Annotated in this window: 208 protein-coding genes, 1 pseudogene, 2 riboswitches and 1 other annotated feature (2 of these 212 only partly in view); of the genes and pseudogenes, 124 read left to right on the forward strand and 85 right to left on the reverse strand. The window is 27.9% G+C overall.

Going from position 1 to position 230,686, the window contains the following annotated elements; genetic code table 11:
- On the forward strand, positions 1 to 961 hold the 3' portion of the coding sequence (locus AC2A4K_RS07930) for a hypothetical protein (RefSeq protein ID WP_322503483.1). The gene continues 35 nt to the left of window position 1, outside the view; only the last 961 of its 996 coding nucleotides appear in the window; the start codon falls outside the window, past its left edge; its stop codon occupies positions 959 to 961.
- A 16-nt stretch (positions 962 to 977) separates the two neighbouring features.
- Positions 978 to 1,103, forward strand: coding sequence for a hypothetical protein (locus tag AC2A4K_RS07935; protein WP_322503482.1), 126 nt, complete (start codon positions 978 to 980; stop codon positions 1,101 to 1,103).
- Positions 1,104 to 1,335: 232 nt separating this feature from the next.
- Here the strand turns inward: AC2A4K_RS07935 and AC2A4K_RS07940 are convergent, their stop codons facing one another.
- A complete protein-coding gene (locus AC2A4K_RS07940) occupies positions 1,336 to 1,845 on the reverse strand; it encodes a flavin reductase (protein WP_322503481.1) in 510 nt (169 codons plus the stop codon).
- Positions 1,846 to 2,107: 262 nt separating this feature from the next.
- Between AC2A4K_RS07940 and AC2A4K_RS07945 the strand changes: the two genes are divergently transcribed.
- Complete coding sequence (locus AC2A4K_RS07945; protein WP_322503480.1) at positions 2,108 to 4,012, forward strand: FUSC family protein; 1,905 nt, start codon at positions 2,108 to 2,110, stop codon at positions 4,010 to 4,012.
- Between the two features lie 33 nt (positions 4,013 to 4,045).
- On the opposite strand, the gene AC2A4K_RS07950 is transcribed toward AC2A4K_RS07945, so the two are convergent.
- Both AC2A4K_RS07950 and AC2A4K_RS07955 read right to left on the reverse strand, forming a co-directional pair.
- Complete coding sequence (locus AC2A4K_RS07950; RefSeq protein ID WP_322503479.1) at positions 4,046 to 5,500, reverse strand: cation:proton antiporter; 1,455 nt, start codon at positions 5,498 to 5,500, stop codon at positions 4,046 to 4,048.
- Between the two features lie 33 nt (positions 5,501 to 5,533).
- Positions 5,534 to 6,157, reverse strand: a complete 624-nt coding sequence (locus AC2A4K_RS07955; RefSeq protein ID WP_322503478.1) for a methyltransferase — start codon at positions 6,155 to 6,157, stop codon at positions 5,534 to 5,536.
- A 239-nt stretch (positions 6,158 to 6,396) separates the two neighbouring features.
- Here AC2A4K_RS07955 and AC2A4K_RS07960 point away from each other — a divergent pair, with 239 nt between their 5' ends.
- Positions 6,397 to 7,185, forward strand: coding sequence for a histidinol-phosphatase (locus AC2A4K_RS07960; RefSeq protein ID WP_322503477.1), 789 nt, complete (start codon positions 6,397 to 6,399; stop codon positions 7,183 to 7,185).
- Positions 7,186 to 7,235: 50 nt separating this feature from the next.
- Here AC2A4K_RS07960 and AC2A4K_RS07965 read toward each other — a convergent pair whose 3' ends face one another.
- The 3 genes from AC2A4K_RS07965 to AC2A4K_RS07975 all read right to left on the reverse strand — a co-directional run bounded on the left by AC2A4K_RS07965 (position 7,236) and on the right by AC2A4K_RS07975 (position 8,779).
- The gene (locus AC2A4K_RS07965; RefSeq protein ID WP_322503476.1) at positions 7,236 to 7,379 is read right to left on the reverse strand and encodes a hypothetical protein; all 144 of its coding nucleotides are present in this window, start codon (positions 7,377 to 7,379) and stop codon (positions 7,236 to 7,238) included.
- Between the two features lie 12 nt (positions 7,380 to 7,391).
- Entirely contained in the window at positions 7,392 to 7,562 is a 171-nt protein-coding gene (locus AC2A4K_RS07970; protein WP_322503475.1) for a hypothetical protein, read from the reverse strand.
- 197 nt (positions 7,563 to 7,759) lie between these two features.
- Positions 7,760 to 8,779, reverse strand: a complete 1,020-nt coding sequence (locus AC2A4K_RS07975) for a lactonase family protein (RefSeq protein WP_322503474.1) — start codon at positions 8,777 to 8,779, stop codon at positions 7,760 to 7,762.
- 211 nt (positions 8,780 to 8,990) lie between these two features.
- On the opposite strand from AC2A4K_RS07975, the gene AC2A4K_RS07980 reads away from it, so the two are divergent.
- Positions 8,991 to 10,943, forward strand: coding sequence for a translation factor GTPase family protein (locus AC2A4K_RS07980; RefSeq protein WP_322503473.1), 1,953 nt, complete (start codon positions 8,991 to 8,993; stop codon positions 10,941 to 10,943).
- A gap of 227 nt (positions 10,944 to 11,170) precedes the next feature.
- Complete coding sequence (locus tag AC2A4K_RS07985) at positions 11,171 to 11,524, forward strand: hypothetical protein (RefSeq protein WP_322503472.1); 354 nt, start codon at positions 11,171 to 11,173, stop codon at positions 11,522 to 11,524.
- Between the two features lie 278 nt (positions 11,525 to 11,802).
- Here the strand turns inward: AC2A4K_RS07985 and AC2A4K_RS07990 are convergent, their stop codons facing one another.
- The 3 genes from AC2A4K_RS07990 to AC2A4K_RS08000 form a co-directional block, all read right to left on the reverse strand.
- Positions 11,803 to 13,800 carry a KUP/HAK/KT family potassium transporter gene (locus AC2A4K_RS07990; protein ID WP_322503471.1) on the reverse strand — a complete coding sequence of 666 codons (1,998 nt, stop codon included), beginning with the start codon at positions 13,798 to 13,800 and terminating at the stop codon, positions 11,803 to 11,805.
- A 326-nt stretch (positions 13,801 to 14,126) separates the two neighbouring features.
- Positions 14,127 to 14,639, reverse strand: coding sequence for a ferritin (locus AC2A4K_RS07995; RefSeq protein WP_322503470.1), 513 nt, complete (start codon positions 14,637 to 14,639; stop codon positions 14,127 to 14,129).
- Between the two features lie 155 nt (positions 14,640 to 14,794).
- Entirely contained in the window at positions 14,795 to 15,613 is an 819-nt protein-coding gene (locus AC2A4K_RS08000) for an AraC family transcriptional regulator (protein WP_322503469.1), read from the reverse strand.
- Positions 15,614 to 15,779: 166 nt separating this feature from the next.
- Here AC2A4K_RS08000 and AC2A4K_RS08005 point away from each other — a divergent pair, with 166 nt between their 5' ends.
- Complete coding sequence (locus tag AC2A4K_RS08005) at positions 15,780 to 17,612, forward strand: beta-N-acetylhexosaminidase (RefSeq protein ID WP_322503468.1); 1,833 nt, start codon at positions 15,780 to 15,782, stop codon at positions 17,610 to 17,612.
- 121 nt (positions 17,613 to 17,733) lie between these two features.
- Complete coding sequence (locus AC2A4K_RS08010; protein ID WP_322503467.1) at positions 17,734 to 18,201, forward strand: hypothetical protein; 468 nt, start codon at positions 17,734 to 17,736, stop codon at positions 18,199 to 18,201.
- An 86-nt stretch (positions 18,202 to 18,287) separates the two neighbouring features.
- Here AC2A4K_RS08010 and AC2A4K_RS08015 read toward each other — a convergent pair whose 3' ends face one another.
- From AC2A4K_RS08015 to AC2A4K_RS08025, 3 genes are all read right to left on the reverse strand, one after another.
- Entirely contained in the window at positions 18,288 to 19,058 is a 771-nt protein-coding gene (locus tag AC2A4K_RS08015) for a Tim44 domain-containing protein (protein ID WP_322503466.1), read from the reverse strand.
- A gap of 256 nt (positions 19,059 to 19,314) precedes the next feature.
- Positions 19,315 to 20,733 (reverse strand): spore germination protein, encoded by a 1,419-nt coding sequence (locus tag AC2A4K_RS08020; RefSeq protein ID WP_322503465.1) that lies wholly within the window; start codon positions 20,731 to 20,733, stop codon positions 19,315 to 19,317.
- Between the two features lie 236 nt (positions 20,734 to 20,969).
- A complete protein-coding gene (locus tag AC2A4K_RS08025) occupies positions 20,970 to 22,478 on the reverse strand; it encodes a YfcC family protein (protein WP_322503464.1) in 1,509 nt (502 codons plus the stop codon).
- Positions 22,479 to 22,839: 361 nt separating this feature from the next.
- On the opposite strand from AC2A4K_RS08025, the gene AC2A4K_RS08030 reads away from it, so the two are divergent.
- Entirely contained in the window at positions 22,840 to 24,723 is a 1,884-nt protein-coding gene (locus tag AC2A4K_RS08030; RefSeq protein WP_322503463.1) for a sensor histidine kinase, read from the forward strand.
- Between the two features lie 35 nt (positions 24,724 to 24,758).
- On the opposite strand, the gene AC2A4K_RS08035 is transcribed toward AC2A4K_RS08030, so the two are convergent.
- Positions 24,759 to 25,484 (reverse strand): tRNA 2-thiocytidine biosynthesis TtcA family protein, encoded by a 726-nt coding sequence (locus tag AC2A4K_RS08035; protein ID WP_322503827.1) that lies wholly within the window; start codon positions 25,482 to 25,484, stop codon positions 24,759 to 24,761.
- Between the two features lie 298 nt (positions 25,485 to 25,782).
- On the opposite strand from AC2A4K_RS08035, the gene AC2A4K_RS08040 reads away from it, so the two are divergent.
- Both AC2A4K_RS08040 and truA read left to right on the forward strand, forming a co-directional pair.
- Positions 25,783 to 26,244, forward strand: coding sequence for a GNAT family N-acetyltransferase (locus tag AC2A4K_RS08040; protein ID WP_322503462.1), 462 nt, complete (start codon positions 25,783 to 25,785; stop codon positions 26,242 to 26,244).
- A 106-nt stretch (positions 26,245 to 26,350) separates the two neighbouring features.
- Entirely contained in the window at positions 26,351 to 27,097 is a 747-nt protein-coding gene (truA, locus tag AC2A4K_RS08045; protein ID WP_322503461.1) for a tRNA pseudouridine(38-40) synthase TruA, read from the forward strand.
- A gap of 79 nt (positions 27,098 to 27,176) precedes the next feature.
- Here the strand turns inward: truA and AC2A4K_RS08050 are convergent, their stop codons facing one another.
- Entirely contained in the window at positions 27,177 to 28,244 is a 1,068-nt protein-coding gene (locus AC2A4K_RS08050) for an NAD(P)H-dependent flavin oxidoreductase (protein WP_322503460.1), read from the reverse strand.
- A 221-nt stretch (positions 28,245 to 28,465) separates the two neighbouring features.
- Between AC2A4K_RS08050 and AC2A4K_RS08055 the strand changes: the two genes are divergently transcribed.
- Positions 28,466 to 29,176, forward strand: a complete 711-nt coding sequence (locus AC2A4K_RS08055; protein WP_322503459.1) for a Crp/Fnr family transcriptional regulator — start codon at positions 28,466 to 28,468, stop codon at positions 29,174 to 29,176.
- A 154-nt stretch (positions 29,177 to 29,330) separates the two neighbouring features.
- Here AC2A4K_RS08055 and AC2A4K_RS08060 read toward each other — a convergent pair whose 3' ends face one another.
- Entirely contained in the window at positions 29,331 to 30,245 is a 915-nt protein-coding gene (locus tag AC2A4K_RS08060) for a radical SAM protein (protein WP_322503458.1), read from the reverse strand.
- 174 nt (positions 30,246 to 30,419) lie between these two features.
- Here AC2A4K_RS08060 and AC2A4K_RS08065 point away from each other — a divergent pair, with 174 nt between their 5' ends.
- The 7 genes from AC2A4K_RS08065 to AC2A4K_RS08095 all read left to right on the forward strand — a co-directional run bounded on the left by AC2A4K_RS08065 (position 30,420) and on the right by AC2A4K_RS08095 (position 38,255).
- Positions 30,420 to 31,460, forward strand: a complete 1,041-nt coding sequence (locus tag AC2A4K_RS08065) for a M42 family metallopeptidase (RefSeq protein ID WP_322503457.1) — start codon at positions 30,420 to 30,422, stop codon at positions 31,458 to 31,460.
- A 254-nt stretch (positions 31,461 to 31,714) separates the two neighbouring features.
- Positions 31,715 to 32,419, forward strand: coding sequence for a hypothetical protein (locus AC2A4K_RS08070; RefSeq protein WP_322503456.1), 705 nt, complete (start codon positions 31,715 to 31,717; stop codon positions 32,417 to 32,419).
- Positions 32,420 to 32,435: 16 nt separating this feature from the next.
- Complete coding sequence (locus tag AC2A4K_RS08075; protein ID WP_322503455.1) at positions 32,436 to 34,151, forward strand: hypothetical protein; 1,716 nt, start codon at positions 32,436 to 32,438, stop codon at positions 34,149 to 34,151.
- A gap of 282 nt (positions 34,152 to 34,433) precedes the next feature.
- Positions 34,434 to 34,658, forward strand: a binding site (T-box leader).
- A gap of 53 nt (positions 34,659 to 34,711) precedes the next feature.
- Positions 34,712 to 36,370, forward strand: a complete 1,659-nt coding sequence (gene gltX, locus AC2A4K_RS08080; RefSeq protein WP_322503454.1) for a glutamate--tRNA ligase — start codon at positions 34,712 to 34,714, stop codon at positions 36,368 to 36,370.
- A 226-nt stretch (positions 36,371 to 36,596) separates the two neighbouring features.
- The gene (locus AC2A4K_RS08085) at positions 36,597 to 37,163 is read left to right on the forward strand and encodes a hypothetical protein (RefSeq protein WP_322503453.1); all 567 of its coding nucleotides are present in this window, start codon (positions 36,597 to 36,599) and stop codon (positions 37,161 to 37,163) included.
- Between the two features lie 158 nt (positions 37,164 to 37,321).
- Positions 37,322 to 37,477 carry a zinc-ribbon domain-containing protein gene (locus AC2A4K_RS08090; protein ID WP_322503452.1) on the forward strand — a complete coding sequence of 52 codons (156 nt, stop codon included), beginning with the start codon at positions 37,322 to 37,324 and terminating at the stop codon, positions 37,475 to 37,477.
- 157 nt (positions 37,478 to 37,634) lie between these two features.
- The gene (locus AC2A4K_RS08095; RefSeq protein WP_322503451.1) at positions 37,635 to 38,255 is read left to right on the forward strand and encodes a DUF488 domain-containing protein; all 621 of its coding nucleotides are present in this window, start codon (positions 37,635 to 37,637) and stop codon (positions 38,253 to 38,255) included.
- Positions 38,256 to 38,287: 32 nt separating this feature from the next.
- On the opposite strand, the gene aspD is transcribed toward AC2A4K_RS08095, so the two are convergent.
- Both aspD and AC2A4K_RS08105 read right to left on the reverse strand, forming a co-directional pair.
- Positions 38,288 to 39,913, reverse strand: a complete 1,626-nt coding sequence (gene aspD / locus AC2A4K_RS08100) for an aspartate 4-decarboxylase (RefSeq protein ID WP_322503450.1) — start codon at positions 39,911 to 39,913, stop codon at positions 38,288 to 38,290.
- A gap of 216 nt (positions 39,914 to 40,129) precedes the next feature.
- Positions 40,130 to 41,170: a hypothetical protein gene (locus tag AC2A4K_RS08105; RefSeq protein WP_322503449.1), complete on the reverse strand. Its 1,041-nt coding sequence runs from the start codon at positions 41,168 to 41,170 to the stop codon at positions 40,130 to 40,132.
- Positions 41,171 to 41,468: 298 nt separating this feature from the next.
- On the opposite strand from AC2A4K_RS08105, the gene AC2A4K_RS08110 reads away from it, so the two are divergent.
- The 9 genes from AC2A4K_RS08110 (at position 41,469) to AC2A4K_RS08150 (ending at position 49,090) form a co-directional block, all read left to right on the forward strand.
- On the forward strand, positions 41,469 to 41,648 hold the full coding sequence (locus AC2A4K_RS08110; protein ID WP_003448677.1) for a DUF896 domain-containing protein: 180 nt from the start codon (positions 41,469 to 41,471) through the stop codon (positions 41,646 to 41,648).
- A gap of 11 nt (positions 41,649 to 41,659) precedes the next feature.
- Positions 41,660 to 42,583, forward strand: a complete 924-nt coding sequence (hprK, locus tag AC2A4K_RS08115; protein WP_322503448.1) for an HPr(Ser) kinase/phosphatase — start codon at positions 41,660 to 41,662, stop codon at positions 42,581 to 42,583.
- A gap of 44 nt (positions 42,584 to 42,627) precedes the next feature.
- Entirely contained in the window at positions 42,628 to 43,557 is a 930-nt protein-coding gene (locus tag AC2A4K_RS08120) for a magnesium transporter CorA family protein (RefSeq protein ID WP_322503447.1), read from the forward strand.
- A gap of 58 nt (positions 43,558 to 43,615) precedes the next feature.
- Entirely contained in the window at positions 43,616 to 45,022 is a 1,407-nt protein-coding gene (locus AC2A4K_RS08125; protein ID WP_322503446.1) for an aminopeptidase, read from the forward strand.
- A gap of 136 nt (positions 45,023 to 45,158) precedes the next feature.
- The gene (locus AC2A4K_RS08130; RefSeq protein ID WP_322503445.1) at positions 45,159 to 47,426 is read left to right on the forward strand and encodes an EAL domain-containing protein; all 2,268 of its coding nucleotides are present in this window, start codon (positions 45,159 to 45,161) and stop codon (positions 47,424 to 47,426) included.
- A gap of 158 nt (positions 47,427 to 47,584) precedes the next feature.
- The gene (locus AC2A4K_RS08135) at positions 47,585 to 47,944 is read left to right on the forward strand and encodes a methylglyoxal synthase (protein WP_322503444.1); all 360 of its coding nucleotides are present in this window, start codon (positions 47,585 to 47,587) and stop codon (positions 47,942 to 47,944) included.
- A 129-nt stretch (positions 47,945 to 48,073) separates the two neighbouring features.
- Positions 48,074 to 48,340: a phage holin family protein gene (locus AC2A4K_RS08140; protein WP_322503443.1), complete on the forward strand. Its 267-nt coding sequence runs from the start codon at positions 48,074 to 48,076 to the stop codon at positions 48,338 to 48,340.
- An 83-nt stretch (positions 48,341 to 48,423) separates the two neighbouring features.
- Complete coding sequence (locus tag AC2A4K_RS08145; RefSeq protein WP_322503442.1) at positions 48,424 to 48,804, forward strand: RidA family protein; 381 nt, start codon at positions 48,424 to 48,426, stop codon at positions 48,802 to 48,804.
- A gap of 40 nt (positions 48,805 to 48,844) precedes the next feature.
- Positions 48,845 to 49,090: a TIGR03905 family TSCPD domain-containing protein gene (locus AC2A4K_RS08150; RefSeq protein ID WP_322503441.1), complete on the forward strand. Its 246-nt coding sequence runs from the start codon at positions 48,845 to 48,847 to the stop codon at positions 49,088 to 49,090.
- Positions 49,091 to 49,199: 109 nt separating this feature from the next.
- Here the strand turns inward: AC2A4K_RS08150 and AC2A4K_RS08155 are convergent, their stop codons facing one another.
- The gene (locus AC2A4K_RS08155) at positions 49,200 to 50,951 is read right to left on the reverse strand and encodes a class I mannose-6-phosphate isomerase (protein ID WP_322503440.1); all 1,752 of its coding nucleotides are present in this window, start codon (positions 50,949 to 50,951) and stop codon (positions 49,200 to 49,202) included.
- 162 nt (positions 50,952 to 51,113) lie between these two features.
- On the opposite strand from AC2A4K_RS08155, the gene AC2A4K_RS08160 reads away from it, so the two are divergent.
- The 3 genes from AC2A4K_RS08160 to AC2A4K_RS08170 all read left to right on the forward strand — a co-directional run bounded on the left by AC2A4K_RS08160 (position 51,114) and on the right by AC2A4K_RS08170 (position 55,496).
- Positions 51,114 to 51,992: an ROK family protein gene (locus AC2A4K_RS08160; protein WP_322503439.1), complete on the forward strand. Its 879-nt coding sequence runs from the start codon at positions 51,114 to 51,116 to the stop codon at positions 51,990 to 51,992.
- A gap of 103 nt (positions 51,993 to 52,095) precedes the next feature.
- The gene (locus AC2A4K_RS08165; RefSeq protein WP_322503438.1) at positions 52,096 to 54,498 is read left to right on the forward strand and encodes a glycoside hydrolase family 38 N-terminal domain-containing protein; all 2,403 of its coding nucleotides are present in this window, start codon (positions 52,096 to 52,098) and stop codon (positions 54,496 to 54,498) included.
- A 263-nt stretch (positions 54,499 to 54,761) separates the two neighbouring features.
- Positions 54,762 to 55,496, forward strand: coding sequence for a GntR family transcriptional regulator (locus AC2A4K_RS08170; RefSeq protein ID WP_322503437.1), 735 nt, complete (start codon positions 54,762 to 54,764; stop codon positions 55,494 to 55,496).
- Between the two features lie 52 nt (positions 55,497 to 55,548).
- Here the strand turns inward: AC2A4K_RS08170 and AC2A4K_RS08175 are convergent, their stop codons facing one another.
- Together AC2A4K_RS08175 and AC2A4K_RS08180 are read right to left on the reverse strand one after the other, a co-directional pair.
- A complete protein-coding gene (locus tag AC2A4K_RS08175) occupies positions 55,549 to 58,185 on the reverse strand; it encodes an FAD-dependent oxidoreductase (RefSeq protein WP_322503436.1) in 2,637 nt (878 codons plus the stop codon).
- A gap of 202 nt (positions 58,186 to 58,387) precedes the next feature.
- Positions 58,388 to 59,230, reverse strand: coding sequence for a PHP domain-containing protein (locus AC2A4K_RS08180; protein ID WP_322503826.1), 843 nt, complete (start codon positions 59,228 to 59,230; stop codon positions 58,388 to 58,390).
- 270 nt (positions 59,231 to 59,500) lie between these two features.
- On the opposite strand from AC2A4K_RS08180, the pseudogene AC2A4K_RS08185 reads away from it, so the two are divergent.
- The 7 genes and pseudogenes from AC2A4K_RS08185 (at position 59,501) to folK (ending at position 64,951) form a co-directional block, all read left to right on the forward strand.
- A pseudogene (locus tag AC2A4K_RS08185) lies at positions 59,501 to 60,093 on the forward strand (anthranilate synthase component II).
- Positions 60,094 to 60,098: 5 nt separating this feature from the next.
- Complete coding sequence (pabB, locus tag AC2A4K_RS08190) at positions 60,099 to 61,445, forward strand: aminodeoxychorismate synthase component I (protein ID WP_322503434.1); 1,347 nt, start codon at positions 60,099 to 60,101, stop codon at positions 61,443 to 61,445.
- An 18-nt stretch (positions 61,446 to 61,463) separates the two neighbouring features.
- Positions 61,464 to 62,255: an aminotransferase class IV gene (locus AC2A4K_RS08195; RefSeq protein WP_322503433.1), complete on the forward strand. Its 792-nt coding sequence runs from the start codon at positions 61,464 to 61,466 to the stop codon at positions 62,253 to 62,255.
- Positions 62,248 to 62,805, forward strand: coding sequence for a GTP cyclohydrolase I FolE (gene folE, locus AC2A4K_RS08200; RefSeq protein WP_322503432.1), 558 nt, complete (start codon positions 62,248 to 62,250; stop codon positions 62,803 to 62,805). The genes AC2A4K_RS08195 and folE overlap by 8 nt, the downstream gene beginning before the upstream one ends.
- Positions 62,806 to 62,830: 25 nt before the next feature.
- Complete coding sequence (locus tag AC2A4K_RS08205) at positions 62,831 to 63,304, forward strand: HD domain-containing protein (RefSeq protein WP_322503431.1); 474 nt, start codon at positions 62,831 to 62,833, stop codon at positions 63,302 to 63,304.
- A 12-nt stretch (positions 63,305 to 63,316) separates the two neighbouring features.
- Positions 63,317 to 64,126 (forward strand): dihydropteroate synthase, encoded by an 810-nt coding sequence (folP, locus tag AC2A4K_RS08210; RefSeq protein ID WP_322503430.1) that lies wholly within the window; start codon positions 63,317 to 63,319, stop codon positions 64,124 to 64,126.
- 12 nt (positions 64,127 to 64,138) lie between these two features.
- Positions 64,139 to 64,951, forward strand: a complete 813-nt coding sequence (gene folK / locus AC2A4K_RS08215) for a 2-amino-4-hydroxy-6-hydroxymethyldihydropteridine diphosphokinase (RefSeq protein WP_322503429.1) — start codon at positions 64,139 to 64,141, stop codon at positions 64,949 to 64,951.
- A 25-nt stretch (positions 64,952 to 64,976) separates the two neighbouring features.
- Here folK and AC2A4K_RS08220 read toward each other — a convergent pair whose 3' ends face one another.
- Positions 64,977 to 65,450 carry a DUF4883 family protein gene (locus AC2A4K_RS08220; protein ID WP_322503428.1) on the reverse strand — a complete coding sequence of 158 codons (474 nt, stop codon included), beginning with the start codon at positions 65,448 to 65,450 and terminating at the stop codon, positions 64,977 to 64,979.
- 114 nt (positions 65,451 to 65,564) lie between these two features.
- Here AC2A4K_RS08220 and AC2A4K_RS08225 point away from each other — a divergent pair, with 114 nt between their 5' ends.
- On the forward strand, positions 65,565 to 66,005 hold the full coding sequence (locus AC2A4K_RS08225; protein WP_322503427.1) for a hypothetical protein: 441 nt from the start codon (positions 65,565 to 65,567) through the stop codon (positions 66,003 to 66,005).
- 199 nt (positions 66,006 to 66,204) lie between these two features.
- The gene (locus AC2A4K_RS08230; protein ID WP_322503426.1) at positions 66,205 to 67,293 is read left to right on the forward strand and encodes a pyruvate kinase; all 1,089 of its coding nucleotides are present in this window, start codon (positions 66,205 to 66,207) and stop codon (positions 67,291 to 67,293) included.
- Here the strand turns inward: AC2A4K_RS08230 and AC2A4K_RS08235 are convergent.
- On the reverse strand, positions 67,290 to 67,835 hold the full coding sequence (locus AC2A4K_RS08235; RefSeq protein WP_322503425.1) for a phosphatase PAP2 family protein: 546 nt from the start codon (positions 67,833 to 67,835) through the stop codon (positions 67,290 to 67,292). The genes AC2A4K_RS08230 and AC2A4K_RS08235 overlap by 4 nt on opposite strands.
- Positions 67,836 to 68,002: 167 nt before the next feature.
- Here AC2A4K_RS08235 and AC2A4K_RS08240 point away from each other — a divergent pair, with 167 nt between their 5' ends.
- Complete coding sequence (locus AC2A4K_RS08240) at positions 68,003 to 69,445, forward strand: ABC transporter substrate-binding protein (RefSeq protein ID WP_322503424.1); 1,443 nt, start codon at positions 68,003 to 68,005, stop codon at positions 69,443 to 69,445.
- 13 nt (positions 69,446 to 69,458) lie between these two features.
- Here AC2A4K_RS08240 and AC2A4K_RS08245 read toward each other — a convergent pair whose 3' ends face one another.
- The gene (locus tag AC2A4K_RS08245; protein WP_322503423.1) at positions 69,459 to 69,791 is read right to left on the reverse strand and encodes a DUF190 domain-containing protein; all 333 of its coding nucleotides are present in this window, start codon (positions 69,789 to 69,791) and stop codon (positions 69,459 to 69,461) included.
- Between the two features lie 18 nt (positions 69,792 to 69,809).
- Positions 69,810 to 70,196, reverse strand: coding sequence for a fluoride efflux transporter CrcB (gene crcB / locus AC2A4K_RS08250; protein ID WP_322503422.1), 387 nt, complete (start codon positions 70,194 to 70,196; stop codon positions 69,810 to 69,812).
- A 649-nt stretch (positions 70,197 to 70,845) separates the two neighbouring features.
- On the opposite strand from crcB, the gene AC2A4K_RS08255 reads away from it, so the two are divergent.
- The 3 genes from AC2A4K_RS08255 to AC2A4K_RS08265 all read left to right on the forward strand — a co-directional run bounded on the left by AC2A4K_RS08255 (position 70,846) and on the right by AC2A4K_RS08265 (position 74,691).
- Entirely contained in the window at positions 70,846 to 72,291 is a 1,446-nt protein-coding gene (locus tag AC2A4K_RS08255) for an ABC transporter substrate-binding protein (RefSeq protein ID WP_322503421.1), read from the forward strand.
- Between the two features lie 189 nt (positions 72,292 to 72,480).
- Entirely contained in the window at positions 72,481 to 73,215 is a 735-nt protein-coding gene (locus AC2A4K_RS08260; protein WP_322503420.1) for a metalloregulator ArsR/SmtB family transcription factor, read from the forward strand.
- 177 nt (positions 73,216 to 73,392) lie between these two features.
- A complete protein-coding gene (locus AC2A4K_RS08265) occupies positions 73,393 to 74,691 on the forward strand; it encodes a M20 family metallo-hydrolase (protein WP_322503419.1) in 1,299 nt (432 codons plus the stop codon).
- 111 nt (positions 74,692 to 74,802) lie between these two features.
- Here the strand turns inward: AC2A4K_RS08265 and AC2A4K_RS08270 are convergent, their stop codons facing one another.
- On the reverse strand, positions 74,803 to 75,603 hold the full coding sequence (locus tag AC2A4K_RS08270) for a choline/ethanolamine kinase family protein (protein ID WP_322503418.1): 801 nt from the start codon (positions 75,601 to 75,603) through the stop codon (positions 74,803 to 74,805).
- A gap of 63 nt (positions 75,604 to 75,666) precedes the next feature.
- Between AC2A4K_RS08270 and cobT the strand changes: the two genes are divergently transcribed.
- The 15 genes from cobT (at position 75,667) to AC2A4K_RS08345 (ending at position 91,515) form a co-directional block, all read left to right on the forward strand.
- Entirely contained in the window at positions 75,667 to 76,752 is a 1,086-nt protein-coding gene (cobT, locus tag AC2A4K_RS08275) for a nicotinate-nucleotide--dimethylbenzimidazole phosphoribosyltransferase (RefSeq protein ID WP_322503417.1), read from the forward strand.
- A gap of 47 nt (positions 76,753 to 76,799) precedes the next feature.
- Entirely contained in the window at positions 76,800 to 77,360 is a 561-nt protein-coding gene (locus tag AC2A4K_RS08280) for a bifunctional adenosylcobinamide kinase/adenosylcobinamide-phosphate guanylyltransferase (protein WP_322503416.1), read from the forward strand.
- A complete protein-coding gene (locus AC2A4K_RS08285; protein ID WP_322503415.1) occupies positions 77,344 to 78,099 on the forward strand; it encodes an adenosylcobinamide-GDP ribazoletransferase in 756 nt (251 codons plus the stop codon). The genes AC2A4K_RS08280 and AC2A4K_RS08285 overlap by 17 nt, the downstream gene beginning before the upstream one ends.
- A gap of 13 nt (positions 78,100 to 78,112) precedes the next feature.
- On the forward strand, positions 78,113 to 78,493 hold the full coding sequence (locus AC2A4K_RS08290; protein WP_322503414.1) for a bifunctional adenosylcobinamide kinase/adenosylcobinamide-phosphate guanylyltransferase: 381 nt from the start codon (positions 78,113 to 78,115) through the stop codon (positions 78,491 to 78,493).
- 4 nt (positions 78,494 to 78,497) lie between these two features.
- Positions 78,498 to 79,142, forward strand: coding sequence for a histidine phosphatase family protein (locus AC2A4K_RS08295; RefSeq protein ID WP_322503413.1), 645 nt, complete (start codon positions 78,498 to 78,500; stop codon positions 79,140 to 79,142).
- A gap of 2 nt (positions 79,143 to 79,144) precedes the next feature.
- Positions 79,145 to 80,092 (forward strand): adenosylcobinamide-phosphate synthase CbiB, encoded by a 948-nt coding sequence (gene cbiB / locus AC2A4K_RS08300; protein WP_322503412.1) that lies wholly within the window; start codon positions 79,145 to 79,147, stop codon positions 80,090 to 80,092.
- Positions 80,089 to 81,153, forward strand: coding sequence for a threonine-phosphate decarboxylase CobD (cobD, locus tag AC2A4K_RS08305; RefSeq protein ID WP_322503411.1), 1,065 nt, complete (start codon positions 80,089 to 80,091; stop codon positions 81,151 to 81,153). Before cbiB ends, cobD begins: the two co-directional genes overlap by 4 nt.
- A gap of 85 nt (positions 81,154 to 81,238) precedes the next feature.
- Positions 81,239 to 81,413, forward strand: a riboswitch (cobalamin riboswitch).
- Between the two features lie 312 nt (positions 81,414 to 81,725).
- Positions 81,726 to 82,643, forward strand: coding sequence for an ABC transporter substrate-binding protein (locus AC2A4K_RS08310; RefSeq protein ID WP_322503410.1), 918 nt, complete (start codon positions 81,726 to 81,728; stop codon positions 82,641 to 82,643).
- Positions 82,630 to 83,661 (forward strand): FecCD family ABC transporter permease, encoded by a 1,032-nt coding sequence (locus AC2A4K_RS08315; RefSeq protein ID WP_322503409.1) that lies wholly within the window; start codon positions 82,630 to 82,632, stop codon positions 83,659 to 83,661. Before AC2A4K_RS08310 ends, AC2A4K_RS08315 begins: the two co-directional genes overlap by 14 nt.
- A 4-nt stretch (positions 83,662 to 83,665) precedes the next feature.
- Positions 83,666 to 84,421: an ABC transporter ATP-binding protein gene (locus AC2A4K_RS08320; RefSeq protein WP_322503825.1), complete on the forward strand. Its 756-nt coding sequence runs from the start codon at positions 83,666 to 83,668 to the stop codon at positions 84,419 to 84,421.
- A 9-nt stretch (positions 84,422 to 84,430) separates the two neighbouring features.
- The gene (locus tag AC2A4K_RS08325; RefSeq protein ID WP_322503408.1) at positions 84,431 to 85,084 is read left to right on the forward strand and encodes a Dph6-related ATP pyrophosphatase; all 654 of its coding nucleotides are present in this window, start codon (positions 84,431 to 84,433) and stop codon (positions 85,082 to 85,084) included.
- A gap of 9 nt (positions 85,085 to 85,093) precedes the next feature.
- Positions 85,094 to 86,557 (forward strand): cobyric acid synthase, encoded by a 1,464-nt coding sequence (locus tag AC2A4K_RS08330; protein ID WP_322503407.1) that lies wholly within the window; start codon positions 85,094 to 85,096, stop codon positions 86,555 to 86,557.
- Between the two features lie 244 nt (positions 86,558 to 86,801).
- A complete protein-coding gene (hcp, locus tag AC2A4K_RS08335; protein WP_322503406.1) occupies positions 86,802 to 88,520 on the forward strand; it encodes a hydroxylamine reductase in 1,719 nt (572 codons plus the stop codon).
- A 207-nt stretch (positions 88,521 to 88,727) separates the two neighbouring features.
- Entirely contained in the window at positions 88,728 to 90,692 is a 1,965-nt protein-coding gene (locus tag AC2A4K_RS08340; protein ID WP_322503405.1) for a tetratricopeptide repeat-containing diguanylate cyclase, read from the forward strand.
- A gap of 46 nt (positions 90,693 to 90,738) precedes the next feature.
- Positions 90,739 to 91,515, forward strand: coding sequence for a sensor histidine kinase (locus tag AC2A4K_RS08345; protein ID WP_322503404.1), 777 nt, complete (start codon positions 90,739 to 90,741; stop codon positions 91,513 to 91,515).
- 16 nt (positions 91,516 to 91,531) lie between these two features.
- On the opposite strand, the gene AC2A4K_RS08350 is transcribed toward AC2A4K_RS08345, so the two are convergent.
- Positions 91,532 to 92,257, reverse strand: coding sequence for a LytR/AlgR family response regulator transcription factor (locus tag AC2A4K_RS08350; protein WP_322503403.1), 726 nt, complete (start codon positions 92,255 to 92,257; stop codon positions 91,532 to 91,534).
- A gap of 345 nt (positions 92,258 to 92,602) precedes the next feature.
- On the opposite strand from AC2A4K_RS08350, the gene AC2A4K_RS08355 reads away from it, so the two are divergent.
- The 4 genes from AC2A4K_RS08355 to AC2A4K_RS08370 all read left to right on the forward strand — a co-directional run bounded on the left by AC2A4K_RS08355 (position 92,603) and on the right by AC2A4K_RS08370 (position 101,045).
- Positions 92,603 to 98,503, forward strand: a complete 5,901-nt coding sequence (locus AC2A4K_RS08355) for a discoidin domain-containing protein (protein WP_322503402.1) — start codon at positions 92,603 to 92,605, stop codon at positions 98,501 to 98,503.
- A gap of 97 nt (positions 98,504 to 98,600) precedes the next feature.
- A complete protein-coding gene (locus tag AC2A4K_RS08360) occupies positions 98,601 to 99,053 on the forward strand; it encodes a thioredoxin fold domain-containing protein (RefSeq protein ID WP_322503401.1) in 453 nt (150 codons plus the stop codon).
- Between the two features lie 230 nt (positions 99,054 to 99,283).
- Positions 99,284 to 99,718 (forward strand): PIN domain-containing protein, encoded by a 435-nt coding sequence (locus tag AC2A4K_RS08365; RefSeq protein WP_322503400.1) that lies wholly within the window; start codon positions 99,284 to 99,286, stop codon positions 99,716 to 99,718.
- Positions 99,719 to 99,881: 163 nt separating this feature from the next.
- On the forward strand, positions 99,882 to 101,045 hold the full coding sequence (locus AC2A4K_RS08370; RefSeq protein WP_322503399.1) for a class I SAM-dependent methyltransferase: 1,164 nt from the start codon (positions 99,882 to 99,884) through the stop codon (positions 101,043 to 101,045).
- 248 nt (positions 101,046 to 101,293) lie between these two features.
- Here AC2A4K_RS08370 and AC2A4K_RS08375 read toward each other — a convergent pair whose 3' ends face one another.
- Together AC2A4K_RS08375 and AC2A4K_RS08380 are read right to left on the reverse strand one after the other, a co-directional pair.
- Positions 101,294 to 101,440 (reverse strand): hypothetical protein, encoded by a 147-nt coding sequence (locus AC2A4K_RS08375; RefSeq protein ID WP_322503398.1) that lies wholly within the window; start codon positions 101,438 to 101,440, stop codon positions 101,294 to 101,296.
- Positions 101,441 to 101,618: 178 nt separating this feature from the next.
- Entirely contained in the window at positions 101,619 to 102,803 is a 1,185-nt protein-coding gene (locus tag AC2A4K_RS08380) for a cyclopropane-fatty-acyl-phospholipid synthase family protein (protein ID WP_322503397.1), read from the reverse strand.
- 320 nt (positions 102,804 to 103,123) lie between these two features.
- Between AC2A4K_RS08380 and AC2A4K_RS08385 the strand changes: the two genes are divergently transcribed.
- The 5 genes from AC2A4K_RS08385 to hisJ all read left to right on the forward strand — a co-directional run bounded on the left by AC2A4K_RS08385 (position 103,124) and on the right by hisJ (position 107,438).
- Positions 103,124 to 104,479, forward strand: coding sequence for a rhodanese-like domain-containing protein (locus tag AC2A4K_RS08385; RefSeq protein ID WP_322503396.1), 1,356 nt, complete (start codon positions 103,124 to 103,126; stop codon positions 104,477 to 104,479).
- A 3-nt stretch (positions 104,480 to 104,482) separates the two neighbouring features.
- On the forward strand, positions 104,483 to 104,908 hold the full coding sequence (locus AC2A4K_RS08390) for a hypothetical protein (protein ID WP_322503395.1): 426 nt from the start codon (positions 104,483 to 104,485) through the stop codon (positions 104,906 to 104,908).
- Positions 104,909 to 105,188: 280 nt separating this feature from the next.
- A complete protein-coding gene (locus AC2A4K_RS08395) occupies positions 105,189 to 105,428 on the forward strand; it encodes a DUF1292 domain-containing protein (protein ID WP_322503394.1) in 240 nt (79 codons plus the stop codon).
- Positions 105,429 to 105,576: 148 nt separating this feature from the next.
- Positions 105,577 to 106,365 (forward strand): endonuclease/exonuclease/phosphatase family protein, encoded by a 789-nt coding sequence (locus tag AC2A4K_RS08400; protein WP_322503393.1) that lies wholly within the window; start codon positions 105,577 to 105,579, stop codon positions 106,363 to 106,365.
- Between the two features lie 248 nt (positions 106,366 to 106,613).
- Positions 106,614 to 107,438, forward strand: a complete 825-nt coding sequence (gene hisJ, locus AC2A4K_RS08405) for a histidinol-phosphatase HisJ (RefSeq protein WP_322503392.1) — start codon at positions 106,614 to 106,616, stop codon at positions 107,436 to 107,438.
- 118 nt (positions 107,439 to 107,556) lie between these two features.
- On the opposite strand, the gene AC2A4K_RS08410 is transcribed toward hisJ, so the two are convergent.
- Positions 107,557 to 108,993 (reverse strand): tetratricopeptide repeat protein, encoded by a 1,437-nt coding sequence (locus tag AC2A4K_RS08410; RefSeq protein WP_322503391.1) that lies wholly within the window; start codon positions 108,991 to 108,993, stop codon positions 107,557 to 107,559.
- A 396-nt stretch (positions 108,994 to 109,389) separates the two neighbouring features.
- Positions 109,390 to 111,297 carry an NAD(+) synthase gene (locus tag AC2A4K_RS08415; protein ID WP_322503390.1) on the reverse strand — a complete coding sequence of 636 codons (1,908 nt, stop codon included), beginning with the start codon at positions 111,295 to 111,297 and terminating at the stop codon, positions 109,390 to 109,392.
- A gap of 306 nt (positions 111,298 to 111,603) precedes the next feature.
- Here AC2A4K_RS08415 and AC2A4K_RS08420 point away from each other — a divergent pair, with 306 nt between their 5' ends.
- The 18 genes from AC2A4K_RS08420 (at position 111,604) to AC2A4K_RS08505 (ending at position 126,831) form a co-directional block, all read left to right on the forward strand.
- Positions 111,604 to 112,017, forward strand: coding sequence for an NfeD family protein (locus AC2A4K_RS08420; RefSeq protein ID WP_322503389.1), 414 nt, complete (start codon positions 111,604 to 111,606; stop codon positions 112,015 to 112,017).
- A gap of 12 nt (positions 112,018 to 112,029) precedes the next feature.
- Positions 112,030 to 112,974: an SPFH domain-containing protein gene (locus AC2A4K_RS08425; protein WP_322503388.1), complete on the forward strand. Its 945-nt coding sequence runs from the start codon at positions 112,030 to 112,032 to the stop codon at positions 112,972 to 112,974.
- 189 nt (positions 112,975 to 113,163) lie between these two features.
- Complete coding sequence (locus AC2A4K_RS08430) at positions 113,164 to 114,216, forward strand: alanine racemase (protein WP_322503387.1); 1,053 nt, start codon at positions 113,164 to 113,166, stop codon at positions 114,214 to 114,216.
- A gap of 256 nt (positions 114,217 to 114,472) precedes the next feature.
- On the forward strand, positions 114,473 to 115,507 hold the full coding sequence (locus tag AC2A4K_RS08435) for an RnfABCDGE type electron transport complex subunit G (protein WP_322503386.1): 1,035 nt from the start codon (positions 114,473 to 114,475) through the stop codon (positions 115,505 to 115,507).
- A gap of 16 nt (positions 115,508 to 115,523) precedes the next feature.
- Entirely contained in the window at positions 115,524 to 116,192 is a 669-nt protein-coding gene (locus AC2A4K_RS08440) for an electron transport complex subunit E (protein WP_322503385.1), read from the forward strand.
- Positions 116,193 to 116,221: 29 nt separating this feature from the next.
- A complete protein-coding gene (rsxA, locus tag AC2A4K_RS08445; RefSeq protein WP_322503384.1) occupies positions 116,222 to 116,797 on the forward strand; it encodes an electron transport complex subunit RsxA in 576 nt (191 codons plus the stop codon).
- A gap of 17 nt (positions 116,798 to 116,814) precedes the next feature.
- Positions 116,815 to 117,615 carry an RnfABCDGE type electron transport complex subunit B gene (locus tag AC2A4K_RS08450; RefSeq protein WP_322503383.1) on the forward strand — a complete coding sequence of 267 codons (801 nt, stop codon included), beginning with the start codon at positions 116,815 to 116,817 and terminating at the stop codon, positions 117,613 to 117,615.
- 95 nt (positions 117,616 to 117,710) lie between these two features.
- A complete protein-coding gene (locus tag AC2A4K_RS08455; protein WP_322503382.1) occupies positions 117,711 to 118,211 on the forward strand; it encodes a deoxycytidylate deaminase in 501 nt (166 codons plus the stop codon).
- 171 nt (positions 118,212 to 118,382) lie between these two features.
- Positions 118,383 to 118,847, forward strand: coding sequence for a MarR family winged helix-turn-helix transcriptional regulator (locus AC2A4K_RS08460; protein ID WP_322503381.1), 465 nt, complete (start codon positions 118,383 to 118,385; stop codon positions 118,845 to 118,847).
- A 1-nt stretch (position 118,848) separates the two neighbouring features.
- Complete coding sequence (locus AC2A4K_RS08465; RefSeq protein ID WP_322503380.1) at positions 118,849 to 119,823, forward strand: beta-ketoacyl-ACP synthase III; 975 nt, start codon at positions 118,849 to 118,851, stop codon at positions 119,821 to 119,823.
- A 95-nt stretch (positions 119,824 to 119,918) separates the two neighbouring features.
- Complete coding sequence (fabD, locus tag AC2A4K_RS08470; RefSeq protein ID WP_322503379.1) at positions 119,919 to 120,863, forward strand: ACP S-malonyltransferase; 945 nt, start codon at positions 119,919 to 119,921, stop codon at positions 120,861 to 120,863.
- A 3-nt stretch (positions 120,864 to 120,866) separates the two neighbouring features.
- A complete protein-coding gene (gene fabG, locus AC2A4K_RS08475) occupies positions 120,867 to 121,607 on the forward strand; it encodes a 3-oxoacyl-[acyl-carrier-protein] reductase (RefSeq protein ID WP_322503378.1) in 741 nt (246 codons plus the stop codon).
- 14 nt (positions 121,608 to 121,621) lie between these two features.
- Positions 121,622 to 122,863, forward strand: coding sequence for a beta-ketoacyl-ACP synthase II (fabF, locus tag AC2A4K_RS08480; RefSeq protein WP_322503377.1), 1,242 nt, complete (start codon positions 121,622 to 121,624; stop codon positions 122,861 to 122,863).
- Between the two features lie 11 nt (positions 122,864 to 122,874).
- Positions 122,875 to 123,366, forward strand: a complete 492-nt coding sequence (accB, locus tag AC2A4K_RS08485) for an acetyl-CoA carboxylase biotin carboxyl carrier protein (RefSeq protein ID WP_322503376.1) — start codon at positions 122,875 to 122,877, stop codon at positions 123,364 to 123,366.
- A gap of 2 nt (positions 123,367 to 123,368) precedes the next feature.
- Positions 123,369 to 123,788, forward strand: coding sequence for a 3-hydroxyacyl-ACP dehydratase FabZ (fabZ, locus tag AC2A4K_RS08490; protein WP_322503375.1), 420 nt, complete (start codon positions 123,369 to 123,371; stop codon positions 123,786 to 123,788).
- 11 nt (positions 123,789 to 123,799) lie between these two features.
- Positions 123,800 to 125,152: an acetyl-CoA carboxylase biotin carboxylase subunit gene (locus AC2A4K_RS08495; protein ID WP_322503374.1), complete on the forward strand. Its 1,353-nt coding sequence runs from the start codon at positions 123,800 to 123,802 to the stop codon at positions 125,150 to 125,152.
- Positions 125,145 to 126,023: an acetyl-CoA carboxylase, carboxyltransferase subunit beta gene (gene accD / locus AC2A4K_RS08500; protein ID WP_322503373.1), complete on the forward strand. Its 879-nt coding sequence runs from the start codon at positions 125,145 to 125,147 to the stop codon at positions 126,021 to 126,023. The genes AC2A4K_RS08495 and accD overlap by 8 nt, the downstream gene beginning before the upstream one ends.
- Positions 126,016 to 126,831: an acetyl-CoA carboxylase carboxyltransferase subunit alpha gene (locus AC2A4K_RS08505; RefSeq protein WP_322503372.1), complete on the forward strand. Its 816-nt coding sequence runs from the start codon at positions 126,016 to 126,018 to the stop codon at positions 126,829 to 126,831. Before accD ends, AC2A4K_RS08505 begins: the two co-directional genes overlap by 8 nt.
- An 80-nt stretch (positions 126,832 to 126,911) precedes the next feature.
- On the opposite strand, the gene AC2A4K_RS08510 is transcribed toward AC2A4K_RS08505, so the two are convergent.
- The gene (locus AC2A4K_RS08510) at positions 126,912 to 127,301 is read right to left on the reverse strand and encodes a PadR family transcriptional regulator (protein ID WP_322503371.1); all 390 of its coding nucleotides are present in this window, start codon (positions 127,299 to 127,301) and stop codon (positions 126,912 to 126,914) included.
- Positions 127,302 to 127,426: 125 nt separating this feature from the next.
- Between AC2A4K_RS08510 and AC2A4K_RS08515 the strand changes: the two genes are divergently transcribed.
- On the forward strand, positions 127,427 to 127,651 hold the full coding sequence (locus AC2A4K_RS08515) for a ground-like protein (RefSeq protein WP_322503370.1): 225 nt from the start codon (positions 127,427 to 127,429) through the stop codon (positions 127,649 to 127,651).
- Between the two features lie 61 nt (positions 127,652 to 127,712).
- On the opposite strand, the gene AC2A4K_RS08520 is transcribed toward AC2A4K_RS08515, so the two are convergent.
- Complete coding sequence (locus AC2A4K_RS08520; protein WP_322503369.1) at positions 127,713 to 128,531, reverse strand: TIM barrel protein; 819 nt, start codon at positions 128,529 to 128,531, stop codon at positions 127,713 to 127,715.
- A gap of 215 nt (positions 128,532 to 128,746) precedes the next feature.
- On the opposite strand from AC2A4K_RS08520, the gene AC2A4K_RS08525 reads away from it, so the two are divergent.
- The 7 genes from AC2A4K_RS08525 (at position 128,747) to AC2A4K_RS08555 (ending at position 134,927) form a co-directional block, all read left to right on the forward strand.
- A complete protein-coding gene (locus tag AC2A4K_RS08525; RefSeq protein ID WP_322503368.1) occupies positions 128,747 to 129,457 on the forward strand; it encodes a pseudouridine synthase in 711 nt (236 codons plus the stop codon).
- A gap of 5 nt (positions 129,458 to 129,462) precedes the next feature.
- A complete protein-coding gene (gene mnmM, locus AC2A4K_RS08530; protein WP_322503367.1) occupies positions 129,463 to 130,014 on the forward strand; it encodes a tRNA 5-(aminomethyl)-2-thiouridylate-methyltransferase MnmM in 552 nt (183 codons plus the stop codon).
- Positions 130,015 to 130,046: 32 nt separating this feature from the next.
- Positions 130,047 to 130,922: a MurR/RpiR family transcriptional regulator gene (locus tag AC2A4K_RS08535; RefSeq protein WP_322503366.1), complete on the forward strand. Its 876-nt coding sequence runs from the start codon at positions 130,047 to 130,049 to the stop codon at positions 130,920 to 130,922.
- Positions 130,923 to 131,160: 238 nt separating this feature from the next.
- Complete coding sequence (locus tag AC2A4K_RS08540; RefSeq protein WP_322503365.1) at positions 131,161 to 132,381, forward strand: BaiN/RdsA family NAD(P)/FAD-dependent oxidoreductase; 1,221 nt, start codon at positions 131,161 to 131,163, stop codon at positions 132,379 to 132,381.
- Positions 132,382 to 132,523: 142 nt separating this feature from the next.
- A complete protein-coding gene (gene cmk, locus AC2A4K_RS08545; protein ID WP_322503364.1) occupies positions 132,524 to 133,177 on the forward strand; it encodes a (d)CMP kinase in 654 nt (217 codons plus the stop codon).
- Between the two features lie 2 nt (positions 133,178 to 133,179).
- A complete protein-coding gene (locus AC2A4K_RS08550) occupies positions 133,180 to 134,028 on the forward strand; it encodes a 4-hydroxy-3-methylbut-2-enyl diphosphate reductase (protein ID WP_322503363.1) in 849 nt (282 codons plus the stop codon).
- A 107-nt stretch (positions 134,029 to 134,135) separates the two neighbouring features.
- Complete coding sequence (locus AC2A4K_RS08555; RefSeq protein ID WP_322503362.1) at positions 134,136 to 134,927, forward strand: GNAT family N-acetyltransferase; 792 nt, start codon at positions 134,136 to 134,138, stop codon at positions 134,925 to 134,927.
- Between the two features lie 112 nt (positions 134,928 to 135,039).
- Here the strand turns inward: AC2A4K_RS08555 and AC2A4K_RS08560 are convergent, their stop codons facing one another.
- Positions 135,040 to 135,189 carry a hypothetical protein gene (locus tag AC2A4K_RS08560; protein WP_322503361.1) on the reverse strand — a complete coding sequence of 50 codons (150 nt, stop codon included), beginning with the start codon at positions 135,187 to 135,189 and terminating at the stop codon, positions 135,040 to 135,042.
- Between the two features lie 138 nt (positions 135,190 to 135,327).
- On the opposite strand from AC2A4K_RS08560, the gene AC2A4K_RS08565 reads away from it, so the two are divergent.
- A complete protein-coding gene (locus AC2A4K_RS08565; RefSeq protein ID WP_322503360.1) occupies positions 135,328 to 135,900 on the forward strand; it encodes a hypothetical protein in 573 nt (190 codons plus the stop codon).
- Between the two features lie 45 nt (positions 135,901 to 135,945).
- Here the strand turns inward: AC2A4K_RS08565 and AC2A4K_RS08570 are convergent, their stop codons facing one another.
- Positions 135,946 to 136,416 carry a helix-turn-helix domain-containing protein gene (locus AC2A4K_RS08570; RefSeq protein WP_322503359.1) on the reverse strand — a complete coding sequence of 157 codons (471 nt, stop codon included), beginning with the start codon at positions 136,414 to 136,416 and terminating at the stop codon, positions 135,946 to 135,948.
- A 185-nt stretch (positions 136,417 to 136,601) separates the two neighbouring features.
- Here AC2A4K_RS08570 and AC2A4K_RS08575 point away from each other — a divergent pair, with 185 nt between their 5' ends.
- Positions 136,602 to 137,126 carry a GNAT family N-acetyltransferase gene (locus AC2A4K_RS08575; RefSeq protein ID WP_322503358.1) on the forward strand — a complete coding sequence of 175 codons (525 nt, stop codon included), beginning with the start codon at positions 136,602 to 136,604 and terminating at the stop codon, positions 137,124 to 137,126.
- Between the two features lie 162 nt (positions 137,127 to 137,288).
- On the opposite strand, the gene AC2A4K_RS08580 is transcribed toward AC2A4K_RS08575, so the two are convergent.
- A complete protein-coding gene (locus AC2A4K_RS08580) occupies positions 137,289 to 137,684 on the reverse strand; it encodes a DUF5684 domain-containing protein (protein WP_322503357.1) in 396 nt (131 codons plus the stop codon).
- 480 nt (positions 137,685 to 138,164) lie between these two features.
- Between AC2A4K_RS08580 and AC2A4K_RS08585 the strand changes: the two genes are divergently transcribed.
- The 4 genes from AC2A4K_RS08585 (at position 138,165) to miaB (ending at position 142,848) form a co-directional block, all read left to right on the forward strand.
- On the forward strand, positions 138,165 to 139,148 hold the full coding sequence (locus tag AC2A4K_RS08585) for a linear amide C-N hydrolase (RefSeq protein ID WP_322503356.1): 984 nt from the start codon (positions 138,165 to 138,167) through the stop codon (positions 139,146 to 139,148).
- 221 nt (positions 139,149 to 139,369) lie between these two features.
- Entirely contained in the window at positions 139,370 to 140,053 is a 684-nt protein-coding gene (rpiA, locus tag AC2A4K_RS08590; protein ID WP_322503355.1) for a ribose-5-phosphate isomerase RpiA, read from the forward strand.
- Between the two features lie 254 nt (positions 140,054 to 140,307).
- Positions 140,308 to 141,294 carry a glycosyl hydrolase family 28-related protein gene (locus AC2A4K_RS08595; RefSeq protein WP_322503354.1) on the forward strand — a complete coding sequence of 329 codons (987 nt, stop codon included), beginning with the start codon at positions 140,308 to 140,310 and terminating at the stop codon, positions 141,292 to 141,294.
- Between the two features lie 213 nt (positions 141,295 to 141,507).
- Positions 141,508 to 142,848, forward strand: coding sequence for a tRNA (N6-isopentenyl adenosine(37)-C2)-methylthiotransferase MiaB (gene miaB / locus AC2A4K_RS08600; protein ID WP_322503353.1), 1,341 nt, complete (start codon positions 141,508 to 141,510; stop codon positions 142,846 to 142,848).
- Positions 142,849 to 142,895: 47 nt separating this feature from the next.
- Here miaB and AC2A4K_RS08605 read toward each other — a convergent pair whose 3' ends face one another.
- Positions 142,896 to 144,191, reverse strand: coding sequence for an acetyl-CoA hydrolase/transferase family protein (locus AC2A4K_RS08605; protein WP_322503352.1), 1,296 nt, complete (start codon positions 144,189 to 144,191; stop codon positions 142,896 to 142,898).
- Between the two features lie 304 nt (positions 144,192 to 144,495).
- On the opposite strand from AC2A4K_RS08605, the gene ppcA reads away from it, so the two are divergent.
- The gene (gene ppcA, locus AC2A4K_RS08610; RefSeq protein ID WP_322503351.1) at positions 144,496 to 146,109 is read left to right on the forward strand and encodes a phosphoenolpyruvate carboxylase; all 1,614 of its coding nucleotides are present in this window, start codon (positions 144,496 to 144,498) and stop codon (positions 146,107 to 146,109) included.
- Between the two features lie 325 nt (positions 146,110 to 146,434).
- On the opposite strand, the gene AC2A4K_RS08615 is transcribed toward ppcA, so the two are convergent.
- Positions 146,435 to 147,868 (reverse strand): ABC transporter substrate-binding protein, encoded by a 1,434-nt coding sequence (locus AC2A4K_RS08615; RefSeq protein WP_322503350.1) that lies wholly within the window; start codon positions 147,866 to 147,868, stop codon positions 146,435 to 146,437.
- A gap of 838 nt (positions 147,869 to 148,706) precedes the next feature.
- Here AC2A4K_RS08615 and AC2A4K_RS08620 point away from each other — a divergent pair.
- The 10 genes from AC2A4K_RS08620 to AC2A4K_RS08665 all read left to right on the forward strand — a co-directional run bounded on the left by AC2A4K_RS08620 (position 148,707) and on the right by AC2A4K_RS08665 (position 161,832).
- Complete coding sequence (locus tag AC2A4K_RS08620; RefSeq protein ID WP_322503349.1) at positions 148,707 to 149,039, forward strand: hypothetical protein; 333 nt, start codon at positions 148,707 to 148,709, stop codon at positions 149,037 to 149,039.
- Positions 149,040 to 149,247: 208 nt separating this feature from the next.
- A complete protein-coding gene (locus tag AC2A4K_RS08625) occupies positions 149,248 to 149,664 on the forward strand; it encodes a hypothetical protein (RefSeq protein ID WP_322503348.1) in 417 nt (138 codons plus the stop codon).
- Between the two features lie 314 nt (positions 149,665 to 149,978).
- On the forward strand, positions 149,979 to 152,213 hold the full coding sequence (gene pflB, locus AC2A4K_RS08630; protein WP_322503347.1) for a formate C-acetyltransferase: 2,235 nt from the start codon (positions 149,979 to 149,981) through the stop codon (positions 152,211 to 152,213).
- A 286-nt stretch (positions 152,214 to 152,499) separates the two neighbouring features.
- The gene (pflA, locus tag AC2A4K_RS08635) at positions 152,500 to 153,207 is read left to right on the forward strand and encodes a pyruvate formate-lyase-activating protein (protein ID WP_322503346.1); all 708 of its coding nucleotides are present in this window, start codon (positions 152,500 to 152,502) and stop codon (positions 153,205 to 153,207) included.
- Between the two features lie 132 nt (positions 153,208 to 153,339).
- Positions 153,340 to 156,072 carry a DNA mismatch repair protein MutS gene (gene mutS / locus AC2A4K_RS08640; protein ID WP_322503345.1) on the forward strand — a complete coding sequence of 911 codons (2,733 nt, stop codon included), beginning with the start codon at positions 153,340 to 153,342 and terminating at the stop codon, positions 156,070 to 156,072.
- 26 nt (positions 156,073 to 156,098) lie between these two features.
- The gene (gene mutL / locus AC2A4K_RS08645) at positions 156,099 to 158,153 is read left to right on the forward strand and encodes a DNA mismatch repair endonuclease MutL (protein WP_322503344.1); all 2,055 of its coding nucleotides are present in this window, start codon (positions 156,099 to 156,101) and stop codon (positions 158,151 to 158,153) included.
- 17 nt (positions 158,154 to 158,170) lie between these two features.
- Positions 158,171 to 159,103 (forward strand): tRNA (adenosine(37)-N6)-dimethylallyltransferase MiaA, encoded by a 933-nt coding sequence (miaA, locus tag AC2A4K_RS08650; protein WP_322503343.1) that lies wholly within the window; start codon positions 158,171 to 158,173, stop codon positions 159,101 to 159,103.
- Positions 159,104 to 159,145: 42 nt separating this feature from the next.
- Positions 159,146 to 159,388, forward strand: a complete 243-nt coding sequence (hfq, locus tag AC2A4K_RS08655) for an RNA chaperone Hfq (RefSeq protein WP_322503342.1) — start codon at positions 159,146 to 159,148, stop codon at positions 159,386 to 159,388.
- A 103-nt stretch (positions 159,389 to 159,491) separates the two neighbouring features.
- Positions 159,492 to 160,772 carry a methionine gamma-lyase family protein gene (locus tag AC2A4K_RS08660; RefSeq protein ID WP_322503341.1) on the forward strand — a complete coding sequence of 427 codons (1,281 nt, stop codon included), beginning with the start codon at positions 159,492 to 159,494 and terminating at the stop codon, positions 160,770 to 160,772.
- 154 nt (positions 160,773 to 160,926) lie between these two features.
- Entirely contained in the window at positions 160,927 to 161,832 is a 906-nt protein-coding gene (locus AC2A4K_RS08665; RefSeq protein ID WP_322503340.1) for a V-type ATP synthase subunit I domain-containing protein, read from the forward strand.
- A 40-nt stretch (positions 161,833 to 161,872) separates the two neighbouring features.
- Here the strand turns inward: AC2A4K_RS08665 and lexA are convergent, their stop codons facing one another.
- Positions 161,873 to 162,484 (reverse strand): transcriptional repressor LexA, encoded by a 612-nt coding sequence (gene lexA, locus AC2A4K_RS08670; RefSeq protein WP_322503339.1) that lies wholly within the window; start codon positions 162,482 to 162,484, stop codon positions 161,873 to 161,875.
- 240 nt (positions 162,485 to 162,724) lie between these two features.
- Between lexA and AC2A4K_RS08675 the strand changes: the two genes are divergently transcribed.
- On the forward strand, positions 162,725 to 163,114 hold the full coding sequence (locus AC2A4K_RS08675; protein WP_322503338.1) for a hypothetical protein: 390 nt from the start codon (positions 162,725 to 162,727) through the stop codon (positions 163,112 to 163,114).
- Positions 163,115 to 163,219: 105 nt separating this feature from the next.
- On the opposite strand, the gene AC2A4K_RS08680 is transcribed toward AC2A4K_RS08675, so the two are convergent.
- Positions 163,220 to 164,164 (reverse strand): tyrosine recombinase XerC, encoded by a 945-nt coding sequence (locus AC2A4K_RS08680; RefSeq protein WP_322503824.1) that lies wholly within the window; start codon positions 164,162 to 164,164, stop codon positions 163,220 to 163,222.
- Between the two features lie 927 nt (positions 164,165 to 165,091).
- The gene (locus AC2A4K_RS08685) at positions 165,092 to 165,310 is read right to left on the reverse strand and encodes a DUF3892 domain-containing protein (protein ID WP_322503337.1); all 219 of its coding nucleotides are present in this window, start codon (positions 165,308 to 165,310) and stop codon (positions 165,092 to 165,094) included.
- A 122-nt stretch (positions 165,311 to 165,432) separates the two neighbouring features.
- On the opposite strand from AC2A4K_RS08685, the gene ilvA reads away from it, so the two are divergent.
- Complete coding sequence (ilvA, locus tag AC2A4K_RS08690; protein ID WP_322503336.1) at positions 165,433 to 166,632, forward strand: threonine ammonia-lyase; 1,200 nt, start codon at positions 165,433 to 165,435, stop codon at positions 166,630 to 166,632.
- 159 nt (positions 166,633 to 166,791) lie between these two features.
- On the opposite strand, the gene AC2A4K_RS08695 is transcribed toward ilvA, so the two are convergent.
- Positions 166,792 to 168,279, reverse strand: a complete 1,488-nt coding sequence (locus tag AC2A4K_RS08695) for an amino acid permease (protein WP_322503335.1) — start codon at positions 168,277 to 168,279, stop codon at positions 166,792 to 166,794.
- A gap of 127 nt (positions 168,280 to 168,406) precedes the next feature.
- Positions 168,407 to 168,581: riboswitch (Lysine riboswitch) on the reverse strand.
- Positions 168,582 to 168,793: 212 nt separating this feature from the next.
- Between AC2A4K_RS08695 and AC2A4K_RS08700 the strand changes: the two genes are divergently transcribed.
- Positions 168,794 to 170,014, forward strand: a complete 1,221-nt coding sequence (locus AC2A4K_RS08700; RefSeq protein WP_322503334.1) for a dicarboxylate/amino acid:cation symporter — start codon at positions 168,794 to 168,796, stop codon at positions 170,012 to 170,014.
- Between the two features lie 34 nt (positions 170,015 to 170,048).
- On the opposite strand, the gene AC2A4K_RS08705 is transcribed toward AC2A4K_RS08700, so the two are convergent.
- Positions 170,049 to 170,381: a hypothetical protein gene (locus tag AC2A4K_RS08705; protein WP_322503333.1), complete on the reverse strand. Its 333-nt coding sequence runs from the start codon at positions 170,379 to 170,381 to the stop codon at positions 170,049 to 170,051.
- Between the two features lie 278 nt (positions 170,382 to 170,659).
- Between AC2A4K_RS08705 and AC2A4K_RS08710 the strand changes: the two genes are divergently transcribed.
- The gene (locus AC2A4K_RS08710; RefSeq protein ID WP_322503332.1) at positions 170,660 to 171,307 is read left to right on the forward strand and encodes a YczE/YyaS/YitT family protein; all 648 of its coding nucleotides are present in this window, start codon (positions 170,660 to 170,662) and stop codon (positions 171,305 to 171,307) included.
- A 44-nt stretch (positions 171,308 to 171,351) separates the two neighbouring features.
- Here the strand turns inward: AC2A4K_RS08710 and AC2A4K_RS08715 are convergent, their stop codons facing one another.
- The 3 genes from AC2A4K_RS08715 to AC2A4K_RS08725 form a co-directional block, all read right to left on the reverse strand.
- Positions 171,352 to 171,570, reverse strand: a complete 219-nt coding sequence (locus AC2A4K_RS08715; RefSeq protein ID WP_322503331.1) for a hypothetical protein — start codon at positions 171,568 to 171,570, stop codon at positions 171,352 to 171,354.
- Positions 171,571 to 171,631: 61 nt separating this feature from the next.
- Entirely contained in the window at positions 171,632 to 172,015 is a 384-nt protein-coding gene (locus AC2A4K_RS08720) for an NUDIX domain-containing protein (RefSeq protein WP_322503330.1), read from the reverse strand.
- A gap of 341 nt (positions 172,016 to 172,356) precedes the next feature.
- The gene (locus AC2A4K_RS08725) at positions 172,357 to 173,091 is read right to left on the reverse strand and encodes an HAD-IB family hydrolase (RefSeq protein WP_322503329.1); all 735 of its coding nucleotides are present in this window, start codon (positions 173,089 to 173,091) and stop codon (positions 172,357 to 172,359) included.
- Positions 173,092 to 173,260: 169 nt separating this feature from the next.
- On the opposite strand from AC2A4K_RS08725, the gene AC2A4K_RS08730 reads away from it, so the two are divergent.
- Positions 173,261 to 173,797 (forward strand): ECF transporter S component, encoded by a 537-nt coding sequence (locus AC2A4K_RS08730; RefSeq protein WP_322503328.1) that lies wholly within the window; start codon positions 173,261 to 173,263, stop codon positions 173,795 to 173,797.
- An 80-nt stretch (positions 173,798 to 173,877) separates the two neighbouring features.
- Here the strand turns inward: AC2A4K_RS08730 and AC2A4K_RS08735 are convergent, their stop codons facing one another.
- The 12 genes from AC2A4K_RS08735 to pyrB all read right to left on the reverse strand — a co-directional run bounded on the left by AC2A4K_RS08735 (position 173,878) and on the right by pyrB (position 184,333).
- Positions 173,878 to 174,630, reverse strand: a complete 753-nt coding sequence (locus tag AC2A4K_RS08735; RefSeq protein WP_322503327.1) for an exodeoxyribonuclease III — start codon at positions 174,628 to 174,630, stop codon at positions 173,878 to 173,880.
- 272 nt (positions 174,631 to 174,902) lie between these two features.
- The gene (locus tag AC2A4K_RS08740; protein WP_322503326.1) at positions 174,903 to 176,024 is read right to left on the reverse strand and encodes a DEAD/DEAH box helicase; all 1,122 of its coding nucleotides are present in this window, start codon (positions 176,022 to 176,024) and stop codon (positions 174,903 to 174,905) included.
- Between the two features lie 500 nt (positions 176,025 to 176,524).
- Positions 176,525 to 176,947 carry a GNAT family N-acetyltransferase gene (locus AC2A4K_RS08745; RefSeq protein WP_322503325.1) on the reverse strand — a complete coding sequence of 141 codons (423 nt, stop codon included), beginning with the start codon at positions 176,945 to 176,947 and terminating at the stop codon, positions 176,525 to 176,527.
- Positions 176,948 to 176,972: 25 nt separating this feature from the next.
- Positions 176,973 to 177,770 carry a class I SAM-dependent methyltransferase gene (locus AC2A4K_RS08750; protein WP_322503324.1) on the reverse strand — a complete coding sequence of 266 codons (798 nt, stop codon included), beginning with the start codon at positions 177,768 to 177,770 and terminating at the stop codon, positions 176,973 to 176,975.
- A gap of 169 nt (positions 177,771 to 177,939) precedes the next feature.
- Positions 177,940 to 178,413, reverse strand: a complete 474-nt coding sequence (locus tag AC2A4K_RS08755; RefSeq protein ID WP_322503323.1) for a glutaminase — start codon at positions 178,411 to 178,413, stop codon at positions 177,940 to 177,942.
- A 173-nt stretch (positions 178,414 to 178,586) separates the two neighbouring features.
- Positions 178,587 to 179,165 carry an orotate phosphoribosyltransferase gene (pyrE, locus tag AC2A4K_RS08760; RefSeq protein WP_322503322.1) on the reverse strand — a complete coding sequence of 193 codons (579 nt, stop codon included), beginning with the start codon at positions 179,163 to 179,165 and terminating at the stop codon, positions 178,587 to 178,589.
- A 307-nt stretch (positions 179,166 to 179,472) separates the two neighbouring features.
- Positions 179,473 to 180,372 (reverse strand): dihydroorotate dehydrogenase, encoded by a 900-nt coding sequence (locus tag AC2A4K_RS08765; protein ID WP_322503321.1) that lies wholly within the window; start codon positions 180,370 to 180,372, stop codon positions 179,473 to 179,475.
- A 17-nt stretch (positions 180,373 to 180,389) separates the two neighbouring features.
- Positions 180,390 to 181,130, reverse strand: a complete 741-nt coding sequence (locus AC2A4K_RS08770; protein ID WP_322503320.1) for a dihydroorotate dehydrogenase electron transfer subunit — start codon at positions 181,128 to 181,130, stop codon at positions 180,390 to 180,392.
- A gap of 22 nt (positions 181,131 to 181,152) precedes the next feature.
- On the reverse strand, positions 181,153 to 182,016 hold the full coding sequence (gene pyrF, locus AC2A4K_RS08775; RefSeq protein WP_322503319.1) for an orotidine-5'-phosphate decarboxylase: 864 nt from the start codon (positions 182,014 to 182,016) through the stop codon (positions 181,153 to 181,155).
- A 9-nt stretch (positions 182,017 to 182,025) separates the two neighbouring features.
- Positions 182,026 to 183,225, reverse strand: a complete 1,200-nt coding sequence (locus AC2A4K_RS08780) for a dihydroorotase (RefSeq protein ID WP_322503318.1) — start codon at positions 183,223 to 183,225, stop codon at positions 182,026 to 182,028.
- Between the two features lie 21 nt (positions 183,226 to 183,246).
- Positions 183,247 to 183,405, reverse strand: coding sequence for an aspartate carbamoyltransferase (locus AC2A4K_RS08785; RefSeq protein WP_322503317.1), 159 nt, complete (start codon positions 183,403 to 183,405; stop codon positions 183,247 to 183,249).
- Between the two features lie 4 nt (positions 183,406 to 183,409).
- Positions 183,410 to 184,333, reverse strand: coding sequence for an aspartate carbamoyltransferase (pyrB, locus tag AC2A4K_RS08790; protein WP_322503316.1), 924 nt, complete (start codon positions 184,331 to 184,333; stop codon positions 183,410 to 183,412).
- Between the two features lie 492 nt (positions 184,334 to 184,825).
- Between pyrB and AC2A4K_RS08795 the strand changes: the two genes are divergently transcribed.
- Entirely contained in the window at positions 184,826 to 184,999 is a 174-nt protein-coding gene (locus AC2A4K_RS08795) for a hypothetical protein (protein WP_322503315.1), read from the forward strand.
- Between the two features lie 116 nt (positions 185,000 to 185,115).
- On the opposite strand, the gene AC2A4K_RS08800 is transcribed toward AC2A4K_RS08795, so the two are convergent.
- The 4 genes from AC2A4K_RS08800 to manA form a co-directional block, all read right to left on the reverse strand.
- A complete protein-coding gene (locus AC2A4K_RS08800; RefSeq protein ID WP_322503314.1) occupies positions 185,116 to 185,895 on the reverse strand; it encodes a serine hydrolase in 780 nt (259 codons plus the stop codon).
- A 226-nt stretch (positions 185,896 to 186,121) separates the two neighbouring features.
- Positions 186,122 to 187,222 (reverse strand): 6-phosphofructokinase, encoded by a 1,101-nt coding sequence (locus tag AC2A4K_RS08805; RefSeq protein WP_322503313.1) that lies wholly within the window; start codon positions 187,220 to 187,222, stop codon positions 186,122 to 186,124.
- A gap of 214 nt (positions 187,223 to 187,436) precedes the next feature.
- Positions 187,437 to 188,351, reverse strand: a complete 915-nt coding sequence (locus tag AC2A4K_RS08810) for an undecaprenyl-diphosphate phosphatase (protein ID WP_322503312.1) — start codon at positions 188,349 to 188,351, stop codon at positions 187,437 to 187,439.
- Positions 188,352 to 188,660: 309 nt separating this feature from the next.
- Entirely contained in the window at positions 188,661 to 189,638 is a 978-nt protein-coding gene (gene manA, locus AC2A4K_RS08815) for a mannose-6-phosphate isomerase, class I (protein ID WP_322503311.1), read from the reverse strand.
- A gap of 259 nt (positions 189,639 to 189,897) precedes the next feature.
- Between manA and AC2A4K_RS08820 the strand changes: the two genes are divergently transcribed.
- From AC2A4K_RS08820 to AC2A4K_RS08835, 4 genes are all read left to right on the forward strand, one after another.
- Positions 189,898 to 191,253: a Mur ligase family protein gene (locus AC2A4K_RS08820; RefSeq protein WP_322503823.1), complete on the forward strand. Its 1,356-nt coding sequence runs from the start codon at positions 189,898 to 189,900 to the stop codon at positions 191,251 to 191,253.
- 18 nt (positions 191,254 to 191,271) lie between these two features.
- Positions 191,272 to 192,003: a type 1 glutamine amidotransferase gene (locus AC2A4K_RS08825; RefSeq protein WP_322503310.1), complete on the forward strand. Its 732-nt coding sequence runs from the start codon at positions 191,272 to 191,274 to the stop codon at positions 192,001 to 192,003.
- A gap of 342 nt (positions 192,004 to 192,345) precedes the next feature.
- Complete coding sequence (locus AC2A4K_RS08830) at positions 192,346 to 192,534, forward strand: hypothetical protein (protein WP_322503309.1); 189 nt, start codon at positions 192,346 to 192,348, stop codon at positions 192,532 to 192,534.
- Between the two features lie 19 nt (positions 192,535 to 192,553).
- On the forward strand, positions 192,554 to 192,751 hold the full coding sequence (locus AC2A4K_RS08835) for a hypothetical protein (RefSeq protein WP_322503308.1): 198 nt from the start codon (positions 192,554 to 192,556) through the stop codon (positions 192,749 to 192,751).
- Between the two features lie 19 nt (positions 192,752 to 192,770).
- Here AC2A4K_RS08835 and AC2A4K_RS08840 read toward each other — a convergent pair whose 3' ends face one another.
- Positions 192,771 to 193,673, reverse strand: coding sequence for a DUF2156 domain-containing protein (locus tag AC2A4K_RS08840; protein WP_322503307.1), 903 nt, complete (start codon positions 193,671 to 193,673; stop codon positions 192,771 to 192,773).
- A 252-nt stretch (positions 193,674 to 193,925) separates the two neighbouring features.
- On the opposite strand from AC2A4K_RS08840, the gene AC2A4K_RS08845 reads away from it, so the two are divergent.
- A complete protein-coding gene (locus tag AC2A4K_RS08845) occupies positions 193,926 to 195,191 on the forward strand; it encodes a VanW family protein (protein WP_322503306.1) in 1,266 nt (421 codons plus the stop codon).
- A 37-nt stretch (positions 195,192 to 195,228) separates the two neighbouring features.
- Here AC2A4K_RS08845 and AC2A4K_RS08850 read toward each other — a convergent pair whose 3' ends face one another.
- From AC2A4K_RS08850 to AC2A4K_RS08865, 4 genes are all read right to left on the reverse strand, one after another.
- Positions 195,229 to 195,999, reverse strand: a complete 771-nt coding sequence (locus AC2A4K_RS08850; RefSeq protein ID WP_322503305.1) for a putative ABC transporter permease — start codon at positions 195,997 to 195,999, stop codon at positions 195,229 to 195,231.
- Between the two features lie 54 nt (positions 196,000 to 196,053).
- Positions 196,054 to 196,464 (reverse strand): hypothetical protein, encoded by a 411-nt coding sequence (locus AC2A4K_RS08855; RefSeq protein WP_322503304.1) that lies wholly within the window; start codon positions 196,462 to 196,464, stop codon positions 196,054 to 196,056.
- Positions 196,465 to 196,579: 115 nt separating this feature from the next.
- Positions 196,580 to 198,076, reverse strand: coding sequence for a glutamate/gamma-aminobutyrate family transporter YjeM (yjeM, locus tag AC2A4K_RS08860; protein ID WP_322503303.1), 1,497 nt, complete (start codon positions 198,074 to 198,076; stop codon positions 196,580 to 196,582).
- 257 nt (positions 198,077 to 198,333) lie between these two features.
- On the reverse strand, positions 198,334 to 199,668 hold the full coding sequence (locus AC2A4K_RS08865) for an APC family permease (RefSeq protein WP_322503302.1): 1,335 nt from the start codon (positions 199,666 to 199,668) through the stop codon (positions 198,334 to 198,336).
- Positions 199,669 to 200,003: 335 nt separating this feature from the next.
- Here AC2A4K_RS08865 and AC2A4K_RS08870 point away from each other — a divergent pair, with 335 nt between their 5' ends.
- Positions 200,004 to 200,582 carry a metal-binding protein gene (locus AC2A4K_RS08870; protein ID WP_322503301.1) on the forward strand — a complete coding sequence of 193 codons (579 nt, stop codon included), beginning with the start codon at positions 200,004 to 200,006 and terminating at the stop codon, positions 200,580 to 200,582.
- A 36-nt stretch (positions 200,583 to 200,618) separates the two neighbouring features.
- Here the strand turns inward: AC2A4K_RS08870 and AC2A4K_RS08875 are convergent, their stop codons facing one another.
- The 16 genes from AC2A4K_RS08875 to AC2A4K_RS08950 form a co-directional block, all read right to left on the reverse strand.
- Positions 200,619 to 202,052: a HAMP domain-containing sensor histidine kinase gene (locus tag AC2A4K_RS08875; RefSeq protein WP_322503300.1), complete on the reverse strand. Its 1,434-nt coding sequence runs from the start codon at positions 202,050 to 202,052 to the stop codon at positions 200,619 to 200,621.
- Positions 202,039 to 202,716, reverse strand: a complete 678-nt coding sequence (locus AC2A4K_RS08880) for a response regulator transcription factor (protein WP_322503299.1) — start codon at positions 202,714 to 202,716, stop codon at positions 202,039 to 202,041. Before AC2A4K_RS08880 ends, AC2A4K_RS08875 begins: the two co-directional genes overlap by 14 nt.
- Before the next feature lie 140 nt (positions 202,717 to 202,856).
- A complete protein-coding gene (locus tag AC2A4K_RS08885) occupies positions 202,857 to 204,119 on the reverse strand; it encodes a 2-hydroxyacyl-CoA dehydratase (protein WP_322503298.1) in 1,263 nt (420 codons plus the stop codon).
- Positions 204,120 to 204,127: 8 nt separating this feature from the next.
- Positions 204,128 to 207,055, reverse strand: a complete 2,928-nt coding sequence (locus tag AC2A4K_RS08890) for an acyl-CoA dehydratase activase-related protein (protein WP_322503297.1) — start codon at positions 207,053 to 207,055, stop codon at positions 204,128 to 204,130.
- Between the two features lie 287 nt (positions 207,056 to 207,342).
- Complete coding sequence (locus AC2A4K_RS08895; protein WP_322503296.1) at positions 207,343 to 209,331, reverse strand: YgiQ family radical SAM protein; 1,989 nt, start codon at positions 209,329 to 209,331, stop codon at positions 207,343 to 207,345.
- A 304-nt stretch (positions 209,332 to 209,635) separates the two neighbouring features.
- A complete protein-coding gene (locus AC2A4K_RS08900; protein ID WP_322503295.1) occupies positions 209,636 to 211,981 on the reverse strand; it encodes an ATP-dependent DNA helicase in 2,346 nt (781 codons plus the stop codon).
- 98 nt (positions 211,982 to 212,079) lie between these two features.
- Entirely contained in the window at positions 212,080 to 213,483 is a 1,404-nt protein-coding gene (locus AC2A4K_RS08905; RefSeq protein WP_322503294.1) for a glycosyltransferase family 2 protein, read from the reverse strand.
- The gene (locus AC2A4K_RS08910) at positions 213,477 to 214,610 is read right to left on the reverse strand and encodes a HEAT repeat domain-containing protein (protein ID WP_322503293.1); all 1,134 of its coding nucleotides are present in this window, start codon (positions 214,608 to 214,610) and stop codon (positions 213,477 to 213,479) included. Before AC2A4K_RS08910 ends, AC2A4K_RS08905 begins: the two co-directional genes overlap by 7 nt.
- Positions 214,611 to 214,619: 9 nt before the next feature.
- Positions 214,620 to 216,677, reverse strand: coding sequence for a hypothetical protein (locus AC2A4K_RS08915; RefSeq protein WP_322503292.1), 2,058 nt, complete (start codon positions 216,675 to 216,677; stop codon positions 214,620 to 214,622).
- Positions 216,678 to 216,691: 14 nt separating this feature from the next.
- Positions 216,692 to 218,167, reverse strand: coding sequence for a CotH kinase family protein (locus AC2A4K_RS08920; protein WP_322503291.1), 1,476 nt, complete (start codon positions 218,165 to 218,167; stop codon positions 216,692 to 216,694).
- A gap of 1 nt (position 218,168) precedes the next feature.
- Positions 218,169 to 218,837: a DUF4956 domain-containing protein gene (locus tag AC2A4K_RS08925; RefSeq protein ID WP_322503290.1), complete on the reverse strand. Its 669-nt coding sequence runs from the start codon at positions 218,835 to 218,837 to the stop codon at positions 218,169 to 218,171.
- A 26-nt stretch (positions 218,838 to 218,863) separates the two neighbouring features.
- Positions 218,864 to 219,556, reverse strand: coding sequence for a polyphosphate polymerase domain-containing protein (locus tag AC2A4K_RS08930; RefSeq protein WP_322503289.1), 693 nt, complete (start codon positions 219,554 to 219,556; stop codon positions 218,864 to 218,866).
- A gap of 91 nt (positions 219,557 to 219,647) precedes the next feature.
- Entirely contained in the window at positions 219,648 to 221,045 is a 1,398-nt protein-coding gene (locus tag AC2A4K_RS08935; protein ID WP_322503288.1) for an MATE family efflux transporter, read from the reverse strand.
- Positions 221,046 to 221,069: 24 nt separating this feature from the next.
- Positions 221,070 to 221,861: a rhomboid family intramembrane serine protease gene (locus tag AC2A4K_RS08940; protein ID WP_322503287.1), complete on the reverse strand. Its 792-nt coding sequence runs from the start codon at positions 221,859 to 221,861 to the stop codon at positions 221,070 to 221,072.
- A 107-nt stretch (positions 221,862 to 221,968) separates the two neighbouring features.
- Positions 221,969 to 223,075 carry a phosphotransferase enzyme family protein gene (locus AC2A4K_RS08945; RefSeq protein ID WP_322503286.1) on the reverse strand — a complete coding sequence of 369 codons (1,107 nt, stop codon included), beginning with the start codon at positions 223,073 to 223,075 and terminating at the stop codon, positions 221,969 to 221,971.
- Between the two features lies 1 nt (position 223,076).
- Positions 223,077 to 223,988: a nucleotidyltransferase family protein gene (locus AC2A4K_RS08950; RefSeq protein WP_322503285.1), complete on the reverse strand. Its 912-nt coding sequence runs from the start codon at positions 223,986 to 223,988 to the stop codon at positions 223,077 to 223,079.
- Positions 223,989 to 224,268: 280 nt separating this feature from the next.
- Here AC2A4K_RS08950 and AC2A4K_RS08955 point away from each other — a divergent pair, with 280 nt between their 5' ends.
- Complete coding sequence (locus AC2A4K_RS08955; RefSeq protein WP_322503284.1) at positions 224,269 to 226,875, forward strand: calcium-translocating P-type ATPase, PMCA-type; 2,607 nt, start codon at positions 224,269 to 224,271, stop codon at positions 226,873 to 226,875.
- 40 nt (positions 226,876 to 226,915) lie between these two features.
- Here AC2A4K_RS08955 and AC2A4K_RS08960 read toward each other — a convergent pair whose 3' ends face one another.
- The 3 genes in view from AC2A4K_RS08960 to AC2A4K_RS08970 are tightly spaced (at most 60 nt apart) and all read right to left on the reverse strand, a layout consistent with a single transcriptional unit that may run on beyond the window.
- Positions 226,916 to 228,532: a putative polysaccharide biosynthesis protein gene (locus AC2A4K_RS08960; RefSeq protein WP_322503283.1), complete on the reverse strand. Its 1,617-nt coding sequence runs from the start codon at positions 228,530 to 228,532 to the stop codon at positions 226,916 to 226,918.
- 20 nt (positions 228,533 to 228,552) lie between these two features.
- The gene (locus tag AC2A4K_RS08965) at positions 228,553 to 229,527 is read right to left on the reverse strand and encodes an RluA family pseudouridine synthase (protein WP_322503282.1); all 975 of its coding nucleotides are present in this window, start codon (positions 229,525 to 229,527) and stop codon (positions 228,553 to 228,555) included.
- Positions 229,528 to 229,587: 60 nt separating this feature from the next.
- Positions 229,588 to 230,686, reverse strand: the 3' portion of a protein-coding gene (locus tag AC2A4K_RS08970; protein WP_322503281.1) for a M20 metallopeptidase family protein. Its footprint extends 98 nt past the window's final position; only the last 1,099 of its 1,197 coding nucleotides appear in the window; its start codon lies off the right edge, out of view; the stop codon is at positions 229,588 to 229,590.

Here is a 230,686-nt window from a genome sequence, read left to right on the forward strand (position 1 = left end):
AGTTGCTGCTTTAGGAATAAAAAATTTAGATAATAATTTAGAAAATACATTAGTTAATATAATAAATTGTAATCCCAAATATATAGTTTTAGGGTGTAGAGAACTGCCATTTACAGATAAGATCTGGGAAGTATTAAATAATGTTGATTGTCCTAAAATAATTATAAGTCCATTTAATTATATGTTTAGAAATCAAAGAGAAGTTGTCAATGAAATCAAATTCATAGAAAATTTTTCGAAAAATAATATAGGAACAATATTAAATTCAATAAATGAAGCTAACTTTATATTAACAGATAAATTTTGTTATATATCTTCAGGAAGTTTAACCTATAATGGCATAACGAATAATGTTGAACTTTATGAAGCAATGAATTTAAATGATTCTAATTATAAATTATGGAGAGATGAAATACTCGACTTTATAAATCAAGAAGTAGAAAATTATAGAAGTACTTGTCATAAAGAAAAGATTGAATACATTTTAGAAGAGTTAAAAAAGAGGTTAGTTATTAATATTTCAAGTAATCTAGGTGAATTAACTAAAGATTACATTTATATTCTTTTAGATATATTAGAAAATATAGAGAGCTTTACAATGATTGGAACAGATGTTTATCAGTATTTAAATAAGGACTTTGTAGAACTTGTAAAACTTAATAAAAAGTTTTTAACAAAAAGTAATTCCATAAAAGGTGAATTGTTTAAAATGTTATTAAATATTGAGGAAAATAAAGTAGAAGCTAATATAAAAATTTTCAACTGTTTGAGAAATGAGTTCTTAATCCTTATAGAAGAATTAGAGCAATTAAAAAGTTTGAGAGAAGTTAAATATCATAATTCAAATAATCCATGGAGAAATGAAGAAGGAATAATAGCATTTTTATCAGAAAATACTACAGTTAATAACTCTTTAATTAAAGTGTTTTATGAAAATGTTCTTTTAGAACGTTATATATAAAGGAGCAGTGATAAAAATGAATAATAAGAACAATTTAAGTAGGGCTGCCTTAGGAAATTACACAAAAAGTGCAGTAAAGGAGTTTGAAAAAAATATAGTCAATAAAAAGGATTATCTAGAAGAGGTCAAAAAAAATAAATAGAATTTTGTAAGTATTAAATAAACAATAATAAGATATTTATTATTGTTTATTTTTTGCCAAGAATTTCTTATGAGGTATACACTAATATGGGTAAGAATTTTAATAAAGAATATAAGGATTATAAAATTTATTATATACAAGGAAATCCTTCAAAAGGAGAAAAGCATAAATCTTGCTAAATAATAGGAGTATAAAAAGCAGTAGAATTATTCATATCTACTGCTTTAAACTTTTATTTCTTTATAAGTACATTTTTAATTTCTGCTATATAAAGCATGTGGTAATCTTTTTCAGGATACCATCTTTTATCTATTCCATCTTCTAAGAAACATTTAGGATCTAAGTATTGTCCATACAATTTTTTGCATACAAGAACAACTTTTCCTTCTTCAAAATAAGGTGTGTTTTCACATGTATTTAATGTAAGATTTGAATTTGAAATCTTGTCTTCATCTCTTCCAGAAACTTTTCCTAAGTAACCTAATGTCTTTTTATATTCATCATCGAAAAATGTTAAAGAGAAAGTATCAGAATTATCTATAAACTCTTTTGTATAACGCTGAGGTCTTACAACAATGTAAGCAACATCTTTTCCCCACATAACACCAAGACCGCCCCAAGAAGCTGTCATTGTATTAACTTTATCATCTTTCTTTGCTGTTACAAGCATCCAATCTTTTCCGATTAACTTGAAAGGACTTTCTTTTAATTCTTCAGTCTTAATTTCAATGAACTTATCCATAATATTTTCCTCCAATTATTATATAAGTATCTTATAAAATTATATCAAATATTATATTTTAAAAAAACTTTTAGTTTATAATAAATATATAAACAGTTCATTTTTATAATGAAATCTTAAGAAAAGAAGGTAAAAAGATGAAGCATAAGTTTAGCATAGGTGAAGTAAGTAATATGTTTAAGGTTAGCATACATCTTGACATTAGTGTTACCTTAGTGTTTATTATAAAAATAGTACGAGTTTTGACAAGAGGTGATAAAACATGTGGAAGAAACAAATTATGTATCTAAAAATGTTTTTAATAGCCTTAACTTCTATACTATTCTTTGTTTTATTGTTTGGAAAAGAAAATCTTTTTATTGGGTTAGCAGCTGTTATTACAGTTACTGCAATGTTTGGAGAGGATTATACAATAAACCCAATACATCATACACTATATTTTATTGGGGTTGAGCTTTTTGTTGGTTTAGGAGCATATTTTGCAGGACTTACCCCTATTTTAGGTGCTATGGTAACCTTAATTGTATCATTTTTTATATATTTTACATTTACTTATGATACAAAACCTACTAAAGCTTTAGGTTTTATACAATTATATTTATTTTTGTTATATCAACCAGTTACAATTAATGAATTACCAAAAAGAGTACTTGCTTTAATATTTGGCGGTATAGTTATAATGATACTTTATTATATTTTAGCTAGGTATAATTTTAATAATATATTCAATAAATCAATAAATGGATGTATTACTTTGTTAATTACAAATTTAAATGAATTATTAAAAACTGGATATATAGAAAAAGATAACAGTGAAAAGGTAGCTTTAATGATTAAGGAGCTTGAGGTAAAGGTTCATGAAAGATTAGAGTTAGATAAAAAGCAAGTGTATTCCATATATTTTAAAAATTTAATAGTGGTTTTTCTAAAAAGATTAACTAGTCTTTCATCTGAAGTCGTAAAAAGAGAGGTTAATAAGGAACTTATTGAAAAAACTATTGAATTACTTAAAAATGTACAAAACTTTACGGTTAATGGAGATAAGGAAAATTTTAAAAAGATCTTAAATGAATACTACAATTATTTGGATTCATTTAAATTAAGAGATGACTTTGATAGATATAGTTATTATAATGCTAAATTAAGTATAAAAGAATTTTTACAGGGGCTTGATGTAAAGGAAGATGATATTAAAAATTATACAAATGATAATATTAATTTTTTAAAAGCCTCAAAAGCTAATTTACATAAGTTTAGAAAAAATTTAAGCATAAGATCATTAAGATTTAATTTGGCAGTAAAAGCTGCTATAACACTATCTTTTTCAGTGTTTATAGTAAATTATTTTGAAATTTTTCAAGGGAAGTGGGCATTATTCACCATTTCTTTATTATTAATTCCATACGCAGAACAAAGCAATAAGAAAGCAAAGGCAAGAGTTATAGGTACTATAATAGGAGCCATTTTATTTAATATAGTTTTTTATTTTGTTCAATCAAATCTAATATTAATATTTGTTTTTATAGTTATTTGCATATATTTAAGTATGTTCATTGTTCCTTACAAAATAAGATGTATATTCATAACATTAAATGCTTTATTAATGGCAGGATTAATGGATCCATCACATACACCTTATTACGTATTAAGTGAATACAGGGTATTCTTTATTTTAATAGCATCAATAATTGTTGCAATAGTTATGAATTATGTATTTCCTTATAAAATGAAAGATGAAACTAATAAGGCTATAAAGAGATATGTTTATTTAAATGAGGACATATTAGATAGTTTAATAGAGGATGATTCAGATAAAGAAAAATTAGTATTATCTTTTTTTGAAAGTTATAGTATTTGGAAGAAGATAAATTATAATAATAAAGAGATAAAATCAGAGCAGATTCAAGAGTTATTAATATTACAAAATGATTTTGTATCAGATATAAACTTTTTAGTTAAGAGTCCTATGATAAAAAACAATAGAGCTTTATTTAAAAAAAGCTTTGAGGATTTTAAAAATTATATGAAGAAAAAAGATTTTGAAGATTTAGTAATAGAAGATTTAGAAAAGGCAAAAACAGAGGATGAAAGATTAATACTTGTACTACTTTATAAACTTTTTTATGTAGTAAAAGAAATGAAAAAATTAAGTAACTTAATATATTAAGAATAAAAAAAGAGAGTTTTAAACTCTCTTTTTTTATTCTTCTGGTAAAGTTAAGTCACAAGTTGAAAGCATATTAAGTGTTTCATTTACATCATGTTTAACACCAGCAAGTATTACTAAATCATGCTCTTCTAAGATAGTATCAGCATTTGGCATAAATTCATGATCATCTCTTACTATGGAGAAGATTCTACAGCCTGTAGGAAGCTTACAATTCTTTAGAGCTTTACCAATATACCAGTGACTAGTAACAATTACTTCACGTATTATTATTTTTTCATCTTCCTCTACGGTATCATTAGTATCTTCATCAAATACAATAAATTTTTCAAATAGTATTGGGAATAAGATACAAGTTATTACTGTTGTAACCACAAAGGCTGAATAATCAGCTGTATTTATATAACCTAAGTTTAAGGCCATTTGAGCACCTACTATAACTAAGCTAAGTTGAGCTGTTAAAAGCATAGAAGCTGCTAAAAAATTCTTAGTTCCATATTTTTTTCTTAATAAAAGGGACGGTATAAATTTTACTAAGAAGAAAATAAGTATAAATAAAGGTATCTTAGCAATAGATTGTGGATTTTCAAAAACAGCTTTTAAATCAACATTAACACCTACCATTATGAAGAATATAGGAATTAAGAAACCATATCCAACCACATCTAATTGATGAGAGATTTCATCTTTAGCTTTTCCGACTATTAGAGAAAATACCATACCAGCTAAAAATGAGCCTAAAATTATCTCAGAATCAACTTTTTCAGCTACAGCAACTAATACTAAAACAAGAACAAAGGCACCTCTTACGCTAAGGTGAAGATTTTTAAATGCTATTGTTGAGAAATCATGAACTTTAAAAATTATTCTTGCTATAAAGTAAACTATTATGGCCACAGCAAAAATTATTAAGAAAGTAAAGCTTTTAAAAGTAACGCCATTTACTGCAACTGAAGCAACAAAGGTAACACCTATTAAACTTACTAATTGAGTTATTATTCCAAAAACAAGTAAAGTTTGTCCATAGCTACTATTTATAATGTGCTTTGCTTTTAAAATAGGAACAAGTAGACCAGGGGCTGCAGCAGTGAATAATAAGGCGAAGAATAAATAGCCTTGAGAAATTCCTGCAAACTTTAATGTGAAGGATAATAGTATAGAGGTTGTTATTGATACAATAAACATTTTTATACTAGTAAATAGTTTTGAATCCTTTAAAAGTTCTCCTTCTTTAGGTTTAAGCTCATCAAAATCTATGGCAAGACCACTTAAGAACATTAAGTAAGCTAAGCCAAGATTTGATAAAAATAATATCCAAATATCAGGTTTAATTATATTTAAAAAGCTTTTACCTAATAGTATACCTATAAAAATCTCCCCAACTTGATAGGGGATTTTTACTCTTTTTAGTTTTGAAACTAAAAAAGGAGTAAAAAAAGCTACTACAGACAAGATCAATAATGAATCATAATTTATAGTTTCATTCATAAATAAATCCTCTCTTTTCTTTAGTTTTCTATATTAAATTATTAAATTTAAATAGCTAAGTTCATATATAAGGATTTTTTCTCTTGAATCATGTTCATACTTTCTAGGTATTTTTATTTCCTTCTTCAGAGAAAAAGGAGTGTAATTTTCTAAATAGTAGGCATAATCATCAGAAGGGTAATAAAGTATAATATTTACTTGCCTCTCATGATTAGATACAGAATCAAGAATGTTTCCAATAACCTTTATAAATATTTGTTCAGAAAAAGGATTGAAAAAATAAAATTTATTATCCTTTGAGTTTATCTCATATTGTTCTGCAAAGCAATTAATAAAGTTTATTTTATCTATGTTATTTTTATTTTGTGATAAATAAGATTTTTTATTGCTTAAACATTCATTATAAAAAAAGTTATTCATTTCTATTCCAGTGACCTTAGTATTAAAAAAGTAATTGATATAAAAATTCAATCTTCCTTTTCCACATCCAAAATCAATTAATGAATCATCTTCGGAAAATTCATATTGGGAGCAAAGAGCATCTAATACTTCATAGGATGTTGGTTCATACCTGTTATAATGAAGAGATTCATTAAATATTTTTTGTTCACCAGAAGTTTTTATGTTGAGTAATTTTTCAAAGTATTGTTCTTTCATATTGTCCTCTTTCGTAAAATTTTAGTATTTAAATTTACAATTATCAGTATAGTATTTTGTATTAAATAGGGCAAGTTAAAATTTGATAGAAGGAATTCTATGTTAATTGTAAATACTTTATGCAAATTAAACTAAAGAAGAGATAATGGATTTATAGAATAGAAATTTAGTGTTGGTCAATTTTTTATAATTAGATACAATAATAAATGAAAAAAGCTGAATACATAGGAGGAATTTTAATGAAAAGCAATTATCATACACATACATATAGATGTAATCATGCTACTGGAACTATTGAAGATTATGTTAAAGAGGCTATAAAAGCTAATATAGATGAGATTGGAATTTCTGATCATTTACCACATCCAGGTAAGAATATAGATAATTATCATAGAATGGCTTATGAGGATTTAGAAGATTATTTTGGAAAAATAGAAGAGGCAATAAAGAAATATGGAGATAAAATATCAATAAAGAGATCAATGGAATGTGAATATTTTCCTGATTTTGCATGGCTTTATGAAGAATTAAAGGAGAAATATAAGGCTGATTATTTAGCTTTAGGAGTGCACTTTTTTCCTTATAAAGGAGAGTGGGTTTATGTTGGTACAATAGAGTTAACGCCTGAAAGCTTAATGGTTTATGCTGATTTTGTAGTAGAGGCTATTAAAAGTGGATATTTTGATTATCTTGCTCATCCAGATCTTTTTGGAATGACTTATAGAAATTGGGATGAACATGCAGAAGAGGCATCAAAAAGGATTTTAAAAGCTGCTGAAGAGATGGATATGCCTATAGAAATAAATGTAAATGGTATGAGAAAAGATAAGCTTTCTTATAATAATGGGGAAAGATATCAGTATCCAATAAAAGAGTTTTGGGAATTATCTAAAGAATATAATGTAAAAAGAATAATTGGAATAGATGCTCATAATCCTGAAGAAATGTATGACTTAGATATGGGAGCTAACTTTGCAAAGGAACATAATTTAAGTATCATAGATAGATTAGAATTTAATGAAGATTAAAAATAGGGACTGTATCGAAATGATACAGTCCCCATTTTCTCATATAAGTATTATTTATAGGTTGTTCTAGGAGATGGTTCATTAGAGCCATATGGAGTCTTTTCATTGGCTTTATTTTTAATTTTGTCATTGTAATTATGAGAAGTTGGGAAAGTTGAATCTATTCTTTGTTTTTTATTATAATTTTTATTCATAAGGGTATCCTCCTATTTATTGTGAGAAAGTTTTGATCTCTTTGTAAATTTTTTACCGTTTGAATGTGCACCTTTTTTTTGCCCATTTTCAATACCTATTTCAGATCCTGCTTCTGAGTACATTTTTCTTTTTTCAGCATTTGACTTAGGTCTATCTTTTAGTCTATTTTTATTATTATCCAAATTTTGGTACCTCCTTTAACATTTTAGAATTTATTAATAGCTTATCCATTTGAATATTTCATATAACAGGCAAAAAGATTAATTAAATATATTTTTTGGTAAGATATAAAAGGTATTGGAAAATAGCTTTATGGTAAAAGAGAAGAATAAAAAAATAAGTGTATTAAGCTTTAATTTATCTTAATACACTTATTTTTCTATTTAAATTTTATACATGTAGGAGAAGGAACAAATATATCTTTATTTAAAAGTTTAAGTGTTCCATCTGAATTTTTTGAATAAATTGTCAAGTTATCTGATTTTTCATTTGCAACAATCAAAAATTTGTTACATGGACTTATTTCAAAATCTCTAGGAAAATCTCCATAAGAACTATAGTGATTTATAAGAGATAGAGTTCCGTTTTCTTCATTGATTCTAAAGGCAGATATTCCGTTAAAACCTCTATTAGATACATATAAAAATTTACTACATGGACTTATTTTAATAGCAGACCCAAAATTCATACCTCCAAATCCATTAGGAAGTACATGAGTATATTGAATTAGTTTAAAGCCATTTTCTCCTAAATATTTTAATATTATAACTTCAGAGCTGTTTTCACATATAACATATGCAAATTCTCCATTTTTTGAAAACTCTATATGCCTTGGACCACATCCTTTGGTACAGTGAAAGCTTAAGTTTTCTATATAAGTTAGTGTATTGTCTAAATTAATTTCAAAAAGTTCTATTCTATCCATTCCTAGATTTGTAGCACATATAAATTTCTCATCAGGAGTTAAGGTTGCAAAGTGCATTTTCGAATCATCTTTATGAGTAAATACGTTTAAAGAAGTATCTATATCGAATGATTCATTTAAAGAATATGTATTAATTGATTTTTCATGATAATTACTTGAAACAATTATAGGTTTATTAGAAAGTATGTTTATATGGCAAGGTCTTTTTCCTTGAAGTAAACTAGCTCCTGTTAATTTTAATGAATGATCTTCTTCTATGTTAAAAGAAGCAACTCCACCTAAGGTATCTAAAGAAAATGGATTCCCAACTGCATAGAGTTTATTTTTATTTATGCATAAGTAAGCAGGATTACCGAATCTAGCAACTAATGATAAATCTTCAACATTTCCTTTTTCAGTATCTAGAGATAATCTATATATACCTTCACTAGCCCCATTAGTGTAAGTACCTATATATGCAATAGATTTGTTCATTTTTAAAGCCCCCTCTGACTTAATTATATTGTTAAGTTTATATTCTATATTGTATGATATAAGATATATGTTAACAAAATTTATAAATAATATTAAATATTATTTGTTATACCATATAAAAGGGAAATAGTAAAGATTTCAAGGGCTATAAAAGTAGAAAAAAATATAAAAAATTTAATGATTAATTTTTTTTATAGATGGAGGGAAGTAAATGAAGAAGACTATTGGCATATTAGCTCATGTTGATGGAGGAAAAACAACTTTTTCAGAGCAGCTTTTATATCACACTAAGAGTATAAAAAATAGGGGAAGAGTTGATCATAAAAACTCTTATTTAGATAATAATGAAATAGAAAAAGAAAGAGGAATAACAATATATTCTGAAGTTGGAAAATTTTCTATAGAGAATAATGAGTATTACCTTATAGATACTCCAGGACATATAGATTTTTCTCCTGAAATGGAGAGAACAATTAGTATCTTAGATTATGCCATATTAATTATAAGTGCTGTTGAAGGAGTTCAAGGACATAGTGAAACTATATGGGAATTATTAGAGAAGTATGAGGTGCCTACCTTTATTTTTATAAATAAGGTAGATAGAGAAGGTGCTGATGTAAATAATGTTATAAAAGAAATGAAGAACAAGCTAAGTGAAAATATAATTTATTTTGATGAAGAGTTTAATGAGGAATTAAAAGAGGAGACTATAGAGGAAATAGTTGAAAGGGATGAGGAATTATTAAATTCATATTTAGAAGGAGATTTAGATAAAAAACTAATTTTAAATAAGTTAGCAAAGATGATAAAAACTTTAAAGGTATTTCCATGTTTAAGCGGATCTGCCTTATTAGATCAAGGAGTAGAAAATTTTATAAGATGGTTTGATAATCTATCCTTTAGTAATTATAATGATGAATTGACTTCTTTTAAAGGAAGAGTATTTAAAATTAGATATGATGAAAAAGGAAATAGACTAACCTTTATAAAAGCTATGGAAGGATGCTTAAAGACAAAGGAAGAATTAGTTTATTTCAAAGAGGGAGAAGAGATTAGAGATAAGATAAACGAAATTAGAGTTTATAATGGAAATAGGTATGAATTTGTAAATAGAGTAGATGCAGGAGATATATTTGCTGTACTTGGAGTAAAAGATTTAGAGGCAGGAAATGGAATTGATATAGAAGATGTGGTTTCATATGATATGGTTCCTACTTTAAAATCTAAGGTATTATATAGAGAAGAATTAAATCCAAAGGAAGTGCTTTCTTGGTTTAAAATTTTAGAAAGTGAAGATAATAGCTTGAAGGTAACTTGGGATGAGAGATTAAAAGAGATACAGATAAACATTATGGGAAAAGTCCAATTAGAAGTTCTTAAGGAAGTTGTTAAAAATAGATTTAATGAAGAAATTGAATTTGGAATTCCAGAAATATTATATAGAGAAACCTTAAAGGGAGAAGTAATAGGATATGGCCATTTTGAGCCTTTAGGACATTATAGTGAAGTACACTTAAAACTTGAGCCTGGAAAGAGAAATTCAGGAATTGTATTTGAAAATAAGTGTCATACTGATGATCTTACTGTAGGAAATCAAAATCTAATTAGAACTCATATATTTGAATGTGAACATAAAGGTATATTGACAGGATCACCTATTACTGATATTAGAATAACCTTGTTAACAGGAAGAGCTCACAATAAACATACAAGCGGAGGAGACTTTAGAGAAGCTACAAAGAGAGCCTTAAGACAAGGGTTAGAAAGTGGAGAAAACAAACTTTTAGAACCTTATTATAAGTTTAAAATAGATGTAGATATAAACTTGATAGGAAGAGTAATGACCGATATACAAAAAATGAGTGGAGAGTTTAATGAGCCAATTATAAATGGAGAGAGGGCAACTATAACGGGAAGAGGTCCAGTTTCTACATTTATAAATTATGGTATGGACTTTCAATCTTTTACTAAGGGCAAAGGAGGACTTACTCTTAAATTTGAAGGGTATGATTTATGTCATAATGAAGATGAAGTTATTGAAAAGTTTGGTTATGATAAAAATGCAGATATTGATTACACTTCAACATCTATATTTTGTTCAAAAGGACAAGCTTATTTGGTAAAAGGAGAAGAGGCAAAAGAGCATATGCATTGTTTAAGTTAAGTGAAAGTCCAAATTTTTAATTTGCTATCTTGAACTTATGCAATGAAACACAGTGAGAGTGTATTTCTTAATTTAAATTTTAGCCTAAATTAAAATATAGCAATTAGACAAAAGTATAGAGCTTGGTTATAATTTATAGAGAAACTTATATTAAGGTTTAAGAGATTTAAACCTTATGAAGAAACAATAGTATTATTTTAGTAAATAACAATCTATGAGGTGGAGAAATGGAAATAGTAAATATTTATGATGAATATAGAGAAGTAAATAAAAATTATGTGGATTTTATAGAGGAATTAGTAAATAAAAATTTTGAAGGTTTTAGTGAAGACTTTGTAATGAGTAATCTTGAAAAATTTCAAAACGCTATTGGAGATTTAAAGATAAAGGCTGATGAGTTAGAAGTTAATAATGAGAATGTAGACAACTTAAAGGATTTGAAATATCTAATTGTTGATACATTATTTCTGACTTTTGATTTAAATAATTTTTATAAACTTAAAGAGTTTGAAAGGTTTAAAATGAGATTTGCAAATTACGTAAATAAGAGAAGAAGAGATGAGATGCTAAAAGCTTTTTAAAATAAGGCTATGTTTTAGGTGAGTGTTAATTTTTAGCTAGCCCTTCAGACCTACTTAATTTCGCAAAGTAATGCTATCATCTACTTCAGAATAATAGCTAAAGCTTTTAAACTCGCTTCGCTCAAACAGAAAAAGCTTCTTAACGTTATTATTCTTACGTATATGATGCAATACTATATGCTCATTAAGATGGTCTTACAGTTCTATCTAAAAATCAACACTGGCTTAAAATAGAGCATAAAGTAAGGTATAGATTTTTTTAATCTATACCTTGTTTTTTATTTAGAAACACGAGTTAATACAGTATGTTCAGTGCATCCAAGTATTAATGGAACATTTTCAATTTCAATTTCACTAGATTCAAGTCCAAACCATTTTGCTGGAGAAACTGTAAATTTCTTTATGAAAAGTTTAGCTCTAATTATCATTGAGTTCCATGATTTTAGTTTACTTTCTGATGATAAACATTCATTTATAAGAGTAAAGCGGAAATCACCTACTTTTCTATTAGGAAGAGTAGTATATTTTCTGTTTTGAACTTTAATATCACCGTTATCTATTAGCTCACATACTATTTGACGTAAAAATACATTTAGCTTTTGGTTAACTCTAAAACCAAGTTTAAGTTGAACTTTAACCATGTAGTCAGTACCAAATGTATTTACTGTATATTCTGCTGTATAAGGTTCATCAGTAACAACTACATTTACAAACCAATATACATCAGCTCTCTTAGGTCTTTTATCTAATATAGAATACATGATTTTTCTTTCTATTCTTTTAGATTTTTCTGAACTTGTTAAATAAACAAGATTTGTAGCATACTTAGGTCTATCTACGTCATTTTTTAATTCCTCTAATTGTTTTTTATAGTTTTCAATAGGAATGTAGTCTAGTAAACTCATCTTAATATAATGACCTTTTATCCAAATATACATTATGCTTAAAATACATAAAGCTATTAGAACAGATACAAAGCCTCCCTTTTCAAATTTAACTGCACTTGAAATTAGGAATGAAGACTCTAAAGTACCAAAGAAAATTAGTACAACCAATGCAATTGGTCGAGGAGTTTTTTTCATTAATAGGTAATTGAATAAAAGTATTGATGTCATAAGCATTGTTACAGTTATTGATAATCCGTAAGCTGCTTCCATATTATCTGAACTTCTAAAGTATAAAACTATAGCTATACAAGCAATCCAAAGTATTTTATTTATAGCTGGCATATAAATTTGTCCCTTAGAGTTAGATGGATAAAGACATTGTAATCTTGGGAATAAATTTAATTTAATAGCTTCTGAAACTAAGGTATAAGAACCTGAAATTAAAGCTTGAGATGCTATAATAGCAGCTAAGGTTGAAATTATTACTCCAAATATTAAAAGCCAATGAGGCATCATTTGGAAAAATGGATTTAAACTTTCAATTCCATATAACTCAGTGTTATCTTTTTGAGATAATATCCAAGCCGCCTGACCAAAATAATTAAGTAACAAGCAAATTTTAACAAATGGCCAGGTAAAGTAGATATTTTTTCTACCAACATGTCCAAGATCAGAGTATAAAGCCTCGGCTCCAGTGGTTGATAAGAATACTCCTCCAAGTATGAAAAATCCTAAGTGATTGTTAGGACTAAATAAAATCTTTATAGCATAATAAGGTGATAGAGCTTTTAAAAGATATAAATTCCCTGACATATTTGCAATACCTAATATAGCTAAAAAGCAAAACCAAATAAACATAACTGGCCCAAAAATTTTGCCTACGATTTCTGTACCAAAATGTTGAATAAAGAATAAAACAGTTATTATTACTATTACTATAATTATAATTATATCTTGGTTACTTCCAAAAATGCGATTGAAGCTAGGTAAAACATTTAATCCCTCAATAGAAGAGGTAACAGTTACTGCAGGGGTTAGCATTCCATCTGCTAATAAAGCAGAGCCACCTATCATAGCTGGTATAATAAGCCACTTAGCACGACGACGTACTAAGGTATAAAGAGAGAAAATACCACCTTCTCCTTTATTATCAGCTTTTAAGGTTATAAGAACATACTTTATTGTTGTTAATAAAGTCATTGTCCAGAAAATAAGTGATAATACTCCAAGTATAAAATCAGGAGTAACACTTGCTAATCCACCATTACCATTTATTATTGATTTCATAACATAAAGAGGAGAAGTTCCAATATCACCATAAACAACTCCTAAGGCTATTAAAAAGCTTCCTAATGTAATTTTCTTAATAGAACTCTTATTAGTACTCATATTTATTCTTCCTTTAATCTGATAAGTTTAATTTATTTAATTGTTATAATATTGATAAAATATTAATGTGTACACAAAAAATTTAAATATAATAAAAATTATACTAGCACCATTAGGAATATCTGTAAAGGAATTAGTGAAAAAGAAATGAAATATATTTTATTAAAACTTTTACATAGAAAGTTTGTTAAAAAAAACATAGGATTTTTATAAAAAATGCAATAAATTTATAAAAGGTAGAGAAATATATGGAAAAAAAGCAAAAATAGAGAGAAAGAATAGTGTTTTAATATTCCTTCTCTCTATTTTTTATTAATGATTAAATTTTATCTTGTAGTTGTTGGTGGAGTAAATACTCTTGCTGCTAATTCATCATCCATCATATATAAAGCAGCTGGGTTACCTTCAGATCTTCTAACTTTCTTTAATAATGAGTGGAAGTTATTTTCTTCTTCAACTTGTTCATCAATAAACCATTGAAGTAAACTCATAGTTGCATGTTCTTTTTCTTCAAAAGCAACATCAGCAAGTTCGTAAATTCTACGAGTTACTAATTGTTCATGTTCATATCCTTTTTCAAAAGCTTCGATTATATTATCAAAGTTGAATTTAGGTTTATCTATTTGTTCTAATTCAACAACTCCGTTTTTTTGGAATATATAATCATAAAATTTCATTGCATGGAATAATTCTTCCTGAGCTTGAACTCTGAAAAAGTTAGCAAAACCACTTAAATCAACTGATTCAGCATAAGCAGCCATAGCTAAATAAGTGTATGATGAGTAGAATTCAAAGTTAACTTGTTCATTAAGTTTTTTTAATAAATTTTCACTTAACATATATGTACACCTTCTTCTTTATTATTATTGCTATAAAAATATTTTAGTATTAAAAAGAAAATTAATCAAACTAATATATAAATATTATTAATTAAAATTATAATTCTATTAATAATAGATAGTGGTTTCTTCGAATTGCTTTACCATGCTTGAATTTATGTAAGTTTTTCTTCTGATGGAAGCAATCCCATATGTTTTTTATAGATTTTTGAAAAGTAAGATAAATTATTAAAACCACTTCTATAAGCACTTTCAGATATAGTATATCCATTGTAAAGAATTAAATTTCGAGCATTAAGGCATCGAATGTGATTTATATAGTCTAATAAGGTTTTTCCTGTAACTTCTTTAAATGTACGACAAGTATAATACTTACTAAAGGAAACATGATTGCATATATCATCAATTGAAATTGAATTCATATAATTTTCTTTTAAATAAGCTATTATTTCCTTTACCATGATTATTTTATTATTATCTTTTACTTTTATATATTGATTCTTATGGTCAATATGGTTTCTGTGAAGATGAATTAAAATTTGAAGTATATTTGATTTTATAAACTCTTTGAAGAATTCCTTTTTTTCAAGTAATTCAGAGTTTATTTCTTCTATTTTTGTCCTCAAAAATTCATCTTTAATCAAATTTTTAAAGCTGAAATCATCAAAGTATTTCTTATTATAGTTAAACATGCTTTTATCTATAATAAGACAATAATATTTACATGAATCAGAATATGTTTCTATTGAGTGTAGTTCATTTGAATTTATTATTACAATATCTTTAGAAGTAGCATTAAATATTTTATTATTACAGCTTATTTTTGCTGTTCCTTCTAAAAAATAAAGAAGTTCTATGCTTTCATGATAATGCATAATAAAGTTAGGTCTGTTTTTATTTAAAATATCACAATGAAATATTACAGGGAAGTTAGGATCTTTATGAACATGATTTTCATATATATAATTACTCATAATCTCTCCTCTTAAAAAGCAATATTATATCAAAAAATAGCAAAATGATTACTTAAATAAAGAAAATAATTTTATATAATTATAGTAAACATTTAAATAGTTTAATATCATTATGAATAATTTTAGAGTTAAAGTAAAGTTTTAGTTTGTATTAGGGGGAAGAGTAATGCATTTAATACCAAGACCAAAAAGTATAGTTGAAAAAGAGGGAAATTTCCTTATTGAAAGAGATACAGAGATTGTATTAAGTAGTGAATTATCTTTTGATGAGCTTAATTTAGCTATTATGATTCAAAAAGAAGTAGAAAAAAGCTTAGGATTTAAGCTTAATATAAATAAATTGTTTATGAATAAGGATTACAACAATGTAATAATTCTTAAAAAAGCTAATCTTTTAAATGAGGAAGCATATAAATTAGATATTAATGAAGATCAAGTAATAATAGAGGGAAATGGTACTGGAATATTTTATGGAGGACAAACATTTAGACAAATTATAAGAGAATTTGGAGCATGGTTACCTAGTATTTCAATAGAAGATGCTCCATATTTTAAGCATCGTGGATTTTATCATGATGTTACAAGAGGAAAAGTACCAACATTAGAAACATTAAAAGATTTAGTTGATAAAGCGGCCTTCTATAAAATAAACCAACTTCAATTATATATAGAGCATACTTTTGCATTTAAGGGAATGAGTGAGGTATGGATGGATAAGGATCCATTAACAGCAGAGGAAATATTAATTTTAGATAAATATTGCAAAGAAAGACATGTGGAACTTGTACCATCATTATCAACCTTTGGTCATCTTTATGAAGCTTTAAGAAGTAAATCTTTTAGAGAACTTTGTGAATTAGAAATAGCAGATGAAGAATATTCATTTGTTGATAGAATGGCACATCATACTTTAGATGTAACTAATGAGAAAAGTTTAGAATTTATTGAATCAATGCTTTTAGAGTTCATTCCTTTATTTAGCTCAGATAAGTTTAATATTTGTTGTGATGAAACCTTTGATTTAGGAAAGGGAAAAAGCAAAGAATATGCTGAAAAGTTAGGTGTAGGGAAAATATATACGGAGTTTTTAAATAAGGTATATAACATTGTAAAAGGCTTTAATAAAAAGGTTATGTTTTGGGGTGATATAATAGTTGGATACCCAGAACTTTTAAGTGACATACCAGAAGATTTAATTTGTTTAACTTGGAATTATCATCCAGAAGCTAATGATATAGCTACAAAAATCATAGCAGATTATAATAAAGTACAATATGTTTGTCCAGGTGTAGGTGGATGGAATATGATGATGAATCTTATAGAAGGTTCTTTTAGTAATATAAGAAGGATGGTTTCTCATGGAAGAAAGTATGGTGCTATAGGGGTTTTAAACACAAATTGGGGTGACTATGGAAATGTTAATTTACTAGCTAATTCAGTGCCATCTATGATTTATGGAGGAGCTATTTCTTGGAACCCAGATGAGGGAGATTTTGATGAGATGTTCAAATCCATATCTTTTATGGAATTTGGAGATAAATCTATGAAAGTAGTTTCTTTAATGGATAAGCTTTCTAAAAATCAAGTTGCTGGATGGGGAGAACTTGTTAGATGGAAAGAAAAATTCAATAAAAGAGAAGAGACTAGAGAAGAAATAAAAAATATAGATTCTTTAAAGCTTTTTGAAGGATATAAAGTTGCTTCAGAAGTTAGACAAGAGTTTATCAAGATTCTTAGGAATGTTGATGATAAAGAGGCTATGCAAAGCTTTATTGTATCTTCAAAAGGATGGGAGCTTATAAATGAATTCTTTATGATATTACTTGAAAAAGAGTTTAATAAGGAGTGCTTAGTAGTTATAGATAAAGAGAAATTAGCAAAAGAGTTAGAGTTTTGGTTTTATGATTACACATCAATTTGGAGAAAATATAATAAAGAAAGTGAGATAAACAGAATAAGAGAAGTTATAGTATATATGTGTTCTTATTTAAGAGGATAAATTGAATTTTTAAGGGCTAAACAAATATAAATTTAAGGAGTATAATATATTATTATAAAGTAATATTTACTTTGTTGATAACTTTGTTTTATATTAAGAAAGATGAAAGAAGGTAATAATTATGAATTATTGGCAAATATCAGCAGAGATAGGTAACACAAATTTGATAGATATATTCTTTGATTTAGGTGTAGCGATTGTTGGGCCTGGAGATAAGGGAGATTATTTTGACAATAAAGAAGAGTATGCATCTCTTGGCAAAGAAGGAGTATTAATACAAAGGTTTGCTGAAGAAGTTAAGGTTGGAGATGTACTTATATTAAAACAGGTAAGTTCAGGAGATGGAAGTTTCACTATTGTAGCGGCTGGTAAAGTAACAAGCCCTTATAGATTTGAACCTATATTCAATAAAGTTGGATTAGATGAGTTACCAATGCAACATTGTAGAAGAGTAAGGTGGTATATTCCTACAGATGGACTAGTAATAGATAAAGAAGGATTTAGTATTGGTTTACAGAAGCTTAAGGATGATAGTCCATTAAAAATAAAAGCTCAAGAGTTTATAGCAGAATTAAAAGATAAAGAGTAAAAGATTTAATATTTAAAATGCATCAGTTATTTAACTGATGCATTTAGTTTTTTTCTTTTTTAAGTAATCATATTTATTTCATTAATTTATTTCAGGCTATCAAAGTAGTCTAAAGAGTCTATATCATTTACTTGAAGTATTTTATCAGCTAACCATTTATCATCTTTTCTTACAAATCTCCAGAATTCTTCAAAAGAATGGGCATTTAAAGGGTCGCCGTCAATTATCTTAAGGTTTTCTTCATTAATAGTATAGTCAACCATTTTAGCATTTAATAATACCCAAATAAAATCGTCCCTATTTTTATTGTCTTCAACGGCTAATATAGGAGTTACTTTATTTAGTTTTATTCTATCTAATATATTTTTTTCTTTCCTTAAAAGCATCCAATTCATTTTTGTAGTATGAGTTTTATAAAAATTATCTGTCATTAAATGTTTTATAGAAGAATAATCCCTATTCATCCAAGCTTCTTGAATTAGAGGAAATGCATCTTCGATTTGGATTTCTATTTCGTAGAAATTCCAAGCGGGATTTTCAATTTCAAAATCTTTTAAGGCAGAAAGAGTCTCTCTTTTCCTAGAATAAAGCTTGAATTTAGATACTGTACCATTCTTAAAGAAAATGAAGTGTATTCCTAGAAACATGGTTATTCCTAGAAAACTAATTTCATTTTCATATGGAGAGTTATGATTTCCTCCTGAGGAACTACTTGAAGAAGAACTACCTCCACCACCACCTCCGCCTCCACCACCTCCGCCTCCACCGCCACCACCAGCACGACAAAGAACAGTGGTAGCTGGGATTAAAAAGATTAAGAGTAACAATATAATTAAAAATTTTCTTGTATTTTTCATTTGAAATCCTCCGAAATTTTTTATAAGTTAATAATTACTACAACATTTAACAAAATCCTTCTTTTTTATTAAATATTAAAATATTGTTATTCGATTAAATAAAATATTAACAAGAAAATAATATTAATGTTTAAAAATTTTCTTTTTTACATTTCTTATAAAAATCAAAAAGGAACACTAGCTCAAGCTAGTGTTCCTTTTTAGTTAAGTTATGAAAGTATAATAAGTTTTTAATTATGGTATAATGAAGCATTTACTAATCTTTTTGCTTAGGTATTAATCTTACTCTAAATATAAGTGCTTTAAGTGCTTTCCAATCAAATGGAATAAGTGGATATAAATAAGAATCTCCAGTTAGAGTTTTATTGGTTGCAATTAAGACTATACCAAGTATTAATCCTGCAATAAATCCAATAATATTAAATAAGCTTGTTAATATAAGCAGGAAGGTTCTTAAAAATTTAAATGCATAGCTAAGTTCCAAACTAGGTTGAGAAAAGCTACCAAGTGTAACTATGGCCATGTATAATATTGTTTGAGGTAAGAACCAACCAGTATCTACTGCAAACTGGCCTAGAATTAATCCTCCTATAACAGATAAGGACATACCTAGAGCATTAGGGGTATTTAATGATGCTAGTTTTAATCCATCTACAGCAACCTCAAGAAGTAAAAACTGAAATATTAATGGTACTTTATATCCTTCATCAGGCAGTAAAAATATTAAGTAATCTGGTAATCTATCCGCATTTTGAACTAAAAGTAAATAAAGTGGTGTAATAAAAATTGTAGATATTAATATAAAATTTCTTAAAAAACGAACAAAGTTACCTGTTATTACTGGAAGATAATAATCATCTACATCCTGTATGAAATCAAATATGGTAGTTGGCAATATTATAACAGAAGGAGAGTTATCTATTATAACAACTATTTTACCTTCCATTATATGAGCAGCAGCAATATCAGGTCTCTCTGTATACCTAACTTTTGGAAAGGGATTATACCATGATGCATTTGCAATGGACTCTACAAGGCTTTGCTCACTCATGGTCAATGCTTGAATATTTAAGTTAGAAAATTTTTTTCTTATCATATTAAGAGTTTTTTTATCCACAACTTCATCTAAAAAAGAGATTACAACATCTGTTTTTGAAACATTTCCTATTGAGATCATTTCAAAAGTTAACCTTGGATCTCTAATCCTTCTTCTTATTAAGGCTGTATTAAAGACAATTGTTTCTACAAAACCATCCCTAGATCCCCTTAGGACCTTTTCTGTTTCAGGTTCTTGTACTCCTCTAATCGGGTAAGTTCTAAGGTCAATCATAATTGCACTAGAGAAGTCCTCTAAAATTAAAGCTGTCTGTCCACTGAGAACTTGAGAAACTATATTTTTTATAGAAGTTTCTTCAGCAACCTCTACATAAGGGATTTGTCTTTTAATAAAATCCTTAGGTGATTTTATTAAACTCATTTCAGTTTTGCTTAATGAGAAAAAATCACTCATTATTAGTTCCATTATGTCATCTTTCACAAAGCCATCAATGTAATACATAGTTGCCTTTTTATCACCTATAATTATGGAACGTTCAATCATATCAAAAGTTTTTCCAACTCTTAAGACTTTAGACAAAGTATTTATATTTTTATCAAAATTTGATGTTAATTCCAAAAAAATTCCTCCTTAGTAAACAATATAAATTTATTATTTCAAAGGAGCATAAATAATATTCCTATAATTAAGTTATGGGATTAAATATAAAAGCTTGTTTAATAAGCTTTAGTTATTTATTAGAAAGGTCTTATGATATATTTAATAATCAACTTTAATTAAAATATAGATGAATATGAAACTTTATGAGCTAATAAAAAATGCATGGTTTATTTTAAACCATGCATTTAAAAACTTTATAGATGTACTTGTATTAGTAAAAGTATAGCTGCAAAAGCAGTTATAATACCCATAAGAGGCATAATGAATTTCAACCATTTATCATATGTAACATGAACCATAGCAAGGGTTGCTAAAATTAAACCAGTTGGTGTTATAAAGGATATCAAACCTTGACCAAATTGGTAAGCACTAACTATAACATCTCTTGGTAATCCAACTGTATCTGCAAGTGGTGCCATAATCGGAATTGATAAAACTGCAAGACCAGAAGATGATGGAATAAAGAAACCTAAAATTATGAATATTACAAGCATTAATAATATAAAGATGTTGCTATTCATACCTTGAACTCCATTTGAGAATATATAAAGTAAAGTATCAGATATTTTACCATTTTCAAGTATTAAGTTAATAGATCTTGCAACACCAATAACTAATGCAACTCCCACAAGTTCAGAGGCACCAGCTATAAAGCTATAAACGAATTTTTTCTCACCAAGACCTGAGATGAATCCTAAGATTATTCCAACTACAAGGAATAGAGCAGTCATTTCTATAAAACCCCATCCTTTAGCAGAAACACCATAAACCAGTATTATAAAGGAAGCAGCAAATATTAGGAGCATAAGTTTTAATCTCCAAGTGAATTTTGGAACATCTTTAGCTGATTCATGAAGAAATACAGCATTTATTTCATCTTTTTGATCATATATAAGTGATTTTGAAGGATCATTTTTAATTTTACGAGCATATCTAAGTATATAAACTATAGTTATTATTGTAGCTAAAATTAACCCTATCATCCTAAAACTAAGGCCTTCTTTAAAGCTTATCCCTGCTGCAGTTGAGGCTATTACAGAAGAAAATGGGTTTACTGTTGAGAACATTGTTCCTATTGAAGAACCCATATATATTGTTGCTATACATACTATAGCATCATAACCAGAGGCCAGGAATATTGGGAGTAGTATAGGATAAAGAGCAATGGTTTCTTCTGCCAATCCAAAAGTAGTACCACCAAGAGAAATAAGCACTGATAATAATATTATAAGTATATATTCCTTCCCTTTAGTTATTTTAGAAAGACTAGCAATTCCAGCATTAAATGCTCCTGTAGTATTTAATACTCCTATTACTCCACCAATTATTAGAACAAACATAATTATATCTATTGTATCGTAAGTTCCTTGAATAGGTGCTTCTATTATTTGAACAATACCCTGAGGACTTTGGGTAACCTTTTCATAGGTATTAGGTATAGCTATAGGTTTGTTTATACTTCCATCAGTAAACTTATCTAAGCTTATTTTTATTCCAAGGCCATCTAAAGTGCTTTGAGTTGCAGCTTCCTTAGAACTTTTCCCCTGGGGATTAGTAATAACAAAGGTATTTTCAGCTTCGTTGTAGGATAATTTTGAGTATGATCCTGCTGGAATTAAGTATGTTAAAATGGCAGATAAAATTAAGACGATGAATAGCACTGTAAAGGCTGTCGGGAATGTAAATTTTTTCTTTTTACTCATTTGTTTTCCTCCTCCTATATTTTTTTATAGTATTAAACTTTGTTTTTAGTATTATATTATATTATTTTTATTATACTATTTTGTAATTTGATGGTAAAATGTGAAAAAAATATTAAGGACGTGAATTAATGATTAAATAAATATATATTTATAGTTAATTAACTTTAAAAGAGATATATTGTACTTGACTTATAGAAAATTTTAGGATAAAAATTTTTAAACGTGCAATTTCTATATGTTATCATCATTAAAATAAATTTAATGTATTGTATTAAAGCGTTAAAAAAAATATAATAAAATATAGGGAAAACTGTTTTAATTTGTAAATAAGTGATTTTCATAACTTAAAGGGGAGTTATAGATGAAGGATTTTAATTTTGATATAATATTAGAATCATGTCCCATGGATTACATTTATGGAAAAGTAAGAAGTAGAGACTTTAGTGATTTATTAATAATAAAGTCTAGTATAGAAACTTTAAATGGAAAACTATTAAGTGAAATATTAAATAATAACTTAAAGCTAAAAAATATATTTAAAGGTAAACATTTTCGAAAAGTAGAAAAAGACACAGATTTAGATGAATATACTAATGAATTTATAAATGTAAGAATAATGGACAAAGATTACGTAGTTATTTGGTTCAAGAAGGATGTATTAAAAGAATATGATGAATTAGAGAAGAAATTAGAAAAAGAAAAAGATATGCTAGATCTATTTTTAGATTCTCTAACTGATTATGTATTTTTTAAAGATATTGATGGAAAATATATAAATTGCAATAAGGCTTTTGAAAATAAAATTGGAATGGAAAAAAAGAATATAGTAGGAAAAACTGATAGAGAAATTTTTTCCAGTGATGATTATAGAGTAGAAATGTTTTACAAAACAGATATGGAAGTTATTAAATTTAAAGAAAAAAGAGTGTATGGTGAAGAATGGGAATTTACTGATAAAGAGTTTTATTTAGAAGAGACAATAAAAGCTCCATATTTTGATGAGAATAATGAGATAAAAGGAATAATAGGCTTGACTAGAGATATATCATATAAAAAAGCTATAGAGCAGAGGCTACAAAAAAATGATAGCATGTTTTTTGAAGTTTTAAACTATTTAGATGATGTAGTAATAGTTAAAGAGGGGGCTAAGACAGTTTATGTAAATGATGCTTTTGAAAAATTATATGGATTAAATTGTAAAGAATTATATAAAGAGGAAAGTATGATAATTAAATTGGATAGAATTCATCCAGAAGATAGGTATAAATTTACCAATGTTGATTTTGAAAACTTTTTCTCTGAAAAAGCTAGAATAATTAGAGCGGATAATGAAATTAGAACTGTTTGGTTTAGAGCAAATTCCATAAAAAATGAAGAGGGAAAGGTTATAAGAAGAATTATAGTTATAAATGATATAACAGATAGTATATATGAAGAAAATGAAATGGAAAAGCTTAGAAAGGAGTTTTTTGCTAATATATCTCATGAATTTAAGACTCCAGTAAATTTAATATTTAGCGTGTTTCAGCTATTGGAATTAAAATTGAAAAATTCTAATAGACGGGATAATGCTAACTACCTTAATTATATAAAAATAGGAGAGCAGAATGTTTTTAGACTATTAAAATTAATAAATAACTTAATAGATAGCACTAAACTAGAAGCAGGATTCTTTAATATCAATATAGAAAATCATAATATTGTTAGTTGCGTAGAAAATATAACAATGTCTATATGTGAATTTGCAGAGACTAATAAAATTAATATTACATTTGATACAGAGGAAGAAGAGAAAATAGTTGCCTTTGATTTAAATCATTTAGAACGAATAATAATAAATATTTTATCTAATTCTATAAAGTTTAATAAAGAAAATGGGAATATAGATGTTTACATGAGCTTTGATGAAAAGTATGTAAATATAAGCATTAAAGATACGGGAATAGGGATACCAAAGGATAAAATAGATTTGATTTTTGATAGATTTAAAATAATCAATAATAGATTAACTAAAGTTAATGAAGGTAGTGGACTTGGATTGTTTATAGTTAATGAATTAGTTAAAATTCATGATGGTGAAATAGAAGTTCATAGTGAACTTGGAGAGGGAACAGAATTTATAGTAAAAATACCTATGAGGAAGATAGAAAGTTCACCTTTAGATGAAATTGCTCTTACATCAAATGAAGAAGAGAGAAGAGATGAGGTATATAAAATAGAATTATCAGATATATATATTCATTAAGAAATAAGTGTACAAGATTTCTTGTACACTTTATTTTACATTTTTCTTACAATTTCTTTATCCCATACAAACATTTGATCTGTATTGGTTAGAGATTTAAAAAGATTTTTCTTAAAACCAGGCATTGTCTTATCTAAATTCCTAATTAAAATTTTCATATCTTCCCTTTTAGTCTTACCATCAGCAGGACAAGGATTTTTTATTATAGGAAATTTATACTCTAAAGCTGCCTTCCTAATTTGACTTTCCTCAATAAATACCATAGGTCTTATAAGTGTTAGATTATTTTTATGCATAAAACTCTTAGGAGAAAAGCAATTTATTCTTCCTTCATAGCTTATTGAAAGCATAAGAGTTTCTAAAGCATCATCTTTATGATGGCCTAAAGCTACTTTATTGCAACCAAGTTTTTGAGCATTATCATTTAAAGCACCTCTTCTAAGATTAGCACATAAAGAACAAGGATTTTTTTCTTTCTTTATGTCAAAGACTATTTCTTTTATGTTAGTTTGTATTTCATAAAATGGAACATCTATATTCTTACAAAGTTCATGTAAAGGACTATTATCAACTCCACCTGGATTTAAAGTTATTGCTATAAGTTCAAATTTCTCGGGAGAGAATCTTTCATAGTTTTTTAATATATGTAAAAGAGTTAGACTATCTTTGCCTCCAGAAAGTCCTACAGCTATTTTGTCACCATCTTCAATAAGATTATATTCTTTAATGGCTTGTCTAGTTTTACTTAATAACTTTTGCATGGTTTTCACAGAATCACCTCTTAATGTTTATTTAATTATCTTATAATAAAAAAGTTAAAATATAAAGAGAAAAATTAAAAGCTTCCAAAATTTTAGAATAAAAGTTCAAATTAATGGGAAAGTTAATAAAAATTATACTAATCTATTGTTTACTAGATAACCTCTCTATATAATTAAGTCTAACAGGATTTTATGTATAGAGAGGTTATTTATTTATTAATCTATTATGTAAAATAATATACATAAGCTAAAAGGAAAAAGATAAAATAATTAGTTTTTATTTAGAGGAGTGTATAAAATGAGATGGGTATTAAAACACTTTAGTGAATTAGATTTAAATGAACTTTATAAAATACTTAGAATTAGAAATGAAGTATTTATTGTGGAGCAAAATTGTCCTTATCAAGATTGTGATAACAAAGATTTAGATGCATATCACATTTACTGTGAGGTTAATGGAGAAATTGGGGTTTATTCAAGAATATTAAGAAGAGGAGTATCTTATGAGGAAGCTTCCATAGGAAGAGTTCTATCTAATGAGAAATTTAGAGGAAAAAAGCTCTCAAAAGAATGTATGAAAAGAGCTATAGATTTTATTGAAAATGAATTAGATGAGGGAAAAATAAGAATTTCAGCTCAAGAGTATGCAAAGGGATTTTATGAAAAGGTTGGTTTTAAAAAGATTTCAGAAGTATATTTGGAAGATGATATTCCTCATGTAGAAATGTTATATGAAAACAATAAAAAACAAAAGTTTTAATTGTCATATATTTTTATTGATAGTACAATTTTAGCTGAGATAGTTATAAAAATAATTAAACAAAGGCTTAAAAGAAAACTTAAGTTACTTTTGAAAGGAAAAGAAAATGAGAAATATAAAAATGACTTTGGATTATGACGGTAGTAAGTATAAGGGGTGGCAAAAACAAAATCAAAAGGGGAGTAATGTTGCTACAGTTCAAGATAAATTAGAAAATGTTTTAAGTAAGATGACGGATGAAGAAATTCAGGTGATTGGATGCGGAAGAACTGATAGTGGAGTACATGCTAAAAATTATATTGCTAATTTTAAAACTAACTCTCTTATGGCTTTGGATCAGATGATTGAGTATATAAATGAGTATTTACCAGAAGATATAAGCGTAAAAGAACTTAAGGATGCAAGTGAAAGATTTCATGCTAGATTTAACGTGAAATCAAAAACTTATGCATATACTATTGATAACAATAGATTCAAAGATGTGTTTTTAAGAAAGTATGCATGGCATATTGAAAGTAAATTAAATTTAGATGCAATGAAAGAGGCTTCTGAATATTTAATAGGAACTCATGACTTTAAAAGTTTTACAAGCTTAAAATCAAAAAATAAATCAACCTTAAGAACTATAAACAGTATTGAGATTAAGGAGAAAAATAATATAATAACTTTAGAAATAAATGGTAATGGATTCTTATTGAATATGGTTAGAATAATAACTGGTACACTAGTAGCTGTTGGGTTAGGTGAAATAGAACCTAATTACATAGTTGATATACTAGAAGCTAAGGAAAGAGCGAAAGCTTCAGAGAAAGCACCAGCTCATGGTTTATGTCTTTTAGAATTAAATTACTAAATTAAAAGCTGTATAAAAAGTTGTAAATAATAAAATGTTAAGATTCTATTATTTAATAAACTTTTTATACAGCTAATTTTTAAGCTTCTAATAATTCATTTTCTAACTCATTCATTAGAGTTTCTACAGAAACTATCTTATCTACCTTTGAGGCATTTTCACCACAGAAGATAAGGCCATTTTCTAAATCGCCTTTTACTGCATTTATAAGTGCTTGGCTTATGCAATAAGGAGTATCTGCCGGATTACATGGAATTAAGCAATTATAACAGTGAGTAATTTTAGATTTTTCCTTTTCAGTGTTTTCTACAAAGGAATTTCTAATGGCTCTTCCTGGCATTCCAACAGGGCTTTTTACTATAGATATATTATTTTCATTACAGTTTATATATGCTTCCTTAAATTTTATATTAGCATCACATTCTTCAGTTGCAACAAAACGAGTTGCCATTTGAACTCCATTTGCTCCAAGTTTTAAATACTTTGCAATATCATTTCCGTCAAAAATTCCTCCAGCAACAACTACTGGTATTTTCTTCTCATACTTATCTTCATAGCTAGATTTTTCTTTTATTATATCAAGTATAGTTGAATCAAAGTTTTTAGTTTCTTCTTCAAGAGAATCTTTAGTAAATCCTAAATGTCCTCCTGCCTTTGGTCCTTCTATCACTATCATGTCTGGGGCAACTTTATGGTGTCTATCCCAAAGCTTTAAGATTACTTTTGCAGCTTTAAGAGAAGAAACTATAGGAGCTATTTTTACATCGCTACCTTTTGTAAATTTAGGTAGATGAGATGGAAGACCAGCTCCAGATATTATTAAATCAACTCCAGAATCTATAGCAGCTTTTACATGTTCAGCATAATTATTCATGGCTACCATTAAATTAACACCAATAATTCCATTTTGTGATTTCTCTTTTGCTAATTTTATATGTTTTTTTAGAGCTCTTAAGTTAGCTTCTAAAGGATTTTTTTTAAAATCTTCTTCTAAATATCCTGGTTGAGCTCCGGATATTATTCCTACTCCTCCAGCTTTTGCTACAGCACCAGCTAAGTTTGAAAGAGATACACCTATACCCATGCCCCCTTGAATTATAGGTAATCTAGCTGATATATTTCCAATAGTAAGTGGTTTTATATTCATAAAAACAATCCTTTCGATTAAAAAATTAAAACAACAAATATTTTGATAATAAAAATATTTGAATATAAATATATTATAAGAATAAGTTAGGAAATAAACAAGTAGTAAAATAAATTAATTAATTATGTTAAAAAAGTGTGAATAAATCGTGCAAATATATTATAATTAGTACTAAGAAGCGTTGAGAAAAAAACATTAAGTTAAAAGTTAGGAGAAGGTTTATGGAAAAATGTGATTGCAAGGGCTATAAAAGTTGCTTATGCAACAAGAAGCTGACTATATTTAGAGATTTAACAGAGGAAGAATTTAATAAATTAGCTACTGGAATGGCATGTTTTCATTTTAATAAAGGAGAATACATATGTTATGAAGGTGAAAAACTTTCTAAATTATTTTTAGTAAGTAGAGGAAGCGTAAAGATATCCAAACTAACTAAAGGGGGAAAAGAGCAAATAATGCATATTTTTTCCGTGGGAGATTATTTCGGTGAAACAAGTCTTTTTAATAATGAAGGGGGTATTTCATTTAATGCTATTGCATTAAATGATGTTATAGTTTGTGCTATAGATAAGTATGAAGTTGATAGTGTTTTAGAAGAAAATCCGGGAATAGCAATGGTTGTTTTGAAATCTTTAACAAGTCGTTTAAAAGAAACAGAAGAATTTGCACATAAATTAGCTACTAATGATGTTAGGGTAAGAATAGCATATATGTTAAAAGAGTTTAGGCGAAAATATGGGAAAGTAGAGAATGGAGAAATATTCATTGATTTACCTATTAATAGAGAAGATATGGCTAATTATTGTGGAATAACTAGAGAAACTATGAGTAGAAAGCTTTCTATTTTTGAGCATGAAGGACTAATAGAAATTAGAGGAAATAAATCATTAATAATAAAGGATATAGAAAAAATAAGAAAGATAATATCATAAAATAGCTAGACTACATTACATAGAGTGTTAAAGTATATGTAATGTAGTCTAGCTATTTTTAAATTAGATTTATTAATTTTATTTTTTTTGTTAAAATAAAATTAACATTTGTATATGTATGCTTTTATATAAAATAATAAATTGAATAATATAATTAGTTATCTTTAAGAACTCCTTGATACTTAAATGAAGGAACATAAGCTTCTGAATTAGTTCCACTTTCTTGTATAAAGGCATTTTTTACTCCTAAGAAGGCAGCATAATCTATTAACGAATCATAATGCTTAGGATTTAAAGGTTTATTTATTTCAGGGTAATCACAGGCTCTATTCATTGGAGTGTATTGATTCATTATGCTTATAAAGACATTGTGACCAAATCTTGAGAAGATTGTATCAATAACCTTTTTCGAATCAAATAATAAACCAGGAAGCATTAAATGTCTTATTATCATACCTTTTAATAGTTTCCCATCCTTTGAAAATTTAGGAGTACCAACTTGTCTAAACATTTCATCAAGTACAGGAATTAAATTATCTTTATAACTTTTTATCTTTGAATATTTAAATGCATAATCATCTTTAAAATATTTGAAATCTGGAAGATACACATCTATATATCCATCTAAAAGTTTAATAGTCTCTAAACTATCATATCCATTAGTATTGTAAAGAATAGGAATATTTAATCCCTTTTCTTTTGCTATTTTTAAAGCTTCTAATATTTGAACAACATAGTGAGTTGGAGTAACTAAATTTATGTTTTCTGCTCCTTTCTCTTGAAGTTCTAGGAAGATTTCTGATAGTCTTTCTATTGAGATTTCAAGTCCTTTAAAATCTTGACTTATTTCATGGTTTTGGCAAAAAACACATTTTAAATTGCAGTGAGAGAAGAATACTGTTCCTGATCCATTTCTAAAAGAAATAGGTGGTTCTTCCCATTGATGAAGTTCTGCCCTAGCTACTTTAACTTTTTCATTAGCCTTACATATCCCTAAAGTATTAAATCTATTAACTTTACAATTTCTATTGCAAAGAGTACATTCTTCTAATAATTCTTTATTTTTCATTAAAACACCTCTAATCTATATTCAATATTAATTATATATTTTAAGTAATTAAGTAACAAGAAGTCATAAGTCTTACTTTAAATAAAATTACTTTGAGATTACAAATTTTTATTCACTCTATTATTTAAATGGAATGTGGTATAATAATCCATATAATTAGAGGGGGCGAAATACATGATAAGTATAAACAAGGATTTTATTTTAGGTGTGGCAAAGGATATTTTAAGCTTTCATAGTCCAAGTGGATTTTGTTTTGAGATTATGGGAAAGATAGAAAAAATAATTAAAGAATTAGGTTATGAACTAGAGTTAACCAATAAAGGATGTGGAATAATAACAATTCCAGGAGAAAGTGATGAGAAAGTTATAGGATTAGCTGCTCATGTAGATACATTAGGGGCTATGGTTAGGTCAATAACACCTAATGGAACCTTAAAGTTTGAATTAGTAGGAGGGCCTATAGTGCCTACTTTAGATTCAGAATATTGTGTAATAAGAACAAGAGAGGGAAAAGAATATACTGGTACTTTTTTAAGTACAAGTCCTTCAATACATGTTTATGATGATGCATCAAGCAAAATTAGAGATGCGAAAAATATGGAAGTTAGAATTGATGAAAGAGTTTTAAATAAAGAAGATGTAAAGGCTTTAGGAATAGAGACAGGAGACTTTATATTTATAGATCCAAAAACAACAATAACGCCAAGTGGTTTTATAAAATCTAGATTTATAGATGATAAAGGAAGTGTTTCAGCATTAATTGGTTTATTAGAAATGTTAAAAAGGGAGAATATTAAACCTAAATACAAAACTAAAATATTTATTTCAGTTTATGAAGAGGTTGGCCATGGAGCATCATATTTGCCAGAGGATATTACTGAAATGATAGCTGTTGATATGGGATGTATTGGGGATGATTTAAGTTGCACTGAGTATGATGTTTCTATATGTGCAAAGGACTCTGGAGGTCCTTATGACTATAAAATGACATCAGAGCTTGTAAAACTTGCTAAGGAGAATAATTTAAGTTATGCAGTAGATGTATATCCTAGATATGGATCAGATGTGGGAGCTGCATTAAAAGGTGGAAATAATATAAGAGGAGCTTTAATTGGACCAGGAGTGCATGCATCTCATGGAATGGAAAGAACACATTATGATGCTTTAGAAAATACTATAAAACTTATATATCTTTATTTAATAGAAGCTAATTAATTAAAATATTAGAATCTAGCTAAAAATCAATAATGGTATAAAATAGAACAAAATATTAAGTTTATAAGTCTTAGAGATTTTTAATTAAGTCTCTAAGACTTAATCCATATATATACAATATAATTAAGAATTTTTTTACTTGAATTATACTTAACATAATATTAGAATTAATAAAACCCTTATTGAAATGGTTATAAACTAATGGTTTTGTAAATAATATACTTATAGATAAAGTTGATTGGAGTTGTTTACAAGTGAAAAGAATTTTAATTGGAACCATTTTAGTTTTTTCCTTATTTTTAGGTGGGATTTTAACTTATGGAAGTACTTTATTAGAGAGTAAGAAAACTATTGATTCAAATAAAAATATTAATATGTTAGTTACTAGAAATGATTATGAAGAAACTATGGAAGAGCAAAAAGAGGAAGAGAATATGGAAGATCTTAAAAAAATATCTTTAACAAAGGAAGAGGAAGAAAAGATAAAAGATTATGCATTAAAGTATGAAGATAAGATGACTTTTTTGGATTTAGGAGCTAATATAGATGGCTTTAAAGAGATAGGTAAGGAAAGATATTACCAAATAACACTTTATTCTAAAAGTGTGCAAAGTGATGATTTAACAGGAATAGTAGATAGAATTCTTATAAGTAAAAAAGGCAATGTTTTAAAAGGTGAAAACGGAAAACCTTTAACTGGAATTGAAGGACTTATAATCAAACTAAATATAAGTAACAATGAGCGTATTGAGTTAGAAAATATTGCGAAAAAATATGAAGTTTCATTAAATAATAATGATTTAGAAGTCAATATATGGGGTGAGAAAGAAATCAATAATCAAATATATTACGGAGTTAATCTATATTCAAAGAGTTTGAAAAAAGAAGGAATTTATGAACCTTTAGAAAAGTTATACATAAACAAATCAGGAGAAGTTATTAGAAATACAGATAGTTAGATGTGGGAGAGTATAAATGATATATGGAGATATTAAATTTTCAGTAAGAAAAAATTTAAATGAAAAGGATTTTTTAAGCATAAGATTAGAAATTAAAGAAGTTTCCTTAGGAAAAGAAATTCAATTTTATAAGGGAAAGGCAAAAATTGAAAATATAAGGTGTAAAGAGAAATTTTATTATGATTCAAACTTTATATATGTAAATAGCTGTAATAGTAATTTGATTTTAGAATATGATGTTCTCATTGGTGGCTTAGGTAAGCATGGAAAAGGCGGAGAGTTAAGTAGTGACTTAATAACCTTCATGGGGGAACAGATATTATTATTACCAGTAGAAATGCTTACCATGAATGATAATAGTAAATTTAATGGCACCATAGAAATAGATTTTTCGAAATTTGTAGAGATTTTAAATTTTGAAAGTTTTAAGGAGAAATACCTTGAAAATAATAATCTTTTGGAATTTAATAAACTAAATGAAGTTAAGCACATAATTCCTTTTAAAGAAGAGAATTTTAGGTCAAGGTGCAAAAATGCTACTTGGAGTGATTTATATGAAATAATGAAATCATCTTACACTTTTGGTTATTTTGAAAAAATAGATTTTAAAGAGAGTTATGGAAATATATCAATATATAACAATATAGAAAACACTTTTCTTAGTGAAGATGAAACAAAAAAAGAGAAGCTTATAAGAAATATAAAAGGAGTTTGTGATTATTACTTTAATTTATTTAAAATAAATTCCTTTAATAAAAAAGATATAAATATAGCTTTATTAAGAAAAAGTAAAAAAGAAAATCCTTATATATTAGGAGGAAGCGGAAAAAATATTATAAGTGCTACCTTTGATATGGATAATAAGAGAGATTGGCAACTTTTATCTCATAGATTATTTCATGCTTTTATGGATCACGTCTTAAAATCAAGAGATTATCATCTTCCACCGAACCTTTGGTTAACAGAAGGATTAGCAACCTATTATGAAAATTTGGCTTTAGAAACTTTAGAGGAAGATTTAAAAGAAAGTCTAGAAATAAGTTTCAAAAATGAAATGGCTAGCTTATATACTAGATATTTATATATGACATTAAAAGAGCCAAGTAGGTTTAGAGTTATTCCTATGGAAGAGGCAAGTATAAGAAGTCATGGTAAAATAGAGTTTCTTCACTATACTAAAGCACCATTAATGATTTTCTATATAGAAGAATTAGGTATTAAAGAAGGAGAAAACAATAAAATAATTAATTACTTAGTAGATAATAAAAAAGAAAAATTTTCTATGCAAAACCTTTTTTATAGGTTATTAGGTGAACAGTGTAATGCTTTTGCATCTAATTATTTATTTGGTAATGGTTTAATTCCTCTATGGAATTTAAAAAAATATTTAGAGGATGAAAAGGTAATTGATTATTTAGAGGAATATGAGTACATTTTGTGGACATGGTTTTTAGGAGAAGATGAAAATTATGTTAAAGATGAAGTTAAATCATATAAAAAAGAATTTAAAAACTTTTTAAATAATGAAGAGGTTAATATTTATAATTCATATATAACAAAAGAAATAGAAGAGTATTCAAATACTTTAAGTTTTTTATTAAAGATATGGATTTTAAGAGCAAAACTTTGTAATATTTCTTGTGAAGACATAAATATTAGGTACAAGCTTTTAGAGGATAAAATGAATCTTAGTATTTGGAATGATTTTATGAGAAAAAACATGCATAAATAAAGCATTTCTTACAAATATTAATAATATGTTTGTATTAGTTTTATAATAAATAAGATTATTTTATATTAATGATGTTTAAATATAAAGATATTAAAGAGAAAAGTTAAATATCAATAAATTTTTAAGGAATATTTTACTATAAGTGAAATTTAAGTAATCTACCTACTAATTTGTATGTGTTATAATCATATTAGGGGTTATTAAAGTTAAAAATAATAATATTTTTTTATTTACAACTTTAAAGAATCTGATATAATAGAGTTTGTTATTTAAAACCAAATATTTATTGCTATGATGAAGAAGAGTATATAAGTAATTATTTCAAAGCGATTTAGGGATGGTGAGAGCCTAAAAATAATCTTATAGAAAGAAGCTTCGGAGCTTAGACTGAAAATCTTAAATTTTAAGGAGTAGGTCTAGGGGTAATTCCCTTAATTGATTTTGAGTGAGTTAGCTTAGCTAACTAATTTAGGTGGTAACGCGGAAGTTAAGTCTTTCGTCCTAATTTTTAGGACGAAGGGCTTTTTTTATTACATAAGTTTAGAAAGGAAAGTGAAAAAATGAGTTATGAAAAATTAGCTAATTTAATATTCCCAGATATAGATAAAACACCGGAATATTACTTAGAAAAATATCCAAAGAGAGAATTAAAAGAAGGTGCTAAGGTATTAAGATATGCACCAAGTCCAACTGGATTTCAACATATAGGAGGAGTTTTTGCTTCATTAATAAATGAAAGATTAGCTCATCAAAGTGGTGGGATATTCTACTTAAGAATAGAAGATACTGACCAAAAGAGAGAAGTTGAAGGTGCTATAGATGATACTATAAAAACTATGCATAACTTTGGAATGGATTTTGATGAAGGAATAACTGGAGAAAATTCAGAAAAAGGAGCTTATGCACCATATAAACAAAGTCAAAGAGCTGACATATACAGAGCTTTCGTTAAAGATCTTTTAAGAAAGGGCTTAGCTTACCCATGCTTTATGACTTCAGAAGAATTAGAAGCTTTAAGAGAAAAACAAGTTGCAGAAAAATTAACTCCAGGATGCTATGGAGAATTTGCTAAATATAGAGATTTATCATCAGAAGAAGCTATAAAGAAAATAGAAGCTGGTGAAAGTTATGTTATAAGAATGAAATCACCTGGAGATCCTGAAAAGAGAGTTGTTGCTCATGATATGATAAAAGGTGAAGTTTCATTCCCAGAAAATCTTCAAGATGTAGTAATCATAAAAGGTGATGGTCTTCCAACTTATCACTTTGCACATGCTATAGATGATACATTAATGAGAACTACTCATGTTATAAGAGGAGAAGAATGGCTATCATCACTTCCGATACATCTTCAAATGTTTGAAGTTTTAGGAGTAGAAGCACCTAAATATGCTCATATTCCAACAATAATGAAAATGGACGGAAGTTCAAAGAGAAAATTATCAAAGAGAAAAGATCCAGAAAGTGCAGTAAGTTATTACAGCGAAAAAGGATATCCATCTCAATCAGTTATTGAATATCTTTTAAATATAATAAACTCAGCATTTGAGGAATGGAGAGCTGAAAATCCAGATGCAGATTATCATGATTACAAAGTTGAACTAGACAAAATGAGTAAAAGTGGAGCTTTATTTGACTTAGTTAAATTAAATGACGTAAGTAAAGATGTTATCTGCAAGATGAAACCAGAAGTAGTATATGATTACTATACAAACTGGGCTAAAGAATATGATAAAGAAATGTATGATTTAGTTACTTCTAAAGAAAATATGATGAAGGAAGTATTCAATATAGATAAAGAAGGTCCAAAGCCAAGAAAAGACTTTGCTAAGTGGGATGAAGTTAGAGAAAAAATATTCTACTTCTTTGATGAATTATTTGATAAAGAAACAGCTGCTGATGTTGAATTACCAAAGACTTTAGATTTAGAAGAAGCTAAGAGAATAATAGAAGCTTATGCAAAAGCATATAACTTCAATACAGATAAAGATACTTGGTTCTCAGATTTAAAAGAGGTTGCTGTAGAATTAGGATATGCTACTGATAGAAAGAAATATAAGAAAAATCCAGAAGAATATAAGGGAATGGTTTCTGATGTTGCCGGTGCCGTAAGAGCAGCTTTAACACATAGAGCTAACACACCAGACCTTTATACAATAATGCAAATTATGGGTGAAGAAGCAGTAAGAGAAAGATTCCAAAAATTCTTAGCTTTATAATTTGATTTAGAGGATTGTATTAGTTTAAATTAATCTGTAAGAATATATTAATTATAATGTGTTTTTTCAGATTGTATGAACTTATACAATCCTTTTTGCAACTAAATATAGAAATTTTTCACAAAACATAAAAAATACATTGTTAAATAATATGTTAAGTTGATATAATTTTGTTATGCGTATTTCAATACTACATAAAGTTTAAAGAAGAGAGGTGCAAGTAAATTTGGGACAAAAGAAAAAGAAGCAAAATAATCAGAACAAACCTACAAAGAAAGAAATAGAGGATAAGGAAAAGGAATTAAAGAAAAAGTATTTTCCTCTAAATTTAGCAAAGTATATATTCTTCATAATACCTATAGTGTACATAATATACTTATATACTTTAACTATTGCTAAAGGTGAAAAGTTTTATCAGCCAGTTTTAGAGGATACTAAAACAACAGTAATGTTTGTTATAGCAATGCTGGCTTTCTTTTGTGGAGCAATATGTAAATATGCTATAAAAGATTTAAAAGAAGGAAAGAATATAACATCTAATAAAATCGCACTTAATATAATAGCTATATCTCAAATTATTACAGGTAATATAATAACTAGCGCTCTTATATGGGGGGGGCTTTATAGAATAAGAAAAGATAAGGGTGTTAAATTTGGATCAAAAGAGTTTTTAGCTGAACTTAAAAGTGGTATTGTAAATATAATAGGAGCAATAATTATTTTATTATTAGTTATATTATGTATATATTTCTTAAGTAGAGTATATACTTTAAATGCTTTATTACCTAAATAAAGAAAAAAAGTAAAGAAAAAAACTTGCAATATGAATTTAATAGTGATATAATAAATTCATAATAGAAAAAGCTTTAAAAGATCAATAAAATTTTCCTTAAACTTAAAGAAAATTTTTATTAATCCATTTAAATCTTTAAATTTAAGGAGGATGTCAAAATGGCAGATAGAACATTAAAATGTAAAGACTGTGGAGCAGATTTCATATTCACTGAGGGAGAGCAAGCTTTCTACAAAGAAAAAGGATTTGAAAATGATCCAGTAAGATGTGCAGATTGCAGAAGAGCAAGAAAAGCTCAAAGAAACAATAGATAATAATTTGTTTATTATAAGGTTGTAAGATTAGTCTTACAATCTTTTTTTATTTTAAAAATAAGGTTTAAATTTCTAAATGATTATAAGATATATTCTTTAAGGATGCTTTGAGCTTTGATAAATAGAATAATTTGTTTTGAACTAAGGAGGTTTTTATATGGAAATATATACTATAGGACATTCAAACTATGATGTAAGTAGACTTGTTCATATGTTAAATAAATATAATATAAATTGTGTTGTAGACATAAGAGGAATTCCATATTCTAAATATAATGTTCAATATAACAAGGAAACTATTCAGAAAACTTTAACTGATTTAGGATTTACTTATATATATATGGCAAAGGAATTTGCAGCAAAAAGGGAAAGCAAGATTTCTTATAATAAAGAAGGATATGCAGACTTTCATAAAGTTATTAATGAGGAGTCATTTAAAAATGGAATAAAAAGACTTAAGATTGGACTAAGCAAAGGATATAGGATAGCTTTATTAGGAGCGATGCAAGAACCAATAAGATGTCATAGAAGTATATTAGTTGGAAGAGAATTAGAAAAGCATGGGTTTAAGATTAATCATATATTACATGATTATTCACTCTGTAATCAAAGAGAAATAGAAAATATGCTTTTAGATAAATATTTTAAAGATAGAGATCAATTAACAATAGATTCTTTAATGGGCAGTGAGAAAAGCACAGAAGAGATGATAGAAGAAGGATATGACTTAGCAAATAAAGAAATAGGATATAGAATGGAAAACTTGAAAGAAAAATAGCAGTTAATTTATTTTAACTGCTATTTCGGATTTTATTTACTAATTGAGTTTTTCCAGTGGGTTACAAAGTCTTCAAGTATTTTTCGAAGCACAGTACCTATTTTAGAGTAAGCATCATCATCTAGATTAGCTAAAGATATTCTTACTGACCATTCAGGACCATGGAAACCTCCTCCACTTAATAGCACTATGGATGATTCTTCAGCCAATTTATATAGTACGTCTACAGATTTATAATTAGATTTTAAATAATTTGCAAATTCAGTGCCATAATTTTTAAGCGCCCATTGGAGTAAATCGAATTCAGTATAGTATGATGCATCATATGGATCTTCTTTAAGTTTAAGTCCTAAGCTTTTAAATAAAAGTTTTTGACGTCTATGACATATATCTATTGTTTGATTTTTATATTTATTTTCTTCATCTACTAAAGAAAAGGCTGAGAAAAAGGCCATTTGTATTTGTTGAGGAGTTGAAAGACCGGCTGTATGATTAAGTGCTACTTGGCGGCTATCGGCAACAATTCTATCAATAAATGGAATCTTTTCTGGATTAGTAGACAAGGATTCATATCTTTTATTAACAACCTCATTTTTTTCTTTAGGAAGCTCACTTATTAATTTATCAAATATATTATCCTCATAAAGAGCCAAAGTTCCAAGGCGCCAACCAGTAACTCCAAAATACTTTGAATAAGAATAAACACCAATGGAATTATAAGGGAGATCTGCTACTAAAGACTGAAACTTATTCACAAAGGTTCCGTAAACATCATCTGATATTATCATCAAATTAGGGTTATGATTATTTACTATATCTTTAAGAATTTCTTTGCTCTTATCATGAATAGCAACAGAAGGAGGATTACTTGGATTAACTAAAAAAAGAGCTTTTATTGAGGGATCTTTTAGTTTATTTAACTCTTCTTCAGGATATTGCCAAGTGTGATTTCCAGCTTCGTTAATTTCATTAGCATGAATATACACACTTTCTAAATCATATCTAGGTAGATGAGGAATTTCTAAATATGGAGTAAATATAGGAGTCATTATAGCTATTTTATCCTTTCTTTGAAGTAATTCATTAGCTATTAAAGAATCGAAAATATAGCACATTGCTGCTGTAGCACCTTCAACCGCAAAAAGTTTAAATTTTTTTGAAGGGGGCAAGTAGCAAAGTTCTTTTATTAAGTAGTCATGAACTATTGATTCTATATGAGGAAGCATTCTATCTGGATAAGGGTAGTTATCTCCTATAATACCATCAGTAAGTTCATAAAGAAAATCATCTGGATTAAAGCCTTTTATATGAATTCCATATTTGATTATTTCATCTAGTAGACCTATTCCAGGAAAATTTTCATTGTTTTTCAAAAAATCTAAAAATCTATTATATATTCCTTCTTTATGAGGTATACCAGCTAGATCACCTGAGGTAAAAGTTCTTCGTGTTTCAGAAACAGCAAAATGACCAAAAGTAAAAAATGCATCACGAGGTGTTGATGCAGTCCAATTAGGATTACCACGACCTGCATCTAAAAGAACACGGGCACTTTTTTTATCTTTAGCTAAATCTATTAAATTATTTTTAAATTCAAAAGGACTTATTTTACCATAAATCTTTTTTAGTTCTTCTAATTGTAAGTTTCTATTTGACATATGTCACTCCTCCTAAAAGTATAATGTAACTATAGTATAGGTATAAAGCTAAATTTCTATAATTAAATATGATTACAAAATAAAAAAATCTATTCCAGTTTGGAATAGATTTTTTTATAGACTCTATTTTGAACTTGTGTTGATTTTTTTACTAGATATTAAGGAGTAGCTAAAATAAACATTCACCTAAAATAGAGCCTTTTTATAAAGTAAGACCTATTTTATTGACATGGCTTGAAAGATTTCTAAGAAAAATTCTTCAAGTTCAGACACTTTCTTTTCAAGATTATATACACGCTCCTCTAAAGCTTTTTTTTCATTATCTTCTAGATTATTTGTTTTTAAATTTTCTATAAAAGATGAATTAAGCTTAAGACTTCGCAGCTCATTTTTTAAATCTTCTAAGGAATCTTTATCTAAATTTAAAATACTTAGTTCTTTTAAATCTTCTTCTGAAATAGGAAGTCTTTTTCTTCCTCTAAAATTTCTAGGAATTTTTATTTCAAAAGATAATTTAGATTCCTCATGGGTTTGTGATAAATCAGTTACTATATCTTTATTTTTAGGTAAGGCTTCTAAAGCTACTTCCTCTAAAATAGCATTAGCAGGTTTTTGTTTTGCTAAATTTATATCCTGCGAAGAATTTTGGAGCTTTAGCTCCATAGGCTCTTTTAGATTCATAGGCTTTTTTATCTTTTTCGGCTTTTTTACCATAAATATTTTAGATAGTTTATTTTTTATATATAAGAAAAATCTTTTCAAAGCTGTTTTTTTCATCTTTTTTCTTCTAGCAGTTCTAGATATTTTAGGTATTTCTAACGTAAGTGTTTGAGGTTTAGAATCAGTAGTTTCTGGAGTGAATTCAAGAGAAACACTAATTTCTTTACTTGATTTAATCTCTGGCAATAAAATTTTATTAGGTTCAATATCTTTTAAATTTAATTTTTCATTTATGGAATCTATAATAGATTGAATATCTTCACGTTCAGTGTTGGGATTTGAATCTATTTCATTTGTTTCAATTAAAGCTTGTGCTTCATTCGAGATTGTTACTTCTTTAGATTTTTTAAAATAACCATCTATTTCGTCAAAGAAAAAACCTTCATCATCCATAAAATTAAGTATTTCTTTCTTTTGTATATTTATTTTCTTTGAAAGTTCTTTAAGAGAAAGTCCATCTAGAACCAAGGAATTATTTATCAACTTAACTTTATCTGAATTAATCATACTTTTAAAATTTATTTTTTTATTACTCATAATTATCTCACCCTTAAATACAAAATATAAATTATGTTTAATAGTAATGTGAGCTTTGCCATATTACAGGAGTTTATACAAATATTATAAGATAAAATCAGTTAATATGAAATATATTACAGTTAAAACAGGTAAAAATTTCAAAGATTTTTACATCTTATATATAATTTTCATATATATTATAATATAATTTGGATTAAATAAGAATTTTAGCAAGAAAGATTGTTGCTAAAAAATACATACAAATGTAAAATAATAATAGGAATAAATTAAAGTTATAGTGCAAAGGAGAATAAACATGAACATAGATGAATTAACAAAAAGAATAAATGAGTTACATAAGAAACATAAAGAAGAAGGTTTATCAGAGGATGAACATAAGGAAAGAGAAGAGCTTAGAAAAGAATATATAAACAGATTTAAAAGCAATTTAAGAGAGCAGTTAAAAGGGATTGAGCCAAAAAATAAGAAAAATTAAGGGTGATTTAAGTGGGTGTTACAGTAGAAAAGTTAATAAAGGATTTTAGTTTAGAGGTAATTCAAACTGGCGAAGAAAATGTCCCTATAAATGTTAGTGATGTAAATAGACCGGGTTTACAATTAGCTGGTTTTTATAATTATTTCGCTCCAGAAAGAATTCAAGTTATAGGAAAGGCAGAGTGGAGTTTCTTAGAAGATATGTCTCCAGATCTTAGAAAAAAGAGATTAAATAAGTTTTTCTCTTTTGATATATCTTGTCTTATAATAACTAGAGATTTAGAGATACATGAGGAACTTATAAAGGCAGCTAGAAAAAGAAATTTATGGATTCTTAGAAGCAAAATGATAACAACTAAATTTATAAGTAAAATCACAATGTATTTATCTGATAAAATGGCTCCGGAAACAAGATTACATGGTGTACTTGTTGATGTCTATGGTATAGGAATGTTAATAACAGGGGAAAGTGGAATAGGTAAGAGTGAAACCGCTTTAGAGCTTATAAAAAGAGGTCATAGATTAGTAACTGATGATGCTGTAGATATAAAAGAAATAGATGGTGATCTTATAGGTAGATCTCCAGAGATAACTTTTGGAATGCTTGAAGTTAGAGGTATGGGAATAATAGACGTATCAGCATTATATGGATTAAGCTCAATATTAAATTCTAAACAAATAAAAATAATAATCCATTTTGAACATTGGAAAGATGATGGAGATTATGATAGGTTAGGTGTAAACGACGAATATCAAGATATTTTAGGTGTGAAAGTTAAAAAGCTAAGAGTTCCAATAAGACCTGGAAGAAACATAGCAGTAATAATAGAGGCAGCAGCAGCTAACTATAGATATCAACGTATGTCTGATGTTACACCAGTTGATATAATAGAAAAAAGAATGCTTGAAAGCATGGAAAAAGAGAGTAAAATTTAATAAAAAGTATAAACTATAACCATATCAGAATTAAAGGTGATGATATGGTTATATTTAATATTAAAGAGAATTTTAAAGTGGTTGAAGAGTGGAAGCCTGATGAATTCCCAGCATGGATTCTAATGGAAGAAGATGAAATAAATCTTTTAGAAGAGATGTTTTCTTATGAGTGTATAAAAGAATGCATTGATTATAGACAAGAGCAGAGAATAGATTATTTTAAGGATTACATATTTATTTTGATTAATATAATTGAGCAATCTGACAAGCAAATCATCTCAAAAGAGCTTGATATATTTTTAGGAAAGAGCTTTATAGTTACGGTTTATAAGAGTAATATATCACTTCTATATGATTTAATTGAGGACATAAAGGAAGAGAAAAATTGTCAACTCTTTAAAATGGATAAAAGTCCTTCTGTTATTCTTTATTATATATTAGATAGAATAATAAAAAATAACTATAATATAATTTCAGATCTAGAAACAGAAAGCGATAAAATAGAGTTGGAAATCTTAAAAGATCCTGAGAATAAACATTTAAATTCATTGCTATTTATAAGAAGAGAGGCATATAAGCTTAGAAAACTTATAAAACCTATTAGATACATAGGTGATGCTTTAGTTATGGATGAAAATGGAGTTGTAGGAGAAAAAAATAGAATTTACTTCAAAAACATAAATAGTAAAATAGAGAAATTGATGACTTCTTTAGATACTTTATCACAGGAGTTGGCAATTGTAAGAGAGGCTTATGAGTCAGAATTAGCTAATAAAACTAATGAACTTATGAAAGTATTTACCATAATAACGGCAGTTTTTTTGCCTTTAGAATTAATTACTGCAATCTTTTCAATGAGCTTTGACTGTATGCCTTTTAAAACATATCCTTATGGGTTTTATATTATGGTAATTGTATTGGGATTAATGGCACTGATTTTACTATTATTATTTAAGATAAGAAAAATTCTATAGTTTGACAAAATATTACCAAAAATATAAAATTAGATTAAATAGATAGGAGGGCTATATTATGAAAGATGTAAAAGATTTAAAAAAAGAATATGAAAATGCTTGGGGAAAATATGAAGGACAGGATCTTAAAAATGTTTTTTCTTTAAGTGACAGATATAGAGAGTTTATGTCAGTTGCAAAAACTGAGAGAGAATGTGTTTCTGCTTTAGCAGAAATGGTTGAAAATAAAGGTTTTAAAAATTTTGATAAAACAATTGAAAATGGAGAAAAGATATCCGCTGGTGATACACTTTATTCTATTAATATGGATAAAACAATAACTTTAATAAAAGTAGGTTCAGAACCATTAGAAAATGGATTAAGAATAATAGGGGCTCATATAGATTCTCCAAGACTTGATGTTAAGCAAAATCCATTATATGAGGATTCAGGATTAGCATTATTAGATACACATTATTATGGAGGAATAAAAAAATATCAATGGGTAACTATACCACTTGCAATTCATGGAGTTGTTATTAAAAAAGATGGTACTAAGGTAAAAATTGTAGTAGGTGAAGATGATAATGATCCTGTAATAGGAATATCAGACCTTCTAGCTCATTTATCAGCTAATCAAATGGATAAAAAGGGTGCTAAAGTGATAGAAGGAGAAGACCTAAATGTTTTAGTGGGAAGTATGCCTCTAAAGGGTACAGATGAAAAGGAAGCTGTTAAAGCTAATATTTTAGTTTTATTAAATGAAAAATATGGCATAACAGAAGAGGATTTTGTATCTGCTGAATTAGAAATAGTTCCTGCAGGAAAAGCAAGAGATTATGGATTAGATAGAAGTATGGTTTTAGCCTATGGACATGATGATAGAATATGTGCTTATACTTCAGCTGAAGCTTTAATGGACTTAGGTGATGTTGACAAAACATGCGTAGCATTATTAGTTGATAAAGAGGAAATAGGTAGCGTTGGAGCTACAGGAATGCAATCAAGATTCTTTGAAAATTTAGTTGCGGAACTTATGGATAGAAGAGGAGAATATTCAGAGTTAAAACTTAGAAGATGTCTTCAAAACTCAATGATGTTATCAGCAGATGTTACTGCTGCTTACGATCCAAATTATCCATCTGTATGCGAAAAGAAGAATACAGCTTACTTTGGAAATGGAGTAGTATTTAGCAAATATACAGGAGCTAGAGGTAAATCAGGATGTAATGATGCCAATGCTGAATATATAGCTCACCTAAGAAATATTATGGATAAGAATGGTGTTGTGTGGCAAACTGCAGAGCTTGGAAAGGTTGATCAAGGTGGCGGTGGTACAATCGCTTATATCTTAGCACAATACAATATGGAAGTTATTGATTGTGGAGTGGCATTACAAAATATGCATGCACCTTTAGAAGTAGCATCTAAGGCAGATATATATGAAACTAAAAAATGTTATAAGGCATTTTTTGAAGAAGCATAATTACTAATGAAGAAAAGGCTGTACCAAAATATCTAATATAACCTATATATTTAAACTTTATTGGGATATATTAGGAGAGTTTGTGGTACAGCTCTTTTATTTTTACAAAAATAATTTGTTTGATAAGGGTTTATATATGAATAAGGTTTTAAAGGGAAATTTAGTTTTTTTAAGTATTACTTTCTTTTTAGGGTTGACTTTTATAAATGATTTTAATGGTAAAAGATTTCTTTGGTTCTTAAATATAATGTTCTATTCTCAAATAATATTTATGATAAGAGATTTTCTTAAGGATAGATATTTAGAAGAAACTACAAAAGAAAAATGGAAAATTATTAGAGATTGTTATTTTTTAAATATCATGTTTACAATAATATTGTTTAATAATATTGTAAGTTTAAATACTCGTTTAAAGTGTATATCTTTATTATTATTTGGGGGATGCTTATATTTAATCTTTAGGACATATAAGTATTTCAATGAATTAAAAATTTATAGCTATTATAAATTAGCTTTAAAAGATTCATTATTAATATTATTTCCAGTTCTAATAATATTAGTTGGATTTGTACCAAGAAATTTGCCTGGAGTTTTAGAAATTGATAGGTTTACTAATTTTATATTAAATATAAATAGTATACTCGGAAATTTTATGATAATAAATTTTGTATTTATTTTACTTACATCTCTTATATTATCCTTTTATTCTAAAATTCAAAAAAAAATGAATATAGTTTTAATGTTATATATTTGTATGAAAATATCTGTATTTTATTTTATGAGCTTAAATTCGAAATATGAAAGCAATTTAATATATACATCAATAAATTTTTTAGAAATATTTATTTTTGCAGCTATTTTAGATTTTGGGAAAAAAGACAGAAAGGTTTATTCTAATAAAATAGAGCATATAAGAAAAGAGAGTTATAATGATATTTTTAATATGATAATAGTAATTACTTTTATTATTTTTTCTTTTTTAAGTTTATTAGTATTTAATATATTAAATACTAAAGTTAATATTTTTAGATATGTATTATTAAGTACTGTTACTATGAGTGCATTTTTAATAAGAGTAATTATATACAATAGAAGCAAGGAGAAGCTTACAAAAGAAATTTTACTAGAGGAAAAGTTTGATTCTATCAGAAATATTTATACTAGGCTTGAATTTAAAGAGAGTCTTGAAAACTGGTATGGACCATATACTACATTTTTGATTGATTTAAATAAATTTAGTCTAATAAATGATATTTTAGGAAGAGAGAAGGGTGATGAAGCTTTAAAGGAATTTGGTAAGGTTTTAGATAATATATCAAAAACATTATTTGTTAAAAATGTATATGGTGTTTATGAAGGGGATGAATTCTTAATTGCAATTAATAGCAATGATAAAAAAGATATAATGAAGCTTTTAAACAAGTTAGAAAATATAAAAAAGATACATTTAAATAGTCTTAATAAAGAATTTGAAATTGGGGTTAATATAGGTTATTCAGTAAATTTAGGAAATAAGAGTTTTCAAGAAATAATCGAAGAAGCATCTTTTGCAAAAGAAATAGCTAAAAAAGAAGTTTTTGTTTCCTCTATAGAATATACTGAGCTATTAAAAAATATAAGAATAAGAAAAAATCTAATAAAAAAAGATATTAAAAATGCATTGATAAATAAAAAATTATATACTGTTTATCAGCCACAAATATCTTCTGTAGATAATAAGATAAAAGGCTATGAAACGCTTATACGATGGAATCATGAAATATTAGGTCCTATACCAGCCTGTGATATAGTTAAATCACTAGAAGAAATTGATTCTATTAAAGAATTAGACTTATATGTTTTTGAATCAACATGTGCATTTCAAAGTAAGTTAATCAAAAACAATATTAATTTGCAATGTTCTGTAAATATATCTATAAATACATTAAAGAATAGGGGAATAGTTTCTAAGTTAGATAAGATAACAAAAAAATATGATTTAATACCTAAAAATATTACTTTAGAAATCTTAGAAGATTTTGATTTAGAGGCTAATGGAGTTGCTTTAAATGAAATAATAAGACTAAAAAAGTATGGATTTAAAATAGCAATTGATGATTTTGGAAAGGGATATTCTTCTATAAATAGATTATTAAAAATACCTTTTGATCAGATAAAGATTCCTAAGGAGTTTATAGCTGATATACCAAATGACAAGTATATATCAATGATTAGTGCTATTTCTAATTTTGCTAAAAGTTTAGATGCTGAACTTGTAGTTGAAGGAGTGGAAAGTAAGGAATACTATGACTTTTTTAAGTTATTAGATTTTGATGTTATTCAAGGATTTTATTTTTCTAAGGCTTTAAAAGAAAAAGAGTTTTTAGAATATGCAAAGAATTTAGGAGTTAGTATATCAATATAGGAATCTTTAGTATATAATTAAGTTATGTAAAGGATATAATTTAAAAAGATAGAGTAATTAGAAGTATTTCTATACACTGTATCTAAAAGCACAAATGACTATAAGCGAATATTCAAGAAGTATTAGTTTTAGTTATTTAGATAAAAGGGGAGAGTCAAATGAAAATAGCGTTAATTGCACATGATAAGAAAAAAGAAGAAATGATAGAACTTGCAAAGGAATTTGAAGACAAATTAATTAAACATGTTCTTGTTGCAACAGGAACCACTGGTCTTAAAATCATGCAAAACACATCTTTAGAGGTTAAAAGATGTAAAAGTGGTCCACTAGGTGGAGATCAAGAAATAGGAGCTATGGTAGCAAACCATGATATTGATATGGTAATATTCTTAAGAGATCCATTAACAGCTCAACCTCATGAGCCAGATGTTAATGCATTACTTAGACTTTGTGATGTTTACAAAGTTCCATTAGCTACAAATACAGAAACTGCTAAGCTTATAATGACAGATATCTAATAATATATGTTAATTTAAAGACTGTTTTAAATTTATTTAAAACAGTCTTTTATTATGCTAATTATATTATAACCATACATGAATATTGTGAATATAATAATATATATTAAATTTTAGGAGGAAATATTTATGTATGATTGGAGTAGATTAAAAAACTATGGATTATGGATGTCAATTTTTGCTTTAATACCATTAATACTTGAAAGTTGTCATATAAATATTTTACCAGGCAATTATAATGAAATAGTAACTGCTGTCCTATCAATATTAGTTATGGCTGGAATATTAAGTAATCCAACTACTAAAACAAGGGGATTTGGGGATGATAAAATTGAACCTAAAACTTTAGATGAAATAAGTGACAATGTAATTAATAGAGAAGATGATAATAAATAGTAGAAAAATGTTGAATTTAAACTTTTGCTGTATTAAAATTAAAGTATTGGAAGTAATGTATTGAAGAATAGGAGATGTTTTATATGGCAAAAGAAATAATAAAAACAAACAAAGCACCAGGTGCAATTGGACCTTACTCACAAGGAGTAAAAATAGGAGATTTAGTTTATACTTCAGGACAAATTCCACTAAATCCTGAAACAGGAGTAATGCCAGAATCAATTGAAGAACAAACAACACAATCATTAGAAAATGTAAAGGCTATCTTAGAAGCTGCTGGAACTTCTATGGATAAAGTAATAAAAACTACAGTATTTTTAAGTGATATAAATGATTTTGGAAGAATGAATGAGGTATATGCTACTTATTTTACAGAAAATCAACCAGCAAGAAGTGCAGTAGAGGTTGCTAAATTGCCTAAGGATGCTAAAGTAGAAATCGAAGTTATAGCTACTTTAAAATAGTAACTATGTTTTCGTAATTAGCTAGATAGGGGAGATAAGTATGAATTACAAAACTACAGGAGTTTGTGCTAAAGAAATTAACTTTGAAATTGAAGATAACAAAATAAAAAATGTTAGTTTCGTAAATGGATGTCCGGGAAATTTAATGGGAGTTGCTAGACTTGTTGAAGGAATGGAAGTTGAAGAGGCTATTTTAAAATTAAAAGGAATAGACTGTAGAGGTAAAGGAACATCTTGTCCTGATCAACTTGCAAAGGCTTTAGAAGAATATAAAAGCATGCAATAGAACATAAAGTATAATTTCAATTTTAATCAAAAGAAATTTTATTTAAATTGAAATTATATTTTAAATAAGAAAAGTGACTATATGAATAATTCATATAGTCACTTTTTTATTATCTAACGTAAGCTTTTATCGTTACAATTTCTTTTCCTAAAGATTTGCCGTAAGGTCTTATGGTATATTCTTTTATACATTCTGGTATTATGAAGGTTTCAGCATAATGAACAATAAATGGTTCAAAAGAGTTTGTAGGGCTTTCTACAATGGCCTCAGCACCTTCTACAAGGTTTAGTACATTAACACTTTTATCGGTTGAGTGATATACTTTTTCAGAAAATATATGTCTTCTTGTTTCAATGAATTCTCTTTCATGTAAACCTGTTTTTTCCTCTTTTATATTATTACTTTGAGAAATTATTCTAATGTCATTTACTAGATTTTTTTCAACCCAAGAAGTAGTTCTATCCCATTGAATATTTTTTTCACCATGTTCTAAATGTATAGGTCTTGGAAGGCCATCTAAGCCAAGTCTTCCCCAATCCCATAGTTTGAAAGTAAATATATAAGGAGTAGTGCTTATTTCTAAAACCATTGTTCCATTACCAGAACAGTGAACAGTACCAGCTGGAATTAAAAAATGATCATGTTTTTTAGCTTGAAATTTATTTACGTATTTATCTGCTTGAAATAGAAATTCTCCATTTTCAGCAAGTTTTAAGTCTCTAATCATTTCATCTTTATTTATGCCTTCTTTTAATCCTAAATACACATAGGAATCTTCTTCACAATCAAGTATATAGTAACTTTCATCTTGAGTATAATGCATACCAAAGATTTCTTGTATGTATTCTGTTAATGGGTGTACTTGTAATGAAAGGTTTTGTCCACCCATAGTATCTAAGAAATCAAATCTAATAGGAAATTCACAGCCAAATCTAGCATGGACCTTATCACCTAAAAGTTTTCTAGGGTTAGTTAAAACTAAATTAATAGCTGGAAGTTCAACTTTTATTTCTCCAAACTGAAGATAAAGACTATTTTCTTCAGGTACTCCATCAAAGCTCCAAGCATAATTTTCAGAATTTTTATCTAGATTACAAACTTCTTTCATCCATTGACCACCCCATACACCAGGATCAAAGTATGGAACTACTCTAAATGGTTTTGAAGAAACTTGCATAAGTCCATTGAAAAAAGCATCAGAAGTTATCATCTTTGGATTGTTTGGAATATTGGTATCTAAAATATAATTAATTTCAGAGAATAGAGATTTTTTATGCCTATCCATCATTCTCCATTCTAAGAAAAAGCCCCTTTTATATTTTTTTAGTATTTGTTCATTTTCATTATTGGCTTTCCAATTTCCCATTCCTTTTCTATAGCGTATTTGTATTTCCCATCTTGCAAGATCAGAAAATATAAGTATATCTCCTTTAGCAATTAAAGAAGCACCTGTACCATATATAATAGTTAATCCCTTATCTTGTTTAGATAATAGTTCTCTAGCTTTGTTTATGTTTTCTTCAGGAAAAAACTCAGAAAGTTTTTTATTATTCATAACTCCAAAAACTCTATCTTCAGTCATGAAGTCTTTAATCTTTTCATTTATATCCTCAGGACATAATGCAAAATCATCAGATTTTATCATTTTAACAGGGGATAATTTAGAAAATGCTTTTTCTATTTCTAATAGGTCAACTCCTATATAGCAATCTATAACTAATATAGGGTTATTTTTATTAAGCATATTTATATTATTTTTTAGTTTTTCAATTATTGAATCATATCCTTGCCAAGCTTCCTTGTGAAATCCTTTAATTTTATTTGTAGGATGCTTGTCATAATTATTATATTTATTAAACATAAAAACTCTCCCTTAAAATATTTGTATTATAAAATAATATTACAATATGTAATTACATATATCAAGTTTTATACGATTAAAAATATTAAAATATAGTTAATAAAGAATAAATGTATTTACATTATGAAGACATGCATATAAAATTAGGGTGAGGTGTTATTTATGAAAAATTATTTTATAGCATTAGATGTGGGAGGAAGTTCTATTAAAAGTGCTTTGGTTGATAACTTAGGAAATGTTATTACAAATATTTCAGTAAGAGATTCCTTAGCTAATAAAGATAAAAATACCATTTTAAAAAATTTTATTGAAATTATAGAATTTCATATTTCAGAGGGAGAGAATTTAGGTGTAAATATAGAGAAAGTAGGAATTGCTTTTCCAGGTCCTTTTGATTATGAAAAAGGTATTTCTTTAATAAGGGGTATTGGTAAGTATGAAAGCTTATATAATATTAATTTAAAAGATGAGCTTGAAACTCTTTTACCAGAATTAGAATTTAAATTCAAAAATGATGCTCATCTATATGCTTTAGGAGAGTGTAATTTTAGAGAAGGAAAAATTTTTAATAAGCTTTTATGCATATGTATTGGAACGGGAATAGGTTCTGCTTTTATTGAAAATAAAAGCTTACTATATGAAGGTGAAAATATACCAAAGGAAGGATGGATATACGATAAACCTTTTAAAGGCTCTATAGCAGATGATTATATATCTACAAGGGGATTGTTAAGGATTGCAGAAGATAATAATATAGCTATTTCAACTGGAAAAGAATTATATGAGTTAGCTTGTAATAATGACAAGAAAGCCTTAAATGTTTTTAAGTCTTTCGGTAAAAATTTAAAAGAATTTATGGAGCTATATGTTAAAAAATGCAATATAGAAGCCATAGTTATAGGAGGCAATATATCTAAAGCATATGAATTTTTTAAGGAAGACTTAGAAAGAATGTGTAGTGATAACAATGTAACAATATTAATAAGTGAGGATTCTACAGAAAGTACCTTAATAGCTGTTCCTATGTTGTTCAAAAAATAGATTAGTTTTGTTTATATAAATTAAAGAAAATTTTAATGTATAAAATTAAAAAGATAATTATATCTAAAGTATAAAATAAAAAGGTTTTGAGAGGTGTATATTTATGTTAAAGAAAAAGTGGAAAATACTTGTTTTAAATCACAGTCATACTGATATTGGATATACTGATAGGCAGGAAAAAATAGAGAGGCATCATATAGAATATATAAAAGAGGCAATAAATATATTAAATGAAGCATATGAAAATGGAAAAGAAGAATGGCAAGGCTATAAATGGACTTGTGAAAGCTTTTGGTGTGTAGAAAGATTCTTAGAAGAGGCTACTGAAAAGGAATTAAGTGATTTTATAAAGTATGTTAAATTAGGTAGAATTGGGTTAAGCTTAAACTATTTAAATTTAACAGATTTAATAAGTGATGATGTATTAAGAGATGTATTTAATAGAACAATTGATAAATTAAAGAGTTTAGGATTAAGTGCTAATTGTGCTATGACAGCAGATATAAATGGATATTCATGGGGATATTCACAGGCCCTTAAGGATAGTGGTGTAAACCTTTTATATTCATGTATTCATACTCACCATGGAATGTATCCTAATGGAAGAAAACAATATCCTTTTTATTGGGAAACTCCAAATGGAGACAAGCTTCTTTCATGGGTAGGAGAACACTATCATGTTGGAAATGAGTTGGGATTTTCTCAGTTTAATAGTTGGGAATTCACCATAAAAGATGGATTAAATAGTAAAGATATAGGGCACTATGAAAGAGCTGAAAAAAGAATATTTAATTATTTAGAAAAGTTTGAAGAGGAAGATTTTCCTTTTGATTTTCTTCCAGTAACAGTTTCGGCTCTTATGACAGATAATGCTCCTCCAAGTTTTAAAATTATAGAATTTATTAATAGATGGAACAAGGAACATGGCAATGAAATTAAGCTTGAAATGGCAGTATTAGAGGATTTGTTAGAAAATATTAATAGATTCAAAGAGTCAGACTTAATACCAACTTATAAAGGAGATTGGACTGATTGGTGGGCTGATGGAACAGCATCAACTCCTGGAGCTGTTAAACACTATAGAGAAGGTTTAAGATTGTATAATTTATGTAAGAAATTAGATCCTAAAAATGAATTAGGAGAAAAAAAACTTATGAATGAAGCTCTTAATAATTTTATGATGTATTCAGAGCATACTTGGGGATATTCAGCTTCAATTACTGAACCATGGCACACTATGGTTAATAACCTGGATTTAAGAAAACAATCTTTTGCTTCAAATGGACATGAAGCGGCAGCAAGAAACTTAGATAAAATAACTTATAAGCTTGGAGAAACGGAGCTTAAGATGTGGAGAGATATAAGTTTTAAAGTAGTAAATCCACATGATGAAAAGAGAAGAGAAATTGCTAAATTTTTCTTGGAGGTTTTATTTGGACATGAAAATTTTGAGATTGTAGATAAGGATACTGGTAAGGTTTATCCGCATCAAATAGCTATGGTACCTAGAGGATATGAAATAAATGTTTTAGTTGATTTAGAGCCAAAGGAAGAGAAATCTTTAATATTTAGAGATATCAATAGGGAAAAGCTTAAGACAACAGCAGGATATACCTTAACAGGCGCTGATGGAGTACAGGATTTAGTTAATGATAGAAAAGATTTAATAGTTACTCTAAATAGATTAGAATCTCCTTTCTTTAAGATAAAGTTTGAATTAGAAGAAGGTATTATAGAATTTATTGACAAAGAAAGTGGAAAAAATCTTCAAAGAAAAGATAGAGTTGTAAATGCTTTTACACCTATATATGAAGTTACACCACTTAAAACAGATATTGCCAATGATAGAAGGTTAATGGGAAGAAATAGAAAGGCATATCATAGTATTAGAGACTTTGGAAAACTTATAAATGTTAAAGTATTAAATGATGGAGATTTATTTGGAAGAGTAGAACTTGAATATAAGGTTAAAGGATGCTCCAATTACTTTGTAATACTAACTATTTATAAAGAATTACCTAGAGTTGATGTAGATTGTAGAGTTGGAAAAGATAATGTATTAAATGCTGAAAATTTATATGTAGCACTTCCTTTTACTATGGAGGAAAAAGAGGAAATTTATATAGATAAGACAGGATGTTATTTAAGACCTAGAATAGATCAACTTCCAAAGAGTTGTGTAGATTTCTATGCAATACAAAATGGAATGGTTTTAGAGGGAGAAAAGGAATCTCTTGCAATAACATCAAAAGATGCTCATATGATTTTTATGGGAGATATTAAACCTCATGAAATAAATTTATGTGGAGATCCTGGAGTAATAAATAATGATTTAGTATATTCATGGGTAATGAATAATTATTGGGAAACAAACTTTAAAGCTTCTTTAGGTGGGTTCTATGAATTTAATTACTCCGTATTTAAGGTTAATGGGGATGCTAAAAAGGCATTTAAAGAGATTATCAATCAAAATGAAGGAGTAGTTTGTTTTAATAGGTGGAATTAATATAAAAAAGTAGTATTTAAAATGTAATGCATAAAAAATAACTTGAAATAAAACTTATAAATAACATGAAGAGAATATCTGAATAAGCTTTAGCAAAACCTTAGAAGTAATCGCTATAAATTCTTAGGGTCATTCAGTAATTCTCGGAATATATTTATAAGTTTTATTATTTTAAGTTTTGAGAAATATGTAATTACATTTTAATATAGATATATGATATAATTTTTATTAATAAAGAATCAAGTTAAGAAAAGGGTGTTTTTATGCATTTACATAATAAAATAGAAAATTATATACTAGATAAGATTGAGTCAGGAGAATTATCAGAAGGAGAAGTACTTCCTACTGAAATGCAATTATCAGAAAAATTTTCTGTAAGTAGGCCCACAGTTAGGCAAGCACTTAATAGTTTAGTTAATAAAGGATATTTAAAGAGAATCAAGGGAAGGGGAACCTTTGTTACAAAACCTAAAATAGTGCAAGATAACACTAGATTCATAGAGAGCTACAATAGAGAAATGAATAATAAGGGGTTAAAGCCTATAACAAGGGTATTAGGTAAAGAGATAATATTAGCAGATAGTAAAATTGCGGAAAAATTGGAGATAGGCGAAGGCGATAAGGTTATTAGAATAGAAAGACTTAGATTTGCTGAAAGAGAGAATAAAAAGGATGATACAAATCATAAGCCTGTTCTACTAACAAATGTTTATTTACCTTATAAAGTTGCTAGAGAAGTTTTAGGAAATGACTTAGAAAGTACATCATTATATGATATTTTAGAAAGTAGGGGTTTAAAAGTTTGTAGAGTAGTTAGAGAGATAGAGGCTAAAAATGCAGATTATAAAACTGCAAGACTTTTAGAGATAAATGAGGGAAAAGCCATTCATTACTTATCATCAATTGGTTATTTAAAAAGTGGGAAACCAATAGAGTATTCTGAAAGTATTTACCCAGGAGAAAGAAATACATTTATTGTTGAGTTAAATCTTAATTAAAAAAGGATATTAGTAAAACTAATATCCTTTTTTTATTTAAGTTTTTTAAATATTATAGTAAATCATTTGATAAAGCAGCAGCTTTAGATAATTTATTATCTATTGCTATGATTATTTGACCAGCTTTAGAAATATCACCAACTATAATTCCTCCAACTAAAATATTATCTTTGAAGAATAATTTAGTGTATTGTCCTTTTACTTCATCTTTAGAGCTTATTTTTTCATAAGAATCATCATTAAATCTTATTAAACCAGCTGAGAATACATGAGTATTTAAAGCATCTAATATTATTGATGGTGTAAAGTTTTCAAATGTTTTTTCTGATCCAGCTGAATTTGCACCGGCAGTTTTACCCATCTCAATTGCTGCAGGCCAGTTTCCATAAACAATACCGTTAAATTCAGCTACATCACCACAAGCGTAGATATCTTTAACACTTGTTTCCATTCTTTCATTAACAATAACACCTCTATTGCAATCAATTCCTGATTCTTTAGCTAACTCAATATTACTTCTTATACCAGTTGAAACTAGTAATATATCAGCATCTAAAGTTTTTCCATTCTTTAGATCAAGAGAAGTTAATTTTCCATCTTTAGTTATGATTCTATCACATTCTTGTGATGTTAAGAATGTGATTCCACAATCAGAAACTTGGCTTCTGAAGATGTCAGCAATTTCTTGATCTAATTGATTGTTCATAAGGTTTGGTAAGCATTCAACTACTGTCACATCAATACCAGCAAGTTTCATTTCCCAAGCTGCTTCTAATCCAAGAGGACCAGCACCTATAACAATAGCTTTTTTAGCACCTTTCATTTCTTCTTTAACATCAAAAGTATCTTTTAAGTCTTTAATAGAGTAGATACCTTTAAAGTCATGAATGTTATTGCTATTTAAAGAAATTTCCTCATTATTATTCATAACTTTAAATGGTGGAATAAAGTTATGACTACCATTAGCTAATATAAGTTTAGTATATGGTATTTCAGTACCATCTTTTAAGATCACTTTTTTACCTTCTTTATCTATATAATTAACTGTAACACCTAGTAACTCTTCTATATTATTTTCTTTATACCAAGAAGATTTTGCTAAGTAGAAAGTGTCTATATTCATTTCTTCAGTTAAAAGATCTGAAAGGTTTGGTCTTGAATAAGAAGAAACTTCTTCACTTGAAAGTAATTTAACTGAAGCTGTTTTATTTATTTCTCTTATTGTTTTAGCAGCGTAGAATCCAGAAGCTCCATTACCTATGATTACAAAGTCATCATTAGTATCATTCTTTTCAAATGTATCCATTTCAACTTCTATAAATTGTTCTTTTCCAGCACCACAAACAGGACAGATATCAGGACATACTGGGCTCTCAAAGATTTCACCACAAACTAGACACTTCCAATATCTTGTCTTTCCGTTTCCAACTAATATTTCCTTAGTTTCAGTAGCATTATTTGGAGCATAATCAAGTTCTTTTTCTCCAAACATAGTTCTTGTAAAATCTCTACCGAATTCAAAGGCTTCTTTTAATTCAACAGTTGAAGGTTTAAATTTAATTCTTAAACCAGGTCCAAATATGTTCATCTTTAATTCTTTTAATCTAGCTTCTATTCTTGGAACAGCTTCTCCACTCCATCCGTATGAACCAAAGGCAGCAGCGTATTTTCCTCCATGAATAATAGGGTTTAAGTTAGCTAAAAGAATTCTAATAGGAGGTAGTAATTCTCCAACTATTGTTGGTGAACCGAATAATATTCCATCTGATTCGCCTATATCAGCTAAAACATCTTCTTGTTTACTATATGTTAAATCATATAATTTAACTTCAACATTATGTTCAGCTTGTATTCCTTTAGAAATTTCTTCAGCTAATTCTTTAGTATATCCATAAGCTGATACATAAGGAATAGTAACTTTTTTATCTCCATTTATTTTAGGCTCTACTGGAGTGCTCCATTCTTTATAAGTATTTATTATCTTCCAAGGATCTTGTCTAAGTACAGGACCATGACCAGGACAAACTAAATCTATGTTTAAATCCTTAATTTTGTCTATAGCTTTTAAAACATAAGGTTTATATGGTCCAAAGATACAATCATAGTAGTATCTTAAAGCATCTAAATATTCTCCTTCATTAGGGATTAAGTCATTAAATACTTCTTCACAAGAATAGTGGCTTCCGAAAGAGTCACAAGTTATTAATGCTTTATCTTCAGGAATATAAGTATACATTGAGTCTGGCCAGTGTAAAAATGGTGCAGAAATAAATTGTAATGTTTTATTTCCTAGTGAAATTGAGTCATTGTCTCCAACAACTATATACTCAAACTCTTTATTAACTATATCTTTTAAAAACTCTATAGCTTGCATTGAACCTACAACCTTAGCTTTAGGAGAGATTTCTAATAGCTTTTCAACTGAACCAGCATGGTCAGGTTCTGTATGATCAACAACTATATAATCTATAGATTTAGGATCAACACCTAAGCTATTAAGTTTTGATAAATAATCTTCAAAACATTTTTCTTTTACTGTTTCAAATATAGCTATTTTTTCACTACCTTTAACAACATATGAGTTATAAGTAGTTCCGTAAGGAGTATACATGATAATATCAAATACTCTTAATTCAGGATCTAAAGATCCAATCCAATAAATATCTTTTTTTATTTCTAAATAATTCATAAAAACACCACCTAATATATGTTAAAATTGTAACAATCAAAATTAATTAATATTAATTATTAATTAACACCTATAATTAAATTATATTCTTTTTTGCTGAAAAGTAAATACTTTTTTTAATAGAATATTATATTTTTTAGATTTATAAAGAAATAATGGCAATGTGGTTAGTTAAACCATATTGCCATTATTTTGATTAATATTATTTTTTATTACTATGATATTTTTCAAGGAATTTTTCAAGATATCCTTCAGGAATACTCATACATCCAACATGACCATGTCTTTCGTCTCCTTCATGGTCACCATGAAAATCAGAACCACATGTAATAAGAAGATCATGATGAACAGCATAAGAAACAAAGAAGTCAGTATCCTTTTTTGTGTTTTGATAATAGATTGCTTCTATACCATCAAAAGGAAATTCCATAACTTCCTTTACTGGAACTCTTTTTATAAGTTTTGGATGAGCGAGAACAGTTAAAGCATTGTTAGCTTTTAATATATTTATTCCTTCTTCTACAGAGATTTTTTTGTTTGGAACATAAGCAGGACTATCATTTCCGATGAATTTGTCAAAGATATATTCCCAATCGTAAGGATAGCCAGCATCTATTATGCATTGAGCTATATGAGGTCTGGCAACTACACCTTTTCCTTTTGCTAAAACATCTCTATAGTCAAGTTTTATATCAAAATATTTTTCTAAATTAGCTACAATTTTTTTAGCTCTATCTATTCTAGAATTTTTTAATTCTTTTAAGAAGTTTTGAAAAGATTCTGATTTATAAGAGTCATCTCTAAAATATCCTAATATATGAACAGTAGCGTTCTTATGTTCACAGCTAAGTTCTATTCCAGGGATGAATTGAATATCTAAATCTTTTGCAGCTTCTTTGGCTTCTTCAAGACCAGAAGTTATATCATGGTCTGTTAAAGCTATTAATGATATACCTGCTTTTTTTGCTTCTTTAATTATCTCTTTTGGAGATAGTGTTCCGTCAGAAGCTAGTGAGTGACAATGAAATTCTGCATTAATATTAATAGTAAACCCTCCTTTGAAAATGAAAAAATTAATGTATGTATAAAGATTATTATTTGAATAATATTGTTATTTTTATAAAATTTGTAGTATAAATATTTTAACACAGAAATTAGAGGAAAATAAATTAATTTTTTACTTCTAATCAAGTAATAACAATACTTTATATTATTAATTAGGAAAACAGTAATATATAAATGGTATAAAATTAATATTTTTTTTGATATGTTTTTGATATAATGATTTTAAACTAAATGTTTTAGAGGTGAATTAATGTTTTTAATAATAGATAATTATGATTCCTTTGTATTTAATTTAGTTAGATATTTTAAAGAGCTAAATGAGGATATTGTTGTAAAAAGGAATGATAAAATAACTATAGAAGAGATAAAAAAATTAAAGCCAGAAGGAATAATTATATCACCTGGACCTAAGGCGCCTAAAGATATGAAAGAATGTTTGAATATCATAGATGAGTTTAAAGAAAAGATTCCGATTTTAGGAGTTTGTCTTGGACATCAGTGTATAGGATATTCCTTTGGAAGTAATATAATAAAAGGAGAATTCCCAGTGCATGGAAAGGTGAGTAAAATAACTCATGATGGAAAAGGTGTTTTTAAAGGAATTAAAAACAATATAAATGTCACTAGATATCATTCTTTAATAGTTGATAAAAATTCTTTAGGAGAGAATTTAGAAGTAACAGCTTTAAGTGATGATGGTGTTGTCATGGGGATAAGACATAAGAAGTATAGGGTAGAAGGTGTACAATTTCATCCAGAAGCTGTTTTAACTGAATATGGTCATGAAATGCTTAGAAATTTTATTGAAATTTCTAGAAAAAATTTAATACTATAGAAAGGTGATTAGCTTGAATTTTAAAATAAAAGAGATAGACAATAAACTTGAATCTCATGAAGTGTATTCTTTATTTAAAGATGAAAGGAATAGTATATTTTTAGATAGTTCAAAAGAAGAAAGTGAGTTTTCTCTATACTCATTTATAGGAGTAAATCCTTTTAAAAAATTTGTTTCTAAAGGAGATAAAATTTACATAGATGAGAAATTGAGTTGTGGAGATCCCTTTGTTAAGTTAGATGAATTAATTAAAAAATATAAAATTGATTATGAGAGTAATATTCCTTTTTTAGGAGGAGCAATGGGGTACTTTTCTTATGACATAGGAAGAGTAAGTGAAAAGATGCCTGAAAGTGCTAAAGATGATTTAAGTATTCCTGATAGTTATTTTTTATTTTATGATAATGTAATAATATTTGATTTAAGAAATAAGAAAACTTATGTAACTGCTTTAGGGATTAAAGAAGACTCAGAAAAAAGCATAAAATATATTGAGGACAAGATAAAAAGAGGAAAAATAGAATTTAACATAATTTTAGATAAAAAAAGTGAATTCATTTCAAACTTTTCAAGAGAAGAATATATAGATGCTGTAAAACAAGTAAAAGACTATATAAAAGAGGGACATACATATATAGCCAACTTAACTCAGAGGTTTCAGTGCCAATATAATTCTAATCCTTTTGATACATATATTAGTTTAAGAAGTATAAATAAAGCTCCCTTTTCCTGTTACTTAAATTTAGAGGATTTCCAAATAATAAGTTCTTCACCAGAAAGATTTTTAAAGGTATATAATAATAAGGTTGAGACAAGGCCTATTAAAGGAACAAGACCTAGAGGAATAAATGAAATAGAGGATAAAAAAAATAGAAAAGAACTTTTAAATAGTGAAAAAGATAAATCAGAGCTTTTAATGATAGTTGATTTAGAAAGAAATGATTTAAGCAAAGTTTGTAAGCCCTTTTCAGTTAAGGTTACAGAGTTATTTAAATTAGAGGAGTATGCTACAGTGTTTCATTTAGTTTCAACTGTTATTGGAGAATTAAATGATGATGTTAGTTCTGTAAAATGTATAAGAGAATGTTTTCCAGGTGGATCTATAACAGGTGCTCCTAAAATAAGAAGTATGGAGATAATAGAAGAGCTAGAGGGAATTAGAAGAGGAATATATACTGGAGCCATAGGCTATTTTGATTTAAGGGGAAATTGCGATTTTAATATAGTTATAAGAACTATATTAGTTAAAGATAATAAAGCTTATTTTGGAGTTGGTGGAGGCATAACCATTGAATCAGATGAGGAAATGGAGTATGAAGAAACTTTAGATAAGGCAAAGGCTTTAATGAGAGTATTATAATTAAGGTTGTGGTATAAAGTGATTTATATAGGTAAAAATGAAAAAAATTATAATATGGTAGAAGAAAATTTAGTGTACATAGATTCTTCGGTTTTTTTTGGCAGAGGAGTTTTTGAAACAATACATGTATTAAAAGAGGGGGTATTTTTAAAGGAACATCTAAAGAGATTAAAAGAGGGGTGTGAAGCTTTAGAAATTCCTTTTAATATTAATGAAGAAGATCTAAAAGAGTTTATTAAAAATGAAAAAATAAATAATAAGGCTTTAAAAATAACAGTTACTGAGAAAAATATAATTTATTCTACTAGAAATATTACTTATAGTCCTGATGACTATAATAGAGGTTTTTCATTAAAGCTTAGTGATGTAAGAAGAAACAGCACTTCTAAATTAACTTATTTAAAAAGTACATGTTATATTGAAAATATTATGGAAAAGGAAAGAGCAAAGGATGAAGGCTTTGATGAAGTAATATTTTTAAATGAAAGAGGAGAATTGACAGAAGGGGCTACTAGCAATTTATATTTTATAAAAGATAATAAGATACATACCCCTAAGGTGAGTTGTGGTCTTTTAAATGGTATAATTAGAAAATGGATAGAAAAGAATTTCTTAGTTGAAGAAGGAAGTTATACTATAGATGACTTAAGAAATAGTGAAGGGATTTTCATAAGTAATTCCCTTCTAGGAATAATGAAAGTAAGACAATTTGAAGATGAATTTTTTGGGGAAAAAGACTTAATAGAAGAGATAAAAAAGAAATACGATAATTCTATTAGAAGCTTTTTAGAAGGAGGGCAAAATGATTAATAAAGATAAAATAAGAGAAGGAATGAAATTAATACTTGAAGCAATAGGAGAAGATGTTAATAGAGAAGGATTATTAGAAACTCCAGATAGAATTGCAAGAATGTATGAGGAAATATTTTCAGGAATAGGTATGGATGCAAAGGAACATTTAAGTAAAACCTTTGAAGTTGATAGTAATGACTTAGTTCTAGAAAAAGATATAACTTTTCATTCAATGTGTGAACATCATTTAGTTCCTTTTTATGGAAAGGTTCATATAGCATATATACCAAATGGGAGAGTTGTTGGATTGTCTAAACTTGCTAGATGCGTAGAGGTTTATTCAAAAAAACCACAACTTCAGGAAAGACTTACAAAGGAAATTGCTGATGCATTAATGGAGTACTTAGATGCTAAAGGGGCAATGGTGGTTGTTGAAGGAGAGCATATGTGTATGACCATGAGAGGGGTTAAAAAACCAGGTGCAAAAACTGTAACGACTACTTATAGAGGAAGATTCTTAGAGGATGAGAATTTGAAAAATGATGTATTTAGAATGATTTCCATGTAGATAACTGTTGTTCGAGGTGTGAATTATGGAAAGAGTAAATAAAGTACTTAATAATGATAAGTATAAAGAATATTTAAAAAAGAATTCTTTTTGCGAAAAAGATAGAATTTTTTGTAAGCATAACTTAGAACATTTTTTAGATGTATCAAGAATTGCATACATAATGGTTTTAGAAGAAAAGTTAGAGGTCTCTAAGGAAATTATATATGCAATTGGTCTTCTTCATGACATTGGAAGATGGGTAGAATATGAAGGTGGAGAAAAGCATAATAAGGCTTCTTATAAATTAAGTTTAGATATTTTAAAAGAATGTGATTTTAATGAAAATGAAATAGAAATTATTTTAAATGGAATTTTAAATCATAGAAATAAAGAGGCCAAAGGATTAGATAAAATAATATATCTAGCGGATAAAAGATCAAGAAGTTGCTTTTTATGTAAAGCTGAGAAGCTTTGTAAATGGGACAAAGAGAAAAAGAATTTAGACATATTTGTTTAAGGGGGAAGTTTTATGAAAATAGGAAATAAAGAATTTGAAATAGGTAAAAGAACATACATAATGGGGATTTTAAATGTAACTCCAGATTCATTTTCAGATGGTGGAAAGTTTAATGATATTGAATTAGCATTAAAACAAGCTGAGAAAATGATTGAAGAGGGTGTAGACATAATAGATATTGGAGGAGAGTCAACAAGACCAACCCATACACCAGTAGGCGAAGAGGAGGAGTTAAATAGAGTAATTCCTATAATAAACGCTTTAAGAGAAAAGTTTGATATACCTATATCAGTTGATACATATAAGAGTAAGGTTGCAGAAGAAGCAATAAAGGCAGGTGCAAATTTAATAAATGATGTTTGGGGATTTAAAAAAGACAAATATATGGCTACAGTTGCAGCAAAATATGGAGTACCTTGTTGTTTAATGCACAATAGAAATGACAATGAGTATGGAGACGATATAATAGAAACTATGAAAGCTGATATGGAAGAAAGCATAAATATAGCTTTAGAAGCAGGAGTTAAAAAAGAAAATATAATTTTAGATCCAGGTGTAGGTTTTGCAAAGGACTATGAACAAAATTTAGAAGTGCTAAATAGACTAGATGAATTCTGTACTATGGATTATCCAGTTTTACTAGGAACATCAAGAAAGTCAGTAATAGGAACTGCTCTAAACCTTCCCGCAAATGAAAGAGTTGAGGGAACCTTAGCTACAACTACTCTTGGAATAATTAAGGGCTGTGAGTTTGTAAGAATTCATGATGTGCTAGTGAATAAAAGAACTGCTCTTATGACTGATGCTATGGTGAGAAGATAGGAGTTAAATTGCATGGATAAGATTATTATTAAAGATTTTGAGGTTTTTGGTAATCACGGTGTTTTTGAAGAGGAAAAGAGATTAGGACAAAAGTTTATCTTAAGTATAGAACTTTCTTTAGATACTAGAGAAGCCGGTATAACTGGAGATTTAAGCAAATCTGTTCATTACGGAGAGCTTGCACATAAGGTTGAAGAAGAATTTAAGAAACAAAGTTATGATTTAATAGAAACTACTGCTGAAAAAATTTGTGAGTTTATATTATTAGAATATTCTTTAGTAAAGAAGGTTAAAGTTACTTTAAAAAAACCTTGGGCACCTATATTAAGAAGTTTAGATACTGTGTTTATAGAAATAGAAAGACAGTGGAACGAGGCATATCTTTCTTATGGTTCAAATATGGGAGATAAAGAATACTATATAGAAGAGGCTTTAAATGAGATAGATAAAGCATACCACACTGAGGTTGTAAAAAAATCATCCTTAATTAAGACTGAGCCCTGGGGATACACTGAACAAGATGAATTCTTAAATGGAGCTTGCATTATAAAAACTCTTTTAAATCCTAAGGAATTGATAAAGTTCTTATTAGGAATAGAAGAGAAGCTTAAAAGAGAAAGAACAATTAAATGGGGACCTAGAACTATAGACTTAGATGTTATATTTTTTAATGATTTAATAAGTGAGGATGAGGAGATTGTTCTTCCACATCCTAGAATGCATCAAAGAAGTTTTGTTTTAGAACCTTTAAATGAAATCGCTCCTTATAAAATTCATCCACTATATAAAAAGCGTGTATTTGAATTGTTAGAGGAATTAAAATAATGAAAAGAGCTATTTTTAGCTCTTTTCATTGTTGTTTTTTATTAAAAATATATTGGCAAAAGGGTTCAAGCTTAAAAGCGTTAGGCGTATCTTTTAAACTTATATAATCCTTACTTATATCACTATCCCAAGGATAAAGTGTTACTATATCATCTCCATAAATATCTATTACATATTTAATTGAGTCTAAATCAATAAAAAACTTATAAAGAGGCTTAGTAGGTAAAGGTTCTTCTTGTATAAAGTTAGAATCTTTTAAACTTTTAAGTAAGTCCTCTACAATTCTTGCATCTTCATTCTCAACAACAACTTCACTATAAATATTCATATCTAATATTCTAATTTTCACATTATCTTTAGAGGCTATTTCACTAAGATTTTTAGTATGGTAATTTAAAGAAGGTTTTTCCTTAGTGAATATATCAGCTTTAGAACATGAGATTAAAGCCAAGGAAAAGCATAGAATTATTATAAATATGGTAGCAAATTTTTTTATCAATTTTATCACCTCCTCCAGTTTAATTTATGAAAGTTATGTTTGGGGTAGAACTTTTTTCAATAAAATGAATAATATATATTACAATTGACATTAAAAATAAGGAGGTGCTTTATAATGAAATATGCATTAGATATAAATGACTCCTATTTAAGAGAATTTTTAATCAGAAAACTAAAAGAAGAAGGTAATCTAACTATAGATTGTTTTAATGAAGAAGGTTGTTTAGGAGAAAGTTTTTTTAAAAAAGTATTATTATCTAACAGTACAAAAGCAGATATCTTTGTAAGAATAACAAAGGAGTTAGGAAATGAGAAAAAAATAGAGATTTTAGGTGATAACCAAGTTCTTAGAAGAGTAGTATCTTTAACCTTAGAGGATATAATAGATTATCTAGAATTAGCTCAAATATGTATTAAAAGTGGAAAAGGACTGTACTTAGTTAAAAACTTAGAGTCTTTGTGTTTAATTATAAATATAAGTGATGAGGAATTTAAGAATATAGATCAAGAAAAGTTAAAAGATGCTTTATATAAAATAATTAAGGAAGTAAGTTAAGTAATTTAATTTATTGTAGAATGTGGTATTATAGCATTTAATTTTATATTATTTACTTCAAAAGGACTAGTTTTTTTAGTCCTTTTTATTTTATGAAATATATTATGTTAAGTTATTTTTAATTGTTAATATATGAAAATAATATTTATTAACTTTTATGCATATATATCATTGAATAGCAATATTTATGGAGGGAATTATGGACATTGTAGGCAGTATTAATACTAGATTTATTAATAAAAACGAACAGAGCAAAAAAGAAATCTTGAATAAAATAGATAATATAGTTAAAAGTGGAGGTAATATAATTAGAATGAATCTCTCTCATGGAAAGCATGAAGACATAGAGGTTTGCATCAATTACATACGAGATAAATATAAAGGTATAAAAATTCTTTTAGACCTGCAAGGAAATAAAATTAGGGTATCTAATAACATTTGTGGCACATTTAAAGTGAATATAAATGATATTATTTATTTTTGTTCAGAAGAAACTTATGAGCTTTATTTAGAAAATATTGATAAAACAAAATTGATACCTTTAAACATAAAAAATAAATTTATTTATAATAATAATTTTAAAAAAATATATATGAAAGATGCCACAATGGAGTTTGAAGTTATAAATAATAATAATGGGCTCATAAAAACTAAGGTTAAACTTGGAGGTGTTGTTAGAAAAGAAAAAGGATGTAATCTTCCTAAGCTGGATAGAAAAAATTGGGGAATGGCACCTAAGGATTTGGAAGATATTAAATTTGCTATAGATAATAAGGTAGATATTATAGCATATTCTTATTGTTCATATGTAGAAGAATGTAAAGAGTTTAAAAATAGTGTTTTTAAAAGTATAAAAGCAAATCAAGTCATACCAAAACTTTGGGGTAAAATTGAAACTTCAGAAGGAGTAGATAATATAAAGGCAATAGCAAAGGAACTAGATGGAATAGTTATAGCCAGAGGAGATTTATCTGCTGAAGTAGGAATAATAAATGTTCCTATAGCACAAGAAAAGATAGTTTATCTTTTAAAGAATCAGAATAAATCAATAATAGTGGCAACTAATGTACTTAGTTCTATTTCTAGAAGTAATAAAAGTAAGCCTACTATAAATGAATTAAGCGATATATATCATTTAATGAGATGTGGAGTAACAGGGTTCATCTTAACAGGAGAGACAAGCACCGGAGAAAATGAAAAATATGCAGTAACGACATTAAAAAATAGCATAAAATATTATGAAAAGTTAATATCTAAAATAAAGAAAAAATCAAAAGAGTCAACTTAGGACTCTTTTGATTTTTTTTTAGATTTTATAAAGTTATAAGTTTTTATAACAATTAAAAAGCTTATATATCCTAATAAAACACCTGATAATACATCACTTGGATAATGAACTAGTAAGTACACTCTAGAAAAAGCTATAAGTGAAGCTAATAAGTAGATGTATACTTTTAAATTCTTAAATGAATAAGCAAGCATAAAAGCTGCAGCAAATGATGCAGAGGCATGTCCAGATGGCATGGAATAGCTTGTTGGTTTTGGAATTATTATATGTAAATCAGGATAAGTAGTAAATGGTCTAGGTCTTTCTATAATATGTTTAAGTATTCCTTCACCAAGAATTGTATTTACAATTAGAGCTGCTAAAGTTAAAAAAACAATTTTTCTATACTTCTTTGATAATATTAATAATATACTTATTGCAATCCATATAAGGCCTAAGTTACCTAATGAAGTAAAAAAAATCATTATAGGATTTAGAAAGCTATTTTGAATATTATTTTGGATCCAATAAAGTATATTTATATCTATGTTTTGAATAATCATAAATGGTCACCTCCATAATAAATTTATTTTATTACTAAAAGTTTAATAAGTCTAGTAAAGATAAGAATAAGTTTATAAAAAAAAGTAAGATTATATAAAAAATATTCATTTAAAGAATTATAAAAAATAAATATAATATATTTGTAGTAGAAAATGGAGGGGGAAGAGTGGTTAAGGTAGAGAGATCGGTTTTGATTATTATAGGTTTAATACTTATGATATTTTTAATAATGTTTAATCTTATAAAGAATGGAAAATATACTAGTGATTTTGAAAATACTGAATTAGTTTGGTATACCATAGGCATAGAGCCAGATGATATGGATATAGTTGAAAAAGAAGTAAATAAGTATTTAATTGACAAAATAAATGCAACTATTGACATTAGATTTATAGATTATGTTGATTTTACAAAGGTTATGAATAATAAAACAAAAGAAGGGGAAAAATTTGATCTTGTATTTACATCATCATGGGCAAATGACTACCTACCTAATGTTAAAGAAGGCAACTTTATTAAATTAAACTCCCTATTAGAGCAGTATGGAAAAGATGTATATAAGGAAATAGACGAAAAGTTTTGGAAAGGTACTGAGGTTGATGGGGGAGTATATGCTGTTCCAAATCAAAAAGAAATAGCCAATATGCCTATGTGGGTATTTTCAAAGGAATATGTAGATAAATACAATATCCCTTATAAAGAACTAAGGACATTGGAAGATTTAGAGCCTTGGCTTAAATTAATTAAAGAAAATGAAGATGGGGTTATACCTTTTTATGTAGATAATAGCTATTCAGTACCAATGATATGGGATGAATTGGCTCCAGGTTTAGGAATTTCATTAAGAAGTAATAATTTTGATGTGGCAAACATATTTAAAACAGAAGAAATGTTAACTAATCTAAAAACTATGAGAAGATATAATGAACTTGGATATACTAATTCTAAACTTGGCAATACAGGAGATTTTTCTGCTAATAAGTTTGTTACTAAGGCTGATGGACAACCTTATGCTGAAAAAATATGGTCAGCTAAAAGTGGAGAAAAAGTTGTAGTAACTCCAATCTATGAAAGTTATATAACTAATGATTCAATTAATGGATCTATGATTGCTATATCTAAAAATTCAAAAAATCCTGAAAAAGCTATGGAATTTCTTAATCTTTTAAATACAGATAAGTATTTAAGGAATCTTATTAATTATGGTATAGAGGGCGTTCATTATGAAAAAATCTCTAATAATAAAATTAGACTATTAAAAAAGGCTAAAGATTACATGGTTGACTATTATACTTTAGGAAACTTATTTATAACATATGTTTTAGAAGATGAACCAGATGATAAATGGAAAGAATTTGAACGTATTAACAATAACTCAGAGGTTTCACAAGCTTTAGGATTTGAATTTGACTCTAGTAATGTAGAAGTAGAGTTTAATTCTGTAAATACTGTTCTTGAAGAGTTTAAGAGAAGTTTATATACTGGATTAGTTGATACAGAAGAATATGTTGAAAAGCTTAATAATAAGCTTAAAAGTGCAGGAATAGATAAGGTAAAAGAAGAATTAGAAAGACAATTAAATGAATGGAAAAATAAAAAAACAGACTAGTAGGTCTGTTTTTTTATTTTTTTAATCTAATTATTTGTACATTATCTAAAACTGTAATTGTACCTGTTTCTATCATAGGTTGAATAATTTCTATTAATTTAGATATTTTTTCTTTACTTTCAATAACCTCTATTACTATGGGTAAATTTCTAGCAAGCACTTCAATAAAATCAGAATGTATTTTATGGTGTTCATCTAAACCTTCAATTCCTCTTATAACAGTAGCACCTAAAACATTTTCTTCTTTTAAGGTTTTTAATATTTCTGAATAAAGAGGTTCTCCATTAAATTTATCAGATTCATCAATAAATATTTTTAAAAAGCTACCTATAAATTCATTTTTCATTATATATTCCTCCTAAAATTAAAATAATATTTTAGCAAATCTTTGACCTATTACAACAAAGACTAAGCTACATCCTAAGTTTAATATTGCATTTTCTATTCCTAAAATCATATGGCCATTATTTAGCATGCTTACTGTTTCATAAGAAAAGGTTGAAAAGGTAGTAAGACCTCCCATAATACCTGTAGTTAAAAATAATTTTATATTAGGTGAAATTAAGGCACTATCCATGCTAAATTCCATGATGAATCCTATTAAAAGAGCACCAAGAATATTTGCAATTAAGGTACCATAAGGAAAATTTCCACCTAAATTTTTAGCTGCAAAAATAGAAATAAGGTATCTTAAAGCAGCACCTAAAAATCCACCACATCCTACTATAAAAGCAAGAAAAAGTTTTTGCATTTTAACATCTCCTTAAATAATTACTTATTAATTTAAATAAGCTTTAAATAAGCTATTTAAATTAATGTTAACAAACTTTAAATAGAAAGTAAAAAAAGTTATGATTTATAAATTAAGAATATATATTGAAAAAGTTTAATAAAAAAGTATGTATTTTTATAAAGAGATGGTATTTAAAGTAAAAACAATACAATAATTAATTAAATATAATAAAAGTTTTAGTTTCTTATAAAAAAATATACATAATAATTTTGAAGTATATGTAATGAAATAAAGAATAAAAATATGCTGAAGATAACAGTTTTATTACAAATACTTCAAACTTTTCAAATTATTAAAAAACTTAATAGAATATATATAAATAAATTTTCATAAAAAAATTTCTTCAAAGTTACTGATATAGCCAATTTAGAACAAAAAACGCCTATTTTTGCAAATGTTGACTTTTTTACTGTTATGGTATAAATTAACTATAGAAACTTTAATTCGCTTAAAACTTTTTAAGCAAAGCATGAAAAATATATAGCTTGTGATATTAAGGGTAGTTACATTAGGGAAGTTATATATTATTTGTAAACGTTTGATTGAGGGGTTTTAGAGTTAAAGGGTCTAAATGGTATAAAAATAGTAATATGAGGGGGATTAAAAAATGCTTAAACACAAAAAATTATTAGCATTAATTTTAGGAGGAATGATGACTACATCTGTAGCACTTACAGGTTGTGGATCAAGCGACAAAAGTGCAGAAGGTGGAGCAAGCGAAGAGCCTGTTAATTTAGTATGGTATGTAATAGGTGATACTCAAACTGATAATGAAAAGGTAGAAGAGGAAGTAAATAAATATATAAAAGATAAGATAAATGCTACTGTAGATATCAAACATGTTTCTTTTGGTGACTACACTCAAAAGATGAACGTATTAGCTAACTCAGGAGAAGAATATGATTTAGCATTTACATGTTCATGGGCTTTCCCATACTTAGAGAATGCTAGAAAAGGTGCTTTCCGTGAGTTAGATGATTTATTAGATAAAGAGGGAGCAGATCTTAAAGGTGTTATAGATGAGAGACTTTGGAAAGGTGCTGAGGTTGATGGAAAGATTTACGCAGTTCCAAACCAAAAGGAAATAGCAGGAGCACCTATGTGGGTATTTGATAAGGAACTTGTTGAAAAATATGATGTTCCATACCAAGATATACACTCAGTAGAAGACTTAGAACCATGGTTACAAATAATAAAAGAAAAAGAGCCAGATTTCGTTCCATTCTATACTCAAGGAGATTCAATTCCATTAGAGTTTGATGAAATCATGAAACCTTTAGGAATATTCTACAATGATGATACTTTAACAGTACAAAATATGTTTGAAACTGAAGAAATGAAAGCTATGATGGCTAAATTAAGAGAATACTATGAAAAAGGATATATAAATCAAGATGCAGCTGTTAATAACATGCAAAATGAAGTTAAGAGATTTTTATGGAAAGCTGATGGACAACCATATGCTGAGAGTGGTTGGGGACAATCTTTAGGAAGAGAAGTTGTTACTTCATCAATAATACCTGCATACGTTACAAATAACTCAACTACAGGTGCTATGACTGCGATATCATCAACTTCTAAAAATCCAGAAAAAGCTATGGAGCTTATTAACTTAGTAAATACTGATACTACATTAAGAAATATGTTAATGTTTGGTATAGAGGGAACTCATTATGAAAAAGTTAGTGATAACCAAATTAAGAGAGATCCAAATGGACCATACAATGTAACTAGCTGGGGATATGGAAACTTATTTGATACTTATGTTTTAGACACAGATCCAGCCGACAAGTGGGAAGCATTTGAAGAGTTCAATGCTGCTGCTAAGACTTCACCAATATTAGGATTCAAATTCAATACAGAGTCAGTTACAACTCAAATATCAGCAGTTAATAACGTATTACAAGAGTTCGAAAAATCTTTATATACAGGTTCAATAGATCCAGTAAAAGGATTAGAAGATTTAAATAAAAAGTTAAGCTCAGCTGGATTAGAAGACATAAAGGTTGAGATGCAAAAGCAATTAGATGAGTGGAAAGCTTCTAATAAATAATAAATTATAAAAGAGTGGTTTTATACCACTCTTTTTCTTTTATTTGAATTATCTTTAAGAGGTAAGTAATATATAAAATAAATTTAATTAAGTAAAAACTTAATTAAAATGAAAATAACTATTGAATTTGGAAAGCAATAGGAGTAGAATTTAATTAAGGAAATACTTAATTAAATCAAGAGGTGGTTTATGGAAGAAAAAATAAAAATATTTAAAGCTTTAGGTGATGAAACAAGAATAAATATATTACACCTTATAAGAAAAAAATCTATGTGTGCAAAGGGGATAGCTAGAGAACTAAGCATTTCAGAATCAGCTGTTTCACAACAAATAAAAATATTAAAAGAAGCGAACCTTGTAATTGGATATAAAATAGGTTATCACATTGTTTATGATTTAAATATAGAGGAGCTAGAGAGTATTAATAGCTTAATTGATTATATCGTAAATGATGATAATAATATAAAAACAAAAGAAACTACTTATGAAAAATGTATTAAAGTATGTAAACATGCTAAATGCATGAATAATAAAAATTTAAAGGAGGAAAATATAATGAGAATTTGTTTCCCAGTTAAAACTAATGAAGGAGTTAAAAGTATTCCATATGGTCACTTTGGTACAGCTCCAACTTTTGTAATATGTGATTTAGAAAAAAACGAGGTGACTACTGTAGGTAATGGAGATTTAGGTCATGAACATGGTAAATGTCAGCCAATAAAGGCTTTATCAGGTGAAGTTGTAGATGCTGTAGTAGTTGGTGGAATAGGTGCTGGTGCCATAAATAAATTAAACTCTATGGGAATTAAAGTTTATAAAGCAATTGATGGAAATATAGAAGCTAATTTACAAGCATTTAAAAAAGAAGAATTAAAAGAGTTTTCAAGCACACATGCATGTAATCATCATGGATTCAGTCACTAAACTAATAATTTTTAATAAAAAGACAAGTTCTTGTTAGGACTTGTTTTTTTATTAAAAATTATTAGGAAAAATACTTTAAACATTAAGAAAATTTTAAATAGTTTATTATACTTAAAAGTACCGTATTATTTAAATATAAGGATATTTTAAATATTTAGTAATATGGAGGGGTAAAAGATGAGTAAGGATATTGAGAAGTTTTTAAATGAAATTAGAGAGAAGATAATTAATTATAGAAGAGATTTTCATAAATATCCAGAAGGAGCATGGAAAGAATTTAGAACAGCTTCTTTAATAGGAAAATATTTAAAAGACATGGGATATGAAATTAAGGTAGGCAGAGAAGTTATAAGTAAAGAACATAGGTTAGATGTTCCTAATGAAAAGGAATTAAATAAGAGTTATGAGAGAGCTTTAAAGCAGGGAGCTTTTAAAGAAATAAGTGATTTAATGATTGGAGGATATACTGGTGTAGTTGGAATTATGAAAAATGGTGAAGGACCAACCATTGCTTTAAGGTTTGATATAGATGGGGTTAAGGTTTTTGAAAGTAATGATAAAAAACATATGCCATTTAAAATGGGGTTTTCTTCAGTGAATAATGGTATAATGCATGCTTGTGGTCATGATGGACATATAGCTATTGGACTTGGAGTAGCTGAAGGACTTATTAATTTAAAAGATAAGTTTAAAGGGACAATAAAGCTTATTTTTCAGCCTGGGGAGGAAAGCGTTTGTGGAGGAAATCCTATGGTTGAATCGGGAATATTAGATGATGTAACCTATCTATTAAGTGGACATATTGGGATAAAGGCAAAAAAGTCAGGAGAAGTAATATGTGGAACACGAGGATTTTTGGCAACTTCAAAAATTAATGTGGAATTTACAGGAAAGTCATCACATGCAGGTGTAGCACCTGAAAAGGGACATAATGCATTGCTTTCAGCTTCTACAGCAGTATTAAATTTAGATGCCATACCTAGAAATAGTGAAGGAATAACAAGAATAAATGTAGGAAGATTAATAGCTGGTAGTGGAAGAAATGTAATTCCAGGAAAAGCCTTTATGGAAGTAGAGACCAGAGGAGAAACCACAGAGTTAAATGAATATATGGAAGAGTATGCTATAAGAATTTTAAAAGCTTCTGCAGATATGCATGATAATCATGTTGAAATATCATGCTTAGGGAAATCCATAAGTGGAAAAAGTGATAGGGAATTAATTGATGTTATTAAAACTGTAGCAAAGGATATAAAAAGTTATGAAACGATAATAGATGAAGAAGATTTTGGAGCTAGTGAAGATATATGTTATATGATGAAAAGAGTACAGGACAGAGGGGGAAAAGCATCATATATTATGTTTGGAAGTCAACTAAAAGATGAACATCATTCTATTAGATTTGATTTTCATGAAGAAGATATGTTTCCAGCAATTAATTTGTATTTAAGAACAATCATAGAATTGAGTAAATAGATTAAATAAAATAGGTAGTCTTTTAATTTAAGACTACCTATTTCAATTTTAGATTAATAAGTATGATGTAGTTAATATGAGAAGAGTTTTATTATGTAAAATTTAGTGGTTTTATATCTTAGATAATAAATCGTCTATAATCATGTTTCCACCTAGCTTATAATCATATGTAGATTTTGTCGTCATAGACTTTATAAAACTCCAAGAAGCATTCCACAACTTAACTACAAAAAGATAATCCTCTAATTTTTCCATTAGTTCATTAGAATAATAACCAAAATAATTTTTAATCAAAAAATATCTTTCCTTCTCCTGAAGCATCCATGATATAGTTGCTAAATCAAAAAATATATCACACATAGCGGAAAATTCAAAGTCAATAAGAAGAACCTTCTTATTATAGTAAAGTACATTTGATGAATTTAAATCATTGTGGCAAAGACCTAAATTAATATTTCTATTTAACTTTTCCTCAAGGAAATTCAACCTATTTAAAATTAAGTAAATATCTTTGTGTAATATAAAATTTTTAGATTCTAAAAATTTAAAGTTTTTTCTTATATGTTCAAAAGGATTAAAAGTATGCTCACATCTAAGAATATGTAGCTTTTTTAGAGTTATAGCTAGATTTTTAATGAATTCAACAGATGTAAATGTATTCATGTTTACTTTTGAACTTTCTAAAAATTTGCTTATTAGTATTCCATTATCCTTATTATGATATATAATAGGGGGGGATAGCTTGTTCAAATTAGCAAAAGTTAAAACAAAATTTTCCTCTGAAAAATTATTTTTATTATCTTTACTAGGTATTCTTAAAACATATTTATTATTTTCACACTCTAATAAATAGTTTGAATTATTAAGACCACCTAGTTTAGTTATCTTATGATTTTTCATTTTGTTATTCATCTTAATCTCCTTATATCCTAATAAAAATATTATATCAAAAATAAGAAGGGGTGGAAAAGGATAATGTTAAATGAGGTATTAAAAGGAATAAAGGGGAGAGATGAAGAAATAGAGTTAAAAGCTAAAAAAAGAGTAGATTCCTTAGCAAAACCTTTAGGTAGTTTAGGAAAGTTAGAGGACATAGCTATTAGATTATCTGGAATAACTGGAGAATTATTTAATGATATTAACAAAAAATGTGTGTTGATAATGTCTTCAGATAATGGCGTTGTAGAAGAAGGAGTAGCTTCTGCACCTCAATGTGTAACTTTACTTCAAACAAAAAACTTTATAAAAGGAAATACAGGCGTGGCTACATTAGCAAAAGTTAATAATACAGATTTAATGGTTTTTGATGTAGGAATTAACTCAGATGAGGTTATAGATGGGGTAATAGATAGAAAAATTTCAAAGGGAACTAAAAATATCTACAAAGAACCAGCTATGACTTATAAGGAAGCCAAAAAATCAATAGAAATTGGCATTGAGGCTGTAAAAATGGCTAAGGAAAAAGGATATAAGATACTTGGAGTAGGTGAAATGGGTATAGGAAACACCACTACTTCAGCAGCCGTCCTAAAAGCCCTTATTGGATGTGAGACTTCTCAAGTAGTAGGAAAAGGTGGCGGAATAAACAACGAATCTTTTGAAAAGAAAAAAACTATTGTAGAAGAAGTTATAAAAAAGCATGATATTAATACTATGGATCCTATTGATATTATTTCAAAAGTTGGAGGATATGACATTGGAGCCATGGCTGGAGTGTTTATAGGAGCGGCTTATTATAGAATTCCTGTTGTAATAGACGGTTTTATATCAGTTGTAGCAGCACTTTTAGCTAGTAAATTAAACCCTTTAGTTAAGGAGTTTTGTTTTACTTCTCATAAATCAGAAGAAATAGGTTATAACCTTGCTATAAAAGAACTTGGGTTAAATCCTATGCTAGATCTTAATATGAGACTTGGAGAAGGTAGTGGTTGTCCAATTGCATTTTCAGTTGTTGATTTTGCAATTGCCATGATGAATAATATGGCAACCTTTGAAGAAGGAAATATTGATGATAGTTATTTAGAGGAAGTAAAGGAAGAAGAGTGTTATATAGTTCAATGAGGTAGAGAGAGCCTTATAAAAATAATAATGGAGTTAAATTAATTGATATGATAGTTTTAATTATTGGAGGAGCTAAAAGTAGTAAGTCATCTTACGCTGAATTTTATAGTAGTGAACTTTCTAAAAGAGAAGAGGGAAGTCTTTATTATTTAGCTACTATGAATCCTTATGATTTGGAAGATTTAAAAAGAATAGAAAATCATTTGGAAAATAGAAAAGAATATGATTTTAAGACAGTTGAAAAACATAGAAATTTAAATAGTATACTTAATAAATTTTCTAATGATGATACAGTTTTATTAGATAGTCTAACATCTTTAGTTACTAATGAGATGTTTGTTGGAAAAGAGTTTAATGAAAATGTTAGTTCAATTATTTTAAGTCATATAAAAAGTTTAGGAAGCAAAGTTTCTAATTTAATAATAGTTTCAGATTATGTTTTTAGTGATGGGATCAAATATGATTCTTACACAGAAGCTTTCAGAAAAGAACTAGGAACAATAAATTGTGATTTAGCAGCATTTTCTGATGTAGTTATAGAAGCTTCCTTTGGAAATTTAATATTTCATAAGGGAAAGGAGGTTTTAAAAAATGAAAAGCTTATATAAAGCCTTAAATATGGCTTTAAGCATGTTTACAGTTATTCCACTTCCAAAATATGAGTGGGATGATAAAGTAGCTAAACATATAATGAAGCTTTATCCTTTAATAGGTTTAATAGTAGGATGTCTTTGGTATTTTAGTTTTTTTATACTAAATAAACTAAATGTGCCTATGATGCTTATGGCAGCTATTATTTTATCAGTTCCTTATCTTTTAACAGGATTTTTGCATTTAGATGGATTCATGGATGTTTCAGATGCACTTCTTTCAAGAAGAGATAAAGAAGAAAAACTTAGGATTTTAAAAGATTCAAGAGTAGGAGCATTTTCAGTAATTGCCGTTCTTTTATTACTGATTATTGAGTTTTCTGGAGTTTTTACTTTATTAGAGAAGGATATAGATATGAAAATACTTATTTTTATACCTATAGTATCAAGAGCAATAAATGGTTATTTTATTGTTAGTAAAGAAATGATTGGAGAAAGTTCTTTAGGAAAGTTTTTTAAAAATGGAACTGGAAAAATAGATGAAATAATTTTAATAGGAATCTATGTAGTAGTTTCGATATTAACATTCTTTATTTTTGGAATAAACTATTTAATTGCTATCTTAGGAATGGGAGCGATTTCTCTTATTTTACTTTTAAAAGTGAGAAAAGAGTTAGGTGGAATAAATGGAGACGTTGCAGGATATATTCTTGTTCTTATGGAATTTACAGGAATTCTCATTTTAGGAATTCTTTAAGGAGGTAAGACTTTTGAAACTTTTATTTGGTGGTGCTTACAATGGTAAGTTAAGATATGTAAAAGAAAATTTAGGCATAAAAGAAGAGGAGATATTTTACTGTATCAATGAAAAAATAGACTTCTCTAAAAAAGTTATTAGTGGAATAGATAGATTAATTTATTTCAATGCCTTAGAAGGAAAAGAATCTTTAGCTTTTTTTAAGGAAAATAAAGACAAGCTCAAAGGAAAAATTTTAATTTGTGATGAAATATCTTCTGGAATAGTTCCTTTAAAAAAAGAGGAAAGATTATGGAGAGAAGAGACAGGTAAGGTTCTTCAGTTTTTATCCAAAGAAAGTGAAGAGGTTTATAGAATATTTTTTGGAATACCAACGAGATTAAAGGGTGAATAATAAGATGATAATTTATTTGATTAGGCATGGAAAAACTTATTGTAATGAAAAGAAGCTTTATTGTGGAATAAGTGATGTGCCTTTAAGTGAAATAGGAATAAGTGAATTAGAGGAAAAAAGAAAGAGTGTGAAGCTTCCAGAGTGTAAAAGGAATTTTACAAGTGGAGCAAAGAGAGCTAATGAAACATTTAATATTTTATATCCAAATGAAAAGTATGAAGTTGTAAAAGAGTTTGGAGAATACAACTTTGGAGAATTTGAGCTGAAATCTTATGAAATGCTAAAGGAAGATAAGAAGTATTTAGATTGGATTCTAGATGAAAGTAAAGGAGTTTCTTGCCCTAATGGTGAATCAAGAAGAGATTTTGAAAAAAGAATGAAAAAAGCATTTTTAAAATTACTTTTAATGCTAGAAGAACAGGGAGAAGAGGAAGCTTTAATAGTATGTCATGGAGGAAGCATAGCTTGTATTTTAGAACTTTTTGAAAAGGAAGGATTAGACTTTTATACTTATCAACCTAAGTGTGGAGGTGGATATAAATTAAAAGTTGAACAAGATATCGAGAATTTAGAAAAAGAATTTTCAAGTCTAGATTTTGAAGAAAATATAGAAAATAATCTAAGACTAGAAATAATAGAAAGGTTTTAGAAATGATAAAAATTATAATAGGATATGTTTTAGACCTAATAATAGGAGATCCTAATAATCCATATCATCCTATCAGATATATAGGAAAATTAGCTTCTAGTATGGAAAAGCTTTGGAGAAAAGTATTTAAGAAAAATCTTAAGTTAGCAGGTTTTTTTGCATGGTTTTTCATAGTAGCTATAACTTTTGGAGTAACTTTAGGGATTGTACATATTGCAAATTTAGTTAGTCCTATTTTAGGAACTTTAGTATCAGGAATACTTATTTATTTTTGTATTTCAGCAAAAGGGCTTAAAGTTGAAGGTCTCAAAGTAATTAAAATTTTAAATACAGGAGATATAGTTAAAGCTAGAAAACAATTATCATATATAGTTGGTAGAGATACTACTAATTTAGATGAAGAAGCTATAGTAAGAGCTGTAGTAGAAACAGTTGCTGAAAACATGTCAGATGGAATTATAGCGCCTTTATTTTTTGCTGGAATTGGGGGAGCACCTTTGGCTTTCTTGTATAAAGCAGTAAATACATGTGATTCTATGTTTGGTTATAAAAATGATAAATATAGAGAATTTGGGTTCGTCTCAGCGAAACTTGATGATGTGTTCAATTATATTCCAGCTAGATTGACAGCTTACCTTATAGTAATAGCTTCATTTATTTTAAGGCTTAATTATAAAGAAAGTTTTAAAATATATAAAAGAGATAGATACAATCATTCAAGTCCTAATAGTGCTCATCCAGAAGCAGCGGTAGCAGGGGCTTTAGGAATAAGGCTTGGAGGAGCAAACTATTATTTTGGAAAGCTTGTAGAAAAACCAACTATAGGAGATATTAAAAAGAAAATAGAAATTTCAGATGTTTATAATACTAATAAAATTTTAGGATTAGTTTCTTTTTTAGGAATGCTAATAGCTATTATTATTAGATATATCTTAGAGGTGATTATATGAACTTAGGACATGGCGGTAATGTAGAAGAAATAAAGAGAATTTATGGGTTAGAAGAAAATGAAATCATTGATTTTTCAGCTAACATAAATCCTATGGGGATCTCTGAAAAAGTAAAAGAGGCCATGATTAGAGGAATAAATTCTATAGAAAGATATCCAGATATAACTTATTATAAGCTTAAAAAAGAAATTTCAAGTTTCGAAAAAGTAGATTTAGATAAAATAGTCTTAGGTAACGGAGCTGCAGAAGTGATTTTTAATATAGTAAGAGGAATCAAACCTAAGAATGCTCTTATAATAGCACCTACTTTTTCAGAATATGAGGATGCTTTAAACTCTCTAGAATGCAAAGTAAATCATTACATATTAAAAGATAGATATTCATTAGATAATAGATTTATAGATGAAATAAATGATGATTTAGATATAATATTTTTATGCAATCCAAACAATCCAACAGGAGCTTTAATAGAGAAAGATTTTTCTTTAAGAGTGTTAAAAAAGGCAAAGGAAATGGATGTAAAAGTTGTTTTTGATGAATCATTTTTGGATTTTGTTGAGGATAATGAAAAATACTCTGTTATTGAATATCTAGATGATTTTAATAATTTAATTGTGGTTAAATCATTAACTAAGCTTTTTGCTTTTCCTGGTATAAGGCTAGGTTATGGATTAAGCTCAGATTTTGAAATGATAAAAAAAATAAATTCTGTTGCTACTCCTTGGAGTGTAAATACAGTGGCAGATTATGCTGGAAGAGAAGCCTTAAAAGAAGTTAAGTATATAAAAGATAGCATAGCTTACGTAAAAAAAGAGAATGAATTTTTATATAATGGATTAAAAGCATTTAAAGACATTAATGTTTTTAAAGGAGCTGTTAATTTTCTATTTTTTAAATTAAGCAGAGAATTAAATTTAAGAGAAGAGCTAATTAAACAAGGAATAATAATAAGAAGTTGTAATAATTATATAGGTTTAGACAATAGTTATTATAGAGTTGCAGTTAGAAGAAGAGAAGAAAATGAAAAACTTTTAGAAGCGCTTTCAAAAATTTTAAAATAGCTTATTTACATTTTTATTCTTATAAAAAGATAAATTTAAAGTAGGTAAGGTGTTTGACAATAATAAAATATAATAATATAATCAAGTTGATTGATTCATAATTGGTGTGAATTCACTTAATAGGGAATGAAGTTAAAATCTTCAACTACCTCAGTAACCGTGAAGCTGACAAAATCTCAATATGTCACTGCATTTTATGTGGGAAGACGAGATGGAGGGTGAAGCAAAGTCGGGATACCTGCCTTTTATGCGAATACTATTATCTTCTGAGGGTAGGGTAATAGGATGCGTACGCTTTCAGAATATACTTAACATACCTTCTAATGGGTATGTTTTTTTATTTTCTACGTATTAATCTTAAACCTCAAATATTTAATTGTTAAGTTTTATGAAAGAAAAATTTGATTATTAGTGATGCTTTAAACTTAATTTAAGAAATTTCAAATTTGCTTTTATAGGTTGTAGGGATACTTAGCAATATTAAAAAATACATATTAAAATCATTAATTAAAATCAAATAGGAATCCTTCATATGACTTAAGAAATTACAAAGGTAAAAATGGAGGAAAAACATGAAAAACTTTAAAAAAGTAATTTCCCTAGTAACCTTAACAGTAATGTCATTACTGCTATTGGTTGGTTGTGGAAGCAAAACGGTAACAATGAAAGATATGGAAGGGACTGAATTTACAGTACCGAAAAAAATCGAAAGAATAGTGTCAACAGCACCGTCTAATACAGAAATATTGGTAGGTTTAGGTTTAGGTGATAAAATCGTAGGTGTTGATAAATACTCAGCAGATGTAAAGGGATTAAACCCAGATATACCTAAAATAGATTTTAGGAATCCAGATGCTGAGGCTATTCTAGCTCTTAAGCCTGATGTAATAATAGCTTCAGGTCATAACAGAGAAGGTAAAGAAGACCCATTTAAGGTTTTAAAGGATGCTGGAATACCAGTAGTATATATTCCAACTAGTGAAAGCATTGATGGAATATACGAAGATATAAATTTCTTAGCTAAGTTAACTGGAACAGAGGCTGAAGGAAACAAAATGGTTGATGAAATGAAAAGTGAAGTAAACAAAATTAAAGCTATAGGTGAAACTATAAAAGATAAAAAAACTGTTTACTTTGAAATTGGATCAAGTCCAAATTTATATAGCTTTGGAAGTGATACTTTCTTAAATAATTTATTAACTATAGTTGGAGCAGAAAATGTATTTGCAAATGAAAAAGGCTGGATTTCACCAAGTGAAGAAGCCGTTATAAAAGCAAATCCAGATGTAATTTTAACAAATGAAGATTATATTGAAAATGCAACAGATTTAATTGCTAAACGTCCAGGTTGGAATACAATAACTGCTGTTAAGGATAATCAAATATTCTTAGTAGATAAAAATGCAACATCACGTGGAAGTCAATATGTGATAAGTGCCTTAAAACAAATAGCAAAGGATATTTATCCAGAACAATATGCAGGAATCTAAAAAGAGAAAATTGCTAATAACACTATCTATTCCATTAGTATTATTAGTACTTTGTATTGGAACTTCTATTGGAAGTTCCAATATTAATATATGGGATACTATTTCTATAGTTGGAAATAAGATTTTTGATATTCCACTTAGAGCTGGTATCAAACCTGAAGACGTAGCAATTATTTGGGTAATTAGATTACCTAGAGTTTTATTAGCCTTTGGGGTTGGAGCTGCTCTTGCAGTTAGTGGAGCTGTAATCCAATCAATTTTAAAAAATCCTTTAGCATCACCATATACCTTAGGGGTTTCATCAGGAGCTTCCTTAGGAGTTGGAATATACATAGTTCTTGGTATAACAATACCTTTTATAGGAAATTTAGCTATGCCTATTATAGGATTTTTATGTGGAGTTTTTACTATTTTTGCAGTAATAATTTTTTCAAATAAGGTAGATAGAGGACTTTCAAATAATACCGTAATATTAGCGGGAATGGTTCTATCGCTTTTTACTAGTGCCATGTTAACAACTATAACAGCATTATGTAGTGAGGATATAAAGGCTATTACTATGTGGCAAATGGGATCATTTGCTATGAAGAGTTGGTCTTATGTTTTTGCTGGATTTCCATTTTTTATAATTGGAATCTTTATGGTATTAAGATATACAAAAGAAATGGATATTTTAAGTTTTGGAGAAGATAGTGCAAAGACTGTAGGTGTTGAAACTGAAAAGGTAAAAAAAAGACTACTTATTTCAGTTGCTATTTTAACTGGAAGTGCAGTTGCTTTAAGTGGTGTTATAGGCTTTATTGATCTTATAACTCCTCATATAGTTAGAAAAATATTTGGTTCTAATCATAAAATAGTAATACCAATGTGTATTATACTTGGTGGAACACTTATGGTACTAACAGATTTAGTTTCAAGAACATTAATTTCACCATCAGAATTGCCAGTAGGAGCAATTACGGCTTTAATTGGAGCACCATTTTTTGCTTACATTTATTTTGGAAAAAGAAGTAGGTGATATTTTGCTAGAAGTTAAAAACTTATGCTGTGGGTATGATGGTAATGATGTTATACATAATATATCCTTTAATATTAATAGAGGAGAAAATATTTCTATAATAGGACCAAATGGGTGTGGAAAATCCACAATTTTAAAAGCTTTAGCTAACCTCATAGAATATAGAGGGGAAATAAAGCTAGACGGGGTAGAGATTAAAAAGATAAAAAGAAAAGAGTTAGCTAAAAAAGTTGCATTAATGAGTCAAAATTCTGAAATATATTTTTCTTACACTGTATTTGAGACCGTTGCTTTGGGAAGGTATGCTCATATAGATGGTATTTTTTCAAGGCTTAGTAATGAGGATAAGGATATAGTTTTAAAATGTATTGAAAGTGTTGGTTTATTAGAAGAAAAAGATAAATTAATAAATGAGTTATCAGGTGGACAACTTCAGAGAGTTTATTTGGCAAGAGCATTTGCTCAAGAGCCAGATATATTACTCTTAGATGAACCAACTAATCATTTAGACTTAAAATGTCAAATTGAAATTTTAGATTATATAAATAAATGGACAAAAGAAAATAACAAAACAGTTATAGGTGTTTTACATGACTTAAATTTAGTTCAAATGTTTAGTAAGGATGTAATTCTTGTTAAAGAGGGAGAAATTTATAGTAGTGGTAAAGCAAGAGAAATATTAAATAGCTCAAAAATTAAAGATGTCTATAAAATAGATATAAGAAAATTCATGCTAGAAGCATTAGAAAAATGGAAGTAGGTGGACAATATGAAAAAGAAATTTGTTGTATCATATAGTTGTGGAAAGGATAGTACATTATCATTATATAGAATGATAAAAGCTGGACATACTCCAGTAGCTTTATTAGTTACTGTTGATAAAAAGGTTTTAAGAAGTTGGTTTCATGGAATACCAGATAAATTATTAAAAGATGTTGCTAAGTCATTAGATATTCCTATGGTTTTAGTAGCTAGTAACGGAAAAGAAAATTATGGAGAAACTTTCGTAGATGCTTTAAAGAAACTTAAAGAAGAAATGGGCGCAGAGGCTTGTGTTTTTGGAGATATAGATTTAATGGCACACAGAAATTGGTGTGAAGATAAATGTGAAAAAGCCGGTCTTGAAGCTATTTTTCCACTTTGGGAAGAAGATAGAGAAGCTCTAACTTATGAATTCATAGATAGTGGATTTAAAACTGTAATCAAAAATGTAAAATTAAGTATTTTAGGAGAAGAATTCTTAGGTGAAGTTTTAACTAAGGATGTAGTTGAAAGATTAAAAGCAGCAGGTTCAGATGCTTGTGGAGAAAATGGAGAGTATCATACATTTGTTTATGATGGACCTTTATTTAAAGAAAAAATAAACTTTGAAACTGGAGAAAATATATTAACAGAAACTCATGGATTTTTAGATATTAAGTAGGTGTGTTTTATGAAGTATAGAGGAATAATGCTACTTGGAACAGCATCTTCTGTTGGAAAAAGTACTGTTGCCGCGGCTTTTTGTAGATATTTTAAGAAAAAAGGATATAGTGTTGCACCTTATAAAGCATTAAATATATCATTGAATTCTTTTGTAACTAAAGAGGGAGATGAAATAGGGAGAGCTCAGGTGGTACAAGCCGAAGCTTGTGAAATTGACCCTAAAGAATATATGAATCCTATTTTAATGAAACCTAGTGCAGGGTTTAAAACTCAAGTAATAGTTAGAGGTAAAGTTTATTGCACTATGGATGCTTATAAATATAAAGACTTAAATAAGTATCTTAAAGAAAAGGCAAAGGAAGCTTATGATGATATTTCTAAGGATTATGATTTAATAGTCTTAGAGGGATCTGGTAGTTGTGCTGAAATAAATTTAAGAGAAACAGATATTGCAAATATGCAGACTGCTAAGATGGCAGATGCAGATGTAATCTTAGTTGCTGACATTGATAGAGGAGGAGTTTTTGCTTCTATTGTTGGTACTATAATGCTTTTAACTGAAGAGGAAAGAAAAAGAGTTAAAGGAGTTATAATAAACAAATTTAGAGGCAAAAAAGAATTCTTTGAACCAGCTATGAGACAAATAGAAGAAATAATAAATATACCTGTTTTAGGAGTTATGCCTTACTTTGATTTAGACATAGAAGAAGAGGATAGTGCTTCTATTAAAATTAGAGAGGGAAATAATAAAGGGGTAGATATAGCCATAGTTAGATTACCTCACATGTCAAACTTCACTGATTTTAATGCTCTTTCAAGAATAAAAGATGTTGGAATAAGATATGCGGAAAATACTAAGGACTTAGATAATGCACATATGATAATAATTCCAGGAAGTAAGAATACTATAGATGATTTAATTTACTTAAAGGAAAGTGGTTTTAAGGATAAGATTCTTGAAAAGAAAGCAGAAGGAAAATTAATATTTGGTATCTGTGGAGGATACCAAATATTAGGAGAAAAAATAATTGATTCTCTTGGAGTTGAAGGAAGTATTAGAGAAGAAGAAGGATTAGGACTTTTAAACATTAAAACATCTTTCAATAAGCAAAAAACTACAAAGCAAGTAATTGCCTTTGATTCAGAAGGAAATGAAGTAAGTGGATATGAAATTCATAATGGAGAAAGTATTCCAACAAAAGAAGAACTTGTTTGGTTAAAAGACCAGGAAGATAATGCTCTAGGAATGAAAGATGAAGCATCAAAAGTTTTAGGAACTTACATTCATGGAATATTTGATGAAGGTGACTTTGGAATTAAGCTTATTAATAAGCTTAAAAAGGAGCTAAACTTAGAAGAAAGTCATGAAATGCGTTATAAGGATTATAAAATAAGTCAATATAATAAGCTTTGTGAACTTTTAGAAGAAAATATAGATATGGACTATGTTGAAAATCTAATTAGATCTTAATTTTAGACAGTGTATTAAATATTATTATTTAATACACTGTTTTTTTAGGGTTTTTTATAATACTTTATTATTAGTTTCAAGTAAATTTTAATTTTTATTAAAAAAATTTTGTATTGGTAACTTAGGTTACAGGATAAAAAAGACTTATAGTATAGAATAATAACTGTTGAAGCGACAGCTTAAAAAACTAAAAATAGTTTAGATAAACAAAGGAAAAAGTTTTGAATAAATTGGAGGAATATTAATGGAAAATAAAATGTTTTGTTTCCAGTGTCAAGAGACTGCTGGATGTACAGGATGCACTAAGTTTGGAGTATGTGGAAAGTCACCAGATTTAGCAAGAATGCAGGACTTATTAATATATACAACTAAGGGGTTATCAGAAGTAACTACTAGATTAAGAGCTGAAGGAAAGAAGATAGATTCAAAAGTTAATCATTTAGTAACTATAAACCTATTTACTACAATAACTAATGCAAACTTTGATGATGAAATATTCTATGAAAGAGTAAAAGAAACTTTAAGAGTAAAAGAAAATTTATTAAGCACTTTAAAGAATAAAAAGAATTTATCAGAAGCTGCACTTTGGAATGCTTCTAATAAAAATGAAATAGATGAAAAATTAAGCTTATTACAAAAGATAAAGAATGCTTTCTCAAAGAAAGAAGAAATTTCACTAGATTCAATATTAGATGAAAAATCAACTAAGGTAGGAGTTTTAGCTACTAAGGATGAAGATATAAGAAGTTTAAGAGAACTTATAATATATGGTTTAAAAGGTATGTCAGCATACATGAAGCATGCTAATGCATTAGGATATGACAAAGAAGAAATAAATGCATTTATGCAAAGTACATTAGCTAAGACTTTAGACGATAGTTTAACAATAGATGAATTAATAGCTTTAACTCTAGAAACTGGTAAGGTTGGAGTAGATGGAATGGCATTACTTGATAGTGCAAATACAGGAACTTATGGACATCCTGAAGTTACTAAGGTCAATATAGGAGTTAGAAAAAATCCAGGTATATTAGTATCAGGACATGATTTAAAAGATTTAGAATTATTATTAAAGCAAACAGAAGATACAGGAGTAGATGTATATACTCACTCAGAGATGCTACCCGCTCATTATTATCCAGCATTTAAAAAGTATTCTCATTTTGCAGGAAACTATGGAAATGCTTGGTGGAAGCAAAAGGAAGAGTTTGAAAGCTTTAATGGTCCAATATTAATGACTACAAACTGCATAGTACCTCCAAAGGATAGCTATAAAGATAGATTATACACAACAGGAGCAGCAGGCTTTGCTGGATGTACTCACATAATAGGAAACTCAGAATCAGATAAAGATTTCTCAGTTATAATTGAACATGCTAAGAAATGTAAAGCTCCTAAGGAAATAGAAACAGGAGAAATTATAGGTGGATTTGCTCATAACCAAGTTCTTGCCTTAGCAGATAAAGTAGTAGAGGCAGTTAAATCTGGAGCAATAAGAAGATTCTTTGTTATGGCTGGATGTGATGGAAGAGCTAAATCAAGAAATTATTATACTGATTTTGCAAAGGCATTACCAAAGGATACAGTAATCTTAACAGCTGGATGTGCAAAATATAAATATAATAAATTACCTTTAGGTGATATAAATGGAATTCCAAGAGTATTAGATGCAGGACAATGTAATGATTCTTACTCACTTGCATTAATAGCATTAAAACTTAAAGAAGTATTTGAACTAGAAGATATAAATGATTTACCAATATCATTTAACATAGCTTGGTATGAGCAAAAAGCTGTAATAGTATTATTATCACTATTATATTTAGGTGTTAAAAACATACACTTAGGACCAACATTACCAGCATTTTTATCTCCAAATGTTGCTAAAGTTTTAGTTGAAAACTTTGGAATTGGTGGAATTACAAATGTTGAAGATGATATAAAAATGTTTTTACAAAAATAAAATTTAATTTATATATTTTAAAAAAGAAGAGATATAACTAAAAGTTATATCTCTTTTTTACAATTAAATTTAATGGCAAAAAAGTACAATAAAAGTACAAAAAATTACAAAATCACTTAAAAATAGGTACTATAAATGGTAATATATAAAAGGCATTATTTAACGAAAAAAATTATTATATAATAAGAAAATAGGACGGATTTTTAAATGAAATTTAAAGTTATAATATATGCGTTAATAATTTTTATATTTGGGGCCTTTATAGAAGGATATAGAATTTATTTGGAAAAAACAAATAATTATTCTTATGCAGATCAGTTCATAGAAATAGTAAAACTTGATGAAGAAAGAGAATTAAAATCAGATAAGTTACAAGAGCTAAAATGTGAATTAGAGAAAGAAATAATAAATTCAAAAGATGAGATTCATTTAAAAAAAGCATATTATTCCTTAGGATCAATAGAATATTTAGAGAAAAATTATAATAAGGCTATAGAATTACTTTTAAAGGCAGAAAGTTATATAGATAGAAAAATAGACTGTGTAGATTTAATGATATATAGTGCTTTATCAACTAATTATTTAATGATAGAAGAAAAAGAGGAATCTGAAAAATACTTTAATAAAGCAAAAAAAATGGCTTTGGATAATAAAAAAAGTGATGAGTTAGCAAATATGTATTATGCAAGAGCAAAAGCTATTTTATCTATTAATGGAAAACTAAGTGATGCTATAGTTTTAATGGAAGAATCTATAGAATTCAACCAGAGTTATGAGAATCGTATAAGAGCCTACTTACTCCTTTCAACAATGTATAGATTAAGTGGGAAATATGATTTATCATTAAAATATGATGAATATGCTATAGAAATAGCATTAAAGCATAATGATAATAAAAATTTAAATGCTTGTATAATTAATTTAGGAGAAAATTATTATGTAAAGAGAGATTATAACAAGGTTATATCCGTATATGAATCTTTAATTGAAAGTGGTAATGTTACAAGTCCGGAAAATAAGTTAACTATATATGGATATTTATTAGAAAGTCATTTTGAAGTTGGTAATTATAGTAAGGTACAAAGCTATGAAGAAAAATATTTAAGTACTATAAAAGAATTAGAGGAAGAAGAGCAAAATAGAGAATATATTTGGTTATATTTAGTTTTGTCAGATATAAACTTACGAGAGAAAAAGTTAGAATGTGGAGAATATTATTTTAGCAAAGCTAGTGAATTATATAATAAAGATAAAAGTGATGCCTATGCTAATACTGACATACTTTTAAAGAAATTAGATATAAATATAAATTACATAAAAACAGATGATTTTAAAAAAGCTATTTATGAATATGAAGAGCTATTAAATGAGATAAAATCGAGAGGGATAAGTACTGATATTTTATATTCAGTAGCTTATTCAATAGCTAGAATAAGTTATGAAAATGAGGATTACGAAAAGTTCTCTAAGTATATAATCTATATGTATGAGGAATTTAATGAAATTAGTGCTAATTCTAGTACAGATGATGCTTTGGTTAGATTGAATAATGATCTATTCAATAAAGATAGAGTTAAAGATAGAAGGAAAATCTATTCTTTAAGTGGATTACTTATTATAGCAATAGTAACTATTAGTATTATACATTTAAAAAATAAAAAGATAAAGAATTTAAATAAGGAATTAGAATTAGCTATACTAACTGATGGGTTAACTAATGTATATAATAAGAGATATTTATATAGGGTATTAGAAGATAGTATAAATAAATGTACAAGTTTAGTTTTTATAATGATGGATATAGATTATTTTAAAAAATACAATGACAATTATGGACATATGAAAGGAGATGAGGCACTTATAAGTGTTGCTAATATTATTAAAAATGTTTTTAAAGAAGATTATGTTTTTAGATATGGAGGTGAAGAATTTTCAGTTTTATCAGAACGACCTAAAATGGATGTCATAAAGGACATAGAAAAACTAATGAATGACTTGCATGAAAGAGATATAAAGCATGAATATTCAAAGATTAGTGATAGAGTAACATTAAGTATAGGTGTTAGCAAGTCTACTATTATTTCTAAAAAGAATATTGAAGAATTAATACGAGATGCTGATAAAAAGTTATATGAGTCAAAGAAAAAAGGTAGAAATAGATATACAAGTTAAGTTTTATTAATTTAAAGAAAAAATCTTAAGAGGAAATAAAGAGAGTATGGAATCTGAAAAAAGACAAATTATTAGTGGATTAATAATAATCAACTTTATTTGTTTAGGAGTTATATTGAAATTTATATCATTAAATAATAAAAAAAATAAATTGAATTCTATTTTAAAAACTAACTTAGATATATTGAGCAAACAGATAAATTATCAAAGAAAATATTGGAGTGAAGATCTAAGAAATCATGAGGAAATAAAAAGGTTATGGCATGACATGAAAAATCATTTAAATATAATAACTGCTCTATATGAAAATGGTGATTATCATGAATTTAAAAATTATCTTAAGTCTTTAAATAATGAGATATCAAGAGTGCAAAGAAAAAGTATAACGAATAATAAAATCTTAGATGCCCTACTTAGGGGGAAAGTAGAGTTATGCAAGGAAAATGACATAGATATTAATTTAAATATACATATAAAAGAAAGTTTACCAATAGAGAATATAGATCTTTGTATAATATATAGCAATTTAATAGATAATGCTATAGAGGCTTGCAATAGAATTAATGATGATAGTGAAAAATATATAATAATAAGTAGTAGATCTAATAAATATTATTTATATATAGAGGTTGAAAATAGTATAAGTTTTTATGAAGAATTTGATAAAAAGAATAAAGTTTTTAGAACGAAAAAAAAAGATAAAAAAAATCATGGGATTGGCTTAGAAAGTATAAAAAAAAGCATAGAAAAATATGATGGTCAAATTAAGTTTTATTATGATGATAAGAGGTTTAATGTAGCTATTTTAATAAAAATGAGGTGATAAGAACCTCATTTTTTTATGTAGATTTACATCTAAAGTATTCAAAAAAGATATCCTTAGTTTTTCTTAAATAAGATCTGCTTATAGGAATAATATTATTATTTAAAGTGATAATTTTAGAATTCTCTATTTTTTTTATATAATTTAAGTTTACCAAATAACTTTTGTGACATCTTATAAAGTTTTTTGAAGTGAGAGTATCTTCAATATTATCTAACTTATCATAAAATGAAATTTCTGAATAATTAGAACAAACAATATTTATCTTCCTTAATTTTGATTCAAAAAAGATTATATTATCTAAATTTATTCTAAATATACTTTGCTTATTTTTTACAGTAAAAAAATTATTTTGGGAATTATTGAAGTTATTTATAAAATCTAAAATTACATATTCTAATTTTAAATAAGAGACTGGTTTTAATAGATAGTTATAGGCGTGTACATCATAGCCATCTAAAATATAATCTTTACTGGTACTTATAAATAAAATTTTAACTTCAAGATCTAAATTACGTATTTTTTTGGCTAAATCTAGGCCATTTAATCCATCCATAAGTATGTCTAATAATATCAAGTCGAAAGCTATAAAGCTGTTCTTTTGAAATTCTAAAAATTCGTAGCTAGATGAAAACTTAAATATATTAGCTTCTAAGTTATTCTTATTTAAAATATTTCTCAGCATATCTTCTATTAAATTTAAGTGATATTTTTCATCATCACAAATAGCAATTTTAATCAAAAAAGAACCCCCTATTGATTTTAGATATGTAATTATTATATAGCATTAAATAAAATTTATAAACAAAAAAAGGTAATTAGTCTACAATTTAGTCGAAAATAATAAAAAGCACTCTTTAATTACATAAAAAGTAAATATAGTAATAATTTGACAAAAGAAAAAATCTTGTATAAAATATACTTGTAATAACAAGTTGGTGAATCTTAATTTTGAAAGTTAGATCAATATTATATAAAACTTTTAGACCAAATAGTTTAGGAGTCTATAAGATGTATTGATATAATTTTTAGAGATTCTATTTCTTTTATACATTAATTAATATTAAGAAGATATAGGGGGGGAATTATGAAAAGAAAGATGATAATTAAAAAGCTTAGTGTTTTAACCTTAGGTACTGTTTTTGTATCTAATCTTATGCTACCAGCAACATCTACTTATGCATTTCCTTTGTTTGATGGTTTAACTCAAAAGGTTGAAAACTCAGAGGAAGAAGCGCCTAAAGATACTGGTTATTCTCAAATCGGGGGAGTAGAAAGTTTTATTCAAAATGAAAACGATGTAACTATGAAGCTTACTACTGGAGAGCAGATTAGAGTATCATTTTTAACAGATGATGTACTAAGAATTTATATGGATCCAACAGGAAAATTCCAAGAAGATCCAACTCCAAATGGAAAAGATCACATAACAAAAATAATTGATAAGACTGAAGAGGAGTATGAAAATCCTACTCCAACCGTTGAAGATGGAGAGATAATAAAAATTTCTACAAATGCTGTTGAACTTAGGATAGAAAAAGCTACTGGAAAAATGGAGCTTTTTGATAAGTTAAATAATAAGACTGTATGGAAAGAAACAGAGCCATTAAAACATAAGTCTGATAGTACAATTCAAACTCTTGAATCAAATGAAGATGAATACTTCTATGGCGGTGGAATGCAAAATGGTAGATTCTCACATAAAGGTAAAAAGATAAATATAAAGAACGAAAATAACTGGGTTGATGGAGGAGTAGCAAGTCCAAATCCATTCTATTTCTCAACTAATGGATATGGAGTTATGAGACATACATTTAAGCCAGGTGAATATGATTTTGAAGCAGCTGAGGCAGGAAAAGTTACTACAAAGCATGATGAAAATCGCTTTGATGCTTATTATTTTGTTGATGAAAAACCAACAAACATAATAGATAAGTTTACAGAGTTAACAGGAGCACCTGTTTTATTACCTGAATATGGATTCTATTTAGGACATGCTAACTGTTATTCACGTGACTGGATAAATGACGAAACAGGACAAGAATCCCAAACACCAAAACCAGGATTTGATAGACAAGAAAGTTTGATGGTTGATGCTAAGAAAGTTGTTGATGACCATGTTAATAATGATACACCACTAGGATGGTTTTTACCAAATGATGGTTATGGATGTGGTTATGGTCGTGAAGAGACTATAGATGGAAATATAGATAATTTAAAAGAATTTGTTGATTATTCAAGAGGCTTTGGTATTCAAACAGGTCTTTGGACTCAAAGTTCTTTAAAACCTACTGGAGGACAAGAAGCTTATCTTGAGCGTGATATAGATAAAGAAGTTGGAGTTGCAGGCACAAATGGAGTTAAAACTGACGTTGCTTGGGTTGGAGCAGGATATTCATTTGCCCTTAACTCAGTGAGACAAGCTGCAGAAGGAATAGTAAACAATTCTAAGGATAAAGCAAGACCTTTTATAGTAAGTTTAGATGGTTGGGCAGGAACTCAACGTTACACAAGTATATGGTCAGGAGATCAGTCTGGTGGAGATTGGGAATATATAAGATTCCATATACCAACATATATTGGATCAGGTCTATCAGGTCAACCTAACGTAGGATCTGATATGGATGGTATATTTGGAGGAAGTAAATTAGTACAAACTAGAGATTTCCAATGGAAGGCATTTACTCCAGTTCAAATAGATATGGATGGTTGGGGAGCAAATGCTAAATATCCATATGTATTTGGAGAACCATATACATCAATAAATAGAATGTATTTAAAATTAAAGGCTGAAATGATGCCATATAACTATAGTATAGCTAATGAAGCAACTGAAGATGGAGTTCCAATGATAAGAGCTATGATGCTTGAATATCCAGAAGCATATACTTATGGAACAGCTACTGAGTATCAATATATGTGGGGACCAAATATGTTGGTTGCTCCAATATATCAAAATACAGCTGCTGATGACAAAGGTAATGATATAAGAAATGATATATATCTTCCAGATGAAGAACAAATTTGGATAGATTATTTTACTGGAGAACAATATAGAGGTGGCGGAGTATTAAATAATTTTGAAGCTCCTGTATGGAAGGTACCAGTTTTTGTTAAGAATGGAGCTATAATTCCTATGACTAGTGAAAACAATAATCCAGAAGCTATGGATGATTCACATCGTATTTATGAAGTATATCCAAGTGGAGATACAAACTTTGAAGTTTATGAAGATGATGGTTTAACAACTGATTATAAAGATGGAAAGTCAGCTAAAACTATGATAACTTCAAGTGCTCCAAAGACAGGAAAAGGAACAGCAGTTATTACTGCAGGTTTATTAGAGGGAGACTATAATGGAATAGTTGTAGATAGAACAACTGAATTTATAGTTAATGTAAGTGAAAAACCAAGTAGTTTAGGCGTTACTGTAGGTGGTAATGATGTAGAGTTAATAGAAGCTCAAAGTTTAGAAGAGTTTGAAAATGGAACTAATATGTATTTCTATGATGAAACTCCAAATCTTAATAAGTATGCTACTGAGGGATCAGAGTTTGCGGGTGTAGAAATAACAACTACTCCTAAGGTTTATGTAAAAGTTGATAAGACAAATGTAAAGCAAAATGAGGTTAAATTAACCGTTGAAGGATTTACTAATACTCAAGATATAAATAAGAATGAAGTAAATGAAAATTTAAGTGTTCCAAGTAATTTCAGAGCACCAGAAGATGGAATAACATCAGAATCTATTCAATTAAATTGGGATGAAGTTGAAGAGGCTACAAGTTATGATGTTGAAATAGATGGAATGATATTTAATAACATCAGAACTAACGAATATACAGATATTGGATTAAACTATGATACAGAATATAGCTATCGTGTACGTAGTGTAAATAAAGACGGTCATTCTCAGTGGAGTGAATTAATGACTGTAAGAACAGCCTTAGATCCATATAGAAACGTACCTAAGGATATGCAGGTTGATTGGAAATGGGGTCAGTATAGTAGTGACGCGCCATATAAGGCAGTTGATGGCGATGATAATTCACAATTCCATTCAAAGGATAGTGCTATAGATAAGCCATTTATAATTGATATGCAAAAGGCATATACAATAGAGAAATTAGACTTATTATTTAGAAAAAATGGTAATGGATCAGTTAAGCGTGCTGAAATATATAGTAGCTTAGATGGTGTAAATTATGAGAAAGTATTTAGTAATGCTCAAGGTTCAAATGTTCCAGCATGGGCTACTGATGGAGAGGTTAAGACAATAAACTTTAATGAGCCTATAAAAGCTCGTTACTTTAAAATTGTAACTAAGGAGTCTATAGGAAACTTCTTAACTATGAGAGAATTTAGACCATATAAAGTTGATGGAACTAATGGACAAGTGGTTGGAGACTGGAATAACAGTGGTTCTATAGAAGAAGGAGATTTAGTATTCCTTGAAAACTATGCAGGATTAACAACTGCTGATGCTGACTGGGGATATGTATCAATGGCGGACTTAAATAATAATGGTTTAATTGATGCTTATGATATATCTTATGTTGCTAGTAAATTAGAAGGTGGAGTAAAACCTTCAGAGGGAGCAGAACTTGAAGGTGAAGTAATGCTTGTACCAAGTAAGCAAGAAATTGCTTCTGGTGAAACATTCACTGTTGATGTTGTAGGAACTGGTCTTTCTGATATTAATTCATTTAGTGTAGAAATTCCTTTAGATGCTTCTAAGTATGAATATGTTAAGACTGAAGGAACTATTGCAACAGCAGGAATGAAAAATCTTTCAAAGGCAAGAGTGCATACAGATAATACACAACACGCTTATGTAAACTTTACTAATATTGGTGATAATGTAAAAGTTAGTGGAACAGACACAATAGCAAGAGTAACATTAAAAGCTAAACAAAATCTTACTTGGGATATGGAAGCTAGTCATGCTTTACTAGTGGATAGTAAATTAAATTCTAAGATGGCTATTGCTGAGATTGTTGATCCTGAAACTGAATTACCATCAGGAAGACCAACTAGTAGTAAGATTGATAAAGAGCATATTACTGTAAGTGGAGATTCAAGTCAATTACAAGCAGGAATGGGATTAGATAAGTTAATAGATGGAACAACAAGCAGTGATGATAGTTCTCGTATGGACTTAAAGTGGGTCTTTAATCCGGACCAAGCAGATAAAGGAACGCTTCCTTTTGAAATGACATTTAATTTTGATGAGTCAAAAGCTTTAGAAAACTTTACTATATACAATAGAATGAATGCTAATGGAAGTATAAATGTTGCTGCCATGAAGAAGGTTAAGGCTGTTGGGTATTTAAATGGAGAAGAGTTTGATTTAGGAGAAAAAGCAGATATCACAACTGCTACAACTGTTTATGAGTTAGGTGGACAAGAATTCGATAAGATTGTTATTACAGCTTTAGATTCTCATAAAGATAAGAATACTTTAGCTATAAATGAAATTGAATTCTATGAAAAGAGTGGAGTTGAGACAACTGGAATTAATTTTGCAGAAAATACTCCAGAATCAGTATACCTAAATAGAATTACTCCTATATTTGCAGAAGTTACACCTGATAATGCAAATAACTTAAACTATAGATTAGTTTCTGAAAATCCAGAGGTTTTAGAAGTTCTACGTGTAGATAGAGAAGATAAAGTAACTTACTATTTACGTGGATTACAACCAGGATTGGCAAAATTAGTTGCAACTACTGCTGATGGAAACCATACAGTTGAAAAAGAAATAGTTGTTCTAGACGGAATTGATAAGACATTATTAGTTCAAGCTATAGAACAAGCTAAGTCATATGAATCTTTAAGTGAAATCTATACTTCTGAAACTTATGAAGCTTTACTTGAAGCTATTAAACATGCTGAGAATGTATTAGAAAATAGTTCAGATGAAAAAGAAATCGGAGATGCTATTTTAACTTTAAGAAATAAGATTCATTCATTACAAGAGCGTGAAACTGTAGAAGAAGATAAAATAGATTTTAATAAATTAGAAGCTATCCATGCAACTAGTGAAGCTGATACAGATTACAAAGAAAATGCAGTAGATGGAGACGAAAATAGTATTTGGCATTCAGGATATCAAGCTGCTGATAAACTTCCAGTATCTATAACAATTAAGTTAGATAAAGCTTATGATCTTAATCAAATAGATTATCTACCAAGACAAAACAGTAGAAATGGTCATGTTACTGAATATAAGATTGAAACAAGCTTAGATAATGAAAATTGGACTGAGGCTAGAACAGGAACTTTAGAAGCTAATGAAGCTGGAACTGCTTTAGCTAATAGAGGATATAATCCTATAAGATTTAACACTGTTAATGCTCAATATGTAAGATTTACTGCTCTTAAAACTTTAGGAGATACAAACAATAAGTATGCAAGTGCAGCTGAGTTAGTATTCTACGGTAAAGAAGGAAATGTAAGTGCTGAATCAATTACATTAGAAAAGACCGAATTAAATCTAGAAGTAAATGGAACTGAGAAATTAGTTGCTGTATTAAACCCTATTGAAAGTAAGGATATTATTACTTGGACTTCAAGTGATGAGTCAGTTGCTACAGTAGACGAGAATGGATTAGTTACTGGGGTAGGTAAAGGTACTGCTACAATAACAGCTACAATACCAAATGGAGAGTTTGCTACTGCTATAGTTACAGTAACAGATAATAGCTCAGAGGAAATAATAGTTAATCCAGTAAGAGACTTTAAAGATTCTGAAATTAATAAGAAAGATGTAACTGTAACATGGACTGCTCCTGAAACAACTAATGGATTAGAGGGATATATTCTTTATAAAGATGGTAAAAAGGTAGCAGAGATAAAAGCTGAGGACACTTCATATACATTTAAAGGCTTAAATAGACATACAATTTATAACTTTAAGATCGCTGCCAAATATTCAAATGGAGAAATTTCAGAAAAAGAATCAATAACTATTAGAACAGCAAGATAATAATTAGACAAAATAATTAAGTATTTAATCAAGGAGAGGAAATAGATTCATCTCCTTGATTATACTGATATACATTTAAGGGGAGAGGGATTAAATTATGAGAAAAATAATAAATATACTATTGTTATTTACACTATTATTTACTTTTGTTGGATGTGGAGAAAAAGAGTATGTAAGAGATACCTCTAGTGGAGAAATACTAGAAGTTAGATTAGATGATGCTATTGCCATGGCTGAAAATAAAGAAGAGTCTATTATTCTTTTTACACAGTCAACTTGTAAAGATTGTATAAAGTTAAAGGAGATATTACTTCCTTATTTAGAAAATCATAATATATTTATTAATGAAGTTGTTTTAGATAATGAAGGAACATCTAAAGAGGAGATTCAAAACAATAGAAAGAAAATAAATAAAATTTTTCCAGAGTTTAATTCAACTCCATCAATGTACTATGTAAAAGATGGAAAAATAATTGATGAAATATTTGAAGTGACAAGTGAAGAGCAACTAGATGAATGGGTTGTAAAAAATAAGCTTGATGCTAAATAATTAGGTTAAAAGAAAGAAATGCTTAGTTTTGTAGGAGGTTTAAATTCTATAATATATTAAACTAAATTGAAAGTTTAACATATTACAATACCTTCCATAAAGCTAAGCTTTTTTTATATTTTTAATTTCTAAAAGTTATTTAGAAATTAATTTATTAGCTATGGATCTGTTGGATATAATATTTTTAAAATGAATAAATTAAATATATAATACTAATGAGGTGAACAGCTGTGGGAAAGTATATATTAGATACTAATGTTATTATAAATTTTTGGAATAGAGAAAAAGGTTTTTTTGATAATTTTTTAGAGTTCAATGAAATTATAATTATAAGAGAGGTGCTAGAGGAGTTAGCTAGAAAAGAGAAAAGAAAATTTAATGGAGAAAATGTGATGTCAGAGCGATTTATGAGGCTTGTTCCTTTAATATTTGAAATAGATAGAAGAATGTTTAAAGAATTTTTAAATCATATAGATTTTGAAAAGATAAAAGGAGAAGCTCATTACTATAAGGGTAAAAAACTTACAAAAAATGATATATTGCTTATATTCGCTTCAATTGAAAAGGAAGGATTTTCTTTGGTTACAGAGGATAAGGCTTTATTTGAAGTTGCAAAGGAATTATTAGGCGAAGATAAAGTATTAATGATTAGTGATGTTGAGTAAGTGACAATATTTATATTGTGTTTAAAATCGATTTAAAGAAATTAATCAATTTGTTTTTACACTTTAATTTGATATATGTATAAATCTTATGTATTATATTATATAGCAAGTTAAGTTAGAAATTTAATTTAACTTTAATAATAAATTTGTAAGGTGATTTTTAATGGATGATTTAATAAAAGCAATTGATAAAGTTACAGAAGAAGAAATCATAAAATTAGTAATTAGTAATAAGATTAATAAAGATGTTGAATATAAAAAAATAGTGTTTCAACTTAAAGAAAAGAATAAAAAGGATTTTTATCAAATAGAGAAGTATACTGATAAACAAGTCTTTCATGAAAATATAGAAAAAAGTGAATTAAAAAGAAAAGTAGAAGAGTTATTCGTTTTTAAATACAAACAATTAAATGCTTTTTCTAAAGAAAGTGACTTTGATCTTAAGGTTTCTAAGAAGGGAAAAGTATTTCTAGGAGTTAAGAAAAATGAATCTTTAAAGGAAGTTAAGAAGGAACATAATAGAAAGAAAAATTACATATTAGAAGAGGGAATGATAATAGAGCCTCTTATAGACTTAGGAGTTTTTACTAAAGAAGGTAAGGTTATTAACTCAAAATATGATAAGTATAAGCAAATAAATAGATTTATTGAAATAATTGATGATGAAGTAAAAAAACTTGATCAGAAAGAACTTACAATTTTAGATTTTGGATGTGGTAAATCATATTTAACATTCATATTATACTATTATTTTGTTGAGATTAAAAAAATAAAAGTTAATATGATTGGATTAGATTTAAAAGCTGATGTAATAAAGAAATGCAGTGATATAGCTAAAAAGTATAATTATGAAGATTTACACTTTGAACTTGGAGATATAAATGGATTCAAATATAATAACAAGGTTGATATGGTAATAACATTACATGCTTGTGATATAGCAACAGATTATGCTTTATATAATGCAATTAAATGGAATAGTAAAATGATATTCTCAGTTCCATGTTGTCAACATGAGTTTAATGGTCAAATAGAAAGTGAGAAGTTTTCAATACTTACTAACTACGGAATAATAAAAGAAAGAATATCAGCTCTTATGACGGATTCAGTTAGAGCAAATCTTTTAGAATGTGCAGGGTATAAGACTCAACTTCTTGAATTTATAGATATTGCTCATTCACCTAAAAATATTTTAATAAGAGCTATAAAAGGAAATGTTTCTAAAAATAAAAAGGAAAAATCTTTATTAGAAGTAAATAACCTTATTGAAGAATTTAATTTAAATCCAACTTTGTATAAATTATTAAAAGAAGAGGAAATAATTTAGAATAGATTTCAAAAGAGGATGTATTAAAAGTAACTTTTGAACATATAAGAAGGGGCTATAGCAAAACTTTAAATAATAAAACTTATAAATTTTTAGTGAAATCTAGTAATTCTCGGAATATATTTATAAGTTTTATTTTAAGTTACTTTTGCTACAGTCCCTTCTTTAATTTTACTTTCTTTTAAACTTGGTTTAATGATTAAAAAATATAAGAATTAAACCAAAAATAAATAAGGATTAAAGAGATTCTAGAATTTTGGACTTATTTCTTCTCTTTGAATTCTTTTAAGTTCTTTTAATCTTAAATTAGTTAGCTCTTGTATTTTATCAAAGGGGTCACCATTGATAATCATTTGTTTAGCTATATCATGAGCAGATTTATTTTCATTAGCCATTAGAAATACCTCCTAAAATAAAACTTTAACTATAGTTTTTCTATAAATTTAGAAGATATTCTATATGAATATAGACAAAAAAGTTAATTTGTTTAATATATTGCAAAATCTATAAATTAATTAAAAAATAAGCTAAAGCTTAACCATAAATTAGTTAAACTTTAGCTTTGTATATTAATTAGTCTTCATATAAATATTTTCTTGTCATAGGAAGAGTATTATTAATTCCTTTTGAGAATAGAATTTGATGTATATCTATATCCCAATAATGGAATCCTGCTGCACATGTAGCAAGGTATAAATGCCACATTCTTAAGAATTCATCATCAAACATTTCCTTTTCTTCATCTAAATGATTCATAAAGTTTTTGCACCATTCTTCTAAAGTTTTCATGTAGTGAAGTCTTAAACTTTCTATATCCAATACATGGAAATTAAGATCTGCTGCAATATTAAGTTCTTCTCTTAAAGTTGGTAGATATCCACCTGGGAAGATATATGTTGTAATCCATTTATTTCCTTCAGTTTCTACAAGATTAGTTATATTGTGTAATAAGAATAATCCACTTTCTTTTAGAACTGAATTAACATTCTTAAAGAATAGAGGTAGATTAGCATGCCCAACATGTTCTGCCATACCAACACTAACAATCCTATCAAATTCTAATTTAGATTTTTCTAAATTTCTATAATCCATTAATTGTACATCAACTAAATCTTCAAGACCTTCTTTTTTGATTCTTTCTTTGGCTTTTTTAAATTGCTCCTCACTAAGAGTTATACCTAAAGCTTTTACTTTATATAGCTTAGCTGCTTCTATAATTAAATATCCCCAGCCACAACCAATATCTAAAAGTTTTTGACCTTCTTTTAGGTTAAGTTTCTTTAATATGTAATGTATTTTATTCATCTGGGCATCATAAAGGGTGTCAGATGGTTCTTTAAAATATCCACATGAATAACTCATGGTTTTATCTAACCATAAACTATAGAAATCATTTCCTATGTCATAATGGTGTGCAATATCTTTTTTTGATTTAAGTAAAGAAGGAGCTTTTATTTTAGAAGCTAATTTTAATACTGTACTCTTATTCATAAAGCTGTCTTTATTACGAATCATACTTTCAAAGAATTTTTGAAGATCTCCTTCTATATCAATGTCCCCTTTCATATAAGCTTCTCCTAAAGCTAAGCTAGGGTCTGATAAAAGGTCTTTTTTACTTGGGAAGTTTTTTATAATAAGTTTAAATTCAGGTTCACCAGAACCATATTGAATTACTTCGCCATCCCAAAATTCTAAGTTAAACGGTCTATCTGAAAGATTTTCAGCTAATGACTTAACTATATTTTTACTAATTTCCATAAAAATCACCTCATCCAATGTTTATGTTTTAATGATACTCTATATCTGTTAAAAAATCTTTTGCAAAATGTACTTTAATTCTTTAAAATTAATGAATCTAAGAAATTAATTAAAAAATGCTTAAAAATACACATAAAAAATGTTTGTTTTTCAAAATTAAAATAACAAAATAATATAATTTTCTATAAAAACAATAAAAAATTTAATTAAATATAGCATTTGCTAAAAATTTGATAATTATTAATACTTATTTACTAAATAATATAAATTTGGTATTATTTTTAGTGGTACTAGAATAATAAAAAACTAAGGAGGAAATTATGAATTTTCTAAAAAAATTATCTTTAGGTTTAATCATAGTAGCATCAACTGTTACTTTTATAGCTTGTTCTAGCAGTAAAAGTAATGAGGCAGATGTTTCTCTTAAATCTTTAAGTACAAAAGAAGTAAAAGAAAACTTAAAAGATAGCTCATGGGTAGCTGTTGATACACGTTTAAGTGATTCGTATAATGGATGGATTTTATATGATGAGGTTAGAGGTGGACATATTCCAAATGCTGAGGATTTTTCGGCAAATTGGATAAAGGTAGATGCTAAGGATAAAGAGAAAAAGTTAGATGAAGCCTTAAAAACTAAAGGAATAACTCCAGATAAAAACATAATATTATATGATGCTAATGGAGAAGATTCTAAAGTAGTTGCGGACTATCTTTCAAAAAAAGGATATAAGAACTTATATACATATGATATTAAAGAATGGGCAAGTGATAAAAGCTTACCTTTAGAAAAATATGAGGATTATAGTTTAATAGTTCCAGCTAAAATATTAAAGGAAGTTATTGATGGTAAAAAACCAGAAACTTTTGAAAATACTAAAAATATAAAAGTATTTGAAGCAAGCTGGGGAGATGAAAATCAAACATATGGAAAAGGACATGTTCCTACAAGTGTACATATCAATACAGATACTATAGAACCACCTCCAACATGGATGCTTGCAGATGATAAGACATTAAGTCAATTTGCTTTAGAATATGGTATTAACAAGGATGATACAATAATACTTACAGGAGCTGAACAAATGGCAGCTTATCGTGTAGCTAGTGTTCTTAAATATATGGGTGTTAAAGATGTAAGAGTATTAAATGGAGGAGATGGAGCATGGACTAGTGCAGGTTATGAACTAGAAACAAAAGTTAATCCAAAAACTCCAGGTGGAGATTTTGGTGCTACTATACCAGCAGATCCTAGTGTAATAACTACAATTCCAGAACTTAAAGAAGATCTTAAAAAGCCAGACTTTACTTTAGTTGATAATCGTACTTGGGATGAATACATAGGTAAAATATCAGGATATAGCTATCATGATAAAAAAGGTCGTATTCCAGGAGCGGTTTTCGGATATGCCGGAATAGAAGGTTCAACTTCATTAGATTATTATAGAAATGTAGATAATACAATGAGAAATGGATATGAAATAGAAAAAATGTGGGAAGATCAAGGAATAAACCTAAAAAATCATCTTACATTTATGTGCGGTAGTGGATGGCGTGCAGCTGAAGTTTATACTTATGCTAATGTAATGGGCCTTAAAAATACATCTATATATAGTGATGGATGGATTGGTTGGAGTAATGCTGGAAACCCATCAATTACTGGAGAGCCAGAGAAATAATCAATGAGTAAATTAAAGAAAATAATATATCCATTAATAGTATTTATTCAAGCTGCTTTATGGTGTGCTATAATTACTATTGAATATTTAACAACTAAAAAAGCCGGTGTAATGCACCATGTTTATTTTAAAAGATATGAGTACTCAAAGAGCATAAGTAACGAAAATTTATATATCTTATCAGTTATAGCTTTGATTTTAGCTTTATTATTTTTTATATGGTTTATTTATTTAGTAAAAAGTAATAAGAATAAATTTTATATAGTTCAAACAATAATAAGCACTTTTATGGCTATTATTTTAGCTTTAGTTATAAAACTACAGTTTTTTGAAAACTTATTATCGTACTATTATTTTATAATGATAGCCTTAGTAGTTTTAGTAATTCAAATTATTTGGAATATAGTAGTTTCTATAAAATATAAGTAAGTTAATAATAGTTTTAATAAATCATCTTATCTAATGATAGGATGGTTTATTTTTTTTACAATTTTCATGGTAAATTTCATTTAGAAAGATAAGTTTCTTTTAAAATAGATGCTATAGATTCTAATAATTTGATTATTTCTTAAATATACTCCTAAATAATATACTCGTAAATGAGTAATAAAATAAAAAAGAATAAATAAAAGAATAAATAAAAAAATATATAAAATAATAAAAAAGAGAGTAAAAATCAAATGGAAATATATTGAAGGAGGAAAATAAAATGTCTGAAAATCAAGTAGTATCTTTTAAAGATGAAAATGGAAAAAAAGTAGAATATCTAATTCTAGAACAAAGGTTAATATGTGGTGCAGAATATGTAGCAATGGCTCCTAAAAATGATAAAAGTCATGTTGAATTATTTAAAATTAAATTTGATAAAGACTGGAATGAAACTTTAGATTCTGTAGAGTCTGAAAAAGAGCTGAATATGTTTAAACAAGTATCTAATTTAAAATTTTAATAATATATATCTAATTTGAAATATGTACATAGAAAATATAATTTCACACTATAAAATATATTAATATAAAGATTATAATTATTTTAAAAAGATATAAATAAAGGGGGAGAGATTCAATTAATTAGGATTATTAATTGAATAATTGATTATGAGAAATTTAAAAATTATGACATTTAACTTAAAGTATGATTTTAAGGCACAGAATAATAATGAATGGAGTCAAAGATGTGCTAGAATTACAAAATTAATAAAGGAATATTCACCAGATATAATAGGAACTCAAGAAGGGCTAATTCATATGTTAAATGATATGGATAGTATATTAGATGAGTATTCATGGATTGGAGAGGATAGAGAAGGAACTGGTAAAGATGAATTTAATGCCGTATTTTTCAAAAAAGAAAAGTTTGATTTATTAGAATGGAATCAATTTTGGTTATCTAAAACTCCAAAAATTAAGGGAAGCAAAGATTTTAATAGTAGTCTTCCAAGAATATGTACAAGATTAAAAGCAAAAGATAAAATAAAGGATGTAGAGTTAGTTATATATAATACTCATCTTGATCATGAAAGTGAAATGGCAAGGGAAGAGGGAATAAAAATAATATTAAATGAGGTTAAAAAGAATTATGGAATAAAAAAATCACCATACTTAATAATGGGAGATTTTAATTGCTACTTAGAGGATAATCTTTTTAATATAATAAAAGACTCAGAAGAAGATACTATAGAATTTAATGTATGTTATGACAAAATTCAAAATAATATAATAGGTACTTTTCATGATTTTAAAGGTGGATATGATGGAGGAGTAATAGATTATATCATATATTCAAAAGAGTTCAAAATTGAAAATTTATATATAGACGATAGAGAAATAGATGGAGGATACCCATCAGATCATTATCCTGTTATATGTGAATTTAAATTAAAATAAAATATCTCCTTAAGGTTTATTTTGCCTTATTTATTTAATAATGTATAATATAAAGAGACTAAAAACTATAGGAATCTTAAGTTGGAATCTTAAGTTTTATAGTTTTTAATTTAGTTTAATTATATATCATATGTTTATTTAGGTTTTTATTTATTGAATCTTTACCTAAGGGTGGATTACTATAAATAAAGATATATGCCTTATAATAATTTGACAAAAAACATAACAGAATATTACGGAGGATAAAGATGATTTTAAACACAAGAAGAGATGGACATGTACATAGCACTTATTGTCCTCATGGAAGTGATGATAGTTTAGATATGTACATTGATACCGCATTAAAAAATGGTATTACTGAAATAACTTTTACAGAACATATGCCACTTCCTATGGAAGATCCTTCTCCAAGGAAAAATAGCGCTCTACCTATGGAGAGATTAGAAGAATATCTAAAGGGTATAGCTGAATTAAAAGAGAAGGTTAAGGATAAAATTAAGGTTAATGTAGGTTTAGAGGTAGATTATGTTGAAGGATATGAACATGAAACTAAAGCTATATTAGATAAGTATGGAAAGTATTTAGACGATGCTATTCTTTCTGTACACATAGTAAAATTTGAGGGTGAATACTATCAAATAGGAAACGGGTCAGATATGATTGGCCAATTAGTAGAAAAGATAGGTGGAATGGATAAACTCTATGATTTATACTATGAAACCATGTTAAAGTCAATTAAGAGTGATTTAGGAAAGTACAAGCCTAAACGAATAGGACATCCAACTTTAGTAAGAAAATATAAAGAAGATTTTCCAAATGAGAAATATAACATGAAACTTTTAGAAAATGTTCTTAAAGAGATGAAAAAAGGTAAATATGAGATTGATTTAAATACTTCAGGACTTAGAAGAGAAAAATGCGGAGAAGTACATCCACAAGGAATATTTTTAGATTTATGCTTAAAGTATAATATACCGATGGTTTTAGGATCAGATTCTCATAGTTCAAAATATGTGGGAGTAGAATTTGAAAAAGTTGCAAATATGATTTTCCCTGATTCAGAAGCAATGTAATTTTTAAGTTAATATTTATTTTAAATTTTAAAAAAATTATAGTTTTAAATTAACTATTATTAATATAAAACTATAAATAAAAAATCACAGATTTTAATTAAAACCTGTGATTTTTTTATTATTTACCGTAGATAATTTTCTTAGTAACGTCATTATAGAACATTGTATTTGGATAATTATCTTCAATTTCTTGAGCATATTTCTTAGCCTCAGCGCTATTACCTTCTTTATCATATAAGATAGCTAAGTTATATAAGCATTGAGGAGTGTACATAACATCTTCAGCATTTGGTTTAGCTTTATAATTATTTAAATAATCTTGGAAGTATTTAATTGCTTCTGCATTATTATCTAAGTTCTCATAAGAAGTTCCTATGAAATACATTAAGTGAGGCTTTAAGTAAGAACCATCTGAGAATGCATATGCTTTTTGAAAATCTTTAAGAGCATCCTCATATTTTTTCTCTTTAAATAAATCTGATCCTTTTAAGTATAAATCTTTAACTCCATCATTTTTCATTAACTCCTCGGCTTTATTATAAGCATCTAAAGCATCTGCTGGGACTTTATCCTTTGGAGTAGAAGTTAATATTGTATAAAGAGAAGTTATGTCTTTATCTTGAACAGCTTTATTTAATTCATCTACATTAAGTGTTTTATTTTCAGTTGATGAATTTTCGCTTGGCTTATTCTCTGTTGAATTACTAGCTTGGTCAGTACTTTCTTCAGTTGAAGTTACTTGAGTATTACCTGCATTTGTAGTTTTTATATTCTTTGTTATACCATAAGCAAGTAGTAGGACAATAGCACCTGAAACAGCTACAGCAACATACTTAACAGGTTTCTTTTTATTTGATTTTTTTGAATTTGACTTTTCATTTTTAAAGTTAGGTGTACTAATAACTCTAGGTTCATTATCATCCTTAGTTTCTTTAGCTTCCTTTATTTTTTCATTTTTAATTTCATCTTTTTTATGGAAGTCAACTTTTGTTACATTATCAAGATGTTTATTTTCAGCTTTTGGAGCTTCTTTAATTGGAGTTTCCTTAACTGATTGACTTATTTTTATATCATCGATTTTAATATCTTCTTTTGGTGTTTCTTTATTGATATTAATAACTGAAGCTTGTTCAACTTTTGAATTTTCTTTAACCTTTTCAGTCTTTTTAACTTCAGGATTAGTTTCAGGCTCTCTTTTTTCTAATTGCTTAGCATATTCTTTTTGAGCTTCTTCTTGAAGTCTAGCCTTAATTTCATCCTTCATAGTATCACTGAATATAGTACTCATTGCTAGTTTTTTCTCATCTATATTATTAAACTTTTCAAGTTTTGTTCTAGCTTCTTCATTGTTGTTGTACTCAGAGTTTATTTTCCAAGAAACAATAGCATCACTTATTCTATTAAGCTTCTCAAGAGCTCTTCCTTCTAATATAAGTGCTTCTTCATTATTATAATCTTTATCAAGTACTTTTTCACATATATCTAATGCTTCCTCATAATTTCCATTTTCATATTGAGCTAATGCTTTTTTAAGTTTTTTATCATATTTACTCATAGCCTCCTAGCTCCTCCTTTTTAAATAATTTGTATCAAACATATTTTGACAAAATAACTGATTTAAAATAAGTATCTGTCTAAATTCTAATTATACATTATCTATATAAAAGTTTACAATATATTTTTGGCAAAAGTATGTCAATGTTCTTAATTTTTTTACAAAATACTATTTTTTTGTATAAGAATACACCAAAAATAGTAAAAATAATTCGTTAAGATAGGTGATTTATCTCTGAATACATTAAAAAAATAAAAATAATTTTTGTTTTTTTTAAAAATTTAATAAAAAAACTATAAACATATTCTAAAAACTATTTATTTCAGAATATTCTAGATTATAATAAATAGTTTTAGAATAATATTTATAGCTTAAATTAAAAAAACTTAATTATTTTTATATTAAAAAATCATTATATACTGCATCAGAAGGCATTCTCCAATCACCTCTAGGTGAAAGGGATATTGAACCTACCTTTGGACCGTCTGGAAGAGCAGAACGCTTAAATTGTTGAGTAAAGAATCTTCTTATAAATTTATCTAACCATTTTTTTATGGTTTCTTCGTCATAATCGTTTTTGAAGGCTTCCTTGGCTAGCAAGAATATTCTTTCAGGACTTGAACCATGTTTTATAAAATGATATAGAAAGAAATCATGAAGTTCATATGGACCAACAATATCTTCAGTTTTTTGAGCGATTTTTCCCTCTTTATCCTTTGGTAGTAACTCTGGGCTAACAGGGGTATCTAAAATATCTAGTAATGCTTCTTTAGCATCATCTGAAATTTCATTATTAGCAAAGTAATTAACTAAGAATCTAACTAAAGTTTTAGGAATAGAGCAGTTAACAGAATACATTGACATATGATCTCCATTATAAGTACACCATCCTAAAGCTAATTCAGAAAGATCACCAGTACCTATTAATAAGCCACCTTCTTTATTTGCTATATCCATAAGTATTTGAGTTCTTTCTCTTGCTTGAACATTTTCATAAGTTACATCATGAATCTCTTTATCATGACCAATATCTTCAAAATGTTGAAGAGCAGCCTTTACTATATTTATTTCTCTAAAGTCACAATCAAGTTCTTTGCAAAGAGTTACAGCATTATTATATGTTCTGTCTGTAGTCCCGAAACCAGGCATAGTTACAGTTATTATATTTTCTCTAGGTATATTTAACATATCAAATGTTTTTACAACTACTAATAGAGCAAGAGTAGAGTCAAGGCCACCTGAAATACCTATTACGGCTCTCTTTAGATTAGTATGTTCTAATCTTTTAGCAAGAGCAGCTGCTTGTATATTTAATATCTCTTCACAACGAGCTTCCATTGCGTATTGTGATTTTGGTAAGAATGGATGTTTATCTATTTCTCTATCAAAATTATTTATTTTTGTATTCTCTAAAGTAAAAGGTATAAATCTAGGTTCATTTTGTTCATTAAAAGTAGAGTTTCTAAAGCTTATATTTTTAGTTCTTTCAGCATCTAATCTAAATAGATCAACTATACCAGTTAATAAATCATTTTCTCTTCTAAATCTATTATTTTCTTTTAATATAGTACCATTTTCAGCTATAAGCATATGGCCACTGAATAATAGATCTGTAGTTGATTCATGAACTCCAGCTGAAGAATAAATATATGCGCTCATTGTTCTAGCACTTTGATTTTGTACTAATGACTTTCTATATGAGCTCTTTGATACAAGTTCATTAGAAGCTGAAAGGTTACAAATAAGGTTAGCACCCATAAGAGCTAAATTAGAGCTAGGTGGTATAGTAACCCATAAGTCTTCGCAAATTTCAAATCCTATTTTTAAGCTTTCAAATGAGAATATTAAATCAGTTCCAAAAGGAACTTCTTTTTGAAAAGGTAAATCTAAATTTAATCCTTTAATATTGAAACCTTCTGTGAACCATCTTTTTTCATAGAACTCTGAATAGTTTGGTATGTAGCTTTTTGGAACTATACCTAAAACTTTTCCATTTAGGATTATGTATGCACAGTTATATAAAGAATATCTATATAATAAAGGAGCACCAACAGCTATTAATATATCTTTTTCTTTAGAAAAGTTAACTAAGCTTTCTATAGCTAAGTTACAATTTTCAATTAGTTTTTGGTTTGTAAATAAATCACCACAAGTGTAAGCAGATATACTTAACTCTGGAAAAACTAAAACTTTAACTTCCTCATCTATAGCATCTAAAATCATATTCTCTATTTCTTTAAGATTATATTTTATATCACTTATTTTTACTTTAGGTGAAGCTGCACCTACTTTTATGAAATCCATAGCATCATCTCCATTTATATTTTATTTTTAGTATTTCTATAGTAATAAAAGTTTATCCCATAAGGAAATATGTGTTTTTAAATAATATTTTCTTATAGTAGAAACATTTACTAAACAAACCTATATATTAAATATTAATGTGAATTCTTAATAAAATCAACTGAAGAAATATAGTATTTATTAACTCTTATAATGTTTTATAATATTATTTTAAAAAGTTAAAAATAATACTTGCAAAAATAATGTATAAACTGTATAATAAAGTAAATATTAATAAAAAGTAAATTAAATAAAGGAGGGGTATTAATGTTATGGCTTTGGGTAACAGTAATTTTAGCAGGTATAATTATAGACTATTTAAGCTCTGACGTTCTATTTGTTGGATTTTCCTTTGGGGCTCTAGGTGGGTTAGTATTAGCATTTTTAAATGCTAATGTAATATTACAATTCATACTATTTGCCATAATAACAATTTTCTTTTTCTTCTATATTTATCCTAAAATTAAGAAGAAAATAAAGTTGGATAATATAGGAACTAAAACAATGGAACAAGACTATGTAGGCAGAAAACTTATATTAGATGAAAACATAGAGGATTCAGCGTTAATTAAATTTGAGGGGATTTATTGGACATTTAAAAGTGTTAGTGGTCCTTTAAAAAAGGGGACAAAGGTCGAGATTATAGGTATAGAAGGAAATAAAATTCTAATTAAAAAATAGGAGGGGTTACAAATGGTAGCTACTGTAATTATTATAATCTTATTATTAATAGTGGTATTTGCGGCAATTTCTTCAATAAAAGTTGTAAATACAGGATATGTTTATGTATTAGAACGTTTTGGACAATTTAGTAAAATATTAGAGCCAGGTTGGCATTTAGTTATTCCTTTTGCTGACTTTGTAAGAAAAAGAATTTCAACTAAACAACAAATATTAGATATACCTCCACAGTACGTAATCACTAAGGATAATGTAAAAATTGAAATTGATAATGTTATATTCTATAAAGTATTAAACGCTAAAGATGCAGTTTATAATATAGAAGATTTTAAATCTGGTATTGTTTATTCAACTATAACAAATATGAGAAATATAGTTGGTAATATGTCTTTAGATGAAGTTTTATCAGGAAGAGATCAAATAAACTTAGAGCTTTTAACAATAATAGATACAATAACAGATGCTTATGGTATAAAAATACTTTCTGTAGAAATTAAAAATATAATGCCACCAGCTGAAATTCAAGATGCTATGGAAAAACAAATGAAGGCCGAAAGAGATAAGAGAGCTACTATATTACAAGCTGAAGGATTAAAACAAAGTGAAATAGCAAAAGCTGAAGCAGAAAAACAGGCTAAGATTTTAAGAGCAGAAGCAGAAAAAGAAGCAAATATTAGACATGCTGAAGGTTTAAAGGAATCTCAATTACTTGAAGCCGAAGGTAAAGCTAGAGCCATTGCAGAAGTTTCTAAGGCAGAAGCTGCCGCTATTGAAAGAATAAATACTGCAATAATTGAATCTGGAACTAATGAAACAGTAATAGCATTAAAGCAAGTTGAAGCATTAAAAGAAATGGCTACTAATCCAGCTAATAAGCTTATTTTGCCTAATGAAGCAGTATCTTCTCTAGGTAGCATAGCGGCTATTGCAGATATATTAAAAGAGAATAAAAAATAGTTCTGAAGAATATACTATAAATGAGTCTTTTATAAGGCTTACGTAGGAATTTGTTTTTCCCTTTACTTTTAAATTAAGTAAAGGGATTTTTTTATTTGGATATAATTAATCATAAATTAGTAATTTATATATTCATAAAAAAATGTTATCATATAAAATGTAACTTTAATGTAGAAAGAGGATTAAAATATGAGTAATTATTTTTGGTGCGATGTAAATTTAAAAAATATAGAGAATAATATAAATATAATAAAGGATTTAATCCAAGATAAAAAATTTATTGCTGTTATAAAAGGAGATGCTTATGGATTAGGAAGTAAAAAAATTGCCGAATTCATAGAAGATAAAGTTGATATAATAGCTGTAGGTAATATAGAAGAAAGTTTATGCTTAGAAAATATTAAAAAAGATATACTTATATTATCTCCTTTATGCACAAAAGAAGATTTTAAAGATGAGAGAGAAAATTTAATATTAACTTTAGACAATGAAGAGATATTAGATGATTTAAATAAAGAGACAAAAAGAAGAGTACATATATATGTAGATACAGGAATGAGCAGAATGGGAATAAAACCTGAAAGATTAGATTCGTTCATAGAGAAAATAGAGAAGGATTTCCCTAACATTGAGATTGATGGTATATATACTCATTTACATAATGCAAAGGATGTTAATTATACTTTAAATCAAGTAAATTTATTTAAATCTACTACTGAGAAATATATAGGAAAAGTAAGGGTAATACATTGTATGGCATCAAGTGCTATTGTAAATGATCAATTAAGCAAAGCATGTGATTTTACTACAGGAGCTAGAGCTGGAAATGTCCTTTATGGATATATAGGATTTAATAAAGGAATTAAGAAAACTTATGAGTACTATGCAAAACCAGTAAATACTTATAAAGTTGTAAAAGGACAAACTGTTGGTTATGGATGTCTATTTAAAGCTAATAAGGATATGGAAATAGGAATAATTGAATGTGGTAATGTACATGGATTAGGTATAAGTAGAGAAATTAAAAATAATGTTTTTTATGATATATTTAGAATGGTTTATAGAAGATTTAAGGAAAGAAGTGTAATCTTCAATAATAATATACCAGTAAAGATATTAGGAAAAGTAAATATGAATATAACTATTATATCAATGGAAAATTGTTCAAAAGATTCTGTTTTAAAGGTTGATATTTCTCCTATAATATCAGATTCAAGCATAGAAAAAAGATATATTTATTAGAAATAATTTAATAGTTTAAATTAAAAGTTTTTAGAAACATAAGACTAAACAAATTTAGTCTTATGTTTTTTTGTTTTTTGTAATATTTTAAGAATTAAAATACTACCTTTTAATATAGCCTTAAAAGAATGATACTAAATTAAATTTCTAATTTTAACTAATGCTTTAAAATAAAGAACATAATACAGAAAAAAAGTAAGGTACTAAGGATTTTAGATTTTTAAATTAATTGTTTTATGGGAGGGAGAAAGAAATCATGAAAGAAAATCTAAAATTAGGACTTATACTTTGTTTAATAACTTCATTTGCTGGTATATTTTTAGGCTTTGCTAATGAATTTACCAAAGAGGTTATTGCTCAAAATTCAAAGTTAAGTGCAGAAGATTTAAAGGAAATATTACCTAGCGCAAATAAAATAGAAGATTTTGCTTTTGAAAAAAAGGAAGATTCAACCATATCGGAAGTTTTTGAAGCAAAAGGAGACTCAGGAAGTGTGGGATATGTTATAAAGGTCTCTCCAAAAGGTTTTAATGGTGCAATAGATATGGTTGTAGCTATTGATAATGAAGGCGGGATTAGTGGAGTTAAAATTTTATCACAATCAGAAACTCCAGGATTAGGTGCAAAAGTAGAAGAGACTATCTTTACTGATAAATTTAAAGGGTTAACAATTGAAGATAAAATTAAAACAGTTAAAACCGCTCCAAGCAATGAGGGAGAAATTCAAGGAATAACAGGGGCTACAATATCATCAAATGCAGTGCTAAGTGGAATTAATGATTCTATAAATTTTTATAAAGGAAATATTTTAGGAGAAGATTTATCACAAGAAAAGGCTTTAAATTTAGCAAATATTAATTTAGAAGGAACTTCTAAAGAATTAGCTATTGAGTTAGAAGAAGGAATAGAAAAAGTTCATATAGTATCTAATGATGAAAAAGAAATTGGATATGCAATTGAGGGAAGTCATGTTGGAATGTATGATGATAAACCAATAAAGTTTGCTGTTGGAATTTCTAATGGGGGAATAGTTACAGGAGTACAAATAATAGATCATAAAGAAACTGCTGGCCTTGGAGATTCAATAGAGGATGAAAATTTCTTAAATGGATTTATAGGAATTTCTTCTTTAGATAAGCATTCAGTTAAAGAAAATACAGCAGAGATTGATGTAAGTTCCTATGGAGAAGTAATAAATGTTGATTCCGTAAGTGGAGCAACAAAAAGTTCCATGGCTATTATAAAAGGAGTTACAAATGTAATTAACTTTTATAATAATAATCTTAATTAATTAGGGAGGGATATTTTTGAAGGTTTTATTTGAAAGATTAAAAAATGGTATAGTTACTGAAAACCCTATATTTGTTCAGGTATTAGCTATGTGTCCAACCCTTGCTGTTACTTCAAGTGTTGAAAACGCTATAGGTATGGGAATTGCTTCAACTGTTGTTTTGATTTTTTCCAATATGATAATTTCAGCTTTAAGAAAGTTAATACCAAGTAAAATAAGAATTCCAGCATATATAGTTATAATAGCTTCCTTTGTTACAATAGTTGATATGTTAATGAATGCCTATGTTCAATCGTTATACAAATCCTTAGGGATTTTTATACCACTTATAGTTGTTAACTGTGTTATTTTAGGGCGTGCAGAGGCTTATGCTTCTAAAAATCCAATAATACCATCAATTTTTGATGCTGTTGGAATGGGAATAGGATTTATAATAGCTTTATTTTCCATAGGTACTTTTAGAGAGATATTAGGAGCAGGAACATTCTTAGGAATGAGCATTATGCCACAGGGATTTAAACCAGCTACTATTATGATATTAGCACCTGGAGCATTCTTAACATTAGGTGCCTTAATGACATTTTTAAATTATAGAAATATAAATAAGGCAAAAAAAGAAGGAAAGAAAGCTAAATGTTTGGAACATAATTGTAGTACTTGTTCTGGATGTGGCAAAAATTCTTGATAAAAATATAGGAATTAGGGGTGAGTAGTATGGAATTATTACTAATTTTTATTGGTGCTATGCTTGTTAATAATTTTGTTTTATCTAAGTTTTTAGGTATATGTTCATTTATAGGAGTATCAAAAAAGAAGGAAGCTGCAATTGGAATGGGCCTTGCTGTTACCTTTGTAATGGTGCTTGCTAGTATAATATCTTGGCTTGTTTATAATTTAGTTTTAGATAAATTAAATATAACATATTTAAAAACTATAGTTTTTGTACTTGTTATTGCTTCTTTAGTTCAATTTGTTGAAATGGTTGTAAAAAAATATAGTCCTAGTTTATATAAAGCATTAGGAATATTTTTACCTTTAATAACTACAAACTGTGCGGTTTTAGGTATGGCTGTTACAAATGTTGAAGAAGGATATACATTAATTCAGTCTATAGTCCATGCTTTAGGTGCTGCTAGTGGATTTATGCTTGCTATAGTTTTAATGTCCTTTTTAAGAGAAAGAATAGATAATAATGAAGAAATACATCCTTATTTTAAAGGATTACCAATAACTCTTTTTACAGCAGCACTTATGTCTATAGCATTTTTAGGATTTCAAGGACTTATATAAATTAGGAGGATTTTAAAATGGATTTTTCAAGTATATTATTTTCTATTTTAATTTTAGGTATATTAGGTCTTTTATTTGGAATTCTTTTAGGGTTTGCTTCAAAAAAATTTGAGGTTAAAGTTGATGAAAGAATTCCTAAAATAAGAGAAATTTTACCTGGTGCTAACTGTGGTGGATGTGGTTACCCAGGATGTGATGCCTATGCTACTGCTGTAGTTGAAGAGGGAGCTGATATTACATTATGTGGTGTTGGAGGAGCAAATGTATCTAAACAGATTGGAGAAATTTTAGGAGTAAAAGTTAAAGCTGTAGAAAAGAAGGTTGCCTTTGTAAAATGTATGGGAGATTGTAATAAAAAGAAAGTTAAATTAAACATACCTACAGATAAAGGTTGTGATGAAGCTAAAGTATTCTTGGAAAGTAAAGAAAATGAAGGGTGTAAATATGGATGCTTTGGTCTAGGAAGTTGTAAAGATGCTTGTAAGTTTGGAGCTATAAGTATTATTAATGGTATAGCACAGATTGATTCTTCAAAATGTGTAGCATGTAAAGCATGTGTTAAAGCCTGTCCACAAAATCTTATTGATATAATAAAAGATGATCAAAAAGTAGTTGTTAAATGTAATTCTAATGATATTGGAAAAGTAGTAAATCAAAATTGTACTGTAGGATGTATTGGATGTAAAATATGTGAAAAAAATTGTCCAAATGAAGCTATAAAGGTTGAAAATTCATTAGCAACTATTAATTATGAAAAATGTAATTCCTGTGGAGTATGTGCATCAAAATGTCCTAAGAAAACGATAAATTTAAGATAAAATTGAGATTAAATAATAAAGAAAAACTTGAAAACACTTGAAAAAAAATAAAAAAACTTTAAAATTAGTGTTAAGTTCTATTTAGGAGGGTTAATATGATTAGCAAAAGAGAAGATTATATTTCATGGGATGAGTATTTTATGGGAGTTGCATTAATTAGTGCTAAAAGAAGTAAGGATCCAAACACTCAAGTTGGAGCTTGTATAGTAGATAGTGATAATAAAATAGTCGGAATTGGGTATAATGGTTTTCCTAAAGGATGTTCAGATGATGAACTACCTTGGAATAATACTGGAGAGTTTTTAGAAACAAAATACCCATATGCATGTCATGCTGAACTTAATGCTATTTTAAATAGTACAGGTAAAAATGTTAAAAACTGTAGAGTATATGCAACATTATTTCCTTGTAATGAATGTGCTAAAGCTATAATTCAATCTGGAATAAATGAGGTAATATATTTATCAGATAAGTATAAGGACACTGACATTGTTAAAGCATCTAAGCTCATGTTTGACAAAGCCAATGTAAAATATAGGTATTTAGGTAGTAAAAGAGAAAATTTATTAATATCATTTAGACCTGAAGATGTTTAACATAAATAAAGCCTATAGGAAATATCCTATAGGTTTTATTTGCTTAAAAAATAGAAGAGTTGACAATTCTTATTGAGTATAGTATATTTTGAATATCAAAATATTTGATTTGACATTCAAAATGTTTGAATTTTATATCTAATAATTTTGAAGTAAGGGAGCGATTTTAGGATGAGGGAAAGTGAGTTAGTACTAAATAATATTTTAGTAAAATTATTTAATAATATTTTGAGAATAGAGGAATTTGCGTTAAAAAGTTCACCTTTTAACGATTTATCAATAACAGAAAACCATACTATAGAGGCTATAGGAGTAGGGAAAGCAAGAACAATGTCTGAAGTGGCATTAGATTTAAATATTACTGTAGGAACTTTAACAACTGCTATAAACAAGCTAATAAAAAAGGGATATGTTAATAGAAGAAGAATAGAAGAAGATAGAAGAGTTGTTATGATAGAGCTTACAGAAAAGGGAACTTTAGCTTATAAAGTACATGAGAAATTTCATGAAGAAATGATAGATCATGTTCTAGAAGAACTAGGTGTTCAGGAGGAGGAAGTCTTAATAAGTTCTTTAGGGAAGCTAGATAAGTTCTTCGAAAAGAAACTAGAACTTATAAAATCAAAGGAGATTTAATATGAAAAATGCTAAAATGATAGGATTTGGCTTGTACACACCTAAAAATTTAATAGAAAATGAAAGATTACAAGAATTTTTAGATACTAGTGATGAATGGATTAGAACAAGAACTGGAATAGAGAGAAGATATATTTCACTAGAAGAAAATACATCTGATTTAGCAGTAGAGGCTGGAAAAGTGGCTTTAGCTAAAGCAGGCCTAAGTGCAGAGGATATAGATGTTATAATCTTAGCTACTGTAACTCCAGATAATTTTACTCCATCTACAGCATGTATAGTACAAGATAAATTAGGAGCTAAAAATGCATGGGCTTTTGATATAAACGCAGCATGCACTGGGTTTATATATGCACTTAAGATGGGAAGATCACTAATAAAATCAGGAGAAGCTAAAAATGCATTGATAATAGGCGCTGAAACTTTATCAAAGGCACTTAACTGGGAAGATAGAGGAAGTTGTGTATTATTTGGTGATGGTGCTGGAGCTACTGTTATTACAGCTACTGAAGAAGATTGTGGAATAAGATGTGTTAATGTAAAATCAGATGGAACGAAAGGTGATTCGCTTGTCATTGAAGCACTGCCATTAAATAGTCCATTTAAAAATGAAAAGAAGGTTTCTGAAAATTACATAAGCATGAATGGAAGAGAAATATTTAAATTTGCTACAAAAGTAATGGAAGAAAGTATAGTTGAAATTTTAGAAAATGAAAATATTAAGATAGATGAAATTGATGCTATAATTCCTCACCAAGCAAATCTAAGAATTATAGATTACGTAGGTAAAAGATTAGGAATACCAACTGAAAAATTTATAATAAACCTAAAAAATTATGGTAATACATCTGGTGCAAGTATTCCAATAGCACTTTGTGAGGCTGTAGATGAAGGAAAAGTAAAAAGAGGAGACAACATAATAATGGTTGGATTCGGTGGTGGTCTTACTTGGGGAGCTACTTTAGTTAAATTATAAAATTTCAAAAAACAAAATCTAGAAAATAATATTATATAAGAATATAATTATAAATATATCAATTTTTAATCCGTTATGTTTTAGGAGGTATTTTAATGGCTAAACTAGGATTTTTATTTGCAGGGCAAGGCGCTCAATATGTAGGTATGGGAAAAGAGTTCTTTGATAAATTTGAAGAGAGTAAAGAGATATTTAAAATAAGTAGTAATGCTTTAGGATTAGATATGGAAGAATTATGTTTTAATGATCCAGATGGATTATTAAATAAAACAGAATTTACTCAACCTGCAATAGTAACAACAAACATGGCTATATTAACAGCTTTAGACAAATTAGGAATTAAGTCAGATATAAGTTGTGGATTAAGTCTAGGAGAATATTCTGCACTTATTCATAGTGGTGCCATTAACTTTGAGGATGGAGTTAAGCTTGTTAAAAAAAGAGGTAAGTTTATGCAAGAAGCTGTTGCCGAAGGCATTGGGGGTATGGTTGCAGTTTTAAGAATGACACCTGAGCAAGTTGACGAAATAATAGAGAAAAGTTCTGAATATGGAGTAGTTGAAGGTGCAAACTATAACTCACCTGGTCAAATTGTTATATCTGGAGAATTAAAAGCTCTAGATAAAGCTATGGAATTCATAAAAGAAGCCGGTGGAAGAGCCGTAAAATTACCAGTTTCAGCTCCTTTTCATTGTTCAATGTTACAACCAGCAGCTGAAAAGTTAGAAGAAGAATTAAAGAAAATCTCAATAAATGAACTTAATGGTGTTGTTATGTCAAACGTTAAAGGCGAGGCTTACTCAGAAGATGATGACATAATAGAACTTTTAACTTCTCAAGTTAAAAAATCTGTTTTATTCGTAAATGATATAGAAAAGATGCTTGAAAATGGTGTTGATACTTTTATAGAAATAGGACCAGGTAAAGCCTTAAGTGGTTTTGTGAAGAAAATAAATAAAAATGTTACTGTACTTAACGTTGAAGATTTAAATTCATTAGAAAAAACATTATCAAAATTAAAAGATATGGAGGTACTTTAATCTATGTTAAAAGATAAAGTAGCAGTAGTAACTGGTGGAACAAGAGGTATTGGAAGAGCGATTGCTTTAAAATTAGCAGATAATGGAGCAAATATAGTTATAAATTATAGAAATTCCGATAAGGAAGCAGAAGAATTAAAAGCTATTTTAGAAGAAAAAGGTGTAAAAGTTCTTACTGTAAAATGTGATATAAGTAATTTTGAAGACTCTAAAAAACTTATTGATAAGTGTAAAGAAGAATTTGGAAAAATAGATATTCTTATAAATAATGCTGGTATAACAAAAGATACATTAATTATGAGAATGAAAGAAGAAGATTTTGATAGTGTAATAGATGTTAATCTAAAAGGAACATTTAATTGTGCTAAACATGCTTCTGCCATAATGTTGAAACAAAAGTTTGGTAAAATTATAAATATGACATCTGTTGTTGGAATAACAGGTAATGCTGGTCAATCTAACTATGCAGCATCAAAAGCTGGAGTTATAGGACTAACTAAGTCATTAGCTAGAGAGTTAGGAAGTAGAGGAATAACTGTTAATGCAGTAGCTCCTGGATTTATAAATACAGATATGACATCAGTTTTATCTGATAAAGTTAAAGAAGAGGCTATTAAAAATATTCCTTTAAAGAAATTAGGGAATCCTGAAGATATTGCTAATTTAGTAGGATTTTTAGCATCAGATGCAGCAAATTATATAACAGGTCAAGTCATAAATGTAGACGGCGGAATGGTAATGTAGGAGGATTTATTATTATGGAAAACAGAGTTGTTATAACGGGAATGGGAGCAGTTACCCCAATCGGAAATAATGTAAATGAATTTTGGACGAATGCTAAAAATGGTGTTTGTGGAATAGATGAAATAACTTTATTTGATACTACTGATTATAAGGTTAAAATAGCAGGAGAAGTTAAAAACTTTAATGTAGAAGAGTTTATTGATAAGAAAGAAGCTAAGCGTTTAGATAGATTTACTCATTTTGCTCTTGTTGCTACAGAAGAAGCTATGAAAGATGCTAAGTTAGATTTAAGTAGTGATAATGTAGATCCAAATAGAGTTGGAGTTATTGTTGGATCTGGAATAGGAGGATATGCTACTTTAGAAGCTCAGTTTGATGTTTTATTAAACAGAGGACCAGCTAGAGTTTCTCCATTTGCAATTCCTGCTGGAATAATAAATTTAGTGGCTGGAAACATAGCTATTAAATATGGTGCAAAAGGAGTATGTGAATCATTAGTTACAGCTTGCGCAACAGGGGTAAGTTCTATAGGAGCTGCTTATAGAAGTATAAAACATGGATATTCTGATATAGTTATATCAGGAGGATCAGAGGCAGCTATAACAAGAGCTGCAATCGCAGGTTTCACTAATCTTAAGGCATTAAATACTAATAACGAGCCAGAGAGAGCTTCAATTCCATTTGATAAGGAAAGAGCTGGATTTGTTATGGGAGAGGGTGCTGGAATATTAATTTTAGAAAGCTTAGAAAGCGCTCAGAAAAGAGGAGCTAAAATCTATGGAGAAATCATAGGATATGGTGCAACTTGTGATGCATATCATATAACTTCACCTGATCCAGAGGGAGAAGGAGCTAAAAGAGCTATTGAAGCTGCTATTGAAGAAGGTAAAATAAATAAAGATGAAGTTTCATATGTAAACGCACATGGAACAAGTACTCCTTTAAATGATAAGTTTGAAACTTTAGCTATTAAAGGATGCTTTGGGGAACAAGCTTATAAGATTCCTGTTTCATCAACAAAATCAATGACAGGTCATCTTCTAGGTGCTGCTGGAGCTATAGAATCTGTAATTTGTATAAAAGCCCTAGAAGAAGGATTTATACCTCCAACAATAGGCTTTAAAGTTCCAGATGAAGAATGTGACTTAGATTATGTTGTAAATGAAGGTAGAGAAGCAGATTTAAAATATGTAATAAATAATGCACTAGGTTTTGGTGGTCATAACGCATCATTATTATTTAAAAAATGGGATTAGGAGTTGAAACAATGAACCTTAATGATATTAAAGAGCTTATAGATAAAATAGATTCTTCTAACATTTCTTATTTCGAAGTTAAGATAGATAACTCATATATAAAAATGGATAAATCACTAATTAGAAACTTAACAGAAGAAAGTAAGTCTTCAAACGTAGAAGTTAATGAAATAACCGAAGTAAAAGAAACAAAAGTAGAATCAGTTTCAAAATTAGAGGAAACTGTATTAGAAAATGTTCAAGAAGTTGTAGCTGATGAGGAATTATATGTAGTTACTTCACCAATGGTAGGTACATTCTATGAATCATCTGGTGTTGGTGAAAAAAGTTATGTTTCTATTGGAAGTAAAATTGCTCCAGGAGATATTTTATGTATAGTTGAAGCTATGAAACTTATGAACGAAATTGAAAGTGAAGTGTCTGGAGAAATTGTTGAGGTACTAGTTGAAAACGGAAATATGGTTGAATACGATCAGCCGTTATTTAAAGTTAGGAGAGCATAATTATGATGAATATAAATGAAATTAAGGAAATTCTTCCTCATAGATATCCTTTTTTACTTGTTGATAAAGTAGAGGAAATAACAGAAAATAAAGTTGTTGCATATAAAAATGTAACTATAAACGAACCTTTCTTCCAAGGACATTTCCCAGACTATCCAGTGATGCCAGGAGTATTAATAGTAGAAGCATTAGCACAAACTGGAGCAGTGGCAATGTTAAGCAAAGAAGAATTTAAAGGAAAAACTCCTTTCTTTGCGGGAATAGATAAGCTTAGATTTAAGAAGCAAGTTTTACCTGGAGATACCTTAAGATTAGAAGTTGAAATAATAAAACTTAGAGGAAGCATCGGATTTGGTAAAGCTACAGCTACTGTTGATGGAAAAATCGCTTGTTCTGGAGAAATTATGTTTGCAATAGGTTAGGTGATTAGAGTATGTTTAAAAAAATATTAATAGCAAATAGAGGTGAAATAGCTGTTAGAATAATAAGAGCTTGTAGAGAATTAGGAATTCTTACAGTTGCTGTTTATTCTGAGATAGATAGAGATGCACTGCATGTACAATTAGCTGATGAAGCCGTGTGTATAGGACCATGGAATTCTAAAGAAAGTTACTTAAATATTCAAAATATACTAAGTGCTTGTGTTTTAACTGGTGCTGAAGCTATCCATCCTGGATTTGGTTTTTTATCTGAAAATCCAAGATTTGCTAAAATGTGTGAAGAGTGTAATATAGAGTTTATAGGTCCTAATTGGAGATCTATAGAACTTATGGGTAACAAAGCTATGGCAAGAGAAATAATGAAGAAAGCTGATGTTCCTGTTGTACCTGGATATGAAGGAGAAATTGAAAGTCCAGAGTTTGCTTTAGAGATAGCAAAAAAAATAGGTTTTCCTGTAATAGTAAAAGCTTCTGCTGGTGGTGGTGGAAAAGGAATAAGAATAGTCTATAAAGAAGAAGATTTTATTTCAAACTACAACACAGCAAAATCAGAGGCTCGAACAAACTTTGGAGATGATAAAATCTACATTGAAAGATTTGTTGAGAAACCTAAACATATAGAAGTACAGTTATTATGCGATAAACATGGAAATGCTGTTTACCTTTTTGAAAGAGATTGTTCAGTCCAAAGAAAAAATCAGAAGATTTTAGAGGAAGCTCCTTCAGCAATTTTAACTGATGAACAAAGAGCTAAGCTTGGAGAGATAGCTGTTAGAGCTGCAAAAGCTGTAAATTATCATAATGTTGGAACAATTGAGTTTTTATTAGATAAAACAGGTGAGTTCTATTTCATGGAAATGAATACTAGAATACAGGTTGAACATCCAATAACTGAAATGATAACAGGTATTGATCTTGTTAAAGAACAAATAAAAGTTGCTGCTGGTAAAGAATTAGAAGTAACTCAAGATGATTTAAAAATAAATGGCCACTCTATAGAATGTAGAATAAATGCCGAGGACCCAAGCAAAAACTTTATGCCATGTCCTGGATTAATAAAAGATGTTAATTTCCCAGGTGGCTTTGGAGTTCGTTTAGATACAGCTATTTATTCAGGATATAAGATTCCTCATTGTTATGATTCAATGATTGGGAAATTAATAGTTCATGGCAAAGATAGAGAAGAAGCAATTTCTAAAATGAAAAGAGCTTTAGATGAGTTTGCTATTGATGGTATAACAAGTAACATAGACTATCACTTTTTAATATTAGATCATGAAGATTTTAAAAATGGTACTTATAATACTTCATTTTTAGCTGAAAAGTTGGTGAATAAGTATGATTAAGAATTTATTAAACAAAAGAAAATATATAATGGTTAGTTCAGTAGAATTAAATGATGCTGAGGTAGGTCCAGAAGAAAAACCTAATATACCATCTGGTATGTGGAGTAAGTGTGAAAAGTGTGCAAAAATACTATATACTGAAGATTTAAAAGAGAATTTTAATGTGTGTCCTAGTTGCGGGCATCACTTTAAAATAGGTGCATATGAAAGAATTGAATACTTAACAGATAAAAATAGTTTTGTTGAATTTAATAAGAAAGTCGTTGGAAGAAACCCATTAGACTTTAAAGGATATGAAGAAAAAATTAAGGGCTATCAAAAGAAAAGCAATGTTGTTGAAGGAGTTGTAACTGGAGAAGCTCTTATTGCTAACAGAAAAGTCGTTCTTTGTGTAATGGATTCTAATTTCATGATGGGAAGCATGGGAACAGCTGTTGGTGAAAAAATAACAAGAGCTGTTGAATATGCAACTAAAAACAGACTTCCTTTAATAATATTTACTTGCTCTGGTGGAGCAAGAATGCAAGAGGGTATTTACTCTCTTATGCAAATGGCAAAAGTTAGTGGTGCTATTTATAGACACAATCAAGAGAACTTATTATATATTACAGTATTAACTAATCCTACTACAGGTGGGGTAACTGCTAGCTTTGCTATGGAAGGCGATATTATATTAAGTGAGCCTGGATGTTTAGTTGGTTTCGCTGGTAGAAGAGTAATAGAAGGTACTATAAATGAAAAACTACCTGATGATTTCCAAACAGCAGAATTCTTACTACAAAAAGGATTTATTGATAAAATAGTAGAAAGAAAAGATTTAAAACAGGTATTAACTTCTCTTTTAAGAATGCATGAGGTGGATTATGAGTAGAGAATTAATAAGAACGGCAGATGCATGGAGTAAAGTAAAAATAGCTAGAGATCCTAATCGTCCTAATGCGAAATTTTATATAGATGAAATATTTGATGAATTCATCGAATTACATGGAGATAGAAATTTTGGTGATGATAAGGCAATAATAGGTGGAATAGCTCTTCTAAATAATTTAAGTTTTACTGTTGTAGGTATATGTAAGGGAGAAAATACTAAAGAAAATATAAGAAGAAACTTTGGTATGCCTCATCCAGAAGGATATAGAAAAGCATTAAGACTTATGAAACAAGCAGAAAAATTTAAAAGACCAATAATTTGTTTTGTTGATACTCCTGGAGCTTTTTGTGGAATAGGGGCTGAAGAAAGAGGGCAAGGGCAAGCTATAGCTCAAAACCTAGTTGAACTTATGGGATTAAAGGTTCCAGTAATATCAATAGTTATTGGAGAAGGTGGCAGTGGTGGTGCCTTAGCATTAGCTGTTGCTGATAGAGTATTCATGTTAGAACACTCAGTTTATTCAGTATTATCTCCAGAAGGTTTTGCATCTATATTATGGAAGGATGCATCCAGAGCAGAAGAGGCTGCTAATGTAATGAAAATAACTGCACAGGACTTAAAAAGTTTTAATATAATAGATAAAATAATAAAAGAGCCTAGAGGGGGCGCTCATAAGAACCCTGCTAAGACAGCTCAAAATATTAAAAAGACACTTCTAGAAACATTGTCTGAAATGAAAGGTACAAATTTAGATACCTTATTAAACGAAAGATATAACAAATATAGAAATATAGAAAATAATCTATAGGATATATTTTATATAAAATGAAACACATGAGTTTTATTTAAACTCATGTGTTTTTTATTAGATAATATTTAAAATAGAGATTAAGTTGTAAGCATCTTTATTAATATATCTATTATTGATTTATTTTTCTTTAAAGCATCCACATAGTCAGCTACGTGAAGTTTATAGTATTCTTTACCTTCATCTGTTATTCTATACATCTTTTTTGTTCTTTTATTTATAAAGTCATCACCTATCCAGTAACTTGTAACTAATCCTTTTTGCTCTAAGTCGTAAAGTGTATCATAGATTGTACTAGATGATACTGGAAATGGAAGGGGAGAACTAGAAAATTCATCTTTAAAAGCTTCTAGAACTTTATTTCCGAAAACTTCATGTCCTTTTGAAAGTTCTTTTAATACATAAAAAGAATATAACTGTTTTGCATTTATAATATTTCTTGGTGCAACCATACGAGTTCTTTTATTCAAAAAACCTCACCTCCAAATTTTACATTTTATATTATAAGTATAACTCAAATTATTACATAAAGTAATTAACAATTTATAATTTCTTGAATATACTATATTATACAAAAGAAGTGAGGTGAACTATTATGTCAAGAAGGTGTCGTTGTAGAAGAGATTGTTGTTGTTGTTGCAGAAGAGATTGTTGTTGCAGAAGAGGTTGTGGTGGCTTTGGAAGTTGCGGCGGATTCGGTGGATTTGGCGGATGCAATGGATTTGGTAATTGTGGATGCGGATTTCCTCTAATTTTACTTCTTCTACTAGGCTGTGGTGGATGCGGTGGCTTTGGCTTCAATCGTGGATGCTTCTTTTAATTAGTATTCTATATAATAACAGCATAGATTGGTTATATAAGGTAGGAGAATTTCTCCTATCTTATAATTTTTCATAAGTTTCTTTTAGTAATAAGGCATCTTTCTCTAAAAGTGGACTTTCACAAATTATACAACCTTTTACTTTATAATCTTTAAGTGCTCTTAAACATTCAACATAGTTAAAATCACTTTCTAAAAATGGCAAGTGATTTCTTTCTCCTTTTGCAGTGTAATGTATTCCAGACATATGAATATGTAAATCTTCTAAAGCTTCATTGCCTAAATTTTCTTTTATATATTCTAAGATTTCTGCAAAATCTTTATATTCCTTTAGAGCACCAATTCCTCTTGCATGAATATGAGAAAAATCGATACATAGTTTACAAGATGGAACTTCTTTACATATATCAACTAATTCTTGTAAATTTCCAAATTGAGTTCCTTTTCCTGTAGTTTCTAATCTATAATCAACACCTTCATAAGGAAGTTTCTTTAAATTCTTCTTTATTTCTTCTAAAGTATCTTCTTTTGAAGATTTTAAATAAAATCCTGGATGGAATACTAAACTTCTACCTCCGACGCTTTTTAGAGCTTCAGCTCCTTTAAGTATTCTTTCAATAGATTTCTCTTTCTTTTCCTCTTCTTCAGCATTTAAATTTATAAAATAAGAACCATGGGCTGAAAGATAAAAATCATTTTTTTCTTTAACTTCTATTATTTTATCCTTATTCTTGGCTGTAACATTGACAGATCTAACAAAAGGAAGTTCCATAGCATCTAGTCCTATTTCTTTTAAATATTCAATTCCTGTTGCATAGTTGAATTTCTGGCCTTCTTCACCGTTTGGTAAACCTGAAATTCCAAATAAAAGTTTTTTCATTTTATCACCTCTTTTTAAAGTATAGCAAAACACTAGGAATTATTCAATAGAAAGTAATTATTATTTAATATGAATTATATTCTATCAATTTTCTTAATATATAGATATATTTTCCGTTTTTTTAAAGAAAAAATGCAATAATTCGAAATAAATATTGCATTTTGCCCTATAGTTATTTAAAATTATTAGTAGAAACTATAGATGGAGTGTGTAAAATGGAAGAAAGATTGCAAAAATACATGGCAAGGTGTGGAGTAGCATCAAGAAGAAAGTGCGAAGAAATTATTTGCAGTGGTAAAGTAAAGGTTAATGACATTGTTGTTGATTCACTTGGTACAAAAGTTAATCCTTCAATAGATGTTATTAGCGTTAATAATAAAGTAATAAGTCCTGAAGAAAATAAAGTATATATAATGTTAAATAAACCAGAAGGATATGTAACAACAAATAAGGATGAAAAAAATAGGAAGACTATTTTAGATATAGTGAAAGTAAATGAAAGAATTTATCCAATAGGACGTCTTGACTATGATAGTTCTGGTTTACTTTTATTAACTAATGATGGAGATGTATATAATAAGATAATACATCCAAGGGTTAATTTAAATAAGGAGTATGTTTCTCTAGTAAAAGGAATTTTTACAGAAGACGAAATGAATAGATTCAGAAAAGGTGTGGATATAGGCGACTATAAGACAGCAGAATGTGAAATAGAACTATTAGAAAAATATTCTAATAGTTGTAAAGTTAAAATAATAATTCACGAAGGTAAAAATAGACAGATAAGAAGAATGTGTGCAGCGTTTAATCATGAAGTTGTTTCTTTAAAAAGAGAAGCTATTGGAAAATTAACTTTAAAGAATTTAAAGAAAGGAGAATGGAGATATTTAAGTAATTCAGAAATTGATTATATAAAATCTCTATAATCTATATGTTTAAATATGTAACTGACGTAAGCAATATATATCATAATATAATAACTTCTTTCATAGAAGAGAAAAATGTAGCAATAGATGCTACATTAGGAAATGGCCATGATTGTGATTTTTTGAGTAAATTATTTAAAAAAGTATATGCCTTTGATATACAAGAAGAAGCTATAAATTCATATAAATCAAAAAACAAAGAAAATGTAGAAGAAATTTTAGATTCACATGAAAACTTTGAACATTATATAAAAGAAGAGAGTGTTGATTGTATAGTTTATAATTTAGGATATCTTCCAGGTAATAATAAGGAAGTTACTACGATTGCACATAGTACTTTAAAAAGTATAAAAATTGGACTAGATTTATTAGGTGCAAATGGTTTAATGATAATAGCACTTTATAGTGGGCATGAAGAAGGGAAAATCGAAAAAGAAGCTGTACTTGATTTTACAAGTAGTTTGCCTAAGAATAAATATGGTGTTTTACATACAGAGTTTACTAATAGAGCTAAGAAGGCACCTTCTTTAGTTGTAATTGAAAAGAAGTTTAAATAAGATTTTAATATGATAAAGAGAGGATTTTTAAAATGGAAAGTCAAGATTTAATGAGATTAATTCAAGTTAAGTTTCCAAAGCTTAGTAAAGGACAAAAGCTTATAGCTGAATATATATTAAAAAACTATGATAAGGCTGCATTTATGACTGCTGCTAAATTAGGAAATAATGTTGGAGTAAGTGAATCAACAGTTGTTAGATTTGCCACAGAACTTGGATTCTCAGGTTATCCAAAGCTACAAAAGGCACTTCAAGAATTAATAAAAAATAAATTAACTTCAGTACAAAGATTAGAATTATCTAATGACTTCATAAGTGAAGAAAATGCCTTAAAAGGTGTTTTAAAGGCTGATATAGAGAATATAAGAGCAACATTAGAAAAAATAAACCATAAAACTTTTGATGAGGTTGTAAATGAAATATTCAAGGCTAAAAGAATATATATAATAGGTCTTAGAAGCTCTACTGCACTTGCAGAATTTTTAGGATTCTATTTAAATTTAATATTAGATAATGTAAGAGTAGTTTCTAATGGGATAAGTGATACTTTCGAACAAATGCTTAACTTAGGGGAAGGAGACTTAGTTATAGGAATAGGATTCCCAAGATATGCATTAAAAACAATAGATGCTTTAGAATTTGCTAAAACTAGAAATGCTAAAATAGTTTCTATTACAGATAGCTTAATTTCTCCTTTAGCATCTCAATCAAATCATACACTTATAGCACAGAGTAACATGGCCTCATTTGTAGATTCATTAGTAGCTCCTTTAAGTGTAATAAACGCTTTAATAATAGCTGTTGGAATAAGAGAAAAAGAAAAAATAACATCAACATTTAGTGAGTTAGAAAAGATATGGAAAGATTATAATGTCTACTCATATAATAAAAATAACATAGAACCTTAGAATAAAAGCTGTATAAGGATATAATAAAAAAAATATAAATATATTTGAGAGTTAATTTGTAAGTTGAAAATTTATAAAAGCTATTCTCTTATATAATTTATAAGTTTTTATAAATTATATCTTTGTATAGCTTAAATTTTCGAATTTACATAGAATACCAAGTAAATGCATTTGTTGACAAATGTATTTAAGAAAGTTTATTATTAGTTTGACTCAATTAGATTAAGGAGCTGATAAATTGGCTAAAGTAATAGTTATAGGCGCTGGTCCTGCAGGAATGATGGCAGCGATATCTGCAGCAGAAAATCATGAAGTTACTCTTTTAGAAGGTAATGAAAGATTAGGTAAAAAGTTATTTATTACTGGAAAAGGAAGATGTAATGTAACAAATGCAAAAGACATAAGTGAGTTTTTTGACTATATACCAGGAAACCCACATTTTTTATATAGTGCATTATATACATATACTAATATTGATGTAATGAATTTCTTTGAAAATGCTGGAGTTAAATTAAAGGTAGAGAGAGGATCTAGAGTTTTCCCAAATTCAGATAAATCTTCAGATATTATAAGTGGGTTATCAAAGAGTTTAGATGAAGCTGGAGTAAATGTTAGATTACATAGCAAAGTAAAGGATGTTATATTTAATAATAATAAAATAGAGGCCGTTATTTTAGAAAGTGGTGCAAAGATTAAAGGTGACTACTTTATAATAACAACAGGAGGTAAGTCATATCCTCTTACTGGTTCAACTGGCATAGGTTTTGACTTAGCAAAGAAGATGGGACACACAATAGTGGAACCTAAACCATCATTAGTACCTATAGAAATTGAAGAGGCTTGGGTTCGTGAATTACAGGGCCTATCTCTTAGAAATATAGAACTTAAGATAAAGAACAAAAAGAATTCTAAGGTTGTTTATAGCGGCCAAGGAGAGATGCTATTTACTCACTTTGGAATATCAGGTCCTCTTGTCTTAAGTGGTAGTAGATTCATAAAAGATGGTGAGAAGTTTGAAGTTTCTCTTGATTTAAAGCCAGCTTTAGATGAGAAACAGCTTGATTTAAGATTACAAAAGGATTTTAAGAAGAACTTAAATAAAGATTTCAAGAATTCTTTAGATGAACTTCTTCCCAAGAAGCTAATACCTGTGATTATAGAGTTATCTGGTATAGATGAAAATAAAAAGATTAATTCCATCACTAAAGAAGAAAGAAGAACATTATTAAATCTATTAAAAAATCTAACATTCTCAGTTAAAGGATTAAGAGATATAGCTGAGGCCATTGTTACAGCTGGAGGGGTTTCAACTAAAGAAATTGACCCTTCAACTATGCAATCAAAGATTATAGATAATCTATATTTTGCTGGAGAAGTTATAGATGTAGATGCCTTTACAGGAGGATATAATGTTCAAATAGCCTTATCAACAGGATATTTAGCAGGAAAATCAATTTAATTTTTAAATAAATTACTATAAAATTCATAGAAATTTTAGTAAGTTTTATCTAGATTTTATAGTAAACTTATAGAGCACATAGAACTTGCTCTATTTAGATAAAAAAGAATTAAAATGTTTTTATAAGAAAGGACTTAATAATATGAATAAACTAATTACAGTTGCTATTGATGGACCAGCAGGAGCTGGAAAAAGCACTATTGCCAAAATAATAGGAGAAAATTTTAACTTAATGTATATAAACACAGGATCTATGTATAGAGCTGTTACTTTAAAAGCCTTAGAAAATAATATTTCAGCTGAAGAAGTTGATAAGTTATTAGAAATGATAGATGGAATGGATATGCATTTTGAAAATGATGAGCTTATATTAAATGGAGAAAATATAAATTCATTAATAACTATGCCTAACATAAGTAAAAATGTTTCAGCTTATGCTTCAATAAGAGAAGTAAGAGAAAGATTAGTTAGCCTTATGAGAAAGATGGCTTTAAAATACAATGTAATAATGGATGGAAGAGATATTGGAACAGTTGTATTAAAAGATGCTAATTATAAATTTTTCTTAACTGCTAGCCCAGAAGAAAGAGCTGATAGAAGATATAAAGAACTTATGGAAAAAGGCGTAGAAGTTAACTATGATGAAATATTACAAGATATAATAAAAAGAGATTACCTAGATTCTAATAGAGAAGTAGATCCTCTTAGAAAAGCAGAGGATGCTATTGAAATTGATACTACTGGCATAGGTATAATAGGAGTAGTTGAAAAGATATCTAGTTACATGGAGAAATAACTATGGAAAGAAATATAATTTTAGCTAAAAATGCAGGTTTTTGCTTTGGAGTAAAAAGAGCAGTTGATGAAGCTATAAAATATCAAAAAGAATTTGAAAAGAAAATATATACTCTAGGACCACTTATTCATAACAATGATGTTGTTAATTATTTAGAGGATAATGATATATTTGCAATTGAACTTTCAGAGGCTGATTCATTAAATAAAGGAGATGTTGTGCTTATAAGGTCTCACGGTGTTAAGGAAAGTGTAATAAATGACTTAAACGATAAGGGATTAATTGTTAAGAATGCAACTTGTCCATACGTAACTAACATTCAACAAAAGGTAAAAAAATGTTATGAACAAGGTTATAAAATAATCATTGTTGGAGATGGAAATCATCCAGAGGTTATTGGTATTAACGGATGGTGTAATGATTCTGCCATAATAACAAATGGTAAAACAGAACTTACAAATATACCAGCAAAGGTTTGTGTCGTTTCACAAACTACAGAAAAAAAAGAAACTTGGAATAAAGTTTTAAATGAAATAGTAAGAGAAAGTAAGGAAATAGTAGCTTTCAATACTATTTGTTCAGCTACAGATGTTAGACAGAAAAGTGTACAAGAACTTTCAAAAGAGGCTGATTTAGTTTTTGTTATAGGTGGAAAAAATAGTTCTAATACAACAAAACTATATGAAATATGCAAAAAGGAATGTCCTAAGAGTTATCATATAGAAAATGTTAAGGAATTAGATGAAAACTTATTAAAAGACGAAAATATTAAGACTGTAGGAATTACTGCTGGAGCATCAACTCCAGATTGGATAATAAATGAAGTAATTTCAAAAATTAAAGAATTGTAATTTTATAAATAATCCTGCAATTTAATGATAATTATTTTTCACTACTGGTATTAAAATGGAAATTGTTTTATACTTATAATATATGACAAAGTTTTAGGAGTAGTAGTATGAATATAGTTAGATTTAGATTGTGGGATTATTTTAAATATGCAAAGCTTTTAAATTTATCACTTAAAAGACTATGTACTAATTATTTTGTCAAAGTAACGTATAAAAATGATGTTTTAATGCTTTGGGAAATTGATTATGCAGTAAATCTTGATGCATATATAAAAAAAATCACTAAGGTGAAGTGCAGCAGGTATATTCCTGAAAAGGGTAATATCTTTTCAGAATTTAAAATAAATAAATATATATATGAAACAGTGGAAGATGAGGGAATTGATTTGAATATGTATGGGTTCGTAAAAAAAGCTTCTAATATAATATTAAAACTAGATCTTCATAACTTTAATAAAAAAAATACTAATAAATTTAATTTTAGACCTTTTATTAAAGGAAAAGATGAGAGCTTACGCTGTAATTTACAAAATGAAATATTTTATGAGGAAAATAGAATACCTCTAAAAACAAAGGATATTGTTTATGAGTGTAGTAGAAAAGCTTTTTTAGAAGATTTAGCTTTCTTTGAGCTTAAAGACGATAATCTAATTGGCTATGGTCAGATATTACTCCTAAAAGGCAAATATACAGTTGCTAACTTTGGAATAATAAAAGAGTTTAGAGGAAAAGGTTATGGAGAAGCTCTCCTTATACACATATTGAATAAAGCTAAACAAAAAGGGTTAGATGAGGTGTATATAAAAGTTAAATCAGATAATACAAGTGCTGTAAATTTATATAAAAAAATTGGTTTTGAAGAATCTTCAGAAATAAATATATATGAGTTATTAAGTTAAATAGGATTTTAAAGAGAATTTCTACGTAAAATAAAACCTTAATGTAGAAATTCTCTTTTTATTACTTAAGATGATTTTAAAGTTTGTTTATTATTATAAATAAGCTTTAAAGTTATAATAGAGAATCAGTAGGTACATAAGATATTTTTGTTTTGAATACACTATCTGTTAAGTGAGGACTATAATATCCACGATCACTTAACTCTACATTGCTGTTCTCTAGATTAGTTGAGTTTTGTTCAAGTTCTTTTAAATCATACATAAATAAGTCACCTCCTCCTTATTAGTATTAACAATTTAAAAAGATCTTATTTAATTGCCATAGATAATTTGATATAGACAAATTTCTTTAGTTATTATATAATAATTATTATTAATTAAAAGAATGAGGTGCTTTTTTATGGGAAATAAAATTAGCTTAGTATATGAAAATGGTGAATTTACTGTATATATGAATGATGAATTAATTACAGTTAATAAATATATGGATAATGCAATAGAAAAATTTACTCAAACTGTAAACAATAATGCTATACCAAAGTCAATTCAATGGGAGACTATAGAGGAAGATTTAGAAGGAATTGATTTACCTGATTTAGAAATAAATAATCAGTTTAAAACTTTAACTTATAAAGATATGAAGTATTTTTATAGCACAGATAAAATCTTTAATATGCATGGTGGAAGAATGCAACAATTACTTGGAGGATATCAATTATTCTCATTTATAGTTAAGATGATTGCTGAAAAACATTTAGATGATTATTTAGATGTTTTAGAGTTTTGCAAGGAGATTTTAAGATGTAAGGTTACATATAGAACTCCAGGAAGCAACTTTATAGTTGGTAGTCCAGCATTTAACTATGGATCAGCAGCATATGATTTTGCAACTGGAAAAGTTAATAAGGGAGCTTCAATAGAAAAAATGTCTTTTGATGATTTCAAAAAATATATATTTGATATAATAAAATAAAGTTAAAATAAAAAATAACCTTTGGATATTCCAAAGGTTATTTTTCTACTTTTCAAGAGTTTTTAATGTTTTTATTATGAATTCTGGATCTCCAAATAAAGTGAAACGTGCTTTAGAAGAGTCCTTCATATATTCATAGGAAAATTTAGCGCCGTTTTTAACGGCCTCTTCATCCTCATTTATTATTGTCATTAACTTTTTAGATAGTTCTTTCCCTTCCAATATGTTTTTACAATGAAGATCTACTATAGTACAAATTTGTACCTCTTTCTGTAAATCTATATTTTTTCCTTCTAAAAAATCAATAACTTCATTATTATAAGCAGTATTTATATCTTGATTAGTTTTGTTATTATCAAAAAAATTCTCAATATCCTTCATAGTAAATCGCCACTGTCCACCAATTTTTTTCCCTTCTAAGATGCCATCTTTAAGATAGTTTCTAATAGTACGTGAAGTAAGTCTAGTCATTTCTGCTATGTCTTCAATAGTATAAAGCTTTTCAAAATTATTCATATACATACACCTCTCAATTCATATATTTTCATTATATTTCATATATTTTCACATTTAAAGTATATTATTGTAAATATATTAAAAGTTTTTAATGTCAATATATTTCTAAATTTACAAACATTATTGTTAATTTAGAAGGAAACATATATAATAGATTCTTAATAAAATTTAAAGGAGGGCTAGTTATGAATAAAATTAAATTAATTTCACCTAAACCGAATTTTAAAGAGCAAATAGAAGAATATAAGAAAGAATTCTTATTGAATGGTGATAGTATGGATGGATGTGCTGGATTAGGAAATATAGAATCTTTTGAAGATTGGATAAAGATATTAAAGGATAATTCTAATATCAATACTGTGAGAGATGGTTTTGTTCCATCATCAACTTATTTGGCTATAAGAGAATCAGATAATAGAATTGTTGGAATGATAGATATTCGTCACTTCCTAAATGATTATTTAGAACAATTTGGAGGACATATTGGATATAGTGTTAGAAAATCAGAACGTAAAAAAGGATATGCTAAGGAAATGCTAGCGTTAGCCTTAAATAAGTGTAGAGAATTAAATATAAATAGAGTATTATTAACTTGTTCTAAAGATAATATCCCTTCAATGAAAACTATTATTTCACAAAATGGAGTATTAGAAAATGAAGTTTTAAAAGGAGATAGAATCACCTGTAGATATTGGATTGATTTAAAATAAAACACTTAAATTTCATGATATCAATAAATATATAGTGTACTAGAATAAAAGTATATAAAAACAAAAAACAACTAGAGATAAAAAGTTATTTACTCTAGTTGTTTTTTTTGACTCTGTTTTAAGTAATGGCTGAAAATCAACATTCACTTAAAGCAGAGCCTTTTAAAATTCTTGATATTCACTTGGGATATCTCCTACGAATTCTCTATTGCTTAGAACTATATACCAGAATGTTAGGAATGCTATAAAAGAGAATATAATTCCTAGTATAGTCATAAATAATCCAAAGTCGAAATTTCTAAGTATTTTATAAAATACAATTATAGAAAGTATTATATTAACAAATGGGATTAAATAAAGTATCCAGTATAAATAAGATAAGCCAGCTAAATGTAATAACTGAAATTCTCCAAGTATAGGAAAGAACATCATCCATGAGTGTTTTAAGTTAGCCCTCTTAGACATAACATAGCTTGGATATATTCTTATTAGGTAAAATATAAATGCTACTAAAATACTTGTGCTGCTAAAATCGTATAATCCTTGAAAATATGACATGTATTTCACCTCCTTAATTTAATTATATCATAAAATTTATGTTAATTTTAAAAATATTGAGTAATAACCATAGTATTAATTATATGGTGTAAAATACTAATTCTATAAAAAGATACATTAGTATTTGGACATTCCTTACAAAGTCAAATAGGAAGACAAATTAAAGCTGGATTTATGATTTCTGGTTTTTATGAAGGTATTTTAGGGGAAGGGTTATTATATAAACAGATTTCAACTTATATAGCCACTAGGGTAATAAAATTCTAATTATTTATATAAAGAACTTTTTAAATTAATAAAAATAAAAAAATACCATATATATCATAAAAAAAGTTATTTATTATGATATATATGGTTAAAAAAATACAAAAATTTTGGTTTTTTAATATTTATATAGTAATTTAGTACAAATTGACAACAAATATATGTGGGTATACTATAAAAATATAAATTTTAATTATTTTTAAGGAGATGAGTTAAGTGTGTACTCACATACATATTTCAAGTAATAAAAATAATTTTTATTGGGGAAGAACTTTAGATACTTCATTTAATCCCTTTGATGTTGATTCAAAAGTAACTATTGTACCTAAAGGTTTTATGTTAGAAACACAAAGTAAACCTTGGAAAACAAAATATGCTTTTTTAGGTATAAATTTATCAGGATCTACCTTATTTTTCGATGGGGTTAATGAAAAAGGTCTTGCTGGAGGACTTTTATTTTTAAATGCATGCACATGGGATAAGAAAGAAAATATAGAAAAACAAGGACTTACAGCCATTAATAGTGGTGAAATAGTTACTTGGATTTTAAGTAACTTTGAAAGTGTTAGTGATATAAAAAATAATATAGCAAAAGTTGTAGTTACCTCTGATGATATTCCTTCATTAGGGGAGCTAGGAAAAGGAAATCCTATTACTGCTCATTATACTTTCACAGATAAGATGGGTGAATCAGTTGTATTAGAACCAACAAATCATGGACATTTTCGTGTTTTTGATAATACTGTAGGGGTAATGGCTAATGATCCAACATTTGATTGGCATATGACTAATTTAGCAAATTATATTCAAATTCAAGGATTTAATAAGCAACAAAAAAATTTAAATACAAAAACAGTCATTACACCAATTTCAAATGGTACAGGTATGCTTGGATTACCAGGAGATTATACTTCACCATCAAGATTTGTACGTGCAGCATATTTAAGAAATCTTATAGGAGATGTTAGTGATGAAGAAGCCCCTGCTCGTTTATTTAGTCTTTTAAACTCTGTTTGGGTTCCAAAAGGAGTTGAACGTTTCAACGAAGATAAAGATGATTCAGACTTCTCAAGTTATATGTGTGCATATAATCAAAACTTAGGAAAATTATATTTACGTATCTTTAATCACATGGATACAATGGAATTCTCTTTAGAAAATGTTAAAAAAGATGAATTAGTAACTTATTCAATTAAATAAAAAGAAATTAAATAATAATTAAGAGATAAAAAGTCTTAGAAATAAGACTTTTTATTTTTTTTAGATTTATTAAAGTCGTAAAAAACAAGCAACTTTAGAATATATTAAAGAATTATTAGAACTAATAAATATTACAAAAAGTGAACTATAATAAAATAAAGATACAATAATTGGTTAAAATAAATACATAATTAAGTGAGTAAGTTATGGAGGTTGTTTGTATGGAAGAAAAGAAAATCGCAGGGATAAAAGCTGCTGAATACATTGAGAATAATATGGTAATTGGATTAGGTACTGGTTCTACAGCATATTATATGATTGAAAAGGTAGGAGAGCTAGTTAAGAGTGGCTTAAATATTAAAGCTGTTGCTACTTCACAAAGTACAGAAAATCTTGCAAAGAATTTTAATATACCATTAATATCTATAGATGATGTTGAAAGAATAGATTTAGCCATTGATGGTGTTGATGAAATTGACGATCAGTTTAATGCAATTAAAGGTGGTGGAGGAGCCTTATTTAGAGAAAAAATGGTAGCTAATATTGCTGATAAAGTAATTTGGATTATGGATTCAAGTAAATTAGTTGATTCCATAGGAAGTTTTCCTCTTCCTGTAGAAATTCTTCCTTATGGTCATAATCATATATTAAAGAAACTAAAATCACTTTCCTTTAATCCTGTTTTAAGAATGAAAGGGGAAGTTCCATTTGTTACAGATAATCATAATTATATTGTTGATTTACATATTGGAAAGGAATTTGATATTAAATATGTATCTGAAATTTTAAAATCTATATCAGGAGTGTTAGAAACAGGATTATTTTTAAATATTTGCGATAAAATTATTGTTGGAACAAGCAATGAAATAAAAGTAATTGAAAATATAAATAAGGTCAATTTTTAAAAGAACAACTCAATTTGCTCAATTGGTGAAAAATGAGTTGAATTGGATTTGAAGGTAAAAATGTATGAATATAAAGAATCAAGGAAAAGATTTATATAATAAATATAAATAGATTTAACAAAAAACTAGTAAGAATAAATACTTACTAGCTTTTTATTATTTTGGGAATAATGAAAGTATTTCTTTGACTTTGAATTAAAAGAATTTAAAGTTTTTAATCCTTATATTGAGAATGATATTGTTGAGGTGAGCTAATGGAAGAGTCTATAAAAGCTATGAATGAAATATATCCAATAACTAAAGCTGAGGCTGTTTATGTTGATAATGAAACTACACTAGATGTTTTTTTAAAGTCATTAAATTTTAAGTCAATTGTTATTACTGATTTTGGAGCAAAAGGCGACGGTATAATTGATGATTCTCCTGCAATTCAAAAAGCTTTAGACAGTTTAAAAGAAACTGGTGGTAATATATATTTTCCAAAAGGAATTTATAAACTTAATAAATGTATAAAATACTATTCAAATCAAAAATTAATTTTTGAGCAAGCGACTTTATTAAGAGGATCAGAAGATATGAATTTACTAATAACAAATTATGCTGATAATTTAACAGGAAATTATGATATGACTAAAGATGTAGAGATTATTGGAGCAATTTTCGATGCTAATGCTAATTATAATACAAATTGCACTTTATTAGGATTTATTCATTCTGATAATACAATGATTTCTAAATGTAAATTTGAAAATTTAGCCGGTGGGTGGCATTGTTTAGAGGTGAATGCATCTAAAGATACTATTATTGATAGCTGTTATTTTAAAAATACTAAGACAGTACATAATAATGCAGAAATGATTCAATTAGATGCTGCTCTAAATAATACCGTTTACCCTTGGAATGGTAAAAAAGATGGAACTGTTTGCAAATTTACAATGATTAAAAATTGTGTTTTTGAAAATAGTGATGTATCACCAGCTATAGGAAATCATTCATTTGCTAAACATGAGTTTACAACAATACGGAATAATATCTTTAGAAATCTAACAAATAGTAGAGGGGTTATAACCTTTGTAGATGATATGGAAAATATAGATATTTATGATAATACTTTTGAAAATTGTGAAGTTGCTATAAATACAAATGCAAAATCTGTTTTTGCAAGAGAAAATAGGTTCAAAAATGTTAAAGAAATTAGCAAATTTGAAATTGAAAAAGTAAATAATATTGTAGAAAAATGAGAGATTTAATAATAAAAAAGCTAGTAAGCATAAACACTTGCTAGTCTTTTTATTTTGGAATGATATAATCTATAATAGATAAAGTTAAATTCAGATTTCTATTTTGATTATAAATACAATTTCAAATTATATATTTAGAAAATTCCATCTTTTAATAAAAATAATTTTTATGATATAATACAACAGATAACAATTTGAATTGGAGGAAAAGACATGACATTAGAAAACATGGATAAAAAACTCTTCTGTATTTCTACATACGGATGCCAAATGAATGAAGAAGATTCAGAAAAACTATCAGGAATGTTAAAATCTCAAGGATATGAGAGAACTGAAAATAAAGAAGATGCTTCTATAATAATATTTAATACATGCTGTGTAAGAGAAAATGCTGAAAATAAGGTTTTCGGTAATCTTGGACAACTTAAAAAATTAAAGAGAAAAAATCCTAATTTAGTAATAGCGATTTGTGGATGTATGATGCAACAAGTAGGTATGCCAGACAAGGTCTTAAAAACTTTCCCTTATGTTGACATAATATTTGGAACTCATAATGCACACAAATTCCCAGAGTACTTAAATAGAGTACTTCAAGAAGGTGTTCAAGTTAAGGAAATATTAAACAAAGAAGAAGGAATCGTTGAAGGATTACCTATAGATAGAAAAAGTGATGTTAAAGCTTTCGTTACTACAATGTATGGATGTAACAACTTCTGTACTTACTGTATAGTACCTTATGTTAGAGGAAGAGAAAGAAGCAGAAAGTCTGAAGATATCATAAAAGAGATAGAAGAATTAGTAGCTAAAGGATATAAAGAAATAACTTTACTAGGTCAAAACGTAAACTCATACGGAAAAGGTCTAGAAGAGGATATCGACTTTGCAGGACTTTTAAGAAAAGTTAATGAGGTTGAAGGATTAGAGAGGGTTAGATTTATGACTTCTCACCCTAAAGATTTAAGCTACGATGTAATTAAAGCTATAAAAGAATGTGACAAACTTTGTGAACAAGTTCACTTACCAGTTCAAAGTGGATCATCAAGAATATTAAAAGAGATGAACAGACACTATGATAGAGAGTACTATTTAGATTTAGTTAAGAAAATCAAAGCTGAAATTCCAGATGTTACTTTAACAACTGATATAATTATTGGATTCCCAGGAGAGACTGAAGAAGATTTCTTAGATACTCTAAGTCTTTGTGAAGAGGTTGGATATGATTCAGCATTCACATTCATCTATTCTAGAAGAAATCATACTCCTGCTGATAAAATGGAAAATCAAATTCCAGATGATATAAAACATGAAAGATTCAATAGATTAGTTGAAGCTATAAACAAAAAAGTTGTATTAAAGAACAAAGAATATGAAGGAAGAGTTGTAGAAGTCTTAGTTGAAGGTCCAAGTAAAAATGACGAAACTAAAATGACTGGAAGAACTAGAAACGGTAAATTAGTTAACTTTGCTGGTGATGAAAGCTTAGTAGGTAAATTAGTTAACGTTAAAATAGTTAGAGCTCAACCATTCTCATTAATTGGTGAAATAGTAGAATAATTTTTAAAAAGGCTTTATCTTAAATAAGATAAAGCCTTTTAATTTTTCTACATATTAAAATAGTTTTTACAGTATTCCTCTAACTCATTTCTAAATTTAGGATGTGCTATGCTTATAAGTGCCTTAGCTCTTTCTTTTAATGTTTTTCCTCTTAAGTCAGCAGTTCCATATTCAGTAACGATATAATGAACATCATTTCTAGAGGTAGTCACAGATTCTCCATAATCTAACTTAGGAACTATTCTAGATATTGTACCTTTAGATGCAGTAGATGGTATAGCTATTATTGATTTTCCCTCTTCGGACATACTGGTACCCCTAACATAATCAACTTGTCCTCCAACACCGCTAAATTGTTTTCCTCCTATTGATTCTGAATTTACTTGCCCGAACAAATCTACTTGTATGCATGAATTAATAGAAATCATTTTTCTATTCTTAGAAACAGTAATTGGATCATTTACATAGTCAACAGGATACATCTCTATTACAGGATTATTATTTACAAAGTCATAAAGTTTTTTTGTACCCATCATAAAGGTAAGGACTATTTTGTTTTTATGAATACTCTTTTTCTCGTTATTAATAATTCCCTTATTAAATAAATCTACAATACCATCAGAAACCATTTCAGAATGAATTCCTAAATCTTTTTTATCATGTAAAAACATTAAAACAGCATCTGGAATTGATCCTATACCAAGTTGCAGTGTAGATCCATCTTCAATTAACTTAGCACAGTTTTCTCCAATAGCTTTTTCCACGTCGTTTATTTCTTTTGGTTTTAATTCTGGCAATGGATAATCAACTTCAACAATATAATCAATATTAGATATATGAATGAAATTATCCCCTAAAACTCTAGGCATATTGGGATTTATTTCTGCAATAACAAGTTTGGCACATTCAGAAGCAGATTTTGTATAGTCACAAGATGTGCCATAACTACAATACCCATGCTCATCAGGTGGCGAAAGTTGGAGTAAACATACATCAATTTGCAAGTAATCCTTCTTAAATAATCTAGGAATTTCATAAAAGAATGATGGAGTATAGTCAGCAAAACCAGATTGAACAGCTTCTCTGGTATTTGCATTAACAAATAGTGCATTGTGTCGTATATGTCCTTCCATTTCTTTTTTTGTATAATCCCCTTTGCCTAAAGATACTAAATGAAGTATCTCTAAGTTCTTAAAGTTCTTATAATTAAGAACAAGTTCATCTAATAAAACTCTTGGTTCAGCAACGGCGTGACCTGTTACTATTCTTGAATTAGATTGAATCTTATTTATAGCCTCCCTAGCAGTAACTTTTTTTGAATTATAAAGTTCCTCCCAGTTCATATTACCTCCTAAATAAAAGATAGCTTCTAATAAATTAATATGATTTTTAAGGGCATAATATAATTCATACTATTTAAATAATTATTTATACGAATTATATTAATTTAAAAAATATTATAATTCGCAATATATAAAATGTAAAAAATTGTAGCTTTTTTATTGAAATATTTCTTGCAATTATAAAATGCAAGTTATTTTTAAAAAAAATTGCATTTTTATTTGAAAAACACTTGATTTTAAGAAGTTATTGCAATATAATTAACTTGTAAATTTCATTTTGTAATAAATAAAAGGGGGCTGTATTATGAATATACCTTGTTCCATGATGACACAACATCCGGATAATGTAGAAACTTACGTTTCAATACAACAAGAACCAGCAGAGGCTATAAAGGGATTAACTCCACAAGATAAAGGTGGATTAGGCATAGAGGAAGTTATGATAGATTTTGAAGGGAAGTTAACACCTTACCATCAAACATCACAAATAGCATTAGGCTTAATTTCAAACGGAATAATTCCAGGAAAAGACGTTAGGGTTACACCTAGAATACCTAATGCAAACAAAGAATCAGTATTTAGACAATTAATGAGTATAATGTCTATAATTGAAACTAATGTTCAATCAAAGGAATTATCAGGAGTACCTGCAATTTCAGAAGTAGTTGTTCCTATGATTGAAACAGGAAAAGAAATTTCAGAATTTCAAGATAGAGTTAATTCAGTAGTAGATATGGGGAATAAGAACTACAAAACTAAATTAGATTTAAATAGTGTTAGGATAATACCTTTAGTTGAAGATGTACCTGCACTAGTAAATATAGATAAAATATTAGATGAACATTATGAAATAGAAAAGAGTAAAGGAAATGTTCTAAAAGATCTTAGAATAATGATAGCAAGGTCAGATACTGCCATGTCTTATGGATTAATATCAGGAGTTTTATCAGTGCTTATGGCAGTCGATGGAGCTTATAAATGGGGCGAAAAAAATGGAGTAACTATAAATCCTATATTAGGTTGTGGATCACTTCCATTTAGAGGACACTTCTCAGAAGAAAATATAGATGAAATTATTGCTACATATAGTGGAATTAAAACTTTCACATTCCAATCTGCATTAAGATATGATCATGGTGAAGACGCAACTAAACATGCTGTTAATGAGTTAAAATCAAAAATTGCAAAGTCAAAGCCTAGAAACTTCAGTGAAGAAGATAAAGATTTAATGAAAGAGTTCATAGGAATTTGTTCAAAATATTATCTTCAAACATTCTTAAAAGTAATAGATACAGTATCTTTTGTTTCTGATTTTATTCCTAAAAATAGAGATAGATTAACAAAAGCAAAAACTGGATTAGAATATAATAGAGAAGTTGCCAATTTAGATAATGTAGCTGATTTAGTTAAAGATGAAAAACTAAAGGCTGAAATACTTAGTATAGATAATACTAAAGAATATGCAGTTCCAAGAGCAATATCATTTACAGGAGCTATGTACACTTTAGGAATGCCACCAGAACTTATGGGAATGGGTAGAGCGTTAAATGAAATAAAAGAAAAGTATGGTGAAGAAGGAATTGATAAACTTTTAGAAGTTTACCCAATTCTAAGAAAAGACTTAGCATTTGCCGCTAGATTTGCAAATGGAGGAGTTTCTAAAAAAATAATCAATGAAGAAGCTAGACAAGAATATAAAGAAGATATGAGATATGTAAATGAAATTCTAGCTCTTGGTTTAGATTATGAATTCTTGAATGAAAATGAATTCTATCATACTTTACTTAAAACTACTAAACCTATAATAATGCATCTTATGGGGCTTGAGGAAAATGTAATGCGTAGCAAGACAGAAGAACTTAAAATCCTAAATGAGTGGATAGTAAGAATGGGTAAGGTAAGAGGAAGTATCGGCTAGAATGAAATAAGACTAGATTTAATTTATGAAACCTAAAATTAGATTTGTCTATAACAAAAAGACCTATAAACTTGATTTGAGGCCAATAAATAATATTGATGAAAACCCAATAAATGAAGAAATTTATTAAGTGTATTAAAGCACTTCTTGTTAGTTTTTTGCTAATTAATAGGAGGTGCTTTTTATTATGGCTAGAGTGTTAAAAAAGAATAAAAATATTACTCCTTTCAAAGTAAACAGAATAGAATTTCTGCTAAAATCTGATTTGAAAGGAGTAATTCATTTTCTAATAAGTAACGTAAAATAAATATTTAAAGTTTTTACACTAATTATTATTTTCTTTCCATTGATTTAATTGTTTTTGTATTTCATCCTTAACTTCATTTATACCTGAATCATTTAATTTTTTGTTTAAATCATCTAATCCAACTTCAGGATCTATAGAACCAGTATATAAAGCTCTTTCAAATTCTTGTAAAACATTGTTTATAGCAGAAATTTGATTTGAAACTTTTTCAGTATTAAATTTAAATCCTAATATTGGAGAAACTTTAGCTGAATTATTGAATTTTTCAAAAGCATCCCATTTATCTATAGGATCATTTTCTAAAACATAAGTATCAAATAAGTTTCCATATGCCCAACTAACAGCATCATATTTCTTATTATCAAATTTCTTTATTTGTTTATCATTAATTTTTTCATAGTGAGTTCCTTCTATTCCAAACATTAATAAATTTCTTAGTTTTGGATCAGTATTTACTAATGTCAATAACTCCATTGCTTTCTTAGGGTGTTCAGAATTAGCTGAAATAGCAGTCATAGCACCAGTTGTTGAGTTGTTTGTAACATATGGAGGGATTATTGATGAAGTTACAACTTCTCTACCTAAAGATTTTCCCCATCCATTTTCAGCATATGGTTGTCCATCAGCTTTCCAAACAAATCTCTTCACTTCTGGTTTCATGTTGTTTACAGCAGCATCTTGATTTATGTATCCATCTTTATAATATTCTCTTAATTTAAATAACATATCTTTCATTTCTTGTGATTCATATTTATTTGTCACAGTTAAACTTTTATCATTATAGAATATACCTAAAGGATTTACTATATCATCAAATTCCAATGGAATAGAATCTCCTTGAGTATAAAATGGAATGAAATCTGGTTCCTTTTCTTTTATTAGCTTTAACCAAGGTTCCAAATCGTTTACAGAGTGTATATCTTGATATGGAATATTATATTTTTCAACGAGTTCTTTATCAAATACCCACATTGGAGCTAATGCTATTTCTTTTTGGTTTGGAACAGCATATATTTTGCCATCTATTTCTGCACCTTTCCATAAATCTTTATTTATTTCTTTTTTTAATGGTGCTCCTTCTGTATCTAACAAATCATTTAATTCAAGAAAAGCTCCTTTTCTAGCATTCTCCAAATAAGGGAAGGCCCAAGAGCATGTAAATGCTAAGTCATATGGTTCTCCTGAATTTGCAATAACATTCATTTTTTTACTATAGTCACCAAAAGGTATATGCTTTATGTCTACCGTAGCATTTATTTTTTCCTTTAAGTACTTATTTACTTCTTTTTCTACAAGTTCATTATCAGCAGGATCATCCCCTATAACATACCAAGTTAAATTAACAGGTTCTTTACTATCCTTTTCTGTGCCATTTCCACAACCTGTAAGTACTAAAGATGAACATACAAGACCGCTTAAAATTAATGATAAGACTTTTTTTCTTTTTATCATATTGTCCCCCTCCTAAATATATTCTTTTTTGAAAACGTTTATACAAAGATTTTACTATTTACATTATTTAATATCAATGATTTCGACTTAATATTTGAATAAAAAAAGAAAGCTTTATGTAATTTGTTAATAATTTATATAATTTGTACATATATTTAACGACTAATTTTTATTTGTATTATATATAAGCGATGTCATCAGAATATGATAGATATATTGTAAAACTTTAATTGTTAGTACTATTTAGTGCTATAATATAGAAAAGATTAAGAAAGAAGATGGGGATAATGTGGTTACATCCAGGAGCATCAACATTAGTGTTACTTATAGTTTTTTTAGGATTTATTCCATCAGCATTTACATTATATTTTCTAAATAAATCTAAGTTTAAATTATTAATAAAATGGATATTTAATATTTAAACTAAGAATATATATAGAATAATTTCTATATATATTCTTCTTTTTGTATTTATATAATCTTATTGACTAATATTAAATTTAATATTGTCATTTTCTAGTTTTTTATCTTCAAATAAAGGCTTATTTAGACTATTTATTACATTTGCTACCATAGAATCACTTTTAGTTGAAACAGAAATAGAACATCCTGCAATATTTAATAATGGACTAATTAAAATTACTAAAGTAATAATTTTTTTTATTTGTTTCCTCTCTTAATATGTAATGTGTATATTAGTATTATTTTAAAATATTTCTTAGAAAAGAAATATTTATTCTGTTGATATTATGATACATTATTGTCATATTTTGTTTAAAATGAATATTACTAGATGTTATAATGTTTTATATAGAGTTATCATATGGGAGGAAATAAAATGGGGTTGTTTAGCAAAAATAAAGAGCGAGAAGGGTATAAGTCAATTGATTCATATTTAGAAGAAAATAATTTAAAAGAAAATATTAAGTCTGTTACAAATGTTAATATATTTTTTATGGATGGAGAAGAAGAAGACTTTTATTTAGAAGATGGCATGCTTTTAAAATTTAGAAACTTTATAGAAAACCCTGAAAAAGATTTTATACTATTAAAATATTATTCATCATTATCAGGAAATAGTTTTGATTTCGAAGAAATGACTTTAATGAGACATGGAATATGTAGATTTATAATTGACAAAGAAAAAGAAAATATAATTGTAGAAGATTAATAAAGATTTGGTTTATACTACTGAAAGTAATTTCTATTAAAATATATACGAAGTTAAAAAAATTATAAATAAACTGTTTATAATAATGATATATTTCAATAATTTTATTATATATTAATCAAAGTTTTAATATATGATACATGTCATAGATTAAATTTTTTTTAATTGATATTATCGATTAAAAGAGATATTTAATGAGGTGATAAACATGGATTTAGATTATGCTAAAAAATCAAATAGTAATAGCATTAGTCATGAAGTTGAAGAAATTTTAAATAATTATGATTTTACAGATAAAGAAATTAAAGTGCGTAAAGAGGAATTAAGAAAAGAAATCAATAAATTAAACAACTTAGATCTTTGGGAGTTAGAAGAGTTCAAATTAGAAGATACTTATATAGGTTCTTTTGAAGTCGCATGTCAAGAAGTTGCAAATACAATTATTGATTATTTAAGAGATGAAAAAGCAACTATGAGTCTAGTTGCAGAGGGATTTATATATCCTGTTACAATAAAAGAAAATAATTTTATAAGTAGAAGATTAAAATTAAATAATGAAGAAACTGAAAATTATGATGATATTACAATATTTACAGTTCCATATAGACATTTTAGAAAAATATAACTAATAAAAGATGAAGATGCTCTTTAAAGTATCTTCATCTTTTATTAGTTATAAATGTTTTCAACAGTAAAAATATGTTGTTTTTGCTTTTTAATTATTAAGTATATGAAAATTTTAAATATTTAATATTTATATTTTCATAAAAATAACTTATAATTTAGTTGATTAGTTTATAATTCAATTTAAATATTAATAATTTAATAAGTATTTTTTGGAAAAGTATTGAAATTGATTATCAAGTACTTTACAATTCATTTAAAATATGTTAGTTTTAAATTGATAAAGATTTTCAATTAGGAAAGAGGGGATATCATATGTTCAAACAATGGGAAGGTTTTAGAGAAGGAGTATGGCAAAACGAAATAGATGTTAGAAACTTCATCCAAAAGAACTATACTGCATATGAAGGGGACAAGAGTTTCTTAGCAGGAACAACTGAAAGAACTGATGCTGTTTTAGAAAAAGCTCAAAAATTAATAATAGAAGAAATCGAAAAGGGTATTATAGATGTTGCTACAGATAGAGTATCTGGAATAGATAAATACGAGCCTGGATACCTAGACAAAGACAACGAAGTTATCGTTGGTTTCCAAACAGACGCACCACTTAAAAGAATTGTAAATCCTTTCGGTGGAATGAGAATGGTTGAAAGTTCTTTAAAAGAATATGGATATGAATTAGACAGTAATATAAGAGATCATTTCAATGACTATAGAAAAACTCATAATCAAGGTGTATTTGATGCATATTCAGCTGAAACAAGAGCTGCAAGATCTGCAGGTCTTTTAACTGGTCTTCCAGATGCTTATGGTAGAGGAAGAATCATAGGTGACTACAGAAGAATTGCTCTTTATGGTATAGATTATTTAATAGAAGAAAAGAAAAAAGATTATGCTAATATATCATTTGAAAGCGAAGGTTCAGTAGAAGAGTACATTCAATTAAGAGAGAATGTTTCAGAGCAAATCAGAGCTTTAGGTGAAATAAAATCAATGGCTGCAAAATACGGTTTTGATATATCTAAACCAGCTTCAAACGCTAAAGAAGCAGTTCAATTCTTATACTTTGGATACTTAGCTGCAGTTAAAGAAAATAACGGGGCTGCAATGTCTTTAGGAAGAACTTCTACTTTCTTAGATATCTTTATAGAAAGAGATCTTCAAGCAGGAACTTTAACTGAGTTAGAAGCTCAAGAATTAATAGATCAATTCATAATCAAATTAAGATTAGTTAGACACTTAAGAACTCCTGAGTATAATGATTTATTCGCTGGAGATCCAACTTGGGTAACAGAAGGTATTGGCGGTATGGGGATTAATGGTAAGCCATTAGTAACTAAAAACTCATTTAGATATCTTCAAACTTTAATTAACTTAGGACCTGCTCCAGAGCCAAATATGACTGTTTTATGGTCAGATAGATTACCAGAAGGATTCAAAAAGTTCTGTGCTGAGGTATCAATTAAAACTGACTCAATCCAATATGAAAATGATGAGTTAATGAGACCTATGTACGGAGATGATTACTCAATAGCTTGTTGTGTATCAGCAATGCAAATTGGTAAGCAAATGCAATTCTTCGGAGCTAGAACTAACTTAGCTAAAGCTTTACTTTACACTATAAACGGTGGAATTGATGAGAAATCAGGAAAAGTTGTAATCAAAGGTTTAGAGCCAATAACTGATGAGGTTTTAGATTACGATAAATTAAGAGCTAACTATGATAAAGTTTTAGAGTATGTTGCTGAGCTTTATGTAGATACAATGAACGTTATCCACTACATGCATGATAAATATGCTTATGAAGCTGGACAAATGGCTTTACATGATACTCATGTAGGAAGATTAATGGCATTCGGTATAGCTGGTTTATCAGTTGTAGCTGACTCATTAAGCGCTGTTAAATTTGCTAAAGTTAAGCCAATAAGAGAAAATGGAATAGCTGTAGACTTCGAAATCGAAGGTGACTTCCCTAAATACGGAAATGATGATGATAGAGTTGACGATTTAGCTGTAGAGATAGTTAAGAAGTTCTCAGATGAGCTAAAAAAACATCCACTATACAGAGGTGCTAAGCACACATTATCAATATTAACAATAACTTCAAACGTAGTTTATGGTAAGAAAACAGGTTCAACTCCAGACGGAAGAAAAGCTGGTGAAGCATTTGCTCCAGGAGCTAACCCAATGCACGGAAGAGATAATAGTGGAGCTTTAGCTAGCTTAAACTCTGTTGCTAAGATTCCTTATTGTGAAGTTTGTGAGGATGGAGTATCAAATACATTCTCAATAGTTCCAGATGCTTTAGGTAAGGATGAAAATAGCAGAATAGATAACTTAGCTGCTATTATGGATGGTTACTTTAAGCAAGGTGCTCATCACTTAAATGTTAATGTATTTAATAGAGAAACTTTAATGGACGCTATGGAACATCCAGAAAAGTATCCAACATTAACAATCAGAGTATCAGGTTACGCTGTTAACTTCAATAGATTAACTAGAAATCAACAATTAGAGGTTATAAGCAGAACATTCCACGATTCTCTATAATCTTATATAATAAGAGTGTATAAGGTTGTTTAAAAATCTATAAATATATTCTGAAAATTACTAGATTTCACTAAGAATTTATAGTTATTACTCCGAATATATTTCTAAAGCTTCGAAACTTGCTTCGCTTCGAACAGTCTCAGCTTCTTAACGAAATATATTCTACGTAATAACTTAAATTCTAAAGTTCATCTAGATATTTTCTTCATTATATTTATAAGATTTAATTAAGCAAACACTTTATACACTCTTTTTTTAAATGTTCATTATGAGGAGGGACAGCATTATGGTAAAAGGAAGAATTCATTCATTAGAAACTATGGGATTAGTAGATGGGCCTGGTATAAGATTTGTAGCATTTATGCAAGGATGTGGCATAAGATGTGCTTATTGTCATAATCCAGATACTTGGTGTAAAGATGGAGGTACTGAATATACTCCAGAAGAACTTGTAAATAAGATTAAACGCTTTAAAACTTATTTTAATGCATCAGGCGGTGGAGTAACTTTTTCAGGTGGTGAGCCTCTTCTTCAACCAGAATTTTTACTAGAATGTTTGAAACTATGTAAGGCAGAAGGAATACATACTACAATAGATACCGCTGGCGTTGGATTAGAAGATTATGAAGAAATACTAAAGTATGTTGATCTTATATTATTTGATGTAAAGGAAACAGATCCTGAAAAATATAAGAGCTTAGTAGGTGTTTCTATAGATAGATCTTTAGAATTTTTAAAAGTTGCTCAGTCAATGAATAAGAAAATGTGGATAAGACATGTTGTAGTTCCTGGATATACAGATAATAAAGACGATTTAATGAGAATAAAGAATTTTATAGATGGTCTTCATAATATAGAGAAGGTAGAACTTTTACCTTATCATGTTTTAGGTGTAAATAAATATAAAGGACTTAATATTCCATATAGATTAGAGGGAGTTCAGCCTCTAGATAAAAATTGGTTAAAAGAACTTGAAAAAGAAATATTTAATTAATATAATTATTTAGATAAAAACTAAAGTCTAATTTTAGGCTTTAGTTTTTTCTTACATAAAAAATATGTTAGAATAATTAGTATGACATAATAGAAAAACACATAAATTTTAAGGTTTAATGGAGGTAATAAAATGGCGTTGACTCCAATGATGAGACAATATTTTGAAATAAAAGAAAATTATAAGGATTGTATTCTATTCTTCAGGCTTGGAGATTTCTACGAGATGTTCTTCGAGGATGCAGAAACTGCTGCTAGAGAATTAGAATTAGTTCTTACTGGTAGAGATTGTGGTTTAGAAAAAAGAGCTCCTATGTGTGGGATACCATTTCATGCATCTAATTCATATATAGGAAGATTAGTATCAAAAGGATATAAGGTTGCTATTTGTGAACAGGTTGAAGATCCTAAAGTTGCTAAAGGAATAGTTAAGAGAGATGTTATAAAGGTTATAACACCAGGAACATATACAGATTCTTCTTTTGTTGAGGAAACAAAAAACAACTATATAATGACTATATACGCGGATTTAGATAGAAATAGATGTTCTCTAGCTATAACTGATATTTCAACTGGAGATTTCTTATCTACAGAAGGTGAATTAGAAAAGGGAGTTATTTTAGACGAGATATCTAAGTTTAATCCTAAGGAAATAATTCTTTTAGATTCTTTAGACCCTGAACTTATAAGAGAAATAACATTAACTACGCCTGCCTTAATAAGCAGAAAATCTAGTGAGTATTTTGAAGAAAACTTTGAAGAAATATTAAAGAATCAATTTGGTAATAAATCAGACTCACTAAGCTTAATGGTAAAGAAATCAAGTAATGCTTTAGTTAAGTATATACTAGATACTCAAAAAATAAGTTTAACCAATATAAACGATATAGAGGTATATAGCTTAGTTGATTTTATGACTATAGATTTAAGTTCTAGAAGAAATTTAGAGCTTACAGAAAATTTAAGAGAGAAAAGTAAAAAGGGGTCTCTTCTTTGGGTATTAGATAAAACAGAAACTTCTATGGGAAGTAGAATGCTTAGAAGATGGATTGAAGAACCTCTTGTTAATAAAGAAAAGATAACTTTAAGATTAAATGCTGTAGAAGAATTATTTAATGATCTTTCTTTAAATGACTCTCTTAAGGAAGCTTTACATGATATTTATGATATAGAAAGAATATTAGGTAAAATTTCAAATAAAAATGCAAATGCTAAAGATTTAATAGCATTAAAAACATCAATAGGAAAAATTCCTAATGTAAAAAGAATTATAGAGAATTGTAATTCAAATCTTCTAAAAAATTATCATAATAACTTAGATGATCTAAGAGACATTTATGAACTTTTAGAAAAATCTATAAAAGAGGATCCTTCTTTAACATTAAAGGATGGAGATTTAATAAAAGATGGCTTTAACAGCGAGATAGATGAATTAAGACTTGCTAAAACTAACGGTAAGGATTGGATATCTAGCTTAGAAAATAGAGAAAGAGAGTTCACTGGAATAAAATCCTTAAAGGTAGGATTTAATAAAGTCTTTGGATATTATATAGAAATATCTAAAGCTAATTATAGTTCTATACCTGAAGGAAGATATATAAGAAAACAAACTCTAGCTAATGCTGAAAGATTCATAACTCCAGAGCTTAAAGAGATAGAAGAAAAACTTTTAGGAGCTAGTGAAAAACTTTGCTCTCTAGAATATGATATTTTCTTAGATATAAGAAATGAAGTTGAAGAGCATATAGATAGATTAAAAACTACTGCTAAAATAATTGCAGAGTTAGATTGTGTAAGTAACTTAGCTTTTATAGCTTTAGAAAATGATTTTATAAAGCCAGAAATCAACGAAAATGGCGAAACTCAAATAGAGAATGGAAGACACCCTGTTGTTGAAAAGGTAATACCTAAAGGAGAATTTATTCCTAATGACACTATTATAAACAAAGATGATAATCAACTTCTTATAATAACAGGACCTAATATGGCTGGTAAATCAACATATATGAGACAGGTTGCTATTATAACTTTAATGTGCCAAATAGGTTCCTTTGTACCAGCTAATAAGGCTAATATAAGTATAGTTGATAAAATCTTTACTAGAATAGGAGCTTCTGACGACTTAGCAGGTGGTAAAAGTACATTTATGGTTGAGATGTGGGAAGTTTCAAATATTCTTAAAAATGCTACAGAAAACAGCTTAGTTCTTTTAGATGAGGTTGGAAGAGGTACTAGTACTTATGATGGATTAAGTATAGCTTGGTCTGTTATAGAGTATATATGCAAAAATAAAAATTTAAGATGTAAAACTCTTTTTGCTACTCACTATCATGAATTAACTAAGTTAGAAGGAGAAATTCACGGAGTTAAAAACTATTCAGTAGCTGTTAAGGAAGTTGATAACAACATTATCTTCTTAAGAAAGATAATAGAAGGTGGAGCAGATCAATCTTATGGTATTGAGGTTGCTAAACTTGCTGGTATTCCAGATGAAGTAATAAACAGAGCAAAGGAAATCCTAGAAACTCTTGAAATGGAATCTTCAAAGGATAATTTAGAGGTAGCTCTTAAAGAAGTAAGTACTTCAAAAGAGGAAGTTAAGGAAGCTGCCGTTACAACTTCTTGTGAAGTTAAAGAAACAGTACTAGAAGAAGAAAAAATTGAAATTAAAGAAGAAGTTATTTCAAAATCTTCAAGTGCTAAAACACTAAAAAAAGATGATGATCAAATACAATTAGACTTTTCTGCAATAGGAAAAGATAATTTAATAAAAGAACTTTCAGAAGTTGATATTTTATCTTTAAATCCTATGGATGCTATGAATAAGCTATATGCTCTAGTTAAGGAAGCTAAGAATTTAGTTTAGCTTAAAGGAAGGAGCTGTGAGAGATTTTGAATAGAATAAATATTTTAAATACAGATACAGCAAATAAAATAGCAGCAGGAGAGGTTGTTGAAAGACCCTCTTCTGTTGTAAAAGAACTTGTAGAAAACTCCTTAGATGCAGGAGCAAAAAACATAACTATTGAGATTCAAAATGGCGGCGAATCTCTCATAAAAATAATAGATGATGGGGCTGGAGTTCATCCAGAAGATGTTGAAAAAGCTTTTAATCCTCATGCCACAAGTAAAATTAAGGATACTTACGATATATTTAGCATAAATACTCTTGGATTTAGGGGAGAAGCTTTACCTAGTATAGCTTCTATATCTAAAGTAAACTTTAAAAGTAAAATAGAAGATTGTGCTGTGGGTAAGGAGCTAATAATTAGTGGCGGAGAAAAAGAATCTTTAATAGATTGTTCTATGAATAAAGGGACACAAATAGAAGTTAAAGATTTATTTTTTAATGTTCCTGCTAGAAAGAAATTCTTAAAGACAACAGCAAGAGAAAGTGCCATAATAAATGATTTGGTAAATAGAATTTCCTTAGCCAATCCAGATGTATCATTTAAATTATTTAATAACAACAAAAAGGTTTTAAATACTTATGGTAATGGAAAGTTAATAGATGTTATAAGAACCATATATGGTAAGAGTACTTCAGAAAATTTAATATACTTTGAAGAGCATAAGGATACAGCCTCTGTTTATGGCTTTATAGGTAATGACACTTTAGCTAGAGCTTCTAGAAACAATCAAAGTCTTTTTGTTAATAAAAGATATGTTAAAAATAGAAGCTTAACAGTGGCTGTAGAAAATGCCTTTAGATCATTTAACGTAACTGGAAAATTCCCTTTCTTTGTTTTATTTATAGATACTTATCCAGAACTTATAGATGTTAATATACATCCAACAAAATCTGAAATTAAATTTAAAGATGAGCGTTTCATATTTAAAACCGTCTTTGATGCTGTTCACTCAGCCATGAGAGAATATGTTAAGGATACCTTTACTCTTCCTGAGGAAGAAGAAAGAAAGTTTGAGACTTTAAAAGAAGAGGTTATTCAAGAAAGTTTAGATAAAGAAATAAGTACTTTGGAAAGATTAAAGGAAAATGTGGTTTATAAAGCTAATGAGGAAAGAAGAATAGAAGAATTATCTTCTTACAAAACTTCAAATAATGAAGTCAATAAAACTGAAATTGAAATTCCAGTGGATTTTTCTTTTAAACAAGAAAAAGAAGAAGTTTTAAATAAGCATTTAGAAGATAAGGATGCTTTATCTTCTATAAGTAAAAAAGATTTTTCTTATGAACCAATACTTATTAAAAATGAAATTAGGGATAAGATAAGTGAAAATCATATTACTTCAACTAATCCCTCTGTATCACAAAATGAAACAAAAGAAAGTTTAGAATATTCTAATGAAATTGATAAATATGATAAAGATAATAAGGAAAAAGAAATAGTTTATAGAGAAGCTAAATTTCCTAGATTAAAAGTTATAGGTCAATTTAATAAAACCTATATATTAGCTGAATATGATTCTATTTTATATCTAATAGACCAGCATGCAGCTCATGAAAAAATTCTTTTTGAGAAATATTCTACAGATATATCTAAAAAGAAAGTTGAAATTCAACCTCTAATGGTTCCTTTAGTAATAACCTTACCTACTGAGGATTATCTTTATTACGATGAAAATAAAGAGATTTTTGAAAAGGCTGGATTTAAAATAAGTGATTTTGGTGATAATTCTATAAGAATTGAAGAAGTTCCATACTTTTTAGATAGATTAAACCCAACAGAGTTAATAACATCAATGATAAATAATTTAAAGAAAATGGGTAGTGGAGAAACTGTAGAGGTTAAATATAATAAGATAGCATCTATGTCATGTAGAGCAGCTGTTAAAGCTAATGATATTTTATCTTTATTAGAAATGGAAAACTTAATAGAGGATTTAAGATATATAAAGGATCCTTTCCATTGTCCACATGGGCGTCCAACTATAATTAAATTTACTAGTTATGAATTAGATAAGAAATTTAAAAGAATAACTTAAGGAGAGAGACAATTTAAATGAATAATGATTTACTTATTATTGCTGGGCCAACAGCCGTAGGAAAAAGTGACCTTTCAGTAGATCTAGCAAAGAAGTTAAATGGTGAAATAATCTCTGTTGACTCTATGCAAATCTATAAGTACATGGATATAGGCTCAGCTAAAATATCTAAAGAAGAAATGGGAGGAATTCCTCATTATCTAATAGATTTTGTTGATCCTAGTAAGGAGTTTAGCGTAGCTGAATTTAAAGAATTGGCTACAGAGAAAATCAAAGATATTCAAAATAGAGAAAAACTTCCTATATTAGTAGGAGGAACAGGTCTTTATATAAATTCAATCATATGCAATATGAATTTTGCTGAAAGTGATAAGGATGAAGAATATAGAGAAGAACTTGAAAAAATAGCTGATGAGCATGGTAATGAATATCTGCATGAAATGCTTAAAGATATTGATTTAGAAAGTTATAATTCTATACATTTTAACAATAGAAAAAGAGTTATTAGAGCTTTAGAAACTTATAAGTTAACTGGGAAACCTTTTTCATCTTTTAAAGCTAAGAATAGTATTTACGAAACTCCATATAATATATATTATTATGTACTTAATATGGATAGAACAAAGCTTTATGATAGAATAAACAAAAGAGTTGATATAATGTTTGAAAAAGGTCTTTTAGAAGAGGTTAAAACTCTTAAAGATATGGGGCTTACTGATGATATGCAATCTATGAAAGGCATAGGGTATAAGGAAGTTTTATATTATCTTGATGGAAAAATATCTTTAGAGACGTGTATAGAGATGATTAAGCAAGGTAGCAGAAATTATGCTAAACGTCAACTTACATGGTTTAGAAAGGATCCTAGGGCTATATTTATAGATAAGGATATCTTTGATTCAGAAGAAGAGATTTCTAATAAAATTATTAATGACATAATAAAAGCTTAGGTTTATAATTAAGTTAGATTAAAATTTATGGAGGGCAATAGAATGAATAAGTCAATCAATAACCTACAAGATATATTCTTAAACAATGCAAGAAAGGAAAGAATACATGTAACAATCTTTTTAGTAAATGGGGTTCAATTAAAGGGTATTGTTAAAGGGTTCGATAGTTTTACAGTAGTTTTAGATAGTGATGGAAAACAACAACTTGTTTATAAGCATGCTATAAGCACAGTATCACCAGCTAAACCTATTTTATTTAATAATGCACAAGTTTTTGATAATTAAATATATAGAAAAAAATAGGTAAACCTTTATTGGTTTGCCTATTTTTTTTCTATATGATAAGATTTATAAATGTACGATATTTTAATAATGCGGGGGTATAATAATGCTTAATGCAACTATAGAATTACTAAAAGAACAATACGGTTTCACAGATGAAACTTTAAAGCTTTATAATCAAGCTATAATTGATGTAGAAAATGAATTTAAAATATATGATGAAATAAGAGAATTTAATCAATTAAAAGTTCTTAAAGCTTTCCAAGAAGAGAAAATTTCAGATAGCCACTTCACTAATTCAACTGGTTATGGATATGGAGATGTTGGAAGAGATACTTTAGATTTAGTTTATGCAAGAATCTTTAATGCTGAAAAAGCTTTAGTTAGACCACACTTTGTTAATGGAACTCATGCTTTAGGAACAGCTTTATTTGGTAACTTAAGACCTGGAGATACTATATTAGCTGTTACTGGTAGTCCATATGATACTTTACATAGTGTAATTGGTATAAGTGGAGAAGAAAACATAGGATCATTAAAAGAATATGGTGTTAATTATAAGCAAGTAGATCTTATTGACGGAAAAATTGATATAGAAAAAGCTTTAGAGATGATTAAAGAAGATGACTCAATAAAGTTAATACATATGCAAAGATCAACTGGTTATGGTTGGAGAAATGCTTTCCAAGTTACAGAATTAGGAGAAGCTATAAAAGCGATAAAAGAATTAAGAGAAGATTTAATAGTATTTGTTGATAACTGTTATGGAGAGTTCATAGATATAATAGAACCTACAGATGTTGGTGCTGATTTAATTGCAGGATCATTAATTAAAAACATAGGTGGAGGAATAGCTCCAACTGGTGGATACATAGTAGGAAAAGAAAAATATGTAGAGCAAGCATCTTATAGACTAACTGTACCAGGTATAGGAGCAGAGTGTGGATGTACTTTTGGAGTAATGAAAGACTTCTATCAAGGATTATTCTTAGCTCCTCATGTTGCTATAGAAGCTTTAAAGGGTGCTATATTCTGTTCTAGAATAATGGAACTTGCAGGTTTTGAGGTGCTTCCTAAATATACAGATAAGAGAAGTGATATAATTCAAGCTATAAAATTCAATGATAAAGAAAAGCTTATAAAATTCTGTAAGGGTGTTCAATATGCATCACCAATAGATTCTTTCGTTGAATGTGAACCATGGGCTATGCCAGGATATGCAGATGAAGTTATTATGGCAGCTGGTGCCTTTATTCAAGGTTCTTCTATAGAGCTTTCAGCAGATGCACCTATAAGAGAGCCTTATATAGCTTATTTACAAGGTGGATTAACTTTTGATCACGCTAAAATCGGTGTCTTAATAGCTTTAAACAACATTTTTAAATAAGATTTTAACTCTAAACACTTTAAGTTTTTATAACTTAAGGTGTTTTTTTATGGAATAAATTACTTTAATATTGTATAATTAATACAGCGTTATTATTACGTATTACAAATATACAATTACATTACGTATTACAAGGAGAAAGGTGGACATAGTTTTGGAAGAGAGTAGAAACAAAGAATTAAAGGTAAAAAGCTTCAGAGTCACTGAAGAAACTTTCGATAAATTTAAAAAAATAGCATCTGATGAATTTGGTAACCAAGGACAATGTCTAGATGCTTTAATATCTTTATACGAATTAGAGAATTCTAAATCAACATTAATAGAAAGAAAATTAGAAATAGAATCTTTCCAAGATTATTTAAATAAGATAAATCAATTATTCTTAACATCTCTTCAAATGAGTGAGGATGCAGGGAAAAGAGCAGAAGAGGAGTTTGTAAAGAAACTTTCCATAAAAGATGTAACCATAGAGAGACTACAAAAAAGAGAAGAAGAGTTTATAGAAAGAGATAAGACTTTAAAAGAAGAACTTAGAGCTAAAACAAAGGAAGTTGAAGAACTTAAAGAAACTATTAAAGCATTAGAAAAGGATAAGAGTACTTTATCTCAATTAGTATCTAGAAACTATGATTTAATAGAAAAAAACAAGGAAGAAATAGCATCTCTAAAACCTTTAGAATCTTTAAAAGAGGAAAATGAAGAGTTAAAAAGAAGGTTAGAAGAGGAAAGAGATTCTATAAAAGAACAAAAATCTCATATAAAAGCTTTAGAATTAGAAAAAAACTCTTTTAAAGAAAGAATAGATTTCTATGTAGAAAAAGAAAATTCTTATAAGGAAGAGATGGAATCTTATAGAAAGCTTATAGAAGCCATGAGAAAGGACCACAAGAAAGAATTAGAGCTATTAGAGGATAAATACTCTAAAATGTTGGAAAAAGAGTCTAAGAAGCTTAGAGAGGCATTTGATAATAAGTTAGATTTAGAAAAGAAGAGCTTAGAATTAGATATAAGAACTTTAAAACACGAAAAAGAAGTTTTAGAAAACAAATTAAACTCCTAAAATAAAAAAAGAAAGCACCAAATGATGCTTTCTTTTTTTATTAATACGCTCTATATATTCCTACTAATTTACCTAAAACAGAACAGTCTGGAACTATTATAGGTTCATAATTTTTGTTTTCTGGTTGAAGCCTTATAAATCCATTTTCTTTAAAGAATCTTTTTATGGTTGCTTCATTTTCTATTAAAGCCACAACTATATCACCATTTGAAGCTATGTTTTTTTGCTCTATTATTGCCAAATCACCATCTAATATTCCACATTCTATCATACTGTCTCCAGTAACTTTTAAAATAAATAATTCATTATTATGCTTAACGTAGTTTATAGGAATTTGAAACATATCTTCTATATTTTCTGTAGCTAAAATAGGCATACCAGCAGTAACTTTTCCTATAATAGGAATGTCTATAAGCTCTTTTTCTTCAGTAGATAATTCCACTATTTCTAAAGCTCTCGGTTTAGTTGGATCCCTATATATTAATCCTTTTTTTTCCAATCTTTTTAAATGTCCATGAACAGTTGAAGTTGATTTCAAGCTAACAGCTTGACATATCTCCCTAACTGAAGGTGGATACCCCTTTGACTTTGTAAATTCAACTAAAAAATTATATATTTGAGTTTGTTTATCTGAACTTTCCTTAACTATCATAGTAATTGCACCTCACGATTCTTTGGTAATATTATACCATATGAATAGCAACATAGCAAACTTATGTTCTCATATCTATAAAATTATAAAAGGATTTTTAAAAGAGAAAATTTAACTTCTATTTTCTATAAAAAAGAAAGAGAGTAGATATACTTTTAAGGATAAAAAGAGTCTTATTTGATAAAAATTAACTTATTTGTTATAATGGAAAGATGGATTTTGAAAATAAGAGGTGACTTTATGGATAAAAAAGAATTTAACAACGATGATTATTGTGATGTATATAACGGAAAAATTTGCGACAATTGCGGTGATTGTTTAGAGATGCAAGGAGTAGATACAAAAGCTATAAAAATAGCTGATATAGCAAAAGAAGTTGAGGAAAATAAAAAAATAGAAGAAGCTCTTAAGAAACTTTCTGAAGAAGAGCAAGAAGAAATAGATGATAATGTTGAAGAAGAACTTACAACAGAAACTTGGGAAGAGTATTTAGCGAAGCAAGATGAATACGAAGATGCTTTTGATCATATAGAATATCTTGAAGACATAGATTTAAATGATGATTTAACAATGGAAGAAATGACAGAAGAAATATTCCCAGGCGTTAGAAAACTAAAAATAAAAGAGTAGTTTTATAGATAAAAGTGCTAAAAATACGGATATAGAACATATGTTCTATACCCGTATTTTCTTTATAATTTCAGATTTTTAGATATAAAATCTAACCAAATTAAACTATTTAATATTAGCTAAAGGGTTAGTGTTAACAGCTTTTCTTAGAGTTTCATCATCTACATGGGTATAAATTTGAGTGGTAGAAATATTTTCGTGCCCTAAGATATTCTGCAAGCTTCTTATATCTACATTTCCATACTTATACATTAGCGTAGCAGCTGTGTGTCTAAGTTTATGAGGGGTATATTTTTGATCTTTAAACCCTGCATTTTCTATATGTTTTTTAACTAACATTTCAACACTTCTTTTATTTATAGGTCTATATTTACTAGATAAAAATAGATATTTTTTAGCTTCTTCCGTAGCTTTTGAATCATTTCTGTTTTTTAAATAACTATCTATAGCAGAAATCGAAGCCTCATTTAAATATACAGTTCTTTCTTTGTTACCTTTACCTATGATAGTTAAGGTATCTCCTTTTATTTTTTCTATTTGTATGTTACAAAGCTCAGATAATCTCATTCCGCAGTTCAAAAATAAAGTAAGTATGCAGTAATCTCTATGATAGTTTTTATTTGTTTGATCCATCGAATTCAATACAGTTATACTTTGATCTAAAGTCAAATAAACTGGGTGTCTTTTATTTATTTTAGGTGATTCTAGTTCTACAGTTGGATTTTCATCTATTATTTTTATTTTTGAATTTAAAAACTTAAAGAAAGACTTTAATGTAGCAACCTTTCTTGCTCTTGCATAAGCGCTATTATTTCTTACCTTTTCTAAAAAAGCCAAAAATGCATATATATCAGATAAGGTTATGTCTTTTATAAAATTATCACTTAACTCAGAAATTTCAACTTCTTCGATTTTTTCTAATTCAATATTATTTTCTAAACCTTTATATACTTTTAAAAATTTAAAAAATAATCCTAAATCAACAGAGTATCCTTTTATTGTATTCAAAGATTTACCTTTTACATTTTCTAGGTAATTTAGGAACTCCATAACTCGTTTTGGATATCTCGATTTCTCTAAAAAATCAAATTTAAGATTTTTATTTTTGTATGATTCATCGTTTAATTCATTTTTAAAATTTGATTTTTCAACAGAATTGATGTCCTTTTCTACCTCTAAGAGCTTGTCCATCCCAAGTTCTTTTATCCATCTTTTTATTATTCTTTGATTAATCTTATATATATCTGCCAATTCTGTATTACTTAGATTTCTTTTAAAGATTAAAATATAAATATCTTCAATTAAATCTTCGTAGTCACGTTGAATATTTTGAGAATCGTAATAGTTATATATATGATCTAGATTAGTTAAATCATCATTACTTAAATTTATATTGAGTAATTCTTTGATTTCCTGTGAGTATTGAAAATTTTCGAATTGATTTTGTTTATTATTCATAGTCTAAAATCCTTTCAAAGCCTTGATATGACTATATTGTAGCATATTTACTTAAAAAACGCAATAACTTCGCTAAATGTATATTTAGCGAAGTTATAAATTAGGGGTATTTTAAGAAATTCATATTTGTATTTTAAAAACAACTTTAAAATAAATTTTTAGTTGTGTTTGAACCATAGTTTGTGGTTTTAATTCTTAATTCAATTCTTCAAATCAAAGAACGATTATATATTATCAAATCGTAATACATTAAGTAATACATATACATGTAATACAATAACAATATCGATTGATATATTTTAATTATGACCAATATCGATTGATATATTTTAATTATGACCAATTTCCAAAATAATATACATGACGAGATTAAAAAAACGTAATATTTCTTACATTACAAATATATATTCAAATTTCTCACTATTCTAATATCGTTTTTAGATATTAATAAGAAAACAAAAGGAAGTTAACTATATTCTTGTTATCATCCTTTTGTTTTCTTATACTATAAAGATGTAATTATGATAATTCGTCTAGGTTATTACTTTCTTTTCCATCAGGGATACTTCTTAAATAAGCTTCACCTTTTTTAGAATGAGAAATTATAACACCATCAATCATTCCCTCTTCTGCAAGTCTTACACCTTCAGCTTTAGAAACAGTTTTTCCGTTACTTAAAACGTAATCTGTAATTTCTCCACTACTATTCTTTTTTACTTTAACTATAGAATCTGACATAAATTATCACCTTCCTTTACTATTATTTTGCATGTATTTTCAAAAAATATTCTCTGTAAAAAATTATTTTTGTTTGTTATAATTAATATATAAAAGGTTTACATAAATGAGAGGTGATTATTTTGTATTTAGAAAAAATTATTAAAGCAAAAAAGAATATAGAAGATATAGTTATAAAAACACCTTTAATATATAGTGAGGTATTCTCAAGGAAATCTGAGAATCAAGTGTATATGAAATGTGAAAACTTACAATTAACAGGTGCTTATAAAATTAGAGGCGCATTAAATAAGATAAGATCCTTATCAGAGAAAGAAAAAGCAAGAGGCGTTGTATGTTCTTCTGCTGGGAATCATGCTCAAGGTGTAGCTTTTGCCGCTTCTCAAGCAAGTGTTAAATCAACAATAGTAATGCCTAAAACAACTCCTCTATTAAAAATTCAATCTACAAAAGATTTAGGTGGAAATGTTGTTTTATCAGGATATGTATATGATGATGCTTTTAACGAAGCTAAAAGAATAGAAGAAGAAGAAGGTACTTTATTTATACATCCATTTAATGACATCGATGTAATATATGGTCAAGGTACTGTAGCTTTAGAAATTTTCGAAGATTTAAAAGATGTAGATGTTATTCTTTGTCCAATTGGTGGAGGTGGTCTTATAAGTGGAGTCTCTTTAGCTGCTAAGGAATTAAATCCTAATGTAAAAATAATAGGAGTTCAAGCTGAAGGTGCTAATGCTATGGAACAAAGTTTTAAATCAGGAGAAATAATCAATTTAAAATCTGTAGATACAATTGCAGATGGTATTGCTGTAAAAAAACCTGGTGATTTAACCTTTAATTTCATAAAAGAATATGTAGATGATATAATAACAGTTTCAGACCATGAAATAGTTGAAGCTTTCTTTACCTTAAGTGAAAAGCACAAACTTTTAGCTGAAGCTTCAGGAGCTGTTTCTTTAGCTGCCTCTTCTAAATTGAATTTTAAAGATAAAAATATAGTATCAATAATAAGTGGTGGTAACATAGATATGGTTACCATAACCTCATTAATAAATAGCGCTTTAGTTTCTAAAGGTAGACTTTTTGGATTTAGCTTAGAAGTTCCTCATAAGCCAGGACAAATTTTTAGAATTTCAAAAATACTTACAGACGTAAATGCTAATATAGTAAAACTTGAACACAATAATTTTAAGGCAACAGATGCGCTTAAAAATATGGTTATAGAAATAACCTTAGAAACTAATGGTCATTCTCATATTGCTGAAATTAAAAAGGCTTTAACTGATCAAAGCTATGTAATTAAACAAATTTATTAGTAAGAAAATAAAAGAGGCAGTATTTTATTTAATTAAAATACTGTCTCTTTTTTAAAATTATACACTTCTCTACTCCACCTTTAAATAAAACCTAATAAAAAAGAGCCTATTTGTAATAGACTCTTTTTGAAATTGTATACTATTTAAAATTCCCTTTAATTAATAAACATCTTTAAATTCTTCTAAAGGTAAATCAACATCTTCTAATTCATGGTAATTAAAATTATCTCTACTTAAATCAACATCTTCTAATTTTATTAATTTAGTATGATGTTTAAATTTATAGTAGAAAAATAAACCTAGGAATAAAGGAATTCCTATATATGATGAAATTAACCCACCCCAGTCTATTCCATTTCTAACATCTAAATAAGCATATCCTTGTCCTAAAACGATTATTCCACATAATATTAAAGCAATTATAGGTCCAAGTGGAAATAATTTAGCTTTATAAACTAATTTACTCATATCTTTCCTTTGTGCTACATAAGCTCTTCTAAATCTATAGTGACATATTGCAATACCAAGCCATGCTATAAATCCAGATAAACCAGATGCTGCTACAAGCCATACATATACAGTATTCTCAGCATAAATACCTGTTAAGAAACATAAACTAGCAATTATTGTTGTTAATATTATTGCATTAACTGGCACTCCTCTAGAATTTGTTTTTTGAAATATCTTAGGTGCCATTCCACTTTTAGCCATAGCATAAAGCATTCTACTAGATGCATACATTCCTGAGTTACCAGCTGATAAAACTGATGTAAGTATTATTGCATTCATAACAGATGCCGCACCAGCTAGCCCTATTTTTTCAAAAACTACTGTGAAAGCACTTGTTTCTACTCCTGCTTGAGCATTAGGTACTAAAGCTCCAATTACTAAGATTGTTCCTAAATAAAATAATAAAATTCTCCAGAAGATTGTGTTAACTGCCTTTGGTACATTTTTTTCAGGATCTTCACTTTCTCCAGCGGCAACCCCTACTAACTCAGTTCCTTGAAATGAGAAGCCAGCTATTAAGAAAATCATGAATATAGATTTTGCTCCTCCAATAAATGGACCACCATTAGCATAGAAATTTTTAAAGCCTACTTTTTCTCCTCCTATTATTCCAAATATCATAAGAACTCCTATAATTAAGAAAATAATAACAGTAGCAACTTTTACTGCTGCAAACCAAAATTCTGATTCTCCGTAAGCTTTAGCAGATAATAAATTAAGACCTAATATAATTACTAAAAATAACGCACTCCATACCATAGCTGGAACATTTGGAAACCAGAATTTCATTAATAAAGAACCTGCAACCATCTCTGCTGCTATTGTTATAGCCCAGTTATACCAATAGTTCCATCCTAAAGCAAATCCAAAGGCTGGATCTACGAATTTTGTTGCATAAGTTCCAAAGGAACCTGTCTCTGGCATATATGTTGCCATTTCTCCTAAGCTTGTACATAAGAAATAAACCATTATTCCTATTACTCCGTAAGCTACAAAAGCTCCTCCAACACCTGCTTGATGCAAAGTATCTCCCATTGCTAAGAAAATACCTGTACCTATGGCTCCACCCATTGCAATCATACTAAGATGTCTTGATTTTAATCCCCTTTTTAGATTAGTATTTTGTTCCTGACTCATTTTTTAGTCCTCCTTATGGTTTTAATAATTAACCCATAAGTGATAACTAAGTTCCGCTAACAAAAGAAACCCTTAAGCGTGGTTTCATGCTTAAGGGTTTGTAAAGTCTTATTAAACAATACTCTTCTTTCATGATAGCACACCACAAAACTAATTGTGACAGTGTTACATATATTATATGCAACCCCAACCTAATAGAATTAAAGCCTCTTCTACTGGTTTCGGCGATTCATCCTTTCTCTTTGCTTCATAGTGCTTACCTCTGCAAAGATACTATTAATCATCGCGCCTCTATCTCAGTTATTCACTTTATATTAATAATTATGCAGTTTAATTTACAAATTGTCAATCTTTTTTTATTGTTAATGAAACCCAATCAATAAATTACATTTATAAAAAGAATATATTTTATTACTATAATTAATAATTACCTTGACTTTAAATATTAATTATAGTAATATGTACTCATACAAAGAACAGATGTATTTAATAAAAATACAAGAAGGGGGCTATTATGAAAAATTTATCTTTAATAAAGAGAATATTTTTTGCAATCATTTTAGGAATACTGATTGGGCTAGGTTGTTCCTACATAAATTTTGATATACCCGTTAGGGCATTAATGACCTTCAATGGATTATTCGGAAACTTACTTAGTTTTTTAATACCACTTATAATAGTTGGATTTATAGTACCTGGAATCGCATCTTTAGGAAGCAAATCAGGAAAAGGACTTTTAGTAACAACTTTAATAGCATATGCATCAACATTTTTAATAGGTATAATAACATTCTTTATAGGACGTTCATTACTTCCTAAATTTATAGTAAGTGCTTCTTTAAGTACTAGCTCTGTAAATGTTGAACCATACTTCGCAATAGACATACCTCCAATGTTTAGTGTTATGTCTGCTTTGGTTTTTGCATTCTTATTAGGTATAGGAATATCAAGAATAAAAAATAGTTACTTATTAAAAGTATCTGAAGAGTTTAATCATGTTGTTTCATTAACAATAAAAAATCTTTTAATACCATTAGTTCCAGTATATATTCTTTCAATATTTGCTAAGTTAAGCTATAATGGTGAAATATTTACTACTTTAAAATCTTTTGGACTTGTTTACGTAGTTCTTTTCTCAATACAAGGAGCTTATTTATTAGTTCAATATGTTTTAGCTGGAACTATAAAGAAACAAAATCCATTTAAACTGTTAAAAAATATGATTCCTGCATATATGACAGCTTTAGGTACTCAATCATCAGCAGCTACAATTCCAGTTACTTTAAACTGTACTATAGAAAATAAAGTCGATGAAGATGTTGCAGACTTTGTTATACCTTTAGGAGCTACAATAAACTTGGCTGGTGATACTATAACTTTAGTACTTGCTTCTATGGCTGTAATGTATATGAAAGGACAAGTTCCAACATTATCACTTATGTTACCTTTCATAGTTATGTTAGGAGTAACTATGGTAGCAGCACCAGGAGTACCTGGTGGTGGTGTTATGGCTTCTCTAGGTTTACTTGAAAGTATGCTTGGCTTTGGTAATGTGGAAAAATCATTAATGATAGCATTACATGCTGCACAGGATAGTTTTGGTACAGCAACAAATGTAACAGGTGATGGAGCTATAGCAATAATAGTAGAGTCTATCCTAAGAAGAAATAAAAAATCTAATCTTAAAATTGAAGAGGCTAAAGAAGAGTTTCTTCCAGAGGTTAGTTGTAATTAAAAAATGACTATGAGAAATTCTCATAGTCATTTTTTTATTTAATAATTATATTATTGCTTTTGGGGAATAATTGCTCATATAAAGCATCAAATCCCTCATCAGCTAATACTACTTCAGTATCATCATTTACATAGAATTGATTCATAGTATTCATTATAAGTTCATATTTTTTAAGATTACCTTCTTCAAGTAAAACCTCATAAAGATATGCTAAGTGATTTTGCATATACTCTTGCATCTCTTTAAGTTCTTCATCAGAAATTTTATTTTCCTTATGAATTTTATTTACAGGACCATTCTTAAAAATGAAATATGTTGAAGCTTTTGCTATTCTAGCAATATGTTCTTTAGTCTTATTATCATTCATATTTGTCACCTCTCTATATCTAACGTAATAATTATAAGATAAAATTACCTACATTTCAATTTTTCTTATCTATACAAATAATATAGTTTTATTATCCATTTTATCATTAAATTGTGAAAGAATTTATGTGTTTATTAAATATATTTGACATATTGATGAACAACTTGTATAATCATTTTGTTTGGTATTCTTTTAAGTTTTTAAATACACGTTAAATATTAAATTCACATTCAATAATACGATTCACAAAACTCAAAAATTAAGGAGTGTATTAAAAAATGAAAAAAGAAAAATTTATTCCTAAACTTATATTTTTCTTATTAGGAATGGCAATCATACAATTAGGCGTTGTAATATTTTTATTAAGTGGTGCAGGATCAGATCCTTTCACTGTATTTACTCAAGGGCTTTCAAAAGCTTTAAGTATTTCAACTGGAACAGCTAATATGATAATACTTATTACTTTAGTTATTGGAATTTTCGTTATTGACAGAAAACAACTTAAAGTTGGAACTTTTGTACTTGTATTAGTAATAGGACCTACTATAGATTTTATTATGGGATTATTACAAAAGGCTGGATTAGATACTTCACTTAGTAGTTTTAACTTACCTGTAAAATGTGTGATTGTAGCTTTAAGCTGTATAATAATAGCTATAGGATTCTCATTCTTAGTTAGTACTGAATTAGGAGTTGCACCAAACGATTTAGTTCCTCTTATAATAAGAGATAAAACTAATTTCCAATACCGTTGGATACGTATCGGCTTAGATTTAAGTTTCTTAGTAGTTGGTTACTTATTAGCTGGTGTTGTTGGTGTTGGTACAATAATAGCAGTTCTTTTCACAGGTCCGGCTATCCAATTTTTCATGCCACCATGTGAAAAAATTGTACATAAATTCATAGGAAAAACTGCTGAAAAATAATATAAAAAAACAGTCCATAAGGACTGTTTTTTTATATGTATTTTTTATATCTCTTGATATCTAGCTATAAGTTCTACTAATTCATCACAGAAAGCATCATATTTTTCTGTGGGATGTTTTACTGTAATTGTAATCTCTTCACCAACCTCTACCCTCTTCTGATCTGGTGAAAAAGTAAATGCTAATGTATCATCTCTATTATATATAGGTTTTATAGTAACATGAAAATCTTCTCCTAAAATTTTCTTTCTTAATAATGTCATAATAATCACCTCACAATTTTATTATAACAATAAAAGAAAAACATGCCAATATTGGCATGTTTTATATAGTCTCAAAAAAAGCGTTTATCTTTTCTAATTCTCCATCTGCAAAAGTATAGTTACTTAATTCATCTTTATTTATCCATTTGTATGCAGTTATGTTTGCACCACAAGTAACCTTTTCTTTTAAAGATCCTGTAAACACTCTTAAACTTTCCTCTTCATTAATATTAAAATCATATAATTCCTTTAAATCGAAAACTATAGTTTTTAAATCTTCTTTTATAGCCCTATTTGCACATTTTTCTGGAGTTTCTCTACCCTTTATTTTTCTGTCAAAAAGATACCATAAGTGTTCATCAGCTTTTTTACCTTTTCTTTTTGAAATTAAAATATTATTAAAATCATCCTTTATAAGGATAGAACAAAATTTAATGTTACCCATATAAGTCTCCCCTTTTACACATTTCGCTTTTTATATACATATTATAGCAAATTATTATATATTATTGTGCTATTTTAGTATAAGTTTAAATAAAGTTTTCAATATTATTTAATGATTCTTGTTTTAAATATGTTTTAAATAGTTTTCTAACTTGTTTTTCTAATTTTGACGTACACTTTAACCCTCTAACTAATATGTACATTAAACAAATATATTCTATAATAATTCGTATATATACGTATATTATGATGACTACCCAAAGTATAACCCCCGTATTTTTAAGTATAATTACGAACTTTCATAAGAAAAGCAACCTTTCTTATGAAAGGTTGCTTTTCTTATTATAGAAGTTTTAGATTATTTATATCTAAGTCATAAGTAACATCTTTTCTTTCGACAATAACTTTAATTTTTTCTTTAATTTCATCACAGTCAAGAACTTTTGTTAGAAGTTCTCTTGTTGGATTAATTGCATATGGTATTCCAACACTTTTAAACATAGTAAAATCACCTGAAGTATCTCCATAAGCATAGCTATTTTCTAAATCTATGTTATATTTTTCTTTTAATTCTAAAATAGCTTTTTCTTTACTTTCTGAATCCCACATAGGTATTATATCTCCATTATATGTATTATTATCATCAAGTTTGTATATAGTACCTTTGAAATCATTCATATTATATTTTCCTGACATCTCTTTTACCAGTTCATATGGTGAGCCAGAAATAGCTATTACTATGTGTCCTTGTTCTTTGTGCCATTTAATTCTTTCTCTAGTAAATGTATATACTCTATCGCCTTTTTGTTCTATTACTTTTTTAGCTATGTATTCTATATGATAATTACTTATGCCTTTTATTGCCTCAGTATATATATCAACCATTTTAAGTAAATATTCATCATAATCACCTTGTCTCTTATCCCATTTTATAAAAGCAGGACGTACATCTTTATACCATTTAGTTTCATCAACTAATTCATATTTTATTATTTTTTTAAATACTTCTGTTATTAGTCCTTCTCTGTATATTGTTCCATCAATATCAAAAAATGCTGCTATGTTCTTCTTTTTCATATTTTTCTCTCCTCTTCTGTATGGTTTCCATTTATGTATTATTTAAAAGTATATCATAAATAAATAAATTTTAAAGGGAATATATAAAATATAATTGTACCCATACATTTGATAATATATTAATAATATTTTAATATATAACTATATTTTTTATTCAGGAGGTAAAAAAATGAATATTAATACGGATAATAGATTTCATAAAACAGTCTTTACAGCATTAATGATCGCAATAATATTTATAGCAGCAAGCTTAATAAGAATACCAACCTTTGGAGGCTATGTTCAACTAGGCGATTGCATGGTTCTTTTATCTGCAGCATTATTAGGTAAAAAAAGAGGTGCTATAGCAAGCGGTATTGGTATGGCTCTTGTAGACTTATATGGTGGATATATAATTTGGGCACCATTTACTTTTATAATAAAGGCTTTAATGGCATATATAGCAGGATATCTTTTAGAAGTTAATCATAGAAAGAGTTATTTAAATCCTTTCTTAATTTCAGGAGTTTTTATGGTAGTAGCATATTTCTTCGCTGGAGCAATCATAGCATTACTATTCACAGGAAGTTCTAATACTCTTATAGGTGCTTTAGCTTATTCAGCAAAGGATATAATAGGTAATATAATGCAAGCTGGTGTAGGTATAGTTATAGCATTACCACTTTCAAAAGTATTATATAAACAAGAAAAGAAAGCTTTTAGCTAAAATTTATTAAAATTATTACTTGATAATAAAAACGTACAAACAACTTACACTGTGTTTGCACGTTTTTATTATTTTAAGTATTAATCCATTATTAATTTAACAGGACAGTGATCTGATCCTAATACCTCTGTATCTATAAAAGCATCTTTTATTCTTGACTCTAAACTATTTGAAACTAAGAAATAATCAATTCTCCATCCAGCATTATTCTTTCTCGCATTAAATCTATATGACCACCAGGAATAAATTCCCTCTACCTCTGGATTGAAGTAACGGAAAGTATCTATAAATCCACTTGATAATAAAGTAGAGAATTTATCTCTTTCTTCATCTGTAAAACCAGCATTCTTTCTATTTGACTTAGGATTTTTTAAATCTATCTCTTTATGAGCAACATTTAAATCACCACATACAACTACACCTTTTTTAGAAGAAAGTTCTAAAAGATAGTTTTTAAAATCATCTTCCCATTGCATTCTATAATCTAATCTAGCAAGTGCTGTTTGAGAGTTTGGAGTATATACAGTTACCATAAAGAAGTCCTCAAACTCTAAAGTTATAACTCTCCCTTCTTTATCATGATGTTCCATATTTATACCATAATAAACATTTAGGGGTTCTTTCTTTGTAAATATAGCAGTACCTGAATATCCTTTTTTCTCAGCATAATTCCAATACTGGTGATATCCCTCTAAATCTAACTCTATTTGTCCTTCTTGTAACTTAGTTTCTTGTAAACAAAATATATCAGCATCTTCAGATTTAAAATAATCTAAAAATCCTTTTTTAACACAAGCTCTTAAGCCGTTAACATTCCATGATATTAATTTCATATTAAAAATTCCTCCTGTATCATTCTTGAAACTTTCTTCCAAGATAATATTATATATTTTCATGTCTATTATTCTATTGTAATAAAATATTCAAAATAAATCATCTCTTAATTCAAAATAATAATAATTATTTCTTAGTAATTATAATTTAAATCCCTTTAAATATCAACTAATAAGTAGAAAGATTACATTTATTATTTAGATCTTAATAAACTAAAAAAAGCCATCTCCAATTCGCTAAAATTAGTAATAGGAGATAGCTATGTTAATTATTATTTAGTTTTCTTTATATCTACATCTCTTCTATTTATACTTATTTGTAAAGTATCCTCAATTTGTTTTAACATAGGTAGGTTCTTTGGATCTATAAACATACATGTATATCCTTCATCTCCAGCTCTACCTGTTCTTCCTATTCTATGAACATAACTTTCTACAGTTTCTGGTATATCATAGTTATATATATGAGTTACACCTGTTATATCTATTCCCCTTGAGGCAACATCTGTAGCAATAAGATATTGAATAGTACATTTTCTAAATTGCTTCATAATTTTTTCTCTCTTTGCTTGAGAAACATCACTATGTATCTTTTCACATGCTATTCCTCTTTTACTAAAACCTGCTTCAAGCTCATCAGCTCTTCTTTTTGTTCTACAGAATATTATAGCCATAAAAGGATTATCCTCTTCTAATACTGTACAAAGAGCATCCTGTTTCCACCTATCTGTTGTTTCAACTACCTCTTGTCTTATTTTATCAACAACTAGAGTTTCTTCTTCAACTTTTACCATTATAGGATCATTCATGTATCTATAAGCAAGTTTTTTAACTGCTGAATCCATAGTTGCAGAAAAACAAAGTGTTTGAGCTTTCTTTGGAACATGCTTCATGATTTCTGTAATTTCATTTCTAAATCCCATAAGAAGCATTTGATCAGCTTCATCAATTATAACAGTATTAATCTTACTTAAATCTATAGTTTTTCTTTCTATATGATCAAGCAATCTTCCAGGAGTTGCTATTACCATATGTATAGATTGTCTTAATTTATTAACCTGTGATGATACATCCTTTCCACCATATGCGGCTAAAACTTTTATGTATGTTGCTTTAGTTAAATTTTTCGCCTCATCAGTTATCTGAATAGCAAGTTCTCTTGTAGGTGATATAACAAGTACTTGAGTATCTTTGCTATTCTCATCAATATTTTGTACTGTAGGTAATAAAAATGCTAAAGTTTTTCCTGTTCCTGTTTTTGCCTCACCTATTAAATCAGCTCCATTTAATATATGCGGTATGCTATCTTCTTGTATTTTAGTTGGAGTTTTAATTCCACTTTTTAATAGTCTTTTTGTTAATCTTTCATTTATTCCAAGTTCTAAAAAATTCAATGCTCTTATCCTTTTCCTTTCAAATTTCTTCTTTAATAAATTTAATATATGTTTATTAAAAAAACATATTAATACTCTAAAATTATATTAACATAAAAAATAGAGCATGGTTCCAGTTAAAGATCCATGCTCTATGCTACAGCACCATTAAGTACCAACTGCTAAATAAGAATATCATAGTAATTTTAATAAGTCAAATAAATATAGATATAAGGAAAGGTTTTTTATGAAATTTAATGCTAGAGTTGTAAATCAAATGATTGAAAAAAATTCAGAATTATTATTAAGTTCCTAAATAATAATTCTAACAAAGGCTCAAAAATGGAATATGAGAAGAGGTTTTAAAGAATGTGGTTTTATATCTTCAATAAATAAAAACGGAGCTATGGAAGCATTCTTTAGAAAACACTTATAAATTATCTTAGGTATATGAAGTCATTAACTTAATTATTTTATAATTAAAACCTCAGTAATAATTACTGAGGTTTTGTATTTTAAAGTTATTCTATATAATTTACAAAAGCTACTCCATTATAATTATCAATTGATTTAAAACCAACCTTTTTATAAAACTCGACTGAAGCTTCTTTATCATCACTTATCAATACTTTTTGTCTAACATTTTTATATTCATCTAATACAGAATTAATTAATCCTCTCCCAATACCATTTCCTTGATATTCAGGAAGTACAATTATATCTTGTATATATATTATAGTTAAACCATCACCAACAACTCTAATAAGACCTACTAACTTTTCACCATGCCAAGCTGAAGTTATTTTTAGTGAATTTTTAAATGCTCTTTCTAATTTATTTAAATCTTCAGTATAATTAATCCAGCCTGCACTTTCATATAATAAAGCTATACTTTTTATATCATTAATTGAATCTTTTTTTAAAATTACTTTTTCTAAATCCATAAAACCTCTTTAATTAAAAATAATATTATTTTTCAGCTATAAACAATAAATGGTTACTATATCCTAGAAACTCTGGTTTTTCCGAACAATGATAATGATAATTTAACCATAGATTATAGTCCTCTTCATCCATATTATTTATTTTATCTGCTAAAAGCTCACTTAATCCATCTGCAGCAATTTCAGAAATAATTTCAACCCCAGAGTCATTTAGTAGTTTTCTACACTGATCTACACTGTGAAATACAAAAGGATAATCAACTAACTTAAATGTTTCATGATCATAAGCATCTCCTTTTAAAAAGTTTGGATTATAACACATAGTTTCTGTAGTTATTACCATATCATTAGATATAAAGGCAAAAAACATTTTTCCATTATCTTTACAAACTCTTTTTACCTCTTCTATAGATTTCATTCTATCTTCAATCTTACTTAAATGATATAGAGGACCAAAACATAGTACAATATCATAACTATTTTCTTCAATATTAGATATGTTTAATGCATTACCTTGAAAAACGCTTAAATTCATGTCCTTCTCACATTTTTCTTTGATTTCTTTAACATGTTTTTCAACTAATTCAATAGCTGTTACTTGAAAACCTTTTTTAGCAAAATATAGACTATATTCTCCAGTACCAGCCCCTAAATCAAGAATCTTCATTCCTGGTTTAAGAAACTTTTCAATGTTTCTTACTGTTGTCAAAAACTCAACCTGATTAGCCTTTGATGAAAGCCTAGTACTTTCATTAAATATATCATATAAGGCGGACACTCTTTCTTCTTCACTTTCAAATTTTAAAATCTCTTCTTCCCTCATAAATTTCTCCCCTTTAGTTAATATAATTTTATAAAATCTAAAAATAAGTAAATCATTAATATAGACAAGTTAAATTATCGCTTGTTTATATTTCATACATTACTATCATTACTTCTTTAAAACAACAATTATATTTAATATGAAAATAATAAGAATAAACTATTTAATATTATTCAATGCAAACCTTAAATATCTCAGCTATATTATGAGTTTCATCCCAAACTCCTTTCACTTCAAAGTAATATTCTCCCTTTTCTTTAGGTAATATAAAAGAATATTCCTTCTTTGAATCTCCATTTAAATATTCATAATCTGTATAAGGGGTAGTAGACAGTTCTTGGATAGTTACAGAATTAGGTTCTTTAGAAAACTTTATTTGGAGTGTTTCTCCGCCTTCTGCATATATTGGCTTATTTAAATTCTCTAAAGGCTCTGCAAAAGTACTGTTTCCACCTAACTCTTTATTAAACCAATTAAATTCTCCATTGATTGTAGAAACTTTTTCATTATCATAAGTTATTTTAAGATTAGGTTTATCAAATGGAAAATCATCTGTGGGAACCATAGCCAATATAATAATTGCAATTATAAAAAGAGTTAAACCTATAATCTTATTCCTATGTTTTGATAAAGTAGTTATCATTTAATCTCCTCCCTATCAAACTGGAACTTATTGTATATTTAAAATTATAAGTTAATTTTTTACACATTCCAATTATAATACAATATTTTAACAAATTAGTAAAATATAAAAACTCCAGTACAATATGTACTGAAGTTTTTATTTGATATATAAATTCATTTAAAGTTTTTATACTATTTTATGTTTCTGCTACCTGGTTTAATGTAAGGTGTACCTTCTTTACATAGTGGGCAGTTTTCTGCCTCAAAGCTTTCTATATCAAGTTTTATTGAACTATACATTGGGAAGTCTGTTACATTTCCTGGAGTTCTATCTACTATACAAACTACTGCTACAACTTCTCCGCCTTGTTCTTCAATTACTTTTGCAGCTTCTTTAAAACTCTTACCTGTAGTTACAACATCCTCTGTTATTACTACTTTTTGTCCCTTTTCTATAGTGAATCCTCTTCTAAGAGTCATTTCTCCATCTACTCTCTCAGTGAAGATTGCTGGCTTACCTAATTGTCTTCCTAATTCGTAAGCTACTATAACGCCTCCCATAGCTGGTCCTACAACTAAGTCAAAGTCGATGTCCTTTAATTGATCTGCAACAACTTTTAATACTTTTTCAGCTTTATCTGGATGTTTTAATAATTGAGCACATTGGCAGTATCTATTAGAGTGTCTTCCTGATGATAGTAAGAAATGTCCTTCTAATAAAGCTCCAACCTCTTTTAATGTATCTATAACCATAACGTCTGTATTTTTCATATTTAACTCCTCCAAAACTTTTCTTTTTATTTGTTCCTTTAATTAATTTTATTTACTTTACCTAAGATTGTGTACAACTATCTTTTAATAAAACTTACAAATAGTATGAAGAGGATATTTAGATAAGCTTTAGAATTTAAGTTATTATGTAGAAAATATTACGTTAAAAAGCTAAGATTGTTCGACGCGAAGCTAGTTTCGAAGCTTTAGTAATATTTTTGGAATAATAACTATAAATTCTTAGCGAAATCTAATAATTCTCGGAATATATTTGTAAGTTTTATTGTTAGGTTTCAATACAATCTTACTACTTTATGCAACCTACTATTTCTTTAATGTTCTTTAAGCCTTCTCTTCTACAGAAACCTTCTAAACCTTTTATTATTTCTACACCTGCTTTAGGATTTACAAAGTTTATTGTTCCTATCTGTATAGCAGAAGCTCCTGCCATCATAAATTCTATTGCATCCTCTGCTGTTGAAATTCCACCTAGTCCTATTACTGGAATATCTACAGTTTTAGCAACTTCATGAACCATTCTAAGTGCTACTGGTTTTATAGCTGGACCTGAAAGTCCTGCATACACATTATTGAATACTGGCTTTCTATTTTTTATATCTATTGCCATTCCTTTTAATGTATTTATTAGTGATATTGAATCCGCTCCAGCCTCTGCACATCTATATGCCATGTCGCATATATTTTCAGCATTTGGTGATAATTTTACCATTAGAGGCTTATCACAAATTTTTCTTACCTTAGAAACTACTTCATAAGCTACATCTGATTGTATTCCGAAGGCCATTCCCCCAGATTTTACATTAGGACAAGAGATGTTTAACTCTATCATGTCTACTTTTTCTTTATTTAAAAGTGAAACTGCTCTTTCATAATCTTCTATAGTAGCTCCACCTACATTTGCTATTATGTTTGTATCTAGTTCTAACATTTTAGGAAGTTCTACTTCTATAAATTTTTCTATTCCTGGATTTTGAAGTCCTACTGAATTCATGATCCCTTGAGGTGTTTCATATATTCTTATTCCTTCATTACCTTCTCTACCATTAAGAGTTAGTCCTTTTGAACTTATTCCCCCTAGTTCTCCCACATCATAGAAGTTATTGTATTCAGCTCCAAAACCAAAAGTACCTGATGCTGCTATAACAGGGTTTTTAAAATCTACTCCATTTATAACTGTCTTTAACATACTTAACCCCTCCTAAATTATAATTCAACTTCTAAGCCATTGAATACTGGACCATCTTTACAAGTTCTTTTATTTCCTGATTTTGTTTTACATGTACATACTAAGCAAGCTCCTACTCCACAAGCCATGTGCTTTTCCATAGAAACATACACATTAACACCAGCCTCTTTGCACATTTCAACAACCCTCTTCATCATAATCTCTGGTCCACAGCATAGTACTGTATCATACTTTTGAAGAGGAAGAATTTCTGTTACAAAACCTTTGTGTCCATGTTTACCTGTATTTGTTGAAATTTTAGTTTTTCCTACATATTCTCCTATTTCATCTACTAGGTATATATCATCTCTAAAGCCACCATAGAAATCCATTTTTATTTCTGGATTATTCTTTCTAAGCATTTTCGCAAGTTCTAACATTGGTGCAGTTCCTATACCACCACTTACTAAAGCAACTCTTCCATAATCCTTAGTTACATCGAAGCCATTTCCTAAAGGACCTATTATTTCTATTTCATCTCCAGGAATCATTTTTTTCATTTCATTTGTTCCAGCTCCAATAGTAGCATACACGAAACGTACATCATTTTCATTTACCTCACAAACACTTATTGGTCTTCCTAAGAAAGTGTTTGGAGTTTTTATCATATAGAATTGTCCTGCATTTACTTTAGCTTCATGCCCTACTATTAATGAGTATATTCCCTCTACTAATTCAATATTTTCTTTTACTTTGCCTTTGAAATATTCCATAGCCATAATCTGTCCTCCCAAGTTCTCTCTATTTTAAAATTGCTTCTCTTATGCTATCTCTCATTGAAATCGCTTCTTTTCTAGCACACTCTGCAAAGTTTTTACTATCTTCCATAGCTTTGTATGCTAATAAGATCTTTCTTGAAGAGTTTACAATTCCACCATTTCCATTATTAAGGTAAGCTGCTACATCTTCTGCAGTTCCACCTTGTGCACCATATCCAGGTATTAAGAATGGCATTGTATCTAATTCAGCTCTCATTTCTTTTGCCTCTTCTTGGTGAGTACATCCTACAACTCCACCTATTGAGCTATAACCATGTTTTCCTAAGTAGTTTTTACCTAAAGTATTTAACTTTTCTCCAACTACATCGTAAACTTTCTTTCCATTTCCAGCCTCCAGATACTCTATATCTTCAGCTCCTTTGTTTGAAGTTCTTACTAGTACAAAAACTCCTTTTTCATTTTTCTCTATATAAGGTAAGTATGGATCTATACTATCCATTCCCATGTATGGGTTTAAAGTTATGAAGTCACTTTCAAAATCACCTTCGAAGTGAGCTTTTGCATACATTTTCGCTGTTGCTGCTATGTCTCCTCTTTTTATATCAGCTATGATTAAAGCATCTTTTTCTCTTAAGTAGCTTAATGTATTTTTGTAAGCTTCTAATCCCTTAAGACCAAGAGCTTCATAGTAAGCTATTTGAACTTTGAAGCATGCAGATACATCTAGTGTTGCATCTATAATTTCCTTATTGAAAGCGAATAACATATCAGCTTCATTTGAAAACTTACTTTTGAATTCTTCTGGTATATAGTCTAAGCTAGTGTCTAATCCAACACAAACCAATCCATTTTTTTCTACCTTTTCAAACAATTTATCAGCTATCATATATACCTCCTAAAACTCACCTTTATAAACTATTTTTCCGTCTTTTATTGTTAATACCACATCTCCGTAAAATTCCATTCCATTAAATGGCGTATTTTTACTTCTAGATACTATATCTTCTTCTTTTAATATTCTTTTCTTGTTTAGATCTACTAAAACTAAATCTCCTGCAAAACCTGGTTGAAGTTTTCCCTTATTTATATTTAATAACTTAGCAGCATTTCCACTCATTAATTGGCTTAGCTTATTTAAGTTAATATGATTTTCTTTAACTAACTTCGTATAGCAGATTGAGAAAGCTTGTTCAATTCCAATCATGCCAGGTGCTCCTTTTTCCTTATCTTCTTTTGAGTGCGGAGCATGGTCTGTTCCTATACAGTCAACATAATTCATTTTTATTGCTTTTATTATGAAGTTAACATCCTCTTCTTCTCTTATAGGAGGATTAACTCTGTAATTATTAACCTTGTTATTTAAAGCTATATGGTGAGGAGTTACTTCACAAGTTACTTTAACTCCATCATTTTTTCCATCTATTATATACTTTATAGCTTCCTTAGTACTGACATGAGACATGTGTAACTTACAACCTACAAACTTTGCTAAGGCAATGTCTCTCCAAGTCATCATATTCTCAGCTAGACGCATGTCCACTTTTGAAAATTCTGGGCTTTCTGCATGAGACATTACTACCCAGTTATTTTCCATAGCTACCTTCATAGCTTCCATCATAATCTTAGAGTCAGATACGCCTTTACCATCATCAGTTATTGCCTTAACATTAGGATCTCCTTTGAATTCATTTAGATGATTTATTTCCTCACCTGATAAATCCTTAGTTATAGAAACTGTTTGGTATAAATCTGCTAGTCCAACATCCTTACCTTTGTTAACTACATAATCTAAAATTTCCTTTGAGCTACAAACTGGCTTAGTGTTTGGCATTAGAGTTACAGTTGTATACCCTCCTCTTACTGCCGCCTTAGAGCCACTTTCTATATCCTCTTTATATTCAAATCCTGGATCTCTAAAGTGTGCATGAGTATCTATGAATGCTGGCATAAGTACTAAGCCCTTACCATCTATTGTTTCACACTCTTTATTTAATTCAGTTCCTAATTCTTTTATTAATCCTTTTTCTATATATATATCACCAAAAAAGTTGTTACTTTCATCTATTAAATTTACATTTTTAATTAGCAAATCCATCTTAATTATTTCCTCCTCAAATTAAAACTTTGGAAAAGTGTTTTCTGCGTGGCAGTAATCACAATGATATGTATCGTTCTTTTCATCTATCAAAGTAAAACTTTGAGGAACATATTTTTCTACTTGAGTTATGCATTTTGTATTTTTACATTTATGATTTTGTACTTCTTTATTCTTCATCTTATTACGCCTCCCCTAAAAGTTTCGCCATTAATGCCATTCTTACATACATTCCGCATTTAGCTTGTTTGAAGTATAATGCCCTTGAATCTTCATCTACTTCATAAGCTATTTCATTTACTCTTGGAAGAGGGTGAAGAACCATCATATCTTCTTTGGCACTCTTCATTTTTGCTTCATCTAATACATATACATCTTTTAATCTTTCATACTCGCTTTGATCTACAAATCTTTCTCTTTGTATTCTTGTCATGTATAAAATATCAGCTTCTTTAAGGCCTTCCTCTAAACTAGTTATTTCTTTATACTCTATATTATTTTTTTCTAAGATTTGCTCTCTAATATAATTTGGGATTCTAAGTTCTATTGGAGATATTAAGATGAACTTGTTGTTCTTATATCTTGAAAGTGCTTTTATAAGAGAATGCACTGTTCTACCGAATTTTAAGTCTCCACATAATGCAATTGTATTTCCTTCTAGATTTCCTCTGTATTCTTTTATTGTAAGAAGGTCTGTTAATGTTTGAGTCGGATGCTGATGACCTCCATCTCCTGCATTTATAACTGGGATATCTGAATACATTGAAGCAACTTTTGCCGCACCTTCTAAAGGATGTCTCATTGCTATAAGATCTGCATAGCAATTTATTGTTTTAATAGTATCCCTTAGTGATTCTCCTTTAGCAACTGATGAAGAGTTTGGTTCTGAGAAACCTATAACTTGTCCACCAAGTCTAAGCATTGCTGATTCAAAAGATAATCTTGTTCTAGTGCTTGGCTCATAAAAAAGCGTTGCTAGGATTTTACCTTTGCATATGTCTTGATATTCTTTTGGATTTGCCATTATTTGATGTGCTAATTTGAAAATTTCATCAAATTCCTCTACTGTGAAATCTGATGGGTCTAATAAATGTTTGTTTTTTAACATAAAAATTCACTCCTTTTTAACCTCTCTGTGTTAATTTAAAGAAGAAAAGCTATATAATTTTACTCAAAAAAAAGTCTTCCTATGATAAGGAAGACTTTTCGCGTATAAAATAAATCTCGCAAGATTATAATTCAACTATATAACTTCCTTATTGACCTCTCTGGATCAAATTTAAAGGTTATTCATTAATCAGCCTCACTGGACTGCTTTCATTGTGCTTATGATATCATATTAAAATTTTTATGTCAATAAACTTTTAGCATTTATTTCTATTAAAATTTTTAACGTAAAAAAAAATAACTATTTATACATTTAATTATACTGTAACCTAAATAAAGTAGAAAAAAGTAAATTAATTAGCTATAATAATTGAAATAAGTATTCTTTTCATATATTGATTAACGACTTAGTCTCAAGCTTTGTTTTAAAGACTAATATGAATAATTTGCAATCTATTTAGTAAATGAAGAATATACTTGGAAGGAGATAATTATGGAAACTATAATAACTGTGTTAATAGTAGCCTTATGTGTTTATATAATATTAAAGGTAGCTGCTAAGGCATTAAAAGTAATTGCATTTTGTGTTATTGTATTGATTGTATGTATTTACCTAGGAATACTTCCTGCCGACATAATTCCAAACTTTGGAATAACAATCACTTAGTAAGTTTATACCTCTTCTTATTTAACCTTTAATTGCTCTAGTAACAATATAAGTGTCTATATACTCAATACTCATAAAAAATTAAACCCTCATAAATCGAGGGTTTAATGTTAATTTTAATGCCAATTGTTCATGATTGCATCCCACATCATTTTACCAGATTTTGCCAAAGTAACAGTTCCATATACAGAATTAGGAATTCCGCTAGACATAACTGTACAAGCAAAATTTCCTTTTTGAGTATGAATTAATTCAGTGTCATTTTCTACACCTTTTTTATCTCCAGTTTTACTTGATATATCAAACTTAAGATTATCTGGTATATATAAAGCTAGTTTGTTTTTAATCTGTTGTCGTGTAAGTATATCTATAAGCATCTGAGAGTTCTCTGTACTTAAGAAAGATCCTTCGCTAAGTTTTCTCCAAGCTAGAGTTAAATCATAAGCTGTTGTATAATTTTCTATATCTGATTTGAAATTTCTTTCATCAGCGGTCTTTCTATTAAGCTCAGTATTTTTCATTCCTAACTCTTTGATGATTTCGTTTATTTTATTCATGCCAACTAAATCAATTATTTTATTAGCTGCTGTATTATCACTTTGTATAAGCATTGCTACCAAAAGTTCAAATACAGTATATTCTCTTTCTCCAAACTCGTGTATTATTCCAGTTCCATAGACTTTGTCTGAACTTTCTATTTTAACTTTATCTAAAAAGTCTATTTTACCATCTTCTACTTGTTTTATAAGAGCTATAGCTATAGGTAATTTCATACAACCTGCTGAAACCATTTTAACGTTTTCATTGTAACCATAAGTATAACCACTCTTTAAATCCTCAAAGAAAAAGCTATACGAACCGATTCTGCTCTCTAAATATTTTTGAACTTCTTTCATAAATACCCACCAGCTTTCTTTTAATGTTGCTTTTAATGTTGCCTTGTTTAAAGTGTACCATATTTTCAGAAAATTTTGAAGTATTAATTGTAAATTTTTTCTTGTTAACGTTTAAACATTTATTTTAATCCCTTTAAAGTATTAGCAATTTTAATCATTAATATAAGTAAAATTTTACTAAATAGAAAATAAAACACTCATCATATAGATGAGTGTTTTTATACTCTTAATCAGCAAAACTAATTCCTATACTTTTTGCTGCTTTTACCATTTCTCCTTCTGGATCTACATCCTTAGTATATCCAATTACATTTTCTAAACTTTCAAAAGATATGTTATTTCCTTTTAATGCAACCATATTCCCGAATAAATTACTATTGATAAGTTCAACAGCTTTAACACCATATCTAGTAGAAAGTATTCTATCATAAGTAGAAGTGTTTCCCCCTCTTTGGATATGTCCAAGAACAGTACTTCTTATCTCATGATTTTTTATTAATCCTTCTAAATCATTAGCTAGTTTATTAGCAATCCCACCTAATCTTATTGGATCTGGACTATCATCAACTATTTTAGAAACAACTATTTCTCCATCTTTAGGTTTTGCTCCTTCTGCAACCACAATAATTGTAAATTGTTTTCCGGCTTCTTCTCTTTCTCTTACTTTTTCAACTATCTTATTTATATCATAAGGTATTTCAGGTAGTAATATTACATCTGCTGAACCAGCTATACCTGATTCTAAAGCAATCCAACCAGCATTTCTTCCCATAACTTCTAAAAGCATTATTCTATGATGTGACTCAGCTGTAGTATGAAGTCTATCTAAAGCTTCTGTAGCTATTTCTGTTGCAGTATTAAATCCAAAAGTTACATCTGTAGCTAATAAATCATTGTCTATTGTTTTAGGAACTCCTATAACATTTACTCCTTTTCTTGAGAAGTCTCTTGCTGAAGTTAATGTTCCATCTCCTCCAATAACAACTAAAGCATCAACGCCTTCTTTCTTTAAATTAGCAACACCTATATCAGAAACATCTCTTTTTACTATCTCACCATTTTCATCTTCAACTTGATAATCAAATAGGTTGTCCTTATTTGAACTATGAAGAATTGTTCCTCCTCTATGAAGTATTCCAGAAACAGAATCAAGATCTAATTTGATAAAGTCATTATTATAAAGACCTCTATATCCAAATTTATAACCTATAACTTCATATCCATACTGTAAAATTGCAGTCCTAGTTACAGCTCTTATTACTGCGTTTAATCCAGGACAATCTCCTCCGCCTGTTAGTATAGCGATTTTTTTAATTGGTTGCATCATATAAAATCCTCCTCTAAACAATCTTATATCATAGTTTGTAAGTTTTTTACAATTACCCTTTAAGTAAATGATATCATATAAACGTTTTTATGAAAAGCAAAATTATTTTAAAAATTAAGAAAAATCAAGTTTTTTTACTTAAATATTAGTAAAACTATTATTAGTTGTAAAAAAATAAAAAAAGACAAGGATCTTAATTCCTTGTCTTTTATAATTAACTAATTACACCAGTAAATATTAATATAGCTAATAAAATACCTGCAAATACTCTGTATATAGCAAAGATTCTCATTGGCTTTTTCTTTAAGTAGTTTATAAACTTGTTTATAACAACTAATGAAACTATAAATGCAACTATAAATCCTAATATTAATGCAATCCAGTTTGTTGCATTCATTTGAGAATAATCAAACTTAAATAAATCTAATCCTGATGCTCCAATCATAGCTGGTATTGCTAAGAAGAATGTGAATTCAGTAGCAATTGTCGTATTTAATCCAGAAATCCAACCTCCCATGATTGTTGAGGCACTTCTTGACATTCCAGGCCATAAAGAAAGACATTGGAAACATCCAACTAGTAATGATTGTTTATATGATATTTTATCAATATCTTTTACAACTTTACTTCTCTTAGCTCTTCTTCTAAAGTTATTTTCTACAACTATAAGTAGGATACCACCTACTATGAATCCTATAGCCACAGTTTTAGTTGAAAATAAATATTTTTTTATTTCATCATGGAATAAAAGTCCTAAAATAGCTGCTGGTATTGTTCCTATAATAACATTTATACCAAATCTAAATCCAGTTTCTGATTTAGCAAGTTTACTTTCATACAGTCTTTTATCTCCTGAAGTTTTAGATAATATAAATGCAAATATGTAGCTAAAAAATTCAACTACTGAATCACTTATCTTTCTCCAGTATAAAACTACAACTGCTAGTATGGCACCTAACTGAATAACAACTTCATACATTTCAGGGAATCCACCTGATTGTGTATTAAAATGAATAAGGTCACCAACTAAAATCATATGTCCTGTTGAGGAAACAGGAACAAACTCTGTAAGACCTTCAACAACTGCGATTATTAAGGCCTTAAATATGAATAAAAAATCAATTCCCATAACTACACTCACTTTCTAATAATTAAGTTTTACTTTTCTATTATAATTTCATTAGTTAAATTTGTCCACTTTTACATATATATAAATAAAAGAGCATATCTAAAACCAATTATCTCAATAATAAGTAGCAATTTTTATTAATTCAGAATTTAATATTCCAAATAAATTATTCATAACCATTGATTATTTTTAAATCAGTTTCGATATACTCTTTTCTAATTATATATACTTAATTTTATAATTATTATATAAATAATACTCTCATGAAGAGGCACTATCTTAAAAATTTCAAATTAAATAAATACTATATTAAGCTTTTACTATTGAAAGAATTTCTTCTTCAACAGCGCCTTTTTTAGGAACATAACTCTTTAATAATGATATATTTCCTTTTAAAGCATATTTTCCTAATGATGCAGGTATGAATATACTATCACCTTTTTTAATTGATAATTCACCTTCTTCTGAAGTTACTATACCTTCTCCTTCAACACATGTAAATATAAAGAATCTTTCTTTATCACTTTCTTCTTCACATACTCCATGTATATCATATTTTTCTAATGAGAAGTATTCACATAATGAAAGATAAGTTTTGTCATATTGATCATATGATACTTTTAATCCTTTAGCCTTATCCCCTGTTAATGAGAAATCAATACAGTCTAAAGCTTTTTCAACATGGATTTCTCTTCCTCTGTTATAATCGTATACTCTATAAGTTGTATCACTATTTTGTTGAATTTCAGCTATTATAACTCCTTCACAGATAGCATGAACTAATCCACTTCTTACAAAGAAAGTATCACCTTTTTTTACTGGCACTTTATTTAAGTATTGATCAAATTCACCAGTTTCTATAGCTTTAACGAATTGCTCTTTTGTACAATCTTTTGTTCCTACAATTAGGTTAGCTCCTTCAAAAGCTTCAACAACGTACCAAATTTCAGTTTTTCCAAGTTCTCCTTCAACTCTCATTCCATATTCATCATTTGGATGAACTTGTACTGATAATTTATCCTTTGCATTTATTAATTTTACAAGTAGAGGAAATTTCTCTTTTGATATTTCAGTTCCTACTAAATCGCTTCCTAATTTATCTATTAATTGGTCTAATCTTAAACCTTTATATTCACCATTTTCAACTATACTCATTCCATTTGGATGGCAAGCAACATCCCAAGTTTCTCCTATCATTCCCTCTGGCATATTATCTCTAAAAAGTTCAAAATCTCTTCCACCCCAAACTTTATCATAGTATAAATTTTCAAATCTTATTGGATACATTAGTATTCCCCCTAGTCTAGTTTATTTATAATCATTTGTATAATTAATTCAATTTAATTATATCTTTCCTATATATAATACAATATTTCAATTCATATTTCATTGTAAAATTTCTAGTAAGTATAGAATAAATTCATTTAATTACTTACTAGTATAAAATTCCTTCCTTTTATTCAGGAATTAATATATTGGTAAATTAAACACTTTGTGCTATACTATAATAGTTTAAGAAGATTGACTAAAAAGTAATTGTAAGGTGGTGTTTAAAATAGCTATTAAATCTTATATAAGCATAATCTTATCTAAAATGACACAATTTATTTCAAAGAAAGTTTTTAAAGGTGGAACTAACTTTCCAGGTAAAGTAGCTTTAAAAATTGACAGAAACATTTTAAAGGTAGTTTCTCAAAATTATAAAGTTATTTTAGTTACTGGAACTAATGGAAAGACTACTACTACTTCAATGATATATAATGTCCTTAAAGGTAATGGATTAGATGTTATAACTAATGCTACTGGAGCAAATTTATATCCAGGAATAGTTAGTACATTTGTAGCTAATTACAAATTCTCTTCAAATAAAGAGAGATATGCAGTAATAGAGGTTGATGAAGCTAACTTAAAATTCATAACTGAGTACATAACTCCAGAAATAATAACTGTAACTAATCTTTTTAGAGATCAGTTAGATAGATATGGAGAAGTTTATACTACTTTAAACAAAATATTAGAAGGAGTTGTTAAAGTACCAAGTACTACTCTTCTTTTAAATGGAGATGAATCTTTATTAGGAAGACTTGATGTTAAAAATCCTAAAGTTTACTACGGATTCGAAGTTTCTCCAAACAACAATAAGAATATAGAGATTAATGCAGATGCTAAGTTCTGTAAATTCTGTAAACAACCTTATTCTTATGACTTTATAACATATAATCATCTTGGAAGTTACTACTGTCCTAACTGTGGATTCAAGAGAGAAGATTTAAAATATAAAGTAGAAGAAATAGTAGAACTTACACCAGAAAGTTCTAAAGTTGTTATAAATGGTGGATTATTTACAATAACTCAACCAGGTACTTATAATATATATAATGCATTATGTGCTTATTCTGTTGCAAAAGAATTACATATTAGTGATGAAGTTATTCAAAAATCATTCTCTAACCAAAGTTCATCTTTTGGTAGACAAGAAACTATTAAAATAGGAGATAAAGAAGCAAGAATTATCTTAGTTAAAAATCCAGCTGGATATAATCAAGCTTTAGATACTCTACTTTTAAACTCTGAAAGCTTTGCTGCAGCATTCTTATTAAATGATAATTATGCAGATGGTAAAGATGTGTCTTGGATTTGGGATGTTGATTTTGAAAAATTAAATTCTATGGATTTAAATGAAATATTCATCTCTGGAATAAGAGCTTATGATATGGCTGTAAGATTAAAAATAGCTAATCTACCAGTTGAAAAGTTTGTAATCAAAGAAGATTTTGACGGCTTAACAGATGCAATCAAAAATTCTAAAGAAAATAAGATTTATATTCTTGCAACTTATACTGCTATGATTAACTATAGAAAATACTTACATGCTAAAGGTTATATTGAAAAGCTTTGGTAATTTAAAGGAGAGATTCACATGGAATTAAATATATGTCACTTATATCCAGACTTATTAAATGTTTATGGAGATGTAGGAAATATTTTAATATTAAAACATAGAGCTGAATTACGTGGAATCAAAGTAAATGTAATAAATGTTTCTATTGGTGATAATTTTGATAAAGATAATTACGATATAGTATTTTTCGGTGGCGGTCAAGATTTTGAGCAATCAATTGTATCAGATGATTTATTAACTTTAAAGAAAGATGTCTTAAAAGAATATGTTGAAGAAGGAAAAGTTCTTTTAGCAATCTGTGGTGGATATCAACTTTTAGGAAATTATTATACAGCTCCTACTGGAGAAAAAATTGATGGTTTAGGAATCTTAGATATATATACTGAAGGTGGAGATACTAGATTCATAGGTAATACAGTTATTCATAATGAAGAGTTCGATGAAACTTATGTTGGTTTCGAAAATCACTCTGGTAGAACATTTATTGGAGACTTACAGCCTCTTGGAAAATGTGTTCACGGTTATGGAAACAATGGTGAAAGTGGTTATGAAGGATGTATTTATAAAAATACTTTCTGTACTTATTTCCACGGTTCACTTTTATCTAAGAATCCAGAACTTGCAGATAGAATTTTAACATTAGCTCTTAGTAGTAAGTATGATAATATTTCATTATCACCTTTAGATGATACTTTCGAAATTAAGGCTAAGAATGTTATGATAGATAGATTAAACAACGAAAATAAGTAAATTTTTAAAAACAGAGAGTTTTCTCTGTTTTTTCTTTATTTTTGGATTTTCCTTTTTTTGTTTTTTATCTTTTCTTTTTGTATTTTAATACTCATTTACGAGTATATTATTTAAGAGTAATATTCGTATTAAACTTGCAAAAATGGAGTTATAAACTTAAATTAGTATAATGAATAAAGTATTCTTTTATAAATAATTTTGATCAATATTATGAGGATGTATTTGACTTAATTCACTCTGTGAAAGGAATTGTAAGGGATTAAATTATGATATTTCCACTTATTCTTTATTTAAATATACATACTATATAAATGAAGAATATTTTAAGGTGGTGTTTTTTTTATGAGATATAATGCAAGAGATAATTTTAGACTTGCTATTGACGAGCTTTGTTCTTGTCAGAATCATTTAAATAATGCATATATGAGTATAACTAATAAAGAAAGTAAAACAGAAGTACATGCAGCCTTAAAAGCAATTGCTAGCACATTAGAGCATGCTCAAGATAATTATAATAACTATAAAGATTAATTTTTAAGAGGTGTTAATTATGGAAAACTTAGAAGAGAATGTAGAAAAAGAACTTATATTTGCTGTAAAAAATGCTCTTCATGCTCAAGAATACATAAATTTTGCTTTAAATACAGTTGATAAGACTGATAATAAACAACTCATTCAAAACACATTAAATCATGTAAATAAATCTTTAGATATGACAAAAACATCACTATATGGTTTTAAAGAATAAAATAAGGCTTAAAAAAGCCTTATTTTATTCTTACTAAATATTTTCTTTCAAAAAACTTAGGATTATAGGACATCTTTGATTTTCTTAAACCTAAAATCCCCAAATCATCTTCTCTATTAACATATTTTAAGTTAGAAGATGAATTTTTCAATAGACTATTGCTTATAAAAGCATAAGCTCCATTAAACTCTTTTAAACATTTCTCAACATGGACTATATATATATAATCATTAAATATTTCCCCTATAGATATGCCAATTAATTCTTCTCCGGCATAAAGCTCTATTAATTCAAGATTCAACTCTTCTAAAAAATTTATTAAATCTTTTGTTCCTTCTATCTCAGCTAAAAACTCCTCATCCATTTCCTCATTTTCTAAACACCATTTATCTAAAAACTTATAGCATTTAAGCTTTTCACTTTCCTCTAGAGATTTCTTAAATATAATTGTTTTATAATTATAGCTTTTGACAAATTGATTATACTTATTTTTCTTCTTTCTAAATTTTTTTCCTTTTAGAGCGATAAACTCATTATAATCGTATAGATAATCAAAGTTATTTATTTCTTCTTGAACTGTAAGCTCACTTCTATAAAGCCTTTGTAACCTAAAAAGAAATGATTCACTTACATCTCCAAATAGCCATTTCCCCTTTTCTATTTTTCTTGTGGAATCTAAATCTTCAATAAGATTTCTTAATTTCATATCGCTTATTTCTCCTAAAGGTTCCATGAAAAAATTGCCTTCATTTTTATCATATTTTTTAATAACAAAAATATCATTTAATATATCATATTCTATATTATTAAAATTTCTCCACATAAAAAGAGTTGTAAAAGAGTATTCACAGCTTAAAAACCTATTTTTCTCTATATATTTATTATAAAGATTCTTATCTTTTAAAGTAAGTTTTTTAAACATAATATCATTCAACCTTATCTTTATTAAATATAATATGAAATTTTCCTCAAACTTGTATATTATTTCTAAATTCTGTATTATAATTAAAAGTGATTGAGATAAAACCAAATAAACATTCAAAAATTTAATAAATATTAAAACTACCTAAATAAAGCAAATTATGTAAATTCTCCATATTTTATTTATATTTATTTGTTAATCTATATGTACATATTTTTATAATATTAATTAATTATAGTTGAGGTAATAAAAGTGAGAAGTAAGAGAACAGAAAAATTCAATTCCAAAAGGATAGCACTAAAGATTTCAATAGTACTAATAGCTTTATTTTTAGTTTTAGTTTCAGTAATTTTATTTAAAACCTATTCTAGTAAAGATATTACTTACGAACGAATTTATGTTGAAAACATAAATATGTCAAACTTAACTAAGGAAGACTTAAAAGAAAAAGTAACTGAGCACTACTCTAATTTATTAGATAATTTTAAAATAACCTTTAATTATAAAGATATGTTCAATGAGACTTTCTCAGCAAAAGATTTAGGATTCTTCTTTGATGTTAATGATATATCAGATGAGGTTTTATCTTTTGGAAAGGAAGGCAATATTTTAAATAATACCTTTCAAAGATTAAACTTAAAATATAATCCAAAGCACTTTAAGTTTAAACCTCAATCTAATTCTGAGGAATTAAGTGAAAAACTTTCTGAAATAAGTAATAAAATTGATAAAGAAAAGGTTGAACCAACTATTTCATTTTCAGGTGATACTTTAACAGCAACTAAAGAAGAGATTGGGTATAAGCTTGACTTAGACAAGCTTACCTCTGATATAATAAGTGATTTGGATACCAATAGTCACTATAGTCAAAACTGTACCATTGAAATACCGGTAGAAGAAATTAAACCTGAATTAACACAAGAAACAGTTAATAATATGGTTATTTTAGGTTCATATTCTACTCCTCTACCAAGTTTAAGTGGAGGTCGTACTGAAAATATACGTACCTATTTAAGTAAGCTTAATAATACAGTATTAATGCCTGGAGATATTTTCTCTGCTGATAAAGAAGGAGAAGATAGAACTGAAAGCAATGGTTACACTTATGCACCTGGTTATATAGGTAATAAGGTAGTTGATATTTTAGCTGGTGGAATATGCCAAGGTGTTACAACGCTTTATAATTCAGTCTTATATGCTGACTTAAAAATTGTTGAAAGATCTCCTCATAGTCTTCCAGTAACTTATGCTCCTATAGGCAGAGATGCAACTATGGCAAAAGATGTTGTTGATTTTAAATTCCAAAATAATACGAATAATCCTGTTATCGTTCAAACTTATATAACATCATCTGGTCAAGTAAAAGCTAATATTTGGGGTATAGATGAAGATCCTGAAAAAGAAATAGTAATAGCTGTTGATCAACATGGTCCTAAGTCATCAACAACTTATAAGGAAACTTACGAAAATGGAGTTTTAGTAAAAAAAGAAGTGTTATCTAAAGACAAATACAATTAAAAATAAAGGAAGTCTATTAATGACTTCCTTTATTTTTTTATTTATTCTCTTTTCTTAATTTTTGAAGTAATTCATTATATTTTTTATGTTTCATATTAGGGAAAGCTTTTAAAAGTCTTCTTTGAAGAATATTATTCTTTCTTAAAGCTCTTGCTCTATTTAACATATCTTCTTTTAAGCTAGTTTTATGTTTAAATTTCTTCATGGTAAGTTCTAGTTCTGTCTCTGTCTTATCTATAAATGATACTCCAAGCTCTTCAAATTCCTTAGACAATCCATGTAAATTGTGTAATTTCGAATTTAATTTAAGCATAGTATGAACTGTTATTACAAAGTCTACAGCAATAGTAGCTGTAAGAACTATTGTCACAACAAAAACTAACTTTTCTGGGAATTTACCAACAAAATCAACTATTATAGGATTTATAACTTCAACTAAAACCACTGATAATATACCAAATAGAGTTGAATTCAATAAACATACTCTACCGTGTATATTAAATCTATGCTTTGAATAATCCCACCATTTTGTATGAAATATTGCTTCTAATACAAAGGAAGTTATATATTCCAAAATTGACGTTATTATAACTCCTAAAATAAATACTACTATTACATTATTCTTATAATCATCTAAAAATGTTAAAACAAAAAAAGCTCCAAAGCCATATATAGGACATAGAGGACCGTTTAAGAAGCCTCTATTAGTAAATTTGTGATCTATTATAGAACAATATATAACTTCACATACCCATCCTAAAAAGCTATATATTATTATATATAGGATATTGTATATAACTCTTTCCATTTAATCGTAAAAAAGAGTACTTACCTCTTTTTTACCTTCACTTCCTTTCCTATTTTATTCATTATTTAATATATTCTCAGCTTCAGGAGATGCTATCTCCATTCCATATATTCCTAAATCATTTACCGTTGTTATATTCACAACAACCTTACCGGAAAACCCTTTTTGAAAATATCCTGCTAAAATTTCTTTATGGGAATCTCCTAAAATATCTGTATAATACATAACTAATGAACCACTTTCATCAGCTTTTACTTTTAATTCAGTGGACTTCCCTGCCTTTATGCTTGGCACATTTATGTTTTTACTATTATTGCTATAACTTATTTTTAGACCACTTATTTCTTTATTTGTCTTGTTATTAATGGTAATTTTAAAGGTAGAACTATCCTTTACCAAGTAAACTCCTACACTCAATAATAATATTAAGATAACTCCTAAAATAATTAATGTTTTTTTCTTCATATGCTACACTCTCCATTTTATTTACTGTTAAAATAATTATACTATAAAACTTCAAAAAGAATCCATATTAAGAAAAATAAGAAAAACAACATCTTTTAGGATGTTGTTTTTTAAATTATTTGTTTTTCAATTTCTTTTCATAGTTATGATAAAGTACAAATGCAATTATAGCAAATACTATTGGTCCAGTTATTTGGAATGCCATAGCTGTGTAATCTTTATCTTCAATAACAGGTTTTATTATTGTAAATAAGTTCGCGAAACCAATTGTGAAGGTTACTATTACTGACCATACTACTGAAGCCTTATATGATTTATACATAACAAATGGCTTTTGAATTTCTTTTTTCTTTTTAAATGCAGGGAAAGCACCTGATAAGAACATATATGGTATTGTCATAGCCACGTTACCCATTAATATTAAGTAACTAAAGAATTTATTCGCAGAATCTCCTCCGAAAGAAGCAACTAAGATAAATATTACAACAACGATACATTGAACCCACATAGCGTTTACTGGCATGTTATTTTTATTTAATCTTGTCCATTTTTCTGGCCATATTTCTTTAGGTGTTCCTTCTATTAACTGTTTAATAGGTGCATAACTTAAAGTGAAGAATGCTCCCATTAATGCTAGCATCATTGAAAGACCTATGTATCTTGCAAACCAAGCTCCTAATTGAAGTGAAGCTCCAGTGCTCATACCGAAAGTTTGTCCTAATTTTACACCTAAGTTTTGAATTACTATATATGCAACATTAGCTAAGTTAACATTATCTCCTGATAATGTTTCTTGCCAGTTTGTAAATAATCCAATACAAAGTATTCCAATAGCATATCCAACAGCTATTATTATAGATGCAATCATTAATCCCCTAGGGAAATTCTTTTTAGCATCCTTAGTTTCATCAACCAATCCACTAACAGCTTCTAATCCACCATAAGCAAAGACTGCAAAAACTAAAAATCCTAATACACCAATTGGTGACTGATAAGATGGATTTGGAGCATTAACAAAGGCTGAGGCGTTTATAGCCTCCGCTGGCTTGAATCCATTACCTGCAAAAACAATTATAGCACCAAGAATAAGTACTATGTTTGATAATGCAACAACAGTTCCCCCAATTGAAGTTACTTTTGTTATGTTCTTTAATCCTTTAGATGCTGCATAAGTAATAACTATTATAAGAATTGATCCTAATATAGCCATAGTTTGCGGAACACTTAGTCCTAATAAAGACCATGTACCTGTAGTGTCTTTTCCATATATAACATTTGAGAAAGGAATCCATATTGATGATGAGTTACTAACTAACCATATTAAGTTTGATGAATACCACATGAATGTAACTATGAAAGCATATTTAGGTCCTACAGACTTTGCCATCCATGAGTATATTCCCCCTCTTTCCTTTCTAAATGCTGCTCCATATTCTGCCATCATAAAAGCATATGGAATTGAGAATGCTAATGCTGATATTATGTACCATGGAATAGCACCATATCCCATTAAATAAAAGGCCTTTGGCATATTAGCAAAACCATATACTGATGTGAAAATCATTAATATAAGCGCTGTTAAAGACAATTTACTCTTATGTTCTGAGCTCATATTTTTCCTCCTTAGTTAAATTGTTGGATTATATGTAATTTATACGTATAATATATCATCTTAACATATATTTTAAATATTTTAAATATATTTTGTCTATTATAATAACAATTTATTAAAATATAGTTAATAAATTGGTTTTTTTTGAAATGTTATCAGAAATTTTTAGTTTTTTTATTAATTAATTTAATTTTTTCTAGTTTAATTAATAAAAATAAAAAAAACACTAAGAACAATCCTTCTTAGTGTTTTTTTATTTATGATAAATTTAAGCTTCTTTCTTTTATCTTCCAGAATGCCATTGCTGACAATAATAAAATTAAGCAGAATGAAGTATAAACCCAGAATAATGGATTACTCATACTTCCAATTAATATTATTAGAGAACCAACTGTGGCTAATATAGGATTTAAGAATCCTTTCCAAATTCCTTTTACTTCTCCACTTCTTCCCATATTAAATACTTTTACATATAATAAAATGTAAAGCACATAGTTTATTGTTATAGAAATCTCTGATATATCAGAGTTAGGAAGAACATTAAACTTTTGAGTTATATAATGTATCACTACCCAGAATAAAATTACTACTAAAGATATCATAGCTGAATTAACTGGTATTCCTAATTTATCGTTAACTTTAGAAATTTTATCTGACTTAGGAAACATTCCTCTTATAGCTAATGAGTATGGTAATCTTATCATTCCCATTAAAAGACCATTGACAGTTCCCATAATTGATATAATAACAAAAATTATAAATATTTTTGCTCCCATAGGTCCTAAAATTTTATTAGCTGCTAAATCTACGTGAGCGTCTCCAAGTTGCATTACCATTTCCGGTCCTACAAAAGTACTTATACCTACAAAGTAAGCTATGTATATAATAAGTATAAATAATGGTGCTATTATTAAAGCCTTTGGTAAGTTCTTTTTAGGATTTTTAATTTCATGCCCTATGGAAGTTGCAACGATCCACCCATCAAATGAAAAGGCAATAGGAGCTATTGCTGAAATCCATCCTAAAGACTGCATATTAGTAACATCAGTTGGATTTATACTTGTTGGATTTCCATAAACTAATCCTACTAAAGCTACAAGTATTAAAGGAATTAATTTTATTATTGTAGATGCATTTTGAAAATACCCTCCTGCTTTAGCAGATAAAACATTAAATAAAAATAATATCCCAACGACTGCTAGTCCAATTAAAACCTGTATTTCTAAAGTTCCCTCTATTCCAAAAAGCATACAAGTATATATTCCTGTAACCCATGAAACAACGGCTATAAGTGTTGGATAATATAATAATGTATGAAACCATCCAAATGAACATGCTACAGATTTATTATATGATTCCTCAGCATAGGTTATAATTCCACCAGCCTTTGAATTACGAGAAGCTAATTCTGAAATTGTAAGACTTCCAAATATGATACCAAGTGCGGCTATCGAAAAAACTAATACCCCTAAACTAATACTTCCGCCAGTTGCTATAAGAATATTGTCACTTTTAAAAAATATTCCTGAACCTATAACAACACCAACTATCATTCCAATTGTTGTAAATAATCCATATTTATTTTTATTCAAACGTACTCCCCCAATCTACGAATCATTTTAGCTTTTGTTAAATATTAAATTACTTATAAAATTAAGTTTTTATTAATACTATCACAAAGGTTATCCAGTAGTAAATATTAATTTAGAAATTTTAATAGATAAATAGTTAATTTTTATTAATTTAACTATTTATTAATATTTTCATATAAGAAAATCATGATATAAAATATAAAATACCATATCATGATTTATTATATGAAAATCTACCACTATTAAAGTTTTAATATGTTAATTCAATAAATTATGTGCTATTACTCCAAAATATGTTATATTATTATTATAAATATTTTTTGCGGGGTGATATTTTGGCAGCAGGAAAAACACATGACAAAATTACGGTTATTATGACCCCTTTCGTAGCATCCTTTTTTCTCTTTATAAACATGGTTTTCTTAGAGGATTTAGGAAGCAGTCTTGCCTTCACTATATTAGGCGTGTCCATATATATGTTTGGTGGATATATGTTTTCTGGAGATTTAGATATTAAGAGCAGAGAATTTAAAAGATGGGGTTACTTAAAGTTTATTTGGATTCCTTACCAAAAGCTATTTGAACATAGAAGTGTATTTACACACGGTTTTATATTAGGACCTATAATTAGAATAATTTATGTATCTATAATACCTATAACAATTTCTTCATTGTTATATTCTTTTTCTATAATTAGTGTCTCCACACCGGAAATGCTAAAATTAGTTGGAAGTTTTATATTAAATAATAAAGTTTTATTTTCAAACATTCTTTTAGCTTTATTTTTAGGTTCTGGACTTCATACTATAACAGATATAATTTATAGTTATTTTAAAAAGAAATTCTCTTACAGAAAGAAAAAATCATACAAGAAATATAGTAGGAATAAAAGAACTGCAAGAAAGGCAGCATAATAAAAAAAGGACTAGCTTCTCACTAGTCCTTCTTTATTATTTTATTGGTAATTCTATTATAAAATTACACCCTTTTAAAGGCCCTTCACTTAAATATATGATACCTCCATGTTTTTCTACGATTTCCTTACTTATGGTTAAACCTAAACCTGATCCACCCTTTTTAGAGTTTCTTGATTTTTCTTCTCTTACAAAAGGATTAAATATATCTTTTTTAATATCCTCACTTAACCCTATTCCATCATCACTGACTATTACCTTAACCCTATTCTCTTCTTTTATAAGAGATACTAAAAATCTCGTTCCATTTTTGTTGTACTTAACGCTATTTATTATTAAGTTTCCTATGGCACGCTCAAGTCTTTTAGCATCAAATTCTAAATAAACCTCTTCATCACATATCTCAAACTCAAAATCAAAATCTTTCTCTTCTAATAGATATATATAATCCGCAATTAAACTTCTTAAAAACTCACTTAAATCTTGTCTTCTTTTATCTAAGATAAACTCTGAACTTTGCAATGTATAAAATTCAAAGAGCTCCATTATCATTTCATTTGCTCTTTCTCCATTATTTTCAATTATATTTATGTATTTATTTAAATTCTCCTCACTGATATTAGGATTATTTTTTATAATGTTAGAATAACCTATTATGCTAGATAAAGGAGTTTTTAAGTCATGAGCTATATTTCTAACAAACTCTTTTCTAAGTCTTTCTGATGTCTCTTTTAGTTTTTTCTCTTCCTCTATTTTAGAAGCCATGTTGTTAAATGCATCTCCAAGCTCTTTAAATTCATTATTTCTTTCAATATTTATCCTAGTTGAGTAATCACCTGAAGCTAATTTTCTAACTCCATTCATAAGTTTATCTAAAGGCTTAGTAAATGTCTTTGATGTTAGTCTAGAATAAAGAATTAAACTTATTATAAATATAAAAATGTATAACACTACCATTATGTACACAAACACTTTAAAGCCTATTCTAGGACTTTTTATGAACATACTGGATAAATCTTCTTTAGGTATTCTAGTAAGAACAAAAAAATGTCCCTCTTTGCTATATCCAACATAAATAAAATAATCATTATCCATATTAGTGGCATTTATTTCATTAACTAAAATTTCTCCAAACTCTTCATTAGAATACTTATCTCTTTTTACCTTAGGAGTACCGATTGTTTTTATCACATTTAAATCCTTATCTATAACCTCAATCCAACCATCATGGTCTGTTATGTAATTTTCACTTATACTATCATAATCTTTATTCTCTATTTCACCTAGAATTATATCTGAAGTTTCTCCTTCTAAAGGCTCACTTTTCAAATATATAGCAATACCTGTTATAAATGAAAATATAAATATAATAGTAGTTATAATACTTATTAGTAAAAATACCTTAAGGTAATTTCTAAGTAGTATATTAGAAACCCTATATCTATTTTTTCTTAGATTAAATCTTTTCAAATCTATAACCTATCCCTCTTATCGTTTTTATTTTACAAGGATTTTTAGGATCTTCCTCTATTTTATCTCTCAAATGGCTTATATGAACCATTATAGTATTATCATCCCCTAAATAATCCTCTTGCCATATATTTTCATATATCTGTTTTTTAGTAAATACTCTTCCTATGTTATTCATTAACATTTCTAGTATTTTAAACTCTTTTGCATTTAAAGAAACTATTTCTCCATCTTTCTTCACAGTACATCCTTCTTTATCAAGTTCTAAGTTTCCAATCTTTATAAGTTCATTTTCTCCAGAGTATTTATAGCATCTTCTTAAGTTAGATTTAATTCTTGCCATAAGTTCTACTGGCTTAAATGGCTTTATAACGTAGTCATCTGCTCCTAACCCTAATCCTAATATCTTATCATCATCTTCGATTTTTGCAGTTAAAAAGATAACTGGAATTTGACTCCATCCTCTTAACATTTTCAATAAATTAAAGCCATCTATTCCATCCATCATAACATCTAATAATGCTAAGTGAATATGTTCCTTTTTTAATATATCTAAAGCTTCTAAGCCATTTACAGCTTTAAAAACAGTATATCCTTCCTTTAATAAGTGTAACTCCAAAAGATTTCTTATATCTTGTTCATCCTCAGCTATTAAAATATTCATATTACCCTCCTATAATAATTCCTTAAATACATTATAATATTAAAATATTATTTTTCTAAACTTATCTTATTATTTAAGATATTTTTAAGATTAAAAGGTCTCAAATAAAGAAACTTAATTTCTTATTTGAGACCTTTTAATTAACTATTTAATAAATACTCACTTAATTTAGCATTAGCTAACATTAATTTTATTCTATTTTCTTGATTGACCTTTGTTGATGAAGGGTCATAATCTACAACAACTATATTAGCCTCTGGATGCTTCTCCATTATCCCTCTAATCATTCCCTTTCCGACTATATGGTTAGGAAGACATCCAAAAGGTTGAGCACAAACAATATTATTTACTCCACTATTTATAAGTTCTAACATTTCAGCAGTCATAAGCCATCCTTCACCCATTTTAACTCCTCTTCCGATATATTCTTCAACGGAAGTCTTTAATTCTTTAAATGGAGCTGGTGCTCTAAACTTACTGTATTTCTTTATTGAATCTATCATAATATTTTGTAAATGCTCTAAATATGAACATCCAACCTTAGTGACCTTACTTGACACTTTTTTCATTCCATACAACTTATAATCTATTTCTGAGTTTGATAGACAATACATAAAGAAATCTGTCACTCCTGACATAACAACCTCTGCATTATCTTCTCTTAAGAATTTTTCTAAATCATTATTACCTAAAGGAGAATATTTTAAATATATTTCTCCTACAATACCAACTTTCACCTTTTCAGTTTGTTCTAATTCCAATTTAGAAAATTCTAAAATTATATCTTTGAATAATTCTCTTATTTTTAAATAACCTAAATTTTTGAATTTATTATTTAAAGTATTAATACATTTATCTAAGACTTCATCAGTTTCTCCCTCATTAATCTCATAGGATTTGCACTGATTATACATGTACATAAGTAAATCTCCATAATAAAGAGCATATATACATTTAAGTAATAATCCTGGATACATCTTGAAGCCTTCATGTTTCTCTAATCCACTTGCGTTTAAAGAAATTACTGGCACATGCTCTAAATTATTTTCTCTTAAAGCCTTTCTTAATAAATGTATATAGTTAGATGCACGACATCCGCCTCCAGTTTGGCTTATTATTAAAGCTGTTTTATCTGGATCATACTTTCCACTTTTTAAAGCTTCCATAAGTTGTCCAATTACAATCATAGCTGGATAACATATATCATTATGAACACTTTTCAATCCTTCGTTAATGGCACTATTTGTATCACCTTCAAAGAACTCTAATTTATAACCGTATTTTTTCATTATTCCAGATAAAAGTTTAAAGTGTATTGGCAACATTGTAGGAGCTAAAATAGTGTGAGTCTTTTTCATTTCTTTAGTAAATACTGCAAATTCGTTCTTAATTCCTATTTCCATTCTATCACCTATTCCTGTGCTATAGCCTCTAGCAAGCTTCTAATTCTTATCTTCGCTGCGCCTAAATTATTTGTTTCATCTATTTTTAATTGAGTATATATCTTATTATTTCTTTCTAATATATCTTTTACTTCATCAGAAGTTATGGCATCTGTTCCACACCCAAAGGATACTAGTTGAATAAGCTCAATATCCTTATTTCTTGCTACATAATAAGCTGCATTATATAATCTAGCTTGATATGTCCATTGATTTAAAATATTTACCTTTGGTTTTTCATGACTTAACTCAATAGAATCTTCAGTTAAAACAATAATCCCTAAGCTACTTAAAACCTTATCTATTCCATGATTTATTTCTGGATCTATATGATAAGGTCTTCCTGCTATTACTATAACCTTCTTATTGTTATTTTTAGCATACTCTATAAACTCTTTACCCTTATTTCTTATATCCTTAGTATATCTCTCATATTCTATATAAGCTTTTTCTAAAGCATTTTTAACTTCTTTTTGTTTTATATCTCCAAAAGTTTCACTTAAAATTTCATAAAGCTTTTTGCTTAATAGCTTCTTGTTATTTAAGCTTAAGTAATCCATAGTAAAATTATTTTTATTTAACTCTTTTACATTAGTCTTTAAAAGTTCTGGATAATAAGCTACAACAGGACAATTAAAGCAGTTATCTGCCATACCCTCATCGAAATTATAGCTCATACATGGATAGAATATATGCTCTATATTTTTACTTAATAAGTTTTCAATATGACCATGAGCTAATTTTGCTGGATAACATACAGTATCTGATGGAATTGTATGCTGTCCTTTTAAATACATTTTTTTATTAGATTGGTCAGATAAAACAACCTTAAATCCTAACTCCTTAAAGAAAGTAGCCCATAGAGGAATATTCTCATACATATTTAAAACCATTGGTAATCCTATAGTTCCTCTTGTTCCCTCTTCTAATGATTCATATTCTCTTAATTTTTTATATTTATATTGATACATATTAGGAATACTTTCTGCTACTTTTTTACCTGTTGGTCTTTCACATCTATTTCCTGAAATGTATCTTTCACCATCATTAAAAATATTTATTGTTAAATTACATCTATTAGTACACAAACCACACTTCGCTATTTTAGACTTATGTGTAAACTTTTCTAAATCTTCTTTAGAGATTATTTTACTTTCCTTTGAATTTTTTCTCTTTGCATAAAGCGCACATCCATAAGCTCCCATAAGTCCGGATATACTAGGTCTTATAACATTCATACCAAGTTCTTTTTCAAAGGCTCTAAGTATGGCATCATTATACATTGTTCCCCCTTGAACAATTATATTTTCACCTAATTCATCCACACTTTTAGCTCTTATTACTTTATAAAGAGCATTTTTTACTACACTAACAGAAAGTCCGGCTGAAAGATCTTCTACTGTTGCCCCCTCTTTTTGAGCTTGTTTTACTGATGAGTTCATAAAAACAGTACATCTTGATCCTAAGTCTGCTCCATGTTTAGCAAATAACCCTAATTTAGAAAATGTTTCTACGTCATATCCCATTTGATTTGCAAAACTTTCTATAAAGGATCCACATCCTGATGAACATGCCTCATTTAACATTATATTTGCTACAATCCCATTTTTTATTTTAAAGCATTTGATATCTTGTCCACCTATATCTAAAATAAAATCAACCTTAGGATTAAAGTGACTAGCTGCAATATAGTGTGCTACGGTTTCTACTATTCCAAAATCAATTGAAAAAGCTTTCTTTATTAATTCTTCTCCATATCCAGTTACTGCGCTACCTATGATTTTAATTTTTTCTCCACATATATTATAAATATGCTTTAATTCTTTTTTTACTACTTCAATAGGATTTCCTTTATTTGAACCATAATACTCATATAAAATATTATCCTCTTTATCTATTAAAACAACCTTAGTTGTTGTACTTCCAGCATCAATTCCTATGTAAGCTTCACCATTATAACTATTTATATCATTGCTTATTACTTTAGCTCTATTGTGTCTTTCTATGAATTCTTCATACTCTAATTCATCATTGAATAATGGATCGATCGTATTTATAGTTGAGATTTCATTATGGCTTTCTTTTATTATTCCTAATAATTCTTTGTATTCATATTCTCTATTACTTTCCTTAGAATATATAGCACTTCCAATGGCTACAAAAACTTGTGCATTTTCAGGAGAAACAACATCATTATCCTGTAATTTTAATGTTTTTATAAATCTTTCTCTTAATCCCTTACAAAAATATAAAGGTCCTCCTAAAAACATTATCTTACCTTCAATACTTCTTCCCTGTGCTAATCCACCTATAGTTTGATTTACAACAGATTGGAATACACTTGCAGAAATATCTTCTTTTCTTGCTCCTTGATTTAATAATGGTTGAATATCAGTTTTAGCAAAAACCCCACATCTTGAAGCAATCTCATATATATTCTCATGTTTAAGACTTAAGTTGTCCATTTCATCTACAGTAAGCCCCATAAGATGAGCCATTTGATCTATGAAAGCCCCCGTTCCACCTGCACAACTTGAGTTCATTCTCTCCTCAAAACCACCTGTCAAGAAGATTATCTTAGCATCTTCTCCTCCAAGTTCTATTGCTACATCTACATCATCATAATATCTTTTTATAGCCAATGTTGTTGCAAAAACTTCTTGAACAAAAGGCAGATTATATTCTTTTGAAATTCCATAGCCAGCTGATCCAGTTATAGCTATTTTAAACTTTTTATTCTCAATTAACCCTTTTATATTTTCTAGTTCTTCTATTAGCTTTTCTCTTACTTTTGAGTAATGTCTTTCATAATTAGAATAAATAACCTTATCCTCTTCATTTAAGACAATACATTTTAAAGTTGTAGACCCTGCATCAATACCTATTTTGTAATACAAAGTTAATATCACCTCTTTAATTAATAATTAATATCCTCTACTAATATTTTCAAAAAAATGAATAAATCTCAGAAAACCCATTCACATTTTGTTAATTCTTTATTAACTATATCATAAAAATATATTTATATCACCTAATTATAAGTTTTAATAATAAGCAAAATATAAGTTTAATTCATAAATTTACTTATTATCTCATTAAAATAAAGATTCCTTATTAACTTTAATATATGCACAAATGGTGATTATTAAGTACTTAACCCAATAACCACCATTTATATATTTAATTACCTTCTTTTCTTTCCCTTTGAACCTTTAAAACTTCTTTGTTCAGAACTTTTTGAATTAGAACCTCTTTGCTTTTTGCTATGTGAACTTCTCTTTTTATCTTCTGATACTCCTAGTCTTCCATTGTTATCCTTGGAGTTCTTTCTTCCACCATTTTTATGCCCATGATGACTTCTATTTCCTACACTGTTTTTATCCTTAATTAAGCACTTTGGTCCATTACCAATTAAATCTTCTCTTCCAGCCTTAACTAAAGCATCATAAACTATATTATAATTCTTAGGATTTTTAAATTGTAATAAAGCTCTTTGCATGGCTTTTTCTTCTTTACTTCTAGGAATATATACTTCTTCCATTGTTAATGGGTCTAGTCCAGTATAGAACATTGTAGTAGATAATGTTCCTGGTGTTGGATAAAAATCTTGTACTTGCTCTGGTTGATATTTAATATCTCTTAAATACTCAGCAAGCATAACAGCATCTTCCAATTTGCATCCTGGATGACTTGACATTAAATAAGGAATTATGAACTGTTTCTTTCCTAATTTCTCTGTAATTCTAAAGAACTTCTCTCTAAATTTATCATAAGTCTTTCCAGCTGGTTTACCCATGTATTTTAAAACATTTGGAGATACATGCTCAGGAGCAACTTTTAATTGTCCACTTACATGGTGTTCAACTAGCTCTTTAAAGAAAGTATCATCCTTATCAGCCATTATGTAGTCATATCTTAAACCTGAACGTATAAATACTTTTTTAATTCCTGGCAATTTTCTAACTCTTCTTAATAAATGCAGATATTCTTTATGGTCTACGTCCATATTTTTGCATATCCCCGGTGACATACATTGTTTATTTTTGCAAGCCCCTAAAGTTAATTGCTTTTTACAAGCCGATTTTCTAAAGTTAGCTGTAGGACCTCCTATATCATGGATATACCCTTTAAAGTCCTCATACTTAGTTATTTCTTTAGCTTCCTCTACTATAGAATCCTCACTTCTACTTGATACAATTCTTCCTTGATGGAATGTTATTGCACAAAATGAACAGTTACCTGAACATCCTCTTGAACTTACTACGCTGAACTTAACCTCTTCTATAGCTGCTATACCACCATCTTTTTCATAAATAGGATGATATGTCTTTTGATATGGAAGAGCGTAAACTCTATCTAGCTCTTCTCTTGTAAGAGGCATTTCAGGTTTATTTATAACAACATATTTTCCATTATGCTCTTGAACTAAAGTTCTTCCTCTTACAGGGTCTTGCTCTTCATATAATGTTTTAAAGCATTTAGCATAAGTTCTCTTATCTGTTGAAACATCCTTAAATGATGGTAATACTATATGCTCTTCATAGATTTCATCTAAGCTATCAGCTATGTAACATGTTCCTGGTATATGTCTTATGTACTTTCCATCGAATCCTTGATTTAAGAAATCAGCTACTTCAACAATTTGTTTTTCACTCATTCCATAGATTAAAAGATCCGCTCCACTATCAACTAATATTGATTTTCTTACTTTATTTTCCCAGTAATCATAATGAGCAAATCTTCTTAAACTAGCTTCAATTCCTCCAATTACAATATTAACATCCTTATAAGCTTCTCTTATTTTATTACAATAAACTATTGTAGCTCTATCAGGTCTCTTCCCCATTTCCCCCTTAGGAGTATATAGGTCTTTTTTTCTTAATTTCTTACTTACTGTGTAGTGATTAACCATAGGGTCCATATTTCCCCCATTAACTAGAAATCCTAGTCTAGGTCTACCTAACTTTTTAAAATCATCTACAGACTTCCAATCTGGTTGAGCTATTATTCCCACCTTATATCCTGCGTTTTCTAAAACTCTAGATATAATGGCTGTACCAAAACTATGGTGGTCTATGTATGCATCTCCTGTTACTAGGACGAAGTCACACTGTTCCCAACCTCTTTCTATCATATCATCTTTGCAAATTGGCAAAAACTTATTTTCACTCATTTCTTCACCTACTTGTCTCTTCTTAAGATTATTTATGCAAAATAGCTAAAATAAATCTTCATATGATTATAACATTAAAAATAGTATAAAACCAAGTTTTATTTTATACTATTTTTAGTGTTATTTCTTTACTTCATAAAGTTCCTTCCAATTAAATTACCCAATTTTTAAACAACAAATTTATTTTAGTTGTTATTACTGTGGCGACATTTATTGAATCAGAGTAAATTAATTCTTTTCATTTTCAATAAATAAAGCACTCATTTAGTATTACACACTAAATGAGTACTTTTAAAACTTTAAATTAAACTTCATTCCAAAACTTTTCACAAATATTTTTTACACCTAATTCATTTTCCGCTAAAATATTAAAAAACCATTCTTTTGGAAGAAGACTTTTATATTTATTGGTAAAGTATCTATCATCTAAAAGAAGTACTATTCCTTTATCCTCTTCTGTTCTAATACATCTTCCTGCAGCCTGAAGCACCTTAATTATTCCTGGATATACATATGCATAATCAAACCCATTTTGCCCTATGGAATTGTAGTATTCTTTTATTGCCTCTCTCTCCAAACAAATTTTTGGCATTCCAACTCCTACAATTATTACTCCAATAAGCCTATCTAATGTTAAATCTATTCCTTCTGAAAAATGACCTCCTAATACAGCTAAACCAATATGACTTTCTTTTCTACCTTCCTCAAACAAAGCTAAAAACTCTTCTTTTTCCTCTTCATTCATATCATTACTTTGAGCTCTTATGCTAAAATCAATATCCTGTCTCTTTATTTCCTCATAAACCATTAGCATATATTCATAGGATGGAAAAAATACAAGATAATTTCCCACCTTACTTTTTGCACATTCTAAGATATAATTAACTATTTTAGGAAGAGTCCTCTTTCTATTAGAATAAGTAGTAGATATATCCCTTCCTACTATGGTTAACTTATTTTTGTGATCAAAAGGAGAACTTAAATTAACAGAATAATCACCCTCCTGTGCCCCATAAAGCTCCTTAAAATACTCCATTGGAAGTAATGTTGCCGAAAATATTATAACCGATTTAAATCTATTCATTATGCTTTTAAGTATTCTAGATGGATCTAAGCAATTAATACCTAATTCTAAATCACTTCCATTTGATTTGTATAGGCTTATAAACTCTTCTCCGTAATAACCACTTATGTTTAAAAACTCATAAATATTAAAATATAACTCTAAAAGATTAGAATTTTCCTCATTAGCTTTGCTTTGATAAATATCTGTTTTCTCTAAAAACCCTCTTAAAATACCATATAATTCTTTAGGTTCTTCTTTTTCTATAAGACTCTTAGTTTCTAAGTTTTCTAGTAATTTTCTTTTTTCTATTAAATATTTATTGGCCCTATCTAAAGAATTAAAAATCCCATTATCCTTATTTTTAAATTCTCTCTTAAGGTTTAAGAAGTCTTCTTTATGTATTCTAGAGGAATACATATCCCTTCCTCTATCAAGTAAATTATGAGCTTCGTCAATTAATACAGTATATTCCTTAGCCTTGCCCTCCATTATTCCTTTTAAAGAAGCCTGAGGGTCAAATATATAATTATAGTCACAGATTACTACATCACAAAAATTAGTTAATTCAAGTGAAAATTCAAAGGGACAAATTTTATACTCATCAGATAATTTATTTATATACTCTAAATTATATTCTCCTTTATTCTTTAAAGCCTCTTTTAAAGCAAGATTAACTCTATCAAAGTATCCATTTGCATAAGGACAATACTCTGGAATACACTTTTTTTCATCCATCTTACAACATTTATCTTTTGCAGTTATATTTACACTTCTTATATTTAATCCCTTTTCTCTCATTATACGAAGGCTGTTATTAGCAATCTCTCTTGTTGTTGTTTTTGCTGTTATATAAAATATTTTAGAAGTTTCTCCTTTTCCTAAAGCCTTTATAGTAGGAAATAATGTAGACATTGTTTTCCCAGTTCCTGTTGGTGCTTCTGCAAAGCATTTTTTCCCTTCTTCAACTGCTTTATATACCCTAACTGCCAATTCTCTTTGCCCTTTTCTATATCTTTCAAAAGGAAACTGTAATACTTCTATAGAATCATTTCTAATATCTATCCACTCTTTTTCTAATAATATCCATTCTTTATATTTTTCTATTAATTCATAAAAAAATCCTTCTAGTTCATTAAAGTTATATTCACGTCTTAAAAACTTTGTTCCAAAATCCTCAATATTGTAATATGTTAATTGAACTATTATAGATTCTAAATTCTTTTCCTTACTATATATATAGGCATATATCTTTGCTTGAGCCCAATGTAATTCATTAAAGTCATAATCTATATCCATAACATTTCTTGTTGTAGTTTTTATTTCATCAATAATTACCTTGTCATTTTCTTCTAATATTCCATCAGCTCTACCTTCTACTCTTAGCGTAAATCCTTCAAATTCAATATCTTCCTTTAAAGACACCTCTGCTTTATCTTTTTCTGAATAGGTACTTTGTATTTTCTTATGTCCTTTTATTCCTTCTAAAGCTCTTACTGATGCCTTTACTCTACTATCAATACTTCCTTTTCTAAGAACGAATTCTACTAGGTTTCTTATAGAAATCTTTATCAATTCATTTTTCACTTAAATCACCTATTTTCATTGTCTATATATAAACTTTATCATATAATTAATAAAAATAAAAAGGGAGAAAGAATTTAATTCTTTCTCCCTTCTAATTTTTATGCACTTTCTAAATAACTTACCCTTTCAATTTCTCCCCATTGATTCTTTTTCTTTCTATAAGTAAATATAGCAACTATTCTAAATAAAGAACATATTTGTCTATATCCAAAAGCCTCAAGAAAACTAAATAACATAAGTTTAAGCTTATCTTTTACTCTTAGATTTGTATCAAAGAAATACTCCTCTAAGAAAATGGATGATATGGATATTAATGTGCTGTATAACATGTAGATACACATAAAAGTAATAAAAAACTTTAAATTTATAAACCCAGTAAAATATGATATTGTTACAAATATAGCTCCACAAATTTCAATTAAACATGATAACATCTCATACACTAAATAGTATAAAAAAGAAAATACACCTACCACACCATATTTTAAATTTAAGAATATATATTTATGCTCGAATAAACTTTGCATAAGTCCCATATGCCATCTTTTTCTCTGACTTTTTAAATCCCTAATCTTTTCTGGAGCCTGAGACCAACAAATAGCATTTGGTGTATATTGTATACTATACTTATTTTCATTCTTCTTATTAAAAGAGTGTAGCTTCATAACAAGTTCCATATCTTCTCCAATACTATTAGAGTTATATCCTCCTACATTTATTACAGCCTTTTTTTTAAACAACCCAAAAGCACCTGATATTATTAGATTTCCATTAAATTTGTTAAACCAAACCCTAGTTGTTAAAAACACTCTATAATATTCTATTATTTGAAAAATAACTAACCACTTCTTAGGAAGACTATTTTTCTTAACTACACCACTTTCTAATAACACTTTATTAGATATTTTTACATTTCCACCAACAGCTATAGTATTTTCATTTTCCATAAATGGAATAACTATATTACTTAAAGAATCTTTCTGTAATATAGAATCTGCATCTAATGTTAAAAACAAAGGATATTTTGAAGCATTAATTCCCATATTTAAAGCATCTGCTTTCCCACCATTTTCTTTATTTATCAAAGTTATATTTACTTTCTCGAATCCTTCATAAACATCTATTGTTTCTTTACATCTTATTAACCTTCTAATAGGTCTTTCAACTTTTTTTAAGTTAAATCTATTTACTAATACATCTAATGTTTTATCTTTAGATCCGTCGTTAATTACAACTATTTCATATTCTGGATAATCTAATGATAATAAGGAATCAATACATTTTAAAATAGTTTTTTCTTCATTATAAGCAGGAACTAAAATTGAAGCTGGGGTATAACTCTTCTTATCATAAATATTTATTGTATTCTTAAATCTCTTCTTTAAGTTAAATTCATATAATTCTATAATAGAATATACAGTAGATATGAAAAATATTATGGCATAAATAAATATATAGTACATAAAAAGCAAATTTATAAAGTCAACTATATTTTCTAACATGTTAAAGCCATTCTCCCATCCTTATAATCTAAAATCTTATCATATAAAGTTTTATTCTTTTGCTGTAAAACATATAATAAAATCTCTTTAGCATATTTATCTTCACTATTTAAAACTTCTTTAACTATCTCTTTAGTACAATTATTTTCTAAAATACTTGATGCTGAATTTAATCTAACATACCAATTTTCATCTTTAATAGATTCTTTTAGACTATTCTCAACTTCAAAAGAATAATACTTACCAATACTTTTTGCTGCCATTGCCCTTTCTTCCCACCATTTAGAAGATAATAATTTAATTAAGCTATCCTGAGCCTCATCATAATAATTATTTCCAAAATATTTTATTATACTTATTCTTACCTCTCTATGACTTTCCTCTTTTAACTTCATTAAAATGCTTTCTTTACAAAAATCAAACTTATTTTTAGAAAAGCTATCTATTATAAGACATTGTATTTCGGCACTTAATTTATCTAAATTTTTTAACAGCTCTTTATTGACCTCATAATTGTTTTTAAACTTATCAAGAACTTCAATAAAAACCTTATTATTTAAATATATTTTATTTTTAGACATATATATTAAAGCCTCGATAAAATTCTCTTTCTTACCAATTCTAGCTATTGAATTTAAAGCATTGTATCTTACATAAAGAGAGTTATCTTCTAAACACTCTATTAAGAACTTTTGTATTTCTAAAGTATTAACCTTATATTCTCCTAAATTTAATATAAAGTAACACTTCTTTATAGAGTCTTTTTTTCTATATTTTTTAATTTCATATTCTATTACTTCTAAATAATTTATCATAAATTTTGATATATCATATTTAGAACTTTTAACATCATTTAATTCTGAAATAATATTATTAAAAGCTTGTCTACTTTTACTTTTTCTTAAAATTTTCTTTACATATAAAATTTCATCTTTAGAAAGATTGTTATTATTAGTTACTTTTAAAACCTGTGTTTTTATATTTTCTATAATTTCATTCTCTATATTACTTATTTTTTCTTCTCTTTTTCTAGTAACTAGTTTTTCAAATTTTATATATAATATTGACATAAATATTATATATATGAAAAGAATTAAAGATAAAAATATATAAGGTACTATCTGCATATTTCCTCCTTATTTCTTGTTAAATTCTTCCTTGAGCATATAATAAGATTCTTTAAGTCTTTCATGGTACTTAGGTTTTGTCCAAGAATCTAAATTAAATGATTGAGAATTTAATCTTAAACTTTCTCCATTCTTATTTTTTCTTGTAACTCCAACATTAACATAATCTATTTTTTTAGAACCGAAAGAAAATGTTTCATAAAAATCATCTATTATACTTTTAGTTGATGGATCCTTAAAGTTTAATATTCCCCATGGGATTCTAAGTTCTATATAATTATCACCAATATAATAGTCAGCAACTGAATTAAACTCATCACTTTTAGGATTTCCATTTCCTAAAACTAAATTTCCTGTTTCATAAGATTTAGCTTCCTTAAATGTATTAGTAACTTCTGAATAACTCTTTTCTTTAGAGTGGATTTTTACTACTGAAAACTTTTCTCCATTCTTATCGACATCAATTTTATTAGGATTTACTTTAAGTTCACTTCTCTTTTCTATAAACCTAAATGTATCATAATATTCATGAACTAATACCTTACTATTTTTTTTACCTAAATCTATTATGAAATCAACATTATTTTCAAAGATTAAATTTCTCTCCTCATTCTTATCAACGCCAGAATTAGGTGTAATATCTAAGTCAATATATATCCTATCTTTTTCATTTATAGGCTTAGTAGATTTTATTAGAAAATATAAGTATTTTTCATCTTCTTTCATGGAAAGACTTAATTCTTCATTTTTACTTATTAAATCTTTTTCTTTCCATTCTCCTATACTTTCATCTGGATAAGAAACACTTTTTTCTTCACCTGGATCAAATGCTAAAATTCCAAAATTTTGACTAAATACTTGAGTATTACTCCAATAAGCACTTTTATCTAAGTTAAATAGCTCTTTTGTATTCCAAGCTGATCTATACCAACTATCCTGCCATTCAAATAAGATTCCTCCAGCGCAGCCTGATTCTCTAATAGCATTATGTGCCTCTATTAACATATTTCCTTGCTCTTTTTCAGTTATATATCCTTTTTCATCATTTTTCATGAAATCTCCAGCCATTCTAGCTGAAGGTATTGAATATTCTGATATAACAACTGGTATACTATGGTATTCATTTAATTTAGTGAAATATTCTAATAAAGTATCATTCTCAAGCAAAGAATCATCCTTTGCTATAGAAACATTATAAGATACAAATATTCCTGCCTTAAAATTATCTGTTCTTTGGATATTTTCAATATCAATGAATCTTTTTTCTTTGTTTTTCTTATTTACGTACCCGTCTCTTATAAATTTCATTATGTCATTTTCCATTGAAACAAAACTTATAGCCCTTTGTTCTTTATAATTTTCGCTTTCATATTCTACTAAATAATCTGCTATATAACTTAAATAAATCTCTGTATCTGAAGCACCATCCTTAACTTGTACATAATTTCCTTTGAACTTAGATAAATCATTCATTATTTCAGAATAAATAATATCATCATAAGATAATTCATTTCCAATTGTATAACCAAGTACGTAATTTGAAATATCAGTTTCATAAACCTTCTTAGCATTACTACTTAATACCGGCACCTTATTTCCATGAATAGCATCAATAGTTATTTCTATGTTTTTCTTTAACTCATCTGAAACCTTTTCTCCTTGAATGTCTTCTCCATTATCTACTTCTACTTCATTTAATGATATTCCTTGCAACAAATAAAGTGGCTTATCATTATTTAAGTTAAAATCATATAAAGCTTTATAAAATTCTGGATTCATAAGCCCTTGAACTCTTAAACAATTTAAATTCAGTTCTTTTATATTTTCAAACCATCTTCTATAGTCTTCTTTATTAGCTTTAAGATCTCCTGGAAAGCTTCCTGGTTTAGTTGAACTGATATTTATTCCATTTATATCAATTTTTTCATCACCTATAAAAATTTTCTTACCATCTACTTCTGAAAAAACATTAATATCCTTTTTTAAATATTCTATTTTTTCTACAAAGCTAATTCCAAATAAGACAAAGAAAAATGTAAAAATACTAAAAATCAAAAATTTTTTCATTTATATTTTCTCCCTTACTCTGTCCATTTATAAAGTTTATCTATATTTTCGTCTATCCATCTTCCCCTATTAACCAAAAATACCTTAAGCATTTCGATTTCTTCATTATAGGAAGTTGCCATATTCTCTGTTGATTTAAAAAGACCAGTATTATCTTTTAAATATTCATCTAACTTTTTAGGATCATCTTCAAATTGAGAAAAGTCATTTCTATAATCTTTAAACATCTCAAATTGATTACACATATATATAGGCCAAACCTCAAAATTCCTATTAGGAGCATCTCCTAACATCTTTACAGTATTATCGATAAATTCAATTAAATATTCATCACTTAAATAAGTTTTTCTAAGCAATTTATATCTATTTATTACTTTTGTTACAAAACTCTTATCTTCCATAAGCCTATCAAACCAAGCAGTTCTATTCATATAAAAACCCTTATAGTCATAATAAGGACTTAAAACATTACTATTTCCCATTGAAGCATTAAAATCCCATACAGGTCCAGCTTTTATTTTTTCTCCAAAATCTTTATGAAGATAAGTACTTAATATTCCTGCATCTGTATTATTAAAGAACTCATTTATAATATAGTAATCAACAAAAGTATCTACATCTATATATTTCTCGTACCCTATATTTTTATTTTCAAATTCATTAGAGTATAAACTTCTCTCAAAAATACTTATAGTTTTACTTATATAGTCCATCTGTCCTTCTGTTAAATCCTTTTTAGGATAGGAAGCTAAAATAGGATAATCATACAAATATGTCTCTTTCCCATAATTATGTAGCACTATATCCTTTTCCTTAGGATTATTCTTTTCAACTATAAAACTTGTTTCATCTCTTGACGAATTACTTTTAGAAATATTAACTCTATTTTCATCTCTCTTTATTTGTTCTATCATTAGAAATACGCCCTTATAATGATTTTCACTTATATGTTCTCCATCATCAACTATAAAAGCCTCACAATACTTAGCCCTTGGAGCATATTCCATAATTTCACCTGATATGTTGTATGCCAGATAATTTCTTAGAAGAGACTTATCCTCAAAGGGAGCATTTAATATCCATTCAGATTCCTTTGGCATACCTAATATCTCCTCTTCTCTTTTCTTTTCATTTTCATCCATTAAATCTATACTATATTGTTTTTTAGGAACTCTTCTAGTTGTATTTCCTCTTATTTTTATTTGTATATTAGATTCTAAAATAGGTTCATCACTTAAACTGTTTATACCATCTTCTGAATCATATATTTTTATTGTTCCATTTATGCTCTCATTTCCATTTATCTTCTTTCCATTGGTATCTATAACTACTAGTGGGAGGTTATAACCTTCTTTTTTTTCATTTTCTTCTTTAGAAAATTCTTTATTATTCGATTCTTTTTCTTTAAAGGTTTCACTAGTACAGCCAATAAAAAATACCGCTAATAATATCTGAGTAAATATTATCCAAAATATTCTTTTTGATTTCATATTAACCTAAAGTCTCTCCATTTTGAGCAACTATATTAACTGCAGAAACCCCCTCTATTGAATATAGTTCTTTTAATATCCCTTTATCATCATCTCTTTTTATTTTTATTTGATAAACTAACTCTATATTTTTTCCTGTTGAATTCTTAGCTCTCAATTGTCCTGATTTAAAAGCTTTAAATACACAACTCATCATTTCTTCTTCTTTTTCTCTTATTCCCCTTATTATTAAAATATATCTGTCTTCCTTACCTAATCCACCTACACTTAAGGCAAATATTATAACACTTAAGAATACAGTTCCAACTATGGCTATTACATAACTTTGTGTTCCTACACATATACCTGTTGAAATAGCCCAAAATATGTACATTGTATCTCTCGGATCCTTAACCGCAGTACGAAAACGTACGATAGATAATGCTCCAACCATCCCTAATGATAAAGCTATATTACTACCTATTACAATCATAACCATACTTGTAATTAAAACTAACATAACTAATGATACATTAAACTTTTTATTATACATAACACCACTATATGTTACCTTATATGTTATAAATATTATTAAACTTATAATTAAAGCCACCACTAAAATTTCAAAAGCTTTAAATGCTCCTATTTCGCTACTATTACTTATTAAATAATCATATAATTTTTCTTTCATCCTATTTTCCCTCACGTTTCTTAAATTTAAGCTAAATAATTTTCAAAAAATCTTCTTGAAGCACAATATTTACTCATTGATTGATTTACTGCATCTCTTCCATTAACTATTTGAGATATCCAACAAAAGAAGTCTCCATCATACTTTACCTCTAAAAGTCCATCATAATGAGTAAATACAGGCGTTAAGAAAACATCTTTAGAAAACAAATCAAAATCAGTTTCGCTAGCCCTTATATCACTATCTAGTGTAACTCTTATACTATTTTCTTCATGTATATATGCTCGTCTATTATACTCTACTAAAACAACCGGCTGATATTGCCCTATTGTCATTATGTTATAAGCAGCCTCTGCAATAGGACTATTGTATTTTAATAGCACCGTATACTCCTTATTTATTAGAGCTATTGCATCTTCTCTACTTATACTTAAAGTTTCTTTCTTTTGATTAACATTAATCTTTCTTTTGATTTCTAATTTAACCCACTGACAATCTGTCCTATATATTCTAAGTCTAATTTTCTTCCTTACTTCTTCACCTCCAATCTTTGCATAGTAATCGCAATTATCTATAGAATCAAAATATAAACTTCTAATACTATATCCATAATTACCATTATTTTTATCAGGAGTTAAAATCTTTTTAAGCAAATTTTCTAATTTATAATAATCAAATTCGCTTATTGCATACTTTAATTCTCTTCTATTTACAATCATCTTAAGTTCCTTTCTTAATTTTTTGGATTTAAAAAGCTATTTTTAAATTAACGATTCTTAGCGATTCGCATTTTAAAATAGCTTTTATTGATTAATAATTTACTTTTAACTCTTCCTCTTCTAAACTTTTTGATAGATGTTTCTTATAAAATACAGCAAAGCATATTATAGTAGTTAAAGCTGCTATTATATCTGCAAATGGTTCTGCCATAAGAACACCTTTTAGTTTATTTTCAAAAATCATTGGAAGTATATATATAAATGGTATTAAAAGTACTACCTTTCTAAGCAATGCTAAGATTAATGATATCTTTGCTTGTCCTAAAGCTAAGAAAGTCTGTTGACATGCAACCTGCGCACCGAAAATTCCAATACCAGCGAAGTATATTCTAATACTCCATGAAGTTATCTCCATTAATTGAGGATTATTACTATTAAATATTTTTACAAATGTTTCTGGGAATGTTATTAACGCTCCCCACATAGTAATACTAAATACTAGAGAAGAAATTAGAAGTAATTTAAAAGTCTTTTTCACTCTATCAAGCTGCTTTGCTCCATAATTATAACTTATTATAGGTTGAGCTCCTTGAGAAAGCCCCATTAAAGGAAGTAATATAATTTGCATTACACTACTCATAATAGTCATAGCTCCTACAGCTAAGTCACCACCATATTTTAAAAGATTATTATTCATAGTTATTATTACTAAACTTTCTGTAGCCTGCATTATAAAAGGTGATATACCTAAAGCCATTATTGAAAATAGTATTTTTAACTTTGGCATTAAGAATTTCTTTCTTATTCTAAGAATACTTTGCTTTCCAAATAAGAAATATAATACCCATATAGCAGATGCCATTTGTCCAATTATAGTTGCTAAAGCTGCTCCTTTAACTCCCATGTCTAAACCAAAAATTAATATAGGATCTAAGACAATGTTTATTACCGCTCCAACCATAACTGTTATCATACCAGTTTTAGCAAATCCCTGTGTATTAATAAAAGGATTCATACCTAAAGCTATTTCAACAAATATAGTACCTATCAAATAAATACCTAAATAATCCATAGCATATCCTATAGTTGCTTCACTAGCTCCAAAAGCCCATAAAATAGGCTCCTTAAATATAAAGAAAATTACAGTTAAAATTACTGCTAATCCTACAAGTGCAGAAAAACTGTTTGTCATTATTTCTTCTGCATCTTCTTGTTTTTTCTCTCCCATTTTTATAGCTGCTAAGGGAGCTCCCCCCATACCAATTAGTGCACTAAATGCAGATACTATCATTATAATTGGGAAAGCTACTCCAACACCCGCCATTGCCATATCACCTGCAGGTAATCTTCCTATAAACATTCTATCAACTATATTGTATAGAACATTAACAAGCTGAGCGATTATAGCTGGCATAGCTAATTTAAAAAGAAGTTTTCCTATGCTATCTTTTCCTAAGTCTGTTGACTTTTTGCCCATATTATTCACCATTCTTTCGTTTTATTAAATTTAATTTTATTTATGTTCATGATTTTTTATATGATTTATACAATAGCATTTATTACCAGAGCATTTAGAACAATATCTAAACTCCATATTTGGATCATCAACTTCTGTAATTCCACACACCTCACATTTATGTCTAAAATTAGGTGTTTTCATTTTACTTTCAAAATTTTTCTTTCTATAATGATTTTTAGATGTTGATACTGTTCCTTTTACTATGTCCTTCCCAAAGAAAATCAAATAGTTTATAATAGGTGCCAAAACTAATAATTTTCCACCCATAGAATTTGCGGTAATTAAATTCCAAATTATTAAAACCCAGTTTAACATTGCTAAATGCTTAACCTTAACAGGAATTATAAATAAAAATAATAATTGAAAGTTAGGATCTACCTTAGCAAAAGCTAAAAATAAAGATAAATTTATATATGCTGCTGTTGCTGGTGTCTTTGTCAAAAATGAAATTATTATTGTGCTTAAAACTCCTATAAAATAATATATATTAAATTTAAAGCCACCTAATTCACTTTCTAAACTACTTCCAGCAAGGTAATAAAAATATAAAGTGAAAACTATAAATAGAGGACTAGCCATTGGAGGAATAAATATAAATGTTATTAATCTCCATATCTCTCCCTTAAGTACTAAATCTGGCACTAATACTAAATTGAGTACAGATCCTTTTCCATCAGATGTATACATCATAATATAAATAAGTGCATTAAAAAGTATTATGTACATCATTAAGTTCTTTATATAGAACTTTCCAAATTTTCTTTCTAATATATCCCAAAGCTTCATCTTGCACTCCCTTTCTTTAATACTAAATAGGTGAATTAATTTATTCACCTATTTAGTATATCATTATGCCTCAAAGAATGGTAAAAATTTATATATCAATCTATACTTTAAACATATTTATATATAATTTTTTTCATACTATTCATTTGAGATTCCATATCTGAGACAAGTTTAAATTGGTTTCTGGCTCTATCTAAATTATGATTTTCTCTATGGATCTTAAAGTAAATATCCCCATTTAAGTAATCCATAAGGAATCTCATTCCACATTCAAAAGTCATAAGCTTGGCTGCAAAAGATAAGTATTCAATTTCATCCTTAGTAAAGGCATCTCCTGCTGACTCTAAGAATCCTTTTGCAAAATGCTCATAAAGATTCAAATCAAAATTTACCTTTGATAAATCCACCTCATCTTCTAAAGCTGTTGTTGCTCCTGAACGAATTGAATCTCCAAAATCATATAAAGATAATCCAGGCATAACAGTGTCTAAATCAATAACGGCTATTCCCTCTCCAGTCTCGTCATCTATCATTATGTTATTAAACTTTGTATCATTATGGGTAACTCTTAAAGGAATTCTATTTTCTTTAATCATATTTACTAAAACTTTAGTATCCTCAGCACGCTTAATAACAAAGTCTATTTCCTCCTGAACACTTTCCGCTCTTCCTTTTATATCTTCTTTTACAGCTTCCATAAAGGCTTCAAACCTCTTTTCTGTATTATGAAAATCTGGAATAGTTTCATAAAGTAATTCAACATTAAAATCAGCTAATTGTTTTTGGAATTTTCCTAAAGCCTTACCTGCAGTATATAAATGTTCTGGTTTTTCAACTATTTGATATGTGCTAGCACCATGGATAAAATTAAATACTCTCCAATAATTACCCTCTTCACATTTATAATAGTTCATACCCTCTTTAGTCTTAACTATGTTTAAAGTTTCTCTTAAAGGATTTCCATTTTCCTCTATAATCTTATTTTTTATATGAGAAGTAACTTTCTCAATATTCTCCATTAACTCTTCTGGATTTTTAAATATGTCTGAATTTACTCTTTGAAGAACATATTTTATCTCTTCTCCATTTTCTCCTTCACATCTTAGTATGAATGTATCATTTATATGACCACATACATGACTATCTGATGTCTTAAGTTCTCCTTCTAATTTAAACTTCTCTGCTATGTTTTTAAAATTATACGTCTTAATCATATTATTTAAACTCCTCCCACAAATTAGCTGGATAAATTTTTTTTGATAACTTTCTTAAGGAGTTACCTACCTTTTCCTTATCTTCTTTATAAGTTACCCCATACCACTGTTCACTTGATTTAAGCACTTTAACCTTTGTCTTACCTTCATTTATAAGGGTATCTATTGCCACTGGTAAATAAAACTCATCTTTACATTTATCTATATTTTCATCTTCTAAAAAACTTAAAAATTTATTTTCTAACTCCTTGAATATACTAGGTTTTAATCCCCATATATTCATAGAAACTAAAGTACCTTTAGAAATTTCATTAAGAACATTATCTTCCTCATAAAATATTTTATTATCAATTTTCATTATTTTGGTTCTTTCTTTCACTGATATTAAATTGCCTTTATCATCAAAATCACATACTCCTCTAGATACGCTTCCAAAATCAGTTAAAGTTTTATCAACCAAAAATCCAGCCATAAAATACTCAAAATCATCCTTGCTCTTTTCAAGTTCTTTACAAATGATATTATAAGTTTCTCTTCCATAAAAGTCGTCGGCATTTACCACAATAAATGGTTCCTCCACAACATCTTTACAACATAGTATTGCATGTCCAGTTCCCCATGGCTTAACTCTTTCAAATTTATCTCTAAATTCTTCTTTTATATTATCAATTTCTTGAAAAACATATTTTGTTTCAACTATTTTTTCTATTTTAGCACCTATAGTTTCTCTAAATATTTTAAAGATATCTTTTTTTATTATGAATACAACCTTTGTAACACCAGCCCTGATAGCATCATAAATTGAATATTCAATTATTGTTTCTCCGCTAGGACCGATCTTATCCAACTGTTTTAGACCACCATATCTACTCCCCATTCCTGCTGCCATTATTACCAAAGTAGTCTTGGTCATTTCCATATCCCCCTTCTATAATAAGTTATCCTCTTTTTAATACCATACCATTTACCACAAATTATAAGTTATTTAAACATATAAATTTATTTTACTAAAATTTCCGTTTTTTTTTATTATGTTTCTTTTAAATTTATAAAAATTTTAAATCTTGTTAAATATTATCTTTTTTATATTTTCAAAAATATAATGTTTTATAGAAAATAAAAAATTTCTCTTATTTCTGTATTTTTTTTAATAAAAATCTATAAGCTAATATAATAGAAAGGATGTGATTATTTTGTGGTACAAAAAATCTAAAAATGAAATATTAGAAGAGTTAAATGTGGATGAAAAAAATGGTCTCTCCTCTGAAGAAGCCTTAAAGAGACTTGAAAAGTACGGCAAAAATAAACTGGTAACTAAAAAGAAGAAAACCATAATTCAACAATTTTTAGCCCAACTTAAAGATGTGATGATTTATATTCTTATTATCGCTGCAATCATATCAGCATTTTTAGGAGAAATAAGTGATGCTTTAATAATAGTGTTGGTAGTACTAATAAATGCAATCATTGGAGTTATTCAAGAGTCTAAAGCTGAAAAGGCCTTAGATGCTCTAAAAGAGCTCTCAACTCCCAAAGCTCTTGTTAAAAGAGATGGCTCTTTAAAAGAGATTCTTTCTGAAGATGTTGTTCCAGGAGATATAGCCATAATAGATGCTGGTAGATATATACCCGGTGATCTTCGCTTAATAGATACAGCAAATTTAAAAATAGAAGAATCAGCTTTTACAGGTGAGTCTGTTCCTTCAGAAAAAGATGCTTCTTTTATTGCTGATAAAGAAGTTCCAATTGGTGATCAAAACAATATGGCATTCATGTCAACTTTAGCTACCTATGGACGTGGAGTTGGTGTTGTTGTCGGCACTGGTATGAATACTGAAATTGGTAAAATAGCTAAAATGATAGAACAAGAAGAAAATGAACAAACTCCTCTTCAGAAAAAACTAAGCGAATTAGGTAAAATTCTAGGATTTTTAGCAGTGGGAATTTGTGTACTTATATTTGTTATTTCTTTCTTTCAAGGAAGAGATTTGCTTGAAATGTTTTTAACAGCCATATCACTAGCTGTTGCTGCCATTCCTGAAGGGCTTCCTGCTATAGTTGCTATTGTATTAGCCTTAGGGGTTCAAAGAATGGTTAAAAAGAATGCCATAATAAGAAAGCTTCCCGCTGTGGAAACCTTAGGTTCTGTTAGTATAATCTGTTCTGATAAAACAGGTACACTTACTCAAAACAAAATGACAGTTACCACAGTCTATGTAAATGATTCTTATATAAAAGAAGGTGATTTTAACCTAAATCAAAATGAGTCTAAACTTTTAATAGATTGTATGGTTCTTTGTAATGATGCAACTTATTCTGAAAAAAACAAAACCGGTGATCCTACTGAGATTGCACTTTTAGAAAGTTCTTTTAAATTAAACATATTAAAAGAAAATCTTGAAAAAGAATTTAAAAGAATAGACGAAATTCCTTTTGATTCTGATAGAAAATTAATGACCACAGTAAACTTAGTAAATGAAAAAGCAAGAGTTTTCACTAAAGGTGCTTTAGACTCAATATTATCTATTTGTAATAAAATATCCATTAATGGAAGCATATTAGACTTTACACCTGAATATAAAAATAAAATTTTAGAAAGCTCCAATGTAATGTCGGATAAAGCATTAAGAGTTCTTTCTTTTGCTTATAAAGATATCTCAAAAGATAATATAATTTTGGATTCTTTAGAAAAAGATTTAATATTTATCGGTATGGTTGGTATGATTGACCCTCCAAGATTAGAAGTAAAAGATTCTATTGAACTTTGTAAAAGCGCAGGAATAACACCTATTATGATAACAGGTGACCATAAAAATACAGCTTTTGCTATTGCTAGTGAGCTTGGAATAGCTGAAAATATATCCCAAGCAATCACAGGCCATGAAATAGATCAATTTAAGGAAGAAGAATTCAATGAAAAAATCGTAAATTATAGGGTTTTTGCAAGAGTATCTCCTGAACACAAAGTTAAAATAGTTAAAGCCTTTAAATCTCATGGAAATATAGTTTCTATGACTGGAGATGGAGTAAATGACGCTCCATCCTTAAAAGCTGCTGATATAGGTGTTGCTATGGGTATAACTGGCACTGATGTATCTAAAGGTGCTTCAGATATGATTTTAACTGATGATAATTTTTCAACCATTGTTTCTGCTGTAGAAGAAGGAAGAAAAATTTACTTAAATATAAAAAAATCCATAGTATTTTTACTATCCTGTAATTTAGGTGAAATTCTAACCTTATTTACGGCTATACTACTTAACTGGAATTCTCCACTTCAACCAATACACATACTTTGGGTTAATTTAATAACAGATAGCTTTCCAGCCTTGTCTTTAGGTGTAGATAACACTAAAGAAGATGTTATGGATAAACCACCTAGAGATCCTAAAGAAAGCATTTTTATTAGAAGTGATAAAATACAATTGATTATAAATGGTATTTTAATAGGTGGTATAACCTTGTTTGCTTTTAAATTAGGTGAAAGACTTTATCCATCATCCTTGGTACATGCGCAAACAATGGCTTTTGTTGTTCTAAGTGTGTCTCAATTATTTTTATCACTTTCTCTTAGAAGCAATACAAAGTCAGCTTTCTCTTTAGGGATATTTTCAAATAAATACTTAGTTTATTCAATATTACTTGGAATCTTTCTTCAAGTAATAATAATATCTATTCCTTTTATTGCTAATATCTTTAAGGTTACTCCATTACTTTTCTATGATTGGATTGTAGTTATATTAGTATCACTGATTCCTTTTGTAATAAATGAAATTTTAAAACTATTTAGAAAAAAATAATAAAAAAGTAGGTTATCTATGTTTAGATAACCTACTTTTTTTATTTAATATTCTTCCTTAAGAATTTTGGCATAATCCTTAAAAGTTTAGGTGAAATTTCTCCTATATCAGCTTTTTTAACACCACCTAAGATTATAATAGCATGAAGATACATAAATGCACCCATTGCTATTATTACAAGTAATATAGTTATACCAAATATAAAACTTAACTTATTTAAATCTATAAATAAAGATAATACATATTTGCTCAACATTATTCCTATGCTCATGTATATCGATGCTAAGACAGGTTTTACTGCATATTTAAACATTGATATTTTCATCTTTAATGTTTTTCTCATTCTAAAGTGATTAAGCACTAGAGAAATTGTGAAAGCCACCATTCCAGAAATTACAGCCCCGTAAATATTTATATTAGGATTTGCAACTAAAGTCATATTCAATGTAAACTTAACTACAATACTAAGTGCTAGAGTAAATAATACATAGTAAAACTGGCTTACACTCTGAAGTATTACGTTCTGCATAAGTACTATTGCCGTTAAAGGAATCATAGCAGCACCTATTACCATCATCATATATCCATTTGAATCTGCAAAGATATATTTATATATATTTTCACTTAATAAAGCTAAGCCAAAAGCTGCTGGTATAGATAAAAGATATGTAATTCTCATAGAGAAATTAATTTTATTTTTTATTTCTTTTTTGTCCTTTAACACATATGCTTTGGATATTGCAGGTAATGCCATATATCCTAAAGATGTTATAAACACCATAGGAATATTTAATAAAACTTTATATCTTGTTGAAAAATATCCATATAAAGCATTTGCTTCATTTCGTGAAAATCCTGCAGCATCAACAAGTCTGTTACTTACTGTTAGCATATCTATTATATTTCCCAAGTTCTGAAGTCCTGTACTAAGAGTTATTGGTAAACCATATTTAAATAATGTTCTTGCTATCCTCTTACCAGTAATTCTTTTTACACCTGGCTCCTGTCTTATCTTAGCTTCTTTTTCAACTCCATATATATTATATATGTATATTAAATATATAACTGCCATTAGCGCTCCAGCTGATGAACCAATAGTTCCTCCTGAAACCCCTAATGATAAACTCTTCTTTATAAGCAAGTATGCACATATCAAACTTAAAGCTACATTTACGACCTGTTCAATCACAGTTGCAATAGCAATTGGTGTTGCTTGAGATCTTCCTTGAAAATATCCTTTATATGTAACTAATACTGTTGTTATCATAATTGTAGGTGCTAAAAATATTATTGGATAAACCATTTCTGGCGACTGGCTTATGTTTGCTATAAAATTAGCTCCTAACATTAAACATATAGTAAATAATGTTCCTACTACAAGTAAAAATGCTCTAGAAATTTTAAATGCTCTTAAGGCATCTTTATAATTACCAATTGCATCCAATTCTGAAACATACTTTGATATGGCTGTTTGTAATCCTACATTTGTTAATGCGTATACAAAAACAAATATCTCATAGGTTTTACCATATATACCCATACCAACTTCTCCTACGATTCTAGTAAGAAAAGGCACATAAATTAAAGATAATAATTTAGCAACTATGCTTGCAATAGAGAGTATTGCAAATCCTCTAGTTATAGACTGCTCTTTCATAAAAATCTCCTATCTTAAAACTAAATCCTAAATTTAAATACATCCTTCTTTATCTTTTTAAACATCGGAGGTAATCCCTGAGCTATAGTTTTATTTTTTAAATAACTAAACTTTTCAGGAACCTCTTTAAACGTAACCTTATACGCATAAAGGAATTGATATGTTAATCCAAATTTATTTTCAAAAAACGAATTCATTTTATTATCACCATATTTAAAATCTCCAACTATAGGATTTCCTAAATGAGCTAAATGGGCTCTTAACTGATGACTTCTTCCTGTTATAAGTTCTATTTCTAATAATGAGAATGCACCATTAGTTTGTATAACATTAACATCCATTTTTATTTTCTTTGTATCTGGCTTTTCAGTATCATAAACCGTTGACTTATTAGCTTCATCATCTTTTGATATGTATGCTTCATACTTTCCAGGTTTTATTTTACCTTTAACTAAAGCACAGTAATACTTCTTAACTTTTCTTTCTCTTATCATTTCATTTAATAATTTTAATCCTTCGAAATTCTTCCCAAAGAATACTATTCCTGAAGTATTTCTATCTAATCTGTTACAAGATGCTGGAGTAAAAGTTAATTCGTTTTCTGGAACATAGTCTCCTTTTCTGAATAAGTATGATAATACGTAATCAGTTAAGGTTGGAGCTCCATTCTTTTTATCTGAATGAACTAATACTCCTGGCCATTTTTCAACTAAAAGCATATTTTCATCTTCATATACCACTTGAAGTGATCCTGAATCAACCATTTGGAAATTAGGCTTTTTCTTCTCTTTAGTTACTACGCTTTGAAGATATCTTATTTCTATAACATCTCCCTCTAAAAGAGAGTACTTTTCTTTTTGCTTCTTCCCGTTTACTCTTATATCTCCTTTTCTTAATGCTTTAAATATAGCACTTAGAGGTACATCCTTTAAATATTTTCTTAAGAACTTATCTAATCTCTGTCCCGCTTCATTTGTACCTATCTCTATTTTCAAATTGCTTCACTCCTAAATTCAAATCATTTTATAATTACTATTTTATAGATTAATATTAAATTACTCCCTTGTCAAATAATTTAATACAGATTTACATTGAATTGAAACTCCAATTGGTAATAAATTCTCATCTATATCAAATCTACTATTATGAGCTGAATAAATAATATTTCTCTCCTCATTTCTAGCTCCTAAGAAGTAAAATGCTGATTCTCTTTCTAAGGCAAAATATGCAAAACTTTCAACGCCTAGCTTTGGTGCTTCCTGTTCTTTGACATTCTCAGCACCAATAATTTCTTTAGCTGCCTCAGATACTAAATCAACAACTTCACTATTATTATATAGACATGGATAGCTCTCTTCTATTTCTATTTCACACTCACCTCTCATAGCAGCGCAAATTGAAGTAGCTATTTCTCTAAGTCTTTCCTTTGCATAAGCTCTATCCTCTAAAGTCATAGTTCTTATAACACCTCTTAATACGACTTCATCTGGTATTATATTTTGAGCAGTTCCTCCATTTATACTTCCCACTGTTACAACAGCTGGATTTACTGGTTTTATTTCTCTACTTACTATTGTTTGTAAGCCTAAAACAACTTGAGAAGCCATAACTATAGGATCTACAGCCATATGTGGGTATGCTCCATGGCCTCCTCTTCCTTTTATTTTTATTGTGAAAGGATTAGATGCGGCATTAACAACTCCTTTTTTTATCATTATTTGTCCAGCATCTAAAGTCTCCTCAACATGAAGTCCTATTATTTTTTCTACTCTAGGATTTTCTAAAACTCCCTCTTCTATCATTATAGGAGCTCCACCTGTTGTTTCCTCTGCTGGTTCAAATAATAACTTAACAGTACCGCTAAACTTATCTTTATGTCTATTTAATAACTTAGCTGCACCTAATAATATTGTTGTATGTGCGTCATGTCCACATGCATGCATTTTTCCTTTAACCTTAGAAGAATATGAACAAGTCTTCTTATCATCCATAGGAAGACCATCTATATCTGCTCTTAAAGCTATACATCTGTCTTTTTTATCATCATCTGTTAGTGTTCCCTTTATTACACCACATACTCCTGTCTTCGCAGTTTCTATATATTCAATACCTTCATTAGTTAAGAATTCTTTTATTTTTCCTGAAGTTCTCCAT

This window comes from Clostridium sp. LIBA-8841 (assembly GCF_057782475.1).

What these genes read in the sequence shown, in the direction of transcription:
- yjeM (WP_322503303.1), bottom strand. Translation starts at nt 198,076, where the DNA reads ATGAGCTCAGAACATAAGAGTAAATTGTCTTTAACAGCGCTTATATTA.
- AC2A4K_RS08460 (WP_322503381.1), top strand. Translation starts at nt 118,383, where the DNA reads ATGAGGGAAAGTGAGTTAGTACTAAATAATATTTTAGTAAAATTATTT.
- AC2A4K_RS08130 (WP_322503445.1), top strand. Translation starts at nt 45,159, where the DNA reads ATGAATAAGGTTTTAAAGGGAAATTTAGTTTTTTTAAGTATTACTTTC.
- AC2A4K_RS08410 (WP_322503391.1), bottom strand. Translation starts at nt 108,993, where the DNA reads ATGAGTAAATATGATAAAAAACTTAAAAAAGCATTAGCTCAATATGAA.
- AC2A4K_RS08145 (WP_322503442.1), top strand. Translation starts at nt 48,424, where the DNA reads ATGGCAAAAGAAATAATAAAAACAAACAAAGCACCAGGTGCAATTGGA.
- AC2A4K_RS08675 (WP_322503338.1), top strand. Translation starts at nt 162,725, where the DNA reads ATGGATAAAAAAGAATTTAACAACGATGATTATTGTGATGTATATAAC.
- AC2A4K_RS08420 (WP_322503389.1), top strand. Translation starts at nt 111,604, where the DNA reads ATGTTATGGCTTTGGGTAACAGTAATTTTAGCAGGTATAATTATAGAC.
- AC2A4K_RS08935 (WP_322503288.1), bottom strand. Translation starts at nt 221,045, where the DNA reads ATGGTGAATAATATGGGCAAAAAGTCAACAGACTTAGGAAAAGATAGC.
- AC2A4K_RS08495 (WP_322503374.1), top strand. Translation starts at nt 123,800, where the DNA reads ATGTTTAAAAAAATATTAATAGCAAATAGAGGTGAAATAGCTGTTAGA.
- fabZ (WP_322503375.1), top strand. Translation starts at nt 123,369, where the DNA reads ATGATGAATATAAATGAAATTAAGGAAATTCTTCCTCATAGATATCCT.
- AC2A4K_RS08570 (WP_322503359.1), bottom strand. Translation starts at nt 136,416, where the DNA reads ATGAATAATTTTGAAAAGCTTTATACTATTGAAGACATAGCAGAAATG.
- AC2A4K_RS08310 (WP_322503410.1), top strand. Translation starts at nt 81,726, where the DNA reads ATGAAAAACTTTAAAAAAGTAATTTCCCTAGTAACCTTAACAGTAATG.
- AC2A4K_RS08880 (WP_322503299.1), bottom strand. Translation starts at nt 202,716, where the DNA reads ATGAATATTTTAATAGCTGAGGATGAACAAGATATAAGAAATCTTTTG.
- AC2A4K_RS08360 (WP_322503401.1), top strand. Translation starts at nt 98,601, where the DNA reads ATGAGAAAAATAATAAATATACTATTGTTATTTACACTATTATTTACT.
- AC2A4K_RS08960 (WP_322503283.1), bottom strand. Translation starts at nt 228,532, where the DNA reads ATGAAAGAGCAGTCTATAACTAGAGGATTTGCAATACTCTCTATTGCA.
- AC2A4K_RS08400 (WP_322503393.1), top strand. Translation starts at nt 105,577, where the DNA reads ATGAGAAATTTAAAAATTATGACATTTAACTTAAAGTATGATTTTAAG.
- AC2A4K_RS08720 (WP_322503330.1), bottom strand. Translation starts at nt 172,015, where the DNA reads ATGGGTAACATTAAATTTTGTTCTATCCTTATAAAGGATGATTTTAAT.
- AC2A4K_RS08050 (WP_322503460.1), bottom strand. Translation starts at nt 28,244, where the DNA reads ATGAATATAAAACCACTTACTATTGGAAATATATCAGCTAGATTACCT.
- AC2A4K_RS08695 (WP_322503335.1), bottom strand. Translation starts at nt 168,279, where the DNA reads ATGAGTCAGGAACAAAATACTAATCTAAAAAGGGGATTAAAATCAAGA.
- fabG (WP_322503378.1), top strand. Translation starts at nt 120,867, where the DNA reads ATGTTAAAAGATAAAGTAGCAGTAGTAACTGGTGGAACAAGAGGTATT.
- AC2A4K_RS08950 (WP_322503285.1), bottom strand. Translation starts at nt 223,988, where the DNA reads ATGACCAAGACTACTTTGGTAATAATGGCAGCAGGAATGGGGAGTAGA.
- AC2A4K_RS08120 (WP_322503447.1), top strand. Translation starts at nt 42,628, where the DNA reads ATGGTTATATTTAATATTAAAGAGAATTTTAAAGTGGTTGAAGAGTGG.
- AC2A4K_RS08725 (WP_322503329.1), bottom strand. Translation starts at nt 173,091, where the DNA reads ATGAAAAAGAAGAACATAGCAGCATTTTTTGATATTGATGGAACAATA.
- hisJ (WP_322503392.1), top strand. Translation starts at nt 106,614, where the DNA reads ATGATTTTAAACACAAGAAGAGATGGACATGTACATAGCACTTATTGT.
- AC2A4K_RS08005 (WP_322503468.1), top strand. Translation starts at nt 15,780, where the DNA reads ATGCATTTAATACCAAGACCAAAAAGTATAGTTGAAAAAGAGGGAAAT.
- folP (WP_322503430.1), top strand. Translation starts at nt 63,317, where the DNA reads ATGAAAATAGGAAATAAAGAATTTGAAATAGGTAAAAGAACATACATA.
- AC2A4K_RS08780 (WP_322503318.1), bottom strand. Translation starts at nt 183,225, where the DNA reads ATGGATTTGCTAATTAAAAATGTAAATTTAATAGATGAAAGTAACAAC.
- AC2A4K_RS08595 (WP_322503354.1), top strand. Translation starts at nt 140,308, where the DNA reads ATGGAAGAGTCTATAAAAGCTATGAATGAAATATATCCAATAACTAAA.
- AC2A4K_RS07950 (WP_322503479.1), bottom strand. Translation starts at nt 5,500, where the DNA reads ATGAATGAAACTATAAATTATGATTCATTATTGATCTTGTCTGTAGTA.
- AC2A4K_RS08945 (WP_322503286.1), bottom strand. Translation starts at nt 223,075, where the DNA reads ATGATTAAGACGTATAATTTTAAAAACATAGCAGAGAAGTTTAAATTA.
- AC2A4K_RS08580 (WP_322503357.1), bottom strand. Translation starts at nt 137,684, where the DNA reads ATGTCATATTTTCAAGGATTATACGATTTTAGCAGCACAAGTATTTTA.
- AC2A4K_RS08140 (WP_322503443.1), top strand. Translation starts at nt 48,074, where the DNA reads ATGTATGATTGGAGTAGATTAAAAAACTATGGATTATGGATGTCAATT.
- AC2A4K_RS07965 (WP_322503476.1), bottom strand. Translation starts at nt 7,379, where the DNA reads ATGAATAAAAATTATAATAAAAAACAAAGAATAGATTCAACTTTCCCA.
- AC2A4K_RS07975 (WP_322503474.1), bottom strand. Translation starts at nt 8,779, where the DNA reads ATGAACAAATCTATTGCATATATAGGTACTTACACTAATGGGGCTAGT.
- AC2A4K_RS08105 (WP_322503449.1), bottom strand. Translation starts at nt 41,170, where the DNA reads ATGAGTAATAAAAAAATAAATTTTAAAAGTATGATTAATTCAGATAAA.
- AC2A4K_RS08230 (WP_322503426.1), top strand. Translation starts at nt 66,205, where the DNA reads ATGGACATTGTAGGCAGTATTAATACTAGATTTATTAATAAAAACGAA.
- AC2A4K_RS08245 (WP_322503423.1), bottom strand. Translation starts at nt 69,791, where the DNA reads ATGAAAAATGAATTTATAGGTAGCTTTTTAAAAATATTTATTGATGAA.
- AC2A4K_RS08705 (WP_322503333.1), bottom strand. Translation starts at nt 170,381, where the DNA reads ATGAATGATAATAAGACTAAAGAACATATTGCTAGAATAGCAAAAGCT.
- cmk (WP_322503364.1), top strand. Translation starts at nt 132,524, where the DNA reads ATGAATAAACTAATTACAGTTGCTATTGATGGACCAGCAGGAGCTGGA.
- AC2A4K_RS08835 (WP_322503308.1), top strand. Translation starts at nt 192,554, where the DNA reads ATGGAAAACTTAGAAGAGAATGTAGAAAAAGAACTTATATTTGCTGTA.
- AC2A4K_RS08060 (WP_322503458.1), bottom strand. Translation starts at nt 30,245, where the DNA reads ATGAAAAATAAAGAATTATTAGAAGAATGTACTCTTTGCAATAGAAAT.
- AC2A4K_RS08090 (WP_322503452.1), top strand. Translation starts at nt 37,322, where the DNA reads ATGGCAGATAGAACATTAAAATGTAAAGACTGTGGAGCAGATTTCATA.
- AC2A4K_RS08345 (WP_322503404.1), top strand. Translation starts at nt 90,739, where the DNA reads ATGGAATCTGAAAAAAGACAAATTATTAGTGGATTAATAATAATCAAC.
- cbiB (WP_322503412.1), top strand. Translation starts at nt 79,145, where the DNA reads ATGATAAAAATTATAATAGGATATGTTTTAGACCTAATAATAGGAGAT.
- AC2A4K_RS08525 (WP_322503368.1), top strand. Translation starts at nt 128,747, where the DNA reads ATGGAAGAAAGATTGCAAAAATACATGGCAAGGTGTGGAGTAGCATCA.
- hfq (WP_322503342.1), top strand. Translation starts at nt 159,146, where the DNA reads ATGAATAAGTCAATCAATAACCTACAAGATATATTCTTAAACAATGCA.
- AC2A4K_RS08425 (WP_322503388.1), top strand. Translation starts at nt 112,030, where the DNA reads ATGGTAGCTACTGTAATTATTATAATCTTATTATTAATAGTGGTATTT.
- AC2A4K_RS08795 (WP_322503315.1), top strand. Translation starts at nt 184,826, where the DNA reads ATGGAAACTATAATAACTGTGTTAATAGTAGCCTTATGTGTTTATATA.
- pyrF (WP_322503319.1), bottom strand. Translation starts at nt 182,016, where the DNA reads ATGATAGCTGATAAATTGTTTGAAAAGGTAGAAAAAAATGGATTGGTT.
- AC2A4K_RS08390 (WP_322503395.1), top strand. Translation starts at nt 104,483, where the DNA reads ATGAGTAAATTAAAGAAAATAATATATCCATTAATAGTATTTATTCAA.
- AC2A4K_RS08375 (WP_322503398.1), bottom strand. Translation starts at nt 101,440, where the DNA reads ATGGCTAATGAAAATAAATCTGCTCATGATATAGCTAAACAAATGATT.
- AC2A4K_RS08315 (WP_322503409.1), top strand. Translation starts at nt 82,630, where the DNA reads ATGCAGGAATCTAAAAAGAGAAAATTGCTAATAACACTATCTATTCCA.
- AC2A4K_RS07935 (WP_322503482.1), top strand. Translation starts at nt 978, where the DNA reads ATGAATAATAAGAACAATTTAAGTAGGGCTGCCTTAGGAAATTACACA.
- AC2A4K_RS08660 (WP_322503341.1), top strand. Translation starts at nt 159,492, where the DNA reads ATGCTTAATGCAACTATAGAATTACTAAAAGAACAATACGGTTTCACA.
- AC2A4K_RS08825 (WP_322503310.1), top strand. Translation starts at nt 191,272, where the DNA reads ATGGAATTAAATATATGTCACTTATATCCAGACTTATTAAATGTTTAT.
- AC2A4K_RS08165 (WP_322503438.1), top strand. Translation starts at nt 52,096, where the DNA reads ATGTTAAAGAAAAAGTGGAAAATACTTGTTTTAAATCACAGTCATACT.
- AC2A4K_RS08370 (WP_322503399.1), top strand. Translation starts at nt 99,882, where the DNA reads ATGGATGATTTAATAAAAGCAATTGATAAAGTTACAGAAGAAGAAATC.
- AC2A4K_RS08040 (WP_322503462.1), top strand. Translation starts at nt 25,783, where the DNA reads ATGAGATGGGTATTAAAACACTTTAGTGAATTAGATTTAAATGAACTT.
- AC2A4K_RS08850 (WP_322503305.1), bottom strand. Translation starts at nt 195,999, where the DNA reads ATGGAAAGAGTTATATACAATATCCTATATATAATAATATATAGCTTT.
- AC2A4K_RS08415 (WP_322503390.1), bottom strand. Translation starts at nt 111,297, where the DNA reads ATGGATTTCATAAAAGTAGGTGCAGCTTCACCTAAAGTAAAAATAAGT.
- AC2A4K_RS08680 (WP_322503824.1), bottom strand. Translation starts at nt 164,164, where the DNA reads ATGGAGTTCCTAAATTACCTAGAAAATGTAAAAGGTAAATCTTTGAAT.
- AC2A4K_RS08895 (WP_322503296.1), bottom strand. Translation starts at nt 209,331, where the DNA reads ATGAGTGAAAATAAGTTTTTGCCAATTTGCAAAGATGATATGATAGAA.
- hcp (WP_322503406.1), top strand. Translation starts at nt 86,802, where the DNA reads ATGGAAAATAAAATGTTTTGTTTCCAGTGTCAAGAGACTGCTGGATGT.
- miaA (WP_322503343.1), top strand. Translation starts at nt 158,171, where the DNA reads ATGAATAATGATTTACTTATTATTGCTGGGCCAACAGCCGTAGGAAAA.
- AC2A4K_RS08925 (WP_322503290.1), bottom strand. Translation starts at nt 218,837, where the DNA reads ATGAAAGAAAAATTATATGATTATTTAATAAGTAATAGTAGCGAAATA.
- AC2A4K_RS08030 (WP_322503463.1), top strand. Translation starts at nt 22,840, where the DNA reads ATGAAGGATTTTAATTTTGATATAATATTAGAATCATGTCCCATGGAT.
- AC2A4K_RS08755 (WP_322503323.1), bottom strand. Translation starts at nt 178,413, where the DNA reads ATGATAACTACTTTATCAAAACATAGGAATAAGATTATAGGTTTAACT.
- gltX (WP_322503454.1), top strand. Translation starts at nt 34,712, where the DNA reads ATGAGTTATGAAAAATTAGCTAATTTAATATTCCCAGATATAGATAAA.
- mnmM (WP_322503367.1), top strand. Translation starts at nt 129,463, where the DNA reads ATGTTTAAATATGTAACTGACGTAAGCAATATATATCATAATATAATA.
- AC2A4K_RS08225 (WP_322503427.1), top strand. Translation starts at nt 65,565, where the DNA reads ATGAAATATGCATTAGATATAAATGACTCCTATTTAAGAGAATTTTTA.
- folK (WP_322503429.1), top strand. Translation starts at nt 64,139, where the DNA reads ATGGATAAGATTATTATTAAAGATTTTGAGGTTTTTGGTAATCACGGT.
- AC2A4K_RS08700 (WP_322503334.1), top strand. Translation starts at nt 168,794, where the DNA reads ATGAAAAATTTATCTTTAATAAAGAGAATATTTTTTGCAATCATTTTA.
- AC2A4K_RS08435 (WP_322503386.1), top strand. Translation starts at nt 114,473, where the DNA reads ATGAAAGAAAATCTAAAATTAGGACTTATACTTTGTTTAATAACTTCA.
- cobD (WP_322503411.1), top strand. Translation starts at nt 80,089, where the DNA reads ATGAACTTAGGACATGGCGGTAATGTAGAAGAAATAAAGAGAATTTAT.
- AC2A4K_RS08625 (WP_322503348.1), top strand. Translation starts at nt 149,248, where the DNA reads ATGGATTTAGATTATGCTAAAAAATCAAATAGTAATAGCATTAGTCAT.
- AC2A4K_RS08805 (WP_322503313.1), bottom strand. Translation starts at nt 187,222, where the DNA reads ATGATGCAACCAATTAAAAAAATCGCTATACTAACAGGCGGAGGAGAT.
- AC2A4K_RS08515 (WP_322503370.1), top strand. Translation starts at nt 127,427, where the DNA reads ATGTCAAGAAGGTGTCGTTGTAGAAGAGATTGTTGTTGTTGTTGCAGA.
- AC2A4K_RS07995 (WP_322503470.1), bottom strand. Translation starts at nt 14,639, where the DNA reads ATGTTAAGTGAAAATTTATTAAAAAAACTTAATGAACAAGTTAACTTT.
- pyrB (WP_322503316.1), bottom strand. Translation starts at nt 184,333, where the DNA reads ATGTTAAAAAACAAACATTTATTAGACCCATCAGATTTCACAGTAGAG.
- AC2A4K_RS08055 (WP_322503459.1), top strand. Translation starts at nt 28,466, where the DNA reads ATGGAAAAATGTGATTGCAAGGGCTATAAAAGTTGCTTATGCAACAAG.
- AC2A4K_RS08800 (WP_322503314.1), bottom strand. Translation starts at nt 185,895, where the DNA reads ATGAAAGAAGTTCAAAAATATTTAGAGAGCAGAATCGGTTCGTATAGC.
- AC2A4K_RS08235 (WP_322503425.1), bottom strand. Translation starts at nt 67,835, where the DNA reads ATGATTATTCAAAACATAGATATAAATATACTTTATTGGATCCAAAAT.
- AC2A4K_RS08555 (WP_322503362.1), top strand. Translation starts at nt 134,136, where the DNA reads ATGAATATAGTTAGATTTAGATTGTGGGATTATTTTAAATATGCAAAG.
- AC2A4K_RS08575 (WP_322503358.1), top strand. Translation starts at nt 136,602, where the DNA reads ATGAATAAAATTAAATTAATTTCACCTAAACCGAATTTTAAAGAGCAA.
- AC2A4K_RS08535 (WP_322503366.1), top strand. Translation starts at nt 130,047, where the DNA reads ATGGAAAGTCAAGATTTAATGAGATTAATTCAAGTTAAGTTTCCAAAG.
- AC2A4K_RS08620 (WP_322503349.1), top strand. Translation starts at nt 148,707, where the DNA reads ATGGGGTTGTTTAGCAAAAATAAAGAGCGAGAAGGGTATAAGTCAATT.
- AC2A4K_RS08785 (WP_322503317.1), bottom strand. Translation starts at nt 183,405, where the DNA reads ATGAAGAATAAAGAAGTACAAAATCATAAATGTAAAAATACAAAATGC.
- AC2A4K_RS08560 (WP_322503361.1), bottom strand. Translation starts at nt 135,189, where the DNA reads ATGTATGATTTAAAAGAACTTGAACAAAACTCAACTAATCTAGAGAAC.
- aspD (WP_322503450.1), bottom strand. Translation starts at nt 39,913, where the DNA reads ATGTCAAATAGAAACTTACAATTAGAAGAACTAAAAAAGATTTATGGT.
- AC2A4K_RS08095 (WP_322503451.1), top strand. Translation starts at nt 37,635, where the DNA reads ATGGAAATATATACTATAGGACATTCAAACTATGATGTAAGTAGACTT.
- pflB (WP_322503347.1), top strand. Translation starts at nt 149,979, where the DNA reads ATGTTCAAACAATGGGAAGGTTTTAGAGAAGGAGTATGGCAAAACGAA.
- AC2A4K_RS07985 (WP_322503472.1), top strand. Translation starts at nt 11,171, where the DNA reads ATGGAAATAGTAAATATTTATGATGAATATAGAGAAGTAAATAAAAAT.
- manA (WP_322503311.1), bottom strand. Translation starts at nt 189,638, where the DNA reads ATGTATCCAATAAGATTTGAAAATTTATACTATGATAAAGTTTGGGGT.
- AC2A4K_RS08110 (WP_003448677.1), top strand. Translation starts at nt 41,469, where the DNA reads ATGAACATAGATGAATTAACAAAAAGAATAAATGAGTTACATAAGAAA.
- AC2A4K_RS08260 (WP_322503420.1), top strand. Translation starts at nt 72,481, where the DNA reads ATGGAAGAAAAAATAAAAATATTTAAAGCTTTAGGTGATGAAACAAGA.
- AC2A4K_RS08175 (WP_322503436.1), bottom strand. Translation starts at nt 58,185, where the DNA reads ATGAATTATTTAGAAATAAAAAAAGATATTTATTGGATTGGATCTTTA.
- AC2A4K_RS08355 (WP_322503402.1), top strand. Translation starts at nt 92,603, where the DNA reads ATGAAAAGAAAGATGATAATTAAAAAGCTTAGTGTTTTAACCTTAGGT.
- AC2A4K_RS08280 (WP_322503416.1), top strand. Translation starts at nt 76,800, where the DNA reads ATGATAGTTTTAATTATTGGAGGAGCTAAAAGTAGTAAGTCATCTTAC.
- AC2A4K_RS08565 (WP_322503360.1), top strand. Translation starts at nt 135,328, where the DNA reads ATGGGAAATAAAATTAGCTTAGTATATGAAAATGGTGAATTTACTGTA.
- AC2A4K_RS08255 (WP_322503421.1), top strand. Translation starts at nt 70,846, where the DNA reads ATGCTTAAACACAAAAAATTATTAGCATTAATTTTAGGAGGAATGATG.
- AC2A4K_RS08455 (WP_322503382.1), top strand. Translation starts at nt 117,711, where the DNA reads ATGATTAGCAAAAGAGAAGATTATATTTCATGGGATGAGTATTTTATG.
- AC2A4K_RS08330 (WP_322503407.1), top strand. Translation starts at nt 85,094, where the DNA reads ATGAAGTATAGAGGAATAATGCTACTTGGAACAGCATCTTCTGTTGGA.
- AC2A4K_RS08025 (WP_322503464.1), bottom strand. Translation starts at nt 22,478, where the DNA reads ATGAGTAAAAAGAAAAAATTTACATTCCCGACAGCCTTTACAGTGCTA.
- ppcA (WP_322503351.1), top strand. Translation starts at nt 144,496, where the DNA reads ATGAATATACCTTGTTCCATGATGACACAACATCCGGATAATGTAGAA.
- AC2A4K_RS07980 (WP_322503473.1), top strand. Translation starts at nt 8,991, where the DNA reads ATGAAGAAGACTATTGGCATATTAGCTCATGTTGATGGAGGAAAAACA.
- AC2A4K_RS07955 (WP_322503478.1), bottom strand. Translation starts at nt 6,157, where the DNA reads ATGAAAGAACAATACTTTGAAAAATTACTCAACATAAAAACTTCTGGT.
- AC2A4K_RS08265 (WP_322503419.1), top strand. Translation starts at nt 73,393, where the DNA reads ATGAGTAAGGATATTGAGAAGTTTTTAAATGAAATTAGAGAGAAGATA.
- cobT (WP_322503417.1), top strand. Translation starts at nt 75,667, where the DNA reads ATGTTAAATGAGGTATTAAAAGGAATAAAGGGGAGAGATGAAGAAATA.
- AC2A4K_RS08520 (WP_322503369.1), bottom strand. Translation starts at nt 128,531, where the DNA reads ATGAAAAAACTTTTATTTGGAATTTCAGGTTTACCAAACGGTGAAGAA.
- AC2A4K_RS08125 (WP_322503446.1), top strand. Translation starts at nt 43,616, where the DNA reads ATGAAAGATGTAAAAGATTTAAAAAAAGAATATGAAAATGCTTGGGGA.
- AC2A4K_RS08735 (WP_322503327.1), bottom strand. Translation starts at nt 174,630, where the DNA reads ATGAAATTAATATCATGGAATGTTAACGGCTTAAGAGCTTGTGTTAAA.
- AC2A4K_RS08465 (WP_322503380.1), top strand. Translation starts at nt 118,849, where the DNA reads ATGAAAAATGCTAAAATGATAGGATTTGGCTTGTACACACCTAAAAAT.
- AC2A4K_RS08885 (WP_322503298.1), bottom strand. Translation starts at nt 204,119, where the DNA reads ATGGAAATAGGAATTAAGAACGAATTTGCAGTATTTACTAAAGAAATG.
- AC2A4K_RS08940 (WP_322503287.1), bottom strand. Translation starts at nt 221,861, where the DNA reads ATGAAGCTTTGGGATATATTAGAAAGAAAATTTGGAAAGTTCTATATA.
- accD (WP_322503373.1), top strand. Translation starts at nt 125,145, where the DNA reads ATGATTAAGAATTTATTAAACAAAAGAAAATATATAATGGTTAGTTCA.
- AC2A4K_RS08550 (WP_322503363.1), top strand. Translation starts at nt 133,180, where the DNA reads ATGGAAAGAAATATAATTTTAGCTAAAAATGCAGGTTTTTGCTTTGGA.
- AC2A4K_RS08015 (WP_322503466.1), bottom strand. Translation starts at nt 19,058, where the DNA reads ATGAAAAATACAAGAAAATTTTTAATTATATTGTTACTCTTAATCTTT.
- AC2A4K_RS08830 (WP_322503309.1), top strand. Translation starts at nt 192,346, where the DNA reads ATGAGATATAATGCAAGAGATAATTTTAGACTTGCTATTGACGAGCTT.
- truA (WP_322503461.1), top strand. Translation starts at nt 26,351, where the DNA reads ATGAGAAATATAAAAATGACTTTGGATTATGACGGTAGTAAGTATAAG.
- AC2A4K_RS07960 (WP_322503477.1), top strand. Translation starts at nt 6,397, where the DNA reads ATGAAAAGCAATTATCATACACATACATATAGATGTAATCATGCTACT.
- AC2A4K_RS08730 (WP_322503328.1), top strand. Translation starts at nt 173,261, where the DNA reads ATGAATATTAATACGGATAATAGATTTCATAAAACAGTCTTTACAGCA.
- AC2A4K_RS08505 (WP_322503372.1), top strand. Translation starts at nt 126,016, where the DNA reads ATGAGTAGAGAATTAATAAGAACGGCAGATGCATGGAGTAAAGTAAAA.
- AC2A4K_RS08930 (WP_322503289.1), bottom strand. Translation starts at nt 219,556, where the DNA reads ATGATTGTAAATAGAAGAGAATTAAAGTATGCAATAAGCGAATTTGAT.
- AC2A4K_RS07945 (WP_322503480.1), top strand. Translation starts at nt 2,108, where the DNA reads ATGTGGAAGAAACAAATTATGTATCTAAAAATGTTTTTAATAGCCTTA.
- AC2A4K_RS08385 (WP_322503396.1), top strand. Translation starts at nt 103,124, where the DNA reads ATGAATTTTCTAAAAAAATTATCTTTAGGTTTAATCATAGTAGCATCA.
- AC2A4K_RS08285 (WP_322503415.1), top strand. Translation starts at nt 77,344, where the DNA reads ATGAAAAGCTTATATAAAGCCTTAAATATGGCTTTAAGCATGTTTACA.
- AC2A4K_RS07990 (WP_322503471.1), bottom strand. Translation starts at nt 13,800, where the DNA reads ATGAGTACTAATAAGAGTTCTATTAAGAAAATTACATTAGGAAGCTTT.
- AC2A4K_RS08380 (WP_322503397.1), bottom strand. Translation starts at nt 102,803, where the DNA reads ATGGAAATTAGTAAAAATATAGTTAAGTCATTAGCTGAAAATCTTTCA.
- AC2A4K_RS08065 (WP_322503457.1), top strand. Translation starts at nt 30,420, where the DNA reads ATGATAAGTATAAACAAGGATTTTATTTTAGGTGTGGCAAAGGATATT.
- pflA (WP_322503346.1), top strand. Translation starts at nt 152,500, where the DNA reads ATGGTAAAAGGAAGAATTCATTCATTAGAAACTATGGGATTAGTAGAT.
- AC2A4K_RS08135 (WP_322503444.1), top strand. Translation starts at nt 47,585, where the DNA reads ATGAAAATAGCGTTAATTGCACATGATAAGAAAAAAGAAGAAATGATA.
- AC2A4K_RS08035 (WP_322503827.1), bottom strand. Translation starts at nt 25,484, where the DNA reads ATGCAAAAGTTATTAAGTAAAACTAGACAAGCCATTAAAGAATATAAT.
- AC2A4K_RS08715 (WP_322503331.1), bottom strand. Translation starts at nt 171,570, where the DNA reads ATGACATTATTAAGAAAGAAAATTTTAGGAGAAGATTTTCATGTTACT.
- AC2A4K_RS08430 (WP_322503387.1), top strand. Translation starts at nt 113,164, where the DNA reads ATGAGTAATTATTTTTGGTGCGATGTAAATTTAAAAAATATAGAGAAT.
- rpiA (WP_322503355.1), top strand. Translation starts at nt 139,370, where the DNA reads ATGGAAGAAAAGAAAATCGCAGGGATAAAAGCTGCTGAATACATTGAG.
- AC2A4K_RS08325 (WP_322503408.1), top strand. Translation starts at nt 84,431, where the DNA reads ATGAAAAAGAAATTTGTTGTATCATATAGTTGTGGAAAGGATAGTACA.
- AC2A4K_RS08710 (WP_322503332.1), top strand. Translation starts at nt 170,660, where the DNA reads ATGAAAAAAGAAAAATTTATTCCTAAACTTATATTTTTCTTATTAGGA.
- AC2A4K_RS08910 (WP_322503293.1), bottom strand. Translation starts at nt 214,610, where the DNA reads ATGCAGATAGTACCTTATATATTTTTATCTTTAATTCTTTTCATATAT.
- AC2A4K_RS08615 (WP_322503350.1), bottom strand. Translation starts at nt 147,868, where the DNA reads ATGATAAAAAGAAAAAAAGTCTTATCATTAATTTTAAGCGGTCTTGTA.
- miaB (WP_322503353.1), top strand. Translation starts at nt 141,508, where the DNA reads ATGACATTAGAAAACATGGATAAAAAACTCTTCTGTATTTCTACATAC.
- AC2A4K_RS08340 (WP_322503405.1), top strand. Translation starts at nt 88,728, where the DNA reads ATGAAATTTAAAGTTATAATATATGCGTTAATAATTTTTATATTTGGG.
- AC2A4K_RS08000 (WP_322503469.1), bottom strand. Translation starts at nt 15,613, where the DNA reads ATGAGTAATTATATATATGAAAATCATGTTCATAAAGATCCTAACTTC.
- fabF (WP_322503377.1), top strand. Translation starts at nt 121,622, where the DNA reads ATGGAAAACAGAGTTGTTATAACGGGAATGGGAGCAGTTACCCCAATC.
- AC2A4K_RS08075 (WP_322503455.1), top strand. Translation starts at nt 32,436, where the DNA reads ATGATATATGGAGATATTAAATTTTCAGTAAGAAAAAATTTAAATGAA.
- AC2A4K_RS08270 (WP_322503418.1), bottom strand. Translation starts at nt 75,603, where the DNA reads ATGAATAACAAAATGAAAAATCATAAGATAACTAAACTAGGTGGTCTT.
- AC2A4K_RS08160 (WP_322503439.1), top strand. Translation starts at nt 51,114, where the DNA reads ATGAAAAATTATTTTATAGCATTAGATGTGGGAGGAAGTTCTATTAAA.
- AC2A4K_RS08750 (WP_322503324.1), bottom strand. Translation starts at nt 177,770, where the DNA reads ATGAGGGAAGAAGAGATTTTAAAATTTGAAAGTGAAGAAGAAAGAGTG.
- lexA (WP_322503339.1), bottom strand. Translation starts at nt 162,484, where the DNA reads ATGATAGTTAAGGAAAGTTCAGATAAACAAACTCAAATATATAATTTT.
- AC2A4K_RS08685 (WP_322503337.1), bottom strand. Translation starts at nt 165,310, where the DNA reads ATGTCAGATTCTATAGTTAAAGTAAAAAAGAATAGTAGTGGAGAAATT.
- crcB (WP_322503422.1), bottom strand. Translation starts at nt 70,196, where the DNA reads ATGCAAAAACTTTTTCTTGCTTTTATAGTAGGATGTGGTGGATTTTTA.
- AC2A4K_RS08855 (WP_322503304.1), bottom strand. Translation starts at nt 196,464, where the DNA reads ATGAAGAAAAAAACATTAATTATTTTAGGAGTTATCTTAATATTATTA.
- AC2A4K_RS08905 (WP_322503294.1), bottom strand. Translation starts at nt 213,483, where the DNA reads ATGTTAGAAAATATAGTTGACTTTATAAATTTGCTTTTTATGTACTAT.
- AC2A4K_RS08920 (WP_322503291.1), bottom strand. Translation starts at nt 218,167, where the DNA reads ATGAAATCAAAAAGAATATTTTGGATAATATTTACTCAGATATTATTA.
- AC2A4K_RS08765 (WP_322503321.1), bottom strand. Translation starts at nt 180,372, where the DNA reads ATGTTAAAGACAGTTATAAATGGAGTAGATTTTAAAAACCCTGTTATA.
- AC2A4K_RS07940 (WP_322503481.1), bottom strand. Translation starts at nt 1,845, where the DNA reads ATGGATAAGTTCATTGAAATTAAGACTGAAGAATTAAAAGAAAGTCCT.
- AC2A4K_RS08810 (WP_322503312.1), bottom strand. Translation starts at nt 188,351, where the DNA reads ATGGGAATTGATTTTTTATTCATATTTAAGGCCTTAATAATCGCAGTT.
- AC2A4K_RS08010 (WP_322503467.1), top strand. Translation starts at nt 17,734, where the DNA reads ATGAATTATTGGCAAATATCAGCAGAGATAGGTAACACAAATTTGATA.
- AC2A4K_RS08745 (WP_322503325.1), bottom strand. Translation starts at nt 176,947, where the DNA reads ATGGATTTAGAAAAAGTAATTTTAAAAAAAGATTCAATTAATGATATA.
- AC2A4K_RS08395 (WP_322503394.1), top strand. Translation starts at nt 105,189, where the DNA reads ATGTCTGAAAATCAAGTAGTATCTTTTAAAGATGAAAATGGAAAAAAA.
- AC2A4K_RS08150 (WP_322503441.1), top strand. Translation starts at nt 48,845, where the DNA reads ATGAATTACAAAACTACAGGAGTTTGTGCTAAAGAAATTAACTTTGAA.
- AC2A4K_RS08770 (WP_322503320.1), bottom strand. Translation starts at nt 181,130, where the DNA reads ATGGCTATGGAATATTTCAAAGGCAAAGTAAAAGAAAATATTGAATTA.
- pyrE (WP_322503322.1), bottom strand. Translation starts at nt 179,165, where the DNA reads ATGAAAAATACAGACGTTATGGTTATAGATACATTAAAAGAGGTTGGA.
- folE (WP_322503432.1), top strand. Translation starts at nt 62,248, where the DNA reads ATGATTAATAAAGATAAAATAAGAGAAGGAATGAAATTAATACTTGAA.
- AC2A4K_RS08205 (WP_322503431.1), top strand. Translation starts at nt 62,831, where the DNA reads ATGGAAAGAGTAAATAAAGTACTTAATAATGATAAGTATAAAGAATAT.
- fabD (WP_322503379.1), top strand. Translation starts at nt 119,919, where the DNA reads ATGGCTAAACTAGGATTTTTATTTGCAGGGCAAGGCGCTCAATATGTA.
- AC2A4K_RS08450 (WP_322503383.1), top strand. Translation starts at nt 116,815, where the DNA reads ATGGATTTTTCAAGTATATTATTTTCTATTTTAATTTTAGGTATATTA.
- accB (WP_322503376.1), top strand. Translation starts at nt 122,875, where the DNA reads ATGAACCTTAATGATATTAAAGAGCTTATAGATAAAATAGATTCTTCT.
- AC2A4K_RS08840 (WP_322503307.1), bottom strand. Translation starts at nt 193,673, where the DNA reads ATGTTTAAAAAACTTACTTTAAAAGATAAGAATCTTTATAATAAATAT.
- AC2A4K_RS08295 (WP_322503413.1), top strand. Translation starts at nt 78,498, where the DNA reads ATGATAATTTATTTGATTAGGCATGGAAAAACTTATTGTAATGAAAAG.
- AC2A4K_RS08155 (WP_322503440.1), bottom strand. Translation starts at nt 50,951, where the DNA reads ATGTTTAATAAATATAATAATTATGACAAGCATCCTACAAATAAAATT.
- AC2A4K_RS08170 (WP_322503437.1), top strand. Translation starts at nt 54,762, where the DNA reads ATGCATTTACATAATAAAATAGAAAATTATATACTAGATAAGATTGAG.
- AC2A4K_RS08605 (WP_322503352.1), bottom strand. Translation starts at nt 144,191, where the DNA reads ATGAACTGGGAGGAACTTTATAATTCAAAAAAAGTTACTGCTAGGGAG.
- mutS (WP_322503345.1), top strand. Translation starts at nt 153,340, where the DNA reads ATGGCGTTGACTCCAATGATGAGACAATATTTTGAAATAAAAGAAAAT.
- rsxA (WP_322503384.1), top strand. Translation starts at nt 116,222, where the DNA reads ATGGAATTATTACTAATTTTTATTGGTGCTATGCTTGTTAATAATTTT.
- AC2A4K_RS08915 (WP_322503292.1), bottom strand. Translation starts at nt 216,677, where the DNA reads ATGAAAAAATTTTTGATTTTTAGTATTTTTACATTTTTCTTTGTCTTA.